At 64.0% G+C, this 227,731-nt stretch carries 192 protein-coding genes, 7 pseudogenes and 1 riboswitch (1 of these 200 cut by a window edge); of the genes and pseudogenes, 102 read left to right on the plus strand and 97 right to left on the minus strand.

Annotated elements, in window-relative coordinates:
* Nucleotides 1-1,074 (plus strand): RHS repeat-associated core domain-containing protein (locus tag M2375_RS11010; protein WP_259166106.1); only part of this gene is annotated, 1,074 nt, incomplete at its 5' end.
* A 530-nt stretch (nt 1,075-1,604) separates the two neighbouring features.
* Nucleotides 1,605-1,970 carry a DUF6258 family protein gene (locus M2375_RS11015; protein ID WP_259166108.1) on the plus strand — a complete coding sequence of 122 codons (366 nt, stop codon included), beginning with the start codon at nt 1,605-1,607 and terminating at the stop codon, nt 1,968-1,970.
* A gap of 81 nt (nt 1,971-2,051) precedes the next feature.
* On the opposite strand, the gene M2375_RS11020 is transcribed toward M2375_RS11015, so the two are convergent.
* Entirely contained in the window at nt 2,052-2,786 is a 735-nt protein-coding gene (locus tag M2375_RS11020; protein ID WP_259166111.1) for a 16S rRNA (uracil(1498)-N(3))-methyltransferase, read from the minus strand.
* 56 nt (nt 2,787-2,842) lie between these two features.
* Nucleotides 2,843-3,952: an aminoglycoside phosphotransferase family protein gene (locus tag M2375_RS11025; RefSeq protein WP_259166128.1), complete on the minus strand. Its 1,110-nt coding sequence runs from the start codon at nt 3,950-3,952 to the stop codon at nt 2,843-2,845.
* Between the two features lie 162 nt (nt 3,953-4,114).
* On the opposite strand from M2375_RS11025, the gene M2375_RS11030 reads away from it, so the two are divergent.
* The 3 genes from M2375_RS11030 to rsmA all read left to right on the plus strand — a co-directional run bounded on the left by M2375_RS11030 (nt 4,115) and on the right by rsmA (nt 8,873).
* Nucleotides 4,115-6,565: an LPS-assembly protein LptD gene (locus M2375_RS11030; protein ID WP_259166131.1), complete on the plus strand. Its 2,451-nt coding sequence runs from the start codon at nt 4,115-4,117 to the stop codon at nt 6,563-6,565.
* 14 nt (nt 6,566-6,579) lie between these two features.
* Entirely contained in the window at nt 6,580-7,965 is a 1,386-nt protein-coding gene (locus M2375_RS11035) for a peptidylprolyl isomerase (RefSeq protein ID WP_259166143.1), read from the plus strand.
* Between the two features lie 128 nt (nt 7,966-8,093).
* Nucleotides 8,094-8,873, plus strand: a complete 780-nt coding sequence (rsmA, locus tag M2375_RS11040) for a 16S rRNA (adenine(1518)-N(6)/adenine(1519)-N(6))-dimethyltransferase RsmA (RefSeq protein WP_259166145.1) — start codon at nt 8,094-8,096, stop codon at nt 8,871-8,873.
* An 81-nt stretch (nt 8,874-8,954) separates the two neighbouring features.
* Here the strand turns inward: rsmA and M2375_RS11045 are convergent, their stop codons facing one another.
* The 3 genes from M2375_RS11045 to M2375_RS11055 all read right to left on the minus strand — a co-directional run bounded on the left by M2375_RS11045 (nt 8,955) and on the right by M2375_RS11055 (nt 12,405).
* Nucleotides 8,955-9,380, minus strand: coding sequence for a barstar family protein (locus M2375_RS11045; protein WP_259166147.1), 426 nt, complete (start codon nt 9,378-9,380; stop codon nt 8,955-8,957).
* A gap of 135 nt (nt 9,381-9,515) precedes the next feature.
* The gene (locus M2375_RS11050; protein ID WP_259166148.1) at nt 9,516-9,926 is read right to left on the minus strand and encodes a ribonuclease domain-containing protein; all 411 of its coding nucleotides are present in this window, start codon (nt 9,924-9,926) and stop codon (nt 9,516-9,518) included.
* Nucleotides 9,927-10,092: 166 nt separating this feature from the next.
* The gene (locus M2375_RS11055; protein ID WP_259166153.1) at nt 10,093-12,405 is read right to left on the minus strand and encodes an NADP-dependent malic enzyme; all 2,313 of its coding nucleotides are present in this window, start codon (nt 12,403-12,405) and stop codon (nt 10,093-10,095) included.
* 341 nt (nt 12,406-12,746) lie between these two features.
* Here M2375_RS11055 and M2375_RS11060 point away from each other — a divergent pair, with 341 nt between their 5' ends.
* From M2375_RS11060 to M2375_RS11070, 3 genes are all read left to right on the plus strand, one after another.
* Nucleotides 12,747-13,379 carry a hypothetical protein gene (locus tag M2375_RS11060; protein WP_259166169.1) on the plus strand — a complete coding sequence of 211 codons (633 nt, stop codon included), beginning with the start codon at nt 12,747-12,749 and terminating at the stop codon, nt 13,377-13,379.
* A gap of 82 nt (nt 13,380-13,461) precedes the next feature.
* Entirely contained in the window at nt 13,462-13,833 is a 372-nt protein-coding gene (locus M2375_RS11065) for a hypothetical protein (RefSeq protein ID WP_259166172.1), read from the plus strand.
* Between the two features lie 73 nt (nt 13,834-13,906).
* A complete protein-coding gene (locus M2375_RS11070) occupies nt 13,907-14,443 on the plus strand; it encodes an ureidoglycolate lyase (protein ID WP_259166174.1) in 537 nt (178 codons plus the stop codon).
* 5 nt (nt 14,444-14,448) lie between these two features.
* On the opposite strand, the gene M2375_RS11075 is transcribed toward M2375_RS11070, so the two are convergent.
* The 6 genes from M2375_RS11075 to M2375_RS11100 form a co-directional block, all read right to left on the minus strand.
* The gene (locus M2375_RS11075; protein ID WP_259166175.1) at nt 14,449-15,633 is read right to left on the minus strand and encodes an amidase; all 1,185 of its coding nucleotides are present in this window, start codon (nt 15,631-15,633) and stop codon (nt 14,449-14,451) included.
* Between the two features lie 39 nt (nt 15,634-15,672).
* On the minus strand, nt 15,673-16,686 hold the full coding sequence (locus M2375_RS11080; protein ID WP_259166177.1) for an ABC transporter ATP-binding protein: 1,014 nt from the start codon (nt 16,684-16,686) through the stop codon (nt 15,673-15,675).
* A 15-nt stretch (nt 16,687-16,701) separates the two neighbouring features.
* Nucleotides 16,702-17,751, minus strand: a complete 1,050-nt coding sequence (locus tag M2375_RS11085; RefSeq protein ID WP_259166180.1) for an ABC transporter ATP-binding protein — start codon at nt 17,749-17,751, stop codon at nt 16,702-16,704.
* A 3-nt stretch (nt 17,752-17,754) separates the two neighbouring features.
* Nucleotides 17,755-18,657, minus strand: coding sequence for an ABC transporter permease (locus tag M2375_RS11090; RefSeq protein ID WP_259166196.1), 903 nt, complete (start codon nt 18,655-18,657; stop codon nt 17,755-17,757).
* 27 nt (nt 18,658-18,684) lie between these two features.
* A complete protein-coding gene (locus tag M2375_RS11095) occupies nt 18,685-19,635 on the minus strand; it encodes an ABC transporter permease (RefSeq protein ID WP_182326245.1) in 951 nt (316 codons plus the stop codon).
* 125 nt (nt 19,636-19,760) lie between these two features.
* On the minus strand, nt 19,761-21,431 hold the full coding sequence (locus M2375_RS11100) for an ABC transporter substrate-binding protein (RefSeq protein WP_259166198.1): 1,671 nt from the start codon (nt 21,429-21,431) through the stop codon (nt 19,761-19,763).
* 162 nt (nt 21,432-21,593) lie between these two features.
* Here M2375_RS11100 and M2375_RS11105 point away from each other — a divergent pair, with 162 nt between their 5' ends.
* Nucleotides 21,594-22,847 (plus strand): Zn-dependent hydrolase, encoded by a 1,254-nt coding sequence (locus M2375_RS11105; protein WP_259166201.1) that lies wholly within the window; start codon nt 21,594-21,596, stop codon nt 22,845-22,847.
* A gap of 61 nt (nt 22,848-22,908) precedes the next feature.
* On the opposite strand, the gene M2375_RS11110 is transcribed toward M2375_RS11105, so the two are convergent.
* The 3 genes from M2375_RS11110 to M2375_RS11120 form a co-directional block, all read right to left on the minus strand.
* Nucleotides 22,909-23,769 carry an IclR family transcriptional regulator gene (locus M2375_RS11110; protein ID WP_259166203.1) on the minus strand — a complete coding sequence of 287 codons (861 nt, stop codon included), beginning with the start codon at nt 23,767-23,769 and terminating at the stop codon, nt 22,909-22,911.
* A 110-nt stretch (nt 23,770-23,879) separates the two neighbouring features.
* The gene (locus M2375_RS11115; RefSeq protein WP_259166206.1) at nt 23,880-25,397 is read right to left on the minus strand and encodes a CoA-acylating methylmalonate-semialdehyde dehydrogenase; all 1,518 of its coding nucleotides are present in this window, start codon (nt 25,395-25,397) and stop codon (nt 23,880-23,882) included.
* 109 nt (nt 25,398-25,506) lie between these two features.
* Complete coding sequence (locus M2375_RS11120) at nt 25,507-26,868, minus strand: aspartate aminotransferase family protein (RefSeq protein WP_259166207.1); 1,362 nt, start codon at nt 26,866-26,868, stop codon at nt 25,507-25,509.
* Between the two features lie 203 nt (nt 26,869-27,071).
* Between M2375_RS11120 and M2375_RS11125 the strand changes: the two genes are divergently transcribed.
* Entirely contained in the window at nt 27,072-27,551 is a 480-nt protein-coding gene (locus M2375_RS11125; protein ID WP_259166208.1) for a hypothetical protein, read from the plus strand.
* A 62-nt stretch (nt 27,552-27,613) separates the two neighbouring features.
* Nucleotides 27,614-28,057, plus strand: coding sequence for a VOC family protein (locus tag M2375_RS11130; RefSeq protein WP_259166211.1), 444 nt, complete (start codon nt 27,614-27,616; stop codon nt 28,055-28,057).
* 18 nt (nt 28,058-28,075) lie between these two features.
* Here M2375_RS11130 and M2375_RS11135 read toward each other — a convergent pair whose 3' ends face one another.
* From M2375_RS11135 to M2375_RS22520, 9 genes and pseudogenes are all read right to left on the minus strand, one after another.
* Nucleotides 28,076-28,942 (minus strand): methylglyoxal synthase, encoded by an 867-nt coding sequence (locus M2375_RS11135; protein WP_259166213.1) that lies wholly within the window; start codon nt 28,940-28,942, stop codon nt 28,076-28,078.
* 168 nt (nt 28,943-29,110) lie between these two features.
* Nucleotides 29,111-30,391 carry a YeeE/YedE family protein gene (locus M2375_RS11140; RefSeq protein WP_259166228.1) on the minus strand — a complete coding sequence of 427 codons (1,281 nt, stop codon included), beginning with the start codon at nt 30,389-30,391 and terminating at the stop codon, nt 29,111-29,113.
* Between the two features lie 90 nt (nt 30,392-30,481).
* Nucleotides 30,482-31,438, minus strand: a complete 957-nt coding sequence (locus tag M2375_RS11145) for a sulfurtransferase (protein ID WP_259166230.1) — start codon at nt 31,436-31,438, stop codon at nt 30,482-30,484.
* A 250-nt stretch (nt 31,439-31,688) separates the two neighbouring features.
* Nucleotides 31,689-32,297, minus strand: a pseudogene (locus tag M2375_RS11150) (cysteine hydrolase family protein).
* Complete coding sequence (locus M2375_RS11155) at nt 32,261-34,321, minus strand: ATP-binding protein (RefSeq protein WP_259166231.1); 2,061 nt, start codon at nt 34,319-34,321, stop codon at nt 32,261-32,263. Before M2375_RS11155 ends, M2375_RS11150 begins: the two are co-directional and overlap by 37 nt.
* A complete protein-coding gene (locus M2375_RS11160) occupies nt 34,318-34,791 on the minus strand; it encodes a hypothetical protein (RefSeq protein ID WP_259166244.1) in 474 nt (157 codons plus the stop codon). The genes M2375_RS11155 and M2375_RS11160 overlap by 4 nt, the downstream gene beginning before the upstream one ends.
* Entirely contained in the window at nt 34,784-35,980 is a 1,197-nt protein-coding gene (locus M2375_RS11165) for a hypothetical protein (RefSeq protein WP_259166246.1), read from the minus strand. Before M2375_RS11165 ends, M2375_RS11160 begins: the two co-directional genes overlap by 8 nt.
* A gap of 319 nt (nt 35,981-36,299) precedes the next feature.
* A complete protein-coding gene (locus M2375_RS11170) occupies nt 36,300-36,491 on the minus strand; it encodes a LysR substrate-binding domain-containing protein (RefSeq protein ID WP_259166255.1) in 192 nt (63 codons plus the stop codon).
* 14 nt (nt 36,492-36,505) lie between these two features.
* Nucleotides 36,506-36,745 (minus strand): annotated as a pseudogene (locus M2375_RS22520) (LysR substrate-binding domain-containing protein); the annotation flags it as partial.
* 165 nt (nt 36,746-36,910) lie between these two features.
* On the opposite strand from M2375_RS22520, the gene M2375_RS11175 reads away from it, so the two are divergent.
* The 11 genes from M2375_RS11175 (at nt 36,911) to M2375_RS11225 (ending at nt 47,582) form a co-directional block, all read left to right on the plus strand.
* On the plus strand, nt 36,911-38,083 hold the full coding sequence (locus M2375_RS11175) for an NADH:flavin oxidoreductase/NADH oxidase (protein WP_259166265.1): 1,173 nt from the start codon (nt 36,911-36,913) through the stop codon (nt 38,081-38,083).
* A 54-nt stretch (nt 38,084-38,137) separates the two neighbouring features.
* Nucleotides 38,138-39,118, plus strand: a complete 981-nt coding sequence (locus M2375_RS11180; protein ID WP_404979313.1) for a LysR family transcriptional regulator — start codon at nt 38,138-38,140, stop codon at nt 39,116-39,118.
* A gap of 312 nt (nt 39,119-39,430) precedes the next feature.
* A complete protein-coding gene (locus tag M2375_RS11185; protein ID WP_259166270.1) occupies nt 39,431-40,552 on the plus strand; it encodes a LacI family DNA-binding transcriptional regulator in 1,122 nt (373 codons plus the stop codon).
* A gap of 118 nt (nt 40,553-40,670) precedes the next feature.
* Complete coding sequence (locus tag M2375_RS11190) at nt 40,671-41,342, plus strand: amino acid ABC transporter permease (RefSeq protein WP_259166278.1); 672 nt, start codon at nt 40,671-40,673, stop codon at nt 41,340-41,342.
* 16 nt (nt 41,343-41,358) lie between these two features.
* Entirely contained in the window at nt 41,359-42,012 is a 654-nt protein-coding gene (locus M2375_RS11195) for an amino acid ABC transporter permease (RefSeq protein WP_259166287.1), read from the plus strand.
* Between the two features lie 44 nt (nt 42,013-42,056).
* A complete protein-coding gene (locus M2375_RS11200; RefSeq protein WP_404979314.1) occupies nt 42,057-42,848 on the plus strand; it encodes a transporter substrate-binding domain-containing protein in 792 nt (263 codons plus the stop codon).
* A 147-nt stretch (nt 42,849-42,995) separates the two neighbouring features.
* A complete protein-coding gene (locus M2375_RS11205; RefSeq protein ID WP_310473173.1) occupies nt 42,996-43,751 on the plus strand; it encodes an amino acid ABC transporter ATP-binding protein in 756 nt (251 codons plus the stop codon).
* Nucleotides 43,752-43,884: 133 nt separating this feature from the next.
* Entirely contained in the window at nt 43,885-44,691 is an 807-nt protein-coding gene (locus M2375_RS11210) for a sugar phosphate isomerase/epimerase (RefSeq protein ID WP_259166291.1), read from the plus strand.
* Nucleotides 44,692-44,736: 45 nt separating this feature from the next.
* On the plus strand, nt 44,737-45,687 hold the full coding sequence (locus M2375_RS11215) for a sugar kinase (RefSeq protein ID WP_259166304.1): 951 nt from the start codon (nt 44,737-44,739) through the stop codon (nt 45,685-45,687).
* Between the two features lie 35 nt (nt 45,688-45,722).
* Entirely contained in the window at nt 45,723-46,712 is a 990-nt protein-coding gene (locus M2375_RS11220) for a D-glycerate dehydrogenase (protein ID WP_259166308.1), read from the plus strand.
* A 114-nt stretch (nt 46,713-46,826) separates the two neighbouring features.
* The gene (locus M2375_RS11225) at nt 46,827-47,582 is read left to right on the plus strand and encodes a siderophore-interacting protein (protein ID WP_259166311.1); all 756 of its coding nucleotides are present in this window, start codon (nt 46,827-46,829) and stop codon (nt 47,580-47,582) included.
* Nucleotides 47,583-47,591: 9 nt separating this feature from the next.
* Here the strand turns inward: M2375_RS11225 and M2375_RS11230 are convergent, their stop codons facing one another.
* On the minus strand, nt 47,592-48,467 hold the full coding sequence (locus tag M2375_RS11230; protein ID WP_259166318.1) for a GntR family transcriptional regulator: 876 nt from the start codon (nt 48,465-48,467) through the stop codon (nt 47,592-47,594).
* A 242-nt stretch (nt 48,468-48,709) separates the two neighbouring features.
* On the opposite strand from M2375_RS11230, the gene M2375_RS11235 reads away from it, so the two are divergent.
* From M2375_RS11235 to M2375_RS11275, 9 genes are all read left to right on the plus strand, one after another.
* Nucleotides 48,710-49,861 carry a C45 family peptidase gene (locus tag M2375_RS11235; RefSeq protein ID WP_259166324.1) on the plus strand — a complete coding sequence of 384 codons (1,152 nt, stop codon included), beginning with the start codon at nt 48,710-48,712 and terminating at the stop codon, nt 49,859-49,861.
* 5 nt (nt 49,862-49,866) lie between these two features.
* Entirely contained in the window at nt 49,867-50,811 is a 945-nt protein-coding gene (locus tag M2375_RS11240) for an ABC transporter permease (RefSeq protein ID WP_259166329.1), read from the plus strand.
* Nucleotides 50,808-51,626, plus strand: a complete 819-nt coding sequence (locus tag M2375_RS11245) for an ABC transporter permease (RefSeq protein ID WP_259166330.1) — start codon at nt 50,808-50,810, stop codon at nt 51,624-51,626. Before M2375_RS11240 ends, M2375_RS11245 begins: the two co-directional genes overlap by 4 nt.
* Nucleotides 51,623-53,299 (plus strand): ABC transporter ATP-binding protein, encoded by a 1,677-nt coding sequence (locus M2375_RS11250; protein WP_259166332.1) that lies wholly within the window; start codon nt 51,623-51,625, stop codon nt 53,297-53,299. The genes M2375_RS11245 and M2375_RS11250 overlap by 4 nt, the downstream gene beginning before the upstream one ends.
* Nucleotides 53,300-53,328: 29 nt before the next feature.
* Entirely contained in the window at nt 53,329-54,192 is an 864-nt protein-coding gene (locus M2375_RS11255; protein WP_259166335.1) for an alpha/beta hydrolase, read from the plus strand.
* Between the two features lie 39 nt (nt 54,193-54,231).
* A complete protein-coding gene (locus M2375_RS11260) occupies nt 54,232-55,794 on the plus strand; it encodes an ABC transporter substrate-binding protein (RefSeq protein ID WP_259166336.1) in 1,563 nt (520 codons plus the stop codon).
* A gap of 100 nt (nt 55,795-55,894) precedes the next feature.
* The gene (locus M2375_RS11265) at nt 55,895-57,331 is read left to right on the plus strand and encodes an amidase (protein ID WP_259166340.1); all 1,437 of its coding nucleotides are present in this window, start codon (nt 55,895-55,897) and stop codon (nt 57,329-57,331) included.
* Between the two features lie 12 nt (nt 57,332-57,343).
* Nucleotides 57,344-57,979 carry an FMN-binding negative transcriptional regulator gene (locus tag M2375_RS11270; protein WP_259166342.1) on the plus strand — a complete coding sequence of 212 codons (636 nt, stop codon included), beginning with the start codon at nt 57,344-57,346 and terminating at the stop codon, nt 57,977-57,979.
* Nucleotides 57,976-58,782, plus strand: a complete 807-nt coding sequence (locus tag M2375_RS11275) for a peptidoglycan DD-metalloendopeptidase family protein (protein ID WP_259166344.1) — start codon at nt 57,976-57,978, stop codon at nt 58,780-58,782. Before M2375_RS11270 ends, M2375_RS11275 begins: the two co-directional genes overlap by 4 nt.
* Here the strand turns inward: M2375_RS11275 and M2375_RS11280 are convergent, their stop codons facing one another.
* Nucleotides 58,783-59,082, minus strand: a complete 300-nt coding sequence (locus M2375_RS11280) for a hypothetical protein (RefSeq protein WP_259166348.1) — start codon at nt 59,080-59,082, stop codon at nt 58,783-58,785.
* Nucleotides 59,083-59,153: 71 nt separating this feature from the next.
* The gene (locus tag M2375_RS11285; RefSeq protein ID WP_259166350.1) at nt 59,154-59,402 is read right to left on the minus strand and encodes a DUF2061 domain-containing protein; all 249 of its coding nucleotides are present in this window, start codon (nt 59,400-59,402) and stop codon (nt 59,154-59,156) included.
* Between the two features lie 217 nt (nt 59,403-59,619).
* Between M2375_RS11285 and M2375_RS11290 the strand changes: the two genes are divergently transcribed.
* From M2375_RS11290 to M2375_RS11305, 4 genes are all read left to right on the plus strand, one after another.
* Complete coding sequence (locus tag M2375_RS11290; protein ID WP_259166352.1) at nt 59,620-61,173, plus strand: DUF4178 domain-containing protein; 1,554 nt, start codon at nt 59,620-59,622, stop codon at nt 61,171-61,173.
* A 65-nt stretch (nt 61,174-61,238) separates the two neighbouring features.
* Complete coding sequence (locus M2375_RS11295) at nt 61,239-61,457, plus strand: DUF350 domain-containing protein (RefSeq protein WP_259166353.1); 219 nt, start codon at nt 61,239-61,241, stop codon at nt 61,455-61,457.
* Nucleotides 61,458-61,820: 363 nt separating this feature from the next.
* Complete coding sequence (locus M2375_RS11300) at nt 61,821-63,308, plus strand: polyamine aminopropyltransferase (RefSeq protein WP_259167711.1); 1,488 nt, start codon at nt 61,821-61,823, stop codon at nt 63,306-63,308.
* A 42-nt stretch (nt 63,309-63,350) separates the two neighbouring features.
* Complete coding sequence (locus M2375_RS11305) at nt 63,351-65,066, plus strand: FAD-dependent oxidoreductase (RefSeq protein WP_259166354.1); 1,716 nt, start codon at nt 63,351-63,353, stop codon at nt 65,064-65,066.
* A gap of 201 nt (nt 65,067-65,267) precedes the next feature.
* On the opposite strand, the pseudogene M2375_RS11310 reads toward M2375_RS11305, so the two are convergent.
* From M2375_RS11310 to M2375_RS11320, 3 genes and pseudogenes are all read right to left on the minus strand, one after another.
* Nucleotides 65,268-65,554, minus strand: a pseudogene (locus M2375_RS11310) (TetR/AcrR family transcriptional regulator); the annotation flags it as partial.
* Between the two features lie 90 nt (nt 65,555-65,644).
* Nucleotides 65,645-66,757: a PHB depolymerase family esterase gene (locus tag M2375_RS11315; protein WP_259166357.1), complete on the minus strand. Its 1,113-nt coding sequence runs from the start codon at nt 66,755-66,757 to the stop codon at nt 65,645-65,647.
* Between the two features lie 10 nt (nt 66,758-66,767).
* Nucleotides 66,768-67,181 carry a CopG family transcriptional regulator gene (locus M2375_RS11320; RefSeq protein WP_013801892.1) on the minus strand — a complete coding sequence of 138 codons (414 nt, stop codon included), beginning with the start codon at nt 67,179-67,181 and terminating at the stop codon, nt 66,768-66,770.
* Between the two features lie 206 nt (nt 67,182-67,387).
* Here M2375_RS11320 and M2375_RS11325 point away from each other — a divergent pair, with 206 nt between their 5' ends.
* The gene (locus M2375_RS11325; RefSeq protein WP_259166379.1) at nt 67,388-68,041 is read left to right on the plus strand and encodes a hemolysin III family protein; all 654 of its coding nucleotides are present in this window, start codon (nt 67,388-67,390) and stop codon (nt 68,039-68,041) included.
* Nucleotides 68,042-68,752: 711 nt separating this feature from the next.
* Here the strand turns inward: M2375_RS11325 and M2375_RS11330 are convergent.
* Genes M2375_RS11330 through M2375_RS11340 form a run of 3 tightly spaced genes read right to left on the minus strand, consistent with a single transcriptional unit; the run spans nt 68,753 to nt 74,651 of the window.
* Nucleotides 68,753-70,216, minus strand: a complete 1,464-nt coding sequence (locus M2375_RS11330) for an efflux transporter outer membrane subunit (RefSeq protein ID WP_259166380.1) — start codon at nt 70,214-70,216, stop codon at nt 68,753-68,755.
* Nucleotides 70,209-73,394, minus strand: a complete 3,186-nt coding sequence (locus M2375_RS11335; RefSeq protein ID WP_259166383.1) for an efflux RND transporter permease subunit — start codon at nt 73,392-73,394, stop codon at nt 70,209-70,211. Before M2375_RS11335 ends, M2375_RS11330 begins: the two co-directional genes overlap by 8 nt.
* 12 nt (nt 73,395-73,406) lie before the next feature.
* Complete coding sequence (locus M2375_RS11340; RefSeq protein ID WP_259166387.1) at nt 73,407-74,651, minus strand: efflux RND transporter periplasmic adaptor subunit; 1,245 nt, start codon at nt 74,649-74,651, stop codon at nt 73,407-73,409.
* A gap of 218 nt (nt 74,652-74,869) precedes the next feature.
* Between M2375_RS11340 and soxR the strand changes: the two genes are divergently transcribed.
* On the plus strand, nt 74,870-75,418 hold the full coding sequence (soxR, locus tag M2375_RS11345; RefSeq protein ID WP_259166396.1) for a redox-sensitive transcriptional activator SoxR: 549 nt from the start codon (nt 74,870-74,872) through the stop codon (nt 75,416-75,418).
* Between the two features lie 130 nt (nt 75,419-75,548).
* Here the strand turns inward: soxR and M2375_RS11350 are convergent, their stop codons facing one another.
* Entirely contained in the window at nt 75,549-76,733 is a 1,185-nt protein-coding gene (locus M2375_RS11350; RefSeq protein WP_259166397.1) for a CynX/NimT family MFS transporter, read from the minus strand.
* 277 nt (nt 76,734-77,010) lie between these two features.
* Between M2375_RS11350 and M2375_RS11355 the strand changes: the two are divergent.
* Both M2375_RS11355 and M2375_RS11360 read left to right on the plus strand, forming a co-directional pair.
* Nucleotides 77,011-77,942 (plus strand): annotated as a pseudogene (locus M2375_RS11355) (IS5 family transposase).
* 391 nt (nt 77,943-78,333) lie between these two features.
* A complete protein-coding gene (locus M2375_RS11360; RefSeq protein WP_259166400.1) occupies nt 78,334-79,176 on the plus strand; it encodes a siderophore-interacting protein in 843 nt (280 codons plus the stop codon).
* Nucleotides 79,177-79,192: 16 nt separating this feature from the next.
* On the opposite strand, the gene M2375_RS11365 is transcribed toward M2375_RS11360, so the two are convergent.
* The 3 genes from M2375_RS11365 to M2375_RS11375 form a co-directional block, all read right to left on the minus strand.
* Complete coding sequence (locus M2375_RS11365; RefSeq protein WP_259166407.1) at nt 79,193-79,663, minus strand: lysozyme inhibitor LprI family protein; 471 nt, start codon at nt 79,661-79,663, stop codon at nt 79,193-79,195.
* 44 nt (nt 79,664-79,707) lie between these two features.
* On the minus strand, nt 79,708-82,398 hold the full coding sequence (locus M2375_RS11370) for a penicillin-binding protein 1A (protein ID WP_259166411.1): 2,691 nt from the start codon (nt 82,396-82,398) through the stop codon (nt 79,708-79,710).
* Between the two features lie 198 nt (nt 82,399-82,596).
* Nucleotides 82,597-83,385, minus strand: a complete 789-nt coding sequence (locus tag M2375_RS11375) for a 3-hydroxybutyrate dehydrogenase (RefSeq protein ID WP_259166413.1) — start codon at nt 83,383-83,385, stop codon at nt 82,597-82,599.
* Between the two features lie 200 nt (nt 83,386-83,585).
* Here M2375_RS11375 and M2375_RS11380 point away from each other — a divergent pair, with 200 nt between their 5' ends.
* The 3 genes from M2375_RS11380 to M2375_RS11390 all read left to right on the plus strand — a co-directional run bounded on the left by M2375_RS11380 (nt 83,586) and on the right by M2375_RS11390 (nt 85,378).
* Entirely contained in the window at nt 83,586-84,056 is a 471-nt protein-coding gene (locus M2375_RS11380) for a peptidylprolyl isomerase (protein ID WP_259166416.1), read from the plus strand.
* A 117-nt stretch (nt 84,057-84,173) separates the two neighbouring features.
* Complete coding sequence (locus M2375_RS11385; RefSeq protein WP_259166417.1) at nt 84,174-84,737, plus strand: GNAT family N-acetyltransferase; 564 nt, start codon at nt 84,174-84,176, stop codon at nt 84,735-84,737.
* Between the two features lie 278 nt (nt 84,738-85,015).
* A complete protein-coding gene (locus M2375_RS11390; RefSeq protein WP_182326195.1) occupies nt 85,016-85,378 on the plus strand; it encodes an HPF/RaiA family ribosome-associated protein in 363 nt (120 codons plus the stop codon).
* Nucleotides 85,379-89,377: 3,999 nt separating this feature from the next.
* Here M2375_RS11390 and M2375_RS11395 read toward each other — a convergent pair.
* Together M2375_RS11395 and M2375_RS11400 are read right to left on the minus strand one after the other, a co-directional pair.
* A complete protein-coding gene (locus M2375_RS11395; protein ID WP_259166429.1) occupies nt 89,378-89,941 on the minus strand; it encodes an acyloxyacyl hydrolase in 564 nt (187 codons plus the stop codon).
* A 165-nt stretch (nt 89,942-90,106) separates the two neighbouring features.
* Nucleotides 90,107-90,670, minus strand: a complete 564-nt coding sequence (locus M2375_RS11400) for a Spy/CpxP family protein refolding chaperone (protein ID WP_259166431.1) — start codon at nt 90,668-90,670, stop codon at nt 90,107-90,109.
* A gap of 311 nt (nt 90,671-90,981) precedes the next feature.
* Between M2375_RS11400 and M2375_RS11405 the strand changes: the two genes are divergently transcribed.
* Nucleotides 90,982-92,061 (plus strand): recombination-associated protein RdgC, encoded by a 1,080-nt coding sequence (locus M2375_RS11405; RefSeq protein WP_259166432.1) that lies wholly within the window; start codon nt 90,982-90,984, stop codon nt 92,059-92,061.
* 79 nt (nt 92,062-92,140) lie between these two features.
* Here the strand turns inward: M2375_RS11405 and cueR are convergent, their stop codons facing one another.
* The 3 genes from cueR to gstA all read right to left on the minus strand — a co-directional run bounded on the left by cueR (nt 92,141) and on the right by gstA (nt 93,573).
* Entirely contained in the window at nt 92,141-92,617 is a 477-nt protein-coding gene (gene cueR, locus M2375_RS11410; protein ID WP_259166443.1) for a Cu(I)-responsive transcriptional regulator, read from the minus strand.
* A gap of 2 nt (nt 92,618-92,619) precedes the next feature.
* Nucleotides 92,620-92,814 carry a heavy-metal-associated domain-containing protein gene (locus tag M2375_RS11415; RefSeq protein ID WP_259166456.1) on the minus strand — a complete coding sequence of 65 codons (195 nt, stop codon included), beginning with the start codon at nt 92,812-92,814 and terminating at the stop codon, nt 92,620-92,622.
* Nucleotides 92,815-92,970: 156 nt separating this feature from the next.
* Entirely contained in the window at nt 92,971-93,573 is a 603-nt protein-coding gene (gene gstA, locus M2375_RS11420; protein WP_259166458.1) for a glutathione transferase GstA, read from the minus strand.
* 221 nt (nt 93,574-93,794) lie between these two features.
* Here gstA and mnmG point away from each other — a divergent pair, with 221 nt between their 5' ends.
* From mnmG to M2375_RS11455, 7 genes are all read left to right on the plus strand, one after another.
* The gene (mnmG, locus tag M2375_RS11425; protein ID WP_259166476.1) at nt 93,795-95,774 is read left to right on the plus strand and encodes a tRNA uridine-5-carboxymethylaminomethyl(34) synthesis enzyme MnmG; all 1,980 of its coding nucleotides are present in this window, start codon (nt 93,795-93,797) and stop codon (nt 95,772-95,774) included.
* Nucleotides 95,771-96,427, plus strand: coding sequence for a 16S rRNA (guanine(527)-N(7))-methyltransferase RsmG (gene rsmG, locus M2375_RS11430; protein ID WP_259166491.1), 657 nt, complete (start codon nt 95,771-95,773; stop codon nt 96,425-96,427). Before mnmG ends, rsmG begins: the two co-directional genes overlap by 4 nt.
* Before the next feature lie 162 nt (nt 96,428-96,589).
* Nucleotides 96,590-97,204 (plus strand): LysE family translocator, encoded by a 615-nt coding sequence (locus tag M2375_RS11435; RefSeq protein WP_259166493.1) that lies wholly within the window; start codon nt 96,590-96,592, stop codon nt 97,202-97,204.
* Nucleotides 97,205-97,226: 22 nt separating this feature from the next.
* Nucleotides 97,227-98,000, plus strand: a complete 774-nt coding sequence (locus M2375_RS11440) for a ParA family protein (RefSeq protein ID WP_259166498.1) — start codon at nt 97,227-97,229, stop codon at nt 97,998-98,000.
* Nucleotides 98,001-98,177: 177 nt separating this feature from the next.
* On the plus strand, nt 98,178-98,741 hold the full coding sequence (locus M2375_RS11445; protein WP_404979315.1) for an RBBP9/YdeN family alpha/beta hydrolase: 564 nt from the start codon (nt 98,178-98,180) through the stop codon (nt 98,739-98,741).
* Between the two features lie 3 nt (nt 98,742-98,744).
* Entirely contained in the window at nt 98,745-99,662 is a 918-nt protein-coding gene (locus M2375_RS11450) for a ParB/RepB/Spo0J family partition protein (protein ID WP_259166505.1), read from the plus strand.
* 211 nt (nt 99,663-99,873) lie between these two features.
* Nucleotides 99,874-100,914 carry a peptidoglycan-binding protein gene (locus tag M2375_RS11455; RefSeq protein WP_259166506.1) on the plus strand — a complete coding sequence of 347 codons (1,041 nt, stop codon included), beginning with the start codon at nt 99,874-99,876 and terminating at the stop codon, nt 100,912-100,914.
* Nucleotides 100,915-100,987: 73 nt separating this feature from the next.
* On the opposite strand, the gene M2375_RS11460 is transcribed toward M2375_RS11455, so the two are convergent.
* The 3 genes from M2375_RS11460 to M2375_RS11470 all read right to left on the minus strand — a co-directional run bounded on the left by M2375_RS11460 (nt 100,988) and on the right by M2375_RS11470 (nt 105,313).
* Nucleotides 100,988-103,054 (minus strand): hybrid sensor histidine kinase/response regulator, encoded by a 2,067-nt coding sequence (locus tag M2375_RS11460; protein WP_259166509.1) that lies wholly within the window; start codon nt 103,052-103,054, stop codon nt 100,988-100,990.
* Between the two features lie 20 nt (nt 103,055-103,074).
* A complete protein-coding gene (locus tag M2375_RS11465) occupies nt 103,075-104,583 on the minus strand; it encodes an ABC transporter substrate-binding protein (protein WP_259166510.1) in 1,509 nt (502 codons plus the stop codon).
* A 73-nt stretch (nt 104,584-104,656) separates the two neighbouring features.
* Nucleotides 104,657-105,313: a response regulator transcription factor gene (locus tag M2375_RS11470; protein WP_259166512.1), complete on the minus strand. Its 657-nt coding sequence runs from the start codon at nt 105,311-105,313 to the stop codon at nt 104,657-104,659.
* A 370-nt stretch (nt 105,314-105,683) separates the two neighbouring features.
* On the opposite strand from M2375_RS11470, the gene M2375_RS11475 reads away from it, so the two are divergent.
* From M2375_RS11475 to M2375_RS11490, 4 genes are all read left to right on the plus strand, one after another.
* The gene (locus tag M2375_RS11475; protein ID WP_259166515.1) at nt 105,684-106,259 is read left to right on the plus strand and encodes a hypothetical protein; all 576 of its coding nucleotides are present in this window, start codon (nt 105,684-105,686) and stop codon (nt 106,257-106,259) included.
* A gap of 19 nt (nt 106,260-106,278) precedes the next feature.
* On the plus strand, nt 106,279-107,643 hold the full coding sequence (locus M2375_RS11480; RefSeq protein WP_259166517.1) for a CsgG/HfaB family protein: 1,365 nt from the start codon (nt 106,279-106,281) through the stop codon (nt 107,641-107,643).
* Between the two features lie 120 nt (nt 107,644-107,763).
* Entirely contained in the window at nt 107,764-110,763 is a 3,000-nt protein-coding gene (locus M2375_RS11485) for a hypothetical protein (protein ID WP_259166528.1), read from the plus strand.
* A gap of 130 nt (nt 110,764-110,893) precedes the next feature.
* A complete protein-coding gene (locus M2375_RS11490) occupies nt 110,894-111,523 on the plus strand; it encodes a GNAT family N-acetyltransferase (protein WP_259166530.1) in 630 nt (209 codons plus the stop codon).
* A 15-nt stretch (nt 111,524-111,538) separates the two neighbouring features.
* Here M2375_RS11490 and M2375_RS11495 read toward each other — a convergent pair whose 3' ends face one another.
* On the minus strand, nt 111,539-112,153 hold the full coding sequence (locus M2375_RS11495; protein ID WP_259166532.1) for a flavin reductase family protein: 615 nt from the start codon (nt 112,151-112,153) through the stop codon (nt 111,539-111,541).
* Nucleotides 112,154-112,198: 45 nt separating this feature from the next.
* Complete coding sequence (locus tag M2375_RS11500) at nt 112,199-113,104, minus strand: helix-turn-helix domain-containing protein (RefSeq protein WP_259166543.1); 906 nt, start codon at nt 113,102-113,104, stop codon at nt 112,199-112,201.
* Between the two features lie 151 nt (nt 113,105-113,255).
* Between M2375_RS11500 and M2375_RS11505 the strand changes: the two genes are divergently transcribed.
* Nucleotides 113,256-114,530 carry an MFS transporter gene (locus M2375_RS11505; protein ID WP_259166544.1) on the plus strand — a complete coding sequence of 425 codons (1,275 nt, stop codon included), beginning with the start codon at nt 113,256-113,258 and terminating at the stop codon, nt 114,528-114,530.
* Between the two features lie 74 nt (nt 114,531-114,604).
* Here the strand turns inward: M2375_RS11505 and M2375_RS11510 are convergent, their stop codons facing one another.
* Both M2375_RS11510 and M2375_RS11515 read right to left on the minus strand, forming a co-directional pair.
* Entirely contained in the window at nt 114,605-116,026 is a 1,422-nt protein-coding gene (locus tag M2375_RS11510) for an FAD-binding oxidoreductase (RefSeq protein WP_259166546.1), read from the minus strand.
* A 148-nt stretch (nt 116,027-116,174) separates the two neighbouring features.
* Nucleotides 116,175-116,399, minus strand: a complete 225-nt coding sequence (locus M2375_RS11515; protein ID WP_259166548.1) for a hypothetical protein — start codon at nt 116,397-116,399, stop codon at nt 116,175-116,177.
* Nucleotides 116,400-116,553: 154 nt separating this feature from the next.
* On the opposite strand from M2375_RS11515, the gene M2375_RS11520 reads away from it, so the two are divergent.
* Nucleotides 116,554-117,156, plus strand: coding sequence for a cob(I)yrinic acid a,c-diamide adenosyltransferase (locus M2375_RS11520; RefSeq protein WP_259166556.1), 603 nt, complete (start codon nt 116,554-116,556; stop codon nt 117,154-117,156).
* A gap of 17 nt (nt 117,157-117,173) precedes the next feature.
* Nucleotides 117,174-118,073 (plus strand): LysR substrate-binding domain-containing protein, encoded by a 900-nt coding sequence (locus M2375_RS11525; protein ID WP_259166558.1) that lies wholly within the window; start codon nt 117,174-117,176, stop codon nt 118,071-118,073.
* A gap of 23 nt (nt 118,074-118,096) precedes the next feature.
* Here the strand turns inward: M2375_RS11525 and M2375_RS11530 are convergent, their stop codons facing one another.
* Nucleotides 118,097-119,314: a D-amino acid dehydrogenase gene (locus M2375_RS11530; protein WP_259166569.1), complete on the minus strand. Its 1,218-nt coding sequence runs from the start codon at nt 119,312-119,314 to the stop codon at nt 118,097-118,099.
* Between the two features lie 225 nt (nt 119,315-119,539).
* Here M2375_RS11530 and M2375_RS11535 point away from each other — a divergent pair, with 225 nt between their 5' ends.
* Entirely contained in the window at nt 119,540-120,424 is an 885-nt protein-coding gene (locus M2375_RS11535; protein ID WP_259166571.1) for an amino acid ABC transporter substrate-binding protein, read from the plus strand.
* A gap of 79 nt (nt 120,425-120,503) precedes the next feature.
* Complete coding sequence (locus tag M2375_RS11540) at nt 120,504-121,235, plus strand: aspartate/glutamate racemase family protein (protein WP_259166575.1); 732 nt, start codon at nt 120,504-120,506, stop codon at nt 121,233-121,235.
* A 7-nt stretch (nt 121,236-121,242) separates the two neighbouring features.
* On the opposite strand, the gene M2375_RS11545 is transcribed toward M2375_RS11540, so the two are convergent.
* Entirely contained in the window at nt 121,243-121,671 is a 429-nt protein-coding gene (locus M2375_RS11545; protein ID WP_259166586.1) for a hotdog fold thioesterase, read from the minus strand.
* Between the two features lie 188 nt (nt 121,672-121,859).
* Here M2375_RS11545 and M2375_RS11550 point away from each other — a divergent pair.
* The 3 genes and pseudogenes from M2375_RS11550 to M2375_RS11560 form a co-directional block, all read left to right on the plus strand.
* Nucleotides 121,860-122,606: pseudogene (locus tag M2375_RS11550) on the plus strand (IS5 family transposase); the annotation flags it as partial.
* Between the two features lie 44 nt (nt 122,607-122,650).
* Nucleotides 122,651-123,721: an acyltransferase gene (locus tag M2375_RS11555; RefSeq protein WP_259166588.1), complete on the plus strand. Its 1,071-nt coding sequence runs from the start codon at nt 122,651-122,653 to the stop codon at nt 123,719-123,721.
* Between the two features lie 86 nt (nt 123,722-123,807).
* Nucleotides 123,808-124,126 (plus strand): annotated as a pseudogene (locus M2375_RS11560) (transposase); the annotation flags it as partial.
* A 1-nt stretch (nt 124,127) separates the two neighbouring features.
* Here M2375_RS11560 and M2375_RS11565 read toward each other — a convergent pair.
* The 9 genes and pseudogenes from M2375_RS11565 to M2375_RS11605 all read right to left on the minus strand — a co-directional run.
* Nucleotides 124,128-124,266 (minus strand): annotated as a pseudogene (locus tag M2375_RS11565) (transposase); the annotation flags it as partial.
* A gap of 276 nt (nt 124,267-124,542) precedes the next feature.
* Nucleotides 124,543-124,941 (minus strand): hypothetical protein, encoded by a 399-nt coding sequence (locus M2375_RS11570; protein WP_259166596.1) that lies wholly within the window; start codon nt 124,939-124,941, stop codon nt 124,543-124,545.
* Between the two features lie 88 nt (nt 124,942-125,029).
* Nucleotides 125,030-125,986 carry a LysR family transcriptional regulator gene (locus M2375_RS11575; protein ID WP_259166599.1) on the minus strand — a complete coding sequence of 319 codons (957 nt, stop codon included), beginning with the start codon at nt 125,984-125,986 and terminating at the stop codon, nt 125,030-125,032.
* Between the two features lie 85 nt (nt 125,987-126,071).
* A complete protein-coding gene (locus M2375_RS11580; RefSeq protein ID WP_259166615.1) occupies nt 126,072-127,463 on the minus strand; it encodes an L-serine ammonia-lyase in 1,392 nt (463 codons plus the stop codon).
* 13 nt (nt 127,464-127,476) lie between these two features.
* A complete protein-coding gene (locus M2375_RS11585) occupies nt 127,477-129,216 on the minus strand; it encodes an acyl-CoA dehydrogenase family protein (protein WP_259166620.1) in 1,740 nt (579 codons plus the stop codon).
* 61 nt (nt 129,217-129,277) lie between these two features.
* Nucleotides 129,278-130,081 (minus strand): ABC transporter permease, encoded by an 804-nt coding sequence (locus M2375_RS11590; RefSeq protein ID WP_259166621.1) that lies wholly within the window; start codon nt 130,079-130,081, stop codon nt 129,278-129,280.
* Complete coding sequence (locus M2375_RS11595; RefSeq protein WP_259166631.1) at nt 130,078-130,704, minus strand: ATP-binding cassette domain-containing protein; 627 nt, start codon at nt 130,702-130,704, stop codon at nt 130,078-130,080. The genes M2375_RS11590 and M2375_RS11595 overlap by 4 nt, the downstream gene beginning before the upstream one ends.
* Before the next feature lie 141 nt (nt 130,705-130,845).
* Nucleotides 130,846-131,694 (minus strand): hypothetical protein, encoded by an 849-nt coding sequence (locus M2375_RS11600; RefSeq protein WP_259166633.1) that lies wholly within the window; start codon nt 131,692-131,694, stop codon nt 130,846-130,848.
* 113 nt (nt 131,695-131,807) lie between these two features.
* Nucleotides 131,808-133,739 (minus strand): RecQ family ATP-dependent DNA helicase, encoded by a 1,932-nt coding sequence (locus M2375_RS11605; protein ID WP_259166635.1) that lies wholly within the window; start codon nt 133,737-133,739, stop codon nt 131,808-131,810.
* A 269-nt stretch (nt 133,740-134,008) separates the two neighbouring features.
* On the opposite strand from M2375_RS11605, the gene M2375_RS11610 reads away from it, so the two are divergent.
* Nucleotides 134,009-135,073 carry a homocysteine S-methyltransferase family protein gene (locus M2375_RS11610; RefSeq protein ID WP_259166637.1) on the plus strand — a complete coding sequence of 355 codons (1,065 nt, stop codon included), beginning with the start codon at nt 134,009-134,011 and terminating at the stop codon, nt 135,071-135,073.
* A gap of 12 nt (nt 135,074-135,085) precedes the next feature.
* Here M2375_RS11610 and M2375_RS11615 read toward each other — a convergent pair whose 3' ends face one another.
* Nucleotides 135,086-135,760: a GntR family transcriptional regulator gene (locus M2375_RS11615; RefSeq protein ID WP_259166639.1), complete on the minus strand. Its 675-nt coding sequence runs from the start codon at nt 135,758-135,760 to the stop codon at nt 135,086-135,088.
* A 321-nt stretch (nt 135,761-136,081) separates the two neighbouring features.
* On the opposite strand from M2375_RS11615, the gene M2375_RS11620 reads away from it, so the two are divergent.
* From M2375_RS11620 to M2375_RS11645, 6 genes are all read left to right on the plus strand, one after another.
* Nucleotides 136,082-136,816 (plus strand): DUF969 domain-containing protein, encoded by a 735-nt coding sequence (locus M2375_RS11620; RefSeq protein ID WP_259166651.1) that lies wholly within the window; start codon nt 136,082-136,084, stop codon nt 136,814-136,816.
* Nucleotides 136,813-137,769 (plus strand): DUF979 domain-containing protein, encoded by a 957-nt coding sequence (locus tag M2375_RS11625; protein WP_259166653.1) that lies wholly within the window; start codon nt 136,813-136,815, stop codon nt 137,767-137,769. Before M2375_RS11620 ends, M2375_RS11625 begins: the two co-directional genes overlap by 4 nt.
* Before the next feature lie 25 nt (nt 137,770-137,794).
* Entirely contained in the window at nt 137,795-138,463 is a 669-nt protein-coding gene (gene pcp / locus M2375_RS11630) for a pyroglutamyl-peptidase I (RefSeq protein WP_259166655.1), read from the plus strand.
* A 22-nt stretch (nt 138,464-138,485) separates the two neighbouring features.
* Nucleotides 138,486-139,262, plus strand: coding sequence for a LamB/YcsF family protein (locus tag M2375_RS11635; RefSeq protein ID WP_259166672.1), 777 nt, complete (start codon nt 138,486-138,488; stop codon nt 139,260-139,262).
* A gap of 14 nt (nt 139,263-139,276) precedes the next feature.
* The gene (locus tag M2375_RS11640) at nt 139,277-140,869 is read left to right on the plus strand and encodes a 5-oxoprolinase/urea amidolyase family protein (protein ID WP_259167716.1); all 1,593 of its coding nucleotides are present in this window, start codon (nt 139,277-139,279) and stop codon (nt 140,867-140,869) included.
* Nucleotides 140,870-141,047: 178 nt separating this feature from the next.
* Nucleotides 141,048-142,772 (plus strand): biotin carboxylase N-terminal domain-containing protein, encoded by a 1,725-nt coding sequence (locus tag M2375_RS11645; protein ID WP_259166683.1) that lies wholly within the window; start codon nt 141,048-141,050, stop codon nt 142,770-142,772.
* Nucleotides 142,773-143,099: 327 nt separating this feature from the next.
* Here the strand turns inward: M2375_RS11645 and M2375_RS11650 are convergent, their stop codons facing one another.
* A complete protein-coding gene (locus tag M2375_RS11650) occupies nt 143,100-143,369 on the minus strand; it encodes a hypothetical protein (RefSeq protein WP_259166685.1) in 270 nt (89 codons plus the stop codon).
* 113 nt (nt 143,370-143,482) lie between these two features.
* The gene (locus tag M2375_RS11655; protein WP_259166688.1) at nt 143,483-145,447 is read right to left on the minus strand and encodes a sigma-54-dependent Fis family transcriptional regulator; all 1,965 of its coding nucleotides are present in this window, start codon (nt 145,445-145,447) and stop codon (nt 143,483-143,485) included.
* A gap of 280 nt (nt 145,448-145,727) precedes the next feature.
* On the opposite strand from M2375_RS11655, the gene M2375_RS11660 reads away from it, so the two are divergent.
* Nucleotides 145,728-147,554: an NAD(P)/FAD-dependent oxidoreductase gene (locus M2375_RS11660; RefSeq protein ID WP_259166690.1), complete on the plus strand. Its 1,827-nt coding sequence runs from the start codon at nt 145,728-145,730 to the stop codon at nt 147,552-147,554.
* Between the two features lie 135 nt (nt 147,555-147,689).
* Nucleotides 147,690-148,667, plus strand: coding sequence for a YihY/virulence factor BrkB family protein (locus M2375_RS11665; RefSeq protein WP_404979316.1), 978 nt, complete (start codon nt 147,690-147,692; stop codon nt 148,665-148,667).
* A gap of 67 nt (nt 148,668-148,734) precedes the next feature.
* Here the strand turns inward: M2375_RS11665 and M2375_RS11670 are convergent, their stop codons facing one another.
* The 3 genes from M2375_RS11670 to M2375_RS11680 all read right to left on the minus strand — a co-directional run bounded on the left by M2375_RS11670 (nt 148,735) and on the right by M2375_RS11680 (nt 153,320).
* Nucleotides 148,735-150,036, minus strand: a complete 1,302-nt coding sequence (locus M2375_RS11670) for an MFS transporter (protein ID WP_259166692.1) — start codon at nt 150,034-150,036, stop codon at nt 148,735-148,737.
* Nucleotides 150,037-150,271: 235 nt separating this feature from the next.
* Nucleotides 150,272-151,792 (minus strand): acetyl-CoA hydrolase/transferase family protein, encoded by a 1,521-nt coding sequence (locus M2375_RS11675; protein WP_259166695.1) that lies wholly within the window; start codon nt 151,790-151,792, stop codon nt 150,272-150,274.
* A gap of 235 nt (nt 151,793-152,027) precedes the next feature.
* Nucleotides 152,028-153,320 carry a solute carrier family 23 protein gene (locus tag M2375_RS11680; protein ID WP_259166697.1) on the minus strand — a complete coding sequence of 431 codons (1,293 nt, stop codon included), beginning with the start codon at nt 153,318-153,320 and terminating at the stop codon, nt 152,028-152,030.
* 306 nt (nt 153,321-153,626) lie between these two features.
* Here M2375_RS11680 and M2375_RS11685 point away from each other — a divergent pair, with 306 nt between their 5' ends.
* The 6 genes from M2375_RS11685 (at nt 153,627) to minE (ending at nt 158,777) form a co-directional block, all read left to right on the plus strand.
* On the plus strand, nt 153,627-154,535 hold the full coding sequence (locus M2375_RS11685) for a double zinc ribbon domain-containing protein (RefSeq protein WP_259166710.1): 909 nt from the start codon (nt 153,627-153,629) through the stop codon (nt 154,533-154,535).
* Between the two features lie 11 nt (nt 154,536-154,546).
* The gene (locus M2375_RS11690; RefSeq protein WP_259166721.1) at nt 154,547-155,194 is read left to right on the plus strand and encodes a hypothetical protein; all 648 of its coding nucleotides are present in this window, start codon (nt 154,547-154,549) and stop codon (nt 155,192-155,194) included.
* Nucleotides 155,195-155,283: 89 nt separating this feature from the next.
* Nucleotides 155,284-156,711 carry a hypothetical protein gene (locus M2375_RS11695; protein WP_259166724.1) on the plus strand — a complete coding sequence of 476 codons (1,428 nt, stop codon included), beginning with the start codon at nt 155,284-155,286 and terminating at the stop codon, nt 156,709-156,711.
* Between the two features lie 191 nt (nt 156,712-156,902).
* Nucleotides 156,903-157,634, plus strand: coding sequence for a septum site-determining protein MinC (minC, locus tag M2375_RS11700; RefSeq protein WP_259166727.1), 732 nt, complete (start codon nt 156,903-156,905; stop codon nt 157,632-157,634).
* 67 nt (nt 157,635-157,701) lie between these two features.
* The gene (gene minD / locus M2375_RS11705; RefSeq protein ID WP_259166728.1) at nt 157,702-158,514 is read left to right on the plus strand and encodes a septum site-determining protein MinD; all 813 of its coding nucleotides are present in this window, start codon (nt 157,702-157,704) and stop codon (nt 158,512-158,514) included.
* Between the two features lie 5 nt (nt 158,515-158,519).
* Nucleotides 158,520-158,777 carry a cell division topological specificity factor MinE gene (gene minE / locus M2375_RS11710; RefSeq protein ID WP_021027472.1) on the plus strand — a complete coding sequence of 86 codons (258 nt, stop codon included), beginning with the start codon at nt 158,520-158,522 and terminating at the stop codon, nt 158,775-158,777.
* A gap of 397 nt (nt 158,778-159,174) precedes the next feature.
* Here minE and M2375_RS11715 read toward each other — a convergent pair whose 3' ends face one another.
* From M2375_RS11715 to M2375_RS11730, 4 genes are read right to left on the minus strand one after another with little or no spacing between them, the layout of a single operon-like run.
* Entirely contained in the window at nt 159,175-159,633 is a 459-nt protein-coding gene (locus tag M2375_RS11715) for a PaaI family thioesterase (protein WP_259166730.1), read from the minus strand.
* Nucleotides 159,630-160,790, minus strand: a complete 1,161-nt coding sequence (locus tag M2375_RS11720; protein ID WP_259166794.1) for an acyl-CoA dehydrogenase family protein — start codon at nt 160,788-160,790, stop codon at nt 159,630-159,632. Before M2375_RS11720 ends, M2375_RS11715 begins: the two co-directional genes overlap by 4 nt.
* A gap of 32 nt (nt 160,791-160,822) precedes the next feature.
* A complete protein-coding gene (locus M2375_RS11725; RefSeq protein ID WP_259166797.1) occupies nt 160,823-162,016 on the minus strand; it encodes a thiolase in 1,194 nt (397 codons plus the stop codon).
* Between the two features lie 13 nt (nt 162,017-162,029).
* Nucleotides 162,030-162,395, minus strand: coding sequence for a Zn-ribbon domain-containing OB-fold protein (locus M2375_RS11730; RefSeq protein WP_259166804.1), 366 nt, complete (start codon nt 162,393-162,395; stop codon nt 162,030-162,032).
* 274 nt (nt 162,396-162,669) lie between these two features.
* Between M2375_RS11730 and M2375_RS11735 the strand changes: the two genes are divergently transcribed.
* The 3 genes from M2375_RS11735 to M2375_RS11745 all read left to right on the plus strand — a co-directional run bounded on the left by M2375_RS11735 (nt 162,670) and on the right by M2375_RS11745 (nt 166,357).
* The gene (locus M2375_RS11735) at nt 162,670-163,878 is read left to right on the plus strand and encodes an ABC transporter substrate-binding protein (protein WP_259166812.1); all 1,209 of its coding nucleotides are present in this window, start codon (nt 162,670-162,672) and stop codon (nt 163,876-163,878) included.
* Between the two features lie 82 nt (nt 163,879-163,960).
* Nucleotides 163,961-165,400 carry an NAD-dependent succinate-semialdehyde dehydrogenase gene (locus tag M2375_RS11740; protein WP_259166815.1) on the plus strand — a complete coding sequence of 480 codons (1,440 nt, stop codon included), beginning with the start codon at nt 163,961-163,963 and terminating at the stop codon, nt 165,398-165,400.
* 135 nt (nt 165,401-165,535) lie between these two features.
* Nucleotides 165,536-166,357 (plus strand): TlpA disulfide reductase family protein, encoded by an 822-nt coding sequence (locus tag M2375_RS11745; protein WP_259166827.1) that lies wholly within the window; start codon nt 165,536-165,538, stop codon nt 166,355-166,357.
* On the opposite strand, the gene M2375_RS11750 is transcribed toward M2375_RS11745, so the two are convergent.
* The 6 genes from M2375_RS11750 to M2375_RS11775 form a co-directional block, all read right to left on the minus strand.
* Nucleotides 166,344-167,894, minus strand: coding sequence for a class I adenylate-forming enzyme family protein (locus tag M2375_RS11750; RefSeq protein WP_259166837.1), 1,551 nt, complete (start codon nt 167,892-167,894; stop codon nt 166,344-166,346). The two genes, M2375_RS11745 and M2375_RS11750, sit on opposite strands and share 14 nt — an antisense overlap.
* Nucleotides 167,895-167,896: 2 nt before the next feature.
* A complete protein-coding gene (locus M2375_RS11755) occupies nt 167,897-168,886 on the minus strand; it encodes a tripartite tricarboxylate transporter substrate binding protein (protein WP_259166839.1) in 990 nt (329 codons plus the stop codon).
* Nucleotides 168,887-168,927: 41 nt separating this feature from the next.
* Entirely contained in the window at nt 168,928-170,124 is a 1,197-nt protein-coding gene (locus M2375_RS11760; RefSeq protein ID WP_259166841.1) for an acetyl-CoA C-acetyltransferase, read from the minus strand.
* A gap of 22 nt (nt 170,125-170,146) precedes the next feature.
* Nucleotides 170,147-171,415 carry an acetyl-CoA hydrolase/transferase family protein gene (locus M2375_RS11765; protein WP_259166843.1) on the minus strand — a complete coding sequence of 423 codons (1,269 nt, stop codon included), beginning with the start codon at nt 171,413-171,415 and terminating at the stop codon, nt 170,147-170,149.
* Complete coding sequence (locus tag M2375_RS11770; RefSeq protein WP_259166851.1) at nt 171,412-172,305, minus strand: MaoC/PaaZ C-terminal domain-containing protein; 894 nt, start codon at nt 172,303-172,305, stop codon at nt 171,412-171,414. The genes M2375_RS11765 and M2375_RS11770 overlap by 4 nt, the downstream gene beginning before the upstream one ends.
* A 266-nt stretch (nt 172,306-172,571) precedes the next feature.
* Nucleotides 172,572-173,477 (minus strand): SDR family NAD(P)-dependent oxidoreductase, encoded by a 906-nt coding sequence (locus M2375_RS11775; protein WP_182328072.1) that lies wholly within the window; start codon nt 173,475-173,477, stop codon nt 172,572-172,574.
* A gap of 222 nt (nt 173,478-173,699) precedes the next feature.
* On the opposite strand from M2375_RS11775, the gene M2375_RS11780 reads away from it, so the two are divergent.
* The 7 genes from M2375_RS11780 to M2375_RS11810 all read left to right on the plus strand — a co-directional run bounded on the left by M2375_RS11780 (nt 173,700) and on the right by M2375_RS11810 (nt 181,528).
* Nucleotides 173,700-174,596 (plus strand): MaoC family dehydratase N-terminal domain-containing protein, encoded by an 897-nt coding sequence (locus M2375_RS11780; RefSeq protein WP_259166853.1) that lies wholly within the window; start codon nt 173,700-173,702, stop codon nt 174,594-174,596.
* A gap of 87 nt (nt 174,597-174,683) precedes the next feature.
* Nucleotides 174,684-175,850, plus strand: coding sequence for an acyl-CoA dehydrogenase family protein (locus M2375_RS11785; RefSeq protein ID WP_259166856.1), 1,167 nt, complete (start codon nt 174,684-174,686; stop codon nt 175,848-175,850).
* A 40-nt stretch (nt 175,851-175,890) separates the two neighbouring features.
* Entirely contained in the window at nt 175,891-177,072 is a 1,182-nt protein-coding gene (locus M2375_RS11790) for a CaiB/BaiF CoA-transferase family protein (RefSeq protein ID WP_259166857.1), read from the plus strand.
* Nucleotides 177,073-177,097: 25 nt separating this feature from the next.
* The gene (locus tag M2375_RS11795) at nt 177,098-178,477 is read left to right on the plus strand and encodes an MmgE/PrpD family protein (RefSeq protein ID WP_259166859.1); all 1,380 of its coding nucleotides are present in this window, start codon (nt 177,098-177,100) and stop codon (nt 178,475-178,477) included.
* Nucleotides 178,478-178,627: 150 nt separating this feature from the next.
* Complete coding sequence (locus M2375_RS11800) at nt 178,628-179,581, plus strand: tripartite tricarboxylate transporter substrate-binding protein (RefSeq protein WP_259167726.1); 954 nt, start codon at nt 178,628-178,630, stop codon at nt 179,579-179,581.
* Between the two features lie 69 nt (nt 179,582-179,650).
* Nucleotides 179,651-180,532 (plus strand): CoA ester lyase, encoded by an 882-nt coding sequence (locus tag M2375_RS11805; protein ID WP_259166862.1) that lies wholly within the window; start codon nt 179,651-179,653, stop codon nt 180,530-180,532.
* A gap of 120 nt (nt 180,533-180,652) precedes the next feature.
* The gene (locus M2375_RS11810; protein WP_259166863.1) at nt 180,653-181,528 is read left to right on the plus strand and encodes a hypothetical protein; all 876 of its coding nucleotides are present in this window, start codon (nt 180,653-180,655) and stop codon (nt 181,526-181,528) included.
* Between the two features lie 64 nt (nt 181,529-181,592).
* Here the strand turns inward: M2375_RS11810 and M2375_RS11815 are convergent, their stop codons facing one another.
* From M2375_RS11815 to M2375_RS11830, 4 genes are all read right to left on the minus strand, one after another.
* The gene (locus M2375_RS11815; RefSeq protein ID WP_259166870.1) at nt 181,593-182,531 is read right to left on the minus strand and encodes a tripartite tricarboxylate transporter substrate binding protein; all 939 of its coding nucleotides are present in this window, start codon (nt 182,529-182,531) and stop codon (nt 181,593-181,595) included.
* Nucleotides 182,532-182,641: 110 nt separating this feature from the next.
* The gene (locus tag M2375_RS11820) at nt 182,642-184,219 is read right to left on the minus strand and encodes a class I adenylate-forming enzyme family protein (RefSeq protein WP_259166873.1); all 1,578 of its coding nucleotides are present in this window, start codon (nt 184,217-184,219) and stop codon (nt 182,642-182,644) included.
* Between the two features lie 23 nt (nt 184,220-184,242).
* On the minus strand, nt 184,243-185,196 hold the full coding sequence (locus tag M2375_RS11825; protein ID WP_259166874.1) for a tripartite tricarboxylate transporter substrate binding protein: 954 nt from the start codon (nt 185,194-185,196) through the stop codon (nt 184,243-184,245).
* Nucleotides 185,197-185,385: 189 nt separating this feature from the next.
* On the minus strand, nt 185,386-186,690 hold the full coding sequence (locus M2375_RS11830; protein ID WP_259166875.1) for a Glu/Leu/Phe/Val dehydrogenase: 1,305 nt from the start codon (nt 186,688-186,690) through the stop codon (nt 185,386-185,388).
* A 210-nt stretch (nt 186,691-186,900) separates the two neighbouring features.
* On the opposite strand from M2375_RS11830, the gene M2375_RS11835 reads away from it, so the two are divergent.
* The gene (locus tag M2375_RS11835; protein WP_259166878.1) at nt 186,901-187,683 is read left to right on the plus strand and encodes a fumarylacetoacetate hydrolase family protein; all 783 of its coding nucleotides are present in this window, start codon (nt 186,901-186,903) and stop codon (nt 187,681-187,683) included.
* Nucleotides 187,684-187,759: 76 nt separating this feature from the next.
* On the opposite strand, the gene catC is transcribed toward M2375_RS11835, so the two are convergent.
* The 9 genes from catC to M2375_RS11880 form a co-directional block, all read right to left on the minus strand.
* Nucleotides 187,760-188,044: a muconolactone Delta-isomerase gene (gene catC / locus M2375_RS11840; protein WP_259166883.1), complete on the minus strand. Its 285-nt coding sequence runs from the start codon at nt 188,042-188,044 to the stop codon at nt 187,760-187,762.
* A 165-nt stretch (nt 188,045-188,209) separates the two neighbouring features.
* Nucleotides 188,210-188,977 (minus strand): hypothetical protein, encoded by a 768-nt coding sequence (locus tag M2375_RS11845; protein WP_259166884.1) that lies wholly within the window; start codon nt 188,975-188,977, stop codon nt 188,210-188,212.
* Between the two features lie 9 nt (nt 188,978-188,986).
* Nucleotides 188,987-189,877, minus strand: a complete 891-nt coding sequence (locus M2375_RS11850) for a YaiO family outer membrane beta-barrel protein (RefSeq protein WP_259166886.1) — start codon at nt 189,875-189,877, stop codon at nt 188,987-188,989.
* A gap of 18 nt (nt 189,878-189,895) precedes the next feature.
* The gene (gene wecB, locus M2375_RS11855; RefSeq protein WP_259166890.1) at nt 189,896-191,086 is read right to left on the minus strand and encodes a non-hydrolyzing UDP-N-acetylglucosamine 2-epimerase; all 1,191 of its coding nucleotides are present in this window, start codon (nt 191,084-191,086) and stop codon (nt 189,896-189,898) included.
* Complete coding sequence (locus M2375_RS11860) at nt 191,083-192,972, minus strand: hypothetical protein (protein ID WP_259166899.1); 1,890 nt, start codon at nt 192,970-192,972, stop codon at nt 191,083-191,085. Before M2375_RS11860 ends, wecB begins: the two co-directional genes overlap by 4 nt.
* 10 nt (nt 192,973-192,982) lie before the next feature.
* Nucleotides 192,983-193,972: a hypothetical protein gene (locus M2375_RS11865; protein WP_259166902.1), complete on the minus strand. Its 990-nt coding sequence runs from the start codon at nt 193,970-193,972 to the stop codon at nt 192,983-192,985.
* Nucleotides 193,969-194,922, minus strand: coding sequence for a hypothetical protein (locus M2375_RS11870; protein WP_259166904.1), 954 nt, complete (start codon nt 194,920-194,922; stop codon nt 193,969-193,971). Before M2375_RS11870 ends, M2375_RS11865 begins: the two co-directional genes overlap by 4 nt.
* Nucleotides 194,919-196,364: a glycosyltransferase family 2 protein gene (locus M2375_RS11875; protein ID WP_259166907.1), complete on the minus strand. Its 1,446-nt coding sequence runs from the start codon at nt 196,362-196,364 to the stop codon at nt 194,919-194,921. The genes M2375_RS11870 and M2375_RS11875 overlap by 4 nt, the downstream gene beginning before the upstream one ends.
* A 461-nt stretch (nt 196,365-196,825) precedes the next feature.
* Nucleotides 196,826-197,593 carry an enoyl-CoA hydratase gene (locus tag M2375_RS11880; RefSeq protein ID WP_259166909.1) on the minus strand — a complete coding sequence of 256 codons (768 nt, stop codon included), beginning with the start codon at nt 197,591-197,593 and terminating at the stop codon, nt 196,826-196,828.
* Between the two features lie 164 nt (nt 197,594-197,757).
* Here M2375_RS11880 and M2375_RS11885 point away from each other — a divergent pair, with 164 nt between their 5' ends.
* From M2375_RS11885 to M2375_RS11910, 6 genes are all read left to right on the plus strand, one after another.
* On the plus strand, nt 197,758-198,396 hold the full coding sequence (locus M2375_RS11885) for a YjfI family protein (RefSeq protein ID WP_259166919.1): 639 nt from the start codon (nt 197,758-197,760) through the stop codon (nt 198,394-198,396).
* A gap of 40 nt (nt 198,397-198,436) precedes the next feature.
* The gene (locus M2375_RS11890) at nt 198,437-199,141 is read left to right on the plus strand and encodes a PspA/IM30 family protein (protein ID WP_259166923.1); all 705 of its coding nucleotides are present in this window, start codon (nt 198,437-198,439) and stop codon (nt 199,139-199,141) included.
* A gap of 89 nt (nt 199,142-199,230) precedes the next feature.
* Nucleotides 199,231-199,914, plus strand: a complete 684-nt coding sequence (locus M2375_RS11895) for a ubiquinone biosynthesis protein UbiH (protein ID WP_259166929.1) — start codon at nt 199,231-199,233, stop codon at nt 199,912-199,914.
* A gap of 83 nt (nt 199,915-199,997) precedes the next feature.
* Nucleotides 199,998-202,088 (plus strand): flotillin family protein, encoded by a 2,091-nt coding sequence (locus M2375_RS11900; RefSeq protein WP_259166930.1) that lies wholly within the window; start codon nt 199,998-200,000, stop codon nt 202,086-202,088.
* A 143-nt stretch (nt 202,089-202,231) separates the two neighbouring features.
* Nucleotides 202,232-207,736: a DNA repair ATPase gene (locus tag M2375_RS11905; protein WP_259166931.1), complete on the plus strand. Its 5,505-nt coding sequence runs from the start codon at nt 202,232-202,234 to the stop codon at nt 207,734-207,736.
* A gap of 120 nt (nt 207,737-207,856) precedes the next feature.
* Nucleotides 207,857-211,240, plus strand: a complete 3,384-nt coding sequence (locus tag M2375_RS11910) for a mechanosensitive ion channel domain-containing protein (RefSeq protein WP_259166933.1) — start codon at nt 207,857-207,859, stop codon at nt 211,238-211,240.
* On the opposite strand, the gene M2375_RS11915 is transcribed toward M2375_RS11910, so the two are convergent.
* Complete coding sequence (locus M2375_RS11915) at nt 211,237-212,193, minus strand: LysR family transcriptional regulator (protein WP_259166934.1); 957 nt, start codon at nt 212,191-212,193, stop codon at nt 211,237-211,239. The two genes, M2375_RS11910 and M2375_RS11915, sit on opposite strands and share 4 nt — an antisense overlap.
* 69 nt (nt 212,194-212,262) lie before the next feature.
* Here M2375_RS11915 and M2375_RS11920 point away from each other — a divergent pair, with 69 nt between their 5' ends.
* A complete protein-coding gene (locus tag M2375_RS11920; RefSeq protein ID WP_259166936.1) occupies nt 212,263-212,718 on the plus strand; it encodes a PACE efflux transporter in 456 nt (151 codons plus the stop codon).
* A 65-nt stretch (nt 212,719-212,783) separates the two neighbouring features.
* Here the strand turns inward: M2375_RS11920 and gltS are convergent, their stop codons facing one another.
* A complete protein-coding gene (gene gltS, locus M2375_RS11925; RefSeq protein WP_259166940.1) occupies nt 212,784-214,022 on the minus strand; it encodes a sodium/glutamate symporter in 1,239 nt (412 codons plus the stop codon).
* Nucleotides 214,023-214,247: 225 nt separating this feature from the next.
* Nucleotides 214,248-214,360: riboswitch (S-adenosyl-L-homocysteine riboswitch) on the plus strand.
* A gap of 35 nt (nt 214,361-214,395) precedes the next feature.
* On the opposite strand from gltS, the gene metH reads away from it, so the two are divergent.
* The 3 genes from metH (at nt 214,396) to M2375_RS11940 (ending at nt 218,899) form a co-directional block, all read left to right on the plus strand.
* Nucleotides 214,396-217,149, plus strand: coding sequence for a methionine synthase (metH, locus tag M2375_RS11930; protein WP_259166951.1), 2,754 nt, complete (start codon nt 214,396-214,398; stop codon nt 217,147-217,149).
* A 127-nt stretch (nt 217,150-217,276) separates the two neighbouring features.
* A complete protein-coding gene (locus tag M2375_RS11935) occupies nt 217,277-217,546 on the plus strand; it encodes a helix-turn-helix domain-containing protein (RefSeq protein ID WP_259166953.1) in 270 nt (89 codons plus the stop codon).
* A 3-nt stretch (nt 217,547-217,549) separates the two neighbouring features.
* The gene (locus M2375_RS11940) at nt 217,550-218,899 is read left to right on the plus strand and encodes a type II toxin-antitoxin system HipA family toxin (protein ID WP_259166955.1); all 1,350 of its coding nucleotides are present in this window, start codon (nt 217,550-217,552) and stop codon (nt 218,897-218,899) included.
* Nucleotides 218,900-218,945: 46 nt separating this feature from the next.
* Here M2375_RS11940 and M2375_RS11945 read toward each other — a convergent pair whose 3' ends face one another.
* Entirely contained in the window at nt 218,946-219,551 is a 606-nt protein-coding gene (locus M2375_RS11945) for a DUF4304 domain-containing protein (protein WP_259166957.1), read from the minus strand.
* A 258-nt stretch (nt 219,552-219,809) separates the two neighbouring features.
* Here M2375_RS11945 and M2375_RS11950 point away from each other — a divergent pair, with 258 nt between their 5' ends.
* The 3 genes from M2375_RS11950 to M2375_RS11960 all read left to right on the plus strand — a co-directional run bounded on the left by M2375_RS11950 (nt 219,810) and on the right by M2375_RS11960 (nt 222,155).
* Nucleotides 219,810-220,634, plus strand: coding sequence for an ABC transporter substrate-binding protein (locus M2375_RS11950; RefSeq protein WP_404979317.1), 825 nt, complete (start codon nt 219,810-219,812; stop codon nt 220,632-220,634).
* Between the two features lie 67 nt (nt 220,635-220,701).
* On the plus strand, nt 220,702-221,469 hold the full coding sequence (locus M2375_RS11955; RefSeq protein ID WP_259166959.1) for an amino acid ABC transporter permease: 768 nt from the start codon (nt 220,702-220,704) through the stop codon (nt 221,467-221,469).
* Nucleotides 221,466-222,155 (plus strand): amino acid ABC transporter permease, encoded by a 690-nt coding sequence (locus M2375_RS11960; protein WP_259166961.1) that lies wholly within the window; start codon nt 221,466-221,468, stop codon nt 222,153-222,155. The genes M2375_RS11955 and M2375_RS11960 overlap by 4 nt, the downstream gene beginning before the upstream one ends.
* A gap of 57 nt (nt 222,156-222,212) precedes the next feature.
* Here M2375_RS11960 and M2375_RS11965 read toward each other — a convergent pair whose 3' ends face one another.
* From M2375_RS11965 to M2375_RS11975, 3 genes are all read right to left on the minus strand, one after another.
* The gene (locus M2375_RS11965) at nt 222,213-223,574 is read right to left on the minus strand and encodes a glycerophosphodiester phosphodiesterase family protein (protein WP_259166963.1); all 1,362 of its coding nucleotides are present in this window, start codon (nt 223,572-223,574) and stop codon (nt 222,213-222,215) included.
* Between the two features lie 273 nt (nt 223,575-223,847).
* Nucleotides 223,848-224,117, minus strand: coding sequence for a hypothetical protein (locus M2375_RS11970; RefSeq protein WP_259166966.1), 270 nt, complete (start codon nt 224,115-224,117; stop codon nt 223,848-223,850).
* 43 nt (nt 224,118-224,160) lie between these two features.
* Nucleotides 224,161-224,940 (minus strand): SDR family oxidoreductase, encoded by a 780-nt coding sequence (locus M2375_RS11975; RefSeq protein ID WP_259166968.1) that lies wholly within the window; start codon nt 224,938-224,940, stop codon nt 224,161-224,163.
* A 122-nt stretch (nt 224,941-225,062) separates the two neighbouring features.
* Here M2375_RS11975 and M2375_RS11980 point away from each other — a divergent pair, with 122 nt between their 5' ends.
* Nucleotides 225,063-225,986 (plus strand): LysR family transcriptional regulator, encoded by a 924-nt coding sequence (locus M2375_RS11980; RefSeq protein WP_259166970.1) that lies wholly within the window; start codon nt 225,063-225,065, stop codon nt 225,984-225,986.
* Here the strand turns inward: M2375_RS11980 and M2375_RS11985 are convergent, their stop codons facing one another.
* The 3 genes from M2375_RS11985 to M2375_RS11995 all read right to left on the minus strand — a co-directional run.
* Nucleotides 225,987-226,658, minus strand: a complete 672-nt coding sequence (locus M2375_RS11985; RefSeq protein ID WP_259166972.1) for an ankyrin repeat domain-containing protein — start codon at nt 226,656-226,658, stop codon at nt 225,987-225,989. It abuts the gene before it with no gap.
* 191 nt (nt 226,659-226,849) lie between these two features.
* Nucleotides 226,850-227,461: a pseudouridine synthase gene (locus M2375_RS11990; protein WP_404979320.1), complete on the minus strand. Its 612-nt coding sequence runs from the start codon at nt 227,459-227,461 to the stop codon at nt 226,850-226,852.
* A gap of 11 nt (nt 227,462-227,472) precedes the next feature.
* A protein-coding gene (locus M2375_RS11995; RefSeq protein ID WP_259166976.1) for a GntR family transcriptional regulator crosses the window boundary here: on the minus strand, nt 227,473-227,731 show its end. The gene runs 428 nt beyond the window's last position; 259 of the gene's 687 nt are visible here — the last part of the coding sequence; the start codon falls outside the window, past its right edge; the stop codon is at nt 227,473-227,475.

Below are 227,731 nucleotides of genomic sequence, written 5' to 3' on the forward strand. Positions count from 1 at the left end.
ACCCCACTCATCCAGCTGCGCAGAGCCACCAAAGCCGCGCCAGACCTGGGCGATGCACTGCTGGCCAACACCTCACCAGGCGTGGTGCAAGACGCCTTGCGCAGCGCCCTGGCAGATATCAAAGCACTCAGCACCACTCTGCCCCAGAACATCGCCTTTAAGTCCATGTCCAAGGATGTGCAGATCTTTATGCGCGAGCAGCTGCAGGAGTACGAGCAAACGTTGAGCGACCAACGCAAAGAAGCTGCACAAAAAGTCGAGATCCGCCACTACCTCTGCGACCACCTGGGAACGCCCAATGCTCTGATCCGGGAAGACAGCCGGCTGGACTGGGCAGTTCAGTTGGACGCTTGGGGCAATGTGCGGGCAGAGCATAACCCGGGAGACTTGTACCAGCCGATTCGGCTGCCGGGGCAGCATGCGGATGGGAAGACGGGGCTTTATTACAACCGGTATCGGTATTACGACTCGTGTATCAGCCAGTATGTCAATCAAGATCCGATTGGTTTTAGGGGCGGGGTGAATCTGACAAATTATCCCAAAAACCCTATAACGTCAGTCGATCCATTGGGCTTATGGGCCTCTCAATGGGGTGCTTATGTGCACCAAAGAGCAGGCTATTTAGTTTTTGGAAAAGAAATCACACAATCACAACTATCTGCAGTGGCTAGAGGACATGTTTGGGCTGACAGCGCACAACATCAAACGTTAGAATTTACGCATATGCATGCGATGAGAAGTCCTGGCCAATCAAAAGCGCAAGCATGCGAAGCAACCAACAAATATATAAAGGAACAAGCACAGAAAGCGCTAAATGCAAAATCAGCAGGAAACATGGATGCTGCATTTTTTCACTTCGGAGCCGCACTGCACGCAATTCAAGATGCAACGTCTCCTGCTCACTCAGGTTTTCAGGAGTGGAGAGGCGACGAAACAGAATCCGAGAAGATTGCTCATGTAGCTAAAGAAGTGACCTTACCCGATCAAAACAGCGCTTTATTTAGAGTTACCCAAAAAGCATGGGAAGCATTTCAAAAAGGAGACATAAATGGATTCTCATGCCCATGCGACTAAGAAAATAATCCGGAACAAATTAATTCTCGTTTTCGCAATATCCCCTGCTTACGCTTATGCCTCAGGTGACGTAACGATACTGTATTCCGCAACTCTTACATTAATGGCATTTCTCTGGGCTGCAATACTCATACTACTTAGATTAAAAGCAAAAGAACGGATTCAGTCACTATGCGTACTGATAATTTGCGTCTCTTTACGCAGTGTGATTTTCATGACAGCCCCATATTCAAAATACAAAATTTATATCGAAACATTTTCTTTTGTAAATATATTAATATTGTTCTTTTTTATTTTTAATAAAATTAAAATTACAAAGAAAAAATAATAAATTCCACACTGCACGAAATGAATAAAGACAATGACATAAAAAACAACATCTTTATTGATAAGATCTTCAAATCTGGGGTTCGATCAAACACATGATGCTTGCAATACCAAGGATCGTCAGATGAATCAATAAATTGAACTCATTTAAAATACTCATCACATCAAACAACCCTCGCCTGAGAAACAGAATAAATCTTAAAATGATACTCAATGACAAGCAAAAAATTTACTTAGGCGACCGAACTATAACCAAATTAATTTTTGAAACCCTAGTCAAAAAAATATCTATTGAATTTGACAGCATATCTATTTTTGAAACCAAGCATTGGATCACTGGTGAATCTATTGACATAGACAATTGCGTAATAGAATTTTTTGATGTGACAGACTACTCCATAAAACCTTTAGGATTTACCCCAAATGATTTTATAGTTGACATCGACATCTCAAACCACAAAATAAATATCAAAACCTTAGGTGAGTTATATAACTCACAAAGTCACCAGTCAGACATTGCAGAAGGTGATTTATATATTGAGTTCGGCACATATAACATCAACGACTGATGGCAAATTCTCATTAACAACAAGTCAACATTGACCTTTTAGTTAATTTACTGCAGAACATTGCAATTTCTGATCATTTACTCAAAGCGCCGCCAGGTAACCCAAAGCTGCCAGTGGCGCCGTCTCAGCCCGCAGCACGCGCGGGCCGAGGGTGACCGGCGCAAAGCCGTTGCCGCGTGCCAGCGCTTCTTCGGCGGGCGACAAGCCGCCTTCCGGGCCGGACAGAAAGACGAGTGGCTGGCTGGCTGCCTGCAGCACCGCCTGGGCCAATGGCTGCGTGCCTTCAGCCAAGGACAGCACCAGGCGCTGCGCATCGGCCAAGCCGCCAGCCTTGATCCATTGCGCCAGGTCCATGGGGGCATGGATGCGTGGCACCTGGTTGCGGCCGCATTGCTCGCAGGCGCTGGCGGCAATCGCTTGCCAGCGCTCCTGGCGCTTGGTGGCGCGGTCGCCTTTGAGGCGGGTGACCGAGCGCTCCGCCTCCAGCGGCGTGATGCTGGCCACGCCCAGCTCGGTCGCTTTTTCTACCAGCCATTCCATGCGATCACCGGCGGTAATGCCGGCCAGCAGGTGCACGGCGCGCGCGGCTTCGCGCTCGATGGCGGTGTGGCTCTCCACTTGCACGGTCACATGGCTGCGGCCCATTTGCACGATGGAGGCGTCATATTCACCGGCGGGCCTGCCGGCCTCGCCGTTGAACAGGGTGATGTGCTCGCCGGGCTGCATGCGAAACACCTGCACATGGCGCGCGGCCTCGGCAGGCAGATCCAGCGCAGCGCCTACGCGCAGCTCAACGGGGCAATAAAAACGGGGCATGGCGGTACGTAGAAGTTGACTGCTGGGAGTGGCTGGGTTTCAGGCGCATCAAAGCCTCAACCCCGGCCCATCATCCAGCCGCCTTGCTCCTCAATGCCTTCCACCTCGTGGATCAGGCGCATCAGCGGCACCAGCTCGCGGTAGCGCGATGCGGTGGAGCGGATGTAGTGCAAAAAGCGCGGCGCATCGGCCAGGTAGCGGGGCTTGCCGTCGCGCAGGGTCAGGCGGGCAAAGATGCCGGCCACCTTCAGGTGGCGCTGTATGCCCATCCATTCCACCGCGCGGTAGAAATCGCCAAAATCGGCGCCAAAGCCCGAGGGGCTGTCCGCACCCAGCAGGCCGGCCTTGCGCGCCTTGTCCCAGTAGCGGATGGTGATGTCGACGACAAAATCCTCTTCCCAGGTGATGAAGGCATCGCGCATCAGGCTGGCAATGTCATAGGTGATGGGGCCGTAGAGGGCGTCCTGGAAGTCGAGCACGCCCAGCGGCGCGCCTTCCGTGGTGGGCACCATCAGGTTGCGCATCATGAAGTCGCGGTGCACAAACACGCGCGGCACAGACAGGTTCTGCGCCACGATGGCATCAAACGCGGTCTTGAGCACCGCTTGCTGCTTGTCGTTCAGCTGCACCTGGCGGTGCTGGGCGATGTACCAGTCGGGGAAAAGCTGCAGCTCGCGGCGCAGGATGGCCTCGTCATACACGGGCAGCACGCCTTCGCGCGAGGCCTTTTGCCAGTCCACCAGAATATCCACCGCCTGCATGTACCACGCGTAAGCCGCCTGGGAATCGGGCGGCTGGAGCTTTTCAATCACCGTCTGCGTGCCCAGATCGGACAGCAGCATGAAGCCATGCGGGGCATCCCATGCCTGCACCTGCGGGGCATTCAGCCCGGCCTGCGCCAGCAGCGCCTGCACTTTGACAAAAGACTCGCTGTTTTCCTGGTCCGGCGGCGCATCCATGATGATGCGTGTGCCGCCCTGGCTGTCGTCAACGCGCAGGTAGCGGCGAAAGCTGGCATCGGCCGAGGCCAGGCGAACCGTCTCCGGCAGCAGCCCATGGCTGGCCGATGTGGCTGCCAACCAGGTGCCAAACTGGGCAGCGCGGGCCGCATCGGCCCAGACCACTGGGGTAACGGCCTGTAAAGATTGCGCGGTGTTTTCAGTCATGGCGGGCGCTACAGATGTTGCAGCAATAGGGTCAGGCATGGGGGAAATAGGATGGCTCATGGATAATGCAGATTCTACAAAGCCCTGCCGCCCGGCCGGGGCGCAGATCCAGATCCGTGTGCAGGTATGCACCGCAGATGCACAGGACAGTGGCTATTTTCCATGGATATTCACGCTTTAACCGATGTGGCGCCCGCTTCGCCCCGCCCTGCAGGCCTCGCCTGCGCCGGGCGTGCGCGCGCGACGAACACCTTGCCCCGCAGCCCCGCTCGCTTTTCTCCGACCACCATTGCCCGGCTTTGCATGGCCATGCTCTGGGCGTCGCCGGCGCTCGTGCTGGCCCAGACACCCGCTGACAGCGATGAAGCCGGTCTGGTCTTGCGCTCCAGCCCCCGCCTGCAGGAAAGCCTGAGTTCGGAGCAGCGCGGCAAGATGCCGGTGTTCCTTGAAGGCGATGAACTGACGGGCCAGACGGCGGACATGACCACGGTCACCGGCAATGCCAGCCTGCGCCGGGCCGACACCATGATCCGCGCCGACCGCCTGCGCTTTTACGAGCCCAGCAACACGGCCTATGCCGATGGCAATGTGCACATCAACCGCGCAGGCAGCGTGTTTGACGGCAGCGAGCTGCAGATGCAGCTGGACTCCAACGAAGGCTTTTTCAAGGACGCCAACTACCGCCTGCTGCCCAACAATGGCTATGGCGTGGCTTCCCGGGTGGATTTCATCGACCGTGAGCGCTCGGTGATCCACGAAGGCACCTACACCACCTGCCAGCGCAACGATGAGGCCAGCTGGCAGCCCGACTGGATCATCCGTGCTGAAAAAATCAGCATCGACAACCTCGAAGAAGTCGGCGTGGCCGAGAACGGCGTGCTCGAATTCAAGGGCGTGCCGATCATCCCCATCCCCAAGATGAGCTTTCCGCTGTCGGAAAAGCGCAAATCGGGCCTGCTGCCGCCCACCATGTCGCTCGACAGCGACAGCGGCTTTACCTACGCCCAGCCCTACTACTGGAACATTGCGCCCAACCGCGATGCCACCATCACGCCGACGGCCATGGTCAAGCGCGGCCTGGCGCTGGGTGGTGAGTTCCGCTACCTGGAGCCCACCTACAGCGGCACCCTGGCGGGCCTGTACATGCCGGGCGACCGCCTGCGCGACCGCGACCGCTGGTCCTGGCTGTGGCTGCACAACGGCAGCATCGACACGCCCATCGGCGGACTGGGGCTGAACATCAATGCCAAGCGGGTCAGCGACTCGGACTACTGGCGCGACTTCCAGGGCAACAGCTACAAGCTCAACGAGCGTTTGCTCAACAGCGAGGCATCGGCCAGCTGGTCGCGCGACGACCACAGCCTGCTGCTGCGCGCCCAGCAGTGGCAGACCCTGCAGGACCCGCTCTCGCCCATCGTGCCGCCGTACGACCGCATGCCCCAGCTGCAGTACCGCTACACGCCGCAAGACCTGCCCCTGGGGCTGGAGGCCTCGATCGAGGCCGATGCCACGCGCTTCCGCGCCGATTCCACCCTGCTCAACCAGCCCAATGCCGACCGTGGCTATATCCAGGCAGAGATCAGCCGGCCCTTTATTGCGCCGCAGGGCTACATCACGCCCAAGCTGATGCTCAACACGCGCCACTACAACTTTGACAACTCGCGCTTCGCGACCGTCAACAGCGCCAGCATCACCGTGCCCACCGTCAGCCTGGACAGCGGCCTGACCTTTGAGCGCAGCACGCGCCTGTTTGGCCGCAACCTGATCCAGACGCTGGAGCCGCGCGCCTTCTACACCTACACGCCCTACCGCGACCAGAGCATGGTGCCCGTCTACGACACGGCGCCCTATGATTTCAGCTTTGCGACCATCTTCAGCTCGAACTCGTTCAGCGGCTATGACCGCATCGCCGACAACAACATGCTGACCGTGGGCGCCACCACGCGCTTTCTCGATGCCGACACCGGCATGGAGGCCGCCCGCTTTGGCATCGCCCAGCGCCTGCGCTTTTCTGACCAGCAGGTGGTCATGCCCAATGCCAGCCCGGTCAACGAGCGCTGGTCAGACATCATGCTGGGCGCGGGGATCAACTGGACGCCCAAGTGGGGCTTTGACACCACGGTGCAGTTCAACCCGGACAGCGGCCGCTCGGTGCGCTCGACCATGCAGGCACGCTACAAACCCGGCGACTACAAAACCCTGGCGCTGGCCTACCGCTACCAGGCACAGAACAGCGAGCAGATGGACCTGGGCTGGCAGTGGCCCGTCGATGAAATCTTTGGCTCCGGCGGCAAAAAGGCCAAGGGCGAAGGCCGCTGGTACACTGTGGGCCGCCTGAACTACAGCATGCGCGACAAGAAACTGGTGGACTCTGTGGTCGGTGTGGAATACGCCGGATGCTGCTGGAGCAGCCGTATCGTGCTCCAGCGCTTGCAGAACTCGCTGGTGCAGTCCAACACCAAGCTGCTGTTCCAGATGGAATTTACCGGCCTGACCAAACTCACCCTGGGCGCGGACCCGCTGGCCAGCATGCGCGAAAACGTGCCCGGCTACCAGTCCCTGTCCAGCAGCAACGGCTCTGCGGTGCCCAGCCGTTTCAGCAATTACGATTGAAGCATTCCCTGACCATGAAACAACGCATCCTCTCTTTGAGCGTGGCCTGCGGCCTGGCTTTGCTGGCCGGCGCCAGCGCGGCGCAAGGCTTCAAGGCTAGCAACGACAAGGCCCGCGCTGGTATGCGAGTCCCTGCCGCCGCTGCTGCCACAGCCGCCGCCGCACCGGCAGCCCCGCGCTCCGCGGACTTCATTGTCGCGGTCGTCAATTCCGAGCCGGTCACCAATGTCGAGGTGCAGCAGCAGGTCGAACGCCTGCGCGCCCAGGCCGAAGCCAGCAACATGCCGGCCGACACCCTGCGCCGCCAGGCACTGGAGATGCTGATTGGGCAAAAGATCCAGCTGCAGATGGCCGCCGAGCGCAACCTCCAGGTCGACAGCTTTGCCGTGCAGCAGGCCGAAGAGTCCGTGGCCCGCCAAAACAGCATGACCATGACCGAGCTGCGCGCCCGCCTGGTGCGCGAAGGCATCAGCGAGACGCAGTTCCGCGCCGATCTGAAAAAGCAGCTGGTCATCCAAAAACTGCGCGAGGCGGAAGTCGACTCCAAGGTCCGCGTGAGCGACCTCGACATCGACCAGTACCTGCGCGAGCAAAAGGCCAAGGCCGGCATGGCCAATGCGGTCACCCAGCTCAACCTGGGCCACATCCTGGTCACCGTGCCGGAAAACGCCAGCGAAGCGCAGGTCAAGCAGCTGCAGGCCAAGGCCCAGCAGGCGGCCGACAAGATCCGCGCTGGCGAAGACTTCCAGGCCGCCGTGGCCGAGTTCTCCGACGTGCCCGACGGCAAGGGCGGTGGCCCCATGGGCCTGCGCCCGGCTGACCGCTACCCCGAGCTGTTCGTCAAGGCCACCCAGTCCACCGCCGTGGGCAGCATTGCCGGCCCGGTGCGCTCGCCCGCAGGCTTCCACATCCTCAAGGTGCTGGAAAAGAGCAGCGGCGAAGTGCCGGCCATCGTCACCCAAAGCCATGCACGCCACATTCTGCTGCGCCCCAGCGCCCAGCTGAGCGAGGCCCAGGCCGTCGAACGCCTCGAAGACTACCGCCGCCGCGTGCTGGCCCAGCAGGACACTTTTGATGACCTGGCACGCCGCTACTCGGAAGACGGCAGCGCCAAGGAAGGCGGCGACCTGGGCTGGGCCAGCCCGCGCAAGTTCGTGCCCGAATTCGAAGAAGCGCTCAACGCGCTGCAACCCGGCGAGATCAGCCCGCCAATCGCCAGCCGTTTCGGCATCCACCTGATCCAGCTGCTCGAGCGCCGCGAGGCCAAGCTCAACCAGCGTGAGCAGCGCGACATGGTGCGCTCCATCGTGCGCGAAAACAAGCTGGAGCAGGCATTCAGCACCTGGGCCCAAGAGGCCCGCGCACGTGCCTACGTGGAATACCGCGAACCTCCCCAGTAATCTCTCCCCGGCCATGGCCGCTGCGGTGCCGCATGACCCTGCCCAGCGCTGTGGCGCTGCGGCAGTGCCATCATCGGCCCAGGGACTCCAACTCTAAGAGCGGTGCTTTCGCACCGCTTTGTCATTGCATGAAACACATTCCCCGCAAACGCTTTGGCCAGAACTTTCTGACCGACCGCGCCGTCATCGACGCGATTGTTGACGCCATCAACCCCTTGCCTGGCCAAACGGTGGTGGAGATCGGACCCGGCCTGATGGCGCTGACCCAGCCCCTGGTCGAACGCCTGGGCAAGCTCAGCGTCATCGAGCTCGACCGCGACCTGGCCGTGCGCCTGCGCACGCACCCGCAGCTTGATGTGGTCGAGTCCGATGTGCTGAAAGTGGATTTCCGCGCGCTGGCCCAGCGCCTGGGCGTGGCCAAGCTGCGCGTGGCCGGCAACCTGCCCTACAACATCTCCAGCCCCATCCTGTTCCACCTGCTCGACCAGGTCGATGTGGTCGAAGACCAGCACTTCATGCTGCAAAAAGAGGTGATCGACCGCATGGTGGCCAAGCCGGCCACCTCAGACTACGGGCGCCTCACCGTCATGCTGCAGTGGCGCTATGCGATGGCCAACGTACTCTTTGTGCCGCCTGAGAGCTTTGACCCGCCGCCCAAGGTCGACAGCGCCGTGGTACGCATGGTCCCGCGCGAACAGCCCGCCCAGCTCGATGCCAAGCTGCTCGAAGAGCTGGTGCGCGTGGCCTTCAGCCAACGCCGCAAGATCTTGCGCAACACCCTGGGCAAGTGGCTCGATGAGAAAGGCTTTAATGGCGACTTTGATGCGCAGCGCCGCGCCGAAGAAGTGCCGGTGGCCGAGTACGAGCAGCTCGCCGCCAGCCTGTCGGCGAGGCCCAAGACAGCCTGAGCGCAAGCCTCCACAGCGCAGCATTCAGCCCACAAAGCAAAACGCCCGGTAAAAACCGGGCGTTTTTTCATGGAAAACCGATCAGAGGAAAGAGTAAAAGCAGCGAAACGGCACCTTGCGCTCGGCCCAGTACTCGGCCGCATCGCGGAACACATCCAGCAGCTGCTCGCGCGCTTCGCGGTCAAACTTCATCGCAGTGGGGATCTGGTCCAGCACCACCACAAAGCCAGGCTGGGGGCCGCTCTTGTGCAGGGGGTCGGTCAGGCAGTCAAACAGCGCATCAAAATTCTTGCCATAGTGCGATGGAAAGTAAAACTGCATGCCAATCAGCTCCAGCACATCGGCCTTGGACAAGGCATGGGCCAGATTGGCGTACAAAAAATGCTGTCCCAGGTTATGGGCTGCATCGCGCAGGTCTTCCAACCGGTAGGCGCGGATGGCCTGCACGATGTTGGGACGCACGAATCGCAGCGATGTATCTTGTACCTGACGAAGTGGAGTGTCCATCTCCGTTGCTCTTTCCATTAGCATTTTTTAAAAACCATGCCCCATCCCTGGGGCTCATTGGGCATTGTTGACTTGGCACATCACTCTGCGCAAGACATCTCTTGCGGAAAAGCGACATAGGAGGAATCTGACGGCCTAATTCACAATGCGTCGAAAGCTGCTGTAGTGATCTTGGGTGTAATAGCAAGTATCGGGCATTGTGACGACCTGGCCACCACAAATAATGCGGCGCGCCCCGCGATCGCGGGAACCCGGCGTCTTGACCGTGTATTCCCGGTAGTAGCCGCGCTGGTGCCTGGGCAGGTTGCGTTCGCGGTTGGCGAACACCGAGCCGTCTTTGTCATAGGGGAAAGGGCCACCGCTGTGTATCAGCGCATAGGTTTTGCGCCCCTGGGCGGGCAAATCTGCGAGGGCCACCTCCGGCCCGTCAAAAACGGCAGACCGGCTGTCACGCGCCTGCGCAACATGCGGCACCACGGCCATCACCGCAGCGGCCACACCAGCCTTCACAGACTGGCGGGCAAGAAAAGCCCATGCATTTAGCATCTACAAAACCTTTCAGAACGACGGACTGCTCCGAAAGTTCAGCGGGTGAGTGTGACGGATTGCCCCCCAAAATGCAAGAAGCCTGCCCAAAATTTGAGCAGGCTCCTTGGTATTTTAGGGCAGCAAGCGCAGCTGTTTTAAGCCAATTTGGCTACAAATGCCTTCATCATCGCGCAAAATTCGCATCAGCGACGGCAACCGCTGTCATATTGACAATGCGACGCACTGTGGCGCTAGGGGTCAAAATGTGCACCGGCTGGGCGGCACCCAGCAAGATAGGGCCAATGGCGATATTGCCGCCGGCTGCCGTCTTGAGCAGGTTGTAGCTGATATTGGCGGCATCGATATTGGGCAGCACCAGCAGGTTGGCGTTGCCCACCAGGGGGCTCTCGGGCATGATGCTGGCGCGCTGCTTCTGGTCCAGGGCCACATCGCCGTGCATCTCGCCGTCCACTTCCAGCCAAGGGGCCTGGATGCGCAGCAGCTCCAGGGTTTGGCGCATCTTGATAGCGCTAGGCTGGTTGCTGGAGCCAAAGTTCGAATGCGACAGCAGCGCGGCCTTGGGCTTGATACCAAAGCGCATCATCTCCTCGGCCGCCATGATGGTGATCTCGGCCAGTTGCTCGGCCGTCGGGTCGTAGTTCACATGGGTGTCGACCAGGAACACCTGGCGCTCGGGCAGCAGCAGGCCGTTCATGCAGGCATAGGTCGCCGTGCCGGCGCGCTTGCCAATCACCTGGTCGATGTAGTGCAGGTGGATGGCGGTGTTGTTCCAGGTGCCGCAGATCAGGCCATCGACCTCGCCCTTGTGCAGCAGCATGCAGCCAATCAGGGTCAGGCGGCGGCGCATCTCGATTTTGGCGATGGGCACGGTGATGCCCTTGCGCTCGGTCATGCGGTGGTAGGACTGCCAGAAATCGCGGTAGCGCTCGTCATGCTCGACGTTGACCACGTCGTAGTCCGTGCCTTCCTTCAGGCGCAGGCCAAACTTCTCGATGCGCTGGGCAATGATGGCCGGGCGGCCAATCAAGGTGGGGCGTGCCACGCGCTCATCCACCACAATCTGGGCCGCACGCAAGATGCGCTCTTCTTCGCCTTCGGCGTAGGCAATGCGCTTTTTGGCCGCACGCTTGGCCGCCATGAAGATCGGCTTCATCGCCGTACCGGAGGCGTAGACAAAGGTCTGCAAGTGCTCCCGGTAGGCATCCATGTCTTCGATAGGACGCTCAGCCACGCCGCAGTCCGCTGCGGCCTGCGCCACCGCCGGCGCAATCTTCATCATCAGACGCGGATCAAAAGGCTTGGGAATCAGGTACTCCGGGCCAAAAGACAGGTCCTGGCCCGCGTAGGCGTTGGCCACCTCTTCGGTCTGCTCGGCCTGGGCCAGGTCGGCAATCGCATGCACGGCGGCGATTTCCATCTCGGTGGTGATCGTCGTCGCACCACAATCGAGCGCGCCCCGGAAGATGTAGGGGAAGCACAGCACGTTGTTGACCTGGTTCGGGTAGTCCGAACGGCCGGTGGCCATGATGATGTCGTCGCGCACGGCCTTGGCATCCTCGGGCGAGATCTCAGGGTTGGGGTTGGCCAGCGCAAAGATGATGGGGCGCGCTGCCATGCGCTTGACCATATCCGGCTTGAGCACGCCGCCCGCCGACAGACCGAGGAACACATCCGCACCGTCAATCACCTGAGACAAGGTGCGCTTGTCGGTTTCTTGCGCGAAAAGTGCCTTATCTTCGTCCATCAACTCGGTACGGCCTTTGTAGACCACGCCCACGATGTCAGTCACGGTGACGTTCTCGCGCTTGAGGCCGATCTCCAGCAGCAAGTTCAGGCAGGCCAGCGCCGCTGCACCCGCACCCGATGCCACCAGCTTGACCTCGTCCAGGCGCTTGTTGGCCACCTTGAGCGCGTTCACCATGGCCGCTGCCACGGTGATGGCCGTGCCATGCTGGTCGTCGTGGAAGACCGGGATCTTCATGCGCTTGCGCAGCTCGCGTTCGACAAAGAAGCACTCCGGTGCCTTGATGTCTTCGAGGTTGATCGCGCCAAAGGTTGGCTCCAGCGCGGCGATCACATCTACCAGCTTCTGGGGGTCTTTTTCGTCGATCTCTATGTCAAATACATCGACGCCGGCAAACTTCTTGAACAGAACGCCCTTGCCTTCCATCACGGGCTTGGAGGCCAGCGCGCCGATATCGCCCAGACCCAAAACGGCCGTGCCGTTGGAGATCACCGCCACCAGATTGCCTCGGCTGGTGTACTTGAAGGCCGCAGCCGGGTCTTTGACGATCTCTTCGCAAGGTGCAGCCACGCCGGGCGAGTACGCCAGCGCCAGGTCATGCTGGTTGGCCATGGGCTTGGTCGCGGCAATCGCCACCTTGCCGGGGCGGGGAAACTGGTGGTACTCCAGTGCGGACTGGCGCAGCAGTGCGCGTTTGTCCAAGGCAGCGGGGGTTGAATTCTTCTCAGTCATGGCGGTCTCCGGCATCACGCAGCATTCGGTACGATAAATATCTGGAACATGCTGTCATCTGCATGCATGTTTCAACAGTGCATCTAGAAAGTCTCTGCATCTCTCCCTAGGAACCTGGGCGATCTCCGTGGCCGAAGTCGGGGGGATCGTGAACAGGCACTCACCATTCTAGGCGCAGGCTCAAAATCAAGTATTCCAGTAGCCGACTAGAACTATGAAAAAGATGTATAGCTATTTCCAGTTTGCGCATAGATGCAGGCAGGCGGCCGCACCGGGCCAAAAGCGAAGGTCTACAATGGCCAACGTTTGCGCTATATAGGCCCTGCAAGGCCTCATTTGTCATGGATTTAATGCTGCTGGTTGTTCTCATCTTGGGCGTGAGCTATGTGCTGCGCGCCAAGGCCCAAAAGCAGCGCATCGCCTTGTTGGCCCAATATTTGCGTAATTACGACATCGAAAAGCTGATGGAGCGCCTGGTCAGCAGCTATATGCGGGCACTGGACGAGAAGGACAGCAGCCGCCAGCAGCAAATCTGGGAGCTGCAGCAAACGGTAGAAAACAGCTTGGCCAGCCAGTTCAGCAGCTTTGCCGACACCTTGGCCAAGGCGCCCGAGCCGGCCAATGGCGCCACGTTCAAGATCAGCACCCAGAACTTTTACTTTCCCTTCTCGCAGCTGATCGAGAAGTTCCAGGGCGGCAGCAAATCCTTTGACCTGCGCACCGCCATCCGCCTGCATGCCGATGGCATTGCCCGCGTGGTGGCCAACACTGCGGGCCGCAGCCCCAAGGAACGCGCCTTCACCCTGCTGGCCGAGATGTATTTGATGCAGCACACCTGCCACTGGTACTGCAAATCCAAGGCCGTGGCCTCGGCGCGCATGCAGCTGCGCAACCAGACCACCTATGAGCAGGTCATCCAGAGCGTGTCGCCCGAGACGCGCAATGCCTACCTCGCGCTGCTGGGCGAACGCTGATTTCCGCCATTGGCTGACACCTGGGTGCCGCGACTGCGGCGACAATCGGCGGATTCATACCACCACACCCCAGGGGAAGCCCATGCCAGCCATTCCAACCCGTCTTGCCGCTCTGGCAGCCGTTGTTGCCACCGCCAGCCTGCTCAGCGCCTGTGACCAGCGCCCCGGGCCCATGCAGCCCATAGCAGGCACGGTGGCCGCATCGCGCCAGCCCATGCCCGATAAGCCGCTGTTCAACGCGCCCATCATCGACAGCCACGCCGTCCTGCCCCACGCCAAGGCCGACAAACACGATCCCTTGCCCCCCGCCGTGCCGCTGGCCTCGGCCGATGACCCCAAGGCATCCAACGGCGGCACGACAGCCGAAGGCGGCAGCGTGAACCCCTCGGCCGGCATGGGCGCCGTCATCACCGACAGCAAGGGTGCGCAGCACGAAGCGGACGGCAAGCCTTGAGCCTGAAGCCGCTGTTCAAAGGGGACGGTCGCCGCATCAGCGATCAGGCACCGTCCTTGCTAGCTAGCTGGCCATGACGACCCACAACGCCCACCCCTCTGCGCTGATCCTGGAGGCCCGGCCTCTGACCGCGCAGAACTTCTCGGCCTTTGGCACCGTGATCGGCCTGGCCGACCCCAGCTTGCCCAGCCAGTCCATCAACCAGGGCAATGCGCTGCGCTATGACCTGCTGCCTGATCTGCAGCTGACGGCCCAAGGCGGCTGGCCCATGCTGGCGCTGTTTCGTGCGCAGGCACGGCAGTTTCCGCTGGCGGTGACCGAGGTGGAATGCCATGCACTGGGCAGCCAGAGCTTTGTTCCGCTCGGCACCCAGCGCTTTGTCGTGGTGGTGGCCGCTGCCGGCCCGGCCCCAAAGGCTGAGGATCTGCAGGCCTTTGTCACCGACGGCCGCCAAGGGATTGTGCTGGCGCCCGGCACCTGGCACCATGCCTTGCTGGCAGTCGAGGGTGGCGATTTTGCCGTCATCGAGCGGCGCGCCGAAGCGCTGGATTGCCGTTGCGAAGCGATCAGCGCGCCCCTGCAGGTCCGCCTGCCTGCTGACCTAGCCTGACCCCACTAAGCAGCAGCGGCGAGCTGCTGCGCAATGGCGATCAAACTGCGGTCGCTGCCTGCCGGCCCCAGCAGCGATATACCCAGTGGCGCGCCAGCACGGCTGGCCAGCGGCAACGAGATCTGCGGAAAGCCCGCCAACCCGGCTAGGCACAGCATCTGCACTGCCTGGTTGCGGTAGACCTCCAGCGATGCCTCATCGGCAGTGCGGAGCGGCGCAATATCGGGCATGGTCGGCATCACCAGCACGCCATCACTGCCCAGCAGATCGGCAAGATGCTGGCGGAAGCGCGCGCGGAACTGCTCGGCCTTCTGCCCCTGGGCATCGGTCACCTGGCTCGACCAGTCAAAGCGCTCCTTCACGCCCGGGCCCAGCACCGGCGCATAGCGGCTGATAAACGCGCCATCGGTCATCCAGGCCTCGCGGCCCTGGATGTAGCGAAAGCTCCAGTACATCGCATCAAACGAATCGAGCACGGCCTCGCAATCCTGCGCGCTGCCCAGCAGCTGCGTGATCTGCTGCAGCGCGCCATCCCAGGCGGGGCGCACGGCGCTGTCCACCAGGGCCCAGACGTCGCTGGGCATCAGCAGGCGCGGGCGGGCGGGCAGGGGCGTGGCATCAGGCGCCAGCAGCACATCGGCCACGCGGGCAAAGCTATGCGCATCGCGGGCAAACCAGCCGCAGGTGTCCAAGCTGTGGCACAGCGCCAGGGCTGACTCCAGGCTCACCCGGCCATGCGTGGGCCGTATGCCATACAGGCCGCAGTGGCTGGCCGGCGCGCGCACCGAGCCGCCCGTGTCCGTGCCCAGCGCAAAATCGCACAGCCGGTTGGACACCGCCGATGCCGAGCCCGACGAGGAACCGCCAGTAATACGCGCGGGCGCACTGCCATTGATCGGCGCGCCAAAGTGGGCGTTGTTGCCATTCATCGAGAAGGCCAGCTCATCGGTCACCGTCTTGCCCGCCAGCGCCGCGCCCGCATCCAGCAGCTTTTGCACCGTGGGCGCCGTCTGCGTCTTGATGCCTGACAGGGCCAGCAGCAGCGGGTTGCCGCCGCCGGTGGGGTAGCCGGCGATGTCGAACAAATCCTTGACCCCAAAGTACAGGCCGCTGAGCGGGCCGGTGGCCGCGTGGCGCAGCGCTACATCGGGGTAAGGAACAAAGGCGTGGGCAGGGTCGTGCAAGGGCATGGTGGGGTCAGTGCAGAGCAAAAGAAGAACGATGGGCTGTTACGCAGCCAGAACGTTGGGGGCATACGCGGCCGATACCGCAGTGTGCACGCAGCGGGCCCGGTGGCCAGGCGCCAGCGTGACCGGTGCCGGCACCGCTTGCAGGCATGCGGCCGTCGCCAGTGGGCAGCGCGGCGCAAACGCGCAACCCGGCGGGATGGCGGTCAGATCCGGCGGCACGCCGGCAATGGTCTGCAGCGGCTGGCCGCGCTCCATTGCGCCATGCGAGCGGCTTTGCAGCAAGGCCATGGTGTAGGGGTGGCGCGGGCTGCGGATGAGCTGCTCGGCCGTGCCCTCTTCCACAATCCGGCCGGCATACATCACCGCAATGCGGTCGGCCACTTCCACCGCCGCGCCAATATCGTGGGTCACAAACACAATGCCCAGGCCCAGCTCACGCTGCAGCTCGCGCAGCAGCAGCAGGATCTGGATCTGCACGGTGGCATCCAGGGCCGTGGTGGGCTCGTCGGCCAGCAGCACCTGGGGGTTGCAGGCCAAGGCCAGCGCAATCATGGCCCGCTGGCGCATGCCGCCCGACATCTCATGCGGGTAGGCCTTGAGGCGCTGCTCAGGGCTGGGAATGCGCACCCGCTCAAACAGCGCCAGCGCGCGTTGCTGCGCCTGGCTCTGGCTCACGCGCTCGTGCCGGCGAATGGCTTCCACAATCTGCGCGCCTACCGGGTAGACCGGGTCCAGCGCCAGCAAGGGGTCCTGAAAAATCATCGCGCAGGTCTTGCCACGAAAGTCGTTCAGTGCCCGGCCCCGCAGCGCCAGCACATCCTGGCCCGCGACCTGCATCTGGCCCTGGATGGTGGTCTTGTGCTCGGGGTGCAGGCGCAGCAGGCTGCGCAGGGTCACGCTCTTGCCGGAGCCTGATTCGCCAATCAGCGCCACCGCTTCGCCCTTGGCGACCGACAGGCTCACGCCGCTGACGGCCTGGACCACTTTCTTGCCGCTGGCAAACTGCACATTCAGGTCCTGGATCTGGACCAGTGGGGGAGAGACTGTGTTCATCGGGGTGCTCCGGGTTCAGGCGGCCAGCGCCGCAGCGGCGGCCAGGGGGTGGCCACTGCCGGGCTCATGCACCAGGCAGCGCGCGGCATGGTGCAGCTGCACCGGGGTGACGGCCGGCATGGCCTGGGCGCAGACCGGCGCGGCCATGGGGCAGCGCGGGTGAAAACGGCAGCCCGTGGGCGGGTTGATGGGGTTGGGCGGGTCGCCCGCCAGCGGTGCCACCAGGGTGCGGTGGCTCGGGTCCATCGACGGCACCGACGACAGCAAGGCCTTGGTGTAGGGGTGGGCCGGCGCGGCAAACAGCGCATCCGACGGGCCAATCTCGGCCACCTGGCCCAGGTACATCACCATCACCCGGTCGCTGATGTAGTGCACCACGCCCAGGTCGTGGCTGATGAAGACATAGGTCAGGCCAAACTCGCGCTTCAAATCAGCCAGCAGGTTCAGCACCTGGGCTTCCACCGATTTGTCGAGCGCCGAGACCGCCTCGTCCAGGATCACCATGCGCGGTTGCAAGGCCAGCGCGCGGGCAATGTTGATGCGCTGGCGCTGGCCGCCCGACAGCTCATGCGGGTAGCGCTCGGCAAAGCGGGCCGGCGCCAGGCCCACCCGGTCCATCAAGTGGTGGGCGCGGGCCACCGATTCCTTGCGCGAGACGCCATGCACCTGCGGGCCAAAGGCGATCGAGTCCTCTATGGTCAGGCGCGGGTTGAGCGAGGCATAGCTGTCCTGGAACACCATCTGCACCTGGCGGCGGAATTCCTTGAGGCTCAGGTCGCGCGATCCCACCGTGCGGCCGTCGAACACCAGCTCGCCGGCGGTCGGGTCCATTAGGTGCATCAACAGGCGCGCCGTGGTCGACTTGCCGCAGCCGGACTCGCCCACCACGCCCAGGGTCTCGCCCTTGAGCACCTCAAAATCGACGCCATCGACCGCGCGTACCAGCTTGCCTTGCTTGAGCGGGAAATGCTTGGTCAAACCGCGCACCGTCAGCAGCGGCTGGGCCGGGCCGCCCACATCGGCGGCCAGGGTGGCAGCCGGGGCCAGAGAAGAAGACTGGAGCATCGCTTAACCCTTGTTGTCCATGGCCGTGCGCAGGCCATCGGAGAGCAGATTGAAGGAGATGGAGGTGATGAAAATCATCAGCCCCGGCAAGGCCGCCACCCAGGGCTGGGTGTAGATCGCCGTGCGCAAGGTGTTGAGCATCAGGCCCCACTCGGGCTCGGGCGGCTTCACGCCCAGGCCCAGAAACGACAGGCCCGAGGCCAGGATCATGGACACCGCAATCAGGCTGGTGGCGTAGACAAAGATGGGCCCCAGCACATTGCCCAGCACATGCACCCGCACGATGGTGAAGGCGTTGGCACCGGTGGCGCGCGCCGCCTCCACATAGTCGCGGTTGCGGGCCTGGGCCGTCACGCTCTCGGCCACGCGGGCAATCTGCGGGATAAAGACAATCGTCAGCGACACCAGCGAGTTGAAGACGCCCGCGCCCAACGCGCCCGACAGCGCAATGGCCAGCAGCACCGAGGGGAAGGCATAGAACACATCGATGGTGCGCATGATCACCGTGTTGGTGCGGCCACCGGCGTAGCCGGCCACAATGCCGATGCCCGTGCCGATCACAAAGGCCAGCAGCACCGGGGTGATGCCCATGAACAGCGACAGGCGCGCGCCCATCATCAGGCGCGAGAGCATGTCGCGCCCCAGCTCATCGCTGCCCAGCGGCAGGCCTGCCGTGCCAATCGGCTTGAGGCGTTTGAGGATCGAGGCCAGGTAGGGATCGGCTGGCGTGATCCAGGGCGCGAACACCGCCACCGCCACCAGCAGCACGATGACGGCGGCAGCGCCCATCGCCACCGGGTCATGCAGCAGGCGCTGCAGCACCGAGGACCAATAGCCGCGTGAGCGCTGGGCCGGCAGCGGCTGCACCTGGGCCGCTGCTGCATCGGGAAGGGAAAGACTGGTCATAGGGACGGAACCTCCAGAAATCTGCGCTCAGCGGGCGATGCGGGGATCAAGCAGGGTCTGCACCACATCGATGATGAGGTTGAGCAGCACAAAGAACACGGCCAGCACCAGGATGGAGCCCTGCAGCAGTGGCAGATCGCGCTGGAAGATGGCCTGGTTGAGCAAAAAGCCGGTGCCCGGCCAGGAGAACACGGTCTCGATCAGGATGGAGCCGCCCAGCAGGTAGCCCAGCTGCAGGCCCATCACCGCCAGCGCCGTAGGCGCCGCATTTTTGAGCACATGGCGGAAGATGCCCAGGTGGCCCAGGCCCTTGGCTTTGAGGCCCAGGATGAACTCCTGGTCCAGCAGTTCGGCCACCAGCGCGCGCACGGTGCGCGCGATGATGCCCATGGGGATCACCGACATGGTGATGGCCGGCAGGATCATGAACTGCACATGCGCCCAGTCCCAGGCCCAGTCGCCCGAGCCGCCCGGCCCCGCGCCGGTGGCAGGCAGCCACATCAGCTGCGACGAGAAGATGATGACCATCACCATGCCCAGCCAGTAGTGCGGCACGCTGACGCCCAGCATCGACAGCATGGAGCAGCTGCGGTCCACCCAGGAGTTGCGAAAGTAACCCGCCACAAAACCAAACAGGCTGCCCAGCACAAAGCCGATCAAGGTGGCCACCACCGCCAGGCGCAAGGTGTTGACCACCGCTGTCATCACCTCGGTCGTCACCGGCCGGCTGGTGGCAATCGACTGGCCCAGATCGCCTTGCAGCGCGCGCCAGACCCAGCGCAGAAACTGCTCGGGCAGCGGCCGGTTAAAGCCATACAGCTCGCGCATCTGGGCCTGCAGCTCGGCCGATGCATCGGCGGGCAAGACCGACACCAAGGGGTCGCCCGGGGCGATATGCACCAGGGCAAAGCACAGCAGGGCCACGCCCAGCATGATGGGCAGGGTGTAGACAATGCGTCTGAACAGGTAGGCAAGCATGGCGGATCAGAGGTTCGTGGGGAGAGAAGCGGACCATGCGGGGTCGCACTGACGAGGCATGCGCAGGGCATGCGGTGGGTGTGCAGCGGCGTCTTGGCGCCGTCTGCACACCTTGGGCAGCCGGCTTACTTCATCGTCATCGTTGCGATATCGATGAACCAGCTTTGGGGCTGCACCACGTTGCCGACCTTGGCCGACATGGCGCGCGGGCCCACATCGTGTGCCACAAACAGGAAGGGCGACTCATCGACCACGAGGGTGTGCAGCTCGGCCAGCGCCTTGTCGCGCTCCTTGGCATCAAAGGTGGTGCGGGCCTTGTCCACCACGGCATCCACCGCCTTGTTGCTGTAGAAGCCCCAGTTGTTGGACAGCGGCGGGAAGGACTTGGTGCTGACAAAGCGCACCATCGCAAAGAACGGGTCCATGGTGGCCGCCGTCACATTGGTGGCGCTGGCCTTGTTGGCACCCGGGTCCTTGGCGCCCAGGCGCCAGCCCGAGAACAGCGTGTTCCACTCCACCACATCAAACTCCACATCAAAGAAGCATTCCTTGAGGTTTTGCTGGATGAACTCGTTCATCGGCAAAGGCTGCATCTGGCCCGAGCCCGAGGCGGAGGTCTGGATCTTCACCTTGATCGGCTTGCTGGCGCTAAAACCCGCCTGCGTCATCAGCGCCTGCGCGGCCTTCACGTCGTACTTGATCTGAAAGCTGGGGCTGCCGCGCCAGGGGTGGCCGGGCTCAAAGATGCCGGTCGCCGGCTCCATCTGGCCGTTCAGCAACTGCTTCATGCTGGCGCGGTCCACACACAGGTTGGCAGCGTGGCGCACGCGCTTGTCCAGCCAGGGCGAACCTTCCACAAACGAAAACTGCCAAGGCCAGATGTGGGGTTGCAGGTTGGAATACACCTTGAAGCCCCGCGCCTTGATCGCATCCATTGCATCGGGTGCCGGCGCCTCGATCCAGTCCACCTGGCCGCTCATCAGCGCAGCGGTACGCGAGTTGGCCTCGGGCAGCGGCAGCAGCACCACCTTGTCGATGGTGGGCGTGCGCTTGGGGTCCCAGTAGCCGGTGTTCTTGACCATCTCAAAGCGCTCGCGCGGCACCAGGCGCGCGCCCTTGAAAGGGCCGGTGCCCGAAGGGTCGGCGGCAAACGCCGTCCAGGCCGCCTTGCTGCGCTCGGCCTTGCCGCTGACCGATGCCGGCACTGCGGCCAGCTTCTTGGCCCAGTGCGCGGGCGAGGCCATGAACAGATTGCTCAGGTTGATCGGCAAGAAGGAATCGGGCTCGCTGGTGGTCAGCTCCACCGTCAGGTCATCGATCTTCTTGGCGGACTTGAGCGTGGGCATGCGCGAGGCAGTCACCCCCACCTGGGCCGGGTCAAACTGCTCGGCCTCCTTGTCCAGCACCTTGTTCACGTTCCAGACCACGGCATCGGCCGTGAAGGCGCTGCCATCGTGGAACTTGACACCGGGGCGCAGCTTGAACAGCCACTTGGTCTTGTCCTTGGCATCCACCTCCCAGGACAGCGCCAGGCCCGGCACCAGCTCGCTGGGCTTGTCGGCCTTGCTCAGGTCCCACTGGGTCAGCGCGTCATACAGCGGAATGCCGGTGAAGCGGTTGCCCTCAAAACCCTGGTCCGGCTGGCCTGAAGTGCGCGGGATATCGCCCGCAGTCATTGCAATGCGCAGCACTTTTTCCTGGGCCATGGCGGCACCAGCGCCCAGCGCCAGGGTGACAGCCAGAGCCAGGCTTTTGAGCGCGGGGCGGGAGACGGAGAAACCGGAAGACGCTTGCATCACAGGACCTTTCCAAGGAGTGGGGGATGACAAGTCCAAAGCAAGCTGCGTGCCACATCACACATATCGATTAACGATACAAGTGATTGATTCATCGATATTTTTGGCATGCTTTATGCGAACGGTCTGCGCATTGATCGCCTCACTTTCAGGAGTACCCGCATGACCCCAATAGACAGCCTGCGCATTGATGAACACCGCCTCTGGCAATCGCTGATGGACCTCGCCCAGATTGGGGCCACGCCCAAAGGCGGTGTCTGCCGTATCGCCTTGACCGATGAAGACAAGGCCGGCCGCGACCAGGTCGTGCAATGGTTCCGCGACGCGGGCCTGCAGGTGCGCGTGGACGAAGTGGGCAATGTGTTTGGCCGCCGCCCCGGCACCGATGCGCAGGCGCGCGCCGTGGCCACCGGCAGCCATATCGACACCCAGCCCACGGGCGGCAAGTTCGACGGCAACTACGGCGTGCTGGCCGGGCTGGAGGTGGTACGCACGCTCAACAGCCACGGCATACAGACCGTCGCGCCGCTGGAAGTGGCCTTTTGGATGAACGAGGAAGGCACGCGCTTCACGCCGGTGATGATGGGCTCTGGTGCATTTGCGGGAATTTTTGGTGCAGACCACATCCGCTCGCAACAAGATGGTGCAGGCCTCACCGTCGGCGATGAGCTGGCCCGCATCGGCTACCTGGGCGATGTGGCCTGTGGCGATGTGCCCGGTGGGGCGTTTGCGGCTTACTTTGAAGCGCATATCGAGCAAGGCCCGGTGCTGGAAGCCTATGACAAACCGATTGGCATCGTCAGCGGCGCGCTGGGCCAGCAGTGGTATGACGTGAGCGTCACCGGCATGGACGCGCATGCCGGCCCCACGCCGATGGACCTGCGCCATGACGCGATGCTGGCCGCTGCCCGCATGGTCGATGCCGTCAACCGCATCGCGCTGGACCAGGCACCGCACGGGCGCGGCACCGTCGGCCATCTGCAGGTGCTGCCCAACTCCCGCAATGTGATCCCGGGCCAGGTCAAGTTCAGCGTGGATTTTCGCAACCTCTCGCAAGCGGGGCTGGATGCGATGGACGCGGCCATGCGCAGCACGTTTGCGCAGCTGGCCGCCCAGTGCCAGTGCGAGGTGGCTATCGACCAGGTGGTGCGCTTTGCGCCCTGCATCTTCCACCCCGACTGCGTGGCCAGCGTGCGCGGCGCGGCCGATACCTTGGGCTATGCGCATATGGATGTCGTCAGCGGCGCCGGGCATGACGCCGTCTATGTGCACAGCGTCGCGCCCACCGCGATGATCTTTGTGCCCTGCAAGGACGGCATCAGCCACAACGAGATCGAGGACGCCAAATCCGAGCACCTGGCCGCTGGCTGCAATGTGCTGCTGCATGCGATGCTGGCGCATGCCGGCGTGGCTTGATGCGGCGCTGAAAGCCATCAAAGCGGTAGAAGAACGTGGAGCGCTCGGGCTCCGCGTTTTTTTAGTCCGCAGGCAATAACTGCGACACCGCCCGCGCACATTCAATCACCAGCGGCGCCAGCGCCTGCTGGGCATCGGCCATGTTCCAGCGGCTGGTAGGAGGCGCCAGGTGGATGGCACCAACGACCACGCCACGTGCATTGAAGACCGGCGCGGCAATGCCCATGTCGCCCAGAAACAGCTCTTCGCAGTTGGTGGCATAGCCCGTTTGCTGGCACAGCGCCAGGCGCTCCATGACGGCATCCACCGTCGTCAAGGTGGCGCGGGTGCGGGCGGGCAGGGGCGCCTGCTGCAGCCGCTTGCGGGCCTCTTGCGCAGGCAGCTGGCTCAGGTAGGCGCGGCCACAGCTGCTGGCATACAGGGGCACCTGGGTGCCCACCGGTGTCAGCACGGGGATGTGCTGCGTCGTCAGCACCTGGGCCAGGTAGACCATGTGCGTGCCCGCTGGCTCGGACAAGGTCGCCGTCTCGCCGCTTTGCCGCGCCAGCTGTGCCAGGTAGGTGTGGGCGGCGCTGATCATCGGGTGGGCATCCAGGTAGTTAAAGCCCAGCTCCACCACACGCGGCAGCAGCACAAAGCGCCGTGTGCTCGGGTGCTTGCCGATGTAGCCCAGCGCCTGCAAGGTATGCACCGAGCGCTGGGCCGAGGCCTTGGTCATGCCGGTGGCCTGCGCAATCTCGGCCAGGGTCATGCTGCGGTGCGCGGCATTGAAGGCGCAGAGCACCTGCAGGCCCTTGGCCAGCGAGAGGTTGAAGAGGCTGTCGGAGGGGGGTGCCGATGCGGAAAGCGCTTCCGATGGCGCTGCGGCCGCAGGCAGGGCTGCGGGCTCAGAAAACAGGTGGGAGGCGGTGTTGGAGCGCATGGTGCGAAGGCTGGGGGCAATGCCCTGAGCTTCGCAAGAAACGCACCAACTTGCAGCAGATCCCATCGCGTTGGATGGGAGGCTGCTGCAGCGCCTTTTAAAGCCTTGGCTTAGCGGCTGCTGGGGAAGCTGAACACCGCGCCATCGCGCACGCCGGCGCTGGGCCAGCGCTGGGTGATGGTCTTGCGCTTGGTGTAAAAGCGCACGGCGTCAGGCCCATAGGCGTGCAGATCGCCAAACAGGCTGCGCTTCCAGCCACCAAACGAGTGGTAGGCGACAGGCACGGGCAGCGGCACATTGATGCCGACCATGCCGACCAGAATATGGTCGCTGAAGTAGCGGGCTGCTTCGCCATCGCGGGTGAAGATGCAGGTGCCGTTGCCGTACTCGTGCGCGTTGATCAGGTCCATCGCCTCCTGCAAGGTCTTGACCCGCACAATGCCCAGCACCGGGCCAAAGATCTCTTCCTGGTAGATCTTCATGCCGGGGCGCACGTTGTCAAAGAGGCACGGGCCCAGGAAGTAGCCGTCCTCGTGACCTGCCACCTGCAGGCTGCGGCCGTCGATCAGCAGCTTGGCGCCCTCTTGCACACCGCTGTCCACATAGGCCTTGACCTTCTCGAAATGCGGCTTGGTGATCAGCGGACCCATGTCGTTGCCGTTGTCGGTGCCCGGGCCCACCTTCATCTTGGCAATCTCGGCGCTCAGGCCGGCAATCATCTGGTCGGCCACCTCGTCACCCACAGCCACCACCAGCGGCACGGCCATGCAGCGCTCGCCGCAGCTGCCGTAGGCGGCGCCCATCATCGCAGTCACGGCGTTGCTGATGTCGGCATCAGGCATCACCACCGCATGGTTCTTGGCACCGCCCAGCGCTTGCACGCGCTTGCCGTTCTTGCAGCCTTCGCCGTAGATGTACTCGGCAATCGGCGTCGATCCGACAAAGCTCACGGCCTTGACGCGCGGGTCCTTCAGCAAGGTATCGACCGCTTCCTTGTCGCCATTGACGACGTTGAGCACGCCTGGTGGCAGGCCGGCTTCTTGCGCCAGCTGGGCAATGAACAGCGCGCTGGTCGGGTCGCGCTCGGAGGGCTTGAGCACAAAGGTGTTGCCGCAGGCCACGGCCATGGGCCACATCCACAGCGGCACCATGGCCGGAAAGTTGAACGGCGTGATGCCCGCCGTCACACCCAGCGCCTGGAACTCGCTCCAGCTGTCGATATTGGGGCCCACATTGCGGCTGTGCTCACCCTTGAGCAGCTCGGGCGCGTAGCTGGCGAACTCGACGTTCTCGATACCGCGTTGCAGCTCGCCATGCGCATCGGCCAGCACCTTGCCGTGCTCGGCGGTGATCATCGCGGCGATCTTGTCGGCGTTCTGCTCCAGCAGCAGCTTGATCTGGCCCATGATGCGCGCGCGCTTGAGCGGCGGCGTATTGCGCCAGGCGGGGAAGGCCTTTTCGCTCGAAGCAATCGCTGCCTCCACCGTGGCCTGGCTGGCCAGCTCCACGCTCACCGTCGACTGGCCCGTTGCCGGGTTGAACACCGGCTGCGTGCGGCCGCCATCGTGCACGATCTTGCCGTCGATCAAATGGCCAACCGTGGCCGTCACATTCTTGTCGTGGTTCATCAAAGTCTCTCTTGGAAATGTCTCGAAATGGGGGGCGAAATAGCGCGGGTCTGAACGCAAAATGCTGCTGGCCGGTGCGTCACCGTCGCCAGCAGCCAGGGGCGCACCGTCAGTTGGTTTCAGCCAGCGCGTCGCCCAGGGCGTTGATCAAGCGGTCGATCTCGGCCTTTTCGCTGATAAAGGGCGGCGCCAGCTGGATGGTGTCGCCACCGTAGCGCACGTAGAAGCCTTTTTCCCAGCACTTCATCGCGATCTCATAGGGGCGCTTGGCCGGCTCGCCCGGCAGCGCGGCAATGGTAAAGCCCGCCGCCAGGCCGTAGTTGCGGATGTCGGCGATGTGCTTGGCACCCTTCAGGCTGTGCACGGCGTTTTCAAAGTACGGCGCCAGCGCCTTGACGCGGCCGGGCATGTCTTCTTTTTCCAGAATGTCCATAACCGCCACGCCAGCCGCGCAGGCCACCGGGTGGGCCGAGTAGGTGTAGCCGTGGGCAAACTCCAGCATGTACTCGGGGCCGCCAGCGGCCATAAAGGTGTCGTAGATTTCTTTGGTGACCACGCAGCCGCCCAGTGGCTGGGCGCCATTGGTCACCTGCTTGGCAAAGTTCATGATGTCGGGCACCACGCCAAAGGCTTCGGCACCGGTCCAGGCACCGCAGCGGCCAAAGCCGGTGATGACTTCATCAAAAATCAGCAGAATGCCGTTTTGCGTGCAGATCTCGCGGATGCGTTCCAGGTAGCCCTTGGGCGGGATCACCACGCCAGCCGAGCCCGAGAACGGCTCGACGATCACCGCAGCGATATTGCTGGCGTCATGCAGCGCGATCACATCGAGCAGCTTGTCGGCCAGCGCGCGGCCGCCTTCATCGGACATGCCTTTTTGGAAGGTGCCGGCCGGTGGCTGGGTGTGGGGCAGGTGGTCGGCCACAATGCCCTGGCCAAACATCTTGCGGTTGCCGGCAATGCCGCCCACCGAGATGCCGCCGTAGTTCACGCCGTGGTAGCCCTTCTCGCGGCCCACCAGCACCGTCTTGCCGGCCTGGCCCTTCAGGCGCCAGTAAGCGCGCACCATCTTCAGCGAGGTGTCGGCCGCCTCCGAGCCCGAGCCGGTAAAGAACACATGGTCCAGTCCTGCTGGCGTGTGTTCCTTGATCTTGTTGGCCAGCGCAAACGAGGCCGGGTGGCCAAACTGGAAAGCCGGTGCGTAATCCAGCTGCAAGGCGGCCTTGCCAATCGCTTCGGCCACTTCCTTGCGGCCATGGCCAATGCCCGAGCACCACAGGCCCGAGAGGCCGTCAAAAATCTTGCGGCCATCGCCATCGGTGTAGTAGGCGCCCTGGCCGCTCACGATCATGCGCGGCTTGGCCTTGAAGTTGCGGTTGCCGGTAAAGGGCATCCAGTGCGCCTCCAGCCAGGCCGCATCGGTGCGCAGCTGCGTGCTGCCCGTCGTATCGTCAATCTGCACAAAGCTCATGTCTGCTCCTTGAATCCGCCTGGCGGCTACCGGTGTTGATACGCCATTGTGGGGCGGGTCAATGCTTATTCAAAGAATGAGATATCAAAGCTCACTTGCTATTTTGCGCAAGTAAAAAAATTAGACAGCGATATGTGTTTTGCATTAGCCTCTCGTTTTCAATAAACATAAGCAATCGAAAGCACGTGGCTGATTGACACAGTATGAAAACCTCCCTCCTCCCCCCCATCGCCGCCAGCGCCCTGCTCCTTTCCCTGGCTGGCTGCTCCTCCAAACTCAGCGAAGCAGATGTCTACCTGGCCATGGCCAAGGTCGAGCAAGCCGTGCAACAACAAGACTGCGCCGCCATTGCGCATTGGCTGGCCCCCCAGGCCGAGGTCGTGATCGACATGCGCCATGCCGATATGCCCGAGCCGCTGCGCCTGAACAAAAGTGAGTACCTACAACTGATGAGTGCCAGCTGGATCGCCGCTGGCAGCCGCTACTCCCACGAGCGCAGCAACACCCGGGTGGAGATGGCCCCGGGCGGCAAGACCGCCACCGCCTATGCCACCGTGCGCGAAAACGCCGCGCTGCAAGGCCAGCCCATCAGCTCGGTGAGCGACGAGGTCGCGACGTTTGCGATGCTCGATGGCCGGCTGCAAATCACCTATGTGCAGGCCACCATGCTGTCGATGCAATAAGGATGACAGGGCCCGGGCTGCGTCTGCACCGACAATGCGGCATTGCAGCTCCAGGCCACACCATGTCCATCGCCGATTCCATCCCTCCCACAGAAGCCACCCCCGCCCTGGTCGAAGGGCTCGACCACCTGGTGCTGACCGTTGCCAGCATTGCGCAGACCCTTGCCTTCTACCAGCGCGTGCTGGGCATGGAGGCGCGCGAGTTCAAGCCCGGGCGCTGGGCTTTGCACTTTGGCGGGCAGAAGATCAACCTGCATGAAGTGGGCACCGTGGTGGACCCGAATGTGCGGCATGCCACGCCCGGTTCGGCCGATCTGTGCTTTCGCACTGCCATGCCGCTGGCCGATGTGGCGGCCCATTTGCAGCGCCAGCAGGTCGCCATCGTGCAGGGGCCGGTGCGCGCCACGGGCGCAAGGGCGCCGCTGCAATCGCTGTATTTTTATGATCCCGATGAGAACCTGGTCGAGGTGGCCAACGAGGTCATGAACGAGGTGGGTAGGCGCTGACTGCCGAAACGGTACAGGCTAGGCCCGCAACGCAGCCGCATCACACCAGCGCTGGGCCACGGCGGGCGATGTCATGCACACCACCTCTTGCGTCACGGTCGTCACCGCCCGCTCCAGCAGCTGGATATCAGCCTCATGCTGGCGTGCCACATGCGGGTCTTCAAAGAAGATCGCGCGCTGGCAGCGGCGCTCCAGCACCAGGTCGGCGATTTGCGCATCGCCCCCCAGTGGGCCGCTGTTGTAGCGGTCCACCCAGGGCTTGTCAGCAGGCCAGCCCTTGCTCCAGGCCAGCTCGTTGAGCTTTTGGCCGGTGGTGCCCGTACCCACGCGGCGGCGGTAGCGCGAGAGCAGCGCAAAATTGCGCTCGCAAAACTCAAGCATCGCCGGCTTCATCGCATCATGGGCAATCAGCGCCAAGGTCTGGTTGCCATAGTCGTGCAGGCGGTCGGCTTGGCGGTCGGGCGCCAGCCCGGCATGGATGCGCTCCATCTCCACCCAGTCGCGTGCGCTGGCTGCGGTTGAGATAAAAGGTTTGCCGTGGATCACGCACTGGCGCTTCAAAGCCAGCGCCTCGGGGAAAATCGACGATGGGTCCACCGGGTCGATCAGGTAGATGGCGCCATCGAGCACCCGGTTGTCGCCCGGCATGCCCACCACCTCGGCCACCAGCTTCATCAAACCGCCTTCGCGCCCATAGGGGTAGCGCACCATGCCCTTGTGGCCTTTGAGCATTTCTGCCGCCGCAATCGCGTCATAGGTGCGGCCCACCGCATGAAAGCCGATGTTCAGCTCCCGAATCCCCTGCTCGCAGGCGCGCAAAAAACTGAACAGCGCAGCATCCTCGTTCTGGTGGTGCAAACGGTTGGCGGCAAGGCCTAAAAGCATGGTCGATCCCGTGGGTGTGGCAAGCGACTGGAAATATAGCGCCAAAACCACAGCTCGGGTATGACAGCCGACTGGCGCAGGGGCTCAATGCACTATCAAATCAATAGCATTAAACCACCACACCATAGAAAACCGGCTGCTTTTAGCGCGATATCACCGCTCTATCCATCAAGCCCGGCTCGTCCACCAGGTCTGCAGCCGAAACCCCAGCCACAGCATCAGCAGCATGGCCGCGCCAAACACCCAACCGCTGAGCGCCCCCGCCATGCCGCCGGACAGCAAAGTGCCCACGGTGCAACCAATGCCGGTCATGGCCCCCCAGCCCAACAGCACACCGCCCAGCAAACCCCGGCCGGCATCACGCCCAGTGGGCAGGCTCGGGCGGAACTGGCGGCTGGCAAACGCAGCGATAAACGCGCCGGCCAGCAAGCCCAGCAGCACCAGCGCATTGGGCGTGGCCCAGGTCGCAGCAGGCAAGGTGGCGCAGCCGGCAAAGCCATCCAGGCCATTGAGCCGATCAGGCACCCAGCCCTGCCCTTGCAGCGCGCCACGCACCTGGCTGCCCAGCAAGGCCGTCACGCCCAAGGGCCGCATGCGCACAATGGCGGCGGTGGCGATCAGGCCGACCAGCAGGCCGCCCAAGGCATAGTTCCAGCGCCCTTGCCACAGGCTGCGCCACAGCGCGGGCAGGCTGCGCGGGGCGGCCAATGTGGCGGCCATGGGCGCGGTCGCCAGCGGCAAGCTGCGCTGGCGCTGCTGCACATGGCGCTGCCACACCCAGGCAGCCCAGGCCGCCAGCACGCCCAGCTGCAGCAGCAGCGCGCCGCCATAGCCCAGGTGCTGCGGCAACCAGACGACAGGCGCATCGGCCACGGCCAGGCTGTACAGCGGGTTCCAGGTCTGAAAACCCAAGGCAAAGCCCAGCGCCGTGCCCAGCAGCGCAAACGGCGATGCCGCCGAGCCCTCTGCCAGCCGGTACCAATGCGCGCTGATGCAAGAGCCCGACACGAGCATGCCCGCCCCAAAGGCCAGGCCCGCCAGCACCAACACCCAGCTCACGGGCCCAATATGCATATCGGGCGGCAACTGCCCCGCCTGCGGATTGGGCACCCAGCTGCTTTGCACTACCGTCATACCCACCACGCCCACGGCCAGCGCCAAGATGATCGCCAAAATCCCGCGCGGGTCATCGCGCTGCAGCCAATCGCGCGCATGGCAGTAAAAGCAAAAGCGCGAGCGCTGCAACACCACACCCAGCGCCAGCCCAATGGCCAATGCAAACACGAGGGTGCGCCCGCCATCGCGCTGCAGCAAGGCCTGCTGCAATGGCCACAGCGCCAGCAGCAGGACAGCCGCTGCCACCGGCTGCCAATAGGCGCTCGCAGCCCCAGCTGCGTGCTGCCCGGCAGCGGTGCCTCCGGCCCCCAAACCCCAACTGGAATCAGTCATAGCATTCCATCAAAAAAATGCCCGCGCAAGGCGGGCAGTGAACACAGGACCGAGCCCATGCGGAGACATTCAATGCATTAAAAAGTGGGTCTATTTCGCTGCCCAGATGGTGCCGGCCGGGTTGTTGATCGGCACACCGACGCTGTTGCCGTATTCGGTCCAGGAGCCGTCATAGTTCTTCACCTGGTAGCCCAGGATCTTGCTGAGCGCAAACCAGGTGTGGCTGCTGCGCTCACCAATGCGGCAGTAGGTGATGATCGGCTTGCTGCCGTCGATACCGGCATCGGCATAGAGCTTTTGCAGATCGGCCCGCGATTTGAAGGTGCCATCCTCATTGACCGCCTTGCCCCAAGGCACATTCACCGCGCCGGGAATATGGCCCGCACGCACAGCCAGCTCGGGCACACCCGCAGGCGCAAACACCTTGCCCTGGTATTCATCGGCCGAGCGAATATCCACCAGCTGCGTGGCGCCCTTGCCCTCTACTGCCGCCAGCGCATCGCCCAGGCGGGCGCGCAAATCGGTGTTGACCTTCCCCACGCGGTAGGTGGTGGCGGCGTAGTCCGGCGCACGGTTGTTCAGCGTGCGGTTCTCGGCCTCCCACTTCTTGCGGCCTCCATCGAGCAGCTTGACGTTCTTGACCCCATAAACATCAAACACCCAGGCGCCCCAGGCCGCAAACCAGTTGTTGGTATCACCATAAAGCACGACGGTGGTGTTGTCGCCCACGCCGCCCTTGGAGAGCAGTTGCTCAAACGCCTCCTTGCTGACAATGTCGCGGCGCACCTTGTCATTCAGATCGTTGTGCCAGGAGAAATTGACCGCCCCCGGAATATGCGCCCGCTCATACAGCCCCGGGTTCACGCTCACCTCGATCACCCGCACATCGGGCCGCTGCAGGTTGGCAGCCAGCCATTCGGTGCTGACCAGCGCGCCCGCAGGCACCGCTTGCGGCGTGTTGGCAAAAGCAGGGCTAGCGCCCCAAACGGTTGCCGCGATGGTGCTGGCAATCAAAACGCGCCAAGGCGCTGCTGTGCGGATAGTCATGCTGTGTCAGTCCTTCAGTACATGGGAGAAACGGCTGCCATCACGGCAGGGCCTGCTTGCACTGTGCAGGTTGCAAGCTGCTACTCCAACTGAGGAATGCGCAGATCCATATGCGATCTGCGCGCTTGACAGTGGCCAAGCATGGACGACATCGGTGCAGCGCCAGCGTGCACTGGGCTGGGCTGCTCCCACTTTGGGAGCTAGAATTCCTCCCTAGCGCCTTGAGCTAACCCCACCCAAGCCCGGTTTCTCAAGTCTGGCTGACCGAATCCGCCCACTGCTGCGCCGTCTGCAGCCGCGCACGCGGGCCAAAGCTGCTGGTGCTGCTGAGGGTAATGTTGTGATGCGCAATCACCTGCTGGGGCGTGACGGCGGCATTGCCGCAGGTAGTGTGCGCATCCGCCAGCAGCACCACCGGGTAGCCATGGCGCAGCGCGGCGCGCGTGGTCACATCCACGCAGTACTCCGTGTGCATCCCACCAATCACCAGTTCCTGCACGCCCAGGTTTTGCAGCATGGGCAGCAGGTCGGTTTTCCAGAACGCATCCCCGGTGGTTTTGTCCAGGGTTAGGTCAGCGCTGTCCACCTGCAGACCCTCGGCCAGCTGCCATCCGGGCGTGCCCGCTTACAGGCCAGGCTCGGCGTGGCGCACCCAGATGATGGGGGTGTTGGCCTGGCGCGCGGCGGTGGTGACCTGGTTGATGCGGGCGATCAGGGTGGGGCAATCCCATGCGGCGTTGGGGCCGGTGCAGAGGGATTGTTGGATGTCTATTAGGAGGAGGGCGGGCATGGCGGATGTGGCTTGGGGTAGGCTGATTTTGCTCATGCGTTTAGAGGCTGTATAACCTTGCCTTCCCATTGGATCAACTGAAAATTAAGTCCAGCTGTTGCCGTCATAAAGACCGACTCGTCCTCATCAAACGACGCTGCAATAATGGCCTGCAGGCCGCGCTGACCGATTAGCTGCTGCAGTAGCGCGCGCTGACTGGCTGAGCGCATCGAATGCTGGCCAGGCTCATCCATCAGCAGGAATCCTGGATGCTGCCCTTCGAATCCCGCAGTCGCAGACGTTTGGTACAAGGCCAGCAAGTAACTCCAGATGAGGCGGACGAAATCGCTCGCGCTTGAGTCAGCAGTTAGGCTTGTCTCTTGCAACTTGGAACGAACAATTTCTCGAAGTTCTAGCTCAGAAAGGATGGGGGTCAAAGTGTCCAAACTGATCCGAATGTCGGCAATATCTGCGCTTTCATATCCGAACGAACTGGCATTGCTTCTGAAGTATTTCTCGAACAGCGAGATTCTTAACATATCAGCATCGCTGTAGGACTCTTTTGGAAGCGCTCGCCTGCCCGCTTGATTTGCGGCCAAACGTGCAGCAATCTCTCCAAAGGTAAGCATAAGAACCCCGGCCTGAGTGTTGAAGGCTTGCAAGTTCGATAGTTCCAGTTCAATCTGAATCTGTCGACGAACGATTGCGCGAGATTCCGCCACGCCGGTGCTCACATCGCCGCGCAGTGAATTGCGGTAGTCATGAGTGGCTGCTAGACGTGTAGCTACGTCAGATACGGTAATTTCAGACTGGCGAATTTCTTCTACTGCCCCGTTGATTTGGTTCTGTAGCATCCTCCGCTGACTGTCGAGATAGGCAATGTTAGTGTTGAGGTCCATCTGCGGACCTGTCACGATGCCGAGTAATAGCGTGTCGTGAACCGATTGATGGCAAGTTGGGCAATGATCTGTTGCGACCTCAACCTCCATTTGAGCGCCAAGATTACGGAGTTTCAAAGCAGTCTTGTTTCGCTCCAGGTCTTCACTGGCCTCTGCCAGAAGGAGGCGCAGCTCATCCAGCGCAGCTCTCTGTAGGGTCAGATTTGTGGTCGCTCGTTCATGTAGCACGCTGAGCCGTTGCAATTCATTGGAGGTAGCCTCGAGTTCTTGAAGAGCCTCTGCGCCAGAGGCCTTCCCATATGCATCCGCTTTCTCGCCCAGTGCATTGTGCTCAGCGCGGAGATTGCCGACCCGATCTAGCAGAGTGGTCTTGGTCTTACCATCGGACTTCACGAGCATCACAGTATTGGGGTCAAACCTAGAGACTGGGGTGGCGGATATGCCTTCAATGACGATGCCGTTTGTATTTGCTGCCTGCCGCAGAATGTCGTAGGCCTTACGCCAGTCAGAGTCAATCGACATAGAGTCAGCATCGAGTGCTGCTCTTTTAGCCTGCCGCTCAAATACTCCTAGTCCAAGCAGGAATTCGGTGACCCTAATTCGTGCGTCGCGAATACCGAAGAACGGGATATTGGCAATGTAGTCAGTCCACCCGCGCTTCTGTTCCACAGCCAGCGCGGCGAAGATCGTCTGCAGATACAACTTGACCAAGCTGCCATTCGTCGCCGGAACTTGTGGTAGTTGGAAGCCCATAAAGCCCTCTAGGAACTGGAAATATCCTTCCTGCTTCTGAGCGCTGCCAGGGTCAAAAAGGTACGTCGGCCGCGGTGTACCGAGTTCGGTGCACTCCGTGAGATGGGCTCCGTCAAAAATTTCCATCAGCTTGGACTGGCGCACCGAATCTCGAATTGCTCGCCGCAGCGTGACACTGCGCCCAGAAGTGTTCTCCAGTTCTACAAAGACCTCTGAGCTCTCCACATTGACGCGGCTATCGTCTTGAACGAAATACTCTTTGACTGCGTAATTCAACACCTTCTCACCCTTGCCGCCAATGAGCTCCTCCATCCCTAGCCCATAGATGAGAGTGTTGTACAGGGTACTCTTCCCGCTTGAATTACTACCCCGGATGACTGTTAGGCCGCGGCTGAATTCAAATTTGAATCCGAATTCGCCTTGGGCGGTAGTGATTCTTAGCTTTACGGCTCTGATCTTCATGCCGATTCCCATCCCTTCGCAACTTTGTCTACCATGCCTTCTGTTATGTCCTTACCTATTTGCGCCAAAAGCTTGCGCTCAGGCCCAAAGGCGTCGGAATCCTTGAGGACTTCGGCAATGAAGGCTCGGCCTTTTTCGGTCAATTGGTACCCGGTTGAAGTGGTCTCGACTAGGTCTTCTGCCACTGCAAATCTAATGGCAATAGCAAGAGCGGGATCGAAGCCCCACGCAGTCATATTTAATACGTTGGCCTTGGCAGCGTCGACTAGCTTCTGAATTCGGTCAGGACTCTTCAACGCCCAATTAAACAGATGCAAGCGCGGCAGCGTTGATTTACCTCCCCGAGATGACATTTGGAGAACCAAAAGTAGCTGCGTGATCTTGTATAGGGGCCTGTGCTCCACTAGCACTGGAGACGGCCGGCGGACGAAGCGCAAACGTCTAGGCTCGGCAGCGGCGACTTCAGTCATAGTCCACCTCGCAAACCGCAATCCACCTTGCCACGATCATGCGAGCGATATCTGCGGCATCAGTTTCGCCAATAGAGGGAGCTAGCTCCCTGACGATACGCGCGGTAAGTCCATCGCGAATCTTATCCGTCAGCTCTTGGGGGGTTCCTTCCCAAGTAAAGCACCGCTCATCGACTTCGGCCTCATATCCGTTGATGAGCCGGGCAAGCCTTGAATGAACGGTTGGTGCAGTGTCGTTCATCCGTTTAAGGTAGGGGCCATGATCAAGGAACTCTCGCAAGGTCTTTGCGTAAAGGCGAGCAACCCGACCTTCCAGTTTGCCAGCAGGAGTCTGCGCGAGTCGCGTTCGCGTCTTGCGCATGATGTTTTTCTCGTATGTCTCTGAATCGTCGCTCAGGTCGGGTAAGACCGCAGGCAGGCTGCCAAAATCCAAAGCCTGACCGACAGCAATCTTGATTTCCTGAATCTCAGTTGCGTAGTGATCTGCATCATGGACCAACACCTGGAAGTCGGGAGTCAGAATTGGCAGACCCCACCCACGAACCTCCGCTTCCTTCGCCTGTGCATGCTTGATAAGGTCGTTGTGGGCGATGATTGGTGTCACTAGATGCCAGCGCCGCAGCTTAGTCGTGCCCAACACCTTTGTCAGGTCAATCGCGTTAGTCTGAAGCTTCTTCAGATCTGTCGTTATTTTGTCCCTCTGCTTCTCATAGAGATCTTTTGACGGGTAGACCTTATCTGGGCAGTAGCATTGATACCCACAACCTGTGGTCTTAGTGAAACCCTCCAAGCCGTAGTCGCCGGGAGTAGCAGGAATGTGGGTATAGCCATCGTCAGTGAACTTGCGCTTGAAGACCAACTGACACAGCCGCTCCCAGCTGGTTCCATCGAATGCGCCGTAGGAAGTATGAAACACGCTTGAGTTACCGCTGGTGCTTAGCCGAGATTCGGAACGGAGATGCGGATGATCACTGCTTTCAAGACAAGCAGTGAGGATGTATTTTGGCGAATGCCGTCTAAAGTGATTGGCCTTGTGCGCAAACGATGCTCCCAGATTGCTACCGCTGTAGACGATAAATAAAGATGCCATGCGGTGTGTGATTTTCGCATTGTTAGATACAAATAGTTGCTTGTAAAGCAATCTGTCTGGGAGCCAATCAGTTAGATAGGGCAAAAGGGCGTATTTCACGATGAGATGACTCTCTCTTTGGGAGCGCATGAGGAGAAGGCTAGAATGACCATCAAGTACTGTACATAAATACAGTAATTGTTGCAATGAAATTTATTTTTGAGCCTAATTTGCATGCACCACAAATCGAAAAATCCCTTAGTGCGTCCTGAGATTAGAAGCCAACTAGCTTGTTATTAGCCACCCTGCCTGGGGCCGCATCATCGCCTCGTTTCAACGTCACAGACTCTCGGCGCGCAACGTGGAATGACGGAATCCACTAGAGGCCTATGTTCCACTCAAACCAAATACTCATCCGCAGCCAATTTTTCCATCGCACTCAACGCTCACCCCCCAGACCCTCCACAAACACCCTCACCTTAGACAGCACCTGCCGCCGCGCCGGGTACACCGCCCATACCGCCAGCTCCTTGGGCTGTGCATCCTCCAGCGCAATGGTGACCAGGCGGCCTGAATGCAGGTATTCCGCCGTGTACCAGCTCGACAGCAGCGCAATGCCGGCGCCGGCCATGCAGCGTCGTGGATGCCTTCGATGCAGTTGACGGTGAGGCGGCCAGCTACGCGCAGGGTGCGCTCCTGTTGGTCGGTTTGGAAGGTCCAGGGTTGCAGTTCGGTGGTGGTGACGCACTGGTGCTGGGCCAGGTCGCTCAGTACGCGGGGCTCGGGGTGTTGGGCCAAGTATCTGGGGGTGGCGCAGAGCATGCGGCGTTTGCTGCCCAGTGCGGTGGCGACTAGGCTTGAGTCGCGCAGCTCGTCGAAGCGCATGTCCCCAACAGGTCAACCCTTTCCTATCCCCCACAGTACCCAGATCCGAATATAGGACTACGCTGTACCCCGTTCCAGCAACCTGTCGATACATCCTCCCTGCGCAACCTTGGACGCACAGGATCATCCACATCCGCAGCGCATTGACCCAACAGACACCCACCCATGCAAAGAACCACCGACCCTTCGCTGGCCACGCCTGCCGCCGCCAGCAACGCAGCCCCATCTCAGCTCTTCCAGCCACTCACGCTATCTCAGCTCACCCTCCCCAACCGCATCGTCATCGCGCCGATGTGCCAGTACTCGGCGCAAGAGGGCAATGCCAATGACTGGCATTTGATGCACTACGGCAGCCTGGCCGTGTCGGGCGCGGGCATGCTGGTGCTGGAGGCCACGGCGGTGTCGGCGGTGGGGCGCATTACCGATGCGGATCTGGGCATTTATTCCGCTGACAACCAGCAGGCGCTGGGGCGGCTGATGGGGTCGCTGCGCAAGCTCTCGGACATTCCGGTCGCTATCCAGCTGGCCCATGCGGGCCGCAAGGCATCCAGCCATCTGCCTTGGGAAGGCGCTGCGCAGATTGCGCCTGATGCGCCCCGGGGCTGGGTGGCGCAGGCGCCTTCGGCCGTTGCCCATGCGGCGGGTGAGGTGCCTCCTGCCGAGATGACCCCTACCGAGCTCGCAGAGGTGAAGGACGCGTTTGTGGCCGCAGCCAAGGCGGCCGATGCGCTGGGCATTGATGGCATCGAGATCCACATGGCCCATGGGTATTTGATGCATGAGTTCCTCTCGCCCCTATCCAACACCCGTACCGATGCCTACGGCGGCAGCCGGGAAAACCGCCTGCGCTACCCGCTGGAGGTATTTGCCGCCGTGCGCGCAGCCCTGCCCGCCGCCAAGCCGGTGTGGGTGCGCATCTCGGCTTCGGATTGGGCGCCGGGCGGCTGGGATATCGATGGCTCGATCGCGCTGGCCCAGGGGCTGAAGGCGCTGGGTTGCAGCGCCATCCATGTGTCCTCGGGCGGGCTGTCGACCGCCCAGCAGATCCCCGTGCAGCCGGGCTACCAGGTGGGTTTTGCCGAGGCCATCAAACAGGCCACGGGCCTGACCACGATTGCCGTCGGTTTGGTGACCGAGCCTGCACAGGCCGAGCACATTGTGGCCTCGGGCCAGGCCGATGCCGTCGCCATTGGCCGCGCTGCCTTGTACGACCCGCGCTGGCCCTGGCATGCGGCCGCCAGCCTGGGCGCGCAGGTGGATGCGCCACGCCAGTACTGGCGCAGCCAGCCGCGTGAGTTCAGCAAACTCTTCCGTGGCGCAACGGTGGGTGTGCGTTAAACACGTTCTGTAAACACCAAGGGCGGCAGCACCCAAAGCCGCTAAGCTATGCGGATGCCTGCCCGCCCTCCCGTGTTTGCCTCCCCGCCCCACCCCCCAGCAGCGGCCCGCCGCGCCCGCGCGGTGCTGGGCCAGCTCAGCGATATGGATTTGCGGCTGCTGCAAGTCTTCAAGAGCGTGGTGGAGTGCGGGGGCATGTCGGCCGCTGAGCTGGAGCTCAATATCGGCACGTCCACCCTGAGCCGCCATATGAAGGACCTGGAGACTCGCCTGGGCATGGTACTGTGCCGGCGCGGGCGCGCGGGCTTTGCGCTGACGCCGGAGGGCCACCAGGTCTACGAGGCCACCTTGCAGCTGCTGGGCGGCGTGGATCTGTTCCGCAGCCGTATTGACGATATCCACGCCCGCATGGGCGGCAATCTGGAGATCGCCATTTTTGACAAAACGGTGAGCAACCCGCAGGCCCAGATCCACCGCGCGATTGCGCAGTTCCACGGGCAGGCGCCGGATGTGAACCTGCAGCTGCATGTCAGCTCGATCAACGCGATTGAGCGCGGCCTGATGGATGGGCGCTTTCATGTGGGCATCATCCCGGCGCACCGCAGCTCGGCCAGCCTGGTCTACCGCGATCTGTTTGCCGAGAACATGCAGCTGTACTGCGCCGCCGGCCATGGCCTGTGGGAGCAGGCGCATGAAGACCTGGACTGGGAGCAGCTGCGCAGCTACCCCTTTGCCGGCCTGGGCTACCACTCACCCAATATGGAGCTGAGCCACAGCGTGCGCCTGCCACGCACGGCCACAGGTTTTGACCAGGAATCGATTGCCACCTTGATTTTGTCCGGGTGTTTTTTGGGATTTCTGCCGGACCACTATGCGGCCAGTTTTGAAAACCAAGGTTTGATGCGGGCTGTGCGGCCAGAACGCTTCCATTACCGGTGCCAATTCGTGGCCATGTGGCGCTTATCGCCCGCGCCGAGCCGTGTGGCGCAGGCCTTCATCGACTGCCTCCTCAACGCCCACACAGCACTTGACTAAGTTGCTATGAAATTAACTTATCCACAGAAACCGGCTTCCCGGTGTGCATTTCTTCTCTAGAGGGAGATTGCAGGGAGTTTCTCGCGCAACGACGCCAACATTGCACAAAATTATCCACAGGGCAAAAGTCGGAGAAGGCCGACAACCGGGGGGTGCTGAGCCTGGTGAAAACCCTGTGCCCTCAGCATCGCGGCTGGTCACATCCGGCCCGCGCCTTTGAGACTGCGCCAGCCGCCATGCGGGCATGCCTGGGCAGCGCTGGGGCCGTTCGGCGCTACCATCGCTACCGTAACGACCACCCTGGACCGCCCCGTGCCCAAGCCTGTGCCCCCCGCCACTCCTTCGCGCCCCTGCCCGCCTGGCGCAGCCAAGCCTGCTGCGCCCGCCAAGGCCCGGGCCACGATTGCCGATGTGGCACTGGCCGCCCAGGTCTCCAAGGCCACGGTGTCGCGCTACCTCAATGGCCGCACCGACATCCTCACCCCCGACATGGCCAAGCGCGTGGAGCTGGCCATTGCCAGCCTGCAGTACCGGCCCAGCCCGATGGCCCAGGCGCTCAAGCATGGCCGCACCCGCCTCATCGGCCTGGCGGTGGCCGATGTGACCAACCCTTTCTCGGTCGCGGTGCTGCAGGGCGCAGAAAAAGCCTGCCAGGCCGCCGGCTACCTGCTGGTGCTGTTCAACCTGGGCAATGAGGCCGGGCGCGAGCGCGATGCCATGCATGCGCTGTCGGCCTACCAGCTCGACGGCATGATCCTGAACCGCGTGGACACCAGCGCCCAGCTCTGGCAGGACGCGCAGCTGCACGGCAAGCCCATCGTGCTGGTGGACCGCTTTCAGGAAGGGCTGGACGCCGATTTTGTGACCGTGGACAACCCCGGCGTGATCCAGATCGCGATGGACCACCTGCAGCAGCAAAGCTTTGACGAGGTGCTGCTGGTGACCGAGCCGATTGCCGATGTCAGCTCGCGCACCGCGCGCCAGCAGGCCTTTGCCCGCTACCTGCAAGGCCAAGGCAGCACCGGGCGCGGCCAGCCGGCGGCCATGCAGGGCAGTGTGTGGGAAAGCACCCCGCACAACACCATCGCCCTGCAGCAGCACCTGCAGCAATGGCGCGATCAGGCACAGCAAGCCGGCCGCCACCCGGCCGTGCTGGCCGGCAATGCGGTGGCCAGCCTGCGTGTGGCCACGGCCGTGCATGCGCTGGGCTGGGTGCCCGGGCGCGAGCTGGGCATCATAGGGGTGGACGAGACCGACTGGGCCGCCCTGGTGGGCCCGGGCCTGAGCACCGTGGCCCAGCCCACCGATGCGCTGGGCCAGGCGGCCGCCAGCTGCCTGATCGAGCGCATCCAGGGCCTGCAAAGCCCCGCGCGCACAGTCGAGTTACCAGGCACCATCATTGTGCGCGGCTCGACAAAATCGCCAAGCGTTTGATTTTTAACAAACAAAAAAGGGTATACGCACCAAACTAGGGCAAACCCTAGTAATCGATCCGTAACCTTGCGCTAAACTGCGGCGCTACTGAAACCGGTTTCAAACGCGCCGCATCGCCATGAACTACACGTTCCAATTCGACCAGGTCCTGGCAGCCTGGCCGCAGCTATTGCAGGGCACCTGGGTGACCATCCAGCTGTCTTTTCTCGCCATGATCATAGGCCTGGCCGTTGCCATCGTCTGCGCCTGGGGCAAGACCTCGGGCCCGGCGCCGCTGCGCTTTGTCATCAATGCCTATATCGAGCTGATCCGCAACACGCCCTTTTTGGTGCAGTTGTTTTTCTTCTTCTTTGCGCTGCCGGCCGTGGGCCTGCGCTGGTCGCCCCAAACCGCCGCGCTGGTGGCCATGGTGGTCAACCTGGGCGCCTATGCGACCGAGATCATCCGCGCCGGCATCGAATCCATCCCCAAGGGCCAGATCGAAGCCGGCCTGGCGCTGGATCTGAAACGCTGGGAAATCTTCCGCTTTGTGATCCTCAAGCCCGCGCTCAAGACCATCTACCCGGCGCTCACCAGCCAGTTCATCTTGCTGATGCTCAGCTCGGCCGTGGTGTCGGTGATCTCGGCCGACGACCTGACCTCGGTGGCCGCCAACATCCAGTCCGAGACCTTCCGCAGCTTTGAGGTCTACATCGTGGTGGCCGTCATCTACCTGCTGCTGTCGCTGGCCTTCAACCTGCTGTTCAAGCTCATCTACCAGATGGCGCTGAACTACCCAGACCGTCGCTGAACTCGGAGAACAAGAAATGCGTACTTTTGGTTGGCCCGAGTTGTGGTTCATCGTGGAAGCGGCCAAGTGGACCGTGGCCCTGTCCTTGATCGCCTTTATTGGCGGTGCCCTGGTGGGCCTGGTGATTGCGCTGTCGCGCACCTCCGAGAACGGCCTGGCACGCGGCATTGCCACGGCATTCACCCAGATTTTTCAGGGCACGCCGCTGCTGCTGCAGCTGTTCCTGGTGTTCTTTGGCGCGCCCATTCTGGGCTTTGAGATCAACCCCTGGGTGGCGGCGGCTGCTGCGCTGATTCTGAACAGCGGCGCCTTCCTGGGCGAGATCTGGAGGGGCTGCATCCAGGCGGTGCCACGCGGCCAGTGGGAAGCGGCCGAGGCGCTGTCGCTGTCTTACTTCTGGCGCATGCGCGCCGTCGTGCTGCCCCAGGCCATGAAGATTGCCGTGGCCCCCACCGTGGGCTACCTAGTGCAGATCATCAAGGGCACCTCGCTGGCGGCCATCATCGGCTTTACCGAGATCACGCGCGCCGGCCAGATCATCAACAACGCCACCTTCCAGCCCATGCTGGTGTTCGGTGTCGTCGGTGCCGTTTACTTCATCCTGTGCTGGCCGCTGTCCTTGTGGGCTGGCCGCCTTGAGAAGCGCCAGGCCAAGGCCCTGGCCCGTTGAACATTTTTGGTTGTCGGTTGATATTTCTACTAGGAGACATGAGCATGCAGATTTCCCGCCGCACTTTCACCTCCGCTGCTGCCGCCCTGGCTGCCAGCGCCCTGTTGCCCCTGACCGCATCGGCCCAGTCGCTGGCCGATCTGAAGAAAAAGGGCAAGATCAGCATCGGCATGCTGGTGGACTTCCCGCCCTACGGCATCCTGAACACCAGCAACCAGCCCGACGGCTACGACGCCGATGTGGCCAAGCTGCTGGCCAAGGAATGGGGCGTGACCGCCGAGATCGTGCCCGTGACCGGCCCCAACCGCATCCCCTTCCTGCTGACCAACAAGGTCGACATGCTGATCGCCTCGCTGGCCATCACGCCTGAGCGCGCCAAGCAGGTGCTGTTCTCCAAGCCTTACTCGGCCGCTTCGATCGTGCTGTACGGCGCGACCAAGACCGCCATCAAGGGCCCCGAGCAACTCAAGGGCCTGCGCGTGGGCGTGGCCCGTGCCTCCACCCAGGACGTGGCCGTCACCAAGGCTGCGCCGGAAGGCACGCAAATCCGCCGCTTTGACGACGACGCCTCCGCCATGCAAGCGCTGCTGTCGGGCCAGGTCGATGCCATCGGCTGCTCGGTGACCGTGGCTGCACAGATCGCCAAGCGCGCACCTGCTGGCCAGTTCGAGAACAAGTTCCAGCTGCTGCAGCAAAACATGGCGGTCGCCCTGCGCCCCGGCCAGGACGAAGTGGCAGAAGCCGTGAACGCCTTTATCGCCAAGAACACCGCCAATGGTGAGCTGAACAAGCTGTACCAAAAGTGGTTGGGCGCTGACCTGCCGAAATTGGACTAAACCCAGAACGGGCTACCCCCTGAGGCGCTGCGCGCCTTCCCCCTGGAAGGGGGACGACGGCCTTTGCGTCGGGGCGGCCCTAGCTGGCCGTCCCGCGCATCAAACCCGCCTCGTGCAAACGCTCATCACACACGACAAGACTGCTTTATGACGACCCCCTCGCAAGCACCCATCATTCGCCTCCAAGGCGTCGAGAAATGGTATGGCAACTTCCAGGTGCTGACCGATATCAACCTCGACGTGCGTGCCGGCGAGCGTATCGTCATCTGCGGCCCCTCGGGTTCGGGCAAGTCCACGATGATCCGCTGCATCAACCGGCTCGAAGCCATCCAAAAGGGCAAGATCACCGTGGACGGCACGGACCTGACGGGCGACAGCAAGGCGATCGACACCATCCGCAAGGAAGTGGGCATGGTGTTCCAGCAGTTCAACCTCTTCCCGCACCTGACGATTGTCGAGAACTGCATGCTGGCGCCGATGCGCTCGCGCGGCCTGAGCAAGGCCGAGGCGCAGGAGCGCGCCATGCACTACCTGACGCGGGTGCGCATTCCCGACCAGGCCCACAAGTACCCCAGCCAGCTGTCGGGCGGCCAGCAGCAGCGCGTGGCGATTGCCCGCGCGCTGTGCATGGCCCCCAAGATCATGCTGTTTGACGAGCCCACCTCGGCCCTCGACCCCGAGATGGTCAAGGAAGTGCTGGACACCATGATCGGCCTGGCCGAAGACGGCATGACAATGCTCTGCGTGACCCATGAAATGGGCTTTGCCCGCAGCGTGGCCGACCGGGTGATCTTTATGGCCGACGGCAAGATCATCGAGCAAGGCCCACCGGCCGCGTTCTTTGACAACCCCCAACACCCCAAGACCCAGCAGTTCCTGGGCCAGATCCTCAGCAACCATTGATGGTGCTGCGGCGCGGGACGTCCCAACGCGGGCGCCCAACGCCGCATCGCCTTGCGGTGCAAAACATCTTCATTGACCGCTGCTAGCGCCCCGCCCGGCCGGCGGGCGCCAACGGCCACTACACATAACAACCATGGCCTTGTCTTTGCAAAACGCCGGCTCGCCCGCGCTGATCTCCCTCACCTCTTTTGGCAATGCCGAAGTGCGCCGCCACGGCCAGCTCTACTTTGCCCAGCTCTCGCACCGCGCAGGTGCCAATGGCTATGAAGTGCGCGAAGAGCTGCTGCTGAATGCTGCCGAGGAACTGCCCGCGCTGGCCGCCTATGGCCGCGCGCACCAGCTGGACCTGGTCTACTCCTGCCCCCAGCCGCTGTTTGCGATGGACGGCAGCCTGAACACCGCCGCCGTGCAGCACGCGATTGCCGCCAGCCACACCCTGGGGGCACCCTGGCTCAAGATGTCGATCGGCGGCTTTGCCAGCCAATCGGTGGCGCATTCGGCCCAGGGCTTTGCAGCGCTGAAGAGCGCCATCGATGGCGCGGGCCTGACCTTGCTGATCGAAAACGACCAGACCACGGCCGCTGGCACCGTGCAAGCACTGCAGCGCTTTTTTGCCGCTGCGGATGCCGCTGGCCTGCCGCTGCCGATGACCTTTGACATGGGCAACTGGCACTACCTGGGCGAATGCGCGCTGCAAGCGGCGCAGCTGTTGGGCAGCCGCGTGGCCTATGTGCATGCCAAGGGCGTGCAGCGCCTGCCCGCTAAGTGGGTGGCAGTGCCGCTGGCCGAATCGGCAGCGGCCTGGCGCGCCATTCTGCGTGCGCTGCCCAGCGACGCGCCCCGCGCCATCGAGTACCCGCTGATCGGCGATGACCTGGTGGCAGTCACCCAGCAGGAGCTGGCCGTGCTGCGCGACGCCACCGCCTTGCAAGCCCGATAAGCCGCTGCTACCCATCCGCACCAAACACCCAAGAGAGACACGGCCATGACCACCAAGACCTTTGACATCGCCACCTTTGGCGAAGCGATGATGCTGCTGATTGCCGACCGCGCCGGCCCGCTGGAGAACGCCGAGTTCTTTACCAAGCGCATTGCGGGCGCGGAGATCAATGTGGCCACCGGCCTGGCGCGCCTGGGCTTTAACACCCACTGGGCCAGCCGCCTGGGCGCCGATTCGATGGCGCGCTACCTCATCAACCAGATGAAGAGCGAAGGCGTGCACTGCGAGCATGTGGTGCTGGACCCGGCGCAGAAAACCGGCTTCCAGATCAAAGGCCGCAGCGACGACGGCAGCGACCCGCAGGTGGAATACCACCGCAAGGGCTCGGCAGCCAGCCTGATGACCCCGGCCGACATCGACGAGCCCTGGCTGGCCGCTGCCCGCCACTTGCACGCCACCGGCGTGTTTGCCGCCATCTCGCAAACCAGCCTGGCCACCGCCCAGCGCAGCTTGCAAATCGCCCGTGCTGCCGGCAGCACCATCTCCTTCGATCCCAACCTGCGCCCCACCCTGTGGCAGGACGAGGCCACGATGCGCCGCGAGATCAATGCGCTGGCTGCCGGCGCGGACTGGGTCTTCCCCGGCCTGGCCGAGGGCACGCTGCTGACGGGCCACAAGACACCCGAAGCGGTGGCCCGGTTCTACCGCGACCAGGGCGCGAGCCTCGTCGTCGTCAAGCTCGGCGAAGAAGGTGCCTACTACGATGACGACCAGGCCGGCACCGGCTATGTGGCCGGCTACCCGGTCGAGAAGGTCGTGGACACCGTGGGCGCCGGCGATGCCTTTGCCGTGGGCGTCATCAGCGGCCTGCTCGATGGCCGCTCGGTGGCCGATGCGGTCAAGCGCGGCTGCTGGATTGGCGCGCTGCAGGTGCAGGTTCTGGGTGACTCGGAAGGCTTGCCGACCCGCGAAGCCCTGATCGCCGCCGGTTACTAAGCCCTCTAAAGATGTCAACGCACCCAGGAACGCCCATGACCAGCACCCGCCACAAGATTTTGGTTTTTCGTGAACTGCCCGAAGACCAACTGGCCCGCCTGCAAGCCGCGCACGATGTGACCGTGGCCAACCCGCGCGTTGCGGCGCAGCGCGATGCGTTTTTTGCGGCGCTGCCCCAGGCCCAGGCGCTGATCGGGTCGAGCTACCCCATCACCGATGCGCTGCTGGATGAGGCGCCGCAGCTGCAGGTGATCTCCAGCATCTCGGTGGGCGTGGACAACTACCCGCTGGCATCGCTGCGCGAGCGCGGCATTGCGCTGTGCCACACGCCGGGCGTGCTGACGGAAACGACAGCCGACACCATTTTTGCGCTGCTGATGGCCACCAGCCGCCGCATTCCGGAGCTGGCGATGTATGTGCGCTCAGGCCAGTGGCAGCGCAATATTGGCGAAGAGCTGTTTGGCTGGGATGTGCATGGCAAGACCCTGGGCATTCTGGGCATGGGCCGCATTGGCATGGCGCTGGCGCGGCGCGCAGCGCTGGGCTTTGGCATGCGCGTGCTCTACAACAACCGCAGCGTGGTGGCAGACGGCGAGCTGGGCGCGCTGGCCGGCCAGGTGCACTATGTGGCGCGCGATGCGCTGCTGCGCGAGGCGGACTTTGTCGTCTCCGTCGTGCCCTCCACCCCCGAGACCAAGCACCTGCTGGGCACCGAGGCCTTTGCGCTGATGAAGCCCAGCGCCATCGTCATCAATGGCTCACGCGGCGCGATTGTCGACGAGGCCGCGTTGCTGCATGCGCTCGACACCGACCAGATCCGCGCCGCCGGCCTGGATGTGTTTGCCACCGAGCCGCTGCCGGTCGAATCGCCCCTGCGCACCCATGCCAAGGTGGTGGCGCTGCCGCATATCGGCTCGGCCACGCACGAGACGCGCCATGCGATGGCCGAGATGGCGACCAGCAATCTGCTGCAGGTGCTGGCGGGTGAGCAGCCTGCAGGCGGGTTTGATCTGAGCCAGGCCTGAGCTGAGCGAGACGGGCCAAGCGCAGGAGCGCCCGCATAATGGCCGCTCGGCATTCTGGTGACCCGCACGGCGCCAGCGGCCACCACCCTTCTCGTCTTGTCTCCTGACTGCGGCATGCCTTCGACTCTCCAGGTTCTCTCTCTCTGCTCCCCCTCTGCAGGCTACCGCCGCATCCGCTTTGCCGGCCCGCAGCTGGCGCCCTTTTGCCAGCACGACAATATCCACTGCCGCCTGGTGTTTCCGTCGGCGCAGGATGCCGCAAGCAGCAGCGCCAGCAGCACGCGCGTCTACACCGTGCGCAGCTTCGATGCCGATGCGCAATGGCTGGAGATTGACTTTTTGCTGCATGCCGATGCCGGCCCGGGCGCGCACTGGGCCCAGCAGGCGCAGATCGGCGACCAGGTCGAGATTCTCAAACCCGGTGGCCGCACGGCCCGCATGGCCGACTGGATGGTGCTGGCCGGTGACGACAGCGCCCTGCCTGCGCTGGCCCGCATCGCAGCGCAGCTGCCGGCCAGCACACGCGGCCATGTGGTTTGCGAGATAGCGGACCCGCAAGATGCCATCGACATCCGCCTGCCGCCAGGCATGCAGTGGCACTGGCTGTACCGCGCAGGCCTTGCAGCCGGCACCGGCGATCAGCTGCAGCAGGCGGTGCAACAACTCGATTGGGCAGCGTCGCAAAGCGCCGAAGGCACAAGCCGCTTTTTATGGGTAGGTGCCGAATTTGCCACCGCGCAGGCGCTGCGCGCCTGGGCCGTAGACAGCCTGGGACTGGGTAAGCAGGAGCAGCTGATCGTCGCCTACTGGCGCCGGGGCATGAGCGAGAACGAGCTGCGCGCGCCCAAGCCTGAGCTGGAAAAAACCTAGACCCTGTTTTTAGATCTCCGCCGAGCGCGAGATATGCCGGCGCAGCAGTGCGGCGGCATAGTCGGCATCGCCTTCTTTGAGCGCCTTGAGAATGCCCAGGTGGTCGGTGCAGGCCTGGCGGATGTGCTGCTCGCTCAAGTGGCTGAAATGCGCAAACTCCGAGATCTTGCGCAGCGAGTTCTGGCGGCGCACCGACTCGATCAAAAAGCGGTTGCGCGACCAGGACACGAGGGTTTCGTGAAAATTGGCATTGGCCTTGAACCACACATCCTGGCGCAGCTGCTCGACGGGCATCTGCAAGATATCTGACTGCTCGCGGAACAGCTGCTGCAGCTGCTCGGGATCGGGCGCAAAGTCCGCCATCTTGAGTGCGCCGCATTCGACGATCAGCCGAAAATCATAGCTCTCATGCACGGCCTGGGGGTTGTCCAGGCTCTCGGTAAAGCGCCAGCCATGGCCGGGCAGGCGCTCGGTCAGGCCCTCTGCCGCAAAGCGCATCAGCACGCGGCGCACGGCGCCCCGGGTCACGCCAAACAGCTCCACCAGCTGCGCCTCGGAGACCTCACCGGCCAGCTGGCCACTGGCGCGGTGGTTCATGATCTGGCTGTACAGCGCCTCGGCCTCAGAAGGCGGCACCAGCTGCTCCAGCGCATCATCGCCATCGGGCACGCGCTCGACCCGAAACCCCCGGCCCGGGTGGTAGGCCACCAGGCCCTGGGCGGTCAGCAGCATCAGCGCCTGGCGCACGGGCGTGCGCGAGACCTTGAGCTCCTCGGCCAGGTGCAGGTCAGAGATACGGTCGCCCACGCGCCAGCGGCCTCCATGCATCAGCGCCGTCAGCTTGCGCGCGACGTCGATCTGCAAAGAACTCAGCGATTGCTTCAAACCGAATCTCCCCTTGGTTGTGCTGTTGCGGCCCTCGCCGGCCCATTGCGGTGGCGTTGGCGGCGGCGCGCAGCGTCTTGTTTTTGCCGGCCAGCCCCGAGCATACGCGCCAGGCTTCCCGTCTTGGCTGCATCCTTCATCGTAGTTTCCCTAAGTTTTGTTTGATTCTATAAAAAACAAATTGACAGCGATAGTCCTGGAAATTAATGTATTAAAAGTTCACAAAACACAAAAGGAAAAAGATGTCGCCGTTTCCACTCGTCACGCTGTCTGGCGCCCCCCAAGCCCGTGGGCGCCAGTATGGCGCGGCGCTCAAAGACCGCATTGCCCGCAGCGCAGCGCTCTACGGCGGCGCGCTGGAGAAGTACGGCATCAGCGCCGCACACAAGGCCGCGCTGATCGCCGAATACGCCCAGAAGATCGCCGCCTTTGACGAGAACTACCTCGAAGAGATGCGCGGCATTGCCGAGGGCTCGGGCGTCGCGCTGGACGACATCGTGATGATCAATGCCCGCACCGAAGTGGTGGCCCTGGCGCGCGCCCAGTCCACCCAACCCGTCGATGACGAGCTGGACGACGGCTGCACCGGCGCCATGCTGCTGCCCGAGCGCAGCGCCTCGGGCAACCTGATCCATGGCCAGAACTGGGACTGGCGCGCCGAATGCGCCGAGACCGGCGTGGTGCTGCGCGTGCGCCAGGACCATGGCCCCGACTACCTGACCTTTGTCGAAGCCGGCGGCCTGGCCCGCAGCGGCCTCAACGCCGCTGGCATCTCGATCACCGCCAACTACCTCGAATGCGAGCGCGACTACACAAAGCTGGGCATTCCGCTGGGCCTGATCCGCCGCAAGGTGCTGGAGCAAGAGCACTTTGCGCTGGCTGCCAAGGCCGTGGCCACCACGCCCAAGTCCTGCTCCAACAACATCATGGTCGCATCGGCCGCCGGCTTTGGCATTGACTTTGAATGTGCGCCGGACGAGGCCTTCCCGCTCTACCCCGAGGACGGCATGATCGTGCACGCCAACCACTGGGTCAGCCCCGTGGCGCTGGCCAAGCTGCGCGACACCGGCATTCCCCATGTGCCCGAGAGCTTTTACCGCGACTGGCGGGTGCGCAAGATCCTGCAGGAGCAAGGCCGTTTGCTGACGCGCGAATCGCTGAAGAAGGCGCTGTTTGATGACTTTCTCTCGCCCTACGCGGTATGCCGCCCACCGCGCCCCGCCGATGGTGGCAACCTGACGGCCACCGTCGCGATGATCGTGATGGAGCCGGCGCTGGGCATCATGGAGATTGCGCCGCTTCCCGCCATCAACCGCCAGTTCACCACCTACCGCCTGCAGGGCGATGGCGCGGCTGAACCGTCTGCAGCCGCCGCTGCGGCGCTGGAGCACTGAGCGCCATGTGGAAATTCGCTGCCACCCGCATCGGCATGGCGATTCCGACCTTGGTGATCGTGGCGCTGGCCGTCTTCATTCTGGTGCGCCTGATCCCCGGTGACCCGGCAGCGCTGATGCTGGGTGACTCGGCCGATGCCGCATCGCTGGCGGCCCTGCGCGAGCAGCTGGGCCTCAACGCCAGCCTGCCCACGCAGTTCCTGGTCTGGTCCGGCCATGTGCTGCAGGGCGACCTGGGCCAGTCGATTGCCAACCGCCAACCGGTTGCCGCGCTGATCTGGCAGCGCTTTGCCGTCAGCGCCCAGATCGTGCTGCCTGCCGTGCTGCTGGCCACCCTGGTGGCCGTGCCGCTGGGCATGCTGGCGGCCTGGCGCCAAGGCCGCATCACCGACCTGGCCCTGGTGGCCACCGCCACCTTGCTGCTGTCGCTGCCCGCGTTCTGGATGGGGCTGCTGCTCTTGATGTTCTTCGCGCTCAAGCTGGGCTGGTTTCCGGTGGTCGGCTTTGTCGCCTTTGGCGAGAACCCGCAGCAGGCGCTGCTCTACCTGGTGCTGCCGATCACCACCTTGCTGCTCCATGAGATCGGCGTGATCCTGCGCATGACCCGCGCCTCCACCTTGGAAGTGCTGCACCTGGACTACATCACCCATGCCCGCGCCAAGGGTCTGAGCGAGATGACGGTGATGCTGCGCCATGCCTTCAAAAGTTCCTTCGGCCCCACCTGGACCCTGCTGGGACTGATCCTGGGCAACCTGCTCGCCGGGGTGGCGGTGATCGAGACCGTGTTCACCATTCCGGGCCTGGGCCGGCTGCTGGTCGATGCGATCTTTGCCCGCGACTACCCGCTGATCCAGGGCTGCCTGCTCTTCATCGCCAGCATCTATGTCCTGGTGAACCTCTTTGTGGACCTGCTCTACCCCATCTTTGACCCCAGGGTGGCCGCATCATGAACCGCCGCTCCCTCTCCTTCTGGCTGGGCGCTGGCCTGGTCTCCGTGGTGGTCGTCGTGGCCTTGCTGGCCACGTTCTGGACGCCGTATGACCCGCTCAAGCTCGACTTCAAGACCCGCCTGGCAGCGCCCGGCTGGCAGCACTGGATGGGCACGGACGAGCTGGGCCGCGATGTGCTCAGCCGCCTGATGCGCGGCACCGCTACCAGCATCCGCATCAGCCTCAGCACCGTGTTTCTGGCCACCTTCTTTGGTGTGCTGATTGGCGCGCTCAGCGGCTACCTGCGCGGCTGGCCCGACCGCATCCTGATGGCCATCAACGATGCGCTGCTGGCCTTCCCGGGCCTGTTGATGGCGCTGGGCCTGCTGGCGGTGTTTGGCGCCAGCACCACCGGCATCATCATCGCGCTGGCACTGGCCTATGCGTCATCGGTGGTGCGCGTGGTGCGTGGCACCGTGCTGGGCCTGCGCGAGCGTGATTTTGTGCGCGCCTCGCGCGTCATGGGCAACGCCGAGACCTACACCTTGCTGCGCCATGTGCTGCCCAACTGCATCGCACCGGTGATCGTCATGGCCACCTCGATGTGCGGCTGGATCATCCTGGCCGAGAGCTCCTTGAGCTTTCTGGGCCTGGGCGTGTCGCCGCCAGCACCCACCTGGGGCAACATGCTGGCGGGCAGCCGCTCCTATGTCAGCCAGGCCGCCTGGCTGGCGATTTTCCCGGGGCTGGCGATATCGCTGGCATTGCTGGGCATCAACCTGCTCGGCGACGCCTTGCGCGACCGGCTCGACCCACGCATGCGGAGGCGCGTATGACCCCATCCCCTACCCTGCTGCAGATCCAGAACCTGAGCCTCTCGGCCGGCGCCGGCAAACTGGTGGTGCGCAATGCATCCTTGCAGCTGGCCGCGGGCGAGATTGTCGGCATCGTCGGCGAATCGGGCTCGGGCAAGACCATGCTCAGCCGCGCGGTGATGCGGCTCACGCCCCATGCCATCAGCCACAGCGGCGGCGACATCCTGCTTGACGGCCAGTCGCTGTATGCGATGAACGAGCGCCAGCTGCGCGCGCTGCGCGGCCCGCGTGTGGCCATGGTGTTCCAGGAGCCGATGACCTCGCTCACACCCACCCTGAGCATTGGCGAGCAGCTGCTCGAAGGCCTGCGCATGCACCTGCCCCAGGCGCGAGCCGAGCACATGCCGCGCATCCACGCGATGCTGGAGCGCGTGGGCCTGCGCGATACCCAGCGCATCCTGAGCGCGTTCCCGCATGAGTTCTCGGGCGGCATGCGCCAGCGCATCATGATCGCCTCGGCCATGCTGCTGCGCCCGGCCCTGCTGATTGCCGACGAGCCCACCACCGCGCTGGACGCGGTGGTGCAGCGCGAGGTGATGGAGATGATGCTGGAGCTGACGCGTGAGAACGGCACCGCCGTGCTGCTGATCAGCCATGACCTGCCGATGGTGGCCCGCTACGCGGACCGCATGGTGGTGATGAAGCAGGGCGACATTGTCGAGACCGGCCCCACCGCCCAGGTGCTGGCCGCGCCCGCCCATGACTACACGCGCCAGCTGCTGCGCACCCTGCCCCAGCGCCGCGCGCCGCGCCAGATCGACCGCACGGCACCGCTGATGTCGGCCCGCGATCTGGTGCTGGAGTTTGGCGGCCGCCAGCGCTGGTTTCGGCGCGGGCCACCGGCCCGTGTGCTCAAGGGCATCAGCCTGGATATCTTCCCCGGCGAAGTGGTGGCCGTGGTCGGCGAATCGGGCTCGGGCAAGACCACCTTGGGCATGATCCTGTCGGGCCTGTTGCAGCCCACCAGCGGCAGCCTGCTGTACAAGGGCCAGCCCTTGCTGCCGGGCAGCCCGGGTTTCAAGGACTACCGCTACAACTGCCAGATGGTCTTCCAGGACCCCTATTCATCACTGGACCCGCGCATGACGGTGCAGGCCCTGGTCGCAGAGGCGCTGCGTATGGCCGAAGGCCTGAGCGCCAGCGACAAGCGCGATCGCGTGAACCAGGCACTGGTCGATGTGGGGCTGGGCGGCGATTTTGCGGCGCGCTACCCGCATGAGCTATCGGGCGGGCAGCGCCAGCGCGTAGCCATTGCCCGGGTGCTGGTACGCCGCCCGGCGCTGATGATTGCCGACGAGGCCGTCTCTGCGCTCGATGTAACGGTGCGCGCCCAGGTGCTGGACCTGCTGGCCGAGCTGCAGCAGCGCTATGGCTTCTCTTGCCTGTTCATCAGCCACGACCTGGGCGTGGTCGAGCAGATTGCCGACCGGGTCATCGTCGTGCAGGGCGGCCTGATTGCCGAGCAGGGCACGCGCGATGCCGTGTTTGACCAGCCGCAGAACCCCTATACGCGCCAGCTGTTGGATGCGATCCCGATGCTGCAGGCGACGCCCGATGGCGGCGTGCACCTGCGCTGGCGCCATGCCGAGGGCCGGGCCAACGCCCCTGCAGACGGCACTGCCTGCCCTGCCTAAAAATTCAGCAACTTTTCAGGAGTCTTCTTATGTCATCCCCTCCCGCCCGCCAGGGCCACGGCATCCAGCTCAGCTATTACGACTTTGGCGCCACCACCTTTTTTGCCAGCCAGTTCGACCAGCGCTTCAGCTACTGCCTCTATGTGCCCAAGAACTACAGCGAGAGCGAGGACAAGCTCTATGACCTGGCGGTGATCGTGCACGGCACGGGCCGCACCGCCAGCCAGTACCGCGACCGCTTTGCCGACTTTGCTGACCGCAATGACTGCATCGTGCTGGCGCCGCTCTTTCCCGCCGGCATTGGCGTGGCGGGCGACCTGGCCAACTACAAGCGCATCCTTTTTCATGGCATCCGCTATGACCAGGTGCTGCTGTCCATGGTCGACGAAGTGGCGGCCAAGTACCGCGTGCGCAGCCAGCGCTTTCTGATGTACGGCTTCTCGGGCGGCGGGCAGTTCTGCCAGCGCTTTTTTCTGCTGCACCCCGAGCGCCTGCAGGCCGTATCGATTGGCGCGCCAGGCGTGGTCACCCTGCTCAACACCGACTACGACTGGTGGGTGGGGGTGCGCGATATCGAACAGCGCTTTGGCCGCAGCCTCAACCTGGCCGCGATGCGCAAGGTAGCCGTGCAAACCCTCATCGGCACGGCCGACACCGCCACCTGGGAGATCACCATTCCGCGCGACAGCGCGCTGTGGATGGAGGGCGCCCAGCTGCAGGGCGACAACCGCATCGAGCGCATCACCGCGCTGGCCGACAGCTTTGCCGCGCATGGCATCCGCGTGCAGCGCGACACCGTGCCCGGCATTGCGCACGAGCCCTTCAAGGTCATCGAGCCGGTCGAGGCCTTTTTGCAGCAGTGCCTGCGCGCGCCGCAAGCCGCCCCGGTTTAAGCCCCCCACGCCACCGTCCCCACCACCACAAGGAAGACCATGCCCACCAGCCGCTCTCTTTGGACGCCCGCGCTGCTAGCTGCAGCCTGCGCGCTCAGTGCCCCCAGCCAGGCCGCCGGCGCGCCCGATATGCTGCGCGTGGCGCTGCATGCCGATATCGCCAGCGTCAACCCCGGCGTCAACCGCGATGGCAACTCCGACATGGTGATGGCCCATGTGGTCGAGGGCCTGGTGGCCTACGGCGAGGACCTGACCATCAAGCCCATGCTGGCCAGCAGCTGGACGGCCAGTGAGGACAGCAGCAGCTACGAGTTCAAGCTGCGCCCCAATGTGCGCTTCCACAATGGCAAGACCTTGTCGGCCGCCGATGTGGTGTGGAACTTCAAGCGCTACCTCGATCCCAAGACCAACTTCCAGTGCATCAACCGCTACAACGGCAAGATCGGGCCCGCGCTGCAAGAGGTCAAGGCCGTCGATGCCCAGACGGTGCGTTTCAGCTTCTCGTCGCCCGCACCCAATTTTCTGATCACCTTGGCGACCATCCAGTGCACGCCCTGGATCATCCATGCCGACTCCTTGGCGGCCAATGGCAGCGTCAGCCAGGTGATTGGTACCGGCCCCTACCGCTTTGCTGAAAAGCAGGCCGGGCGCTACACCGAGCTCAAGCGCTTTGCCGACTACAGCGCCCTGCCTGGCGCGCGCGATGGCTATGCCGGCAACAAGCAGGCCAGCATTGCCACCCTGCGCTTTGTCACCGTGCCGGACGCCAGCACCCGCTCCAACGGCGTGCTCTCGCGCGATCTGGATGTCATTGATGATGTGGACCCCGACACCATCAAGGTGCTCAAGGACAAGGGCGTGCAGGTGGAGGTGCAGCCCACGCCCAGCTGGGTGGTGCTGCAGGTGCAGACGCAGGCCCCCGCGCTCAAGGATGTGCGCATGCGCCAGGCCATTGCCAAGGCGCTCAGCCTGCCCGATGTGGCAGATGCTGCGGGCAAGGGCCTGTTCACGGCCAACCCCTCGGTGCTATCGCCCCAAAGCCCCTACTACGACCAGCGCAGCAAGGCCTGGCCAGCCTATGACCCGGTGGGCGCCAGCGCGCTGGCCAAGCAAGCGGGCTACCAGAGCCAGCCCATCACGCTGCTGGTGGCCAACCGCCAGGAGCGCGTGCAGCTGGCCACCATCTTGCAGGCACTGCTGGGCGCTGCCGGCATCAATATCGACATCAAGGTGCGCGACTGGGCCTCGCAGCTGGATCTGTATGGCAAGGGCCAGTACGAGCTGGCCATCTTTGCCTACTCGGCCCGGCTCGATCCCTTGCTGATGTACGAGTCGCTGATTGGCGACAAAAAGGCCGAGCCGACCCGCCAGTGGGACGATGCGCAGGCCTCAGCCTTGCTCAAGCAGGTGGCGATGGAGCGCGACCCGGCCCGCCGCAAGGACCTGTTCAACCAGCTCCATGCGCTGATGGCCAAAGAGGTGCCCATCATCGGCCTGTACAACCTGCCCGTGGTCACCGCGATGGTGCCCGGCATCAAGGGCTACAAGGGCTGGCCCGCCGGCACCCACCGCTTCTGGGGCGTGACCCGCGCCGCGCCCTAAACAGTCCCAAACGCATCAAAGCGATACCACTGCGCGTGGCCAAAACTGCCTGGTTTTGCCACGCCCAGCCTCCCCCTCATCTCTGCGTTTCACACCCTGTATGTCTTTTTCTGCAACCGACTACCGCCACGCCGATGCCACGGCACTGGCGCAGGCCATCCGCGCTGGCGCGCTCACGCTCCAGGCAGCGGTGGACCATGCCTTTGCCGCCATTGAGCGCTGCAACCCCCAGCTCAATGCCGTGATCCTGACCATGCGCGAACAGGCCGAGGAACAGCTGCGCCAGCTGCCGGCCGACGCGCCGCTGCGCGGCGTGCCTGTGCTGCTCAAGGACGACTGCCCCAGCTATGCCGGCGCGGCCATGTCGTATGGCTCGCGCGCGGCGCTGGGCAACGTCTCAGCCACCGACCACACCTTGGTGCGCCGCTACCAGCAGGCGGGCATGGTCATCGTCGGCAAGACCAATCTGCCGGAGTTCTCGGCCAATGTGGCGACCGCGCCCAGCCTGCATGGCCGCACCTTGAACCCCTGGAGCGCTGCGCACAATGTGGGCGGCTCCTCGGGTGGCTCGGCCGCAGCGGTGGCAGCGCGCATGGTGCCGCTGGCCTATGGCAATGATGGCGCGGGCTCGATCCGCATTCCGGCGGCCTGCACGGGGCTGTTTGGCCTGCGCCCCTCGCGCGGCCGCGTGGCCTGCGGCCCTACCTCCAGCGAGAACTGGGGCGGGCTGGTAAGCCACCATGTGCTCACGCGCAGCGTGCGCGACTCGGCGCTGATGCTGGACCTGACTGATGCGCTGGAGCCCGGCTCGCTCTATGCCGCGCCCGCCAAGGCGGAAGACTTTAGCCAGGCACTGCTGCGCCCGCCCGGGCGGCTGCGCATTGGCGTGCTGCAGGAGGCGGGCCCGGCCCAGGCGCTGGATGGCGACATCCTGCAGCGCCTGCAGGACACGCGCCGCCTGCTGCAGGAGCTGGGCCACGAGACCGAAAACGCCAGCTGGAACTTCTCGCACAGCGATCTGGCCGCTGCCTTCAGCCGCATCATTGCCGCCTATACCGCCCTGGAGGTGGATGATTTGGTGCGCAGCACCGGCAAGCCCGCCACGGCGGAGTTTTTTGAACCGGTGAACCTGGGCCTGGCCGAGCAAGGGAGACGCCTGGGTGCTGTCGAGTTGTTGGCCGCGCGCAATAGCTGCAACAGCATCGCCAGGCGCCTGGGCGAGATGTTTGGCCGCTATGACCTGCTGCTCTGCCCGGTGATGCCCACCTTGCCCCAGGGCCTGCAGGCGCTGGATGTGCGCCAGCACGATGCGCAGCACTTTATGCAGGAGTTCATGGATGCGACCGTGTTCACCCGCCCGGCCAATGCCGCCGGCGTGCCCGCGATGAGCGTGCCGCTGTGGCAAAGCGCCAGCGGCCTGCCCATGGGCATGCAGTTCATCGCGCCCTATGGCGCAGAAAGCCGGCTGCTGCAGCTGGCCGCGCAGCTGGAGCAGGCTTTGCCCTGGGGCCAGCGCCTGCCCCCCGTCCACGCTTGATTCCAGACCCCGATGCTCTACACCAAACCCTATTACCAACCTCAGCAGCCCGCGCAGATCAAGGAGCTGGTCGACCGCGTGGTGCTGGGCACCTTGATTACGCCGCACAGCGAAGGCGTGGCGCTGTCCCACCCCGTTTTTAGGCTGGACACGACGCGTGGCGCGCTGGGCACCGTGGTGTCGCATGTGGCATCGGCCAGCGACCATGTGCGCTTTCTGCGCCAAGGCCTGCCCAGCATCGCCATCCTGATGGACCCGGGTGGCTATATCTCGCCATCCTGGTACCCCAACTACCCGCATCGCGACAGCGCGCCGACCTGGGGATTCCAGGTGGTGCACCTGCATGGCACGCCGCGCATGCTGGAAGAGGATGAACTCGTCGCGCACCTGCAGGACCTGGTGGGCCATATGGAGCGCGGCCGCCGCTGCCCCTGGGACAGCAGCGAGCTGGGCCCTGGCGGCATGGCGCGGCGCCTGCCCGGCATAGTGGGTTATGAGATGCCGGTGGCGCGCTCTGAAGCCAAGTTCAAGCTCGGCCAGGACGAGCGCCCGGCCGATATGCGCGGCGCGGTCGAGCACCTGCGCGAGCAAAACCAGCATGCGCTGGCCGATACGATAGTGCAGCACTGCCAACTCCAAAAGCCATGAGCACCAACACCATCCCCGCCAACGCCGCCCTGCAGACCGACCCCATCGCCGATGCCATTGCACGCCACCAAAGCGGCCTCAGCGCCGTGCCGGAGGCTGCCGCCTTCCATGCCTGGGTGGCACAGCAGCGCGGCAGCTGGGGCGATGTGATGCCCGGCCTGGCGCAGGCGCGCATGGGCCATATCGACTTTCGCAGCCCGGATATGCCCGTAGCCGCCGCCAGCGCCCGCATGGACCGCGAAGGCGCCACCCGCGCTTATGAGGCCCTGCAGCAGCGCCAGGGTTTTGAGATGGGGGTGGGCCACTGGATGGAGCAGCGCTGCGTGTACCAAAGCAGCAACTACGCATCCACCCGGCTGGAAGGCGCAATGCGCGACTGCCACCTGGGCCTTGACCTGTTTGCGCCCGCAGGCACCGCGCTGCGGCTGCCGCAGGCTGCGGAGGTGGTGGTGGCTGAAGTGCGTGATATTCGGCTGGACTATGGCGGCATGCTGGTGCTGCGCCACCAGGGGCCTGCGCATCCTCAGTTTTTCAGCATCTGGGGCCATCTCAGCCATGCATCGGCCCGGCGCTGGCAGCCGGGCGATCAGATTGCCGCAGGCAGCGAGTTTGCCCACCTGGGCGACTTTGCCGAAAACGGCTGGTGGCTGCCCCATCTGCATCTGCAGCTGTGCCTGCTGGCGTTGCCCGATTTCAGCGACGCACCCGGTGTGGGCGAGCAGGCCTTTGCGCCGGTCTGGCAGGACATCTTTCCCAACCCGGCGCCGCTGCTGCGCGCCGATGATAAGGCGCTGCGCAGCTGATTATTTTGCCGCCGGGTCGCAGCGCACCTGGTTCATATAGATCGAGCAGTTGTACTTGTTGCCCTGAAAACTCGCTTGGTAGCGCGTCGATTCGCGCTGCCGGTCAAAGCCAAAGACCTGGACATGGGCCTCGGTGCTGCTGAAATAGTTGGCGGTTTTCTCGGCGATGGCCTGGTCCGACAGCACCGCATTGCTGCCAATGGGCGCCACCACATCACAGCCCTGCAAGGCCAGCACGGCCACGCACAGGGCGGGCCAGGCGGCCAGGGGCAAAGGCTTGCGCAAGATGGAGGGGGTCATGGAGGCATCCTGTAGGTAGCGGCAATGCGCTACTGTCGCACATCCCGTCGGTCCTGTCAGGGGGTGGTGCGTCAGGCTGCTTGCGCTTCGGCAGGCACGGCTGCTGTGCGCGCATTCCAGCGCTGCCAGGCTTTTTCATGGAAGAAGAAGGCAAAGGCCTGCACCGTGGGTTCGAGCAAGCTGAGGGTCAGCGAGGCGATCAGGTTGCCGGTAACGGCATAGGCCACCAGCGCTGCAACCGTGATGTGGATCAGGTAGTAGCTGCCGGTCTTTTTGAGGGTCTGGCGGTTGTCGTGCAGGCTGCGGCGGAAGCGGGACATGGTGGGCTCTTTCTTGCTATACATCGATGGCGGTTCTGTAAATGGTATTTATTTGCAATGACAAAGGCCAATGAATCCTCGCTAAAAAAACCATAGGCTTGGCTAATACCGCCAGTCACAGGCTGGCGGCCCGCCCCCCCCAAGGCCTGCGCTATGATGCGGTGCGGTTGCCGACCGGGCACCGCCAAAAACACCTTCATAACAAGCCAGACGACCTATGACGACGGACCAGCAACGCAGCTATACGGCACCCTGCCCGGGTTGCGGTGCACCTGTTGAATTTGCCAGCGCCCAGTCTGTATTTGCCGTCTGCCCGTATTGCCACAGCTCCATCGTGCGTGAGGGCGATGCCTTGAAGCGCATTGGCAAGATGGCCGAGGTCTTCAGCGACTACAGCCCCTTGAAGCTGAACCAGACCGGCCAGTTTGCCAAGGGCAGCCAGGGCAAGCCGGAGGGCTTCCGCCTGGTGGGCCGGCTGCAGTACAAGGGCGAGACCGGCAGCTGGAATGAATGGCTGGCGCTGGGTGACAGCGGTGAGACCGCCGTTATCAGCGAAGACAACGGCCAGTTTGTTTTGAGCCGCGCGAGCCAGGCCCCCGCCAAGAACCTGCCGCCGGCCGACCGCTGGCAGCCGGGCCAGAGCATTGCGATCAGCGGCGTGCAGTACAGCGTGACCAGCGTGGTGCTGGCCCAGCTGATGGCCGCCGAGGGCGAGATGCCGCACCAGCCCGAGCTGGGCAAGCCCTTTACCGTGGTGGAGCTGCGCACCGACGATGACAAGGTGCTGTCCATCGACTACAGCGAGCAGCCCCCCGCCGTGTACCTGGGCGCGCCGGTGCTGCTGGGCGCACTCAAGATCGCCGGGCTGCGGCCCACCTCCGCCAAGAAGGACCAGGGCCGGCACTTCAACTGCCCGCGCTGCGCGGCACGCGTCGATATCAAGCTGGACACGACCCAGAGCCTGACCTGCCCGAGCTGCGGCTCCCTCATCGATGTCTCGCAAGGCATTGGCGGGGAACTGCGTGCGGCGCTGCAAGACGAGCCGGTCAAGCCCATCGTGCCGCTGGGCAAGATCGCCACCTTGGCCGGCAGCAAATGGCAGTTGGTGGGCTTCCAGCACCGCATGGGGATCGAGCCCGATGACGACGAATACTTTGGCTGGGACGAGTACCTGCTGTACCACAGCCAGCAGGGCTTCCAGTTCCTGGTCAACAGCAGCGAAGGCTGGAGCCTGGTCAAGACCTTGACCGGCGCGCCCGACTACCGCGCAGGCCGCAGCACCGCGACCTGGAAGAAGCAGACCTACCAGCTGCAATCGCGCTACCGCTCCGAGACCACCTATGTGCTGGGCGAGTTTTACTGGCCGGTGGCCCGGGGCGACAAGACCGACAATGTGGACTTTGCCCGGGGCCAGGATGGCGCGCAGCTGCTGAACCTGGAGCAGAGCGCGCGTGAGCTGAGCTGGTCGCTGGGCCGCAAGATGACGCCCGAGTCGGTCGCAGCCGCCTTTGGCATGAGCGACCAGCTGGCCCTGTTCAAACCCGAGACCAGCAGCTTTACGCTGCCCAAGCTGGGCTGCATGCCCATCATCATCGGGCTGGTGCTGCTGGTCTTTCTGCTCAGCTGGTTGTGGCCCAAGGGCTGCGATACTGCGCAGGAGCGGCGCAAACTGGCTGCCGACCCGACCTATGTGAGCAAGTGCAGCACCAGCACCGGGCGGACATCCAGCGGTGCATGGGGTGGCTACAGCTCTGGCGGCAGCCACAAATAAACAATTGCTGGCAACAGCGCTGCGCATAGCCTGAAAAGGCGCGCTTTTGACGAAGGAGAGTTGTGATGGATTTGGAATGGTTCCGCCCTGCGGCGTTTTTTGGCTCCATCCTGTTTGCCATGGTGGGCGTGGTGGTGTTCTGGCTGTGCTTTTTGATCATCGACAAGATCACGCCCGTGGACATGTGGTCCGAGATTGTGGAAAAGCAGAACCTCGCGCTGGGCGTGGTGGTGGCCGCAATGAGCCTGGGCATCAGCATCATCGTGGCAGCCGCCATCGGCTAGCACCTGTGCGTGCCGCGCCAGCCGCTGCGGCTGGTATGGCCGCCACCGCTGTCGCCCGTTGATGACCGCTGATGGCCACGGATGGCCACGGATGGCCGCTACCGCAGCGCCTGGCATCTGCGCGGGCGACCTGCCCTTTTCCCCTGTTAGCCAACGCTGCTGGTGCCCGCGCGCCTGGCACCGTCCCTGCACTGTTCGCCCGTGTCGACCTCCAGCCCTGACAACCCCTCTGCCAACGCCTCCCCCCATGCATCGCCCAGCCCGCGCCCCCAAGGCGCTTTAGGCACGGACGACGCGCTGGAGTTTGGCCACGCCGCCCAGCCTGGGGGCGCCGCGCGGCGCGCCAGCCCGCTGGAAGTAGCGATGCTGTTCAGCGTCTTTGTCGTGGCAGCCTGTGGCCTCTTGTACGAGCTGGCCGCAGCGGCTCTCGCGTCCTACCTGCTGGGCGACTCGGTGCTGCAGTTCAGCACCATCATCGGCACCTATTTGTTTGCGATGGGCATCGGCTCCTGGCTGTCGCGCTACCTGGTGCGCGAGCTACCAGGGCATTTTTTGCGCATCGAGCTGATGGTGGCGCTGGTGGGCGGCGCCTTGCCGGCCGTGCTGTCCATCGTCAACGCCTATGTGCCCAGCGCTTTTCACTGGATGCTGTATGGCACGGTGATGGTGGTGGGCACCCTGGTGGGGCTGGAGATACCGCTAGTGATGCGCATCCTCAAGCGCAATGTGGTGCTGCGCGATCTGGTCTCCAAGGTGCTGACCTTTGACTACCTGGGCGCGCTGGCGGTGTCGCTGGCCTTCCCGCTGCTGCTGGTGCCGCACCTGGGCTTGATCCGCACGGGGCTGGTGTTTGGCCTGCTCAATGCGCTGGTGGCGGTGTGGGCGCTGTTTCTCTTCAAGGACGAGCTGCGCCGCTTTGGCAGCCACGTGCTGGCCTGCGGCCTGGTGATTGCCGCCTTGCTGGGCGGGCTGGTGGGCGCAGAGCGGCTGACGTCGCTGACCGAAGACCACTTCTACCAAGAACCGATTGTGCTGACCCGTACCACGCCCTACCAGCGCATTGTGGTGACCCAGGGCAAGCGCGGCGCACGCCTGTACCTGAACGGCAACCTGCAGTTTGCCCAGAGCGATGAGTACCGCTACCACGAGGCCCTGGTACACCCGGTGATGAGCCGCTATGGCGCGCCGCGCAAGGTGGCGGTGTTTGGCGGCGGCGACGGCATGGCCGTGCGCGAGGTGCTGAAGTACCCCTCGGTCGAATCGGTGACCCTGGTGGAGCTGGACCCGCAGATGACCGACCTGTTCAAGAACGTGCCGAGCATGCAGGCGCTGAACAGCAATGCCTTGAACGACCCCAAGGTGCACATCGTCAATGCCGACGCCTTCCAGTGGCTGCAAAAGGCCGACGAGGTGTTCGATGTAATCATCGTGGACTTCCCCGATCCGACCAACTTTGCCGTCGGCAAGCTGTTTACCAACAGCTTTTACGCCATGCTCAGCCAGCACCTGGCGGCCAGCGGTTTTGCGGTGATCCAGACCACCTCGCCGCTGATTGCACGCGAGAGTTTCTGGACCGTGGTGACCACCGTTGAATCGGTGGGCATGCAGGCCACGCCCTACCACGCCCATGTGCCCAGCTTTGGCGAATGGGGCTTTGTGATTGCCAGCCGCCGGCCCTGGAGCCTGCCGACGACCTTGCCGGACGGCATGCGCTTTTTGAGCCTGCCCAGCCTGCCGCTGCTGTTTGATTTTCCGCCCGACATGGCGCGGGTACCGACCGAGGTAAACCGCCTGTCCAACCAGGTGCTGGTACACACCTATGAGCGCGAATGGGGCAAGGTGGCGCACTGATATGACGGCCCAGCACCCCTCCACAACGCGCACAGCACAGCCATGCAACGCCGCTCCGTCCTGAAAGGCGCCGCCGCGCTGGCCGGCAGCAGCGCCTTGGCCGGCTGCAAGCCCGCGCCGCCGAGCACCAGCAGCGCCCATATCCAAGGCGGCTTTGTGGGCCAGGCCTGGGAGCGTGGTCATGCGATGCGCGACCGCCTGGCGCAAGGCCTGCCCTTGCCCGCGCCCAGCCGCACGCACCGCGTGCAGGTGCTGATTGCCGGTGGCGGCATTGCCGCGCTATCGGCTGCCCGCGCCTTGCGCCTGGCAGGCATCAGCGATGTAGCGCTGCTGGAGCTGGAAGACCAGGCCGGCGGCAACAGCCGTGGCGGCACCGTCCAGGGCCTGCGCTGCCCCCTGGGCGCCCACTACCTGCCGGTACCTGGCGACAGCGCGCCCGAGGTGCAGGATCTGCTTGAAGAGCTGGGCGTGCGCCAGCGCGTGGCGGGCCGCTGGCAGTACAAGGACGAGTACCTGTGCTTTAGCCCGCAGGAGCGCCTTTTTATCCATGGCGGATGGCAGGAAGGCCTGCTGCCCACGCAGGACGTGGCCGCCAGCACCACCGCCCAGTACCAGCGCTTTGCCCAGCTGGTGGACAGCGCCATGCGCGCCCAGCCCTTCAGCATGCCGGTGATGCGCAGCTGGCAGGCCCAGGGTGGCCTGGCCCCCGCCCACCAGGCGCTGGATGCCATCCGCTTTGACACCTGGCTGGCCCAGCACCAGCTGGACGACCCGCACCTGCGCTGGTACCTGGACTACGCCTGCCAGGACGACTTTGGCGCTGGCTGCGCCCAGGTATCGGCCTGGGCCGGCCTGCACTACTTTGCCAGCCGCCACGGCTTTCAGGCCCCGGGCACGCAAGACGACGCGCATGACAGCGTGCTCACCTGGCCGCAAGGCAATGGCTGGCTCAGCGAGCAGCTCGCTGCCCCGGTGCAGGCCGCCGGCTGGCTGCACAGCGGCCACACGGTGATGCGCATCGCCGAGACGCGCCAAGGCGTGGAGATCGACAGCTTTAACCACGCCAGCCAGAGCATGGAGCGCTGGCAGGCCGCGCACTGCATCGTGGCGCTGCCGACCTTTATCGCGGCCCATGTGGTGCAGGACCCGCCCGACTTTCTGCGCGCCGCCGTAGAGGCGCTGGACTGGGCCCCCTGGCAGGTGACCAATGTGTACATCCGCGCCCCGCTGCGCGACCGCCCCGGCGCCGAACTGGCCTGGGACAATGTGCTGTATGACGATGTGGCCCACGGCGGCCTGGGCTACGTCAACGCCGGCCACCAGCGCCTGAATGCCATGCAGCAATTGCCCACCATCCTCACCTGCTACCGCGCGCTAGGCGGCAACCAACCCGGCGCCAGCCCACGCGCCGCGCGCCAGCAGCTGCTGGCCCAAAGCTGGGAGGCCGCACGCGACCAAACCCTGACCACCCTCGCCCGCGCACACGCCGACATCTACGAAAAAACCACCCATGTCGAGGTCATGCGCTACGGCCACGCGATGGCCATCCCCCGCCCCGGCACACAGACGGTGCTGAGCCATATCGGCCAGCCCATTACGGGCGGCAAGCGCCCAGCGCTGATCAACGGCGAACGCCTCCAAGCCCTGCCCACCCCGAGCACCGGCCGCCTGCATTTTGCGCACAGCGACTGGTCGGGGTATTCGGTGTTTGAGGAGGCGTTTACGCGGGGGTTGTATGCGGGGGTGGGGGCGGGGTGATGGGTGCTGCGCGGCACTGACGATGGGGAGCAATTCCTGAAGGCTGTGAGTGAAGCGGGTGGTTGAGATGTTGTAGTCTCTTGCTGGCGCATATCGGCCAGAAGCGGTCAGCGGCTTGGTTCACTTCAACGGCTGGTGTAGGCTGGTAGCCGTCATTCACACGCCCTCCATAAACGACCGCTTCACTCCACAGCGGACGCGGAGTGCCTGCAACGCCTGTTCGAGCGCGGCCGCTGCAATGACACGGGCCGCGAAGGCATTGGAATCGGCTCCCGCACGATCCGCAGCCTCGGCCAGCAGGGCTTCACGGGACTCGAAGTGGGCATAGAACGCGCCGTGCGTCAGACCCGCCTCTTTCATGATGTCGGCGACTCCCGTTCCGTCGCGTCGTAGCCGCTATGCCGGATGGCGCGGGCTGCTGCCTGCACGATGCGCTCGCGCTCAGCCTCTTTGGCGGCTGCTCTGATGTTGGGTTGCGCATTTTGCATGACAGCCATCTTGCAAAATACAGAACAACCGTGCAACGGACGCGTAGATGCGGAGGGGAAAAAGCGGCTCGCTGCCGGTGCCGCGCGTTATCAGCCGTGAGCACGCTTGTGCGAAAGGAAGAAGCGCAGCATCTCGGCGCTGGCGTCGATTCCTCCTGGCGTGGTGTAGCTGCCCTCTGAGCTGCCGCCGGACCATGCGTGGCCTGCGCCATGCAGTTGCCAGTGTTCAATGGCGGTATTTCCGTCGGCCGCGACATAGGCAGAGCGGGTGAATCGCTGGCGGTTCGGCGCATGGCCCTGGATGACGCGAGGTGCGCCTTGGGGACTTTGCGCGCTGCGTGCAGCATTCACTACTGCCGCGCCGTTGTCGTGGTGCACCGTCTTGTCGGCATCGCCGTGAAACACGATCACTGGACACACGCTGGGACCGCTGGCCGAGCCTGATGCTGCGCCTCTTCGCATCGCCTCGAGGGCTGATGGCAGATTGGACGCAGCACCGGCGGGCAAGCCCGAATGCACACCCACGGCGGCGAACAGCTCAGGATAGGTGCGTCCCAATATGTCCGCCATTGCACCTCCAGCCGATAGTCCGGCGACATAGACACGCGATGCGTCCGCGCCATGGTCAGTCACCATCTGGCGTGTGAGGCCTGCCAGCAGTGCTGGCTCGCCCCGGCCTCGCTGCTGATGCTGGGCCTTGAACCAGTTCCAGCATTTTTGCGAGTTCGCATGCTGTGTTTGTTCAGGATAGAGCACCAATACACCAGCTCTGCGTGCCTGGTCGTTCATGCGCGTGCCGGCGGCGAAGTCTTCCGGCCCTTGGGTGCAACCGTGCAGCATGAGGACGAGCGGCCGAGGCCCCGCTTCCAGTGCACTGCCTGGCGGCACATACAGCCGATAGGCCAGCTGCCGGCCTCCGTGCGAGTAGCTGCCGCGCAGCCATTGTTCGTCGCCGGAGATGTCTGCCTGCGATGAGCCCGCAGGCACGGCGAGTTCGGGAGCATCGTCGATGAAACGGGCTTCGGCATCGATGATCCAGCCTTCTTCCCTAGGACTGGTTGCGGCTGTCTTGCCGTGGGGCGCGGGCGCGGGCGCGCTTTCGCCTCGCAACGTGCGCTGAATCAGCTCGGTTGCTTCCAGCAAATTGCCAGTGCGCGTCAGGCGTGTAGCCTCGCCCAGCATGTCGTGAAAAAGCTGTTTCATGGAATGGTTCTCAGGTAATGCGGCCGGCCAGAGCGGCACGAACGGCGGGGCTGGCCTGGAGCGCTCCCAGCACCGTGATGGATTCGATGGTTTCTGCGGCCAGCTGCGCAGGCACGTCCTGCGCGATGCTGGCCAAGCCCAGCACCCGGATCTGCAGCTTTTCCCCGGCAGCCTGCACTCGCATGAGATCGGCCTGGGAGAAATGCTGCATACCCAGGACCAGCATCTTGCGGGCGACAACCTGTTGCAACGCGTCCGCGTGGCTGCGCAGGTGATTGCGTATCGCTGTACGGATGAAATCACTGCGGTTTGCGTAGAAGCCCTCGGCGACCAGCAGGTCGATTTGGCCCAGGTCGACATAGCCCAGATTGATGGTGAGCTTCTCGGATTCGCTCACGCGAGGGGTGGAGGTGGTTGTGGCCATGAAACATCCTTATGCCATCTATATGGATGGTATGAGGATGGTTTCAAGGCCTGATGTTTCAATTTAGCGCTGCGCGTCGTGTGGTGTCCGGTGGACGGGCTCTCCGGCGTGTCCGTTGCCATCATTGCCCTGTCACGTCTGGGCCGTAAGGTGGCCGAGTCGGGCCACCGCGCCCGGCGTTGCTCAGCCATGCGCCAGGAGGCTCCATGCAAGATTTGCAGGCAGGCTCGCCGCACGGCCCTTCCGTTTGGGGCCAGCCCGGCGAACGGTTCAATACCTGGAGTCATCTGGCAGCCCTGCCCGTGGGCCTGGCGGCCAGTGTGGTTCTCATCTGCGAAACGGTGGCCGGCGGCGATGCGCGCAAGATTGTGGGCGCTGTGGTGTTTGGCCTGTCTCTGGCGGCGCTGTTTGGCGCATCGGCCCTCTTTCATGGCTGTACCGGGGTGCGCAAGCGTTTCTGGCAGCGCATCGACCACGCCTGCATTTACCTGCTGATTGCCGGCAGCCACACGCCCTTTGCGTTGATGGCGCCCCCGAGCTTGTGGGCTTGGCTGCTGCTTGGCGGCGTATGGGGGCTCGCATTTCAGGGTGCGATACGTGCACTGGGTTTCGATTCGCCGCCGCGCCTGTCCCTGTACATCAGCCTTGGCTGGCTCAGCTTGGGGGGCGCGGTGCCGGTGGCCTTTCGCCATGGTGCGCAGACCCTGGCCTGGCTGCTCGTCGGCGGACTGCTCTATTCGGCAGGAACAGTGTTCTACCGTCGTCTGGCGAGCATGCGCCACGCGCACGGCATCTGGCATCTGTTCGTGGTTGCCGGCAGCGCCTGCCATACCGTCGCGGTAGCTGGTTTGCTCGTCTGACCTCCTGCCATTCATGGCTTCGACACTCCGCTGGCCGTTTTCTTGCACATTCAATAGCTGAATGATCAAGGGGCGGACGGTGAAGGCGCGATTGCTCAAGGATTGAGGGATTCCAGGCGCATCAGTCGGTGTTCGAGCGCGTGATGCCTTCATCGTGGCGCCCCGAAGGGGGCGGCCCGCCTCGGTGCAATGCCGGGTGCTGGATGCCAGCAACAGCGGGTTTACAAGCACTTGGTGTGAGCAGCCATCCTCGATCCGCTTTGGCCGCAATGCCCCCTGCTCAAGGGGCACAAGCTCTAAGGAAAACTCCTCGTCAGTCGGACTGGCGCGTGGCGATATGACGTAGGACGATTGGCGACGGAGTTTTGCACGAAGACCAAGGTCATTCCCTCTTGAGTCGACCGGGCTGGCTACAGATACCGGCTGAGAGTTGTCGGCGGCGAGGGGAATCGCTTCGCACGAGGAAGGTCAATGACCGGTTCCGGCAGCCGCTGACATTCGCTTTGGAACGGCGAACGACCGTACCCAGCCTGGAGAGGCCGATCAAACGGGCGCGACGATCAGCAATCTCTGACTCATTACGCCCCTCACACAAGACGTTGAGCAGAAGATTTCAACAAGCAACCACCGTCCCAGCGAAACCCAATCCATTCAAAAAGCCGCCTAGAGTCATTCACTCAGGCGGCTTTTGGTTTCATGCACAAGGGCCTTTTAGCCTTCGCTATACCCTAACCCGCGCATCTCGCCCCCAGCCAGCCACCCTCCCGCCAGCGCCTTGTAGACCGCAATGCTGTTGCGCAGAGCTTCTACCTGGCTTTGTGAGCTGGCGTCCTGGGCGGCGAGTTGCTCGCGTTGGGCGTCGAGCACTTCGTACAGGCCGATGGTGCCGCCCTGGTACATGCGCTGTGCGAGTTTGGATGCCTTGTCGCGCTGCTGCGTGGCGGAGGTCAATACCTGCAGCTCTTCGCGGCTGCGGTTGGCGCGTACCAGGGCGTTTTCGGTTTCCTCCAGGGCTTGCAGCACGCTCTGTTGGTATTGCGCCAGGGATTCGGCGGCGCCCGCTTCGCTGGCCGCGATGCGGGCGCGCACGCGGCCCACATCCAGAAACGACCAGTCCACGCCCAGAAAGACGCTGCTGGTGGCGGTGCTGCCCTTGAAGAGGTCGTTGCCGCCGAGCGCAAAGCTGCCCAGGAGCCCGCCGATGGACAGGCGTGGAAACAGGTCTGCCGTGGCCACGCCCACGCGCGCGGTGGCGGCGTGCAGGCGTGCCTCGGCAGCCGCAATGTCGGGGCGGCGGCGCAGTAGCTCGCCGGGCGTGTCTGCCCGGGGCACTGCGGGTAGGCGGGGCAGCGCCTGGGCGCTACCCAGCATGTCGATCAAATCACCCGGCGGCAGGCCCGCCAGCACGGCCAGGCGGTGCTGCAGCACGGCAGCCTGCGCCTGCAGGTTGGGAATGCGCGCCTCGGTGCCCAGCAGCAAGGCGCGGGCGCGGCTGGCGTCCAGGTCTGTCGCCATGCCTGCCTGTAGGCGCCGCTCTACCAGTTGCAGGCTGTCGCGCTGGTTGCGGGCGTTGGCCTGGGCAATCTGCAGCCGCAACTGGGTTCCGCGCAACTGCGCGTAGCTGTCGGCCACCTGCGCGGCAATCACTACCTGCAGCGCAGCCAGGTCGGCGTGCGTGGCCAGCCTCTGCGCCTGCTGCGCTTCCACGGCGCGGCGCACGCGGCCAAACAGGTCTACCTCCCACTGCGCGGCAATGCCTGCGTTGTAGCTGCGGGTGGAGCGCGGCTGGCCGGGGCTGAGTTGATCCTGGCTTTGCTTTTGCTGGGTGGCGCCCGCATTCATGGTGACGGTGGGGTAGCGATCCATCTGCGCCTCGTTCAGCACCGCATCGGCGGCCTGCAGGCGCGCCAGGGCTGCGCCCAGATCGTGGTTGCCGCCCAGTGCTTGGCGCACCAGAGTTGTGAGGGTGTCGTCGCCAAATTCGCGCCAGAAGGCGGCATCGCGCACGTCAACAGAAGGCAGTGGCGGTGCATCCGCCCTCGCCTCCTGCCGGGCAAACTGCGCGGGGGTCTGCACGGCGGGTACTGCGCTTTTGAAATCTGGCCCCACGGCGCAGCCGGACAGCGCCATGCTGCATGCCAGGGTCATGCTGCTCAACAGAAGGGGTTTAGCCATGGACATGCTCCGAGGGAGGAATAGCGGAAGAAGGGGTTTGCGGGTGGGGCCGCAGTTGCGTGCCGCTGAGCTTGCGCAGCGTGACGTAGAACACGGGCGTGAGGAACAGGCCGAAGATGGTGACGCCTAACATGCCCGAGAACACGGTGATGCCGGTGGCGGCACGCACCTCGGCGCCTGCGCCGTGGCCAACAAGCAGCGGCACGGCCCCGGCGATGAAGGCAATCGAGGTCATCACGATGGGGCGCAGGCGCAGGCGGCAGGCCTCGCGCGCGGCGTCCCAGATGCTGGCGCCCTGCATTTCCAGCTCGCGGGCAAATTCGACGATCAGGATCGCGTTTTTGCAGGCCAGCCCCATCAGCACCACCAGCCCCACCTGCACGAAGACGTTGTTGTCTCCGCCCGAGAGCCACACGCCAAAGAGCGCCGCGCAGATACACACGGGCACGATCAGGATGACGGCGAGCGGCATCGTCCAGCTCTCGTACAGCGCCGCCAGCACCAGAAACACGAGCATGACGGCCAGCGCAAAGACGATCGCCGCCGCATGGCTTTGCTCGACCTGCTGGTAGCTCATTTCCGTCCAGGCCAGTTCGATGCCCGGGGGCAGCACCCGGTCGGCAATCTCGCGCAGCTTGACCAGCGTTTCGGCGGACGAGAACACATGCGGGTCGGCGTCGCCAATCAGGTCGGCAGCCGGAAAGCCGTTGTAGCGCAGCACCGGGTCAGGCCCATAGCTGGGCTCCACGCTCACCAGGGATGCGAGCGGCACCATGTCGCCGCGGCTGTTGCGGGTCTGCAGCCTGCCAATGTCTTCTGCAGTCTGGCGGTAATCAGCATCGGCCTGCAGCATGACGCGGTACACGCGGCCAAAGGCGTTGAAGTCATTGACATACACCGAGCCCAGGTAGGCCTGCAGCGTCTGGAACAGGTCGTTCAGCGCCACACCTTGTGCCTTGGCCTTGGTGCGGTCCACCTTCACCTCCAGCTGCGGAATGTTCGACTGGTAGGCGCTCACCGGGTAATGCATGCCCGGCGTCTTGGCGATTTCGGCCTGGAAGGCACCCAGTGCCTGCTGCAGTGCAGCATAGCCCAGGCCCGCCCGGTCTTCCAGGAACAGCGAGTAGCCCGAGCCATTGCCCAACCCTTGGATGGGCGGGGGCATGAGCGCGTAGCCAAAGCCGCCATCCATGCCCGAGAGCTTGCCGTTCAGCTCTGCGCTGATGTCGGCGGCGCTGCGCTGGCGCTCGCCAAAGGGTTTGAGGATGACGTAAGCGCTCGTCAGGTTGGGCGTGTTGGTGCCCTGCAAGGCGTTAAGGCCAGCGAATGCGGGCACGGAATGCACGCCTTCCACCGAGAGCGCATGTTTGGTCAGCTCCCGCGTCACCTCATCGGTGCGGCTGAGCGATGCGCCTTCGGGCAGCTTGGCGCCAGCAAAGAGGTAGAGCTTGTCTTGCATGGGTATGAAGCCGCCGGGCACGGTGTTGAACAGCCAGGCCGTGCCGCCCAATAGCGCCACGTACACCACAAATACCACCCCGCGCATCTTGAACGAGCGCCCCACAACGTTTTCATAACCGTTTGCGCTGCGATTGAACATGCGGTTGAACCGCTGAAAGAACCAGCCCAGGCCCGCATCCATCCCGCGTGCCAACCAATCCTTGCGCGCGCCGTGGCCTTGCAGCAGCTTGGCAGCCAGCGCTGGCGAGAGCGTGAGGGAGTTGATCGCCGAGATAACGGTGGAGATCGCAATCGTTACCGCAAACTGCTTGTAGAACTGGCCGGTGATGCCGTCGAGAAACGCCATAGGCACGAACACTGCGCATAGCACCAGTGCAATGGCGATGATGGGGCCGGACACTTCCTTCATCGCCAGGTGCGCAGCCTCACGCGGGCTGTGGCCTTTTTCAATGAAGCGCTCCACGTTCTCCACCACCACGATGGCGTCGTCCACCACAATGCCGATGGCCAGTACCAGCCCGAAGAGGGTCAGGGTGTTGATCGAGTAACCCAGCAGGTAGAGCCAGGCGAAGGTGCCGACGATGGACACGGGCACGGCCAGCAGCGGGATGATGGAGGCGCGCCAGGTCTGCAAAAAGACGATGACGACCAGCACCACCAGAATCACCGCCTCGATCAGGGTGCGCTGCACCGCCTGGATGGAGTCGCGCACGAACACCGTCGGGTCCCACAGGTACTCGAACGATGCGCCCTGCGGCAGGGTGGCCGAGAGGCGGTCGAGCGTCTTGTACACCTCGTCGGCCACGCCCAGCGCATTGGCGCCTGGCGTCAGAAAGATGCCGATGGCTGCCATGTTCTGGTTGTCCAGCGCGGCGCGCAGGGTGTAGTCGCTGGCGCCCAGCTCGATGCGGGCCACATCGGCAAGGCGCACGATCTGGCCGTCGGCGCCGGTTTTCAGAACAATGTCGCCAAACTCCTGCTCGGTCTTGAGGCGGCCTTGCACATTGATCGACAGCAATTTCTCCGTGCCCTTGGTGCTGGGCTCGGCGCCCAACTGGCCCGCGGAGACCTGCACGTTCTGCTCGCGGATGGCGGCAATCACCTGGTTGGCCGTCAGTTGACGGGCCGCCACCTTGTCCGGGTCAAGCCAGATGCGCATGGCGTAGTCACCCGAGCCGTACACGCCCACATCGCCAATGCCGGGCAGGCGCGCAAGCTCGTCCTTGACCTTCAAGGTGACGTAGTTGCGCAGGTAGAGCGTGTCGAGCTTGCCGTCGTTCGATGCAAGGCCCACGTACATCAGCGGCGTCGCCGATTGCTTTTGCGTGGTAATGCCGTATTGCCGCACTTCCTCGGGCAGGCGGCTTTGCGCCTGGCTCACGCGGTTTTGCACGCGCACGGCGGCTGCATCGGGGTCGGTGCCGGGGCGGAAGGTGGAGACGACCTGCAGGCTGCCATCCGACGCGGCGACCGATTTCATGTACATCAGCCCTTCAACGCCATTGATGGCCTCTTCCAGCGGCACAGCCACCGATTCGGCAATCTCCTTGGGGTTGGCACCCGGGTAGGTGGCGCGCACCACCACGCTCGGGGGCACCACTTCGGGGTATTCGCCCGATGGCAGTTGCGGAATGGCGATCAGACCGACGGCGAACATGATCACCGACAGCACGATGGCAAAGATCGGCCTGTTAATAAAGAATTTTGAAAAATCCATAGCAGCCTCCGCTTATTGGCCGGGCGCTGCGGCCGGTTCTTCTTCTGAAAGAGCCGCTACGGGCTGGCCCGCCTCGGCCTGTGGCTTGGGGGCCAGCGGCATGCCTGGGTAGTAGATGCGCTGCATGCCCGCCACCACCAACTGGTCGCCCGCCTGCAGGCCCGCCTCCACAATCCGCCGGCCCTCGAACACGCGGCCGAGCTTCAGCTCGCGCCGCTCTGCGCGGCCGCCCTCGCCCACCACGTAGGCGTATTTGCGGTCTTGGTCGGTCAGCACCGCCTTGTCGTCGATCAATACGGCCTGAAAATCGTTGCGCCCCTGCATCTGCACGCGAGCAAACATGCCGGGGGTGAACAGGCCACGGTCGTTGGCGAGCGTGGCGCGCACGGTGAGCGTGCCCGTCTGCGGATCGAGCCGGTTGTCGGTGAAACCCACCTGCCCGGTGTGCGGAAAGCCTTCTTCGTTGGCTAGGCCAATGCGCACCTGCGCGGCTCCCGCACCCCTGCTCCCGCCCGCACTCTTGGCCTCATTCTTGCCCGTTACCGCCTGCTGCCTGCTGCGCAGCAGGCTTTGCTCGTCGGCATCAAAGTACACATACACGGGGTTTTGCGACACCACGGTGGACAGCACGCTCTGGTTGGCTTGGGCCAGGTTGCCCGCCGTCAACACGGCCCGGCCCGCTACGCCGGTGATAGGCGAGCGCACCTCGGTAAAGCCCAGATCTAGCTGGGCGGCGGCCACGGCGGCCTCGGCAGCCATCACTTCTGCCGAGGTCTGTGCCAGGGTGCCTGCACGGTTGTCGGCCTCTTCGGCGGAGATGGCGCGGTCTACCAGCAGGTCGCGGGCCCGCCGATCTTGCGTTTTGGCCAGGGCCTGCGCCGCCTTGGCGCGCTGCAACTGGGCCTGGGCGCTCGCCAGCGTTGCCTTGTAGGGCCTTGCATCAATGGTGAACAGCACCTGCCCCTTGCGCACGGCCTGCCCTTCGCTGAAGCTCACGCTGTCGATATAGCCGCCCACGCGCGGGCGGATGTCCACACTCTCCTTGGCGGCAATGCGGCCATTGAAGCTGTCCCACTGCTGCACCGGGTGCAATTGCACCTGCGCCGTGCTGACCTGCGCTGGCGGCGGCTCGCCTGCGGCGGCGGATTCACTCCCCCCGCTGGCTTGCTTGCAGGCGGTCAAACCAACTAGCGCCATGCTGGCCGCAGTTGCCAGACCGGTACGCACAACCCAGTGCGCGCTGATTGCTGATGTCATTGTTCAATTCCATGAATGGACGGCAGGCTCCTGAACGCATATGCGATTCAGGAGCCCTATCCGTGGGCCCGCCAGACCAGAGCCTTGGCAGGCATGAAGGCAAAGCACGAGCGTGGCCGCAATGACCACACAGAGACAAACCCTGCTTTTGCCCGTTGCTGAATCGCATTTTTCAAGTTAAAGTAAGCTTTAAGTCAATTGAAAAATGGATTACCACCATGAATCCTGGGGATGATGAACTGCTGCCCATCGGCATGATTGCGCAGCGCAGCGGGGTTAACGCCTCCGCACTGCGGTACTACGAATCACTGGGCCTGATCGAATCCGTGCGCAGCGGCGCGGGCCACCGCCGCTACCGGCGCTCCAGCCTGCGGCGGGTGGCCTACATCGTGTTTGCCCAGCGCCTGGGCTTTCAGCTTGAAGAAATTGCTGCGCAGCTTGACGGACTGCCCAAGCACCATGCGCCTACGGGCGATGAGTGGAGCAGCATCTCGAAAACCTGGGTCAACCGCGTCGATGAACGCATTCAGGAGTTGATGCACCTGCGCAGAAGCCTGGATAACTGCATTGGCTGCGGCTGCCTGTCGATGAAGGTGTGCAATGTCTTCAACCACGCCGACTGCATTGCGGAAAAAGGCGCCGGCCCCCGGGTCTGGCTGGGCGACCGGTTGGTGCCAGCGCAGGACGAAAGCTGCCAGGGATGCGCTGCAGAGCACTCACCGCATGGGCTGGACGTGGATCGGGATGCACCGCAAGGCACCTGTTGAAGGCAATCGCTGTAATCGCTGTCGCCATTGACGAAGAAGACAACGCAGCAGCTCGCGCCAAACGGTGTTCAGACTGCGCTCAGATCGTGGCCCCGGGCGTGCTGCTCGCGCCCGCAGCGCGCAGCCCTCCTCACAGTTTGCGGGCCAGCCACACGCCGCAGGCGGCCAGAGCCAGCAGCATCCAGGCCACCGTCGTCCACCCTCCTGCCTGGGCCAGCACGCCGGCCGCCAGCGGCCCGAGCAACTGCCCCACATAGCTACCCTGCAGCATGAAGCCGATGGTGGGCGGCACCAGCGCCGCGCTGGGCGCGGCCTTGGGCGCGCCTGCTGTCAGGGCTCCGGGGATGGCGCCCATGCACCCGGTCATCAGCATGGCAACGGCCACGGACGCCTGCATGGGCAGTGGCACCCAGAACAGCAGCGAAATGCACACCGCACCGATGGTGAAGCCCGCCCCCACCAACCAGCGCGGCGCCACGCCACGCCGCATCAGCGCACCGGCACTGATATTGCCCAGCACATTGACCGCCACGATGGCCGCGCTCACATAACCCGCCTGCCGTGCCGACAGGCCCAGCAGATCGCGCAGCAGCAGGGGCAGAAAGCCCGAGAACGCGAAATAGATCATCGCGTACGTTGCAAAACAGAGGGCGATGAGCTGCGCCCCCTGCGCCTGGGCCACACGGCGGATAGCGTTCCATGCGCCGCTGCCTGGAGCCGTTGACGCCAGCGCCGGCATGGCAGGCAGGCACAGCCACAGCACCACGCCACTGGTCACGGCCAGCCAGCCATTGAGCTGCCACAGCAGCTGCCAGGACACGGGGTAACCCAGCGACGCCGCCACGGTGGCACCCAGCATCATGAGGGCAATACCGCTGGGCACTGCCGTGCTCGATAGCGCCATGGCCAGATCCCGCTCCCGTGGCGCAGCCTGGCGCCCCACCATGCTCGATGCGCAGATCAGCAGCACCACGACTGCAATGCCTTCTACGACGCGCGAGGCGATCAACAGCCCAAGCCCCGTGGTAAAGCCCCCGGCAAAGTTGGTCAATGCCAGCACCGCCACACCGGCGCATAGCACCTTGCGCGCGTCGAAGCGCGAAACCAGCAAGCCCAGCGGCATGGCCAGCAAGGCGCCCACAATGGCCAGGGAGGAGATGACGAGCCCGGTCTCCCGCAGGCTCAGATACAACGGCGCGCCCTGCAGGAGCGGCAGCGCGATGATGGCCTTGCCAATCTGAAAAGCGGCGTTCAGCGCGGCAAAGATGGCCAGTGCGATGTTGCGCCAGGAGGTGTGATGGGGTTGTGCTTGCATATCCGCCAGATCAAGAAGAACAGGAAATGGCCTGCAGTCTAGAAATTGAAGCGCACTTGAAGTCAATGCCAATTCTGGCTATGACGCCAAAAGCCTTCAGCTATGCACAACCACACAGACACAGACACAGACAGGGTGGCGACTGACCTAGTGCTTGCGGCCTTGTATCCGCCCTTGCCCCTTGTATCTGCTCCTGCCCTTGCGGGCAATGCAGGCGTTGTTGCATAACTCCCTCGCTGGGCCGAGTTCGAGGCGTGAACTTGGGTAGGCTCGGGGGATGAGCAAGCCACCGCAGGCAAAGTACCGCACGACGAATTGGAGTGAGTACAACGAGGCGCTCAAGCGCAGAGGATCGTTGATGGTCTGGCTCGATGCCGACCTCCAATGGCAAGCTCCTGCCAGTGGTCGGCCAGGTCGCCCTGCTGTGTTCAGCGACGCTGCGGTCCAGTTCTGCCTGACATTGAAGTGCATGTTTGGGCTGGGCCTTCGTCAAGCAACGGCCTGGCCGAGGGCCTGATCAAGCTGGCCCGGCTGGACTGGGGCGTGCCCGACTACAGCACCCTGTCGCGGCGCCAGAAGGCGCTGAGTGTGGCCATCGCAGCGCGCCGCAGCAGCGCGAGGCTGCACCTGCTGATCGACTGCACCGGCGTGAAAATGCTGGGCGAAGGCGAGGGGAACACGAAGAAGCACGGGGCCGACTATCGCCGGCAGTGGCGCAAGGTGCACCTAGGCATCGATGCTAAGACCTTGGAGATCCGTGCCATCGAGATCACCGACAACGCCATTGGCGATGCACCGATGCTGCTGGAGTTGCTGGCGCAGCTTCCTGAGGAAGAGCCGCTGCATTCGGTGAGCGCCGATGGTGCCTATGACACCAAGGCTTGCCACGAGGCCATCGCCAGTCGTCAGGCCGCGGCGATCATCCCCACACGCAAGAATGCCAAGCCCTGGGCAGATGACAAGGCAGTGGCGCGGGCGAGAAACGAAATCTTGAGGGCGACGCGCAGGCTAGGCCGCTCCATCTGGATGAAATGGAGCGGCTATCACCGCCGCTGCCTTGTAGAGACCAAGATGGGATGCTTCAAGAGATTGGGCGAACACGTGATGGCTCGGGACTTTGAGCGGCAGGTGACTGAGCTGCACATACGAGCATCGATCCTCAACAGGTTCACCAGCCTGGGTACGCCCCAGACTGTGCGCGTGGCATAACTCCGTCTGGGGTGGGGGAGACTCGGCCTCAATTCGAGTTATGCAACAGCGCCGGAAATATGGAGCAAACGAAGCAATTTCGGCGATAAAGAGTTCTCCATGGTCGGAACTGCTGAAGACTTGACCAACAGCTTCCGAGGACGGTGAACTTCCGCAAAGGGTCGTTTGCAGTCCTACCTTTTTCAAAAGCAAGCCATTGAAGCCCTGCACGCCATCTACAAACCGCCGCATCACTGCAGGACTACTCCAGCTTGCGCACACCGCCCACCCTTTGACAACCCCACCCCCGCCAAAGCCACACCCCAACCAGGGATTGCCACCAGGCTGCTAGCCGCAGGAATGGTTCTCATTTAAGATAAAAGATATATCTTAGACACGGATTGAACACACCATGCCCTTGCAACTGAGCCTTCCCACTCCCCCCTCTGCTGAACTGCTGGCCGCACGTGCGCCTGAGCGGGCGCGCCATGAGATCAAGCTGCGCCGCACCACCGTCGAATCGGTGGAGCAGCTGACACCGCATATGCTGCGCATCCGTTTGCAGGGTGCGGACCTGGCGGGCTTTAGCAGCCTGGGCTTTGATGACCATGTGAAGCTGCTGTTTCCGGATGCCAATGGCGAGCTGCAACTGCCGCCACCCGGTACCGAAGGCTTGCCGCCGGCGATGCGCGAGGCCATGCGGGACTACACGCCCCACTCTTACGATGCGCAGGCGCAGACTTTGTCGATTGACTTTGCGGTGCATGAGGCCGGGCCGGCTACGGCCTGGGCGCTGCAGGCGGCCCCTGGGCATGCGCTAGGCATTGCGGGGCCGCGTGGCTCCTTTATCGTGCCCACGGCGTTTGATGGCCACTTGCTGATTGGCGACGATGCGGCGCTGCCAGCGATTGCGCGCCGCCTGCGCGAGCTGCCAGCGGGCACCCGCGCCGTGGTGGTGGTGGAAGTGAATGACGCGGCCGATGAGCAAGCGCTGGACAGCGCTGCCGATCTGCAGGTGCATTGGGTGCACCGCAAGGGCCAGCCCGCCGGCGATGTGCAGGGGCTGCTAGCGGCTTTGCGCCAGATCGATGCGCCTGCTGGCGATTATTACAACTGGGTGGCGCTGGAATCGACGGCCGCCAAGGCGCTGCGCGCTGCCCTGATTGCCGAACATGGCGCCCACCCGAAATGGACCAAGGCAGCGGCCTACTGGAAGCGCGGAAGCACTGGTGTGCATGAAGTCATTGAAGAGTGACCGCACACATCCTTCGTCAAGGATAGGACCGCAGGTAGCCCAGCAGCTGGACGATGCGCGCCTTGGTCAAGCTGTTGCGGTACTCGCTGCGCGAGAGCGCTGAGGCGCTGCCAAAATCCTGGGCGTTCCAGGTGCCGTCGATAAAGGCGGCCTCCGTCGTCATAAAACTCAGCCAACCGCGCTGGGCAACCCGCAGCTTTTGGGCGGCGGGGGCGCCCAGCTTGGCCATCAGTTCGCGGTAGGTCTGGTTCAGCTCTACATCGAGCTGTTTGGCATAGGCGTTGCTGGCGCGCAGCATGTCTGCCGTCGTGTTCTGGTTGCTGATGGCGGCCTCCAGCGGCTGGATGCGCTGCTCAAACGCGGCCAAGCGGTCGGGGGCATCGGGGTTGTCTACGGCCATGGCCGCAGTAGATGCAAATACCGCGATGCCTAGGCATGCGGCGCGCATCCATGGCCAGCGGGGCTGGCGGCTGTTGTTGAAGACCATGGACATCCTCCTAGTGACTGGGGGTTTAGCGCCTGCTCAGGCGCTCAGTTAATCTCGCCCGCCGCAATGCCTGCATTGCCCGACTGCGGGGCCGCTGCACCAGACGGCGTGGCCCGGCGCCAAACCATGCCGCCATCGGCCGTGGGCACCGGTTGGCCGGCAGCGCCCGATGACACGGGCGAGACGACCACGCCGCGCTCGATAGGCGGCGGGTTGCCCGATGGCTGGCCCTGGGGCGCGGTGGCGCTGCCCGGGAAAGCGGGGGCCGCCGGTGCCTGGTTGGACGGCAGGGGGTTGGCAGAACTTCCAGGCACCACGACACCCGGTTGCGGCTGGCTCGGATCGGCCGGGCGCTGCGTGGGCATCTGCGGCTGCTGTGTGGCAGGCGGGTTGTTCTGGAAGACGGGGTAATCGCCTTCGCCGCTGGGTCCGCGCGGGCCGGCGCCGCCCTGGCCTATCGGCCTGGCCTCGGGGTCGTCAATAACAGGGGCATCGCCGGGGTTGCCGCGATCGGGCAGCGGCTGCATCGCAGGCGGTTGCTCAAACGGATCGACCGGCTCTTTGCTGCCGCCAAAGCCCAGCATCCAGCTGCGCAGGCGCTGCACAAAGGTGTTGTTCTCGGCCGGCATCTCGAAGCGGGCCTGCGCCTGCACCAGCTTGGCGCGCTGCGATGCGGCGGCCACTTCGGCAACAACCGGCAGCGCACTGTGGGCGCCCTGGCCCCAGTAGTCGTTGAGCTGCACGCGGCTGTCGTTAAAGCCCACCCAGGCGCCGCCCACCCAATCGGGGTGCGCCAGCATGAACCAGCCGTCGGCATTGTCCTGGGTGGTGCCCGTTTTGCCCACCCAGTCGCCGCTGACGCCATAGCGCGCCACACCCCGGCCGGTGCCCTTGGTGATGACGCCGCGCATCATGTCGAGCAAGGCATAAGCCACGCCGCTGTCCAGCGCCACCTCTGGCGCGGGCGGCTCAAACTCGGCCAGCACCTTGCCTTCGCGGTCGCTGATGCGGGTGACCATGACCGGCGCGCGGTAGCCGCCGCCGTTGGCCAAGGTGGAATAGGCGCTGACCATCTCTTGCAGGGTGACCGGGCTGGTGCCCAGCGCCAGCGACATCACTTCTTCGAGCTTGCTGTCCCGGATGCCCAGGGCGCGCGCCAGCTTGGCCACCTTGGCGGGGCCTACCTTGGCCATGACCTGGGCGGTGATGGTGTTCTTGGAGTAGGCCAGGCCATCGGCCAGGGTCATCGGTTGGTCAGACGGCGGGCCGCCATCGGTCGGCCGCCAGAACTGCCCGCCGCCCAGCGGAATGCGCACGGCTTCGTCCATCAGCTGGTCCGTGGGCAAGGCGCCATTGAGCAGCGCCGCACCGTACACAAAGGGCTTGAAGGTGGAGCCGGGCTGGCGGCGGGCTTGCGAGACATGGTCAAACGGGTCGATGGCAAAGTCGCGGCTGCCGACCCAGGCCAGCACATGGGCGTTGCGCGGGTCCATGGCCATAAAGCCCACTTGCACGCGCACCTTGTCTTGGCGCAGGTTGGCCATAAAGTCGGCATCGGCCAGCAGGCGCTGCAGCGCTTCGTCCTTGTCCTGGCCATCGGCCACGGCCTGGCGGTAGACGGCGCTTTCGCGCACAAAGCTTTGCACCAGCGGGTTCTTCGCCGTCCACTGGTTGCGGTTGCTCCACAGGCCATTGGCGGTCACCTGCAGCTGCCGCCCCTGGCGCACCACGGCCTGGTTGGCCCATTGCTGCGCGCGCGAATCGATGGTGGTCTGCACCACCAGGCCATCGGCATAGATGTTGTAGTCGTTGGCGTCGGCCCATTCGATCAGCCATTTGCGCAGCGCCTGCGCAAAATGCGGCGCCATGCCCACGGCCTCATCCTGGCGCTCAAAATCGAGCTTGATGCCGCGCTTTTTGAAGGCTTCAAAATCTGGGTCGCTGAGCTTGCCGTGCTTGTTCATCTGCGCCAGCACGGTGTTGCGGCGCTGCTGGGCCCGCTCGGGGTTTTGCACGGGGTTGTAGTAGCTGGTGCCCTTGAGCATGCCGACGAGGGTGGCGGCTTCGAGCACGCTCAGCTTCTGGGCGGGCTTGTCAAAATAGGTGCGCGCGGCCATCTCGATGCCAAAGGCGTTGTAGAGAAAGGGCACGGTATTGAGGTAGGTCTCCAGAATCTCGTCCTTGGTGTAGGCGGATTCGATCTTGTAGGCGGTCACGGCCTCCTTGAGCTTGCGGTTGAGCGAGCGGGCGCGGCCGATTTCCTCGGGGAACATATTGCGCGCCAATTGCTGGGTCAGGGTCGATCCGCCCTGGGGCCGGCCCATCGCCGTGTGCAGCACCGAGCCAAAGGTGCGGCGCCAATCGAGCGCGCCATGCTCATAAAAGCGGTGGTCTTCGGTCGCAATCAGCGCGTTGATGACGTTGGGGGAGATGTCCTTGAGGGCCACCCATTCGCGGTTGGCGCGCTTGTACTGCGCCAGCACCTTGCCATCGGCCGACAGCAGCTGGGTGGGCGCCTCGACCTTGTTTTTCTGGATATCGCCGATCGAGGGGGTGAGCGGAATCAGCAGCAGCACATAAAGCAGCAGCAAGACCGGCAAGGCCGCGACTGCCAGCAGCCATTGCTTTTTGCTGCGCGCTGCCAGCCACTGGCGCAAGCGCCGCGCCTGTACGGCAGACGCGCCCGCTGCGCGGCACAAGGTGTTTTTTAAAGCGGAAAAGTGGGGGGTCGCCATGGATGGGGTCTGCAAAGCCTGGGCCGGCATCGCGCTGCCCGCGCAGCTGCCTTGGCCAAGGCGCCATTGTCGGGCAGAGGCGGTTTCCCCGTGGGGCCGGTGTGCAAAGCAGACTGCAAACCATGTAACAAATCGCTGATCAGCGGCGGGCGGAGTGGCGCGCTGGCATGCCTTGGTCCCCCGATCAGCGGGCCGGCATCACTCCATGAACCAGCCGTGGCTGACGATCATGGACTGCCCCGTCAACGCATTGGTGGGGAAAGCGGCAAAGAACAAGGCCACGCGCGCCACGTCATCCACGGTGGTGAACTCGCCATCGACGGTGTCTTTGAGCATCACGTTCTTGATCACATCGGCTTCGCTGATGCCCAGCTCCTTGGCCTGCTCGGGGATCTGCTTGTCCACCAGCGGGGTACGCACATAGCCGGGGCAGATCACATTGGCGCGCACGCCCTGCGGGCCGCCCTCTTTGGCCACCACCTTGGCGAGGCCTTCCAGGCCATGCTTGGCCGTCACATAGGGCGCCTTGAGTTTGGAGGCCTCTTTGGAATGCACCGAGCCGGTGTAGATGATGCTGCCGCCCCGCCCCTGCGCATACATGTGCTTGATGCAGGCGCGGGTGGTGAGGAAGGCGCCATCGAGCTGGATGGCCAGCATTTTCTGCCACTCCTGCAACGTAAATTCCTGCACTGGCTTGACGATCTGAATGCCGGCATTGCTCACCAAGATGTCGATGCCGCCATAGGCCTTGACAGCGGCTTCGACGGAGGCATCCACCTGGTCTTCCTGGGTGACATCCACCGCCAGGCCCATGGCGGTGCCGCCCTTGCTCTCGATATCCTTGGCCGCCGCCTCGGCCGCTTCCTGCTTCAGGTCGGCGATCACCACCTTGGCGCCTTGCTGCGCATACAGATCGGCGATGGCCTTGCCAATGCCGCTGGCGGCGCCCGTTACATAGGCCACCTTGCCTGCGAGTTGCTGAACCATGTTCTTCATCCTTTCGACCGAAAAAGCGGTCACAAAGAGCCAGTCTCGCGCTGCGCTGCAGCATGTATCCGTAGGAGAGCAAGCCGTTTGCATGACAATCACCAAACCCTTGGCCCCGCCCCTGCCATCCGGGTGCGCCAGGCGGCCACCCAGTGCGAACCTCTACACTTGCGGTTTCGCCAGACTCTTCGAACAAGACCATGAACATCAGCAAAGACTGCGCCGTCACCATCCAATACAAGGTGACCGATTCACAAGGCAAACCGCTGGACAGCGGCAACCTCGCCTACCTGCATGGCGGCTATGAAAACATCTTCCCCAAGGTGGAAGCGGCGTTTGAAGGCCAGGCTGCGGGCTTCAGCACCAGCGTGGATCTGGCCGTGGAAGACGCCTTTGGCGCGCGTGACGAGAGCCTGGTGCGCGTGATCCCCAAGAGCGAGTTCCCGGCAGGCGTAAAGGTGGGCGGCCAGCTGCGCGGCGCCAATGAACGCGGCGAGCCGCAGGCCTTCTACGTCAAGAAGATCAAGGGCCCCGAAGTGCACCTGGATGGCAACCACCCCCTGGCGGGCCTGGCGCTGCGCTTTAGCGGCAAGGTCGTCGACGTGCGCGCTGCCAGCGAGGAAGAAATTGCCCACCGCCATGTGCATGGCGCGCACGGCCACCACCACTGATGGCGCAGCGCAGTGGGCTGGTGCAGCGCACGGCCCTCTGCGGTTGGCATTTTTGATCCCCAAGCGGCTCACGCAGATACTTTGTGTGCGAGCCGCTTTTTTATTGGAGCAGCAACCATGAACCACCCGCTGATCGAGCCCCGCACCGACCGCCTGCAGCTGCGCCAATGGCAGCCGCAAGACCGGGAGGCCTTTGCGGCAATGACGGCAGACCCCGAGGTCATGCGCTACTTTCCCGCGCCGCTGACGCGGGCGCAAAGCGATGCGATGGCCGACCGCTGCGAGGCGCTGATGGCAGAGCGCGGCTGGGGCGTCTGGGCCGTGGAGCGGCTGGATAACCAGCAATTTATCGGCATCGTCGGCCTGCATGTGCCCCAGGCCGATCTGCCTTTTTCTCCCTGTGTGGAAATCATGTGGCGCCTTGCACGGGATGCCTGGCACCAGGGCTTTGCCACCGAGGCAGCGGAGGCCGCACTGGCGGTCGGTTTTGAGGCCCTGCAGCTGGCCGAAATCGTTGCCTTCACCACCACCAGCAACCGGCCATCGCAGGCGCTGATGCAGCGGCTGCGGATGACGCGAGACAGCGCTGGCGATTTTGACCACCCTGCCCTGGCTGCCGATCACCCACTGCGCGCCCACGTGCTGTATCGCTTGTCTGCTGCGAAATTCAGAGCACGCTGAGGGCATCAGCCCTCTTTAATCGCAAGCCCTGCCTGGGGTCAGATTGCACCCCTTCAAGCCAATCAGCGCCCTGCTGCTGCGTCCGACACCCCGCCCCGCAGGCTGTAGGACGCTTGATCTTTCTCAGGGCTTTTACGCATATTGACCATGTCGCGGTCTTTGTTGCAGTTTTGCGAGTTAGGATGTGTCTAACAACATGCCGCAGGCCTATGGCTTTTGCTGCATCCGGTTGTCAAAGCTGGGCGGCAGCCCAGCATGTTCGAGAAAGGAGCACATCCATGCAAGTTCAAGTGCACGCTGGCGACAATGTCCAAGGTGGAGATTCCCTCTCCCAATGGGCACAAACCGAGGTACAAAACAAGCTTTCGCGCTTTCGTGAATATGTCACCCGGGTGGAGGTCTACCTCACCGATGTGGACGCCCTGAAAAACGGCGGCAAAGGCAAGCGCTGTGTGATGGAGACCCGGGCTACCGGCCGCCAGCCCCTGGCAGTCAACGCCGAGGCCGAAAAGGTCGCGGAAGCCTTCAACGCCGCACTGGAAAAACTGCACCGCGCTTTGGACACCGACGTTGCCAAGATGCGCGACAAGAGCAACCGCGAAACCATTCGCACGGCTACGGATGAGGACGCCGAAGCCTGAGCGCTGAACGGGCCCCCGCCCAGCCTCCTGCATAAAGCACCGCCTGGCGGTGCTTTTTTACGCCTGCCCATTGCGCTAACTGCGCTATCTGCGCCACCGTCCCCCGGCCTTCTCTCGCCATTCCCTTCACCCTCATCTTCCCTCATCCCTCTTCCCCCTTATCGGCACCCGCTGCCTCTTGCCGCGCACTTTCAGGCGTCAGGGCTGCAGACCCGGGCTTAGAGCCTCTCCACACAGGCCTTGGTAGGGTGTTGCCTCGCCGGCCCGCCAAGCCTTGTCGTACGCTTGAACTGCCTACGGCTTGACACCTAGTTGGGGACGCCTAGTTGGGGGTGCCTAGTTGGGGACGCCTAGTCGGGAACGCCAAGGCTCAACCGCAAGCCTGCAGTTTGCTAGGTCGTGTGAGCGGCGCTTAGCGCCCCCACACACAGGCCCTGGTCCGTCGTTATCTGGCCGGCCGCAGCAAGCCTTGTCGTCGGTCTGTATTGCCTGTGGCTTGCTGCGTGGTCGGGGGCACCTAGTCGGGAACGCCCAGTCGGGGGGTGCCTAGTCGGAGACGCCCGGACGGTGACACCCATCCCCATCGTCAACCTTCGGCCTGCTGGGCCGTGTAAGCGCCTCTTGCCAGCCTGGCTCGGCTCCCCACAGCGTGGCCCCCGATGGCTCAGCACGGCACAACGCGCTATGTAAGCGAACCCCGCTCGCTGCCCAGGTGACACCACCGCTTCTCGGCACTCTGGCAACCCAGCACTAACGCCGGAGCCGGAGCCAAAACCAGGACCAGTGCGCAGCGCAGCGACATACAAGTTGGCCAGACCGCACCTGACCCGGGCTGCATCCCCAAGCTTGCGTCGTTCAAATGGGCTGAATGGGCTTGCCAGACCATGCATCCTCGCGCTGCAAAAGCCCAGCATGCTTTTATGTGAACAACCCATAAATATATACACATCTTATACACAATCCTGACTTTGCAACCTGTCTCAGCATGAGAAAAAAGATATCCACAACACCCTACCTCATTGAGGGCGCTCGGAATTTTGGCACATCCAACCGCATACGACGCTTTATATAGCTATTTGTAGGCAAAAACACAGTAAAGTGTTCCATATCTCATAGAGTGCCCTGGCATAGTGCATTTGCTAGTCAAGCTACCTGTACACAAATTTATCCACAGAATAAGAGGTTTATCTGCCGATTTCAGCCATTTATTCGCAGGGAAGTTATTCTCAGATATCTGTTGATAACAATGTAGATATCTATTTTTAAATAGAAATTCTTCCTGCCTCTGTGCATATCTCCAAATTTTCCAAGCCAAGTTATGCACAGCTTACGCCTCGGAGGCCTTTTCAGCGCACGATGTGGATAACCACGCCATCAAAAGCTGGCTGTCGTTTTATGGCATAAGTCCTTTACTTGTCCACAAATGTAGGCCATCGTAGAGGAAGCTTCTCCAGGTAGCCATGTGTATAACTATCTGCAGCTGCAATTTCACATTGCGGCATTTCTCACGATATGAAAATTTATGCACAGGCTTACCAGGGATAAGTTGTTGACAACATCGCCCACCTCTTTGGATTATTTGCATAAAAAATAAGCATTTATGCATTCAGATCCGGGTAAATATTTCGTGGCAAATCTGAAGTAAATGCTCTTTTAATTCAATTTATTTGAATTATTCAAATTCAAAATTCATCCGCATCGCTGGCTCCCCCAGGCCAGGCCCCTGACGGCCCGAAAGCCGGCAGCCCCGCTGATCAAAACCAGGCCTTGGCAGGGGCAGCACAGCCTGCATTCAGGCAAGCGCATCAGCCCACCGGCCTTTTTTGGTCTCTTAGGAATCAAAAATGCGGCATTGACCAGGCACAGGCATTGCCAACGGCCAGCCATGTCGGCTTGCGCGCCGTCTCGGGGCGCGGGATGGCTGCAAGGGCTATGCGCGCATGCCGCACCGCCAGGCGCGCAGATGGCAATCCAATCTCCCCCCGCGCTCTCCATCTGCAGCGCAGGGGATCTTCGGCAAAACTCCCTGCCTTGGTCTGAACGCGGGCTCGGCCGATCCGCAGCGTTGTCTTCCTCGGCAATAGCTAGCGCTTGCCTTTAAAAGACGCCTTGCGGTGCATCCGCATCCATCCCATTGGGCGAGGGTTGTGAGCGCCCGCCTAGCGCATTGCGGCAATCACCAGCTGGCCCTAAAGCAAAGCGTTTGCCGCAGCAGGTGCGGGCTTGGCCAGCCCTGCTTCGGTGGGGCCCAGCCATCTCCAGCCACAGCCTCAACCCGCCGTGGGCCGGCGGGGTACCCCAAAGGCTTGGCCACCCCCGCCGCACGAGGGCACTTGGCAAAGCGCTTTCGGCAGCGCCAAACGGCCACCAGCGGTCGCTGTTTGCCCCAGTTCTTCACATGCGCCTTTGCTACCGGCAGGCGCAGCTTCTTGCACACCAAGAACGAGAAAATGCGGGCGTAGCCGTACACCCTCTGCGGCCATCGCATTTAGGCAGTCCATTGATTTGACTCGGTATTGCCAGCGCCAAACCCCAAGCCCACCAGGCATGCGCGATCGTCGGCCACGCGAAGGGCTGCAGAAGATCTGTGGATAACCATGGGTGTAATTCCACAACAACCCCAATGTTATCCACAGAGCATCTGCGTAGCGCAGATTTGCGCCACGACCATGCACCGGAAAAGCCCCCTTGGCCCACAGCCCCAAGCCGCCATAAGCCCTTGTTTCATAGACACTAAAAACTTATCCACAGATTGTATTGACCAAATCGGAACCTGCGCTTTGGCCCAAAAGCTCCCTAAGGGCTGTGGATAAAAGTGCAGGGCCTCTGGCAAAGGGACCCAAGCCGTGCTGAATCCCCTCCTCTGGGTGTCAGTCACCTCTGGTTAGCGCACAAACCAATATTTATCAATAGCTTGCCTGAATTTCCACCGCCTTGAATGTCTGTGCATAACATCTACAACCAAATCATGTTATCCACAGAAATACCCCAAGACCTTTACTTATCCACTTTACAGTGACAGGGATGCACGGGTATGCTCAACATGGTTGGATAAATTGCAAGCTTCTGAAAGTTATCTTTCTTTCCTACTTATCCACAGAAAGTGGCGCCCTTCTACTACTACCTACTATTCTTTTAAAGAAAATAAAAGAAAAACCAAAGCCCAGCTTGGCAGGATTTCATATCTCGAAATTTCCCACACTGTGAAAAGTGCCCCCTCCTTTTGGCGAGAGCGCCATCCAGCCTTTCAGGCTCGGCAAGCGCGCTCGCGTTATGAAGTCGGAAAGGTTCGGAGAAGACGCAGTGACCAGATGGGTGATCGAGGCAGCTGTTTGCCACTGCGCTTTAGGCCGACGCCCATGCTGGTTCATACCCCACCTGACTGTGCGCAAACGCACAGTACAGAATAGGTGCTAGCTATACTTTTAGATGTTGATTTGTCACAGCGACATGGCTTGCCACGCTTTTGGGGCTAGGCATTGGCCAAGTACTGTTGTGCGGCAGGAGCTGCCGGGCTGTCTTTCTGGCTGGGCCTAGGGACCCTCTGCAAAACTCCCTGCCGTGGTCTGAACGCGGTCTCGGGCGATCCGCTACGTTGTCTTTCTTGTCAATAGCCTGCTATTGACTGCAAAAGACGCCTTGCGGCTCATCCCGATCCGCGTCCATCCCTTTGGGCGAGGGTTTTGCAGAGGATCCCTAGCTACGTGGTGGCGGCCTTGGGAATGGCACCCAGAGGCGACAGGAAGGCCTGTGGCGCTTTGACGAGGGGCGGGCAGGGTGTGGACAGCGGTGGGGCTTGCATCGCAGCCTGGTGGCATTGGCGAGGAGATGGGCAGATTCCCTGGCGGGGTACGGGGGTGGCGGCCAAATCCCGATGCTGGAGTCCGCTGGCGCTGGTGATACCAGGCCTGCGCCGTGCTGCCCGGCAGACTGGCGGGGCATGGGCAAAAAAATACCGCCAAGCAGGCGGTATGAAGGGGAAAAGAGGGGCAGGAAAGATCAGAAGTGCCGTGCGTAGCGCAGCTGCACAAAGTTCTCACCTGGGTTGGGCCGTTTGATCGAGGCATTGGAGAGATGCTCCAGCCGTACCGACCATTCGTTCTCGCGGCGCATGCCGGTGAAGTAACCCACGCCGATATGGGTGCCAAAGTTAAAGGCAGTCGAGAAGCGCTTGTCGCGGCTTTCGTAGAGCTTGCTGGAGACATAGCCGCCCAGACCGGCTTCGACAAACCAGGGGTACTGGCTCTTGCTGTGAAAACGCATGGTGGGCACCAGACCGACAACGGCAATGGTGCGGCTGCCTTCTTGCTCCATGCGGTCCGATCTCCAGGCGGACAGGCTCATGTCCCAGTGGGCGGTGACGGGATGGCCCCACCAGAAGGTCTTCCAGTCCATCGGGATGGTGGAGCCAACGGAGAGCGTTCGCGCATCACGCTCGGCAACGCCTGCTTGCAGGTACAAGGTAGGGGTGTTGCGCTTGTCGGCGAATTGCGCATGGGCAGAAGCACTCCAGACCGTCAGCGCGCACAAGCCAAGGGCGGAGAGAAGAGGGCGGTATTGCATTAAATAATGTTACACCTGGACTACAGGCGCTTTTGTCAGCAAAAGCTGGATGTTGCCTGTATGCAACCGCTGACGCTATCACGGGCAAAAAAATGCGCAGCGTGTCAGGCGCTGCGCATGGGGGCTGGTCAGAAGGCCGGCAAGCCCTGAAGAGGGCACTGGGCCTTATTTGCTGTCCAGCGGCGGAACAGACTGTTTCGGATTTGGGGCTTGATGTTTGTGACCATGTGGGCCCTTGCCATCCGGGCCGCGTCCACGGCGCTCATGCATTTTGAGGGTTTCGCTGTCAAAGGTCTTTTGCTGCTCGGGTGTCAGGCTCGCATAGAAGGCCTTGGTGGCCTGGTTGCGCTGGTCCATCGCCGCCTGGTGCTTGGTGTGCATGGCTTGCATGGCGTCAATGCGCTCAGGCGTGGTCAGCTTGGCAAAATCCGGGCGTTCGGGGCGCTCGCCAGGGGCAGGGCGCTGGGGTTTGACTGCGGCGATATAGCTGTTCCAGGCGGTTTCCTGGTTGGCATTGAGCTTGAGCGAGGCCTTGAGCGCCTGCATGCGCTTGGCCATATGCGCCTCACGTGCTTCCCGTGCCTCTGGGCCGTGGGCCTTCTTGGCCGGGGCTGGCGCGCTTTGCGCGGTAGGCGCCGCTGCCGGAGCGCTGGTGGTTTGGGCGAAGCTGGAGACCGTCAGGCTGGCCAGCATGGCGGTAACGATGGCACTGCGTTGCAGGAGAGACATGGTGTTTCCTTTCCGGGTGGTGATGTCTTATGCGATGACTGCAGTGTCCGCCTGCCATGTAATAGCGCCGTCGCTGGATGGTATGGCTGTGTAAAGATTTACCAATTTTGGTTGTGGTGGCACCAGGCGGCGTGCCGGTTTTGTGCCTGTCAACCCATCCAAAGCCCGGCTTTTTTGCGCGGTTCATCGGCCAGAATCGGCTCGGATTCGCGGCACAATGGACGGCAGATCATTGCGGCAAACCATGGCCGCTTTGTGTTTTTTTAAAGCTTGCTCGCCCTGGGCAGCAGCGCCCAGAACAAAGGAATGGCATGTTCAAGAACATGATTTTTTACCGTATCTCCGAAGCCTGGCAGCCCGACCTGGTCGCGCTGGACACGGCCTTGGCCAAGCAGCAGTTTGAGCAGTGCGGTGCCACCCAGGAAAAGTCCACCGGTTGGGTGCCGCCCCGGGGCGAAGAGCACGGTGCCATGGTCGAATCGGTGGGTGGCCAATGGATCTTGCGGCTGATGAGCGAGAGCAAGATGCTGCCCGCCAGCGTGCTCAACCGCAAGGTCGATGAGAAGCTCGCCCAGATCGAAGCCCAGGAAGGCCGCAAGCCCGGCAAGAAGGAAAAGCAGGAGCTCAAGGACGAGTGCAAGCTCGATCTGCTGCCCATGGCCTTCACCAAGCAGGGCGGCCTGTGGATCTGGATGGACCCGCAGGCGCGCCTGCTGGTGCTGGACACCAGCAGCCAGGGCCGTGCCGACGAGGTGATCACGATGCTGGTGGAAGCCTCGCCAGGCTTTGCGGTGGCGCTGATCGACACCCAAAGCAGCCCCCAGGGCGCGATGTCCGCCTGGCTGCACAGCTATGACGCGCCGGCGGGCTTTAGCATCGACCAGGAGTGCGAGCTCAAAAGTGCCGATGAATCCAAGGCCGTGGTGCGCTATGCCCGCCACCCGCTGGGTATCGACGAGATCCGCGAGCATATCGACCAGGGCAAGCTACCCACCAAGCTGGCCATGACCTGGGACGACCGGGTGAGCTTTGTGCTGACCGAAGGCCTGCAGCTCAAAAAGGTGGCCTTGCTCGATGTGGTGATGGAAGGGGCCAGCGAAGATGGCGGCTTTGACGCCGATGTGGCCATTGCCACCGGAGAGTTCAGCCAGATGATCCCCGACCTGATCCAGGCCCTCGGCGGCGAAGGCCGCACTGAGCTGGGCCAACTGCCGGACCGAGGCGATAAACCTGCAGCAGTGCGCTTGGAAGGGGCTGCAGCGCCCGTCAAGCCCATCAGCCAGGGGGTAGGGGCGGCTCAGCCTTTCCATGCGTCTGGCAAGGCCGGAGGCACGCAGACGGGTCCCAAATCCGCACCGGTGGACGAGGATCCCGATTCCAGTCCGTTCTGATCTTCAGGACCCCAGAAACGACAACGCGCTCCCAGGAGCGCGTTTTTTATGCCGGAGGCGGTTTTGTCTGTCCAGCCCCTCAATGCTTGCAGCAGCTGGCAGCGTCCGGGTCTGCACTGGGGTCCGACAGCCTGTCGAGAATAGGGCAGTCCGCGCGCTGGTCGCCGTGGCAGCTGTGCACCAGCGTTTGCAGCGATCGCTCCATGGCTTTCATCGCGGCAATGCGCTCGCGCAAGGCCTCGATATGCTTTTGCGCAATCTCCTTGACCGAGCTGCTGGCCCGCTGCTTGTCGTGCCAGAGGTTGAGCAGGTTTTCTATCTCTTCCATCGAGAAGCCCAGGTCCCGGCTGCGGCGGATGAAGGACAGGGTGTGCACATCCGACTGCGTGTAGAGCCGGTAGCCGCTGTCGCTGCGGTGCACCTGGGGCAGCAGGTTCAGCGACTCATAGTGGCGCGCCATGCGCGACGAAATACCCGCCAGCTGGGCCGCTTTGCTGATGGACACCGGCCAGGCAATGGCGCGCTCCGCTGCAGGTTTGCGTGACGGGCTGGCCATGCTTACTGGACCTGGTAGCCTTCGGCCGCAATCGCCGCGGCAATCTTGTCGGCCGGCTGGCTGGACTCGACCACCACCTTGCCTTGGGCGCGGTCAATCTGCACGGTGGCCTGGGCATCGAGTTGCTGAACGGCCTGGGTGACGGAGCGCTCGCAGTGGCCGCAGGTCATGCCTTGGACTTGGAAGGTGTTTTGCATCTGGTTTTCCTTTTCAGTGGTTGATGGCCTGATCTTGAAAGCTGACACGGTGTGAAGGTCAAGACCAGGGTCTTTATCCCAAAACAGACCATCGAACGCTGGGCCCGCCGAGTTGTGTTTCACGTGAAACACAACCCGGAATGGCAAGCTTGGCGCTTACTGCTTTTCGTCTGCGATGGCCTTTTGCACCGAAGGGCGTGCACCCACGCGCTGCAGGAAGTTGGCCAGGTTGGGCAGGCCGCTGATGTCTACGCCCACAAATTTGCTCCAGCCGCAGACGGTGAACAGGTAGCCATCGGCCACGGTGAAGTTCGCGCCCATCAGGAAATCCTTGCCCGCCAGTTGCGAATCCACCCAGGTCAGGCGCTTGAGCACCTGCACGCGTGCCATGTCTTTGACGGTGTCGGGCATATTGGGGTTGAACAGCGGGGAGAAGCCCTTGTGCACCTCGGTGCCGATAAAGCCCAGCCACTCTTGCAGCTGGTAGCGCTCAAAGCTGCCGTTGGCGGGGGCCAGCTTGGATGCAGGGGCCTGGTCAGCGATGTACTGCACGATGGCTGGGCCTTCGCGTAGGCGCTGGCCGTTGTCCAGCTCCAGCACCGGCACATAGCCCAGCGGGTTGATGGTGTAGAAATCGGTGCCGTCCTTGAGTTGGTGGGTCTTGGTGCTGGCCATCTCCAGGGTGAAGGGCAGACCGGCTTCCAGCAAGGCGATGTGGGGCGACAGCGAACAGGCGCCGGGAGAGAAATACAGCTTCATCGACAAATCTCCAGTGAAGGTTTAAGGCGAACCATGCTATCCCTTTTGACAAGGCTTTGCAGCAGGGGTGGATGCGGCGCAATAACACGGCTGCCCGCGTGTAAACCCCCAAGTCATTAAAATAGCGGGCAAAACCGACTATTCGCCATTCTGTCAAAGGGCTGCAGAAGGGCATGACTGCATGCAAGGCAGCTGCCTTGCGAGCCCTGGAACGAGGCCCTATGAGCCAAACCCCCTATACCTATCCGCAAGAATTTGACGTCATCGTTGTCGGTGGCGGCCATGCCGGCACCGAAGCAGCGCTGGCCGCTGCCCGCATGGGCAGCAAAACGCTGCTGCTGACCCACAACATCGAAACCCTGGGCCAGATGAGCTGCAACCCCAGCATCGGCGGCATTGGCAAAGGCCACCTCGTCAAGGAAGTGGATGCACTGGGCGGCGCCATGGCGCTGGCCACTGACAAGGGTGGTATCCAGTTCCGCATTCTCAACAGCTCCAAGGGGCCTGCCGTGCGCGCCACCCGTGCCCAGGCGGATCGCATTCTGTACAAGGCGGCGATCCGCGAGACCTTGGAGAACCAGCCCAACCTCTGGCTGTTCCAGCAAGCGGTCGATGACCTGATGGTCGAGGGCGACCGGGTGGTTGGCGCCGTTACCCAGGTGGGTATCCGTTTTCGCAGCCGCACCGTGGTGCTGACGGCGGGCACCTTTTTGGACGGCAAGATCCATGTGGGCCTGAACCACTATGCCGCCGGCCGCGCCGGTGATCCGCCCGCTGTCAGCCTGTCGGCACGTCTGAAAGAGCTGAAGCTGCCCCAAGGGCGCTTGAAGACCGGCACGCCACCGCGCATCGATGGGCGCTCGATCGACTTCAGCCAGTGCGAGACCCAGCCCGGTGACGGCATGCCCGGCGGGGTGAACGAAGGGCAACTGCCAGTGTTCAGCTTTATGGGCAAGGCATCCATGCACCCGGCGCAAATGCCGTGCTACATCACCCATACCAATGCCCGCACGCATGAGATCATCCGCAGCGGCTTTGACCGCAGCCCCATGTTCACCGGCAAGATCGAAGGGGTAGGGCCGCGCTACTGCCCCAGCGTGGAAGACAAGATCAACCGCTTTGCCGACAAGGAAAGCCACCAGATCTTTTTGGAGCCCGAGGGCCTGACCACCCACGAGTACTACCCCAACGGCATCTCCACCAGCCTGCCCTTCGACATCCAGTACGAACTGGTGCGCAGCATGAAGGGCCTGGAGAACGCCCATATCCTGCGGCCTGGCTATGCGATCGAGTACGACTACTTCGATCCGCGCTCGCTGAAGAACAGTTTTGAGACCAAGCAGATCCAGGGCCTGTTCTTTGCCGGCCAGATCAATGGCACGACTGGCTACGAAGAGGCCGCTGCCCAAGGCTTGTTTGCCGGCATGAACGCGGCACTGCAGTGCCGGGGCGAAGGCCCCTGGACGCCGCGCCGCGACGAAGCCTACCTGGGCGTGCTGGTCGATGACCTGATCACCAAGGGCGTGACCGAGCCCTACCGCATGTTCACCAGCCGGGCAGAGTTCCGCCTGCAGCTGCGCGAAGACAATGCCGACATGCGCCTGACTGAAGAGGGGCGCAAGTTTGGTTTGGTCGATGATGCACGCTGGGAGTCTTTCAGCCGCAAGCGGGATGCTGTTTCACGTGAAACAGAACGCCTCAAAGCCACCTGGGTGAACCCACGGATCGTATCTGCGCAAGAAGCTGAACGCGTTCTGGGCAAGGCCATGGAGCGCGAATACAACCTGTTCGATCTGCTGCGCCGCCCAGGGGTGGATTACGCCACCTTGATGAGCATGAATGAAGGCGCCTACCAATCCAGCGATGTTTCACGTGAAACACTGGGTGGTCTGACCGAATCGGTCTTGGAGCAGGTTGAGGTGGGTGCCAAGTACTCGGGCTATATCGATCGCCAGAAAGACGAGGTGGAGCGCGCAGCGCATTACGAGAAACTGCGCCTGCCCGCCGAGCTGGACTATATGCAGGTCATCGCCTTGTCGTTTGAAGTGCGCCAGAAGCTGCAAACCCACCGCCCTGAGACCCTGGGCCAGGCCTCTCGTATTTCTGGCGTCACGCCAGCTGCCATTTCCCTTTTGATGGTGCATTTGAAAAAGGGTGGCTTTAAAGGCTTCAACACCGCACAAGAGGTAACCACTGCATGAGCGCACTATTGGAAGCACCGTTGCGCGACGGGGTAGAGCAGCTGGGCCTGTCCCTGAACGATGGACAGATTGAGCAGCTGATGGCCTTTTTGGATCTGCTGCAAAAGTGGAACAAGGTCTACAACCTGACATCGCTGCGCGACCCGCAAGAGATGCTGACCCTCCATATGCTCGACAGCCTGGCTGCCGTGCCGCCGTTGGCACGCCACCTGGCAGCCAAGGGTTTGCCGGCTCCCAAGCTGCTTGATGTGGGTTCGGGCGGCGGACTGCCGGCCGTCGTGTTTGCGATCTGCCTGCCCCAGTTGGATGTGAGCTGTGTGGATACCGTGGGCAAGAAGGTGGCCTTTATCCAGCAAGTGGCTGCTGCGCTGCGGCTGCGCAATCTGCATGGCATCCAGTCGCGGGTGGAGCAGTTGAGCCAGCAGTACGACGTGGTCAGCTGCCGTGCCTTTGCCGCCTTGCAGGACTTCACCGCCTGGTCGGCCCAGACCTTGCGTGCCGATGGCATTTGGTTGGCGATGAAGGCCAAGCGCCCGGACGATGAGCTGGCCCTGCTACCAGCCACGGTGCAGGTGCTGGGCATCGAGCCTTTGAAGGTGCCCGGGCTCGATGCCGAGCGCTGCATTGTCTGGATGCAGCAGCAGGCGGCATAGCCCCGTCTTGCGGATCGCAGCCGCACCACTGGAATGCTCGTCTATCAGCCCCGATTTTTCGGGGCTGTTTGTTGACGCTTGAGCCGGTAACAACGCACTTTTTGCTGGCTGGCAAGCAGGGCCGTCGTTTACACTCAAAGTTTCCATCGCAGAGGACGGCACATGTTTGGCATTTCTGACTATGGTGCATTTGTCTTCGCCGTGCTCCTGTTCTTGATGATTCCAGGGCCCGGCAACCTGGCGCTGATCACCTCCACGGGCAAAGGCGGTATCAAGGCCGGTCTGGCCGTATGCGCGGGCTGCATGGCCGCAGACCAGGTGCTGATGTGGCTGGCGGTCGCTGGCGTGGCGGCGGTAATGACCGCGTACCCAGCTGCCTTTCACGCCGTGCAATGGCTGGGCGCGGCCTACCTGGCCTGGATTGGCTACAAGCTGATAACGGCCAAACCTGGCGACCAGCCTGTGATCAAAATTGCGCCCCGGCATTATTTCAAGCAAGGCTTTCTCATCACCATGATGAATCCCAAGGCCATTGTGTTCTACATGGCGTTTTTCCCGCTGTTTGTGGATCCGGCCACCCACCGAGGCTTGCCCACATTTGCGGTGATGGCAGCGACCGTGGCGGTGATCAGCCTGGCCTACTGCTCGGTGGTGGTGCTGATCACCAAGATGCTGGCCGAGCGCCTGCGCGCCAATCCGGCCTTGGTCAAATGGCTGGAGAAAACAGCGGGTGTGTTTTTGATTGGTTTTGGCCTCAAGCTGGCCCTGACCAAATAAGTTAGTGGACAAGCGAGTTCTCATGGCAAAAATTTTCTGTATCGCCAACCAAAAGGGCGGCGTTGGCAAGACCACCACCGCCGTCAACCTGGCGGCCGGCCTGGCCAAGATCAAGCAGCGCGTGCTCTTGGTCGACCTGGACCCCCAAGGCAATGCCACCATGGGCTCGGGCATCGACAAGCGGGCGCTGGAGACCTCCGTCTACGACGTGCTGCTCGAATCCAGCACCATCCAGGAGGCGGCCGTCAAATCCGAGCGCTGCGGCTACTGGGTGCTGGGTGCCAACCGCGAGCTGTCCGGTGCCGAGGTCGAGCTGGTCGAGCTGGAGCGCCGTGAAAAGCGCCTCAAGGCCGCGCTGGAAGCCTGCGACGCCGACTTCGACTTTGTGCTGATTGACTGCCCGCCCAGCCTGTCCATGCTTACCTTGAACGGCCTGTGCTCGGCCCACGGCGTGATCGTGCCCATGCAGTGCGAGTACTTTGCGCTCGAAGGCCTGACCGACCTGGTCAACACCATCAAGCAGGTGCATGCCAACCTCAACCGCGATCTGGAGATCATCGGTCTGCTGCGCGTCATGTTCGATCCGCGCATCACCTTGCAGCAGCAGGTCAGCGACCAGCTGCGCGAGCATTTTGGCGACAAGGTGTTCGACACCGTCATCCCCCGCAATGTGCGCCTGGCCGAAGCGCCCAGCTATGGCCTGCCAGGCGTCGTGTTCGACCCCTCGGCCAAGGGCAGCAAGGCCTTTTTGGAGTTCTCCAAGGAAATGGTCAAGCGCATCAAGCGCATGAAGTGACGGCCGGCCTTGGCCGCTGCCGATCCAAGACCTCCCATGCCCCGCATGCGGAGGTCTTTTTCATAGCCGCCTGCAGGGCGATGGGGCGCGCATTGCACGCCATGGACATTCGGGCACAATAAGGGTTTGATTTTTTTGAAACGGCGCAGTACGGTGGCGCTTTTTTGCTATTAAAAAATGAGCATTGAAACCTCGTCCATCAAACTGCTGCCGGGATGGCAAAACAGCGGGCCGGGCCATTGGCAAACGGTGTGGGAGCAAGACTTGGGTTATGAGCGCGTGCAGCAGCACGACTGGCTGCACCCCAAGCGCGGCGACTGGACCGCACGCCTGCAAGATGTAGTGCTGGATGCGCCCGAACCGGTGGTGCTGGTGGCCCACAGCCTGGGCTGCATCCTGACGGCCTGGTGGGCCGCGCATTCGCCGTTAGCGGCCCGCAAGGTGCGCGGCGCGCTGCTGGTGGCCCCGGGCGATGTGGAGCGGCCCGATCTGGCCGAGCAGATCCCTGGCTGGTCGCCGATTGCGCTGCAGAAACTGCCGTTTCCCGCCATCCTGGTGGGCAGCCAAAACGACCCCTATTGCAGCGCCGAGCGCGCGCAGTGGCTGGCGGGCCACTGGGGCGCACGCTGGGTGGACCAGGGCGCATGCGGCCATATCAATGCCGAATCCGGCCTGGGGGACTGGCCGCTGGGCCAGGCGCTGCTGGCCGAGTTGATGGCCGAACCAACAAAGGTAAATTAAGACATGGTTACCAAGAAACCCAAGGGGCTGGGACGCGGCCTCGAAGCATTGCTGGGCCCCAAGGTCGAAGATGCGGTGCCTGCCGCTGACGACCGAGCCCTGGTGCCGCACCAGCTGCTGCTCGACCAGATGGTGCCCGGCGTCTACCAGCCGCGCACGCGCATGGACGAAGGCGCCCTCTACGAGCTGGCCGAAAGCATCAAGGCCCAGGGCATCATGCAGCCCATCCTGGTGCGCAAGCTGGCATCGGGCGACAACGCGGGCAAGTACGAAATCATTGCTGGTGAACGGCGCTTTCGCGCAGCCCGCATTGCCGGCCTGGCCGAGGTGCCGGTGCTGGTGCGTGAGGTGCCGGACGAGGCCGCCGCCGCGATGGCGCTGATCGAGAACATCCAGCGCGAAGACCTCAACCCGCTGGAAGAGGCCCAAGGCCTGTCCCGCCTGGTGGGCGAGTTCCAGATGACGCATGAGCAGGCAGCGCAGGCGGTGGGCCGCTCGCGCTCGGCCGCCTCCAATCTCTTGCGCCTGTTGAACCTGGCTGAGCCGGTGCAGACCATGCTGATGGCCGGGGACCTGGACATGGGCCACGCCCGTGCCCTGCTGGTGCTGGACCGTGCCGCGCAGATCACCGCTGCCAACCAGATCAATGCCCGCAAACTCAGCGTGCGCGAGGCCGAAAGCCTGGTCAAAAAGGTCAGCGCCGAGTTCTCGGGAGAAACCCCGGTCAGGGCCAAGGCGGCGAAATCACGCGATCTCAAGCGGGTGGAAGAAGAGCTGTCGGACCTGCTGATGGCCGAGGTGGAAGTGCGGGTGAAAAAGCGGGTCAAACGCGCGGGCAAGCTCGAAGAGATGGGGGAATTGGTCATCCAGTTCGGATCACTGGATGCACTGAATGGATTGATTGATAAATTACGAGGATAATGCAGCGGCCATGTGCTGCACGTCGTGATTTTGGTGACATTTTCTAACAACCTCGCTTAAGAGTGGATATCACTCTTCAAGCCGAAGTTTCTGGAGCAAGGTGTCCCTTGTCGGCAGCGCAAAGCAAAGATATGCCATCGAAGTCATCGAGCCTGGAAGTAATTTCAGGCTCTCTTTGAATACACAACTGATTTATTTGCGGGAGAGCGACATGAAAAAGGCAGCACTGGCGGCATTGGCCGTTTTGGCATTGGCAGGTTGCGAGAGCACCGGTATGAAGCTGGGTGGCGGCACCAACAACATGGTGACCGGCGGCGCCGCTGGCGGCAGCAGCCAGGGCGAGAACAGCCAACTGGAGAAATGCGATTCTCCCGTGGGCACCGTGTCCCTGGTCGAGAACCAGCAAGCCGGTTGGTACACCATTTTGCGCAATGAATACCGCCTGCCGCCCACGGCCAATCTGCTGCGTGTGCTGATCCAGCAATCGAACTGCTTTGTGGTGGTTGAGCGCAGTGCAGCCGGCATGAACGCCATGACCCGCGAGCGCGCCATGATGGACAACGGCGAAATGCGCAAGGGCAGCAATTTCGGCAAGGGCCAGGTGGTCGCATCGGATTATGGTCTGACGCCTGAGGTGACCTTCAGCGAAGACAATGCCGGCGGCTTTGGCGCAGCGCTGGGTGGCATTTTGGGTGGCCGTGGCGGCAGCGCAGTGGCCGGTGTGGCAGCCAGCAGCAAGACGCGTGAAGCCTCGGCCATGCTGACCCTGGTGGACAACCGCTCGGGCGTGCAGGTGTCCTCATCCACCGGCAATGCCAGCAAGACCGACTGGGGCGGCTTTGGCACCCTGTTCGGCGGCGCGGCTGGTGCCGGCATGGGCGGTTACTCCAACACCTCGCAAGGCAAGGTCGTGTCCGCTGCCTTCGTCGATGCCTACAACCAAATGGTGCAGGCGCTGCGCAACTACAGCGCCCAGTCCGTCAAGGGCCAGGGCCTGGGCGGCGGCGGTCGTCTGGGTGTGGATGGCGCAGCAGCGCCCAGCCAGACCTCGGCACCCGGCGCCAAGACCAATGTGCGCATGGGCATGAAGCAGGCGCAGCAGCGCCTCAACGAACTGGGCTACGACGTAGGCACGCCTGATGGTGCCGCAGGCCCGCGCACCCAGAACGCGCTGCGCGCCTTCCAGCAAGACCAAGGCTTGTCGGTAAGCGGCCGCCTGGACCAGGCAACCATGCGCCAGCTGTCCGAATAAAGCTCGCTGCGTTTTCGAACGCGACTGCAAGCGCAAAGCCCGCCGGTCTAATCAACAGACCCGGCGGGTTTTTTCATGCCCGGTCGGTGGGCAAGTCGATATCTGCAGGTGGCTGGGTTTCCATGAACTCCTCGATATCGCAGCGCAGCTGCAGCTCGCGCGACAGCAAGCTGTGCAGCATGCGCGGGTCGATGGGTTTGTGCATCAAGGTGGCCCCCAGGCTGTTGGCCATCTGCAGCCGTTTGGGGGCGGTGTCGCCGGTCAGGATCACGTAATGGGGCAGCATCTGCTGCCAAGGCGGGTGCTCCGCCGTGGCATCGCGCAGGGCCATGACGACCATGCTGCCGTCCTCGGTGGCCGACAGGCGCAGGTCGGTCAGCACCACATCAAAGGGCTTGCTGTTGCTCTCCTGCATATGGCCGATGAGGCGCTGCACCTGGTCCACATTGGCCGCGCTCATCACCTGGCAGTGCCATTGCTCCAGCATGCTGGTCAGGCCCACGCGCACCAGGGGCTCGTCATCGACCACCAGCACCTTGAGGCCATGCAGCGACGAGTAGTCGCCATCATCGGGCTGCTCCCACAGCCCCGCCACCAGCCCATAGCCGCCCGCGGGCACGGCCTCGGCCATCAGGCTGACCCGAAACACGCTGCCGCGCCCCGGTATCGATGAGAGCGCGACCTGCACGTTCAGGATATCGGCCAGCTCGCGCACGATGGCCAGTCCCAGGCCCAGGCCCTTGGTGCCCATGTGCTGGTCCTCGCCCACCTGGCGGAATTTCTGAAAGATCAGGTCGTGGTTTTCGGCTTCGATGCCCAGGCCGGTATCCCAGACCTCGATGACGCGCTGCAGGCCGCGCTTGCGCACCCCCAGCAGCACGCCGCCCTGGTCGGTGTAGCGCAGCGCGTTGGAGACCAGGTTGCGCAGCAGCATGAACAGCAGCGACTGGTCGGTGTAGATCCAGTCCTCGCTATCCCGCACCCGAAAGACCAGGTTCTTGGCATCGGCCTGGGGGCCGAACTCCTTTTCCAGCCGGCGCAGAAAGCCGGCAATGGCCACCGGTTGCAACTTGGGGTCCAGCACGCCGGCTTCGATGCGCGAATAGTCCATCAAGGTGTCGAGCATCTCGCGGCTGGCCGCCAGCGCTGCGCGCGCATGCTCCAGCACAACCGCTTGCTGGGTATTGAGGCCCGAGCCGCGCAGGGTTTCGAGAAACAGATTGAGCGCCTGCACCGGCTGGCGCAAGTCGTGGCTGGCACCGGCCAGAAAGCGGTTTTTAGCGCGCACCGCATTCTGGGCCGAGCGGGCGTGGTCGCTGAGGTGCTTTTTGTAGGAGGCAATGGCCCGGCCCAGCTGGTCGATCTCATCGCCCCATTGCTGCGGCACGGCGTAGATGCCGCCAAACTCGTCATTGCTCACCTCGCGGCGCAGCGCCACCAGGCGCCGTGATACCGAGGCATGCATGTAGATGCCCGCCATGGCCACGCACAAGATCAGCACGGCCACCAGCCAGTTGAGGTTGCTCTGCTGGGCTGCCACGTCCCGGGACAGCTGCACGCTGCGCTCATTGAGCTGGCGGCGCAAGTCGGCCGCCGCGCGGCTGGCCAGCAAGGACATATCGGTGGCCAGCATCTGGTTCTCGGCCACCAGCTGGAAGACGGCGCGGTCATCCAGGCCATGCTGCGCCGGCTGAAAGATCGCCTGGCTCAGCTTCTGCACATTGGCATTGAGCGCATTGCGCTTGGACTGCATCAGCGGGTCGATGGCGCCCTCCTGCCGGCTTTGCGTCATCTCGCCGAGCAGCTTGTCGAGCCAGCCCATGCGGTCGGTCAGCTCCACCATGTTCAGCCGCCGCTCGCCGATGTCATTGGTGATGGCCACCAGGCGGGCGTAGCTGCCGATCATCTCGCTTTGCTGCATTACCCGTGTGCTGGCAATGAGCTGTTCCATCTCCACACTCGACAGCTGCTGCAAGGCTTGGTTGGTGCGGCGCAGGCCCTGCAAGGTCAGGGCAAACACCACGGCAATACCCACGGCCAGAATCACCAGCATCAGCAGGATGCGCGAGGTTACCGACATCGGAAAACTGCGTTTTTCCGGCGGCGTGGGTATCGCTGCGGGAGGCGGGTTGTCTGCCATGGTCGCGTCTGCCATCGGTCTCAGTTCTGCCAGCGCAGGTCTTCCAGGGCAAAGGTCGGGATCGGGCACTTGGACCACATCCCCACCAGGCCCTTGCGCATGAAGTTGCGCTCCGGGCGCACCACGATAAAGGCGTTGACCGCATCTTCTGCCAACTGCTTTTGCGCCTGGCCCAGCCATTGGTCTAGCTCTTGCGACGAGGAGGAGGCGCGCAGCTTTTCCCAGATCTTCTTGAACACCCGGTTGTTGTAGTTGAAGTAGTAGTCATCGCGCGCGTAGATGCCGATATCCATGGGCTCCACATGCATGATCAGGCTCAGGTCGTAGTCTTTTTTCTTGAGCACCTGGTCCAGCCAGGTGGGCCAGTCCATGCGAATGATCTCGACCTGCAGGCCAATCGCTTCGAGCTGCGCAGCAACGATCAGGCTGCCATAGCGCCCGTAATCGGTGGGGGGCACCGCCAACCGCAGGCTGGTGCCGGGCGCCACCTGGGCTTGCGCTAGCAAGGCCTTGGCCTGGGCCGTGTCGTAGGGGTAGCGTTGCACCAGATCGACATAGGCCGGGTGGTGGGGGGAGAAGTGGCTGCCAATCGGCAGCACCTCGATCGAGCCGCCATAAATATCCAGGTAGCGGCTGCGGTCGATGGCATGGTTGATGGCACGCCGCACCCGGATATCGCTGAGCGGCGCGCGGGCATTGTTCATCGCGATCAGCAGCTTGCCCTCCACGCCGCGCTGGCCCATCACATAGTCGGTGCGTGCCATGAACGAGGCCGTCAGCCGTGTGACCGAGCTGAGCGCATCGATGCGGCCCTCGGCCAGCATGTTCTCGGTCTCGGCTGCGCTGGACATGAACAGGAAATCGGCTATGCGGATGGCAGGTCTGCGGCTGTCCCACCACTGCTCGTTGCGCAGCAGCACGATGGACTTGCCCTTGGTCCACTTCTCGACCTGGTAGGGTCCGGTGCCCACCGGCGTGCTGGCATTGGTGGCGGCGCTGTCGGGATGCACCATCACCGCGCCGGGCATGGCCAGCGCATAGCTGAGCAGGGCGTCGGGCTCGCTCAGGTGGATGCGCAGCAAAAACTCCTCGCGTGCCTCGACCGAGGCCAGCTTGTCGAACCATTCCAGGTAGGCATTGGTGTTCTTCATCTGCAGCAGGCGCTGCAGGCTGAAGGCGGCGGTGCTGGCATTGAAAGGCTTGCCATCGTGGTAACGCACATTGCGGCGCAGCACCACATCGACCTGTTTGCCATCCTTGCTCACCGTCCAGCTTTGCGCCAGGCGCGGCTTGATCTGGCCTTGGCCATCGATGATGGTCAGGCCCTCAAACACATTGGCGTAGCTGATCTCGCTGGCGGTGGCTGCTGCCGTGCTGGTGATGTCAAAAGACGCGGGCTCCAGCGGTATGCCGATGCGCAGGCGCTCGGAGGCCGCCTTGGCGGGCGCAAGCCCCACCAGACAACACAGCATGAGGATGGCCAACCCCCAGCGCAGCAGGCTCGGTGTGTCTCGTTGGGCTTTGTCCATCATCGCTTCCTGGTTGTGCAGCCTGCCGGGCGGGCTGCGTCGCGCTGGCGCATGGGCGGCGCCGGCTGCTGTTTTATTTGATGGCCGTGGCCGGCAGGATACCGTTGCGCTGTGCCACCAGCACGGCCTGGGTACGGGTATCGGCCCCCAGGTGCTTGAGGATGGAGGCCACCTGGTTGCGGATGGTGTGCTCGCTCAGCCCAAAGTGCTTGGCAATCGCCTTGTTGCTAAAGCCCTTGGCCAGCATCTTGAGCACCTCGTACTGGCGCAGCGGCAGTACCTCGGCATTGGGCGACTGGGCGGGCGCCAGGCAGGCGCTGCCGGCCTTGCCCGCCACGGTCTGGGCAAGGCCCTGGCTGCGCAGCAGCCAGTGCTGCACCTGCGCGCAGATGGCCTCGGGCTCCAGCGCCTTGGAGATAAAGCCCGAGGCGCCTTGGCGCACGGCGTCGCGCATCAGCTCGGGGTGGTCATGGCCTGAGAGCATCACCACATAGGCGCCCGGCCAGCGTTTGCGTATCTGTTCAATGCCTTCGAGCCCATCGCAGCCGGGCATGCTGATATCGAGCATCACCAGGTTCACCCAGTGCTCCTGCGCCACCGCATCCGTGACCGAGCCGGCCTCGTGGATATCGGCCTGCAGCATGTTGCTGCTCGACAGCATCATGCGCAGGCCTTGGCGGAACAGGGGGTGGTCATCCACCAGCATCACCGATGGAAGGGGGAGAGTCATATCCGCAAGCTCCTTCGTGCGGCGTGTTGGGTGCAGGTCTTCATAGGAGAGTACCTTACATCTATTTACGGAAGCAACCAATAGTCCATATGAACTAGTGCGCGTTCCAGCGCGGTTGGTAGGCCCTGGCCCTGCGCTAAAAATGAATAGAGCATGATGATTTTTAAGGTTTTAGTCAAAATAAAGAGTTGCTTTTTCAGAAGATTTTTGGCTGTTTCTAGGCTTCTAAGCTAGTACATCTGGTCTATTTACAATTACTTACCACCGGCTGACTATAGACCCCATGCGATGGCATGGCAGCCATGGGATTCCTGTCGTCGCTCCATCTGTTTTGCCCATGAACAGCACAAACACAAACTGTGAGGACGACATGAAACACAGCTCCATCTATCTGGCCGCAGCCCTGCTGTCGGCAGCCGCATCCAGCCACGCACAAGGCTGGCTTGGCGAATCGGTGCCCTGGCAGTTCCAGACCAGTGCCGACCGGGCTAACCGGGCCCTCGTCAATGACCTGGTCGAGAAGAAAAAAGGCGGCTACTACGACGCCTTCCGAAGCACCTACATCACCAATATCGAGCGCCAGGTGAACTGCAACTTCCAGCCCACTGCGGCCGGTAACAGCAGCTCGGCCGACCAGGCCAACCAGGTCGCTTCGCCGCAGACCAATGCCTCGGCCGGCAACAGCGCATCGAGCACCGGCAGCGCCAGCGACAGCAACGACAACCTGGGCCGGGGCGGCGTGGCCAACAACAACCAGAGCAACAGCGGCGCCATCAGCAGCGGCGTGCAGGGCAGCCCATCGAGCACCACGATGGCGCCGATCAACAGCGAAAACGCCCACGGCCAGCAGGACATGCAGGTGGCGCAGAACAACAGCGGCAACCAGAGCACCAGCGTGAGCGGCAGCTCGGCCTGCCAGTTCGGTGCCAGCGGTGCCATCAACTAAAGCACGGACGGAGGACCCCATGCACACCCTGAACCTCTCATTCCCGTCGGCGCGCTTTGTGATGCCCCGTCGCACGATGACCGTGTCGGCCCTGGCTGCCACCCTGCTGCTGAGCGGCTGCGCGCTGCCCACCTACCAACAAGTCCGCATGGCCGACGACGAAGCGCCGGTGATGCAAGGCCCGGGCCCGCGCCACAATGGCACGCCGCTGGACAGCAGCTTTGCCTGCCTGTCGCACCGCATCGTCGAGCAAGGCAAGGGCCGCGCGCCGCTGTCGATTGCCGTCGGCGATATCAAGGACTACACCGGCAAGTACTCGCAAGGCGACGGCAACGTCGTCACCCAGGGCGGATCGCTGATGGTGTATTCGGCGCTGGGCAAGCTGGGCGGTGCCATTGATGTGCGCGAGCGCTTTGACACCCGCGTGGCCGAGCTGGAGCTGGCCTACACCGACCGGCGCCAGCTGGGCGATGGCAACCAGCATGCGCTGGCCGATGAAAAAGGCCAGCGGGCGGTGCCCTGGCTGCCGTACTACGGCGGCTCCATCCTGCGCTCCGATTACTACATCATCGGCGGCCTGACCGAGGTGAACTACAACATCCAGTCCGGCGGCATCGAAGCCCAGGTCAACCAGATCGGCCCGCGCTACCGCGTCTTCACGATGAATGTGGGCGCCGACCTGCGCATCGTCGAGACCAAGACCCTGCGCGTGGTGCGTGCCGTCAGCCTGCAAAAGCAGATCGTGGGCCGCGAGATCGGTGTGGGCATCTTCCGCTTCTTTGGCAGCAACCTGTTTGACATCAATGCCGGCAGCAAGGACCTGGAGCCCGTGCAACTGGGCGTGCGCACCACCTTGGAGCAGGGCGTGCTGGAGCTGATCAGCACCGTGACGCAAACCCCGGCAGGCCCTTGCATGGAAGGCGCCAAGATGGCGGCCGCCGAGCCCGCTGCTTCGGCGCCAGCACCGATGCCCGCCGAGCCTGCAGCGCCAGCACCGGCCGCCGCGCCAGCCGCTGCAGCCACCCCGGCCATGCCGGAGAAGACGGCCGCTGCCATGACCTCGCTGGATGTGGTCTTTGAAGAGAACAACACCCGCATCGCCCAGCAATCGGCCACCGCCGCAGAGACCGTGGCGACCCGGCTGCGCGCCGGCCAGGGCGTGCGCATGGCGCTGCTGGCCCGCGAGAACGAGAACGACCAGAACCCCGCCCGGCGCGATGCGCTGACCGAGGAACGCCTGCAAGCGCTGCGTACGGAGTTGGCCCAGCACGGCATTCCTCCGAGCCAGGTGCAGGTGCAGTGGCGGCCCACGCCGGGTGACACCACCGTGCACCGCTACGGCGCGGGCTACCGCCTGCTGGCCCGGCTGCACATCAAGCCCTGATTGCGACGGCTCTCTGTAGCTACCAATTTCATAGCTTATAGCGCTTTATAGACGGGCACTAAGAGCATAAAACACCCAATTCACGTCTAGTTTTCCTCCCTGTACCACTAGGAGACAGTCATGTCCCACAAGCACCCAACCTTTCTTCGCCGGGCACGCCTGGCTCCGCTGGCCGCTGCAGCTGCGCTGATTGCTGCCACCTCCGGCATGGCCCTGGCGCAAAGCAACGGAACCCTTCCAGTGAGCGGCCCCACGGCCAACCAAACCAGCAGTGGCCCGGTGAGCGCGCAGAACAACAGCACGGCGCAGTACACCAGTTTCCCCAGCAATGGCGTGGTGAACGCCAATGGCGTCGATGCGCAGGCCATCGGCAACCAGCACCGGCTTGACACCGGGGCGGCTGCGGCCTTGACCATCAACAACCAGCCGCTGGTGCAGCCCACGGTGAGCGTGCTCCAGCAGGTCAATGGCGGGGTCAGCAGTGGCACGACCGGGAGCATCGGCGTCAATGCCAACAACGTCACGGGCAACCATGACAACAGCACCGCCAGCGTGAGCAACAACGAGGCCAGTGCGGCCTCTACTGGCAACACCTCCGTGGGCACCATGCTGGTCACCGGCGGAGCCGTGGACATGGGCACCGCCGCCACCACCGAAGTGACGCAGGGTGTGGCTGCCAATGCACCGGTCTCGGCCTCCACGGACCTGACCCGGGTCGGCATCCGTCTGAACCAGACCGCTGCCAATGCGAACAACGCCATGGACAACCTGACCCTGGGCGTCTCGGGCAACCAGGTTGACAGTGCCGCACAAGCCAATACCACCCAGGCCGGAATCCAGGTGCAGGCCAGCAGTGTCAACCTCGGCGCTGCTGCCACGAGCACTGTCGACCAGCAAGCCGCTGGTGAGGTCACCGGCGAGAGCCGGGTGAACCTGGTGGGTATCCGTGTGCTGGGCACCACCAACCGGGCGCTGACCGACAGCCAATTGGGCGTCAGCAGCAACAGCGTGCAGGCATCGGCAGGTGGTAACCAGCAGACCAGCGTGCTGCAGATCACTGCGGCGGGCGACGTGGTGCAGACCGGCGGTGCAGGTCTGGTCAACACCGCTACCCAGGCCACCAGCGGCGCCATCAACGCCAGCAGCAACGTGGCCACCTTGGGCATCGACAACCAAAAGACAGGCTCCGAGGACAACCGCTACAGCGTCAGCGGCAACAGCGTAGGCGCCCAGGCCGATGGCAACAGCGGCAGCAACCGCAGCGCCGTGGCCGCGGCAGGCGCCATCACCGATGTGCTCTTGCAGACCAGCAACAGCCAGACCGTCAGCGGCAGCGGCGTCTCGGCCAGCGCCCAGGTGGGCGCGTTGGGTGTGCAGACCCTGGACAGCACCAACGACGCGCAGACCGTCAGCGCCAACCGGGTGCAAGCCGAGGCCAATGGCTCCAGCGCCAGCAACCAGACCCGCGCAGGTGCTAGTGATATCCGCAGCACCCTGGCCGGTACCAGCAATGCCCAGACCCACAGCAGTGGCAGCGTCTCGGCCAGCGCGGGCGCAACGCGCATTGGCAGCGAATCGACCAGCCTGTCGGGCACCAGCCTGACGGTGAGCGGCAACCAGATCAGCGCCGAAGCCAATGGTGCATCCGCCACCAACGACGCCCTGCTGGGTGCCGACAATGCGGTGACCCAATCGGCTGCGCTGGTGGGCAATACGCAGACCCATACGGCGGGTGCCGTGCAGGCCAGCGCCGGCTCCAACTTGGTGGGCGCAGGCACCGGCAGCGCCTCCAATGCGAGCCTGGTGGTCAGCGGCAACCAGTTCAGTGCCACCGCTGCCAGCCAGAAGGCGGACAACCTGGCCCGCATCAATGCCACCAACGGCGTGTCCGATTCCGCTGCAGCCGTGGTCAACCTGCAAGACCATGTCGCGGGCAATGTCAGCGCCACCGTGGCCGGTCTCACCACGCTGAGCCCGTCTCCCAATCCGGTACCGATGCTGATCGGTCTGCGTGCGGACACGGCCTCGGGCTCCAGCCTGACCGTCACGGGCAACCAGGGCGCATCGGATGCAATCGTGAACCAGGCGGACAACCAGGTAGCGCTGTCCGGCAGCCGCATCGATGGCAGCTCTGCTGCCTACCTGTTCAATGTGCAGGCGGTGCAATCGGGCAATGCGCAGGCGCTGACCCGCGTCAACCTGGGTGTCGACGGCAATGCCGCCGTGGACACCACGCGTGCGGGCGGCCATGAATTGGTGGTGAGCGGCAACCAGTTCAGTGCCAATGCCAGCCAGAACCAGGCCACCAACGCCCTGGATATCAGTGCGACGAGCACCCTGAGTGCGGACACCGCCCAACCCAACTTGTTGGGCAACCTGCAGCTGTCGGCGGGCAACACCACGGCCACCACCGAGATGCAGATTCTCAGCGGCCGCAGCGTGGTCAGCGACGCCAGTGGCAACACCACCATCACCGGCAACCAGGCCAGCAGCCTGGCCCGTGCCAACGTGGCCAACAACCAGCTGACGGTGGCTGCAGGCACGCAGGCCAGCGACCAGTTTGCGTTGCTGGGCAATGTGCAGGACAACAGCGGTGCCGTGACCTCGACCGCCAGCTTGCAGATGCAGGGCAGTGCCGCCAACCGCCTCGATGGCAACCTCACCAGCTCGTCCAACCAGGCGCTGGCCGTGGCTGCGGGCAATACCTCGCTCAACAGCGTGACGGTGGCGGCGGGTACGGCGCTCAACAGCGGCTCGGGTGTGGGCTTGCTCAATGCGCAAAACAACAGCGGTGCGGTGGTGGCCTCGGCGACGCTGAACGCCAATGCCTTCTCACGCGGCAACACGCTCAACCTGAGCGGCAATACCGCCAGCGCGACGGCCGTGGGCAACAACGCCGAAAACCTGGTGAACGTCTCGTCCCTGCCCGGCCAGCAAATGGCCAGTGCGGTGCTGACCTCCAACCAGGTCAACAGCGGCAATGTGAGCGCCGTGGTGAGCGGCAGCTACAGTGCATCCGGTGTGGCGAGCACCAGTGGCATCAATGTGTCGGGTAACCGCTCGTCGGCGGTGGCCATTGGTAACCGTGCCACCTCGTCCATGACATTGGGTGTGCAATAAGCCGCAAGGCCTTGCACTTTGACAGCCCGCCTGGTCTCCAGGCGGGCTTTTTTGGGTATATCGCACCCTTTGCGTGCGATACCGTGCACGGGCTAACCTGCCGGGTTTTTAACCCTCCAAGGAGCTTGTCATGAACGTCGCCATACCGCCATTTTGGGCATCGTGGCTGTACCGACCGGTGGAGTTGCGCATCGATGTGAGCCCGATTCCACCCCAGCAACTGGAAGGCGAATGCGCCTCCCTCCACGATCGCATCCACACCCCCGGCGACAGGCTCTACGGCCTGCCCGAGATTCCTTTGTCCGACCCCCGTTTTGCCATCCGCTACCGCAGCGCTGATGGCGAGTTCTATGTCTATGTCGAAGACCAGCTGGAGCACCGCATTGCGGGCTTTACCGTCTTCAACCGCCTGATCGAGCTGGACAAGCGGGCCGACCGCTACCTGCGCGGCCCCCACAGCCGCTTTGACCCGGCCTACCAGCGCCAGGGCCTGGCCACCTGCCTTTACCGCTGGGCGCTCGATGCGGGCCTGTGCCTGGTCACCGGGGCGCGCCAGTCGCCCGGCGCGCATGCGCTGTGGCACAAGCTGGCCGCCAGCCACCGGCTGGGCTATGTCGATATCACCGACAAGAAAATGCACTACCTCGGCGACCGCATCGCGCCCGAGCAGCTGGACCGGCTCAGCACCCGCATGTTTTTGCTGGGCCGGGGCTGGTCACTGGGCAGCTTTGCCGCCGCCACCGGCATGCGCTGCGACTGACCGCTCAGCGCCGCCTCAAGCTGGCCGCCGCATCACGAACTTGCCCGCTTCACTGATCGTGAAATAGTCGCCCGGCCCGCCGCCGCGCAAGAGCGGCTTGCCCGCTGCCGTCTGGTACACGCCGTCTTGCAGCAGTTGCTCGTCGATATGTACCTTCAGCACCTCGCCCAGCACCAGCCAGGTAGGCACCTGCGCGCCTTGGGCGGTTTGCAGCTGGATGATCTGGGTGCAGCGGCATTCCATGGTCACCAGGCTGGCTTGCACGCGCGGCGGGCGCACCAGGTGCGAGGGCTCGGTGGCCAGGCCTGCCAGCGCAAACTCATTGACCTCGGGGCCCACGGCCGCGCAGCTCTGGTTCATGGCCTCGGCCAGCGATTCGCTCGCCAGGTTCCAGACAAACTCGCCCGTGGCCTCGATGTTGTTCAGGCTGTCTTTGCGGCCCACGCTGGCAAAGCCGACGATGGGCGGCACATAGTTGAAGGCGTTGAAAAAGCTGTAAGGCGCCAGGTTCAGCACGCCCGCGCTGCTGATGCTGGAGATCCAGCCAATCGGGCGGGGGCCGACGATGGCGTTGAAGGGGTCATGGGGCAGGCGGTGGCCGTGGCGGGGTTCGTAGCTGTGCAGCGGCATGGTGGAGGAGAAAGGGTGTGGTGAAAGAAGGCGAAAAAACTGGGGCTAGCGGGTCTGCATGCCCAAAAAGCGCACCGGTGAGAGGCCACAGGCGCGCTGCACCATGGCACTGAAGGCGCTGGGCGTGTAGCCCAGCTCGGCGGCAATCTGGCCAATGGCCAGGCCGCTGGCACCCAGCTGCACGGCCTTGGCCAGGATGACCTGCTGGCGCCATTGCAGATAGGTGCAGCCCAGCTCCTGGCGGAACAGGCGCGCAATGGTGCGCGGGCTGGCGCCGCTGTTGTGGGCAAAGGCCTGCAGACTGTCATGGGCCAGCGGGTCGTCCAGCACCGCCTGGCATAGGCTGTGCAAGCGCTTGTCGCGCGGCATGTCCACGCGCAGATCGAGCTGGGTGGCCTGGCGCAACTCATCGAGCAGCAGCGCGCTGACATGGCGCTCGCGCGCCAACTGCAGCGCAGTCGGTGGGGGCGCATCATCGGGCAGGGTCGGCAGGTCGCAGACCAGGGCACGCATCAGCTCGGACACCTCCAGCACGCGGCAGCGTCGCCATAGGTTGCTGGTGCTGTCCTCCAGGCTGGGGCCGCACTGGCCCTCGGCCTGGTAGATGTAGAGGGTGCGCAGCTCGGCCGTCTCCACCAGGGTCACCGCATGCTCCACGCCGGGCGGAATCCACAGCGCCCGGCGGGGCGGCACCACAAAGGTGGCCGAGGGCACCCGCAGGTGCACGGTGCCGGTGATGGACAGGGCCAGCTGCGCCCAGGCATGCTGGTGCGGCAGCACCTGGGTATCGCCACCCAATTCGCGCAGCTTGGCGCGCACCGGCCGCTCGGCGGTGGGTACAAACAGATGGGGGGTGAGCGAATCCACATACTGCCAGGCACGGCTGGCCAGGGCGGCACCGGCAGCAGGGCGCGCCGGGCGGGTGCGGGGCTTGGACACGGCAGAGGTCATGGCAGCGGGGAGCGCAAAGCGGGTCGCGGGGTGGCAACAAGGCCAGGCCCTGCAGCCTGCAAGGGGCAGGCGCAGCGGCTTGGCACCTTGGCGATAGTAATCGTCCTTCTGTCGCATACATGCCGGCAGGGCTTTGGCTACCATCGGTGCCATGACAAGCACCACAACAACAACGCCGGGCCCCAGCGCGCTGGGCAGCCTGCGCCAGGATTCCCGCACCATCGGCCTGGTGGGCCTGGCCCATGGCTCTTCGCACTTCTTCCACCTGCTGCTGCCGCCGCTGTTTCCCTGGCTGATCGCCGACTTCGGCTTCAGCTACTCCGAGCTGAGCGTGCTGGTCTCCGCCTTCTTCATCGTCTCGGGCGTGGGCCAGGCGCTGGCCGGCTTTGTGGTCGACCGCTTTGGCGCCCGGCCCATCATGTTTGCCGCGCTCAGCAGCTTTGCGGTGGCCGGGGTCATCGCGGGTACCGCCAACAGCTATGCCGGGCTGATGCTGGCCGCCATTTTTGCCGGCCTGGGCAATGCGCCTTTCCACCCGGTGGACTTCACCATCCTCAACAAGCGCCTCTCGCCCCAGCGCCTGGGCCATGGTTTTTCGGTGCATGGGCTGTCGGGCAACCTGGGCTGGGCGGCCGCGCCGGTGTTCATGGCGGGCATCACCTCGGCCACCGGCTCCTGGCGCATCGCCTGCCTGTGTGGCGCGGCGCTGGCGGCCATCATCCTGGTCATCATGGTCATCAACCGCGATGCGCTCGATGACCGGGTCAGCTTGCCGGGCGCAGCCCCTGCCAAGTCGGCGGTTGCTGGCAAGCAGGAGCACCCGATGGCCTTTCTCAAGCTGCCGTCGGTCTGGCTCTGCTTCTCCTTCTTTTTCTGGACCACCTGCGCGATGAGCGCCATCCAGTCCTTCTCCAGCCCCGCGCTGCAGCAGCTCTATGGGCTGCCGGCCAGCATCACCGCCTATGTGGTGACCGGCTATATGCTGTTTGGCGCAGCGGGCATGGTGCTGGGTGGCTTTTTGGTGGGCCGGGTGGAGCGGCTGGAGAAGGTGATCTCCGCCTGCCTGCTGTTCTCGGGCGTCTTGCTGGCGCTGGTGGGCACGGGCTGGCTGCCCGGCTATGCAGCGCTGGGCGTGGCGGCGTTGGCCGGTATCGGCACCGGCTTGGCCGGCCCATCGCGCGACATGCTGGTCAAGCGCGCTGCGCCCCCCGGCGCCACGGGCCGGGTCTATGGCATGGTGTACTCCGGCCTGGATCTGGGCTTTTGCCTGGCGGCCCCGGTGTTTGGCTACATGCTGGACCACCATATGAACGCCGGCGTGTTCTTTGGCGCGGCGGTGGGCATGGTGCTCAGCGTCGTATCGGCCGGCTTTGTGGGTGCCGGTGTGGCGGCGCGCAAGCAGAAGGCGGCAGCGGTGCCTGCCTGATCTGGGTTTCCACATGACAAAGGCCCACGCAACAGCTTGGTTGAGCGGGCCTTTGCTTTTGTGGAGCGTTTGAATCAGCCCAGCTGAAAGATCTTGCCCGGGTTGAGGATGTTCTTGGGATCTAGCGCCTGCTTGATGGCGCGCATCATCGCCACCGCGCCGTCGCCGGCCTCTTCCAGCAAAAAGCCCTGCTTGTGCACGCCAATGCCGTGCTCGCCGGTGCAGGTGCCGCCCAGCGCAATGGCGCGCTGCACCAGCTGGTGGTTAAGCTGCTCGGCCTGCTGGCGCTGGCCATCGTTGTCCGGATCGATCAGGTAGCCAAAGTGGAAGTTGCCGTCCCCCACGTGGCCGACCAGAAAGTAGGGGATGCCGCTGGCATCGGCCTCGGTCACGCATTGCAGCAAGGCATCGGCCAGGCGGCTGATGGGCACGCAGGTATCGGTGGTGATGCAGCGGCAGCCGGGCACGCTGGAGACGGCGGCAAAGTAGGCATTGTGGCGGGCGGTAAAGAGGCGCGTGCGGTCTTCGGGGCGCTCGGCCCATTCAAAGGCATTGCCGCCATGCTCGCTGGCCAGGTCCTGCACCATCTCGGCCTGCTCCTTGACGCCGGTCGGCGAGCCATGGAACTCCATCAGCAGCATGGGCTCTTCGCGCAGATCGAGCTTGCTGTAGGCATTGACCATGCGCACCGCGTTCACATCGATCAGCTCCACCCGGGCAATCGGAATGCCCAGCTGGATGGTCTCGATCACGGTGCGCACCGCCGCCTCGATCGTGGGGAAGGAGCAGATGGCCGCGCTCACCGCCTCGGGCAGCGGGTAGATGCGCAGGCTGATCTCGGTAAAGATGCCCAGGGTGCCTTCGCTGCCCACCATCAGCCGCGTCAGGTCGTAGCCGGCGGCGCTTTTCTTGGCGCGGTTGCCGGTGCGGATCACCTGGCCGTTGGCCGTCACCACCTCCAGCGCCAGCACGTTCTCACGCATGGTGCCGTAGCGCACGGCATTGGTGCCGCTGGCGCGGGTCGATGCCATGCCGCCGATGGAGGCATCAGCCCCCGGGTCGATGGGGAAGAAAAAGCCCGTATCCTTGATCGCTTCGTTGAGCTGCTTGCGGGTGATGCCCGGCTGCACGGTGATGGTCAGGTCCTCGGTGTCGATGGACAACACCTGGTTCATGCGACTCACATCGATGCTGATGCCGCCTTGCACGGCCAGCAGATGGCCCTCCAGCGAGGAGCCGGCGCCGTAGGCAATGACGGGCACCTCATACTGGTGGCACAGCGCCACGGCATCTTGCACATCCTGGCTGGACTGGGCGTAGACCACGGCAGCCGGTGGCGGTGCGGTGAGGGAGCCCTCGTCGCGGCCATGCTGCTCGCGCACAGCCAGCGAGGTGACGCACTGGCTGCCAAAACGCGCGCTCAGCGCCGCCATGAAGGCATCGGGGATGGGGCGCTGCGCAGCAGCCAGAATGTGGGGGGATGTGGGCGCGTTCATGGGCTTCTCCAGGGCGGGAGCCAAGAATAGCACTGCCCGCTTTTCAGCGCTGTCCGCTGCGCTGCAGCCGAGAACGAAAAAACCCCGCCGTAGCGGGGAGGGGGAGAGATCGGGGAGCCGGTAGTTTGGGCCGGCGATCAGGGCCAGATCAGAGCGATTTTTTGACCGGCTGGCGCACCTGGTGGCGGCGCGGGTCGTGGGTGCCCAGTTGGCGCTCCACCTGGATGATGCGGCTGCCGCTGGCGGCCGGGCCCAGGCGTTGCTGGCTGCTGTTGAGCGGCTGGGCATGTGCCATCGCCGATGTGACCGCAATCGATGCAAACAGCATCACACTGCGGGTGTCAAAGGGATGGGAGAAAAACTTGCCGGACATCTGCAGATCCTTTCGTCATTCAGACATGGCTCTATTGAACCCGGAATGAGCCGGGTTTGCTATCATTTTTGCTTAGTGTTGCCTGGGCTACATATTTACGGCGCCGGTAACAGAAAATAGGCGGAGATTAACCGCCGCTTTACAAGGATTACCCATGGGCAACCGTCTCTCCCAAATTGCGACCAGAACCGGTGACGATGGCAGCACCGGCCTGGGAGACAACAGCCGCGTCTCCAAGGCCAGCGGCCGGCCCCAGGCGATGGGGGATGTGGACGAGCTCAACTCCCACATCGGCCTGCTGCTGTGCGAGCCCCTGCCCGCCGATGTGCGCGAGCTGCTGGTCGACATCCAGCACCAGCTGTTCAACCTGGGCGGCGAGCTGTCCATGCCCGGCTATGAGCTGCTCAAGGACGAGGCACTGCAGCAGCTCGATGCGGCGCTGGCGCACTACAACGCCCAGCTGCCGCGCCTGGCCGAATTCATCCTGCCCGCAGGCACGCGCGCTGCCGCGCAGGCCCATGTCTGCCGCACGGTGGCGCGCCGCGCCGAGCGCATGGTGGTGGCGCTGGAGCAGGGCGAGGCCATGCGCGCTGCGCCGCGCCAGTACCTCAACCGCCTGTCCGACCTGCTGTTTGTGCTCGCCCGGGTGCTCAACCGGGTGGATGGCGGTGATGACGTGTACTGGAAAAGCGCCCGCCTGGCGCGCATGCAGGCCGATGACAGCAACGGGGGCGGCAACCTCGGCGCTGGCCGCTGAGCGCCGAGGCCCCGCCCATGCGCCTGCGCCATATCGAAGTCTTCAATGCGGTGATGCACACCGGCAGCGTCAGCGCTGCGGCGCGTCTCATCAATATCTCGCAGCCCGCCGTCAGCCGCACCTTGCAGCATGCCGAGCTGCAGCTGGGCTTTGCGCTGTTCCAGCGCAGCAAGGGGCGGCTGACGCCAACCAGTGAGGCACTGGCCTTGCTGCCGCATATGGAAAAGCTGTTTGCCCAGCTCGAAGAGGTGCAGCGCCTGGCCGACAGCCTGCGCAAGGGCCGCGTCAGCGACGAGCTGCGCATTGCCAGCGTGCTGGCGCTGAGCCATGAGGTGCTGCCCCGGGCACTGGCGCAGTTCAAGCAAAAGCACCCCCATGTCAGCGTCAGCCTGCAGTCGCTGCATTCGCCGCAGATCGTCTCGGCCCTGGTGATGCAGGAGGCCGATGTCGGCTTTGTGCTGAGCAATGTGCAGCAGGCCAGCCTGCAGCAAGAAAGCCTGGCCCGCGTGCCCATGGTCTGCGTGGTGCCCAAGGGCATGCTGCCGCCCTTCAAGCTGCGGGCGGGCAGCCTCTCACTCGATGACCTGACGGGCGTGCCCACCATCAGCCTGGATGCGCAAGACCCAGTGGGCATGCTGCTGAGCCAGCTGGCGCGTGAATCCAGCGCCGGTTTGGACCACTATGTGACGGTGCAGACCTACCACACGGCCTTGGCCATGGCCCACCATGGTTTGGGGGTGGCGATGGTCGATGGCTGCACGGCTTTGTCTGCCGACCGCAGCAAGGTCGATGTGCTGCCTTTGGCGCCCGGCGTGCAGGTGCCGGTCAACGCGATCCGCGCGGTCTCGCAGCCCCAGTCCCTGCTGGTCAAGGCGATCACGCGCGAGATGCAAAAGGTGCTGGCGGCGCAGCTGTAGCGCCACGCGCTAGCACCGGCTGCTCAGGCGGACTGGCCGATCTCGTAGGCCAGCTGTGCAGCCGTGCCAAACGCCAAGGTAAAGCCCAGCGCACCGTGGCCGGTGTTGATCCACAGGTTGCGGGCGCCTGCGGACTTGGCAATCGGCACGGCAGTCGGCGTGGCAGGGCGCAGACCGGCCCAGGGCTGAACTTCGGCGTAGTCGCTGCAGCCAGGAAACACCGCCTCGGTGGAGGCGCACAGGCTCTTGATCTTGTCCTGCGGAATGCGCAGGTCGTGGCCCACCAGCTCCACCATGCCGGCCACGCGCAGCCGCTGCCCAATGCGCGCAAACACCACCTTGCGGGCGCTGTCGGTGATGCTCACCGTGGGCGCCTTGTGGCCTGCCGCTGCCACATCCACGGTGATGCTGTAGCCCTTGAGCGGGTAGATCGGCAGATCGACGCCCAGGGGCTTGCACAGCGCCACGCTGTCCACCCCCAGCGCCACCATGAAATGGTCGGCCACGATGTCGCCCTGAGAGGTCTGCAGCGCGACGATGCGGTCGCCCTCGCGGCGCAGGCTGTGGATCTGGGTGTCCATAGCGAATTTCACCCCCTTGTGGCGCAGCCAGTCTTCCAGCTGGCGGCTGACCTGGTAGCAGTCAGCGGCGCATTCGCTGGGCGTGTGGACGGCGCCGGCAAACTGGCTGCGGTAGGCCGCCAGCGCGGGCTCCAGCGCCACGGCTTCGTCGGGGCTGACGATGCGCTGCGGCGCGCTGCCCAGCCTGCCTTGCACCTCGACTTGCTGGCGCGCAGACTGCAGGGCCGCATCGCTGGGGTAGAGCACCAGCTTGCCGGTGCTGCTGTAGTCCCAATCACCGCCCACCTGGGTTTGCATGGCCTCAAAACGCTGGCGGCTGACGGCGGCCAGTTGCAGCAGGGTGCGGGTGCTGGCGGCCGAGCGGTCGGCATTGCAGGCGGCCAAAAAAGCCAGTCCCCATTTCCACTGCTGCGGGTCGGCCTGCAGGCGGAACTTGAGCGGTGAATCGCTGCTGAACAGCAGCTTGGGCAGCTGCTGCCAGATGGCAGGGTCGGCCAGGGGCTGCACATAGCTGTAACTCAGCTGCGCGCCATTGCCCATGCTGGTGCCGCTGCCCGCGTGGGAGGCCTTGTCCACCACGGTGACCTGGTGGCCCGCCTGGTACAGCTCATAGGCGGCAGCCAAACCCACAATTCCCGCACCCAGAATGCATACCTGCATGGAACACCCCCTGAAAACCCTTAAATATAGGCGCTCGAAAACCGCCTGTCGCATAGCAAAATGGGCAACAGGCATGCCATTTGCTTATAGGTACAGCGGTTCCGCCTCTGTGCGGTATGCCATGCACCATAACCAAGCGTTATGGGCTAGTCCTAAAAAGGCATTGTTGAAACAAAGTGCTGGTTTCTACACTGTTCCTATTGTTTGATTCAAGGAGGTCTCACCATGAAGTTTGTTAAGTCGCTGGTCTGTGCTGCTGCTGCCATCGCCTGCCTGCCCTCGGCCTTTGCCGATGTGCTGGCCAAGGCCAAGGATTCGGGCGAAATCACCTTCGCCTACCGCGAATCTTCGGTGCCGTTCAGCTACCTCTCCGGTGGCCAGAACGCCATCGGCTTCTCGGTGGACATCTCCAACGCCGTGGCCGATGCCGTACGCAAGGAAATCGGCAAGCCCGACCTGAAGGTCCGGTGGCAGCCGGTCACCTCGGCCAACCGCATCCCGCTGATCCAGAACGGCACCATCGTGCTCGAATGCGGCTCCACCACCAACAACAGCGCCCGCAACAAGGACGTGGATTTCGCGATCAACTACTTCTACACCGGCACCCGTGTGGCCGTGAAGAAGAGCGCTGGCATCAACAACTGGGCCGATCTGAAGGGCAAGACCCTGGCGATTACCACCGGCACCACCAACCTGCCTGTGGTGCGCAAGTACAGCGCCGACCAGAAGCTGGACATCAACATCACCTTGGCCAAGGACCACGTCGATGGCTTCTTGCTGATGGAGAACGACCGCGCTGCCGGCTTTGCGATGGATGACATCCTGCTGTTCGGCCTGAAGGCCAACTCCAAGGACCCCGCAGCCTACGAAGTGGTGGCCGATGCCCTGCAAGTCGAGCCCTATGCCTGCATGCTGCCCAAGGGCGATGCCGCCTTCAAGAAGATTGTTGACGGCGTGATCGGCGGCATGATGAAGTCCGGCGATTTCACCAAGCTATACGACAAGTGGTTCATGCAACCCATCCCGCCCAAGAACCAGGCGCTGGGTCTGCCGATGAACAAGGAACTCAAGGACAATCTGACGGCGCAAAGCGACAAGCCTGCGACCTGATGGACAATCCCGTGTCGTGCACGGCACGCACTGCAATGGCCCGGCAACGGGCCATTTTTCATTTTCTCTGGAGTTTGGTATGACGCTTCGCACCGTAGGCATTCTGGGCGGCATGGGCCCAGCGGCAGGCGCTGATTTTGTACGCCTGTTTGTCCAGGCCTGCGCAGACCATTTGCGCGCCAGCGGCGCCCCGGTGACCGACCAAGGCTACCCCGAGCACTGGCTTGCCCAGCTGCCGATACCGGACCGCAGCGCAGCGCTGTTGGCACCAGACAGCGCGCAAGACCCGTTCGCGATGATGTGCCAGGGGCTGGACAAGCTCCAGGCTGCCGGCGCTGTGGCCGTGGCCGTGGCCTGCAATACCGCCCATGCCTGGCATGAACGCCTGCAGCAGGCCTACCCGCAGCTGCAGCTGCAGCATATCGCCCGCGTGGTGGCCGAGGGCCTGCAGCAGCAAGGCCAGCAGGCTTGCATGTTGCTGGCCACCCAGGGCACTTACCGCATCGGCCTGTATGACCAGGCGCTGGCGGCCTGCGGTATCACCGTGTACCTGCCCGAAGAGGATGAGCGTGAGCTGCTGATGCGCGGCATCTACCAGGGCGTGAAGGCCGACCGCATGGACCAGGCACGTGACGATTTTGCCGCCGTGGCACAGGCCATGCGTGCCCGCCATGGGGATGTGCCCTTGATCATGGGCTGTACCGAAATACCACTGGCCTTGCCAGGCGCGGCCAGCGTGCAGGGCCTGCCGCTGATCGACCCGTCCTGGGAGCTGGCGCGGGCGCTGGCGCGTGTCGCCTACGGCAACTGATAAGGCCTTAAGCGGCGTCTTCCAGCATCGCCATGGTGATGCGCGAGACGCAAGTCAGCTTGCCCTCGTCATTGACCATATCGATCTGCCAGACCTGGGTCATGCGGCCGATATGCACCGGCTTTGCGGTGCCGGTGACCCAGCCGCTGCGCACGCCCCGGATATGGTTGGCATTGATATCCAGGCCCACACAGCGCCAGCCCTCGGGCGACGAGAACAGCGCGCCGACAGAGCCCAGTGTCTCCGCCAGCACCACGCTGACGCCGCCATGCAGCAGGCCAAAGGGCTGGTGCGTGCGGTGGTCCACGGGCACACGGCCCACCAGGTAGTCGTCGCCGATCTCTACGTATTCGATACCCAGATGTTCAATCGCCGTGTTGCGTGCTTTGTCGCGCAGCACGTCCAGCGAGATGGGTTTTTTCCAGATAACAGTCATGGGTGTTTGGGCTCAACAAGGGGATGCCACAGCATAGCGCTGCGCAGGCCGGCTGCCTACCGCCTGCATGACTGGCCCGGGTTGCCAGGGTGTTGGCGTGAGCTTTGTGGCAGCTTTGGTGGGGAGCGTGGCCTGACGAACAGCCGTTGTTGCACAAATCCGCGACGCAACTACGGTAGGCTCACAAGATGAGTGAAACGAGCTGGGATCGGGGCAAGTACCGAATGAAGAACTGGAAGGCGTACAACGCAGCATTGAAGGCGCGAGGGAGACTGACCGTCTGGCAGGACAAGGACATGCAGTGGTTGGCCCCGCCCACGGGCAAGCGTGGGCGGGGCCACACCTTCTCAGATGCGTCCATCCAGTTGTGTCTGACCATCAAGTGCTTGTTTGGTCAAACTTCGCTTCAAACGCTGGGCCTAGTTCAGTCGCTGCTCAAAATGGCTGGACTGCCTTGGACAGCGCCCGACTACATCACATTGTGCCGCAGGCAAAAGATCTTGGGCGTGCAGGTGCACTATCGGGAAAGCACCGCGGGCTTACACGTAATTGCAGACTCCACATGGATCAAGTTCTTGGGCGAAAGTGAATGGAAAACCAAGAAGCACGGCGCAGAATGCCGTCGCGAGTGGGGCAAGGTAGACCTGGGAATTGACGCCCAGCCATTACAGATTCGACCCATCGCTGTCACAACCAGTGAAGTGGGAGACACGCCCATGGCCGCTGAGCTGCATGGTCAAATCCCAAGCCATGAAGAGGTAGCCAGCGTCACGGGCGATGTTGCCTATGACACGCAAGACGTGCATGAGGCGTGCTATTGGGGAGGGGCCATTTCAATCTTCACGCCACACAAGGGCAAGGAGCTATGTAGAGGGGTGGTCTTCGCTCATCGCAATGAAGCAGTCAAGGCGTGCAGGCATTTGGGCCGGGCTATTTGCTGTGGAACTAGATTGAAGCGCCTGAAGCGCTTGCTGGCCAAATGAACGCTCCTCCTCAGCCATCTGCGCCTTCTCCCATGCGTCCAGAGCATCGCAACCACTTCAACACTATCCGGTTGCTCACGGCCTGGGCAGTCATCGTTGCGCACCACTATTCGATCACCGGCGTCACAGCACCAGCCTGGATCAGCAACCAGTGGCTGAACTGGGCCTGGCTTGGCGGCGTGGCGGTGATGACGTTCTTTGTCATCAGCGGCTATCTGGTTACACTCAGCTGGATGCGGGAGCCACGTCTCCTGCCCTTCCTGTGGAAACGGGTGCTGCGGCTCTGGCCTGGACTATGCGGTACGGTGCTGATTTGCATCTTCGTCTTTGGCCTTGCCTTCACAGCACTACCGGCACCAGCATATCTGACTTCTGCCAGTGTGCTGGAGTTTGTAGGCAACCTGACTCTGGTGCGAGCAGCCACCGGCTTGCCGGGCGTATTCACGGGCCAGCCCGTGGCAGGCACAATGAACGGACCGTTGTGGACCATTCCTCTGGAGTTCTTCAGCTATTGTGCGCTTGCGGTGGCAGGCCTTTTGGGGATCCTGCATCATCGCTGGGTAGGATCACTGCTGTGCGCGGCCTATATGCTGTGGTACCTGCTGTGCAAAAACGATGATGTGACAGGCGAGTTGGTGCTGTGGCCAATGTATACCGCCTATTTTGCAGCAGGCTGCCTCATCGGCTTGCATTCACAGTGGTTCCGACAGCATGCCTCCCGATTGCTGATGCTGCTGCTGCCGCTATGCCTGCTGGCTTATTTTCTAACGCCCTACCAATCCACTGCCCGTTTCCTGCTTTGGCCGATACTCATCATTGCCATCGGCAGCCGCAGCGCTCAGCGAAACTGGCTTCACAGAATTGGCGACCCCTCCTATGGCATCTATCTCTACGGATTCCCCGTCGCGCAAGCGGTCACAGCGCTGTGGCCGCAGCTACCTTTTGGCATCAATCTGGCCGTCACCATAGCCACAGCCACTGCGCTGGGGTGTGCGTCATGGCGGTACATCGAATCGCGTGCGCTTCGCTACAAGAGTCCTAGTTTCCTGCGTAAAGCAGCCTCTTGAGGTATACCTAAATGAACCTTTCTTAGGTTTCCATTTCACTGGCTTTGCTGCACAAATCCGGGCCGCAGCGGTAGTAGGCTCGGATGATGAGTGAGACGAGCTGGAGACGGCGCAAGTACCGCACCACAAACTGGAAGGCGTACAAGGCGTACAAGGCGTACAAGGCGTACAAGGCGTACAAGGCGTACAAGGCGTACAAGGCGTACAAGGCGTACAAGGCGGCACTGAAGGCCAGAGGCGAGTTGAGCATCTGGCTGGGTAAAGACATGCAGTGACTGGCTCCTGCGAGCGGCAAGCGTGGGCGCAGCCAAACTTCTCTCATATGCGGCCATCCAGTTTTGCCTGACCATCAAATGCTTGTTTGGCTTGCCTCTGCGCCAGACATTGGGCCTGGTGCAGTCGCTACATAAAGCTTGATCCACTTGTACGGCTGTGCTGGCTCACGCCAATCCGTGCGGATAGTCGGCCACGCGGTGGCCGCGCTCCGTGATCTGCTTGACTGCTTCAATCTTGAATTCTTCGGAGTATGGCTGCTTGTTCGTCATGGCACCTCCTATTGGTTCTTCAGATTTGAGGCTCGAAGGTGTCTAGTACAGCCGGGGCAATTCAAACACCGAAGTGGTGGGCGGTTCAAGCTATTGTCGATCGCCGATAAAACATGTTCAAGCCACTGTCAAACCAGGTGCTTATCTGTGGCGGCAGTTGTTAGTCACGCGCGTTCCATTCACTGTCGGATGGGGGTGACGAATCCGCTGCAGAGGCAGCCTGTGGCGCATAGCGCTTGAGCGCCCTCTGGCACGCGAGTACCAAAAAGGTGCATATTACTGACAGAGAAAAAGCGATGACTGCGGCTGCTTTGTTGGCGTCCCAACCAGAAAAAATATAGCTGTTCCTAGGAGACTAATAGCGAGGCAGAGAACTGAAAGACTGGTATTTTTCCATCGAGGGGTTGCAGCGAGCTGACGGCCTTTATTAGCTGCGGAGTGGCTGGTGAAATTAATGCAAAAAGAGCAAAGCCAAAGTACGAATGCTGACGAAGCCAATCCTATGGAGAAAATCAGATCATCATTTGAAATGCCAGCGTTTATTTGGAGAGCGACCAGCAGTACCGCAACTGCTGCACCTGCACCCCCGAGGCTGAATGCTGGACTGTTGTGCCAGTCGTGGGAATCATTTGAACTAGCAGCTGCGGCCGGATTGTCTTCAGGTAGATTTTTCATCTCCCCAATGTAGCAAGCCAGCTCTTGAATTCATCGGTGCGCCGTTGCGTACCAGGAACAAGCGACCCGGGATTTTGTAAGCACCCGCTCAGTTGCTGGTCGGCACCGGCTCGGCGTCGCCGTCTGCTTCGTTGAAACCTTCGTTGCTGCAGGCACCGTCTTCCACCAGCAGCTCCACCAGCTCGCGGGCAAAGGAGGGGAGCGATTCGAGGTTGCGCACCACGATCTGCATCTCGCGGTTGGACCATTCGTCCGAGATGCTGATGATGCGGATGTCCATGCTGCGCGCGTGGCGGCGGGCGGCGGATTCGGGCAGGATGCCGATGCCCACGCCGGCCTCGATCATGCGGCAGGCGGCTTCGAAATTGCCCACCTGGATGCGCTGCTTGATCGGGCGGTGCAGCAGGTCGCTGTGCTGGCGCAAGAACGCATGGATGGCGCTCGATTCATGCAGGCCGATGTAGTCGTATTCCAAGGTGTCGCCAAAGGCCACGGCCTTGCGCCGGGCCAGCGCATGGTCGGCATAGACGACGAGCACCAGGCGGTCGCGCCGGTAAGGCATCGCCACCAGGCTTTCGGTACGCACCTGGCCGGCGACGATGCCGATATCGGTCTGGCCTTCGCCCACGGCGCGGATGATGTCGTTGGACAGGCGCTCGCGCAGGTCGATATCCACATCCGGGTGCTTGCGCAGGTAGGCGCGCAGCACCGGGGGCAAAAACTCGCCCAGCGCGGTGGTGTTGGCAAACACCCGCACATGGCCCTTGATGCCGCGTGCGTACTCCTGCATGTCGCCGCGCAGGTGCTCGATCTGGCCCAGCACGGTGCGGGCATGCTGCACAAAGGCCTGGCCGGGCAAGGTCAGGGTGACGCCTTGGCTGGTGCGGTAGAGCAGCTTGACGCCCATGCTCTCTTCCAGGTTCTTGATGCGGGTGCTGGCCGCCGGCAGCGAGATGAACGACAGCTCGGCCCCCCGCGTCATGCTGTTCGCGTCTGCCACATGCACCATGAGGCGCAGATCTACCAAGTCAAAATGCATAGCCATGGCGCGATTGTAGGCGGTGACAGCAACCACACCCGGGGCGGGCGACCCTGGCTGTCGCCGAGGTTGGGGGGTAGTCAACAGCTGTTTAGCACTCGACGATGTGCACAGCCAGGCCGCCCAGCGAGGTCTCCTTGTATTTGCTCATCATGTCGGCACCGGTGGCGCGCATGGTGGCAATCACCTTGTCCAGGCTCACGATGTGCGAGCCATCGCCGCGCAGCGCCATGCGCGCGGCATTGATGGCCTTGACGGCGGCCAGCGCATTGCGCTCGATGCAGGGGACCTGCACCAGGCCGGCCACCGGGTCGCAGGTGAGGCCCAGGTGGTGTTCCATGCCGATCTCGGCGGCGTTCTCCACCTGCGCTGGGGTGCCACCCATCACCGCGCACAGGCCCGCTGCCGCCATGGAGCAGGCCACGCCCACTTCCCCTTGGCAGCCCACTTCCGCGCCGGATATCGAGGCGTTCTCCTTGTACAGCATGCCGATGGCGCCTGCGGTCAGCAGAAAATCCACCACCCCGGCTTCGGTGGCGCAGGGCACAAAGCGCCAGTAGTAGTGCAGCACGGCCGGCACAATGCCGGCAGCGCCATTGGTGGGGGCGGTCACCACCCGGCCGCCAGCGGCGTTTTCCTCGTTCACGGCCAGTGCAAACAGGTTCACCCAGTCGATCACCTGCAGCGGGTCCTGGTTCAGCGGCTCGGCATGGGCGGTCAGGCCTTGGTAAAAGCCGGCTGCACGGCGTTTGACGTTGAGCCCCCCGGGCAGGTGACCCGGTGTGCTGCAGCCGCGCTGCACGCAGTCCTGCATCGCTTGCCAGATCTTGAGCAGGCCGCTGTCGATGTCGGCATCGCTGCGCCAGTGGCGTTCGTTGGTGCGCATGATCTGCGCAATGGGCTGCTGGTGGTCCTGCGCCAGTTGCAGCAGCTGCGCGGCGCTGTGAAAGGGCAGGGGCAGCACCTCGGTGTCGGGCGCAATGGCGTGCTGGCGCTCGGCATCGTAGGCGGCCTCTTCGCTGACGATAAAACCGCCGCCCACCGAGTAATAGGCCTGCGCATCGACCAGTGCATGCTGCGCGTCCCAGGCCTCAAAGCGCATGCCGTTGGGGTGGAAGGGCAGGCTCACTGCGCCAATCAGCAGCAGATCGGTAGCAGGGTCAAACACGATGCGCTGCTCGCCATTCAACAGCAGCTGCTGCGTGCGGTGGACCTCGGCGATGAGGGCATCGACGGCATTCACATCCACCGTGTCGGGCGCATGGCCGGCCAGGCCCAGGATCACCGCACGGTCGCTGGCATGGCCAATGCCGGTAGCGCCCAGCGAGCCGAACAGCTGGCAGCGCAGGCGGGCCACCTGGGCCAGCACCCCTTGGCGCTGCAAGCGCTGCACAAAGGCATGCGCCGCGCGCATCGGGCCTACCGTGTGCGAGCTGCTAGGCCCGATACCGATCTTGAACAAATCAAACACGCTGACGGCCATGGCTACTTTCCGTTCATTTTTGCAACTGCAGACTGGCGCTGAGGATAGCGCTGATCTGCGCCTTGGCAAGGGGAGAAGCACCCATCACGCCCAAACTGGCACCGGGCCCCAAGCGGCTGGCGACAAAGGCATCGGCATGCGCCGGGGCCGCATGCTGGCGCATCAGGCCGGCCTGCGCCACCAGCACCAGCTGCTGCACCCATTGGCGCGCCTGCGCCTGCTGCGCCCAGGCATCTTGCGCCATGGCCTGCCACTGGTCTTGCAGGCGCTGCAGCGCTTGTTGAATGGGGGCGTCATCGGCTGCCATGCGCTGCAAGTCCAGCCACAGCGCATCACGCAGGTCGGGCTCGCGCTGCAGGGCCTTGAGCACATCCAGGCACATCACATTGCCCGAGCCCTCCCAGATCGAGTTGACCGGCGCTTCGCGGTAGATGCGCGCCAGCGCCGAGCTGTCGATATAGCCATTGCCACCCAGCACCTCCATGGCCTCGGCGCTGCAGGCAATGGCGCGTTTGCAGACCCAGAATTTGGCCGCTGGCGTCATGGCGCGCTGCCAGGCCTGTGCGCTGGTCTGGCCGGGGGCACTGCTGTCTTCAAAGGCCTGCGCCAGGTGCATGGCCAGCAGCAAGGCCGCTTCGCTCTCCAACGCCAGGTCGGCCAGCACCGATTGCATCAGCGGTTGCTCTACCAAAGCCGCACCAAAGGCCTGGCGGTGCCGGGCTGACCACAGTGCCTGCACGGTGGCCTGGCGCAGCAAGGCGCTGCTGCCCAGCACGCAGCACAGCCGCGTGATCGTGGCCATCTCCATGATGGTGGCAATGCCCCGGCCTTCCTCACCCACCAGCACGCCATGGGCATCGTCAAACAGCACCTCGCTGCTGGCATTGCTGCGGTTGCCGACCTTGTCTTTGAGGCGTTGCACCAGCACGCTATTGCGTGTGCCATCGGGCCGCCAGCGCGGCACCCAAAAGCAGGCCAGCGGTGCCTGCAGCGCGTTGGCATCGCCCGCACTGCTGGCCATGCGCGCCACCACCAGGTGGGCATCGGCCATCGGTACCGAATAAAACCATTTATGGCCTTGCAGGCGGTAGGCTGCGCCGCGCCCGTCGCCGGCATCGACCGGATAGGCCACCGTGGTGTTGCTGCGCACGTCCGAGCCGCCTTGCTTTTCGGTCATGCCCATGCCCACCCATAAGGCCGTCTTGTCCGCCAGCGGCGCATCGCGCGCGTCATGGCTGGCGCTGGTGATGCCGCGCGCGATCTGTGCCCACAGCGCCGGTTCCTTGCGCAAAACCGGGATGGCCGCCGTCGTCATCGTCGCGGGGCAGAGGCTGCCGGCTTCTGCCTGGCCATGGAGGTAAAAACCGGCGGCCCAGGCGCTCCAGCGGCCGCGTGGTGGATCCACAAGTGCGTCTGGTGGCGCATCTGCGGGCGATGTGCCGGCAAACGGCATGTTGATCAGGTGCTGCGCGCGGTAGTGGGCCAGAACCTGGTGCCATGCGGGGTGAAACGCCACCTGGTCGATGCGCCGGCCCCGCGCATCCCAGGGCTGCAACTGCGGTGGGTGGCGGTTGGCCTGGTCGGCCCACTGCGCAAAGGCGGCGCTGCCCACCGTGCGCGCATGCTGCTCCAAACCTGGCAGCCAGGCTTGCGCCTGCGCGCGCGCCAGGGCCGCCTGCAAGGCGGGGTCACTGCCCAGCGGGTCGTAGTCGACCAGCTCATCCACAAGGTTGTCCTTGTCGCGCTGTGCCATGGCTGCTCTCCCAGATGTGCTTGCCCATTCTATGAAGGGCGTGGGCCCATGGCAAAGGCGATCAGCTGGTGGTGTTCAGCCGGTCCAGCCGCAGGCGCTGGCGTTCATCGCCCAGCGCCCGGGCGGCCAGCAGCACGCTGCCGGCTGCGGCCAGCGCGCCGGCAAAGGTCAGCAGCAGCAATAACAATATCTGGTACTTGGCGGCTTCCAGCGGGTCCATGCCGCCCAGGATCTGGCCGGTCATGATGCCCGGCAGGGTGATCAGGCCGGCAGCCGACATCTGGTTGATGATGGGGATCAGCCCCCGGCGGATGGCGGCGCGGGTGTGCGGCGCCATGGCCCGGCGGAAGGAAACACCCAGTGCCAGCTGGGCCTCGATGGCGGCACGGCTTTGGCGCACCCCCTCAAAAAAACTGTCTAGCCCCAGGCTGGCGGCATTGAGCACGCTGCCCAGCACAATGCCCATCAGCGGTATCGCATAGCGCGCATCAAACCAGGGATCGGGCCGCACGGCGGTCATCAGCGCCAGCACCACGGTCGACAAACTCGACAGCGCCACCACCAGGCCGGCAATGCGGTAATTGCCCCCGCCGGATAGCCGCTGGTGCGGCCGCACCGCCACTTCGCGCGCGGCAGCGGCAACCATCACCAGCACCACGACCAAGGTGGTGCCCGGGTGCGCCTGCTGAAACACCAGCCGCAGCACATAACCCACCAGCAAAAGCTGCACCACCATGCGCAGCGATGCCCACAGCACCTGGCGCTGCAATTGCAGCCGCATGGCCCAGGAGGCGGCAGCGGCGGCCAGCACCAGGGCGGCGCCCACCAGCAAATCGCTGGGTTGCAGATGGATGGCCGGGTTCATTGCGCAGCCTCCATCGGCCGCAGCTGGTGATCTACCAGTTGCATGCAGCGCTGGCCCACGCGGGCGGCCTGGGCATGGGAATGGGTGACCCACAGCAGGCTTAAGCCTTGCTGCTGGCAGCGCTGTAGCAATTGCTCCACCGCTGCCACCGATGCCTCGTCGAGCGCGGCCGTGGGCTCATCGAGCAGCAGCACCTGCGGCCTGCGCAGCAGCCCGCGCAGCAAGGCCAGGCGCTGGCGCTCGCCGGTCGAGAGCTGGGCCAGCGGAATGTCGATGAAGCCCTGGCGCAGCCCCAGCGCGCTGGCCATCTCCAGCAGCGCCGTCTGCGAGCCCGGCGGGAAATGCTCCAGCACCGTCTGCCCCCACCAGGCCGGCTCTGCTGCCAGGTACATCACCTGCTGGCGCCAGGCTGGGCCGCTGAAGGCACTGCGCGGCTGGCCGTTAAGCAGCAGCTCGCCACTGCCCGGGTCCAGGTCGGCGATCAAGCGCAACAGCACCGATTTGCCCGCCCCCGATGCGCCCATGACCGCTACGCATTCGCCTGCGCCCAGCTCCAGCGAGCAAGGCCCGCTGATGGGGCTTTGGAGGGCGCGGATGGAGAGGCGGGGAGGGGTGGCGGGCATGGAGGCTGAGTGTAGCGCTGGGGCTGGGCCGGCGATTCTCAAGTATGCGATGGAAGTGCGTTTTGCGTGCCCTCAAAAAAGCCAGCAGCACCCAAGCGTGGGTGGCTGCTGGCTTCTATGGGGGAGAAGTGCCGTTAGGGCTTATTGTTCGATAGGCTCTGCAACGACAGCTTCGAAAGCTTGGCGTAGCGCATCGAGATCTGCGGGAGCTGTGCTTTCTTCACTCTTGAACGTGATCCCGGTACCGTCATCATTGCTGGTGGTCAGGCGGCGCACAATCAGGAGGTTGGTAGCGGTTGCTGCCGAAGTTCCTGCATAGCCCTCACCATCATTGACCTTGTAGTCAAAATAGTAGACCTGCTCGACGCGGCTGGCCACACTGAACTTAATACAAACCACCAAGCCTGCGTTAGGGCCGCTCGTTACATTTTCGCAAGCGAAACGATTGTCTGCGGTTGTGACAAAGCCGGTGCCGTACCCGCTTCCCTGGGCCAGCTTTTCCAGCTTGACAACATCGGAGCGGGGAGTGCTGGTCCCCAAAGGCGTGAACAGCCATATACCAAACAGGCTTTGCGGGCTCTTGTCATAGCCGAAGTTGAAGCGCGAAATTTCCTTTTCGGCTTCGCCCGGGAATTTGATGTAGCCCTTGGTACCCGAGTCAAAGCGCATCGACACGACGCCGTCGTTGCCGTTGTCCTGACCACTGCGTTCGCTGCTGCCCAGGTAGCGGCCGCCCCGGTACTTGTTCAAGGTGCCGGAATACTGGTTGTTCTTGTAGGCGCCGGAGGTCAGGTAGAACGTGGCATTGCCGGAGGCGTCATAGGCATACATCTGCATGACCAGGGTCTGGCCCTGCACATCGATGGCCAGGCCGCGGCCTGGCTTGCCATTGAGTTCGCTGGTAACCACCCAGGTGCCAGATTGGGGCATGTAGGCCTGGGCCATGCTGGTGCCCAGCAGGGCGCCGATTGCAATCCATTTTTTCAGCATATGTTCGTCCGTTTGTTAATAGTTTTCAACAATCAAAACGGCATTAGAGCACAGCTTTACAAAGTAGACGCATGGGTTCTCCTTTGTTTGCATTGCAACAACAATTTTGGAGATTAAGGGGTACTGCACACCCGCAACACCGCCTCCCCATAAGCCTCCAGCTTTTTCACCCCAATCCCACTCACCCCCTGCAGCTCATCCAGGCTCTGCGGGTTGCGCTGGGCGATGGCCGCCAGGGTGGCATCGGCGAAGACCACATAGGCGGGCACGTTGTGTTCCTTGGCCACTTCGGTGCGCCAGGCCTTGAGGTTGATGAAGCGGACCTGCTCGTCGGGGCCCAGGTTTTGCGCGGCGACGGCGGGTTTGGCGCTGCGCTGGCGTTTGCTGGGGCTGCGCTCGGCGGTGCTCTCGCGCAGCTCCACGGTTTGCTCGCCGCGCAGCACGGCGCGTGAGCCGTCGCACAGGACCAGGGTTTCAAAGCTGTAGCCGGCCTCGGTCTGCACCTTGTGCGTGCCCAGCGCCCCGATGGCCAGCAACTGCCGCAGCACGCCCCGCAGTTGGGGTTCGGTGTAGGTTTGGCACAGGCCGAAGGTGCTCAGCTGCTGGTGGCTGAACTGGCGCACCTTGTCGGTTTCCTTGCCGCGCACGATGTCGAGGATATGGCTGGCCCCAAAGGTGATCTGGCTGGCTTCGTGGGCGCGGTAGATGGTGGACAGCAGCTTGCGCGCGGCGTCGGTGCCGTCCCAGGTTTTGGGCGGGTTCAGGCAGTTGTCGCAGTTGCCGCATTGGTAGCGCGGGGGCTTGTCGGCGGATGTGGCAGAGGCCTCGGGGTGGGCCGAGTCGTAGTCGCCGCCCTGGCCATAGACCTCGTCAAAATAGGCCAGCAGCCGCACGCGCCGGCAGTCGGTGCCCTCGGCCAGGCCGAGCAGCGCATCGAGCTTGCCGCGCATCACCTGCTTGAAGGCGTCGCCCGCCGGGCTCTCGTCGATCATGCTGCGCTGGCTGACCACGTCGCGGTAGCCATAGGCCATCCAGGCGTCGGCGGGCAGGCCGTCGCGCCCGCCCCGGCCGGTTTCCTGGTAGTAGCTCTCGATGTTCTTGGGCATGTCCACATGGGCGACAAAGCGCACATCGGGCTTGTTGATGCCCATGCCGAAGGCGATGGTGGCGACCATCACGATGCCTTCTTCGCGCAGAAAGCGGCTTTGGTTTTTTTGGCGCAGCTCGGCGCCCAGGCCGGCGTGGTAGGGCAGGGCGTTGATGCCGGCATCGCACAGTGACTGCGCGACTTCTTCCACCTTTTTGCGCGATAGGCAATACACCACGCCGGCATCGCCATCGTGCTCGCGCTCGATAAAGCGCAGCAGCTGGGCGGTGGCGTCTTTTTTCTCGACGATGGTGTAGCGGATGTTGGCGCGGTCAAAGCTGCTGATGAAGACGCGCGCCGATTCGAGCTGCATGCGCTCGACGATGTCGGCGCGGGTCAGCGCATCGGCCGTGGCGGTGAGCGCAATGCGCGGCACACCGGCATAGCGCTGGTGCAGCACGGTCAGCTCGCGGTATTCGGGCCGAAAGTCGTGCCCCCACTGGCTGACGCAATGGGCCTCGTCGATGGCGAACAAGGCCAGCTTGCCCATGGCATGCAGCTCATCGAGCAGACCCAGAAAGCGCGGGGTGTTGAGCCGCTCGGGCGCCACATACAGCAAGGTGATGCCGCCCGACAGCAGCTGCAGCTCCACATCGCGGGTCTGGTCGTAGTCGAGGGTGGAGTTGAGGAAGGCGGCGTCCACACCGATCTCATGCATGGCGCTGACCTGGTCGTGCATCAGCGCAATCAGCGGCGAGATGACGATGGTGGTGCCATGGCCCTGCTGCTGGCGCACGATGGCCGGGATCTGGTAGCACAGGCTTTTGCCGCCGCCGGTGGGCATCAGCACCAGGGCATCGTCGCCGCCGATCACATGGTCAACAATGGCTTGCTGCGAGCCGCGAAAATGCGCATAGCCAAAGGCGTCCTGCAATACGGTGTGGGCGAGGGAAGTCACAAATTGCTAGAGAAGGCAGCTTGGCCGGTCCCCGGGTGGGGGCCGTGCAAGCGGGGTGTCGTCAACAGACCAAGCCTGGGGAGGCGGGGGCGCGAAGCGCTATTGTGCGCGTTTTGGGGCGTTGCAACGGCTGGGCGGGGTTTGCTGGGCGTAACGGCCTGTGTTGCCAGGTGGGTTGCCTGCAGCCACGCGGCACGATAAAACCAGTGCCTGTATGGCAAATAACGCCATGCCGCCATGGCTGGGGCCGCCGCCCTACAATGGCCGCCATGTCACTGCCCCGCTACACCCGAGCCCAAGAACTGCCCGCCACCCTGGCCAAGCGCCTCGTCATTCTCGATGGCGCCATGGGCACCATGATCCAACGCTTCAAGCTGGGCGAGGCCCAGTACCGGGGTGAAGGCTACACCGGCCCGGGCAGCGTGGGCGAGCGCTTCAAGGACTTTGCCTACGACGTCAAGGGCAACAACGAGCTGCTATCGCTGACCCGCCCCGATGTGATTGGCGACATCCACGAGAAATACCTGGCCGCTGGCGCCGATCTGATCGAGACCAATACCTTTGGTGCGACCACGATTGCCCAGGAGGATTACCACATGGCCGATCTGGCCTATGAGATGAACCTCAAGAGCGCCCAACTGGCGCGTGCTGCCTGCGACAAGTACAGCACCCCGGACCACAAGCGCTATGTGGCCGGCGCGCTGGGCCCCACGCCCAAGACGGCCTCCATCAGCCCCGATGTGAACGACCCGGGCGCGCGCAATGTGAGCTTTGAATCGCTGCGCCAGGCCTACCTGGCGCAGACCCTGGCGCTGATCGAAGGCGGCGCGGATGTGATTCTGGTCGAGACGATTTTTGACACGCTGAACGCCAAGGCCGCGCTGTTTGCGGTGGATGAGGCGTTTGAGCAATCAGGCCAGGTGCTGCCGATCATGATCAGCGGCACCGTTACTGATGCCTCGGGCCGCATTCTGTCGGGCCAGACGGTGACGGCTTTCTGGCACAGCGTGCGCCATGCCAACCCGCTGTCGATCGGGCTGAACTGCGCGCTGGGCGCCACCTTGATGCGCCCCTATGTGCAAGAGCTGGCCAAGGCCGCGCCCGATACCTTTATCAGCTGCTACCCCAATGCCGGCCTGCCCAACCCGATGAGCGATACCGGCTTTGACGAGACGCCCGAGATCACCAGCCGCCTGGTGCACGAGTTTGCCGCCGAAGGCTTGGTCAACATTGTGGGCGGCTGCTGCGGCACCACGCCGGACCACATTGGCGCGATTGCCCAGGCCGTGCAAAGCGCCACGGCGCGCAAGCTGTTTTACCCCGCAGCTGCTTAAGACCAAGCGCCTTTACAGCACCATGCCCGCATCGCTCATGCGGCGGGCATACACGCTGAGCAGCACGCGCTCGGAATGGGTCAGGTAGTCATGCATCAGCTTGGCCGCCTGCTCCATGTCCCCGGCCTCAAAGCGTTCCAAGATTTGGGCATTCAGGTCGATGTAGGGCGCATGCATGAACTCGGCATCACCCAGCATGCCAAACGCCAGGCGCAGCTCCACCAGCAGGTGTGAGAACAGGGTGTTGAGCCGCTCGCTGTCGGCCAGCGCCACCACCCCTTTGTGAAAACGCATATTGCCGGTGCCCACCTCCACCCAGCGGCCGGCCTCGCGCAGCTGCTTTTGGGCGGCGACGGCTTCGCGCATTTCTTTGCGCGCCGGGTGCTGCGGAATGGCCTGCTGCAGCGCCTGGCACTCGATCATGCGGCGCACGCGGTAGATATCCATGATGGAGGCCATCGAGGGGATGGCGACAAACACGCCCCGGTTGGGCAAGTGGCGCAACAGGCCTTCCTTGGTCAGCAGGCGGAACACCTCGCGCAAGGTGTTGCGCGAGATCTCCAGGCTTTCGCTCAGCGCCACTTCGGACAGGCGCGATCCGGGCTGGAATTCGCCGCGCACGATGCGATCACGGATCTGCTCGGCCACGCGATCATTGAGCGAGAGAGTAGGCAGTGCAACATTCATGGCGATCGCAGGTAGTCAGAGATTGACACACATGATAGCGGTGGCCTGTAGCCCAGCCCAGCGGATGGCCCCCAAGCTCGGGTTTGGTCACTATGGCGTATTTGGTTGTCATAAAGACGAGAACTTCGCCTACATCGCTATTTGAAAGCGGATGTATACGGGTTTTCCCCGTAATCGAGCTTGTTTTGTTTGGCTAAACTTTTGTATTGTTCAACAAACTTAGATTCAGAATCATCGAGATTTATAGGTTGTTGAACAAAAACTATGCGGTGACCCACTCCTTGGGACGGGCACCGTGCCTATAACAAACCTTGTATTGTCATGGACAGCTCAATCATCAACCTCTGGCCCCTCCTTGGGGTGGCCGTCATCGTCGTGGGATTCATCCTGCGCTTCAATCCCTTTGTGGTGGTGGTGGTGACGGCGCTCGTCACCGCTGCGCTCGCGGGCTTTCCGGTCCAGAAAGTGCTGGCGGAACTGGGCACGGGTTTTGTCAAAACCCGCAACCTGCCGCTCATCCTGGTGCTGCCGCTGGCCGTGATTGGCTTGCTCGAGCGCCATGGCCTGCGCCAACATGCGCAAAACTGGATCGGCCATATCAAGTCGGCCACCACGGGCCGTCTGCTGATCGTCTACCTGGGCGCGCGCCAACTGACCGCCGCCATCGGCCTGACCAGCCTGGGTGGCCACCCGCAAATGGTGCGTCCGCTGCTGGCCCCTATGGCTGAAGGCGCGACCGAGACCCGCTACGGCAAGCTGCCCGAAGCGCTGCGCTACCGCCTGCGCGCTTTCAGCGCCGCGACCGACAACGTCGGTCTGTTCTTCGGCGAAGATATTTTTGTGGCCTTCGGCGCGATCGTGCTGATGACCACCTTCCTGCATGAAGCCGGTGTCGATGTGGAGCCGATCCATGTTGCCGTATGGGGCATCCCGACCGCCATCTGCGCGTTCCTGATCCATTCCTACCGCCTGCATCGCCTGGACCAGTACATCGCCAAGGAAATGGCTAACGCGCCATCTGCCGCTTCTACCACCCGCGAAGGAGGTGCAGCATGATTTTCAGCATCACCCAAGTCTATTGGCTGGCTGGCCTGGTCATGGCGGCCGTGGCCGTCTTCAATCTGCTCGATGCCAGCAACCCCAAGCGCTGGACCACCGGCCTGTTCTGGGGCCTGTATGCGGTCATGTTCCTGCTGGGCGACAAGATGCCGCCTGAAGTGGTGGGTGCTGGCGTGATCGTGCTGGCGCTGATCGTGCTGGTCAAGGGCGTAGGCGGCGGAAAACCGCAAGTGCGCAGCGATGCCGAAAACAAGGAAAGCGCTTTGCGCCTGAAGAACAAGCTGTTTGTGCCGGCACTGGCGATCCCCGTGGTCACCGTGATCGGCAGCGTGCTGCTCAAGGACTTCAAGATTGGCGGCAACTTCCTGATCGACCCGAAGAACGCCACCTTGGTGAGCCTGGCACTGGGCTGCATCATCGGTGCGGCCATGGCCTGCAAGATGACCCGCGAATCGCCGGTGCAATCGCTGCGCGAATCGCGCCGCCTGGTCGATGCCATGGGCTGGGCCATGGTGCTGCCGCAGATGCTGGGCATGTTGGGTCTGGTGTTCTCTGATGCTGGCGTTGGCAAGGCGGTGGCCCATGTGACCACCACCTACATCAACATGGACCTGCGCTTTGTCGCGGTGCTGGTGTACGTGGTCGGCATGGCGCTGTTCACCGTCATCATGGGCAATGGCTTTGCGGCCTTCCCGGTGATGACCGGCGGCGTGGGCGTGCCCGTGCTGATCAACATCTACCACGCTGACCCGGCCATCATGGCTGCAATTGGCATGCTCTCTGGCTACTGCGGCACCTTGCTGACACCAATGGCAGCCAACTTCAACATCGTGCCGGCGGCACTGCTGGAGCTACCAGACCGCAATGCCGTTATCAAGGCGCAGGTGCCTACGGCGCTGGGCATCCTGGTCTGCAATGTGTTTTTGCTGTACTTTTTGATGAACCACTGACCCCCGGTCAGAACAGGACTTCTGCATGACTGACGCAACCGTACTGGTGCTGGGCTTTGAGCCCTTTGACAAAGCCCCCCTCAACCCCGCGTGGGAAGTAGCCCGCAGGTTGGACGGCAAGACGCTGGACGGCGCGCGCATCGTCGGTGTGCAGTTGCCCTGTGTGTTTGGCAAAGCGCTGGAGGCGCTGGACGCCGCCCTGCAGCAGCACCAGCCCAGCCTGGTGATTGCGCTGGGCCTGGCCGGCGGCCGCACGGCCTTGTCGATCGAGCGCGTGGCCATCAATGTCGATGATGCCCGCATCGCCGACAACGCCGGCCAGCAACCCATTGATGTGGCGGTGGCCGCCGATGGCCCTGTGGCCTACTTTGCGCGCCTGCCCATCAAGCAGGCCGTGGCGGCCATGCGCGCAGCCGGCGTGCCCGCCGAGGTAAGCAACACCGCCGGCACCTTTGTCTGCAACCATGTCTTCTACGGCCTGATGCACCGCCTGAACACCGTGCCCGCCTGGGCGCAAACGCGCGGCGGCTTTGTGCATGTGCCTTATCTGCCAGAAATGGCAGCGGCGCTGCCTGGCGCCCCCAGCATGGCCGTGGAGACGCAGTGCAAGGGTATTGAGGCACTGATTGCTGCCGTGCTGCGGCATGATCCCGAGCACCAGGATCTGCAGCTGAGCGCAGGCCAACTCCACTGAAATTCATAAGAAAGGTAGCACCATGTCCCTCACCATGGATTTGAACAGCGACCTGGGCGAGAGCCTGGGCGCATGGAGCATGGGCGACGATGCCGCCATGCTGTCGATCGTCAGCAGCGCCAACGTGGCCTGCGGTTTTCATGCAGGCGATCCGGCTGGCATCCTCGATACCTTGAAAAAAGCCAAGGCCAACAACGTCGTGGTCGGCGCCCATGTGGCCTACCGCGACCTGGTCGGTTTTGGCCGCCGCAACATGGATGTGGCGCATGCCGACCTGGTGAGCGATGTGATCTACCAAATTGGCGCGCTGCAAGGCCTGGCCGCTGCGGCAGGCACCACGGTGCGCTACGTCAAGCCCCATGGCGCGCTGTACAACACCATCGCGCAGGACCGCCGCCAGGCCACCTCCGTGATCGAAGCCATGCAGGCCGTGGGCGGCCAGCTGGCGCTGGTGGTGCTGGCCGGTTCGCCCTTGATGCAATGGGCACGCGACGCGGGCCTGACGGTGATTGCCGAGGCCTTTGCCGACCGTGGCTACACGCCGCAAGGCACCCTGGTATCGCGCCGCGAGCCGGGCGCTGTGCTGCACGATCCAGAGATGGTTGCCCAGCGCATGCTGCAGCTGGTGCAGCAAGGCACCGTACAGGCCAACGATGGCTCGGTGGTTGAGGTGCAGGCCGACTCCATCTGCGTGCACGGCGACAGCCCCGGCGCGGTGGCCATGGCCCAGGCGGTGCGTGAGCACCTGCATGCGGCCGGCGTGCAGATCCGCTCCTTCATGGACAAGGCGGGCGCATGAGCGACGAACGCACGATGCGCTTTTTGCCGGTGAGCGACCAAAGCATGCTGGTGGAGCTGCAGGACCTGGAGCACACCCTGGACCTGCTCGCAGCCTTGCAGGCCGAGCTGCCCGCTGGCGTGCAGGAGCTGGTGCCCGCTGCGCGCACCATCCTGATCGCCTTTGACCGCTGGCAGACCAGCGCTGCCGACCTGCAGCGCCATATGGCGGCACTGCGCCTGGGCCGCCAAGCCCGCAGCGCCGGCCAGCGGGTCGAGATTGCCGTGCACTACGACGGCGAGGACCTGGCCGATGTGGCGCAGATCCTGGGTATGGATGTGCCCGAGCTGATTCGCCGCCACAGCGGCAGCGATTACAGCGTGGCCTTTTGCGGCTTTGCGCCCGGCTTTGCCTACCTGACGGGAGGCGACCCGAGCCTGAATGTGCCGCGCCGCAGCACGCCACGCACCAAGGTGCCTGCGGGCTCGGTGGCCATTGCCGGCACTTTCAGCGCCGTCTACCCCAATGACACCCCCGGCGGCTGGCAGCTGCTGGGCCGCACCGAGGTGCCCATGTGGGACCTCCTGCGCAACCCGCCTGCTTTGCTGCAGCCAGGCATGCTGGTGCGTTTTGTCGACGCCAGCACCGCCGCTGGCCAGGCGCTGCTGAAGCAGCAATCTGCCGTGCAGGCCCCCGCCCCGGTGGCTGCGGAGCACACCGGCGCAGGCATGCGTGTGCGTGCCACCGGCTTGCAAACCCTGGTGCAGGATGCTGGCCGTGCCGGCCAGGCTGGGCAGGGCGTATCGGCTGCCGGTGCGCTGGACCAGGGCGCCATGCGCCGTGCCAACCGCCTGGTGGGCAACGATGCACGCGTGTCGGTGCTTGAATCGGTCGCCGCAGGCCTGCAACTGCAAAGCCTGGGTGCCACCGTGCTGGCCGTCACCGGCGCCACCGGCCCCCTGACCGTGCGCAGCGCCAGCGGCGCTGCCTGGCAGGCCGCACGCAATGCAGCCATTGCCTTGAACGATGGCGATGTGATCCAGCTTGGCGAGCCCGACAGCGGCGTGCGCAGCTATGTGGCCGTGCGCGGCGGCTGGCTGGTCGAACCGGTGCTGGGCAGCACCAGCACCGATACCTTGGCCCGCATTGGCCCCGCAGCGCTCACCACCGGCCAGACCCTGGCCGTGGGCGACGCGCGCGATGCCGCTGCCGTGGAAGCCGCTGATGAGAACCCGCCTGCGCTGCCCAAGGCGGGTGAGACGGTTGTGCTCGATGTCGTCATGGGCCCGCGCACCGACTGGTTCACCCCCGAGGCCGTCGCCCTGTTTGCCGCCCAGCGCTGGCAGGTAACGCCCCAGTCCAACCGCGTGGGCTTGCGCCTGGCCGGGGAAGAGGCACTGGTGCGCTGCCAAACGCAGGAGCTGCCCAGCGAAGGCACGGCCCTGGGCGCCATCCAGGTGCCCGCCAGTGGCCAGCCGGTGCTGTTTTTGGCCGACCACCCGCTGACTGGCGGTTACCCGGTGATTGCCTGCATTGCCTCCTACCACCTGGACCTGGCCGCGCAAGTGCCCGTCGGCGGCTGGTTGCAATTCCGCCCCCTGGCGCCCTTTGCGGACCTGGTGGGCTGAGTGTTGAACAGGGCCTGCGCGCCCGTTCTTGAATGGATATAGCTATGAATCAAGTGTTGATTGCAAACCGTGGCGAAAACCGACGCGCAGCGGCGGTTTCTCTACATTGCAGTGCCTGCGCAGCAGGCTTCGGCGATCTCGCTTCCCTGTCGTTGTTTGGTTGCTCGGAGTCTCAGCCATGAAAAAAGTATTGATTGCAAACCGTGGCGAGATCGCCGTCCGAATCATCCGTGCCTGCACGGACCACGGCCTCAAGAGCGTGGCGGTGTATGCCGATGCCGATATCGACGCCCTGCATGTGCGCATGGCCGATGAGGCCTATGCGCTCGACGGCCAACGCCCGGCAGAGACCTATCTGGACATCGCCAAGCTGATTGCAGTGGCGCAAAAGAGCGGGGCAGATGCCGTGCACCCGGGCTATGGTTTTCTGTCCGAAAACGCCGCCTTTGCCCGCGCCGTGATCGGTGCAGGTCTCACCTGGGTGGGCCCGCCCCCTTCGGCCATCGAGCAGCTGGGCGACAAGGTGCAGGCGCGCAAGCTGGCGCTGAGCGTGGGGGCACCACTGGTGGCAGGCACGCCCGAGCCGGTCAAGGACGTGTCTGAGGTGCATGCCTTTGCGCGTGAGCATGGTCTGCCGATTGCGGTCAAGGCCGCGTTCGGTGGTGGTGGCCGTGGCATCAAGGTGATCTGGAAGGCCGAGGACATCGACGAGCTGTATGCCGCTGCAGTGCGCGAGGCGGTGACCGCCTTTGGCCGTGGTGAATGCTTTGTCGAGCAGTTCCTGGACAAGCCCCGCCACATCGAAGCCCAGGTGATGGCCGACCAGCACGGCAATGTGCGGGTGCTGGGCACGCGTGACTGCTCCTTGCAGCGCCGCAACCAAAAGCTGGTGGAAGAAGCACCAGCGCCGTTCCTGAGCACCGAGCAGCGCGAGCGCATCCACCAATCGGCGCGCGAGATTTGCCAGGCCGCTGGCTATGTGGGCGCCGGCACGGTGGAATACCTGCTGAGCCAAAGCGGCGCGATCTCGTTCCTAGAAGTGAACACCCGTTTGCAGGTGGAGCACCCCGTGACCGAAGAGACCACCGGTACCGACCTGGTGCGCCTGCAGTTCCGCGTGGCCGAAGGCGAAGTGCTGGCCGACACGACCGTGCCCGCACCCCACGGCCATGCCTTTGAGTTCCGCATCAATGCCGAAGACGTGGGCCGTGGCTTCCTGCCCGCCCCCGGCCTGGTGACCCGCTTTGAGGCTCCATCGGGCCCCGGCGTGCGCGTCGACAGCGGTGTGGAATCCGGCTCGCAAGTGGCAGGCCAGTTCGATTCGATGCTGGCCAAGCTCATCGTCTGGGGCCCCAGCCGCGAAGTGGCCGTGCAGCGCGCACGCCGCGCGCTCAAGGAGTTCAAGATCGAGGGCGTGCCCACCGTGCTGCCTTTCCACGAAGCGGTGATGGCACATGCCGACTTCATCAACGGCGAGCACTTTGGCGTGCACACCCGCTGGATCGAAACCCAGCTGATGCCCCAGTGGGATGCCCAGCCCGAAACCCGTCCCCAGCCTGCCGCCACCGCTGGCCTGCAGCGCGTCGCCATCGAGCTCGACGGCCGCCGCGTGATGCTGGGTCTGCCTGCCTCCTTACTGTCCGGCCTGTCGGCCCCTGGCGCTGCCCCAGCGCCCCTGGAAGAGGCCGTGGACGAGAAGGCCGTGACCGCCGCCTCCGCTGGCACCCTCACGACCTGGAAGGTTGCCGACGGCGCCACCGTGCAAGAGGGCGAACTGATCGCCGTGATGGAAGCCATGAAGATGGAAATGCAGATCAACGCCCCCCGCGCGGGCCGCATCAGCCTGAAGGTGGAAGCGGGCAGCTACCAGGCTGCGGGTGCAGTGATTGCACGCATCGACTAAGCCGTCTTTTTGACGGTGGCCGAGAGCCGCACAGCCTTTGGGTTGTGCGGCTTTTTTGTTGCAGCTCAGTCAGCGCGTCGGCACTGGTGCGGCACAACGTCGAGATAGGTCGTCGCTCAGCTACCGAGGAATCCTCGGTAGCTCAAACTGAAGGAGCGCGCCTTGACGTTAGCTACCGCGTAGGACCTGCAATTTCATCGCTGAGTCACCATCATTCTGAAAGATTGCCGGGCTGCTGGTGCGCTAATTGCAGATATCGGCTAAGCCGTCTTTTTGACGATGGCCAAGAGCCGCACAGCCTTTGGGTTGTGCGGCTTTTTTGTTGGGCTAGGGGTTCCGGGATGGGCTGTCCGCATCACCCGCATCACGCATCCCCGGAGCAGAAATCTCCGTCACATCCCCCTGGCTACCCGTTGCCAGCTCATGGTAGATGTCGTAAAGGTACTGGGCCAGATCGCTGGCGGGCAGATCAGCAGGGACCGCCAGTTGCACAGGAGCGCGTTTGCCGTCCTGCCCTACGGCATAGCAGCGCCAGCCGGTGCTAACGGGCTCCAGATCGAGAATGCGGCCAAAGACGTTAAAGCGGTATCGGGGCATGGGACAAACAGCGCTGCAGGGTTGAAGGTGGGTTTAGCCTAACCGACGCCGTGCTGGTGGGCGACATCAAGGGGGCTCTTCTGCCTGCGTGCCCTAGACTGCCAGGAGCGCAGCTAAGGCCGCTCACCATCTTGCCTGGCAAACACCCGGCTGAGCTGCTGGCGCTGAATGCGGCGGTGGATGGTGGAGCGGTTGACGCCTAGCAGGCGGGCGGCTTCGGAGACATTGCCCTGGCACTGGGCGAGTACCTGCTCCAGCGTGGCGGTGTTCAAGGGCATGTCGGCCGGTGTGCTGCTGTCCAACGGGGTGCCGCTGGCGGCGTCTTGCTGTTGAACAAAGGCAGGGTTGTGCTGCAGCGCATCGGGCAGGTGCTCCAGCGCGATCTGCTGCTCAGCCAGCGCGGCGGCATAGCGCAGGGCGTTGTGCAGCTCGCGCAGATTGCCGGGCCAGCGGTGGGCGCGCAGGGCGGCCTGTGCGGGCTCGCTCAGGCGCAGGCTGCAGCCTAGGGCGGCGAGCATGTGTTCGGCCAGGGCCAGCAGGTCGCTGCGCTCGCGCAAGGCGGGCAGTTGCAACTCGGCGGCGTTCAAGCGGTAGAGCAGGTCGGCGCGGAATTGGCCGCTGTGGGCCAGCTCGGCCAGTGGCCGGTGCGATGCGGAGATGACGCGGATATCGACCTTGCGCGGCGCACGCGCGCCCAAGGGTGTGATCTCCGACTCGGACAGCACGCGCAGCAGCTTGGCCTGCAGGGCCAGGGGCATATCGCCGATTTCATCGAGGAAGAGGCTGCCCTGGTGTGCGGCCTCGATCAGCCCCGCACGGCCTTTGTGTGCGCCGCCCGTCCAGGTGCCGGGCAGGTAGCCAAACAGCTCGCTCTCCAGCAGGGCTTCGGGGATGGCGGCGCAGTTGATGGCCACAAAGGCACCGCTGCGGCCACTGGCCGCATGCAGTGCGCGGGCCAGAAACTCCTTGCCGCTGCCGGTCTCGCCTTGCAGCAGCACGGGCAGTTCTTGCGGCGCCAGTCGGGCGGCCTTGTGCAGCACCCGGCCCATGGTGGCATCGCCGGTGTTCAGCGCCTGCAGCGGCGCTGGCAATGTGGGGCGCGGGATGGCTGGCGCGCTGCTGCGTGGCTGGGGCGGCAGCGCATGGGCAAACCAGATGCTGCCGTCGCGGGCGCGCAGGATGCGCTCTTGTGCGGGGCGGTTGCGCATCAGCTGCGGCAGCGCCTGCAGATCGGTGTCAAAAAAGCGGCCCAGGGGCTGGCCGGTCAGCAGCGGGTGCTGGCGCCAGTTGAGCCCGGCAATAGCGGCCAGCATGCGGGTGGCGGCATGGGTCATCGCGCGGATGCGGCCGCGCGCATCGATGCTGAGGGCGGCGTCGGCATCGACATCCAGAAAATCAGGTGACTGCGCCAGCCGCAGCACCCAGTCGCTGCCCGATTGGGCCATCAGGTTGGCCAGCTCCACCCGGCGCACGGCAGCCGTGACCAGGTGCAGGGCCATCTGCTGGCTGGCGCGGGCGGCGGGGGAGCGCAGCAAGGACAGATCCAGCACCGCCGCCAGCTGGCCCTGCAGATCGTAGATGGGCGCGGCGGTACACGACAGCGTCGTGTGGGTGAAGTCGAAATGGTCGCTCTGGTGCACCGTCAGCGCCTCGCCGGTGGCCAGGCAGGTGCCTACCGCCGAGGTGCCTGCGACATCCTCGCGCCACTGCGCACCCAGGTAGAGGCCCGCGCTGCGCAGGTCGCTGGCGTGGCTGTCATGGCCCAAAAAGTCGACGGCGATGCCGTGGCGGTCGGCCAGCAGCAATACATAGTCCAGCCCCTTGAGCTGTTGGTACAGGCGCTCCAGCCCGCTGCGGGCAATGCGGATCAGCGGCTCGGCATCTTCGCGGTGCGCGCGCAGCTGGCCTGCCGGCACGATATGGGCTTCGCTGGTGCGGCTGGGGTCCAGCCGGTGCTGGTCGATGCAGCGGCGCCAGCTGCCCAGCACGGCCCGGTCGCGTGTCTCACCTTGCAGCGGGTAGCCCATGCCAAAGGCTTCGAGCTCCTGAACATGGGCGGTATAGCTGTGGATGGGCATGGCGGGTCTCCTGCGATCACCGCGCTGATTCTGTGCCAGCCCCCCAGCGCTGCCAATCAGGCTTACCCGCAACAGATGCTGCACTGCAAAAGCGCGCATGCAACAGGTGTTGCATCGGCTGCGGCAGTGGGCGCAGCGGCCTGCTGCAGGCAAACCCGCAAGGCGCAGCCGGCCTGTGAGGAGGTTGCAGTGCAGCATGGCGCTTTGGCATGGGGCTTGCAAAACAGCACTGCCACGGCCGTAGAGCCGCTGCGATATCGCCATAAAAAGGAGACATGCCATGACAACCGCTACCCCTGCCGCTACCAGTACACCTGCCGCCCGCGCCCAAACCGTGCTGGACCAGCTCAACCAGGCCTTGGCCGCCCGCGATTTTCAAGCGGCCAGCCAGTTGTTTGCCGAGGACAGCTACTGGCGCGACCTGGTGCTGCTGACCTGGAACCTCAAGACCTGCGAAGGCCCGGCGCAGATTGCCGACATGCTGGCCACGCAGCTGGATGCCGCCGCGCCGCTGGTGTTGCAGCTCGATGCTAAAGAGGAAGTGAGCGAGGCCGATGGCGTGCTGAGCGCCTGGCTGGTGGTCGATGCCCGCCATGCGCGGGGGCTGGGCCATCTGCGCATCCGCGATGGGCGGATCTGGACCTTGCTGACGACCATCCAGGAGCTGAAAGGCTTTGAAGAGGCGCAAGGGGTGCGCCGCCCGATGGGGGCCGAGCACGGCATACGCCGGGGCCGCAAGACCTGGCTGGACCGCCAGCAGGAAGAGGCCGAGACCCTGGGCGAAAGCCGACAGCCCTATGTGCTGGTGATTGGCGGCGGCCAGGGCGGTATTGCGCTGGGCGCACGGCTGCGCCAGCTGGGCGTCTCGCACATCGTTATCGACCGCCAACCGCGCCCGGGCGACCAATGGCGCAAGCGCTACAAATCGCTGTGCCTGCACGACCCGGTCTGGTACGACCACCTGCCCTATATCCCCTTCCCCGAGCACTGGCCGGTGTTCGCCCCCAAGGACAAGATTGGCGACTGGCTGGAGATGTACACCCGCGTGATGGAGGTGAACTACTGGGCATCGACCCAGTGCCTGGGCGCCCGCTACGACGAGGCTGCCCAGGAGTGGGAGGTGACGGTGGAGCGCGAAGGCCGCCAGATGGTGCTGCGCCCCCAGCAGCTGGTGTTTGCGACCGGCATGTCGGGCAAGGCCAACATCCCGACGATTGCGGGCCAGGACCTGTTCCAGGGCCAGCAGCAGCACTCGTCGCAGCACTCCGGGCCCGAGGCCTATGCCGGCAAAAAGGTGGTGGTGATTGGCGCCAACAACTCGGCCCACGACATCTGTGCGGCGCTCTGGGAGCATGGTGCCGAGGTGACCATGGTGCAGCGCTCGTCGACGCATATCGTGCGCTCAGATTCGCTGATGGACATTGGCCTGGGCGATCTGTACTCGGAGCGCGCCGTGGCCAGTGGCATGAGCACCAAAAAGGCAGACCTGGTGTTTGCCTCGCTGCCCTACCGCATCATGGCCGACTTCCAGGTCCCCCTGTATGACCGCATCCGCGAGCGCGATGCGGAGTTCTACCGCCAGCTCGAAGCGGCGGGCTTTATGCTGGACTTTGGCGACGACGATTCGGGCCTGTTCATGAAGTACCTGCGCCGTGCCTCGGGCTACTACATCGATGTGGGCGCCTGCGACCTGGTGATCGACGGCAGCATCCAGCTGCAGGCGGGCGAGAACAAGGGCATCAGCCACCTGACCGAGAACGCCGTGGTGCTGAGCGACGGCACCGTGCTGCCTGCCGACCTGGTGGTCTATGCCACGGGCTATGGCTCGATGAATGGCTGGGTGGCCGAGCTCATCAGCCAGGAGGTGGCCGACAAGGTGGGCAAGGTCTGGGGCCTGGGATCAGACACCACCAAGGACCCCGGCCCCTGGGAGGGCGAGCAGCGCAATATGTGGAAGCCCACCCAGCAGCCGCAGCTGTGGTTCCACGGCGGCAACCTGCACCAGTCGCGCCACTATTCGCTGTACCTGGCACTGCAGCTCAAGGCGCGGCAAGAGGGGCTGGCGACGCCGGTCTATGGCCTGCAGCCGGTACACCATCTGCGCTGATGCGGGCGATGGCGGGGCTGCGCTCCTGTTGGCGCAGGCGCGGCAGCGCACATTGTCAGGAATTGGCAGCTGGTGCCAGCTATGGCCGATGGCTGACACCGGCGGGCCGCCCATCAATGCCAGAATCGGGCGATGGTGACCCAAGATTCCACGCTCGCCCAGCGCGTGCAGCACAAGCTCAATCCTTTCCGCCCCTTTTACGACGCCGCCCAGCAATGGCTGGCGGCCGATGGCTTGCGCATGAGCGCGGCCATGTCCTTCTACGGCATGCTGAGCCTGGCGCCGCTGCTGTTGCTCTTGGTCGGCATTTTGGGCTGGTGGCTGGACCGCTCCTATATCGAGAGCAACCTGATCCACCAGGTCGAAGACATCATGGGCACGCAGGTGGCCGATGTGGTGCGGGGGGCGCTGTCGAGTGCGCAGGCCAAATCCCAGGGGCTGATTGCCTCGGCGATTGGCTTTGTGATGCTGCTGTCGGGCGCCACGGGGGTGTTTGTGGAGCTGCAGACCTCGCTGGAGCGCCTGTGGAACCATGGCGAAAAGGTGGACAAGAGCGATACGCCCTGGTGGTACTCGCTGGTGCAGCGGGTGCGCGGCCTGGGCTACATCCTGGTGCTGGGCTTTTTGATGCTGATATCGCTGGTCATCACCACCATGCTGAGCGTGACCACGCGCTGGGCTGGCGCCGTGCTGCATATCGAGGCGCCCGGCATGCTGCTGGGCGTCATCAACGAGAGCGTGTCCTTTCTGATCACCGTGACCTTGTTTGTCGGCATGATGCGCATTGGCACCGGCACCAAGCCCCGGCTGCGTTTCTTGATTGCAGGTGCTGCCATTGGCGCTTTTCTGTTCACCATCGGCAAGCAGGTGCTGGCCTGGTACTTGTCCACCGCAGCGGTCGTGTCGGCCTACGGCGCGGCCGGCTCCCTGGTGGTGCTGCTGATGTGGATCTACTTCTCATCGGCCATCTTGCTGTTTGCCGCCAGCTGCGCCCGCGCGCTGAACAGTGCCGATGTAGCGCTACACGGCAGAGGCGGCAATGCACAGGCGCAAGACAGCCCGCAGCAACGCCCAACGGCCGAGCAGGCCGCCACCGTGGATTTCCAGATTTAAGAATCCTACGCACCAACAACCATGCGCCCTCGGGCGCATGGTTGTTTAGGGGGTGAGAGGCCGTTCTTTAGTGGGCCTGGGCTTTCACACCAAAACCTTCGGCGCGGGTGTCATGCCGCATGAAGAAGACCAGCGCAAAGGCGACGACCGCCAGCGATGCCAGGAACATGACGGCGTAGACATCGTTGCCCATCTTGTCCTTCAAGGTGCCGAAGATCGTGGGGCCGATATAGCCGCCCAGGTTGCCGATGGAGTTGATCCAGGCGATGCCGGCTGCGGCGGCGGTGCCGCTCAGAAAGGCGGTGGGCAACGTCCAGAACGTGGGCAGCGCGCTGAAGATGCCAAAGGCGGCCAAGGTGACTGCCGCCATCTTGGGTACGGGCGCGGCGGTATTGGCGGCGATCAGCAGTCCGGCGACGATGCAGGCCAGTGGAATCAGCACAAACCATTTGCGCTCCTTCATGCGGTCGGAGCCGCGCGTCCAGAAGATCATCGCAATCGCGCCGACCAGGTAGGGGAAGGCATTGATAAAGCCCACCTGCACATTGGACAGACCACCAAAGCCCTTGATGATCTGCGGCAGGAAAAAGCCCAGGCCGTAGAGCGGCACGGTGATGCCCATGTAGACAAAGCCCAGCGCGATCACCTTGGGGTTGAGCAGGGTCTGCTTCCAGGAGATTTTGTGGATGGATTCGCGGTTCTGGCGCTCGGCGCTCAGGGTCTGGTCCAGCCAGGCGCGCTCTTCGGCCGTCAGCCACTTCGCATCCTGCGGGCCGTCTGGCAGGTAGAACAGCACGACAAAGGTCAGCAAGATCGCTGGCAATGCCTCCAGGATGAACAGCCACTGCCAGCCGTGCATGCCGCCCATGCCATCCATGTCGAGGATGAGGCCGGAAATAGGCGCGCCGATCACCGTGGAGATGGGAATGGCAAACATGAACCAGCCGACGATGCGCGCGCGGTAGGCCGCTGGGAACCACAAGGTGATGTAGAAGATCACCCCTGGGAAGAAGCCGGCCTCGGCAATACCCAGCAAAAAGCGCACCACGTTAAAGCTGGTGGCGCCTCCCACCCAGGCCTGCGCGGCTGACAGAAGGCCCCAGCTGAACATGATGCGGGCGATCCATTTGCGGGCGCCAAACTTCTCCAGCGCCAGATTGCTGGGCACCTCGCACAGAAAGTACGAGAGAAAGAAAATGCCGGCTGCGCTGCCAAAGACCGCCGCGCTGAACCCCAGGTCCTTGGACATGCTGGCCCCGGCAAAGCCGATGTTGACCCGGTCCAGGTAGGCGATGAAGTAGCAGACCATCAGCAGCGGCAAAAGCCGCCAACTGATCTTGGAAATAGTGCGCTGTTCCAGGCTGTCCATGTGTGTCTCCGATGCTGTTATGGGTTGGGATGTCGGATGGATTGCTGCGCTTTTGATAGCTATGTATACATATGTATATTTAGCCAGCGCGCTTTTGACTCCCGGGCATGGCCTGGGGTCGCCGCTATTGTGCGCTTCGTGCGCAGGCGCCGCAATGGCCTCGGAGACAGATGCAAAACGCCCCGCGCAGCGGGGGCTGGCGGGGCGGTATGGGGCAGGGCAGGCTGGCTGCGGATCAGCCGATCTTCATCGATCCGGTATCCAGGTAGCGCTGGTGCCAGGACAGCGCCTCGGTCAGGATGTGGGGCGTGTGCAGGCCCGCCGACTGGTGCATGGCGCGGTCTACATAGTCCTGCAGCATGGGGCGGAAGTCGGGGTGCGCGCAGCGCTCAATGATCAGCTTGGCGCGCTGCTTGGGCGAGAGGCCGCGCAGATCTGCCAGGCCTTGCTCGGTAACGATGATCTGCGTGTCGTGCTCGGTATGGTCCACATGCGAGCACATGGGCACGATGCAGGAGATATGGCCGTTCTTGGCCACCGAGGGGGTGACGAAGAAGGACAGGTAGCCATTGCGCGCAAAGTCGCCACTGCCGCCAATGCCGTTCATCATGCTCGAACCCATCACATGGGTGGAATTGATGTTGCCGTAGATATCGGCCTCGATCATCGAGTTCATCGCGATCACGCCCAGGCGGCGCACCAGCTCGGGGTGGTTGGAGATCTCCTGCGGGCGCAGGATGATGCGGTCGCGGTAGAAGTCGATGTTGTCCTCGAAATCCTGGAAGGCCGCAGCCGACAGCGAGATGGCGGTGGCCGAGGCGCGCGCCATCTTGCCGCTGCGCAGCAGGTCCAGCATGCCGTCCTGCAGCACCTCGGTAAAGCCCAGCAGATTGTCGAAAGGGCCGGTGAGCAGGCCGGCCAGCACGGCATTGGCCACATTGCCCACGCCCGACTGGATGGGCAGCATCTCTTTGGGCAGGCGGCCCATCTTCATCTCGTGCGAGAGAAAGTCGATGATGGATGCGGCAATGGTGTTGGAGTTGGCATCCGGCGCGGCAAACACATTGTCGCGGTCGCCCTTGTGGGTCTCGACCACGGCGACGACCTTGTCCAGGTCCACTTTCAGGTAGCCCTCGCCAATGCGGTCATCGGCATGGGTCATGCGGATGGGCACGCGCCGGGGCGGGATGGCCGTGCCGTAGTAGATGTCGTGCATGCCCTCCATCTTGGCCGGCGGCTTGGTGTTGACCTCCAGGATCACCTTGTCGGCAATCTCCAGCCAGGTCTTGTTGTTGCCCACGGCCGTCGACGGGATCAGCAGCCCATCGGCAGTGATGCCCAGCACTTCGACCACCGCCACATGCATGTGGCCCAGAAAGCCGAACCAGGCATGCTGGGCGACGTGGGACAGGTGCATGTCGATGAAGTTGATGTCACCGGCATTGATGGCCTTGCGCGCGATCGGGTCGGTGTTGAAAGGCAGGCGCTGGTCGATGGCACCGGCCTCGGCCATGACGCCATCGCATTCGGCGGCGGTGGACGCGCCCGTCCAGACATTGATCTTGTAGGGCCGGCCGGCGGCATGCTCGGCCTTGGCATGGGCTGCGATGGCCTGGGGCAGGGCCTTGGGGTAGCCTGCGCCGGTGAAACCGCTCATGCCCACATTGGCACCAGCGGGGATCAGCGCGGCCGCGTCAGCAGCGGACATGATGCGGGCGTGCAGCGCGCTGCAGCGCACATGGTCATTCAAGGGCATGGGGAGACTCCAGAACAGTGTTTTCGTTATTGTCTACAGATGCGCCCCAGCGGCAAAGGCCGGGGGGCGAGGCGGGCAAATCTTAGCAGTCGTTGCCCACGAAACCATTTGCATTCCGGGAATACCCGAGTTGTGGATAAGTGCTACTGCAAGCCAAAATTATTGTTGCACTGCAACAATTTAGCGCACAAAAAAAGCCCGGGACAACCGGGCTTGGTGAGGGTTGGTTTGGGGGTCAGCGCTTGTCGCCCCGGTTGAGCAATTGGTAGAGGATGATGGCGCCAAAGGTCGCGGTCCCGATGCCGCCCAGCGCAAAGCTGCCGAACTTCAACGTGAAGTCGCCGGTGCCGATGATCAGGGTGATCGCGGCAACGATCAGGTTCTTGTTCTGCGAGAAATCCACCTTGTTCTCGACCCAGATCTTGGCGCCGGCCACGGCGATCAGGCCGAACACCACGATGGACACGCCGCCCATGACCGGCAGCGGAATCGCTTGGATCAGCGCGCCGAACTTGGGCGAAAAGCCCAGCACCAGCGCAATCAAACCCGCCACCATGAACACGGCGGTGGAGTAGATGCGGGTCGCGGCCATCACGCCGATGTTTTCTGCATAGGTGGTCACACCCGTGCCGCCCACGCCGCCGCTGACCATGGTGGCCACGCCGTCGCCAATAAAGGCCCGGCCCATGTACTGGTCCAGGTTGCGGCCGGTCATCGCCGTCACGGCCTTGATGTGGCCCAGGTTCTCGGCCACCAGGATGATCACGATCGGGGCGATCAGCACCATCGCTTGAGGGCTGAACTGTGGAGCCGAGAAATTGGGCCAGCCGAGCCAGGCGGCCGAGGCCAGGCCCGACAGATCCACCGGCTTGCCCAGGCCCAGGCCATTGGTCAGGATGGCGTAGAGGATGGAGGCGGCGATCAGGCCCACCAGGATCAGCAGGCGCTGCACCATGCCCCGCGCCAGCACGGCCACCAGGCCCACGCTGACAAAGGTCATCGCCTGCATCCAGCTCTCGAAGTTGTTGCTGGCCATGTTCTTGATAGGAACCGTGGCCAGGTTCAGGCCGATGACGGCGACGATGGCGCCGGTCACCACGGGCGGCATGAAGCGCTCAATCCAGCCGGTGCCCACCACCTGCACGACAAAGCCGATCAAGGTGTAGAGCAGGCCGCAGGCAATGATGCCGCCTAGCGCCATGCCGATATTGGCATTGGGCCCCGAGCCCGCGTAGCCGGTGGCGGCAATCACCACGCCGATGAAGGCAAAGCTGGAGCCCAGATAGCTGGGCACACGCCCGCCGGTGAGCAAAAAGAAGATCAAAGTGCCCACGCCGCTCATCAAAATGGCGACATTGGGATCAAAACCCATCAGAATGGGCGCCAGGATGGTGGAGCCAAACATGGCGATGACATGCTGCACCCCCATGATCGAGGTTTGTGGCCAGGGCAGGCGCTCGTCGGGCGCGACAACATCATCAGCGCCCGGGCGCACTTCGCGCCAGCGGGGAAGGAAGGAATCAGACATGGTTGGGCAGGCCACCTGCAGGGACCGCGCCAAGGGGCGGTGTGGCAGGTGTGCAAGAGAAAAGGTGCTGCATCATAGTGAATTTGGCAACACTTGTAGAGAGAGGGAAACTCTCTAACCAGTGTTGCGTGGCTGCGCTGCCCCGGCTTGGGGGGCGCAGCAAGGCCTGGGTGGCGGCAGCGCGCAGATCGGCGTGGCGCATTAGCACTGGTCGAATTGGCCGATGCAATAGATAATGACAATGATATTGAGAACGAATACGGCAAGCGGCAAGCAACAGCTTGCCGGTTTTGGGAGAGGGTTTCCATGAACTGTGTGCAATGTGGCGAGGGTTTGGCGGCGAACGCGAAATTCTGTAGAAAATGCGGCTGCAAGGTGCAGGCCCTTGGCCTGGCGCAGGCTGCGCCGCTGCCCGCTGCGGCGGCCGGCCCCCGCGGTTTGCTGGCCACGCCGGTGGCCGCCTACGCCACTTGCCCGGATTGCGGCGCGCTGTGCAGCGGCCAGGCCGTGTTTTGCAAGCAATGCGGATGCCGCTTTGAAGAAAACCCGGGCTTCCAGGACACGGCACCCGATTGGGATGCACCGCTGAGCCTGGCCGACGAAAAGGCCATCCTGGTCTTTGGCAATGTGCAAGATAGCTCCGAGCCCGCATCTGCCCAGCCTGGCGAGCGCATACAGACCAGTGCAGCCATGGTGATCGGCGGGGCGGCAGCCTTGTCGGCCGCCGCCGTCCCCGCCCCAGCGCTGCGTGAACCCGATACCCCCTTGTGGCAGCCCGAGCCACCCCGTGTACCCCCCGCCCCCGCAGAACAGGCGCGCAGCGCTGCGCGCAACCCCATGCCCGAGGCGCCCGCGCCCCAAAGCAGCCAGGGCATGCGCATTGCCGTGGTGCTGCTGGGGCTGGCGGTGCTGGCAGCCGGCGGCGCCTGGTGGTGGAAAAACCAGCAGTCGCGCGCCGCACTGGCTGCGGATGTGGTGACGGACACCGCGACACCGGCGGTGTCGGCCCCGGTGGCGTCCCCAGCCATGGTGGAATCCGATGCCGCGCTGGCACCCAATGAAACGCTTGTGGCCCCGGCGCAGGCCCCGGAAACGCTGCCAGCGACCGGGGTGGCGCCGGTAGAGGCCGAGGCGGCTGCCCCGGCCCCCGCGCCGGCCCGCCCACCCGCGCGCAAGCCGGTGCGCCAGCAGACCTTGGATGATTTGTTGAATTGAAGGAGAGCCCTGTGAAGCTGTTGATGAAAATATCCGCCCTGGTATCGGTGCTGGCACTGGCCGGTTGCGCTGCCCCGCCCCCGGAGCCCGCGCCCGTGGCGGCGCCCGCAGTGCCGGTGCAGGTGGAGTGCGGTGTCGCATCGCCCCCCGGCTGCCGTGAGCCTGCCATCCCCGCCGCCTTGGTGGCCTGGGAGCAGAAGATGCAGGCGGAGATCGCCGAAGCCGAGGCTTTGCGCACACGTGCCGTCGAGGCCATGGCGGCCTTGCCCGTCAAGCAGCGCATTGCCGGCAGCCAGGCCCACACCACCGAGCAGGTCTTCAGCACCAGCCAGTCGCCCGCCACGCGCAAGCTGCCGGTGCTCGACTCGGTCTCGCTCGACCTGCCCTGGGCGGCCAAGGCACGCAAGGAGCACAAGGATGCGATGGTCGCGGTGAAGGACATCGCCACCATGATGGCCGACAACCGAGGTGGTGCCACCATCTATGTGACCGTCTCGCCCCGTGATCTGCGCGCCAAAAAGGTCAACACCAATTCGGGCACCGCGCCCACGGAGGCGGGCAACCCGGTAGAGGTCAAGAAATCGGCCGACAAGAATGTGCCCCCCGGTATCGAGCATTTCGTGATCCAGGCCAAGCCCTGGCCCGGCCGCATCGACTGAGCACGCGGCCAGCCCCCCATACCCGCCATGCGCTCTCTCAGGGGCCTTGGCGGGGCAGCTATACGGTAACCACGACGAAGGAATCGCAGATGTCTTCTCCCCAATCGATGCTGAAGTCCATTGACTTTGGCCAACTGATGCGAGCGGCCGAGGGGCTGACCCAGTGGCGTGTGCTCGGCCTGTCCTTTCTGACCTGGCTGGCCGGTGGCCTGGTGATGGTGGGCGGGCAGATGCTGGCCACCCGCGCGGGCAGCATGCTCCTGGCCCTGCTGTTCCTGGTCATTGCCTCGGTGGTGTTCTCGGCGGGCATGTCGGCCGTCGGCATCCTGCTGCAAGACAAGGCCAGGGATGTGGAGCAGCGCAGCGTGGCGGCTGCCATCCGCGCCGGCCTGCTGTGTGTGCCCCGCTTCATCCTGTTTGGCCTGCTGGTGCTGGCCGTGGTGCTGGGCCTGTGCCTGGTGGCGGCCATTGTGTATTTCGTCTGCAAGATCCCGTTCATCGGCCCGATCCTGCTGTTCTTCGCCCACCCGGTGATGGTCATCTCCGCCTCGGTGTTCTTCATCGCGCTGTACTGGGTGGCTGCGCCTTTGCTGGCGCCCGCCATCTGGGATGGCCGCTCGCTGCGCCGCGCCGTATCGCTGGTGCTGGCCGTGGTGCGCACGCGCCTGGTGCCGCTGGTGCTGATGCTGCTGGCGCTGTACATCGTCATCACGGTGATCACCCTGGTGGTGTTCACCGGCTTCATCCCCGGCTTTGCCTACATGACGGCGATTGCCAGCGCCGTGATTGGCCCGAGCATGATGGCGTCGATGGGCGGCATGGGCAACTCCGCCGCCTTTGGCGCGATGGCCAGCAGCGGCCATATGCTGGCCGGCACCTTGTCGACCGTGATCCTGTTTGCCGTGCTGATGGCGCTGACCATGCAGGTGATGATCATGGGCGTGAACATCATCTACCTGATGGTGACCGATGGCCTGGACGAGCAAGGCACCGAAGACAGCCTGCAGGCCGGCATTGACCTGGCGCGCGAAAAGGCCCGCCAGGCCCAGGGCATGGCCCGCGAGGCGGCAGACAAGGTGCGCCACGCCACCCATCTGGATGGCCATGGCCACCAGGGCGCTGCGACGCGCGCACCGTCCGCGCCGGTGCCACCGGCAGCGCCACAGAACGATATCTTTGCGCCGGTGGCCGCGCCTGTCGCGCCTGCCCCAGCGCCGCATAGCCCAGCCGCCCCTGTGCACAGCCCTGCACCTGCGCCGGTGGCGCCTGTGACGCCCGCTCCCGTACAGCCTCCGGTCGCCGCCGCACCGCTTGTTGGCGCAGCGGCTGCCGCCAGTGGCGCAGCGATGGTGCCCCCCGCAGGGGCAGCCGTGGCCCCGCCTGTTGCAACCCCCGCTGCTGGCCCGGTTGCGGATAGCCCCGCAGCTGCCCCGCTGCTGCTGCGTTGCCGCAGCTGCTTTGAGGCCGTGGCGGCCGACGATGTATTCTGCGGGCACTGCGGCTTTCAGCTGAAATAATGGCTGGCAGCATTCACCGAGGGCGCGAAAGCGCCCTTTTTCTTGACACGCTGTATCCCGCCTGCGCGCGCAGGCTGATTGGTAAAAGAGTGTTGTCAATCCGGGCAAAACGGCGGAGCGGCTGCGGTGATTCACGTCAGGCAGGTTACACTTTGCCGATTCATGTCCAGTAACTAGATCGGCTTATAACCATGTCAGGTGAAACGACCCAGCGCAGCGGTTTCGATATGAAAAGCGCCCAGTTGCCGGTGGTTGCGTTCGCTTTGCGCTCCGCCGACCTGGAGCAGCTGGCGCAGGAGTTTGCCGAGCGGTTTGGCAGCGACTCCACGTTTTTTGACCATGACCCGGTGCTGATCGATCTGGCGCATTTGCGTGAGGCCGATGAGGACATCGACTTTGTGGCCCTGGTGGCTTTGCTGCGCCAGTACCGCACCACGCCTGTGGCCGTGCGCGGTGGCAGCGAGGCGCAGATGGCCAGCGCCTATGCAGCCGGCCTGATGGCCGCGCCCGAGGCGCCACCGGCGCGCAAGGCGGCCGAGCCCGAGGTGCGCGAGGTCAAAGTCGAGGTGATCAAGGAAGTGCAGTTGCCGGCCAAGGCCAGCTTGCGGGTTGACAAGCCCATGCGCTCGGGCCAGCAGGTCTATGCGGCGGGCAGCGATGTGATCGTCAACGCCATCGTCAGCTACGGCGCCGAGGTGATTGCCGATGGCAACGTCCATGTCTATGGGCCCTTGCGTGGCCGGGCCGTGGCAGGGGCACGGGGTGACAAGACTGCGCGCATTTATTGCACCTGTTTTGAGCCGCAGCTGGTGTCCATCGCGGGCATCTACCGCACGGTTGAGTCGGATTGGCCGGCCGAGCTGGCAGGCAAGGCGGCGGTGGTGCGGCTCGAAGGTGAGAAACTGCTGATCGAGCCGCTGTGACAGGCACAAGGGCACAGCCCCGGCTGGGCTTTGGACAATTGAGGACGTAAAGGGAACGGATCGAAAGATGGCAAAAATCGTCGTTATAACTTCCGGCAAGGGCGGAGTTGGAAAAACTACCACCAGTGCAAGCTTTGCGGCCGGGCTGGCGCTGAGTGGCCACAAAACTGCGGTGATCGACTTCGATGTCGGCCTGCGCAATTTGGACCTGATCATGGGCTGCGAGCGCCGCGTGGTTTATGACCTGATCAATGTGATCCAGGGAGAGGCTAACCTCAACCAGGCCCTGATCAAGGACAAGCAGCTTGAGAACCTGTTCATCCTGGCCGCGTCGCAGACGCGCGACAAGGATGCGCTGACGCAAGAAGGCGTTGAGAAGATTCTCAAGGACCTGGGCGACATGGGTTTTGACTACATCGTTTGCGACTCGCCCGCCGGCATCGAGAGCGGTGCCTTGATGGCCATGCACTTTGCCGATGAGGCGCTGGTGGTCACCAACCCCGAGGTCTCGTCCGTGCGTGACTCGGACCGCATCCTGGGCATGCTCAGCTCCAAAACCAAGCGTGCCATCGATGGGTCAGACCCCATCAAGGAGCATTTGCTGATCACCCGCTACAACCCCAACCGGGTGCAGGACGGCCAGATGCTGTCGCTGGAAGATATCCAGGACATTCTGCGCATTCCGCTGATTGGTGTGATTCCCGAGTCGGAATCGGTGCTGCAGGCCTCCAACCAGGGCACGCCTGCGATCAACCTGAGCCAGACCGATGTGTCGGAAGCCTACAAAGATGTGGTGTCGCGCTTTTTGGGCGAAGACAAGCCGATGCGCTTTATCGATGCGCAAAAGCCGGGTTTCTTCAAACGTATTTTCGGGAGGTAAGTCTGATGTCCTTGCTGTCCCTGTTCTTGGGTGAAAAGAAGAAGACGGCCTCGGTGGCCAAGGAGCGGCTGCAGATTATTTTGGCGCGTGAGCGCACGGGCCGCAGCAATAACCAGCCCGACTATCTGCCGGCCTTGCAAAAGGAGCTGATGGCCGTGATTGCCAAGTACGTCTCCATCAACCCCGACGATGTCCGCGTCAACTTGGAACGACAAGACAATCTTGAAGTCTTGGAAGTGAAGATCGAGCTGCCGGACAAGTAAGGTTTCTAGGTCTGAAGTATTTGTTCGTAGTGCATGTGTGCTGCGGCGAATGCTTAGTCTGGCTGGGGCTTGGGTGGTTTTGGTTTTGGGGTGGCGATATGGGCCCGCATGCGTTGTTGTGGCGCCTTGCCATACCAAAGTATTGTCTGCGGCGCCACGCCTAGCCTGCGGGCCCATCTCGCCATTGGGGTGGGTGGTTCGGGGCGCTGTGCGCGCTGCTGGCTTCGCTGTTGAAAACCGAATTCCACTGTTGGGTTCCCTATTCTTTCCTCCAAAAACAAACGCGACCTTCGGGTCGCGTTGTCGTTGGGGGTAAGTTTGTGGATTTCTGGCTTCGCTGGGATAAGTCGCTGGCTTATCCACATTTCTATGCACATGCGGGCGTTTATCCCCTCAGTTATGCACTGGGCTCGGCGGCGTTGTCGTAGGCGTGGGCTTTCCAGTACTTGAAGGTGCCCTGGGCGGTGGCCAGGATGCGGCGGTCCGCGTCATAGATGTTGGCCTGGCAGGTGCACAGCGAGCGGCCCTGGTTGATGACCCAGCCTTCGGCGACGAGGGGGCCGCGCCCAGGGTAGATGAAGCGCGAGGACATCTCTACCGTGACGGCGGTGCTGGACGGCGCGCCGGGGGCCAGCACGGCGGCGCGCGACATGGCCACGTCGAGCAGGGTCATGAGGATGCCGCCATGTGCGGCGGGCAGCTGGTTGCACAGCTCTTCGCGCAGATCGGGCAGGTGTACGCGCACGATACCGTCTTCAAAGTTCGGATCCTGGCGCGCGCCGATGAGGCGCAGAAAGGGCACGCGGCTGTTGAGGTCCTCGATGCTCAGCTGGGGGCGAGGGGGCGTGGTGCTCATGCGGCGGCCTTGGCCTCGCGCACCATGTTGCGCGCAATGATGATCTGCTGGATCTGGGTGGTGCCCTCGTAGAGGCGGAACAGGCGCACATCGCGGTAGAAGCGCTCGATGCCGTACTCGGCCATATAGCCCGAGCCGCCCAGGATCTGCACCGCGCGGTCGGCCACGCGGCCGCACATCTCGGTGGCAAACATCTTGGCGCTCGATGCCTCGGTGGAGACGTTCTGGCCCGCGTCGCGGCGGCGGGCCGCGTCGATGGTCATGCACTCGGCGGCATACAGCTCGGCCTGGCTGTCGGCCAGCATGGCTTGCACCAGCTGAAAATCGCAAATCGCCTGGCCAAACTGCTTGCGCTCCAGCGCATAGTGCAGCGCGTCGCGCAAGATGCGCTTGGCGCAGCCCACCGCCACGGCGGCGATGTGGATGCGGCCTTTTTCCAGCACCTTCATTGCGGTCTTGAAGCCCCGGCCCTCTTGCAGGCCGATCAGGTTGGCGGCGGGTACCTGGACGTTGTCAAAGATCACATCGCAGGTGTGGGCGCCGCGCTGGCCCATCTTCTTGTCGTACTTGCCAAAGCTGATGCCCGGGCTCTTGGCATCAACGATGAAGGACGAGACACCGCCCGCGCCCTTGTCGGCCGGGTTGGTACGCGCCATCAGGGTGAACATGCCGGCATGGGGTGCATTGGTGATGAAGCGCTTGGTGCCGTTGACCAGGTAGTGGTCGCCTTGCTTGATGGCCGTGGTGCGCAGGGAGGCCGCATCCGATCCGGCTTCGGGCTCGGTCAGCGCAAACGAGGCGATCACCTCGCCCGTTGCCATCTTGGGCAGCCATTGGGCCTTCTGGGCCTCGGTGCCATCCATCAGAATGCCTTGCGAGCCGATGCCCACCGTCGTGCCGATCACCGAGCGGAAGGCCGGCGAGGTCTGGCACAGCTCCAGCAGCACATGCACTTCCTCTTCCATCGTCAGCTCCAGGCCGCCGAACTCTTCGGGGATGGTCAGACCAAACAGGCCCAGGTCGCGCATCTCCTGCACGATGGCTTCGGGGATCTCGTCGGTCTCGGCGACTTCGTTCTCGGCGGGCACCAGGCGCTCGCGTACAAAGCGGCGCACGCTGTCGAGCAGCGCCTCCAGGGTTTCTGGGTCTCGAATCATGGAATGTTCTCTGTTGTGTTCTGTGCCGCAGGTCAGAGCGTTGCCGCCGTGCCCAAAATCGCGGTCGCCTGGCTGGACAAGGTGCCGCCATTGCCGTGGGCCAGCGCCAGCTGGGCGCCCGCCACCTGGCGTTCGCCGCAGTTGCCACGCAGCTGGCGCACCGCCTCGATCAGCGCAAAGATGCCATACATGCCCGGGTGCACGCAGGACAGGCCACCGCCATTGGTGTTGACTGGCAGGCTGCCGCCCGGCGCAATCGCGCCGCTGGCGACAAAGGCACCGGCCTCGCCCTTTTTGACAAAGCCCAGGTCTTCCAAAAAGAGCAGGGTGTTGATGGTGAAGGCGTCGTAGAGCTCGACCACATCCATGTCCTGCGCTGTCAGGCCGGCCATCGCAAAGGCCTGCGCGCCCGACTGGCTGGCGGCCGTGACGGTGAGGTCGGGCATCGAGGAAATCTGGCGGTTCCAGCAGGCCGTGGCATTGCCCAGCACATAGATGGGCGCGTTCGGTCCGCGCTGGGCATCTGCTGCGCGGCTGAGCACAAAGGCGCCGCCGCCATCGGTCACCAGGCAGCAATCGCGCACGGTAAAGGGGTCGGCCACCATGCGGGCGCCCAGTACCTGCTCGATGGAGAGCGGATCGCGCACGAAGGCCTCGGGGTTCTTCTGCGCCCACTGGCGGGCCGAGACGGCCACGGCCGCGAGCTGTTCGCGCGTGGTGCCGTACTGGTGCATGTGGCGGGCGGCGGCCATCGCATAGGCAGCCACCGGCATCGTCGGATCAAAGGGGTGCTCAAAGGGCTGCGGGTCCATGAACTTGCGCGCAGCGGTCGATTCCTTGCGGCCAAAGGCGGCCGAGCGCTGGGCGCTGCCGTAGCAGACCAGCACATGCTGGCACTGGCCGGCTTCCAAAGCCATGATCGAGGGCAGCAGGTGGGCGATAAAGCTGGAGCCGCCCAGCATGGTGCCGTTGACGTAGTTCGGGTTGATGCCCAGGTGCTCGATCACCGGCATGGGCCACATGGTGGCGTTGACGCTGCAGGTGGCCAGGCCATCGATGTCCTGCATGCTCAGGCCCGCATCGGCCACGGCCGCATGGGCGGCGCGGGCGAGCAGCAGCATGTCGTCCGAGCCCGGCGCTTCGCCGCAGCCATAGGTGGCCACGCCGGTGATGGCGGCCTTGCCGCGCAGCGCGCGCAGGCCGCTGCTGGTATGTACTTGTGCCATGTTTTATCCCTCGTTATGCGGCTTTGAACACCACCAGGCCCTTGCCGTTGTGCGTGATCACCTCGGCCTGCACGGCCATGCCAATCTTCACCTCGGCGGGCGCCATGCCTTCGACGCGGCTCATCATGCGTGGGCCTTCGGCCAGGTCCACCAGCGCGACGTTGTAGTCACCGCCGGCCTCGGCCTTGCGGCGGATCACCGTCGTGGAGTAGACCGTGCCCTGGCCGCTGGCTTGTTCCCAGGCCAGCGCATCGCTGCCGCAATGCGGGCACAGCTCACGGGGGTAGAAGATGGCTTGGGAGCAAGCCTTGCAGCGCTGAAGCTGGAAGCTGCCCGTATCCAATGCAGCCTGGTACTGGCTTGACATCGAGGGTGTCATTGCGGAATCTTTCTGAGGAGATAGCGGATGGTTGGAGCATGGGCCCAATGCCTGCTGCACGCAATTATTGGTTGCCGAAGAGGGGGTTTGGCCGCGCTTGACGAACCTGGGTGACAGCGCTGGGGTGCGGGGCGGCATCAGAACTTAGGAAGGCTCTCAGGGTTTTCTAGGCTTTGGCGCAGCCTAAGGCGCTGCTTCGCAAATGCATAAACCGGAGGGCGATAAATCTCTAGCATCTTGCTAACAAAAGTTCTAAATCACCGGAGACAAGACCATGAAAATGACCGCGCTGGCTTTGGCCATGGCCGCATGCTGCACAACGGGCGCACAAGCGCAGGGCATCTCTGACAATGTCGTCAAGATTGCCGTACTCAGTGACATGTCCGGCCCCTATGCCGATACGGCAGGGCGCGGCTCGCTGGAGGCCACGCGCATGGCGGTGGAGGACTTTGGCGGTACGGTCGGGGGCAAGAAGATCGAGGTGGTGTTTGCCGACCACCAGGGCAAGGCCGATGTCGGCGCCAGCCGCGCACGCACCTGGTTCGACACCGATGGCGTGGACGTGGTGGTGGACCTGAACAACTCGGCCGTCGCGATGGCGGTCTACAACCTGGCCAAGGAACGCAACAAGCTGGTGCTGACCTCGGGCGGCGCATCGGATGCGCTGACCAGCGAGGCCTGCATGCCGACGGCCATCCACTACACCTATGACACCTATGCGATGGCCAGCGGCGTGGCCCATGCGATGCTGGAAAAAGGCAAGAACGACTGGTACATCATGGCCGTGGACTATGCCTTCGGCAAGGCCGGCGCCGAGACGGTGACCAATATCGTCACCAAGGGTGGCGGCAAGATTGTGGGCCGCACCAACTTCCCGCTCAACGCCAGCGATTTCTCGTCTTTTGTGCTGCAGGCGCAAGAGTCCAAGGCCTCGGTGGTCACCTTGGTGAGCGCCGGCAATGACACCATCAACGCCATCAAGTCGGCCAAGCAGTTTGGCCTGATGCAAAAGCAGACCGTGGCGCCGCAGTTCATGTTCATCCAGGATGTGCATTCGCTGGGCCTGCGCACTGCCCAGGGCCTGACCTTTGCCACCGCTTTTTACTGGGACCGCACGCCCGAGACGCGTGCCTTCTCGCAGCGCTTTTTTGAGCGCATGGGCAAAAAGAGCATGCCCTCGATGGTGCATGCCGGCACCTACTCGGCCGTTACCCAGTACCTCAAGGCCGTGGCCGCCATCAACTCGGACGATGGCCCAGCGGTGACCAAGTACCTCAAGTCCAACAAGATTGAGGACTTCTTCAGCCAAAACGGCCATGTGCGCGAAGACGGGCGCATGGTGCACGACCTCTACCTGGCCCAGGTCAAGTCGCCCGAAGAATCCAAGGGCCCTTGGGACTACTACAAGATCCTCGCCACCATTCCGGGTGACAAGGCCTTCCGGCCGATGGCCGATGGCAAATGTGCTTTTGTGAAGAAGTAAACACAGCCTTATCCACAAGCCACGCGGTCTTCTTTTCAGAAAGACCGCGTTGTGCCTTCCAAACCCCTGGCAGGAGCCACCCATGTCCCAAACTTATCCACAGTTGCAACTGTTTATCAACGGCCAATGGCTGTCCGCCGACGGCCGCAAGAGCGAGCCGGTCATCAACCCGCTCGACGAATCCACACTGGGCCAGCTGCCCCACGCCAGCGCCACAGATCTGCAGGCGGCCTTGCAGGCCGCCAACGCGGCCTTTGAAGGCTGGAAACGCACATCGCCGCTGGCCCGCTCGGACATCTTGCGCAAGGCTGCCGGCCTGATCCGCGAGCGGGCGGACCACATTGCCCGCTGCATGACCCTGGAGCAAGGCAAGCCGGTGCGCGAAGCCAAGCTCGAAGTGCTGGCCGCCGCCGACACCTATGACTGGTATGCCGAAGAAGGCCGCCGCAACTACGGCCGCCTGGTGCCAGGCAAGACGCCCACGCAGCGCATTGCAGTGCACCATGAGCCCGTGGGCGTCTGCGCTGCCTTTGCGCCCTGGAACTTTCCGGCCATCACCCCCGCGCGCAAGATTGCCGGCGCCCTGGCTGCTGGCTGCACACTGATCCTGAAACCGGCCGAGGAAACCCCCGCCACCGCGCAAGAGCTGGTGCGCGTACTGCATGATGCCGGCTTGCCCGCCGGCGTGCTGAACATGGTGTTTGGCGTGCCCGCCGAGGTCTCGGGCTACCTGCTCGACCAGCCCGAGGTGGCCAAGTTCTCGTTCACCGGCTCCACCGCCGTGGGCAAGATGCTGGCCTCGCATGCCGCCAAGAGCATGAAACGCGCCACCCTGGAGCTGGGCGGCCATGCGCCGGTCATCGTCTGGAAGGATGCCGATATCGAGAAGGCGGCTGATGCGCTGGTGGTCGGCAAGTTCCGCAACGCTGGCCAGGTCTGCATCTCGCCCACGCGCTTTTATGTGCACCGCGAGGTGTTCGACCGCTTTGTCAGCGCCTTTGTCGAGCGCACCAAAACGCTCAAGGTCGGCAACGGCCTGGACGAAACCAGCCAGATGGGTCCGCTGGCCAACCCACGCCGCATCGAGGCCCTGACCCGTTTGATCGCCGATGCCCAAGAGAAGGGCGCTACCCTGCACACTGGCGGCAAGCGCATGCCCGGCAAGGGCTTCTTCTGGGAGCCCACGGTCATCAGCAACCTGCCCGAAGACGCCGGCCTGATGAACGAGGAGCCCTTTGGCCCCGTCGCGCTGATCAATCCCATCGACAACCTGGACGAAGCCCTGCAGCGCGCCAACCGCCTGCAGTACGGCCTGGCCGCCTATGCCTTCACGCAGGACAGCGGCGTGCGCCAGCAGCTCTCCAACGGCGTGCAGACCGGCATGCTGGGCATCAACACCTTGAACATCTCCATGGCCGAGGCACCGTTTGGCGGTGTCAAGGAAAGCGGCTGGGGCTCGGAATGCGGCATTGAAGGGCTGCAGGCTTACTGCAACATCAAGCTGGTCAGCGAAGACCAGTAAAACCTGCTGTTCCATTCTTGGGCCCCTGCTGCAAAGCCTCGGAATGGAACCAAAAGGCGCGCTGGGTATTCAGACTGCACAATCGCCGCTGGTGTGTACCCACTCCAGCGTTTTTTGTCTTTCAAAAATACAACTATGAGCGCTAGTTTGCAGATCGGGCCGTTTTCGCTGCCCTGGGGTTTGGTGATTTTGATGCTGGCCTGGCTGGTGGCCGATATGCTGCTGGCGCGCTGGGCGCGCAAGCGCGGCCTGTCGACCACGCCGCATGCCTGGCTGCTGCCGCTGCTGGCCCTGGTCGCCGCGCGCCTGGGCTTTGTGGCTCGCTATGCCGATGAGTACCTGGCGCAGCCGCTGTCGATGCTGAATGTGCGCGATGGGGGATGGGAGCCCTGGGCGGCGCTGGCGGTGGCCGTTATCTATGTGTGGTGGCTGTGGCTGCGCAAAAAGGCCGTGTTCCAGCCTCTGGCGGGGGCGGCGGCGCTGTTTGGGATGCTGTGGCTGGGCGGCCATGCCTTGGTGTACCAGTTCTCGCCCAGCGCCAAGGCCCTGCCATCGCTGTCGCTGGTGGCGCTGGATGCCCAAACCCATGTGCTCGACCAGTTCAAGGGCAAGCCCGTGGTCATCAACCTCTGGGCCAGCTGGTGCACCCCTTGCGTGCGTGAGATGCCGGCCTTGCTGGAGGCGCAAAAGCGCTACCCGCAGGCCCAGTTTCTGTGGGTGAACCAGCAGGAGGCGCCCGAGGTGGTGCTCAAGGCCGCACGCGGCTTTGGCCTGCCCGATGGCCAGGTGCTGCTGGACCCGCGCAACAGCATGGGCGAGGTGGCCGGCAGCCGCGCGCTGCCCACCACCTTGTTCTATGACGCGAGCGGCCAGCTGCAAGGCCAGCGGGTGGGTGAGCTGTCGGGGGCGAGCCTGAACGACTTCATGCAGCAGATCGTGCCGGCTACGACGCCGTAGCGCTTGCGGGCGCTGCAGCCGCCTGCTCGACCTCCAGCCGCGCCTGCAGCTCGCGCTTCATCACCTTGCCATTGGCATTCACCGGCAGCTCATCAATGGCGATGATGCGTGCCGGCCGCTTGTAGGGTGCCAGGTGCTCGCGCAGATGCGCTTGCAGCGCCTGCAGGTCGGGCGGGTTGCGGGCATCCTGCACGACAAAGGCGATGATGGCCTCGTTGCCATCGGCCTCCTTCTGGCCCACCACCGCTGCGCGTTGGATGCCGGGGAAGCTGCCCAGCGCATGCTCCACCTCGCTGGGGTAGACGTTGAAGCCCGAGCGGATGATCATCTCCTTGAGGCGGCCGACGACAAACAGCGCGCCATCGGCATGCAGCTCGCCCAGGTCGCCAGTGGCATACCAGCCGCCTTCGCGCAGCGCCGCTGCCGTGGCCTCGGGATCGCGGAAGTAGCCGGGCATCAGGCCGGTGCCACGCACCCAGATCTCACCCCGCTCGCCGGTCAGCAGCGGCCGACCGCTGTGCGGATCGACAATCTGCAATTCCGCGCCATCAATGCAGTAACCAGCGCTGGTGTCGCTGCGCGCTTCGTCGATGCGCGTCAGGTGCAGCGAGCCGGCGTATTCGCTCATGGCATAGCCGTGGTGCAAGGTCTGGCCCAACAGCGCCTCGACCTTGGTTTTCAGCGCCAGATCGAGTGGGCCGGCCCCCGTGTAGAGGTAGCGCAGATGCGGCGCGGCGGGCTGGCTGATGCCATGCTGCTCGCAGTGCTGCAAGAGGCGCGCAAACAGGGTGGGCGGGCCTTGCAGCTGGGTAATGCCATGGTGGGCCAGCGCATCGAGCAGGTCGGCGGGCTCGAACTGGCTGCGCATCTCCAGCGCGGCACCGGCCGACAGCGACGCGAGCAGCACGGTGCCCAGGCCAAAGATATGGGTCATCGGCACAAAGGCGTAGACCTTGTCATCGGGCCCCAGCCGGCGCGACTGGGCCGAGACGCGGGCAAAGTGCGCCACACCGCGCTGGCTCATCAGCACACCCTTGGGGGTGCCGGTGGTGCCAGAGGTGAAGATGATGGCCGCGACCGGGTTGCCGTCCGGCTCAGGCTCGGCCCGCGCATCGGCACGCACCGCCGTATGGGCCAGGCCGGGCACGCAAGAGGGGCTGACGCCATAGCGCTCGGCATGAGCCGCCGCCGCCTTGGAGACGCGGTCGGTGAAGTAGACCACCCGTGCATCGGCCTTGTCGGCAAAGCCGCGCACCTCGCCGGGCGCCATGCGGGCGTTCACGCCACAGGCCCAGGCGCCGACGCGGCTGCAGGCCAGCAGCAAGGCCGCGTGCTCGGGGCAGTTCTCGGCGACCACCAGCACACGGTCGCCGCTGCGCACCTGCAGTGCGCGCAGCTCCGCTTCCAGCGCATCGACCAGCCGGCCCAGGTCGGCATAGCTCAGCGTGCGGTCCGGCAGGTAGATGAAAGGCCGGTCGGGGGCCTCTTGCAGCCAGCGGTCCAGAAACTGGTGAATGCGAAATTCCGTGTTGCTCATCGTCAGTCCACCACAATGCCCTGGGTCACCGTGGACCACATCTGGCGCTCCTTGGCGGCGCGCTCGCTCAGGGTCTGGGGGCTGCCGGTCCATTCGTCGTAGCCCAGCTCCTTGTACTTGGCCTTCAGCTCAGGCTGGGCCAGCGCCGCATTGATGGCCTTGTTCAGCCGGGTCTGCAGCTCGGGCGACATGCCCTTGGGGCCGTAGACGGCATACCAGCCGCCGACATCAAAGCCCTTGAGGCCTTCGATGCCACTCTCGGCCAGGGTCGGCACATCGGGAAGCGCGGGGTTGCGCTGTGGCGAGGTGACGGCGATGGGGGTGACCTTCTTGCCATGGATGTAGGTGCCGGCGGTGCTGATGATGTCCATCATCATGTTGATCTGGCCGCCCATCACATCGGTCATCGCCGGCGCGTTGCCACGGTAGGGCACATGGTTCAAATCGATGCCGCTGCGCTTGGAAAACAGCAGCACGCCCAGGTGGTTGGAGCCCCCCACGCCCGCCGATGCATAGCTGAGCTTGCCGGGGTGGGCCTTGGCATAGTCCACCAGCGCCTGCGTGGTCTTGAAAGGCTCGTTGTTGTTGGCCACCAGCACGTTGTAGTAACTCAGCACCGGCGCGATGGGGGTCAGGTCCTTGACCGGGTCGAACTGCATCTTGCGCATCACATTGGGGCTGATGGTGATGGTGGGGCTGGCGGCAAACCACAGGGTCAGGCCATCGGGGTTGGCGCGCGAGGTCTCGTTGCCCGCCAGGGTGGCATTGGCGCCGGTCTTGTTGTCGACCATGACCGTCGTGCCCAGCTCTTTGGACAGCGCAATCGAGAACAGGCGTGCGCCCTGGTCCACCGGCCCGCCGGCCGAGTAGCCGACGATCAGGCGCACCGGAGCGCCTGAACCCAGGCCCCCCTGGGCATGGGCAGCCGAGCAAAGGCTGAGGGCGGCAGCGGCCGTGGCGGCCAGCAGCTGGCGGCGGTGGATGAAAGTCATGTCTTGTCTCCTGGTTTTTTGTAAAGGGTGGCGATGGCTGATCAGTAGCGTTCGAATACAGCAGCAATGCCCTGGCCACCGCCGATGCACATGGTCTCCAGGCCATAGCGGCCTTTGCGGCGTTCCAGCTCGTGCAGCAAGGTGGCCAAAATCCGCACGCCGGTCGCACCAATCGGGTGGCCCAGCGAGATGCCCGAGCCGTTCACGTTCAGGCGCTCTGCATCGTTCCACTCCAGGCCCTGCAGCACAGCCAGCACCTGGCAGGCAAAGGCCTCGTTGATTTCGACCAGGTCCATGTCGTTCATCGACAGTCCCAGCTTGCCCAGCAGCTTTTTGACGGCGGGCACCGGGCCAATGCCCATGCGTGAGGGCTCGCAGCCCGCAGCGGCCCAGCCGACCAGGCTGGCCATCGGCGTCAAGCCCAGCTCCTGCAGCTTGTCTTCGGCGACGATGAGGCAGGCGGCCGAGGCATCGTTTTGCTGGCTGGCATTGCCGGCGCTGACGGTGCCGCCCTTCATCAGCGCACGCAGCTTGCCCAGCGAATCCATCGTGGCATCGGCGCGAAAGCCCTCGTCACGGCTGAACAAGGTCGGTTCGCCCTTGCGCTGCGGCACGCTGACGGGCACCACCTCGGCATCAAAGCGGCCAGCCTGCCAGGCGGCGGCTGCGCGCTGGTGGCTGCGCAGCGCAAAGGCATCGGCCTCTTCGCGGCTGATGCCGTAGTCGCGCGCCAGGTTCTCGGCGGTCTCGATCATGCCGGAGATGGCACCAAAGCGCTCCACCGGTTGCGAGCGTTCGCGGCCCCGGTCCAGGCGGTCGAACATGGTGACGTTGCCGGCGCGCTTGCCCCAGCGCAGGTCGGTGGTGTAGTACTCGATGTTGCTCATGCTCTCGACGCCGCCAGCAATCACCACATCGGCGGCGCCGCTTTGCACCATCATGCAGGCGGTCACCACCGCTTGCAGGCCGCCGCCGCAGCGGCGGTCCAGCTGCATGCCGGGCACTTCCACCGGCAGGCCCGCCTGCAGCGCCGCCCAGCGGCCCACGCAAGGGGTCTCGCTGCTGGCGTAGGACTGGGCAAACACCACATCGTCGATGCGGCTGGGGTCGATGCCACTGCGCTCGACCACGGCACGCACGGTGGTCGCTGCCAGGTCCTCGACCGAGACGGGGCGCAGGCTACCCCCGTAGGTGCCCACCGGGGTTCGCAAAGGGGTGACGATGGCGGCTTTACGCATGTTTGTTTCTCCAAAGATTCGGTCAATTCAGCTGCTGGCGCGCTTGGGCCGCCAGCAGGTCTCGGTGTTCAGGTGCGGCAATGGCCAGCATGGCCCGCAGGCGCTGGGCCAGGCTCAGCCCGCGCAGGTCGGCCACGCCATGCTCGGTGACGATCAGGCCGGCATCGGCACGCGGCGTGGAGACCGGGCCGGACAGTTGCGCCACGATGCGCGACTGGCCGCGCGCGGTAGAGGGCAGCGCGACGATCGGCAGGCCGCCATCGCAGGCGGCAGCGGCACGCAAAAAGTCCATCGCACCGCCGACCGCGCCCAGGTACTTGCCGGCCACCACCTCGGCATTGATCTGGCCGCTCAGGTCGACCTCGATCGCCGAGTTGATGGCGGTGAGCTTCTGGGTCTGGCCCAACACCCGGGCGTTGTGGGTGTAGTCGGTGCCGGCAATGCGCAGCGCGCCGTTGTTATGCGCCCAGCGGCGGGTGCGGGCACTGCCCATCAATAGGCCCGTGACGCTGATGCCCGCATCGATGCCCTTGCGCGCATTGGTGATCACGCCGGCCTCGACCAGGTCGGCCACGCGGTCGCCGATGGTGCCGCTGTGCACCCCCAGATCACGGTGGCCTTGCAGCGCCTGCAGCACGGCATCGGGCAGGTTGCCAATGCCCAGCTGCAAGGTGGCGCCGTCTTCGACGCGGCTGGCGATCAGCTGCGCTATCGCCTCTTCAGCGGGGCCAATTTTTCCGGCGGGCACATCGACGACAGGTTGGTCGCTCTGCACCCAGGCATCGACATCGGCCAGGCGCAGGCTGGCGCCTGTGACCCAGGGCACATCGGCATTCACTTCGGCGATCACGCAGCGCGCATGGCGCATCGCGGTCACCAGGTAGTCATGCGCCAGGCCCAGGCTGCATTCGCCATCCGCATTGGGGGGCGAGACCTGGACAAACACCACATCAATGGCGATGCGGCGGCTGGCGATCAGCTGCGGTATTTGTGAGTAATGGCAAGGAATCGGATCGAGCACGCCGGCCATGCCGAGCGCGCGGTGCGAGCCGCCAGCGGCATAGCCGCGCATGTCGATGGCATCGGCATGCGCGGGCTGCAAGGTGGTTGCGCCGCCAATGCCCAGAAAGACGCGGGTACGGGCAAAGCGCTGGCGCTGGGCCACATAGGCCTGGATCAGCGACAGCGGCTCGGCGGCCGACTGGCCCCAGACGACGGTATCGCCGGCGCGGATGAGCTGCGCCAGGTCCAGATCGGCCAGCGCGATGGGCCGGCCTTGGGCCGCGCTCATGGCTGTGCGGCGGCCACGCTGGCGTTGCCATGGCTGAGCACGACAATGCCGCGCTCAACCACCAGTGCGCGGAACTGCAGCGCATCACCCGCTTGCCAGACCTCGGTGCGCAGGGTCTCGCCGGGGAACACCGGCGAAGAAAAGCGCGCATGCATGCTGCGCAGCAGGCTGGCATCGCCGTTGCAGGCCGTCATCACCAACGCATGGCAGACCATGCCGTAGGTGGCCAGGCCGTGCAGGATGGGCTTGTCAAAGCCAGCGGCCTGGGCCACTTTCGGGTCGGCATGCAAGGGGTTGTAGTCGCCCATCAGGCGGTAGAGCAGGGCCGCCTCAGGCCGGATGGTGTGGCTGTAGGTCCAGCGCGGGGCAGTGTCAGGCGTGGGGGTCAGCGCCGGCAGCGAGGCATCGCTGGGCTGGCCGCCCAGCGCCTCGCTGTAGCCGCCGTCGCCCCGGCAGAACGTGACCTGCTCCAGGGTGGCGTACAGCGTGCCATCTTCGCCTTCCAGGCTGCGCTCGCTCACCACAATCGCGCCCTTGCCGGCCCCCTTGTCGATCACGCGCGTGACCTTGGTCTTGCCCACCACCTTGCCATCGGCTGGCAGCGGCTGGTGGATGGTGGTGCGCTGCTCGCCATGCACCAGCTTGACCCAGTCGATACCGGTGTCCGCCTCCTTGGCCCAAAAGCCCGGATAGCCCAGCACCGAGCTCATCGTGGGCAGCGCCTGCAGCGCTTGGTCCATGCCCTCGTAGACCAGCGGCAGATTGCGGGTATCGAGCGGGTCATTGCCCACGCCCAGGCTCAGCGCATACAGCATGGTGTCGCGCTGCGAAAAATCCTGGTGCACCGGCGCAAACGGCCGGGCCTTGAGTTGCTGGTAGTTGATGGTCATGGTCGTTGTATCTGGGGTTGTTGTCGTGCGACGGCAGGGTGAGCGTTATGGATGGGTGTTTTGGTGTTCTTGCAAGGCCACCAGGGGGCATCTATGAAACTGGCAGAGCACACCTACTGGGCTACGTTGTTCGATACCGCTCGACCTACCGTACGCCATGCTCAAAACTGGCGCACACGTACAAACTGGCACCGACGAAGGGCCGCCCCGCCCGGAGGGTGCCGTCCCCCTTTAGGGGGAAGCGGCAACGCCGCACAGGGGGTAGCTTAGATAGGATCCCAGCTGAACACCTCGCCCGAGCGCTCCATCGGAACAAACGACGATTTGAGCGCCGGCATCGCATGCGAGGCGATGTCCTCCGGGGTCCAGCCTTCGCCCTGGTGCACCGAGCGCAGCGGGCGCGGTTGGCTCATCAGGAAGATCTCGTTATTGCGCACGGCAAACACCTGGGCGTTCACGTCCTGGGCCTGCTCGCTCAGCAGGTAGACGGCCAGCGGCGCAATCTTGTTGGGGGTCATCTGCTTGAGCTTGTCCACGCGCGCCTGCTGCTCGGGCGTGTCGGTGGGGATGGAGCCGATCATGCGGCTCCAGGCAAAGGGCGAGATGCAGTTGCTGCGCACATTGAACTTGGCCATGTCCAAGGCAATGCTCTTGGACAGCGCGACGATGCCCAGCTTGGCGGCCGAGTAGTTGGCCTGGCCCAGGTTGCCGATCAGGCCGGAGGTGCTGGTCATATGCACCATGGCACCGCTCTCCTGCTCCTTGAAATGGTTGGCAGCGGCGCGCGCCACATAGAAGCTGCCGTAGAGGTGGACCTTGATGACGGCGTCCCACTCGTCCACGCTCATCTTGTGAAAGAAGCGGTCACGCAGGATGCCGGCGTTGTTGACGATGCCGTCGAGCTTGCCAAAGCTGTCGAGCGCGCACTGCACGATCTTGGCGGCAGCATTGGCGTCCGAGACCGTGTCGGTATTGGCCACGGCGTCGCCACCGGCGGCCTTGATCTCGTTGACGACCTTTTGCGCGGGGCCGTCGTCATGGCCTTCGCCGGTGGTGGAGGTGCCGATGTCGTTGACCACCACCTTGGCGCCTTGCTGGGCCATGGCCAGCGCCATATCACGGCCTATGCCACCCCCAGAACCGGTGACGATAACGACTTTGCCTTCGAGCATGGTGGACATGTCTGCTTTCCTTGGATCTGTGTGTGTAGATGAATGCCACCAGCATGCCGTCCATTAAGCGCATTGCCAATTCGCAAATGCGTAGGCAGGGCTTTGGCAAACTGAAACCGCAGGTTCATTTATCAGCGTTAACCCGCTGTCTTCACCGCTGTAAAAGGAGAGGTTCCAATCTCTGCGATTGCGCTGGGTGGCCGAGCCTGCGACAGTGCCACCATGTCGCAAACCCCTGAACCTTCTGCCGCCTCGCTCAACACCGAGCAGGTTGCCCATTTGCAAAGCTGGATCGACCAATCCGAGACCCTGCAGGACCTGGTGGCCCGCACGGCCGTGACCGGCCTGTCCGCTACCCTGGACCGTGATGACGCCCCGGCCCAGGACGGCGACAGCCTGCCGCCGCTGTGGCACTGGATGAACTTTTTGCCGATGGCGCGGCAAAGCCTGCTGGGGCTGGACGGCCACCCGGCGCGTGGTGGCTTTTTGCCCCCGGTGCCACTGCCCCGGCGCATGTGGGCGGGCGGCCGCCTGCAGTGGCAGGCGGACAACCCGCTGCGCATTGGCGAGCGCGTCGAGCGCGTCTCGCGCATCGCCTCGGTGGACCACAAGGTGGGCCGCTCGGGTGAGCTGCTGTTTGTGCTGGTGCAGCACAGCTATAGCAATGCAAGCGGCCTGGCGCTGACCGAAGAGCACGATATCGTCTACCGCGCCGCTGCCCAGCCCAGCGACCCGGTCCCCCAGCCCACCGCAGCCGACACCCAGGCCGCCTGGAAGCGCGAGATCAACGCCGATCCGGTGATGCTGTTCCGCTACTCGGCGCTCACCTTCAACGGCCACCGCATCCACTACGACCGCAGCTATGTCACGCAGGAAGAGGGCTACCCCGGCCTCATCGTGCATGGCCCGCTGATAGCGACCTTGCTGGTCGATCTGCTGCGCCGCAATGCGCCCGGTGCCGTGCTGACCGACTTCTCGTTCAAGGCCATTCGCCCGACCTTTGATCTGCACCCTTTTACGGTGCTGGGCCAGCCCCAGGAGGATGGCAAGACCATCAAGCTCTGGGCGCATGACCACGAAGGCTGGCTGACGATGCAGGCCACCGCCACGATCCGCTGAAAACGCGCTCTCAACCCCGCTAACTCCGGCGGGTGGTGCAGGCGCTCAACAGCGCGCAGCCACCCCCACCGTCCCAAGTAGAACCACATGATCGAACATACCGGCTCCAACAACTTCCCCGAAATCCGCGATGCCATCCGCGCGCTCTGCGCCGAGTTCCCCGATGAGTATTTCCGCAAGGTCGATGAGGCGCGTGCCTACCCCGAAACCTTTGTCGAAGCGCTCACCAAAGCCGGCTGGCTGGCGGCGCTGATTCCGCAGGAATACGGCGGCTCGGGCCTGGGCCTGACGGAAGCCTCGGTGATCATGGAGGAGATCAACCGCTGCGGCGGCAATTCTGGTGCCTGCCACGGCCAGATGTACAACATGGGCACCTTGCTGCGCCATGGCTCGACCGCGCAGAAGGAAAAGTACCTGCCCAAGATCGCCAGCGGCGAATGGCGCCTGCAATCCATGGGCGTGACCGAGCCCACCACCGGCACCGACACCACCAAGATCAAGACCACGGCGGTAAAGAAGGGCGACAAGTACGTCATCAACGGCCAGAAGGTGTGGATCAGCCGCATCCAGCACAGCGATTTCATGATCCTGCTGGCGCGCACGACGCCGCTGGCCGATGTGAAGAAAAAGAGCGAAGGCATGTCGATCTTCATGGTCGACCTGCGCGAGGCCGAGAAAAAGGGCATGGCCGTGCGCCCCATCCTGAACATGGTCAACCACGAGACCAATGAGCTGTTCTTCGAGAACCTGGAGATCCCCGAGGAGAACCTGATCGGCGAAGAAGGCAAGGGCTTCAAGTACATCCTGGACGGCCTCAACGCCGAGCGCACCTTGATCGCGGCCGAGTGCATTGGCGACGGCTACTGGTTTCTTGACCGGGTGACCAACTATGTGCGCGACCGTGAGGTGTTTGGCCGCCCGATTGGCCAGAACCAGGGCGTGCAGTTCCCGATTGCTGACGCCTTCATCGAGGTGGAAGCGGCCAACCTGATGCGCTGGAAAGCCTGCGAGCTGTACGACAAACACGAGCCGATGGGCGCCCAGGCGAATATGGCCAAGTACCTGGCTGCCAAGGCGAGCTGGGAGGCGGCCAATGCCTGCCTGCAGTTCCACGGCGGCTTTGGCTTTGCCTGCGAATACGACATCGAGCGCAAGTTCCGCGAGACGCGCCTGTACCAGGTGGCGCCCATCTCCACCAACCTGATTTACTCCTACGTGGCCGAGCACATTCTGGGCCTGCCGCGCTCCTTCTGATGGCGCAGCGCAGCGAGAAAAACAGACAACCGGAGTCTTCATGACCAGACCATTGGACGGGATCACCGTCGTATCGCTGGAGCACGCGGTGGCTGCGCCTTTTTGCGCGCGGCAGCTGGCCGATCTGGGCGCGCGCGTCATCAAGGTGGAGCGGCCGGGCAGCGGCGATTTTGCGCGTGGCTATGACAGCCGGGTGCGCGGCCAGTCCTCGCATTTCACCTGGCTCAACCGCAACAAGGAAAGCCTGGCGCTGGACCTGAAGGATGCGGCATCCTTGGAGGCGCTCAAGCAGCTGCTGGGCTCGGCCGATGTGCTGCTGCAGAACCTGGCGCCGGGCGCTGCGGCGCGCATGGGCTTGTCGTACGAGGCCCTGCATGCAGAATTTCCGCGCCTGATCGTCTGCGACATCAGCGGCTATGGCGACAACGGCCCTTACCGCGACAAGAAGGCCTATGACCTGCTGATCCAGAGCGAGGCGGGCTTTCTGTCGGTGACCGGCACGCCCGAGACGCCAAGCAAATCGGGCATCTCGGTGGCCGACATTGCGGCGGGCATGTATGCCTATACCAATATCCTCTCGGCCCTGCTGCTGCGCGGCAAAACGGGCGAGGGCAGCCATATCGATGTGTCCATGCTCGAAGCACTGGGCGAGTGGATGGGCTACCCGCTGTACTACGCGTTCGAAGGCGCAGCGCCCCCGCCGCGCACCGGCGCATCGCACGCCAGCATCTACCCCTATGGCCCCTTTGTGGCTGGCGATGGCGGCACGGTGATGCTGGGCCTGCAAAACGAGCGCGAGTGGAAGATCTTCTGCGACCAGGTGCTGCTGGCACCCGCACTGGCGACCGATAAGCGCTTTGACAGCAATGCCCAGCGCAATGCCAACCGCGCCGAGCTGCAGGCCGAGATTGTGCGCATCTTTGGCGCGCTCAAGGCCAGCGATGTGGTGCAGCGCCTGGACGATGCCGGCATTGCCAACGCCCATGTGAATGACATGGCAGGCCTGTGGGCGCACCCGCAGCTGCTGGCACGCCAGCGCTTTGCGCAGGTGGACACGCCCGTGGGCGCCGTGCCGGCCTTGCTGCCGCCCGGGCGCAACAACCAGTACGACTACCGCATGGACGCGGTGCCGGCGGTGGGCGAGCACACGGCTGCCATCCTCGATGCGCTGCAGCTGCCGGCCGATGCGCTGGCAGCAGTGCGCAAGGCCTCCGGCCTTTGATGCTTTCTGTTGGAGAAAAAAGAACATGACGACACCAACCACACAACCCACGCCCGCCGCCCAACTGGCCCGCTTTGCGGCCGAGCTGCAATACAGCGACATCCCCGAATCCGTGCTGCAGAAAACCGAAGACCTCTGGGTCGACTGGTTTGGCTCGGTGGTGGCCGGCCACAACGCCCGCCCCGTGGCCAGCATTACCCGCTTTGCGCTGGGCCAAGGCCCCGCGCAAGGCCCGGCCGAGGTGATTGGCCCCGAGGGCCGCAGCAGCAGCCCTTATCTGGCTGCGATGGCCAATGCCGCTGCCTCGCATGTGGCCGAGCAGGACGATGTGCACAACGGCTCGGTGTTCCACCCGGCAGCCGTCGTCTTCCCCCCGGCCGTGGCCGTGGCGCAGGCGCTGGGCAAGTCCGGCAAGGAGCTGCTGACCGCCTGTATCGCCGGCTATGAAGTGGGCATCCGCGTGGGCGAGTTTCTGGGCCGCTCGCACTACAAGATCTTCCACACCACCGGCACGGCCGGCACCTTGGCCGCAGCGGCCGCCGTGGGACATCTGCTGGGTCTCAATGCGCAGCAAATGCTGCATGCCTTTGGCTCGGCCGGCACCCAATCGGCCGGCCTGTGGGAGTTTTTGCGCACCGCTGCCGACAGCAAGCAGTTGCACACGGCGCATGCCGCCGGTGCCGGCCTGATGGCCGCCTACCTGGCCAAGGATGGTTTCACCGGCGCAGCCGACATTTTCTGCGGCCCGCAGGGCATGGCGGCGGGAATGTCCAGCGACAGCGACCCGGCCCGCCTCATCGATGGCCTGGGCACACGCTGGGCGACGCCCGAGACCTCGTTCAAATGGCATGCCTCCTGCCGCCACACCCACCCGGCCGCCGATGCGCTGCTGCAGGTGGTGCGCGCCCACCAGCTCAAGGTGTCGGACATTGCCGAGGTGGTGACCCATGTACACCAGGCCGCGATCGATGTGCTGGGCCCCGTGGTGGACCCGACCACGGTGCACCAGAGCAAGTTCTCCATGGGCACGGTGCTGGCGCTGGCTGCGCGCTTTGGCTTTGCCGGCCTTAACGAGTTTGACGATGAATTCCGCGCCGAAGACACCATGCTGCTGCGCGACAAGGTGCGCATGGTGCTGGACCCCGAGGTGGACGGCGCCTACCCCCAGCGCTGGATTGGCAAGGTCACCGTGACCACCACCGATGGCCGCGTGCTGGAAGGCCGGGTGGACGAGCCCAAGGGCGACCCGGGCAACACCCTCAGCCGCGAAGAGCTGACCGACAAGGCCCTGCGCCTGGGCGCTTTCAGCCGCGCCGTGCCCGCTGCGCAGATGCAGCAATCGGTGCAAAAACTCTGGCAAGTACGGGAATGGACCAGGGTCGAAAAGCTGTTGGTGGCCGTATAAAGAAAGCAGCAGCGCCGCCAGTCGGCGCTTGTGATGCAGGGGGCTGGACAAGCCCCCTTTCCCCTACCGGGAAGGGCCATGTACCCCTCCCACGACAAGGAGACAAGAATGCGCTTTCGCTTGCTCAATTCGACGGCCGTCGCCGCCCTGATGGCCTGTGCCGGCCTGGGCCTGCACCTCAACGCCCAGGCGGAGGACTGGCCGACCAAACCGGTGGTGATGGTGGTGCCCTACTCGGCCGGTGGCCCCACCGATGTGGTGGCCCGCATGCTGGCCATTCCGATGGGCAAATCGCTGGGCCAGACGGTGGTGGTGGAAAACACCGTGGGCGCGGGCGGCACCATTGCTCCGGCCCGCGTGGCCCGGGCCAAGAACGATGGCTACACCATCCTGATCCACCACATGGGCATGGCCACCGCGCCATCCTTGTACAAAAAGCTGCCCTACGACCCGCTGAAGGATTTTGAGTACATCGGCCAGGTGCTGGATGTGCCGATGACCCTGCTGTCGCGCAAGGACTTTCCGGCCAACAACTTCCAAGAGCTGCTGGCCTATGTGAAGGCCAACCAGGACAAGGTCTCGCTGGCCAATGCCGGCATTGGTGCGGTCTCGCAGCTCTGCGGCATGCTGTTTGCGTACCAGGCCGGCGTCAAGCTCACCACCGTGCCCTACAAGGGTGCGGGCCCGGCCATGAATGACTTGATGGGCGGCCAGGTCGATCTGCTCTGCGACCAGACCACGCAGACCGCACCGGTCATCAAGGACGGCAACCGAGTCAAGGTGTTTGGCGTGACCACGCCCCAGCGCCTGACTGCCATGCCGCAGATCCCCACGCTCGACGAGCAGGGCTTGAAGGGCTTTGACGTCAAGGTCTGGCACGGCATGTATGCCCCCAAGGGCACGCCGGCCGAGGTGGTTGCCAAGATCAACACCGCCCTGAATGTGGCCTTGAAGGACCCCGTGGTGGTGCAGCGCATTGCCGATTTGAGCAGCGAGCTGGTCACGCCGGACCGCGCCACGCCGCAAAGCCTCAAGACCCTGCTGGAATCTGAAGTCAAGCGCTGGAACACAGTGATCAAGGCGGCGGGTGTGACGGCTGAATAAGGCCGATAGCGAAGAAGCAGACAGGGGCCTTTGGGCCCCTGCGTTTTGACAAACGGAAGATCGATGGACATGACTCTCAACACGCACCCGCTGGCCAGCGCCACCTCCTGGCTGTTTGTACCGGCCAGCCGCCCCGAGCGCATTGCCAAGGCCTTGGCCAGTGGGGCAGATGCGGTGATCGTGGACCTGGAAGATGCGGTGGCACCGCAGGACAAGGAGGGTGCACGCAGCGCCCTGCTGGCCGCCTTTGGCCAGCTGCAGGCGGCAGAGCGCAGCCGGGTGCTGGTGCGCATCAATGCCCATGGCACGCCCTGGTTTGATGGCGATGTGCTGGCACTGGCGCAGCTGGTGGCGCAGGGCGCTGCTGGCGTGGTGCTGCCCAAGGCCGAGGCGGCCGAAGCGATGGCGCTGCTGCTGCCCGCGCTGGGCACGCAAGGGGTGCTGGTGCCCATCATCGAATCGGTGGCCGGCCTGCATGCCATCGATGCCATTGCCGGCGCACCGCGTGTGCTGCGTCTGGCTTTTGGCCACCTGGATTTTCAGGTGGATGCCGGCATGGCCTGCGCCGAAGACGAGAGCGAGTTGGTGCCCGTGCGCCTGGCGGTGGTGCTGGCCGCGCGCCGTGCCCAGCTGCCCGCGCCCATCGACGGGGTGACGGTCAATACCCAGGAGGCAGCCGTGGTGCAGGCCGATGCGGCGCGTGCGTTGCGCGGTGGCTTTGGCGGCAAGCTCAGCATCCACCCGATGCAGGTGGCGCCCATCAATGCGGCCTTTGCGCCGACGGATGCGCAGCTGCAGCGTGCCCAGCAGGTGCTGGCGGCCGCCGAGGCCGCGCAAGGCGGGGTTTGCGTGGTGGAGGGCCGCATGGTTGATGCGCCGGTGATTGCACTGGCCCACAAGACCTTGCAGCGCCACCAGCAGGCCCAGCAGCGCCTGCAAAGCGTTTCCTGAAAAGCGCTCTGCGCGGGGTGCCGGGCAGGACACTTTCTGACACAGACCTCCGCAATCTCGTCGATATACTCCCTGCACTACCGCGCCGCAGTGGCGGCGCAACGACCACAGGAGTCCGACATGTTCAAATTCAAGCACACGATTGCCTGGGCCGCCTTGGCCCTGACCGGCATGGCCCAGGCCTATGTGCCGCAAGGCGGCACCTGGATCATCTCTGATGAAGTCAACGGTCGGCCCGGCCGGGGTTTTGCCGTTGATGTGCAAAACGACGTGCTGGTGATGCAGGTTTATGCCTATGAAAGCAGCGGCCAGCCCACCTTCTACATGGCCACCGGGCGCCTGAATGACAACAGCGAGCTGACGACCACCTTAGGCCGTTTCGAAGGCGGCCGTTTCCTGGGCAGTGGCGATCGCAGCGGTGTGGAGCGCGGCAGCCCCGGCAATGTGCGCATCCGCTTTGTCAGCGGCACCCTCGGCTACATCACCCTGCCGGGTGAGGGCGAGAAGGAAATCAAGCGTTACCAGTTTGGCTATGACAACTCGCCCGCCTCCCTGCTGGGCCTGTGGAGCCTGGTCTATGGCGACAGCAACGGCAATATCGAGACCGAGACCATGCAGCTGACCCGCATCACCGGCGGCTCGTCGTTCGGCAGCGGCATGACCGTGTCCTACGATGGTCTGTTCGCCTGTGAGCAGATCATCCGCGGCGCGGACACCGGCAAGACCCAGTGCGTGAAAATGCGCAGTGGCACATCGAGCGAATCGGTGCGTGCCTTCTGGATGAACTTCAGCGTCAACCAGGGCGAAGGGGATTGGAACAACACCCGCAACTCCGGTGCTGGCGCGCTGTATGCCAATCGCCTGATGCAGAACTCGGGCCGCATCACCGGCCTGCTGCGCAAGGTGACTCCGGACGCTGGCAGCGAGCAGGGCAACAACGACGAGGCGCTGCGCGCTGCGCTGGAAGCCCAGGCCACCGCGCGCCAAAGCCGCTGATAGCGTTTGCTACCCCCACAAAAATGCCTTGGCTTGCCAGGGCATTTTTTATGCGTCCGCGCTCTTACTCGATGCGTGCGCCAGTGGCTTTGACCACTGCGGCCCAGCGCGTCATCTCGCGCTCAATATGGGCGCCCAGCGCCTCCGGCGTGGAGCCCACCGGCTCATAGCCGCTGGCCGCCAGCTGCGATTGCAGCGCCGGGTTTTGCAGCGCGGTCGCAATCTCGCGGCTGAGCTTGCCAGTGACCTCGGCCGGGGTGCCTGCCGGGGCGATCACCGCATACCAGCCGTTGATGTCAAAGTCCTTGATGCCCTGCTCTTGCACCGTGGGGATTTCTGGCGCCAGCGCCGAGCGTTTGGCGCTGGTGACGGCCAGCGCATGGAGCTTGCCGCTGCGCACATGTGGGATCGAGGTGGAGATGCTGTCAAAGGTCAGGTCGATATCGCTGGCCAGCATGGCATTGACCACGCCAGCGCTGCCCTTGTAGGGCACATGGGTCATCTTGACGCCGGCCGTGCTGGCAAACAGCGCGCCGGCCAGGTGGCCGGTATTGCCATTGCCGGCTGAGCCATAGGTGAGACGCTCCGGCGCTGCCTGGGCGGCCTTGACCAGCTCGCCAATGTTCTTGGCCTGCAGCTTGCTGCTGCCCACCACAATCATCGGCAGATTGGCCACCAAGGAGACAGGCGCAAAGTCCTTGCGGGTGTCATAGGGCAGCTTGGGGTAGAGGCTGTCATTGATGGCGTGCGCGGCCAGCACCATCAGCACCGTGTAGCCATCGGGCTTGGCGCGCGCCACATACTGCGAGGCCAGGGTGCCGCCCGCGCCGGGCTTGTACTCCAGCACCACCGGCTGGCCCAGCTGCTGCTGCAGTTGCATGGCCAGCGGCCGGCCCAGCAGATCGGCGCTGCCGCCCGGCGGGTAGGGGATGACCAGCTGGATCGGCTTGGTCGGCCAGGATGCTGCATGGGCCGTGCCCGCCAGCAGCGTGCTGCTGGCCACAACCCAACAGGAGAGCAGACCAGCCAGCTGTCTGCGCCGGGTGGAAGTAGGGTGGCGATGGTTCAAGTTGTGTCTCCTGGTCTTGTTGTGGGTCGGGCGTTGGCTGGCGGTCAGGCTACGGGCTGGCTGGTCTGGCTCGCATACAGCGTGCGCAGCTCGCGCTTGAGCACCTTGCCGATCTCGCTGCGCGGAAGCTGGGTGTGGATGACCAGGTCGGCCACGCGCTGGGTCTTGCCCACGCGGCTGTTGAGCCACTGCTGCAGCTCGGCCGGCTGGGGGCTGCTGCCGGGCTGGGGCACCACATAGGCGACGGGGCTCTCGCCCCAGGCCTCAGACGGCACACCGATCACCGCGCACTCACGCACCTCGGGGTGCTGCAGCATCACGGCCTCGATATCGCTGGGGTAGACGTTGAAGCCGCCGGTGATGATCATGTCCTTCTTGCGGTCGCCCAGCACGATGAAGCCATCGGCATCCATCTGGCCCACATCGCCGCTGCGGATAAAGCGCTCGCCGCTGGGGCTGATCCACTCGGCCTCGCGGGTCTTGTCGGGCTGGCGGTGGTAGCCGGTCATCATGCCGGCCGAGCGGCCGACGATCTCGCCCTGCGCGCCTTGGGGCAGCTCCTGGCCGTCCTCGTCGATAAAGCGCAGATCGGCGTCAGGACCGGCGCGGCCGACGGTGTGCAGCTTGTCGGGGAACTGGTGGCAGTGCAGCTCGCAGCGCACGCCCCCTTCGGTCATGCCGTAGTACTCGATCAGGCGGCCAGGCCAGCGGCGCAGCACCTCGGCCTTGAGCGTGGTCTTGAAGGGCGCGCTGGTGCAGAACTTGTGCTGCAGCAAGTGCAGATCGGTCTGGTCAAACGCCGGGCAGTCGAGCAGGCGCTGGTACTGCACGGGCACCAGCATGGTGTGGGTGGCGCGCTCCTGCTGGGCCAGCTGCAGGTACTGGGCCGCGTCGAACTTGCGCATCAGCACCAAGGTGCCGCCCAGCGCCAAGGTGGGCAAGGCTGCCACCAAGGTGGTGTTGGAGTACAGCGGCGTCGCGCACAGCGATACCGCATCAGGCCCATAGCCGTTGGTGACCGCGCGGTTCACATGCGACCAGCGCATGCCCCAGCTTTGCACAATGCCCTTGGGCACGCCGGTGGTGCCCGAGGAGTAGATCAGGTTGAACGGCCACTGCGGCGTGGGCTGCACGGGTTGGGGCTCCTGGCCGGCGGGCACCTGGGCCAGCCAGTCGCTCCAGGGCGTGCCTGCCTGCGTGGCATCGTCCAGCGCGATGCAGGGGCGCTCCGCCGTGCTGGCCAGGGGCCATTGGGCGGCGACCTCGGCATCGCGCAGCAGCAGCTTGGCCTCGGCGTTGTCCAGCATGGCGCTCAGGTGCTCAGCCGTAGCAGAAGGGGCCAGCGGTGCCACCACCACACCGGCCTGCAGGGCGCCCAAATAGGCCAGCACATAGGGCACCGAGCTGCTGGCGCAGATGGCGACCACATCGCCGGCTTGCAGGCCTTGCTGCTGCAGCGCGCACGCGGCCTGGCGCATGCCTTGGGCCAGCTGGTCGTAGTTCAGGCGCGTGGCGCCCAGCACCAGGGCGGTGTGCTCGGGGCGCTCCTGGGCCTGGGCCAGAACCATGGCGGGGATGGAGCCAAAGGGCTGGGCGAGTTGGAAAGAAGAGGTGTCAGACATACCAAAAAAACGAGCGAAAAAAATCAGTCCAGGGACAGGTTGGCGGCGCGGACAATCTCGGCCCAGCGCTTGCGCTCCTGCGCGATAAAGGCATCGTGCTCGGCCGCCGTCTCGCCGCCGGGCACACCGCCTAGCTCGGCAAAGGTGCGGCGGATGTCGGCGCTTTGCAGTGCCTCATGGGCTGCCTGCTGCAGGCGGTTGACGATGGCGTCAGGCGTGCCAGCGGGGGCCAGCAGGTCAAACCAGGCGGTCACATCCATGGCCACACCGGCCTCGCGCATCGTGGGCACATCGGTCAGCTGGGCCGAGCGCTCGCGGCTGGTAATGGCCAGGGCCCGGAACTTGCCCGACTGGATGTGCGGCATCGAACTGGGCAGGTTGTCGATCATGAAATCGGTCTGCTGGCCCAGCAGCGCGGTGACGGCCGGTGCCGCGCCGCTGTGGGGCACCAGGGTCACATCCAGCCCGGTCTGCTGGCGGAACAGCTCGGTGGACATATGCGGCGACTGGCCCACGCCCGAGGTGGCAGCGGTCAGCGGCTTTTGCTTGCCCAGGGCCACGAGCTGCTGCACGTTCTGGATGGGGGAGTTGGCATGCACCACCAGGATGTTGGGCACCGAGATCACATTGGTGATGCCGCGCAGGTCGTTGGGGCCGTAGGCCAGCTTTTTGTACAGGCTGAAGTTGATCGCGACCGGGCCGATATTGCCCATCAGCAGGGTGTAGCCGTCGGGCTTGGCCCGCGCCACATAGCCGGTGCCGATGCTGCCGCCGCCACCGGCCTTGTTCTCGACGATAACGCTGGTCTTGAGGGATGGGCCCATTTTCTGGGCCAGCAGGCGCGCGGCGATATCGGTGGTGCCACCCGCAGCGGCGGGCACGACGATGGTGATGGGGCGGGACGGCCAGTCAGCCGCCAGCGCTAGCAGCGGTGAAAGCAGCAAAGCCGCAAGGGTGCGGCGGCGTGCAATGCGCATGGCGATGTCTCCGTATTTATGCTTAGGCGTTCACCATAGGCAGTCGCGCTGGCGGGCGTGATGGGGTTTGCCTGCACAAGGGCGGATTGGGCCTTCGCACTTGCGAAAGCCATGCTTTGCGGGTGTGAAAGCAGGGCGCAAAAAAAAGCGGCCCGAAGGCCGCTTGCAATACGTGGAATAGCGCTGACTTTATGGGTACAGACCGCGTGCTTCGCGCGCATGCAGAATGCGGCGGCAGGCGATGATGAAGGTGGCGGTACGCAGGGAGACCTTGTTCTCTTGCGCGACTTGCCACACAGCGGCAAAGGCTTCTTGCATGATGCGCACCAGGCGGGCGTTGATCTCGTCCTCGCTCCAGAAGAAGCTGGAGAAATCCTGCACCCATTCGAAGTAGCTCACCGTCACGCCGCCGGCGTTGGCAATCACATCGGGCAGTATCAGCACGCCCTTGTCGTTCAGGATGTCGTCAGCTTCGGTGGTGGTCGGGCCATTGGCGCCCTCGATCACCATCTTGGCCTTGATCTTGCCGGCGTTCTTGGCATTGATCTGGCCTTCCAGGGCTGCAGGGATCAGGATGTCGCAGTCCACGGCCCAGAAGTCGTCGGTGGCCATCTTGTCGGCGCCCTTGAAGCCGCCCACGCCGCCGGTGTTGGCCACATGCTCCAGCAAGGCGGTGACATCCAGGCCCTTGGCGTTGAAGATGGTGCCGGTGTGGTCTTGCACGGCCACGACGATGGCGCCGGCATCAGCAAACAGCTTGCCTGCCGTGCCGCCCACGTTACCAAAGCCTTGCACGGCGACCTTGGCGCCTTGCAGTGCCAGGCCGGAGAGCTTGGCGGCCTCGACGCCCACGGTGAACACGCCGCGGCCGGTGGCCTCGACACGGCCCAGCGAGCCGCCCAGATCGATGGGCTTGCCGGTGACCACGCCCGTAGCGGTGGCGCCGGTGTTCATCGAGTAGGTGTCCATCATCCAGGCCATGATCTGGCCGTTGGTGTTCACGTCGGGTGCCGGGATGTCCTTGGACGGGCCGATGAACAGGCCGATTTCGCTGGTGTAGCGGCGGGTCAGGCGTTCGAGCTCACCCCTGGACAGGGTCTTGGGATCGACGCGGACACCGCCCTTGGCGCCGCCGTAGGGCACGTTCACAGCGGCATTCTTGATTGACATCCAGGCCGACAGGGCCATGACTTCGGACAGGGTCACATCCTGGTGGAAGCGCACACCGCCTTTGCCCGGGCCTCGGCTCAGGTTGTGCTGCACGCGGTAGCCTTCAAAGTGGGCGATCGTGCCGTTGTCCATCTCGATGGGCACATCCACAATCAGCGCACGCTTGGGGCGCTTGAGCGTCTCGACCCAGCGGGCCAGCGAGCCCAGGTAAGGCGTGACGCGGTCGACCTGCTGCAAGTAGTTGCCCCAGGGGCCCAGGTGCTTGGGGTCGAGGTACGAAGGCAGCGCGTGTTGCGCTACGGCGGGAGTGCTGTTGGACGGCATACGATCCATGCGGTTGAAAAGGTCTGCACAGCTTAAATCCGCTCTATAGCCCTTGTCCAAGGCCAGATGATTCAAATCTAATGCATTTTTTGCATAACCATGCTTGGACGCTGCTTACATCTAGCGTCTTTGCTGCCGTGACAGGGGCGGGCGCCCCTGTCCGTTACGCTATGCAGAATTTGCGTACTTACACTTTCGGAAACGATCGCCATGCACCCCGCTGATACCGCTTCGACCTTCCAACCCGCCGCACTGGCCCAGGCGCTGCAGACCGCCACCTCGGCCGGCACTGCTATCGATGCAGGCGGCTGGCCCGCCAGCCTGACGCCCGCTGACATCACAGCCGTACACCGCGAGCGCGCCCTGCGCTGGGGCGATGCCGACCAGGCGCCGCTGTACTGGAAATCCGGCGGCCCCAGCCGCAGCCAGCCTTTGGGCCATGCGCCCTTGCCGCCCCAGGGGGTGCATGGCGGCGGCGCCGATTTGCGCGCCACGCCCTTCTTTTTGCGCGGCATTGAGGCGGAGATTGCGCTGCGCCTGGGCGAGCCGGTGGATGCCGCCACAGCCGCCGCACTGGATGGCGCGAGCGCCGCCCGGCTGGTCGAGGCCATGGCCGTGAGCATCGAGATTGTGGATTCGCGCTGGCAGCAGCAACTGCAGGCGCCCGCTGCCTTGAAGGCTGCGGACCTGCTTTGCCATGGCGCGCTGGTGCTGGGCGCGTGGCAGCCTTACCGCGTGGTGGAGGGTGCCGCGCAGCGCTGCACGGTGCAGATCGGTGCGCAGCCTGCCCAGCATTTTGCAAACAGCTACGGCTTGCAGGACCCGGCCTGGCTGTTGCCGCAGTGGCTGCGCTACGCCACCGCACACTTTGGCAGCCTGCGCGCCGGCACCGTGGTGACCACGGGCAGCTGGTGCGGCCTGTTGCAGGCCGCGCCTGGCGATGCGGTGCTGGTGCAGTTTGACGGTATGGGCGAGCTGCGCGTGCAGCTGTGAGCCTGGGAACGCAAAACGCACACCGTTTTGGGTGTGCGTTTTGCAGCAGCGGGCCGGCCAGTGCTGGCCGTGGCGCTCAGTTCTGGGCGATGGCCGAAGGGTGCTGGGCCAGCGGCGTCACCGCGATCTTCATGTAGGGGAACAGCGGCAGGCCCTGCAGCAGGCTGTGGAGCTCATCGTTCGATGCCACGTCGAACACGCTGTAGTTCGCATACTCGCCCGCCACGCGCCAGATGTGTTGCCAGCGGCCATCACGCTGCAGATCTTGCGAATAGGCCTTCTCGCGGGCCTTGATTTCTTGGGCCTGCTCTGCGGGCAGGTCATGGGGAATGTTCACATCCATGCGAACCAGGTACAGCATTGTTTTCTCCTTGGAAGCGCCGCCATGCCGCCCGTGCCGGTCATGCAACGCCAATGGTCGATAGGTGGGTGTTGGCCATGCGGGCATGGCAACAGCGCATTGTCCGCCCAGGTGGAAGCCAACAGGGTCTCGTCGGCTAATTGTTGCCCTGGAAACCAGTTGCCCTCATGCGCCGCCATGCTCCGGCGCCGGTGCAAAGCTCATGAACAGGCCGTAGATGCCCAGCTGGGCCGCAATCTGCGGCAAAAAGCTGAACAGCATGTAGAGCGGAACGGCAACCAGCAGGCTGCATTGCTGGGCCAGCCAGGCAAGGGACGCGGCCTGCAGCGGAATGCTGACCACCAGCATCAGCAAGCCGGTGAGGGTGGCAGCCACCTTGTGCAGCACGGGGATCGGGAAGATATAGAGCACCAGCGCATGCACAGCGGGCAGCAGCCAGAGCATGGCCAGCCCCATGTCCAGGATGTTATCGGCCAGCAGGCGGTTGACGTCGCTCACGGCCAGTGCTGGCAGAAATTCATAGGACAGCAAACCGACCATGCCCAGCAAAGCGACGATGCGCAAGCCGTAAATCAAGGGAAGGCGCTCGCGAGAGAGCACAAAGGACAGCACCATGAGGCCGATGCACATGAGGGCCCCGCCCCACCATTGCCACAGATTGGGCGGCGGCACATAGAACTGGGTGCGCACCACCTCGATCGGCACCCCGAGCAGTGAGGTGGTCTTGACCTGCACCCCGTCGCTGCTGCCCAGGCCCAGGTGCGGCCAGGCCCAGGCCAGCGCATCGGCCCACTGGTGCATCAGCAGCGGCGCTGCATGCCACAGCACCAGCCAGAAGGCCAGCAGCAGCACCAGCAGCTGGGCGCTGTGCTGCCAGGTCCAGATATAGCTTCTGAGCCCGCGGTGCTGGCGGGTCATGCGCAAAGGGGCCATGGCCTTGCCTTAGAAGTCGAAGAACACCGCAGCGCTGACGCCCTTGCGGTTGTAGTAGGGGTTGCGGTAGAACTGGCCGCCCACCAGGTAGCCCCAGTCCTTGCCCAGCCACTGGCGCCACTGCAGGCTCAGCTCGGTCGATTGGAAGCCGACCTGGTCGCCCGCGCCATTGGCGATGGCGCCGGTGGGCAGGTAGCCTTCCTTGCCGTGGTCGATGCGGGCGGTGAAGTAGTGCTGCTTTTCGCGGCCCATGGTCAGCGCGGCAAAGCCCCGGTAGCCCTCGACCGAGCCGGGGTTGGATTTGTTGTAGACCAGGCCGCCTTCGCCCACCCAGTCCTTGGTCGAGTAGTAGGCGACCGAGGCGGTGATGCCGGTGTCGCGGTGGATGCCATCGCGGCTGGCCGATTTCATCAGCGCCAGGCCGGTCACCCATTGCTGGCTCTCGGTCCACTTGCGGTAAATGGCGATGTCACCCCGGTACTTGTTCTGGAAGTCGGCCGAGCCGGAGCTGGCACCCACCGACACATACCACCAGGGCGAGAGCGTGTGGGTGAGTGACAGCGCGCCCACCGTGCCGCGCTCGTCGAAATGGCGCTGGCTGGACAGGTCCCAGTTCAAGGTGGTGCCGGGCTTGAGGCCGACATTGCCGCGCACGAACTGCTCGTTCCAGTTGCTGTTGCCGCCGGTCAGGCTGGAAAAACCCATGCCCACGTCGACACGGCCCCGGCGGCCGGGTTCGAAGTCTGCGGCTGGCGCATCGGTGGCAGTGGGCGGCGCGGCAGGTGGGGTGGCGACCGTGGTGCTGGGCGTGGCATCAGCGGCCTGGGCCAAGGCCAGGACGGGTGCCAACAAGGCAGCGGCGCTCAAGGCCAGGGTGGTGGGGATGGTGCGTGTTTTCATGGTCTTCTTCTGGAGGTGTCAGGCGGAGGTTGGTTGCAGATAGCGGGCAATGGCGGCGGCAATCTGCAGGCCACTGCTGCCATCTCCAAACGGGTTGTCGGGGGTGCTGGGGGGCAGGCCAGGCAACTGGCCCGTGGCCAGCACATGGCTGGCCGCCGAGAGAATGCGCTCGGCCCCGGTGCCCACCAGCAGGCCGGCGCCGCAGGTGATGACTTCGGGGCGTTCGGTCACATCGCGCATCACCAGCAGGGGCTTGTGCAGGGACAGGCCTTCTTCCTGGATGCCGCCGGAGTCGGTCAGCAGCAGCTGGGCGGCGTCCATGATCTCGACCATGGGCGCGTAGTCCAACGGGGCCGTCAGGCGCCAGCGGCGCTGCACATCGGCGGGGCTGGCGGCATGCACGCCGCGCACCACCTGCTGCACCAACGGGTTCAGGTGCAGCGGCCAGATCACAGCGGCATCGGGGTGCTGCGCCAGCAGGCGGGCCACCGATTGGGCAATCTCCGCCATGGGTTCGCCCCAGTTCTCGCGCCGGTGGGCCGTCACCAGCACCAGCTGGCGCAGACCGCTGTCGATGAACCACTGGTAGTCCGGGTTGGCCACCGGCTGGCCGGCAGCGCGCTGGGTGCGCACATGGTGGGCGGCCAGCAGCACGGCATCCACCACGGTGTTGCCCACCACCGAGATCTCGCCGGGCACGTTTTCCTTCTCCAGGTTGTCGCGGGCCTGGCCGGTGGGCGCAAAGTGCCATTGGCTCACGCGGCCGATCAGGCTGCGGTTGATCTCTTCGGGGAAGGGCTCGGCAATGCGGCCCGAGCGCAGGCCCGCCTCGACATGGCCGACGGGAATCTGCAGGTAGGCGGCGGCCATGGCGCCCATTGCGGCGCTGCTGGTGTCGCCATGCACCAGCGCTACGGCCGGCTTGAGGCTGGCCAGGGTGCTGCCGATGGCGGCCATCAGCTCGCTGGACAGCGCGGGCAGGGTCGCGACTTCGCGCTTGAGGCGGATCACCTCTTGGGGCGCGATGCCGAAAAACGCATACAGCGGCCAGGCCATTTCTTCATGCTGGCCGGTGTGCAGCACATGGGTGGTGATGCCGCGCTGGCGCAGGGCCAGCACCACGGGCGCCATCTTGATGATTTCTGGGCGGGTGCCCATGATGGCGACCACGGAGGACGGGGAGGGAGGGGAGGGAGGGGAGGAGGTCATGGTTGGCGACGCAGTTCTAGGCGCAGTTGTGTACCGCCTTGCGCCCGCACCAGCCAGGCATCCTCGGTGCTTTGCACCTGGGCCTGGCCATCGCGCACGCGCACGGCTGCATATTTTTTCTTGGGCAGGGTCCAGGCCATTGATGCCAGGGACTGGGGATGGCTGGCGCTCAGCAGCTCCTCGCCGCCCTGGGCCTGCACAGACCATTGCACCTGGGCACGGCGGCTTAGAAAGTCGGCCGCCTCGCCCATCGAGATGAACTGGCACTGCCTGCGATCGACGCAGGCCTGCACGCTGTCGATATAGGCCTTGACGGCTGGCAGGTAGCCGACGGCGCCAATGGGGTGGAAGTAGCTCAGGCGAATGCTGCGGGTCTGCTCGATAAAGCGCGCCAGCTGCTGCAGCCACTGGCCGAATTCCTCGGTGGGCATGTTCTGGAACGAGGCTTCCTCGGCCGAGGCCACCTGGCCATAGGTCAGCACCGGAAAGGCCCAGGCCTTGTCGATGTGGCGCGTGCCCAGCCACAGCCGCGTGGGCGGCATGCCCACGTTGGCCACCGTGTAATAGGCTTGCACGCCGTGCTCGGCCATCCAGTCATAGGTCCACAGCGGCTGGTTGCCATTGGGGGCCGAGTATTCCCTGGGCACCTGGCCCTGGTTGGCCTGGGTGACGGAGGCATTGTTCAGATCGAGAAACGGCATGAACTCGTCGCCATTGCTGTCGCTCGCCAGCTGGCCGAAATAGTTGTGGATCCAGCCGCCGTGGTTGCCGATGCTGTGGCCCTGGCTGCGCAGTTTCAGGATCATCTGCTGGGCCTCGTTGTTGTAGTCCAGGTCCATGCCCAGGCCATCGCCTTGCACATTCACATCCGGGCCAGCGGTGAAGTGCATGGACTGGTGGCCGTGGTCAAAAATACCGGCCTGCTGCAGCTCGCGCAGAAAGCCGATGGCCTTGCCGTCGTCGTTGTGCCAGTTCAGCACCAAGGCGCCAATGCCATTGGGCGAGGCGAGCAGCGCCGGCTGCACTACCACCTGCTGGGCAAAGTAGGCTAAAAAGCCATGCAGAAAAATGCCGTCGGTGCGCTGCAGCAAATAGGTCAGCGGCAGGTTGACGAACATGGCCTGGCCCTGGCCCCAGCGGTGGACGCTGGCCACCACATCGCCATTGCTCGACTGCAGCAGCACTTGCAGGCCGTTGGGCCGGTCGGTTTTCAGCACCGTAAAGCGCTGTGAATCCTTGGTGTAGCCGGCAATGAAGCTGGGGAACGCGGGCTCTTGCACTGCCAGGTCGGCGGCATCGATGGCGGTGAGCTTGGCCGCGGCCTTGGCGTCCAGGTAGCGCCCGGGGGGTATGCCCAGCAGCTCCATGGTGGCCGGTGCGCCCCGGATTTCCTCGTAGTCGGACAGTTGGTCCTGGTAGGTGTCGTAGTCGCCATAGCGCACGCCGAGCATGGCCGACAGGCGCGAGCTGCCCCGGTTGTAATAGCCGCGCTCATCGAGCAGGCCGCCGTCTTGCACCACCATGGCCTGGCCACCGGCATGCACCACATCGATCAAGGTCTGCAGCGCGGCGTCCGAGATATTGCGGTGGAAGGTGTCGGGCACGATCACCGCCTGCTGCGCCGCAGGAGCGCCGTAGTGGATGCCACGCATCCACTCGCTGATGGGCAGCGGGCTGAGCAGTACCCCACGTTCGCGGGCGGCCTCACGCCAGATCTGCACCTGGGGCGCATTGGCGGGCATGGCGTCGGGAATCAGCAAGCTGAGGGTGGCGTAGTGCTGGCTGGCCTGGAGGCTGCGCGACTGGTGCCAGGCCATGGCGGCCAGCACGCACAGCACGGCCGCTGCGCCGACCAGCCACTTTTTCCAGCGAAGTTGCATGTTCATGGTGTCACCCTCAGGGGTTGGCAACAGGTCCGGCAGCTGGCGCAAACGGGCACTGCGCGGCAATGCCCGTGTGTGCCAGCGACTGGTCGATCATCGCATCCAGCACCGTCCAGCCCACGCTGGGCTGGAAGGGCCGCAGCGATGCGCGCCAGCAGGCGGCCTGGATCGGTGCGGTCTGGCGCATTTTCCATGCAACCAGGCCCCATGCATAGTGGTCTTCGCTGCGCGACAGCCAGGCGCTGCCATGCTGGGCCAGCCATTGGGCGGTGGCGCGGTCGGATTCGGCTGCGGAGATCACCCCGGTTTGCCACAGGTAGGCGCTGGCCAGGGTGTGGGGGTAAAAGCGCGGGCGGTCGTACTCGGGCAGCGCAGGCTTCCAGGCGCTGCCATCGCGGAACTGGCGGCGCATGGCCGCTGCCAGCTGCTTGGAGCGGGGGCCGGCCTGCGCGCCTTCGGTGGCGCGCAAGGCTTCGTAGACCTCGATGTTGTCCATCAGGTAGTACAGCTCGGTATCCAGCAAGGCTTTGTAGAGCTGGTTCTTGGGGTTGCGCAGGCGCGCAAGCAGTTGCTCGCTGCGTGCCATTGCCTGCTGGGCTGCCGCCTGCTGCCCGCTGGCCAGCCATTGTTTTTGCGTGGCGTAGTGCAGCATCTCGATGGTGGTAGCCGCCATCGAGTCATCGGCATCGGCGCCCATGCAGTTGCGCCAGGCCTTGTCGGCCGTGGGGCAAAAGCGGTCAAAGCCGCCATCCTTGCGCTGGCGAGGCAGCAACCAGGCCAGCCACTGCTGCAGCTCGGTCTGCAGTGGCGCATCGGCCTGCAGCGCAATGATGAAGCCCTTGTTGATGAAATACGGATCCACCACCTGGCCGCCCAGGGTGCTGTAGTAGGCGCCGTCACCCGTGGCAAAGGCGGCCAGTGCTGGTGGCTCGGCTGTTTGCGCCGCGCCCAGCGCCTGCCAGGCCATGGCCGCCGAGGCGATCCAGAGATTGCGTTTTTTCATAGCACCACCTGTCCGGAACGTACGGCCGCAATACTGCCATAAACCCGCACACTGGCCTGCAGCGCAATCGACCAGGCCGAGACGCTGCTGGGGCACTGCTTGCTGCCCACCTGGCTCTCGGGGCCCAGTTGCAGGCGCTTGCCGGCACACAGCGGGCCTTCGACATAGTTGTTGCCCTTGGTCTGCAGGTCGCCCAGCACAAACAGGGCGCCTTGCACACAGGCACCCTTGGCCAGGCTGGCATTGCCATGCACCTTGATATGGCCGACGACCACGGTCATCTCCTCCATCCAGAGGTTGCCCGTGACCACCAGGCCGCCTTGCACCACGCTGCCCGCAGCAATGCGCAGATCGCCTTCGTGGCGCTTTTGCAGCTCCGTCAACGGCATGCCGTTGCCCAGTTCGGGCAGCGGAAAGTGGAGCGAGCGCTTGAGTGGCCAGGTGAAGACGCAGTTGGCTGCCAGGCGAAAAAAGCGGGTGCCCGGTGCCAGCACGATATGGCGCTCGGCGCTGGTCAGGCGCGCCAGCTGCACGGGACCCAGGCAGTGGATGCTTTTGGCATGCAGCACGCGCTGCACGCTGCTGTTGGCCTGCAGCTCGACCATATCGCTGGAGACCAGCGCGCGCAGCTGGGAGCGAAAGCCGATCACCAGCGGCTGCCCGGTCTTGGCCATCAAACGGCCCTGGCCGCGCGGCACCATCAGGCGCCCCTGGTCATCGAGGCGCCATTGCGCGACACGGGGCATGGCTTCCAGCAGGCCCAGCTGCTCGGCCATGCGCTGCGCCGCATAGTCAGTGCGGCCGTTGTCCAGCGGGTCGATGGCCAGGGCATCGGCATCGCTGCGCGAGTACAGCTCGCGCAAGGCGGGCAGCAGCGGCAGCAAAAAAACCAGAGCGGTCACCACCAGCCACATGCTGCCAAACAGCAGCGGAGAGGAGGGGGCGTTCATACGCGGGCTTCAGGCAGGGCAGGCGAGACGGGCACAGCGGGCGCCTGGCGGTAGCGCACGGTCTTGTCCCATTTGAATTGGCGCTTGAACAGCTTGTCGAGCAGCAGGCCGTCGATTGTGGCCTTGGAGACGGCAATCATGCTGACGACAAAACCAGTTAACAGCAGTGGCAAGAGGCGCAGGCGGCGCTGGTGGCCGTCAAGGTGCACGGCAGCGGCCACTTCAAAGAAGGCGGCAAAGTTGCCCACGCAGGCAAAGCCCGTGGCAATCAGCAGCATCAGCAGCGCAATGTTCACGTTGGCGCCGATGCCGTAGCCGGTGACCGTCAACACCAGCGCCAGCAACCAGCCCAGCAGCAGGATGGGCGACATCAGGAACACACCCAGCAGCGCAATACCGTCGACCCGCTCCATCCAGCGCAGGCCCTTGCGGGTCAGCATCTCGGTGCCCAGCTTGGTCATCACCTGGTTGTGGCCCTTGGCCCAGCGGCTGATCTGGCGAAAACGCACGGCCCAGCTCTCAGGCACTTCCTCATAGCATTCGGCGTAGCCCAGGTAGGCGGTTTGCCAGCCTTTGAGCAGCAGGCGGTAGGTCAGGTCGGTGTCCTCGGCCAGCACTTCGGGCGTCCAGCCGCCCACATCCTGCAGTGCGCTCAGGCGGATACCGCCCACTGTGCCGCCATATTGCGCCACAGCGCCCAGGTTGTAGCGGGCCTGCTGGTCCACCTGGTAGCCGCCAGAGCGCTCCAGATCCAGCAGCCGGGTGAGCAGGTTCACGCCCGCATTCTGCGGCACCACACGCCCCATAACGGCGCCCACCTCGGGATCAAGAAAGGGAGCCACCAGCTGCTTGATGATTTTCTTGCCCGGCAGGTAGTCGGCGTCGAACACCACGATCAGCTCGGACTGGCCCCGGGCCTGGACGATGGCCGTGGCATCGGCCAAGGCGGCAGCTTTGCCTGGGGGCCCTTCCTGGCGGTGAAACAGCTGCAGCCGGCCGGGGTGGCGGTCGGCATAGCCGTCGATGATCTGGCGTGTGCCGTCGGTCGAGCGGTCATTGACCGGCATGATCGTCAGGCGCTCGCGTGGGTAGTCCACATCCAGCAGGGCCTCGATGCAGCCGGAGATCACGGCCTCTTCGTTGTGCGCTGCAATAAAAACGGTGATGTGCGGCCAATGCGCCTGCTCAATACCGGCATACAGCGGGCGCTGGCGGGCAAACAGGCGGTTGAGGGTGAAGGCGTAGTGGCGAAAGGTGTAGAGCGCTTCCAGCGCAACAATCAGCAGCAGGGCAGCCAGGCACAGGCCCAGACCCCAGGTGGCCCAGCTGATGCTGGCCAGGCCCGAATGGAGAGGCTGGGCATCAGCCAGCAGCGGCATCAAACCCAGCACGGCTGCGCTGAGGATGGGGGCCTGAAGACGGGGTGCTGGATGCGATGGCATGGTGATTGATAGAAAAAAGTTCTTACAACTTGAGATTCGATTATATCAATCGACATTAATGCCTGAATAGTGTTTCAATAGGTATCCGAGTAAAAAGTAAGTGTTTATTAACGTCTAAGGTAATGGCTATCAAGCCTCACAGAAAAATCTATCCAGTCCAAGTTACAAATTGATGCTTGATCTGTCAGTGATTTTTCTGGTTGTGCCCGCATCCAGGTGGTGGCCGGCGCTGTTTTTAGCCCCTTTGGGCAGGTTTTGGCCTGTGGCCATGGCGCCAAAAAATGGCAAAAAAAATACGTTGCCCCCGTTGCCACGGTGGGCATGTCGGCCAGACCAGCGCGGGCATGCGGCAGCGGGGTCGGCACCCAAGGGTGCGGCCGTGCAGTGCCAGAAAGCCAGCGCCGTGTGGCTAGGCGGGGTGGCGTGTATGCGCTGGGCGCTGGTGCAGCGCTAGCGGGGGCTCAGCGATGGCCAAACCGGGCCATATAGGCCTGGGGCTCGCCGGTTTTGAAGGCGTTGGCAAATTCCTGCACGCTGTCGTCGATGGCCTGGTCCAGCGACTGGCGCTCCCAGGCACGCAGCATGCGCTTTTGCTGGCGCAGCGCCTGCGGTCCATAGCCGGCCATCTGGCGGGCCAGGCGGTCGACTTCGTCGTCCAGCCGCTGCGGGGCGACCACCTGGTCCAGCAGGCCCCACTGCAGTGCCTGTGCGGCATCGATGTTGTCGCCGGTCAGCAGCAGCCACTGCGTGCGCGCGGCGCCAATCAGCCGGGGCAGCATGGCGGCATGGATCACCGAGGGGATGCCTACCTGCACCTCGGGCATGCCGCATTGCACGCGGTTGCTGGCAATGCGGATATCGCAGGCGCAGGCCAGCTCCAGGCCGCCACCCAAGGTCCAGCCCGGCAGGCGCGCAATCACCGGTGTGGGGAACTGGCGCGCCCCTTCGCAGACGCGGCGCAGCCGGGTGATGAAGGCGGCCGCATTGTCGGGGGTGAGTGCGCGCATCTCCTTGATATCGGCACCGGCAACAAAGGCCTTGTCGCCACTGCCGCGCAACACCAGCACGCGGATGCGCGCATCCTGCGCCAGGGTATCCAGCGCCTGGGCAAGCTCCTCCAAGACCGGCGACGACAGGATGTTGAGGCTGCCAGCGTTGCGGAAAGTCAAGGTGGCAACGCCGTTGTCTTGCAAGCTGGCGTGGGCGTGGTGCAGGTCGATCAGGTCCATGCGGCCATTGTGTGGATAGGCAGCGGTCAGGACGGTCTCAAGGGGGACAAACCGCCTGTACATGGCCTGAATGGGTCATGTAGCGCTATGATTTCAAAAGAAAATTTACATATTGAAACTATTACATGTACACATCACATGTGATGACTGCTATGGTGTCTCCCATGGAACAAAAAACATCAGCCCACTACCAGCGCCTGCACCGCCAACGGCTGCGGGAGCAGGGCCTGGTGAAAAAAGAAGTCTGGGTACTCCCGGAGTACAGCGCAGTCTTGCATCTGCTGGAGCGACAGATGCGCCAGCCGCATGCACAACCGGGTTCAATCGCCATCAACCACCAGGAGGGCAGCATGGAAAACAGCAAGCACCACTACCGCACGATTCACGCGCTGGCCGATGAGCTGCGCGCATCGGCGCTGGCCCGCGAGGGCAAGTTGCACATTGAGGTGTTCGACGGGGCCGAGGCCAGCGTCTTGGTTACCTTGACCGATTTTGGCGACCTGCCTGTGCATGTGGCCCTGTCGGGCGAGCAGCTGGTGGTCGAGGCCTTCTTGTGGCCCGCCAACCAGGTGCGCGATGGCGCCGGGCTCAATGCGCAGATCTTGCGCCTGCAAAAGCTGTTCCCGTTCACGACGATGGCGCTGGAGCCGCAGGCCCATGGTGGCGAAGGCTATGTGATGTTTGCCGCGATGCGGGGCAACAGCAGCACGGACGACATCCTGGCCGAGATCCTGATCCTGGCCGACAGCGTGATCCAGGCCACCGAAGCCCTGGCACCCTATCTGACGTTGGCGCAGGTCTGACGGACTGCAGGCCCACGACCCACAGTACAAGGAGAACATGATGACCGTATGGAACAAGCTGGTGACCGCCCTGCGGGGTGCCGCGCATGAAGCGGGCGAGACCGTGACCGACAGCCAGGCGCTGCGCATTCTGGACCAGGAGATCCGCGATGCCGACAACGACCTGAACCGCTCCAAGGAAGCGCTGGCCGAGATCATGGCCAAGCAAAAGCTGGCCGCGGGCAAGCTGCAGACCACGCAGGCCAAGATTACCGAGTACGAAGGCTATGCGCTCAAGGCGCTGGAAACCCAGGACGAGTCCCTGGCCTTGGAAGTGGCCGGCAAGGTGGCCTTGCTCGAAGCCCAGCGCGACGAAGAAGAGGCGCAGCTGAGCGCCTTCAGCCACAGCGTGGAGCAGCTGCGCGGCGCCATCCAGACGGCGCAGTCCCACATCAAGCGGCTCAAGCAGCAGACCGACACCGTCAAGGCCACCGAGAGCGTGCAGCGCGCCCAGGCCACCGTGGCGGGCCGCTATTCCGGATCGCAGTCGCGCGTGCAGACGGCGCTCGATTCGCTCGAACGCATCAAGCAAAAGCAGGCCGAGCGCGGCGCCCGCATGGAGAGCGCCGCCGAGCTGGCGCAAAGCAGCAGCGAAGACGCGCTCGACGCCAAGCTGCGCGCTGCCGGTATCACCGCCTCTGCGGGCAATGCGCAGTCCGTGCTGGAGCGCCTCAAGGCCCAGCGCAGCGGCGCCAAAGAGGGCTGATGGCGCAGGGCCCGGGCTGGCCCAATAACGTACAACAAGTGCGGCGCAGGCCTTAGCCAGCCGCTGCACACCAACAAGAGGGGTCTGCCATGTCGGCTTTTTTGCACTACGCACTGGGCTTTCCAACCTTCATCTTCGGTGCACTGCTGCTGTGCATGCTGCTGTACTGGCTGATCGCGCTGCTGGGCCTGGTAGAGACAGATTCGCTGGACCAGTGGCTGCTGTTTGATGGCAGCGACCATGCCCATGGCGTGGAGCATTCGGTCAGCGCGCTGGCCGGCCTGCTGCTCAAGGTGGGGCTGGGCGGCATTCCGGCCACCGTCATCCTGACGGTGTTGTTGCTGCTGTCCTGGCTGGCCTCCTATGTGCTCTGCCACCTGGTGCCCATGCCCGAGGGCTGGACCCTGATCAACCTGGTCAGCGGCAGCGTGCTGGCCGTGGCCGCGCTGGTGCTGGGCTTTGCCGCCACCGTCGTGCTGCTGCGGCCGCTGCGTGGCCTGGTGGCCCGCATTGCACCGCCTGAGACGCCCAAGGTGCTGCTGGGCCGCACGGGCCTGGTGCGCAGCGGGGTGGTCAATGCCAGCCAAGGCTATGGCAGCGTCGATGACGGCGGCGGCGGGCTCAATGTGCAAATGCGCTCGCCCGAGCGCGAGCTGCCGCGCGGCACCGAGATCGTACTGATCGAGCACCTGCCGCAGCACAACGCCTGGCGCGTGGTCAGCAAGGCCGAGTTTGACGGCAGCGAGATTCCGGGGTTGCACCCACCTGTTTGAGCCAAGGGAGCCGCTAGCGCGCAGGCGTGGCGGGCCCGCATTCGCCAAGTTTTTTTAAGACCGATATTGATAGGGAGATACGCATGAATATGGGAAATCTGGAGTGGTACATCGTCGCCGGGGTGGTGATCGGATCGATCTTCATCGTCATCCTGGGCCTGTTTGCCTTGGTCAAGGCCTTCTACATCAAGGTGCCCCAGGGCACGGCCTTGATCATCAACGACACCACTTCGCAGCCCAAGGTGAAGTTCACCGGCGGCATGGTACTGCCGGTGATCCACAAGAAGGAGTTCATGCGCATCTCGCTGATCACCTTGGAGATCGACCGCCGGGGCAAGGAAGGCCTGATCTGCCGCGACAACATGCGGGCCGACATCACCGTGGCCTTCTACCTGCGTGTCAACGAGACCCCGGAAGACGTGCTCAAGGTCGCCAAGGCCATTGGTGTGGACCGTGCCTCGGAAAAGGGCGCTGTCAACGAGCTGTTCAATGCCAAGTTCTCCGAGGCTTTGAAGACCGTGGGCAAGCAGATCGATTTTGTGAAGCTGTTCGAAAACCGCCAGGACTTTCGCGACCAGATCATCCATGTGATCGGCAACGACTTGAACGGCTATGTGCTCGAAGACGTGGCCATTGATTACCTGGAGCAGACCTCCAAGTCCTCGCTGGACCCGAACAACATTCTGGACTCCGAAGGTATTCGCAAGATCACCGAGCTGACGGCCAACCAGAACATCGTCACCAACGAGCTCGAACGCAATGCCGAGTTGGCCGTGACCAAGAAGAACGTCGAGACCAAGGAAGCCATGCTGGCGCTGGAGCGCCAGCAGGCCGATGCCGAAGCCCGCCAAAAGCGCGAGATCGCCACCATCCAGGCGCGTGAGCAGGCCGAGACCCAGAAGGTGCAGGAGGAAGAGCGCCTCAAGGCCGAGCAGGCCCGCATCCAGACGCAGGAGCAACTCGATATCCGCGAAGAAAACCGCCAGCGCGAGGTGGCGGTAGCGCAGCAGAACCGCGAGCGCGCGGTGGTGATCGAGATCGAGAAGGTCACCCGGGCCAAGGACCTGGAGGTGGTCTCGCGCCAGCGCGAAGTGGAGCTGCAGCGCATCGAGAAGGAAAAGGCCATCGAAATTGAGAAGGCCAGCATTGCCAACGTCATCCGCGAGCGCGTGGTGGTGGAGAAGGGCGTGGCCCAGGAAGAGGAACGCATCAAGGAAGTGCGCGTGGTGTCCGAGGCCGAGCGCATGAAGCAGGTGACCGTGCTGACCGCCCAGGCCCAGGCCGAAGAAGACATGGTGCGCCAGGTCAAGAAGGCCGAAGCTGATGAAACGGCATCGCGCCACAAGGCCATCGAGGTGACCACCTTGGCCCAGGCCGAGCTGGAGGCCGCCGGCAAGACCGCCGAGGCCAAGAAGAAGATGGCCGAGGCCATCGAGGTCGAGCGCGCAGCGCCCGGCCTGGCGGACGCCAAGGTGCGCGAAGTGACGGCTGCGGCCATCGAGCGCGAAGGCATGGTGCAGGCCAAGATCATTGCGGAAAAGCTCATCGCCCAGGCCAAGGGCGAAGAAGAAAAGGGCCTGGCCGAAGTGCGCGTGATCGAGGCCCAGGCCGATGCCAACGAGAAGCTGGGCCTGGCGGACGCCAAGGTGCTGGAAGAGCGCTTGATGGCGCAGGCCCGTGGTGAAGCCCAGGTGGGCAACACCAAGGCCGTGGTGACCCGCGATGTGGGCCAGTCCGAAGCCGATGTGCTGCGCGACAAGCTGTTCGCCGAGGCCAAGGGCCTGACCGAGAAATTTGCGGCGCTCGCCTCGCTGTCCGACCAGGCCCGTTCGCACGAAGAGTTCCGCATGCAGCTGGAGAAGAACTTCGAGCAGGCGCTGGCCGCCATCGATGCCAACAAGACCGTGGCGCAAGAGCAGGCCGAGGTGCTGTCGGCCGCGCTGTCCAAGGCCAATATCGACATCGTTGGCGGCGGTGGCGATTTCTTCAACAACTTTGCCAAGGCCTTGTCGGTGGGCAAGGCGGTCGAGGGCGTGTCTGCCAAAAGCCCCATCGTGCAGGAGCTGCTGCAGAAGTTCATCGGCGGCAAGGGCCTGCCCACGGATGCGCTGAGCAACCTGCTGGGCGGCGGCCAGGACAAGAAGAGCCTGCCGCCCTCGGCCACCGAGTCCTGATCCCAGGCCTGCGCCCCGCTGGGCTGCGCCCCGCGCGCCGCTGGCCGGTTCGGACTTTCTGGGCGCCTTCGCCCCCTTTCTTGGCAGGCCGCAGCCCCTGTGCTGGCCTGCCATGCCCCACCGCATTCACTGCCGCTCTAGCCATGTCCACTACCTCATCCAACGACCAACCGGACCGCTCTGCCGTTGACGACGCCGTCGCCAGCGGCGGCTCCTATGAAGTGCTGGCCAAGCGGCTCGATGCCCAGGGCCAGGCGCTGGAGACCTTGGCGCGCGCGCTGAACGAAGCGCGGCTGGAAGAGTTTGGCCGCAGCCAGATGGAGGTCATCGCCCGCATGCGGGTGCGCACCGAAAACAACTGCCTGGGCCGCGATATCGCCCAGGTCGGCGGCTTTTTGCTGTTTGGCTACAACGTGTTCATGGGCCTCAAGCAAGAGACGCGCATCGACGATGTGTTCGCGCTCTACCGCCTGCACGAGGGCGAGCAGGGCTATGAGGTCATGCCGGTGGAGCTCAAGGACAGCTTCTTGGGCATCCAGAGCTTTGTGCAGGATTTCCACGAGCTGTACGCCTACTACAAGCACACCAAGCTGATGCAGCTGGCGGTGCGCGATGGCAAGCTGCTGGCCAGTTTCCAGATCGGCGAGCGCCTGGGCGATGTGCGGGTGTTCCGCTGGTCGGTCTCGCCCGACGGCCAGCAGATCCGCTACATCGACAACCGGGGCGAGCGCGACATCGAGCTGCCTGCGCCCCATGATTTTGAATGGCAGCGCGCCGGCCGAGAGCAGCTGGTGCAAGGCCGCCATCCGCACCTCAATATCCTCGACAAGGTGTTTGTCGAGACGCTCGATGGTGACCTGACCATCAAGGTCGAGAACAACACCAACGACGGCCTGGGCATCTACCGCGAGCCGGTGCAGGAGAAGAACCAGTCGCTCGACGATGCGGTGTTCGAGTACGCGGCCGTGGGCAGCCTGATCCTGCTCAAGATCCTGCCCTACCGCGAGGACCAGTGGCGCTACCTGGTCTACAACACCTTGTCGCGCCAGGTGCTGCGCATGGATGCGATTGGCGCGGCCTGCATCCAGCTGCCGCAGGACCACGGCATTATCTTCCCCGGCGGCTACTACCTGCAAAACGGCGAGCACCGCGCGTTTGAGCAGAACATGCAGGGCATGCGCTACCGCCGCAGCATCCGCTCGCCCAATGGCGAGGATGTGCTCTATGTGTTCTATGAGCCCGAGAGCGGGCGCATGGCGCTGTTCAAGTACAACCTGATCGAGCGGGCGCTGCAGCCGCCCCTCATCGGCCACGGCTATGCGCGCATGGACGATGGCCGCATCGTCATCTTTGCCGCCGAGAGCAACGAGGCCGCGCGCGTACACCCGATGCAGCTGTGGCGCACGCCGTTCGCATCAGACGACTATGCCGCGCGCCAGCCGCAAAAGGACAGCGCGCTGGGCCGCATCGGCAATGCCGAGCTGGTCAGCGGCATCTCCGACCTGTACAGCGTGCGCAAGGAGATTGCCGCGCCCGAGGTATCTTTGCCGCGCTATGAGCGGCTGATCGACACCGCGCGGCGCCTGTTTGAGCGCTACCACTGGCTCAGCAGCCCGGCCATGCAGGCCCTGCACGAGAACCTGCTGGGCATCGTCGCCACCGGCGACGCGGTGCTCGATGAATACGAAAAAGTCGAGAGCATCCGCCAGGCCTCGGCCAAGGCCATGGGCGAGGTCAGCAGCCGCCATGCGCAGCTGCTCAAGCAAATACGCCTGTCCGATGGCGACAGCATCGATGACTATGTAGGCGCGCTGACCGAGCTGGCCGCACTGCGCGGCCAGCTGATGGCCACGCGCGAGCTGCGCTATGTCGATGCCACTGCGATCGAGGCCATGGTGCAGACGGCCGAGCAGGCCCAGGCCGAGGTATCGCAGCGCACGGCCAGTTTTATTGCCACCGACGCCGCCATGCAGCCCTATGTGGAGCAGTTGCAGGCGCTGGACCAGCAGGCCCAGGCCGCTACCACGGTGGTGCAGCTGGCCGAGCCGCTGGCGCAGATGGCCCAGATGTCGGCGGCGCTAGACCTGCTGTCCGAGCTGATGGGCAGCCTCAAGATCGACGATGCCACGCAGCGCACCGCCGTGGTGGACCGCATCTCGGCCATTTATGCCCGCCTCAACCAGGTGCGGGCCCGGGCCGAGCAGCGCAAATCGGGCTTAGGCAGCGCCGAGAACCTGGCCCAGTTTGCCGCGCAGCTGGCGCTGTTCTCGCAAAGCATCGTGAGCGGGCTGAATCTGGCCCAGACGCCGGAGAAATGCGATGAGCAGCTGTCGCGTTTGCTGGTGCAGCTCGAAGACATCGAGGGCCAGTTTGGCGAGCATGCGCAGTTTCTCTCCGACATCATCGCCAAGCGCGAAGAGGTGCTGGAGACCTTTGAGGCGCGCAAGCAGTCCTTGCAGGACGAGCGCCAGCGCCGGGCCCAGGGCGTGTTGGATGCTGCGCTGCGCATTGTGCAAGGCCTGCCCAAACGCGCCGAGAAAATCGCCAGCGCCGAGGCGCTGCACGCGTTCTTTGCCGGCGACCCGCTCATTGCCAAGCTCAAGGAGCTGGCCGGGCGCCTGCGTGGTGAGCTGCAAGACCCCGTCAAGGCCGACGACATCGATGGCCGCATCAAGTCGCTGCGCGACCAGGCCTTCCGCGCGCTGCAGGACCGCACTGATCTGTACGAGGGCGATGGCAAGCTGATCCGCCTGGGCCGCCACCGCTTCTCGGTGGGCAACCAGGACCTGGATATGACCTTGCTGCCCCGCGATGGCCAGCTCTACCTGCACCTGGTGGGCACCGAGTACTTCGAGGCGGTGGACAACGCCGAGCTGGCCGGCCTGCAGGCCTACTGGGATGCCTCGTCGCCCGCCGAATCGGCCGAAATGTACCGGGGCGAGTACCTGGCGCTGGAGGTGGTGCAAGCGGTGCGTTCCGGCCGCGAGGGCTGGAGCCAGGACCGCCTGCGCCAGCTGCTGCCCGATACCGAGGCGCTGACCCAGGCGATCCGCACGTTCTCCGCACCGCGCTACCGCGATGGCTATGAGCGCGGCATCCACGACCATGACGCCGCCGTGATCCTGCAGGCCTTGGTGCCGCTGGCCGATGGTGCCGGCGTGCTGCGCCATGCGCCGCAGGCGCGCAGCCTGGCGCTGTTGTTTTGGAGCCAGCAGGCCCATATCCAGCAGCCACAGCTGGCCAGCAGCATTGCGCGCTGGCCCGAGCGCGCGCAGCAGGCCCAGGCCATGCAGCAGCTGCTGGGCAGCGAGGCCGAGCGCCTGGCGCTGCAGACCGACATCATGGCGCAGCTGCGCAGCTTTGCGCAGGAGCAGGGCCTGCTCGATGCGCTGCTGCGTGCCGACCCGGCCAGCCCCTTGCTGGCCGCCGCCGCGCCCGATGCGGGCGAATGGGACAGCGAGGCCGACAACCTGCTGCGCGCCGCTGCCGACTACCTGCAGGCCGAGCTGGCGCACAAGGCGCTGCGCTTCCATTTCTCGGGCGCCAGCCAGGCGGTGGTGGCGGCGCTGCAGCAGGCGCTCAAGGCCGGTCCCAAGGAAGGCCTGCACTGGGCTGATCTGCAACGCTACTGGGCCGGGGGCGAGGCTGGCCAGGCCAGCCGCGAGCGCAGCGCCGCCCCGCTGGCCCAGCGCTGGCGCAGTGCGCTGCACTGGCTGCAGACGGTGGCGCAAGCCGCGCCGGAGGCCGAGCGCGCCGCTTGGTTGCCTTACTGCAGCGAAGCCGCGGCCTGGCTGGTCTGCCAAGCGGAGTTGACCCACCAGCTGAGCAATGTCGACCTGCGCTGCGATGTGGTGGGCCTGCTGGGCCAGCATGGCCGGGTGCAGGGCGGGCGCATGCACATCCAGCTCGACGAGCTGACCACGCGCGCTGCGCGCCACTACCGCCGCTACCTGCCGCAGTGGGAGCGCTACCAGGCGCTGCGCCAGCAGCTGCTGGCCGATTACCGTGCGCGCTTCAGGCTTGAAGAGTTCAAGGCCCGGCCGCTGTCGTCCTTTGTGCGCAACCGGCTGATCAACGAGATCTACCTGCCGGTGATTGGCGACAACCTGGCCAAGCAGATTGGCGCGGTGGGCGAGAACAAGCGCACGGACCAGATGGGCCTGCTGATGATGATCTCGCCGCCCGGCTACGGCAAGACCACCTTGATGGAGTACGTGGCCAACCGCTTAGGGCTGATCTTCATGAAGATCAACGGCCCGGCGCTGGGCCATTCGGTGCGCTCGCTCGATCCGGCCCAGGCGCCCGATGCGACGGCGGCCAAGGAGCTGGAAAAGCTCAACCTGGCGCTGGAGATGGCCAACAACGTGATGCTGTACATCGACGATATCCAGCACACGCACCCCGAGTTTCTGCAGAAGTTCATCTCGCTGTCCGATGGCACGCGCCGCATCGAAGGCGTATGGCGCGGCCAGACCAAGACGCATGACATGCGCGGCAAGCGCTTTTGCGTGGTCATGTCCGGCAACCCGTATACCGAGTCGGGCGAGGTGTTCAAGATTCCGGACATGCTGGCCAACCGCGCCGATATCTACAACCTGGGCGATGTGCTGGGCGGCATGGACGAGGTCTTCAAGCTCAGCTATATCGAAAACAGCATGACCTCCAACGCCGTGCTCGCGCCCATGGCCACGCGCAGCCTGCAGGACCTGTACCTGCTGCTCGACCGGGTGCAGGGCAAGGAGGTGTCGGCCAATGCGCTGTCGCACGACTACGCCGCCGCCGAGCTGCGCGAGATGGAGGCCGTGCTCCAGCGCATGCTGCAGGTGCGCGAGCTGGTGTTCAAGGTGAACCAGCAGTACATCCACAGCGCCGCGCAGGACGACAGCTACCGCAGCGAGCCGCCGTTCAAGCTGCAGGGCAGCTACCGCAACATGAACAAGCTCGCCGAGAAGATCACCCCGGTGATGAACGATGCCGAGATGGCGCAGATGCTGAGCGACCATTACCAGGGCGAGGCGCAGATGCTGACCGGCGGGGCCGAGGAAAACCTGCTCAAGCTCGCCGAGCTGCGCGGCAACGCCGATGCACAGGCGCAGGCGCGCTGGGCAGAGATCAAGGCCCAGTTCCAGCGCCAGCAGGCCGCCGGGGGCGCAAATGCCGATGCCGCCACGCGGGTGACCACGCAGCTGGTCGACCTGGTGGCCGCCACCCGCGCCATGGCCCAGGCCCAGCAGGCAAAGCACCTGGGCGATGCGGCCGCGCAAGAGGGCTGGCAGCGCATGCTGGCGCAGTGGGGCCGGGCGCAAACGGCGGTGGGGCAGTCGCTGGACGGCATCCGCCAGGCGGTGCTGGACAGCGCGCCTGCGGAGCAGCCGCCCGCCCGCCACGCGGAGGCACAGCCGCTGGACCTGGCCGTGCAGCAGCTCGGCCAGCTGGTGCTGCAGTCCTTGCACCCCGTTGTCGAGCACCTGGACCAGAGCCGGCGCCAGCAGCTGGGCCTGCACCGCGTGCTGATGCAGGTTGCCACCCGCATGCAAGAGCAGATCGACCAGCAGCGCGCGGGCCGCCAGCCGACCCAGGCTACGTTGCAGGCAGAGGATATCGACAAGGCTTTTGACCGCATGCAGGACGGCCGCCCGCCACGTTAAACGCCCGTTCCCTGGTTGCTGGCTTGCTGGCAGCCAGGGCGACTGAAAGCATTGTTATCAGGTGCAAGCAGCGCCCTTGTCCTAGCCATGGGGCATGGCGCATACCGATACACTGTGCCGATGCGAGCCTTCCCCCTCTCTTTTTCTGCCCGCCAGGGCCTGCCACGCTGGTGGCTGCCGGCCCTGTGGCTGCTGCTGTGCACCTGCCTGCTGTCCCTGGCATCGGGGGCGGCCGCACAGTCACTGACGTCGCTGGCGGGCTTGGGCGGCAGCACGTCCAGCAGCAGTGGCACCGATGAGGAGCGCGCCATCCAGGCGCAGCGCGAGGCGGCCAGCACGGCCGAGCAAGAGGCCGATGCGCTGGCGCAGTCGCTCGAACGCCTGCGCAGCCGCGTGCAGGCGCCGGCGGTGGCGCCGCCCGCGCCGCTGAGCGACAGGGAGCTGGGCCAGATCCAGGCGCGCTGGGAAGAGCGGGTGCCCGCCAATGCCAGCCAGGAAGTGCTGGAGCGCCTGCTGAGCGATGAGCGTGAGGCGATTGCCGCGCTCAAGTCCGGTATCGAGAAATCCGCAGCCGAACAGGCCAACCTGGTGGCCCAACCGGGCGGCGGGCGCAGCGATCTGGCCACCTTGCAGCAGCGGGTGCAGGACAGCGCCCTGCCGGTGACGGCAGAGCCCGGTGAATCAGCGGCGCTGACCCAGGCCCGCCAGCTGCGGCGCAACGCCGAAAACCGCCGTGCCAGGCAAGAGCTGGCCCTGCGCCAGGAAGAGCAATCCACCATCGAAACCCGCCAGCGCCTGTTGGATGTGCAGCTGCAAACCCAGCGCCGCGAGCTGCTGGAACGCACGCCACGGGTGGCTTGGCTGAACCAGCGCATTGCCGACCGCGCGCGCCAGCAGCTGGAGCAGCAGGTGCAGCAGACCCAGGCGGCCGAAAGCGAGGTGGCCGAAGCGGCACCGGCCCTGCGCGAGCTGGCGCAGCAAAACACCAGCCTGGCGGACCAGATCCTGATGCACAACAACCGCCTGGTGCAAGAGCGCCAGGCACTGGCGAGCGACGAGTACCGCCAAAGCCAGCTGTCTGCCGCACTGCGCGACACGCAGGCGCGCCTGCGCCTGGGCGGTAGCGCATCGGTGGGCCAGTGGCTGTGGAAGCAGCGGGTGGCCCTGCCGACGGCCAACACCATCCAGGCGCGGCGCAAGGCGACCTTGCGACAGCTGGCCGAGCTGCGCTTGGCGCTGTTCAATGCCAGTGAGCGGCGCTTTGACCTCAATGGCTCGGCAGCCGTTGTCAGTGGGCGCGACGGGGCGGGTATGACCACGCGTGGCAGCGCCCAAAGCACGGCCTTGTGGACCAAGCAGGCCGCGCTGATCGACCAGCTGCAGCCCTTGCTGCTGCGGCGCATTGCTGTGCTGGAGCAGACCGATGCCGCGCTGCAGTCCACCTTGAAGAATGGCAGTGCTTTGCGCCAGGTGATGGACAAGGAACTGCTGTGGTTCCCCAGCCACCTGGCCATGGGCGGTGCCTGGCTGGACGAATGGCGCACGGTGCTGCGCAGCTCGGACGGCCTGGAGCAGGGCGCCAGCGCCTCGCCCTGGAACACCGCGCGCGTGCTGGGCGCCAGCGTGCTGCGCAACCTCTGGATCTATGCCGGCATCTTTGCCGGTGTTTTGCTGCTGCTGGGCCTGCGCCGCTATGCCTTGCAAAAGCTGCAGGCCATTGCCGAGCAGGTGGACAATTTCTCGCGCGACCACTTTGGCCTGACCTTGATGGCGCTGGGCTGGAGCCTGCTGTATGCGCTGCCCTGGAGTTTTGCCACCGCAGCGCTGGGGGTGCTGCTGCAGTCGACGGCAGCGCCCGTGGCGCTGGAGCCGCTGGGCCAGGCGCTGGAGCAGCTGAGCGCCTTTGTGTTTGTGGTGACCTTGCTCAATGTGCTGTTCCGCCCCTGCGGGCTGGCGGTGGCGCACTTTGGCTGGCCGCGCGAGCGGGTGCAGGTGCTGCGCCAGATGGTGCTGCGCGCGACCTGGCTGATCGTGCCCATCGATCTGCTGGGCGGGCTGGCGTTTTTCAGCCACGATGACTCGGCCATCAGCACCTGGGGCCGCATGTGCCTGCTGGTGCTGACCTTGGGCCTGGCCTGGATGGCTTTCCGCTACCTGCGGCAAAGCATCCTCAAGCAGCGCCCGGGTCTGCGCTGGAGCCAGGTGGTGAGCGTGGCGGCGCTGCTGGTGCTGGCCGTCACCTTGGTGGGCATTGCGCTGGGCTATGTCTACACCGCTACCGAGGTGATCCAGGCGCTGCTCAGCAGCTTTGTGTTCCTGGCGGCGGCGGAGGTGCTGGTCAGTCTGCTGCGGCGCTGGCTGCTGCTGGGCGAGCGCCGGCTGGCGCTCAACCGGCTGCGCGCAGCGGCGCTGCAGCGCCAGGCGGCCAATGCAGCGGCCGCCACCGATGCCGGCACGGGCACGGCGCCCTTGGCCAACAGCAATACGAACGACGAGCAAAGCCAGATGGCCTTGGTGACGGTGAGCACGCAGGCGCACCGCCTGCTGGGCCTGCTGCAGCGCGTGCTGGTGGCCCTGAGCCTGGTCTACGCCTGGTCGCCGGTGCTGCCGGCGCTGCTGCGTTTTGAAGGCGTGGTGCTCTGGTACACCACCAATACGGAGGCCGGCGGCATTGCCCGCCCCGCGCCGGTGAGCCTGATGGACCTGCTGATCAGCGCGCTGATCTTGCTGATGACCTTCAGCCTGACGCGCAACCTGCCGGGCCTGGTCGAGGTGGTGTTCTCGGGCACGCGGCGCATCAGCAGCTCGGACCGCTACACCATGGCCACCTTGGCGCGCTACACCATCACCATCGCCGGCACGGTGAGCGCGCTGTCCCTGCTGGGCCTGCGCTGGAGCCAGCTGCAGTGGATGGCCGCCGCGCTGACCGTGGGTCTGGGTTTTGGTCTGCAGGAGATTTTTGCGAACTTTGTCTCAGGACTGATTCTGTTGGTGGAGCGGCCTTTCCGGGTCGGCGATGTGATCACCATCAACCAGCACACGGGCACCGTCACCCGCATCCGCACCCGCGCCACCACGGTGCTGGATTTCGACAACCAGGAAATCGTCATCCCGAACAAGACCTTCATCACCGGCCAGGTGACGAACTGGACCTTGAGCGACGATGTGACGCGCCTGGTCATCGATGTATCGGTGGCCCACGGCAGCGACCCGGCCGAAGTGCAGCGCATGCTGCTGGCCATTGCGGCCGAGCACCCCAAGGTGCTGCGCGAGCCCGAGGCAAACTGCTGGTTCATGGCGCTCGAAGGCCAGGGGCAGAAGTTTGAGCTGCGCGTTTATGTGGGCGCGGTGGACGACCGCCTGCCGGTGCGCAACGACCTGAACCGCAGCATCAATGCGCGCCTGAAGGCGGCCGGCATTGCGGTGGCCTTCCCGCAGATGGACATCCATGTGCGCGATCTGCCGCCCGCCCCCGCCGCGCCGCAGCAGGCGCAGGGCGCTTAAGCGCTCGCTGGCAACGGTGGCGTCTGAGACGCCGCCTGCACCAGCGCCACAAAGCGCTTGGCGGCCAGGCCCATCGGGTGCTCTTTGGACCAGACCACATCCACATACAGCTGGGCGCCGTTGCTGAGGTTGGCAAACTCCATCGCCACCAGCGCACCCGATTGCAGCAGCGGCGCCACCAGCGGCTGGGGCAGCCAGCCCCAGCCAATGCCGGCGCTGACCATCTGCAAGGCGGCCAGGTGGTTGTCGGTGCGCCAGACATCGCGGGCATACACCAGGCGTTCGTGGCGCAGCGACCAGTCGCGGCTGGCGACGATGATCTGCCGGGTGTTGGTCAGGTGGTGCTCGCGCAGCTGGGGCCGGGCCGGGTCGCCCGGCTGGGGTGCATGGCCCAGCGTCTGCATCAGCGGGTGGCTGGGGGCGATGACGGCCAGCAAGGTCTCGGTCGCCACCTCCTGAAAACCTTCGCGCCCGTCGAGGCTGGGCCGCTCAAACACCAGCGCCAGTTGGGCGCGGCCGCTGTGCAGCATGGTCAAGGCATCGGCCTGGGGGGCGGTCAGCACCTCGACGGCTAACTGCGGGTACTCCTGCGCCAAGGCCGCCAACGGCGCCGCCCAGGGCGCAGAGACCAGCTCGGGCGCAATGGCCACCGTCAGCCGCGATTCCAGCCCTTGCTCCAAGGCCAGCGCATGGGCATTGAGCTGCTGCAGCTGCGCGGCCAACAGGCGTGCCTGCGGCTCCAGCGCCAATGCGGCAGGCAGCGGCTTGGGCTCCCGGCCCTCGCGCGCGAACAGCGGCATCTGCAGTTCTGCTTCGAGCTGGGCGATCTGCATGCTGACGGCCGAGGGCACCTTGCCCAGCGCCCTTGCAGCGGCAGAGAAGCTGCCATGGTCGAGCACCGCCAGCAAGGTCTGGATGGTGTCGGAGTCGAAGGGGGCAAAGGCGCTGCGCATTGATGTATCAATTTTTCTGAAAGATTCTGACTTATGTTATCAGTTGATGACACATAAGATAGCGCCCCTATGTCCGTTCAAAAAATTCAAAACAGCCCCTTGTCTCTGCAAGGGCCCATGCGCCGGGTCGTCTATGTCGCCTTGTACGAGGCCATTGCCATCATCGCGGCCACCGCTGGCCTGTCGGCCTTGTCAGGCCAGGGCGCGGCGCATTCAGGCGTGGTGGCTGCCGTCTCTTCCGTGATCGCCATTGTGTGGAATGTGGTCTGGAACCATTTGTTTGAGCGCTGGGAAGCGCGCCAGCCCACCCGCGGGCGCAGCGTGGGCCGCCGCATTGCGCATGCGCTGGGCATGGAAGGTGGCCTCGTCTTTATGCTCGTCCCCCTGTTTGCCTGGTGGTTCAAGGTCAGCCTCTGGGAGGCGCTGGTGATGGACATCGGCCTGCTGCTGTTCTTCCTGGTCTACACCTTTGTCTTCAACTGGTCGTTTGACCGCCTCTTTGGCCTGCCGCAATCGGCGCAGTAATCCGGGCCTGAAACGCAACGGGGCGTCGTGTTAGCACGACGCCCCGTTTCTACATGGCCACTGCCTTAGCGCAGCCAGGCAATCATCAGCTGCAGCACAAAGGCATTGATGATGTCGATAAAGAAGGCGCCCACCAGCGGCACGATCAAAAAGGCCTTGTGCGAGGGCCCGTATTGGCTGGTGATGGCCTGCATATTGGCGACAGCCGTGGGGGTGGCACCCATGCCAAAGCCGCAGTGGCCGGCGGCCAGCACGGCTGCATCGTAGTTGCGGCCCATGATGCGGAAGGTCACAAAGGCGGCGAACAAGGCCAAGGTCAAGGTCTGGACCGCCAGGATGATCATCAGGGGACCGGCCAGGTCAGCCAGCTCCCAGAGCTTGAGCGACAGCAGCGCAATGGCCAGGTAGATGGACAGGCCGGCATTGCCAAACACGTCGATGGCGCGGTCAAACACCTTAAAGCCAAAGCCGTAATCGAGCACATTGCGGATCACCACACCGCCGCCCAGTGCCCAGACAAAGGTGGGCAGCTGCAGCTTGGTGCCTTGGGTGGCGCTGGTCATGAACTCGGCAAAGGCCAGGCAGCCGGCAAACAGCGCCAGGGTTTCGATGGCGGCCTCGGCGGTGATCAGGCGGGGGGCCGTGTTGGGCGTTTCAAAGTTGGCCGGTTCCTGGCCGTCGCTGGCGGCGCCAGCGTTGCTCGCTGGTGCATTGGCCAGGCTGCGCGGCTGGGCCAGCTGGTGGCGGGTAATCAGGCGCTTGGCCAGCGGGCCGCCCAAGAGGCCGCCAATCACCAAACCAAAGGTGGCGCAGGCAATACCCAGCGCTGTGGCGCCGCTCAGCCCGTATTGGTTCTCCAGCACCGAGCCCCAGGCGCCAGCGGTACCGTGGCCGCCCAGCAAGGTGATGGAGCCTGCGACCAGGCCAATCAGCGGATCCAACCCCAGCAAGGTCGCCAGGCCCACGCCCACACCGTTTTGCACAAAGATAAAGGCGGCGATCACACCCAGGAACAGCACCAGGCCCATGCCGCCTTCGCGCAGCTTGGCAAAGTTGGCGCTCAAGCCGATCGATGAAAAGAACACCAGCATGAAGCTGGTCTGCATCGCGGTGGCAAAGGCCAGGGTCAGGCCCGTGAGCTGGTGCAGTGCAAAGATGGCGGCGGCCACGACCAAGCCGCCCGATACCGGTTCGGGGATGTTGAAATCGCGCAGAAAGCGGATGTGCCGGGTCAGTAGCTTGCCGAGCAAGAGCACGAGAACGGCAAAGATCAGGGTGTAGTAAGCACTGAAACTCAGATGCAAGGGAATTCTCCTCAAATAGCAGGCCTTGACCTGGTTGAATACAGAAGGCTGGTGTTACCTATAGATTGGTGGTTTTTGCCAGCAAAGTGCTGCAATATGGATGAAAGTCAAATCATCCTAAAATTGAATAAGGCTATAACCAACGAAAGAACTTGGTGTTTATGGCTATCGATAAGTTCCCCCTCCCGTGCTATAGCACCTGGCCTGGCTTAAAATGCGGGGCCTTGTCCCAAGGAGCGCTGCAGCAGGCCGGTGGTACCCCCATCGCAGGCCTGTCAGGCTTGGGGCAGGCCGACGGGCATGCCGCGCATGGCCCGCATCAACGGCGCTCACCTGTTCTGTCTCTGTTTTCTGGTTTTCACAGGTGAGCCCCATGTCCGCGTCTGCTGCCCCCGTTTCCGTCCCCCCCATGCGCCTGTCGGGCCTGGAGCCCGTGTTCATCGGTGAGGACAGCCTGTTTGTCAACGTTGGTGAACGCACCAACGTCACCGGCTCCAAGGCCTTTGCGCGCCTGATCCTGAACGAGCAGTACGAAGAGGCACTGGCCGTTGCGCGCCAGCAGGTGGAAAACGGCGCCCAGGTGATTGATGTGAACATGGATGAAGCCATGCTCGACAGCAAGGCCGCCATGGTGCGTTTTCTGAACCTCATCGCGTCCGAGCCGGATATCGCCCGTGTGCCCATCATGGTCGACAGCTCCAAATGGGAGGTGATCGAGGCCGGTCTGCGCTGCATCCAGGGCAAGGGCATCGTCAACTCCATCTCGATGAAAGAGGGCGTGGACGAGTTCAAGAAGCATGCGCGCCTGGTTAAGCGCTATGGCGCGGCTGCCGTGGTGATGGCTTTCGATGAAAAAGGCCAGGCCGATACCTACGAGCGCAAGATCGAGATCTGCGAGCGCGCCTACCGCATCCTGGTCGACGAGGTGGGTTTTGCGCCCGAGGACATCATCTTTGACCCCAACATCTTTGCCGTGGCCACCGGTATCGAAGAGCACAACAACTACGGCGTGGACTTTATCGAAGCCACGCGCTGGATCAAGCAAAATCTGCCTGGCGCCAAGGTGAGCGGCGGCGTGTCCAACGTGTCGTTCTCCTTCCGGGGCAACGACCCGGTGCGCGAGGCGATCCACACCGTGTTCCTGTACCACGCGATCCAGGCGGGCATGGACATGGGCATTGTCAACGCCGGCATGGTGGGCGTGTATGACGACCTGGAGCCGGTGCTGCGCGAGCGCGTGGAAGACGTGGTGCTCAACCGCCGCCCTGACGCCGGCGAGCGCCTGGTCGAAGTGGCCGACAGCGCCAAGAGCGGTGCCAAGGACGACAGCAAGAAGCTGGAATGGCGTGGCACGCCGGACCACCCGCGCAGCGTGGGCGAGCGCCTGTCGCATGCGCTGGTACACGGCATCACCGATTTCATCACCGAAGACACCGAAGAGGCCTACCAGGCCATCGTGGTGCAAGGCGGCGGGCGCCCCTTGCATGTGATCGAGGGTCCGTTGATGGATGGCATGAACGTGGTCGGCGACCTGTTTGGTGCTGGCAAGATGTTTTTGCCCCAGGTGGTTAAATCGGCCCGCGTGATGAAGCAGGCCGTGGCCCATCTGGTGCCCTATATCGAAGAAGAAAAGCGCCAGCAAGAGGCGGCAGGTCTTGATGTGTCGAGCAAGGGCAAGATCGTCATCGCCACCGTCAAGGGCGATGTGCACGACATCGGCAAGAACATCGTCACCGTGGTCTTGCAGTGCAACAACTTCGAGGTCATCAACATGGGTGTGATGGTGCCCTGCCACGAGATCCTGGCCCGTGCCAAGGCCGAAGGCGCGGACATCATCGGCCTGTCGGGCCTGATCACCCCCAGCCTGGAAGAGATGCAGTATGTGGCCGGCGAGATGCACAAGGACGACTATTTCCGCATCAAGAAGATTCCGCTGCTGATTGGCGGCGCCACCTGCTCGCGCGTGCACACGGCCGTGAAGATCGCTCCCAAGTACGAAGGCCCCGTGCTTTACGTGCCCGATGCCTCGCGCAGCGTGAGCGTGGCCCAAAGTCTGCTGGGCGAGAACAAGGACCGCTACCTGCAGGAGGTGGAGGCCGACTACGACAAGGTGCGCACCCAGCACGCCAACAAGAAAAAGACGCCGCTGTGGACCCTGGCCCAGGCCCGCGCCAATGCCACCCCGGTGGATTTTGCTGCGCACCCGCCGGTGACGCCCCGCGTGCTGGGCCGCCGCGTGTTCAAGAACTTTGACCTGGCCGAGATCGCCCAGTACATCGACTGGGGCCCGTTCTTCCAGACCTGGGACCTGGCCGGCCCGTATCCGGCGATCCTCGACGACGAGGTGGTGGGTGTAGAGGCGCGCAAGGTGCTGGCCGATGCCCAGGCCATGCTCAAGAAGATCATCGAAGGCCGCTGGCTGCAGGCCAATGGTGTGATGGGCCTGTTCCCCGCCAACCGGGTGGGCGACGACATCGTTTTCTACACCGACGAGTCGCGCAGCACCGAGCTGCTGACCTGGTATGGCATGCGCCAGCAAACCGAGAAGCAGGCGGTGGACAACGTGATGCGCCCCAGCCGTTGCCTGTCCGATTTTGTCGCCAGCAAGGAATCGGGCATTGGCGACTACGCCGGCCTGTTTGCCGTGACCGCTGGCATCGGTGCCGAGAAGAAGGACAAGGAATTTGAAGCTGCGCTGGACGACTACAGCGGCATCATGTTCAAGGCCCTGGCCGACCGCCTGGCCGAAGCCTTTGCCGAATGCCTGCACCTGCGGGTGCGCCAAGACCTGTGGGGCTATGCCGCCGATGAGGCGCTGAGCAACGCAGAGCTGATCAAGGAAAAATACCAGGGCGTGCGCCCCGCCCCTGGCTACCCCGCCTGCCCCGACCACACCGCCAAGATCGACCTGTTCAAGGCACTGGACGCCGCCGACGTCGGCATGGTGCTGACCGAGAGCCTGGCCATGTTCCCGGCCTCCAGCGTCAGCGGCTTCTACCTGGGCTACCCGGAGGCCGTCTACTTCAACGTCGGCGAGATTGGTGAAGACCAGTTGGCGGATATGGCGGAACGCCGGGGCATGGACATCGAGGTGCTGCGCCGGGCGCTGGCGCCGAATTTGGCGTAAATACAGGGTATAGGCTGTAAATAAGAAATACAAACTAAGTCTTGTATTTGTGGAATACAGCCTATATTTTGTAAATCAAGAATACAGCGTATAGTGTGTTTTTCTGCTGTTTGCAGAGGAGCGCGCAATGGAAGAATTCACAGTCCGCACGACGGCGCAGCTGCCAACGTTGCTCAAGGCCTTTCGCAAGACCGCCAAGCTGACTCAGGCGGATGTGGCCATGCGTCTGGGGGTCACCCAGCAGACGGTCTCAGCCATGGAGCGCAATGCCGAATCGGTCAGTGCTGAACGCTTGATGAAGCTGATGAGCATTTTGGGCGTGGATCTGGTACTGCGCGCCCGCCCGGCCACGTCTATAGACGCAGGCCGTGAACTGCAGACGCTGGATAGCTGGTAAGCCATGCGCAGCGTTGCTCATAACAAAGCCCTGGGCCTGTGGATGAACGGCCACTGTGTCGGGACATGGCGTATAGAGGCGGGCAGCGATGTTCTGCAGTACGACGACGCCTGGGTTCGCAATGTGTCTCTGCGCCGGCCCCTGTCCTTGTCACTGCCCTTCACACCGGGAAATGGTCCGCACAAAGGCGAGGCCGTGCGCTTTTATTTCCAGAATCTGCTGCCAGACAACGAGCAGATTTTGGAGCGCATCGCGCGCCGCTACAAAGTAGGCGCTACAGACCCCAATGCGCTGTTACGGGAAATTGGCAGAGACTGCGTTGGCGCATTGCAGATCCTGCCCGCTGGTGAGGCGCCCCCCGAAGAACCAGATATGCAGTACGAGGTGCTGAGCGAGGCGGACGTTGCACGCCTTGTTCGCGCGGTCGTGAGCCCGACGCAGTCCGGGGATGGGGGTCTGGATGACGAAGATTTCCGGATCTCGATTGCCGGGGCGCAGGAGAAAACCGCGCTGCTTTACTGGGCTGGCCAATGGTGCAGGCCCCTGGGTGCAACACCGACTTCACACATCTTGAAATTGCCGCTAGGTCTGATTGGCAATATGCAGATCGACATGCGCCATTCGGTGGAGAACGAATGGCTGTGTTCGAAGCTGGTGGCCGGCTTTGGGATTCCGATTGCGCACTGCGACATGCTGCGCTTTGAAGACCAGAAGGTGTTGGCCGTTGAGCGCTTTGACCGGAGCGTTTGGAAGGAGAAAGTCCTAGTACGGATCCCGCAGGAGGATATGTGCCAGGCCAGCGGTGTCTCTCCCATTCTCAAATACGAGAGTGATGGCGGGCCCAGCATCGAAACCATCATGGACTTGCTAGCGAGCTCCAAGAAGGCAAGGACAGACCGATTCCAGTTCTTTATGGCACAGCTGTTGTTTTGGATGCTGTGCGCGACTGACGGCCATGCCAAGAACTTCAGCATCTTTTTGCGCCCCCAGGGAGTGTTCGAGATGACGCCGCTGTATGACGTGCTCTCGGCCTACCCCATTTTGGGAGCCGGCCCGGGCAAGTTGTCGCCCCACAAGGCACGCATGGCCATGGCCGTGCGCTCCAAAAATGCGCACTGGCACATGAACAAGATCCTGCGCCGCCACTGGGAGGCCGTGGGCGAGCGCCATGGCATCCGCTCGCCCCAAGGCTTGGATGTGCGAGCGCTCATCGACCAGGTGGTGGAGATGACGCCAGATGTGATTGCCCGCGTTAAAACCCAGCTGCCGCCGGACTTTCCAGAGGCGGTGTCAACGGCCATATTCCAAGGCATGCAAGACGCCGCGAACCGCCTGGGCAGGGTGCATGACTGAGGTGCGGTGTTGATCCACGACAGCGCTCGCCCCAACGCTTCACAGCTCAACCCGTCAAGATCCCCTCCAGATTCGCGCGCAGCGACGTAGCGCGCTCCGGCACCCGGGGCAGCGCGGCTTGCGCAATCGACTTTGCCAGCGGCGCCTCCTGCAACACAAGCGCCACCCGGGCCCAGTTGAGCAGGTGGGCAGGGTGCCGCTCAGCGTCCTGCGCCGCCAGCCGGGCGGCGGCCAGGAACGAGCCCGGATAGGCGCTGAACGGGGCAAAAAAGGCCTGGGATTGCCGCTCCCATTCCGCCACCAGAAAGGCCACCGATTCGGCCGCATCCTGTGCGCTGGTGCCGTAGGCAAACTCGGCGTCTGTGGCGTTGCGAAAGCCGGCGATGACCGAGCCGCGCCAGGCGCAGTCGTGGTCGCGCATGGCTTGTGGCGCGGGCATGGCGCCGCCGGCCACATCGCCCAAGGCCAACAGATGGGCACCCAAGTTGACCTGGAACACGGCACTGCGCGGGCGGTGCTGGACCTCGACGACATGCACCCCCCCGCCGTCCAGCACACGCCGGGCGATATCGCCTTGGCGGACAAAACCCGCGGCCACAAGCCGTGGGAAGAACTGCGCGCGCAGTTCGCTGGTGGTGGTTTTGCGCTCCATGGCGGGGGGCTCTTGGGGGATCGGACGGAAGTTGCAGACATCGGGTGTGCTGCGCTCCCCAGCTTATAAAGCCTTTTGGGCGTTTTGGGCGATCTGCTTTGTCGTTCGACCCAACATGCGAAATCTACATATCGATTGAACGAAAACGTCGTTGTCGAATGACGGTATGCGTTTCTACACTGGGCCCTCGGTCTTCGTTTTGCCTGCCGGCGCATGGTGCTCCGGCATGGCATGGGAGGGACCTCAGAAAGCATAGCTATGAAAAACAAAGTATGGGCCATGGTGGCGACCGCTGCTGCGGCAGCACTGGCATCGGGGGCCGTGTGGGCCGATCGCCTGCAGGACATCAAGCAGGCAGGGGTGCTGCGCGTGGCGGCCTTTGATGCCAATCCACCGTTTGGTTTTGTCGATCCCAAGACGCGCAAGATCGTGGGCCTGGATGTGGACTATGCGCAGGCCTTTGCGCAGCGCCTGGGCGTGAAGCTGCAGCTGGTGCCGACCAACCCGGCCAACCGGGTGCCGCTGCTGCTGGCAGGCAAGGTGGATCTGGTGCTGGCCAATTTCACCATCACCGACGAGCGCGCTAAGCAGGTGGGCTTTAGCACGCCCTACTTTGCCTCGGGCACGCAGTTCATCGCGGCCAAGGGCACGCTGACCTCGCCCCAGCAGCTCGACAAGCTGCGCATCGGTGTGGACAAGGGAACGACCAACGAGATCGTGCTGCGCGAGAAGCACCCGCAGGCCACCCTGGTGGCCTATGACGACACGCCTTTTGCGTTTACCGCCCTGCGCAATGGCAATGTGCAGGCCATCTCGCAAGACGGCCCCAAGCTGGTGGGGCTGCTGGCCACCATCAAGGACAAGAAAGAGCGCGACAGGTGGGAGGTGCCGGCCTTCACCATCTCCAGTGACTACATTGGCGTAGGCATTCCCCGGGGGGAGACCGCGTTGACCGATTTCGTCAACACCGCGCTGCGTGAGCTGGAGTCCACGGGCCAGGCCGGCAAGATCTACGACACCTGGTTCGGGCCGCAAAGCGCCACGCCGCTGGTGCGCAATTTCAAGATTGGCGACAAGCCATAAAGGGACTCGGCACTGCAGGGCCCCGCAGCTGTGAAGCTGCGGGTACAGGCATTGCTCTTTGGCGCTTATGCAACTCTTGATGTCGGGGCTGGAGCCCCTGTGGCCGCATCTGCTGGCGGGCAAGTACTGGCGTTGGCTGCTGGAAGGCTGGTGCACGACGGTGCTGGCCTCGCTGCTGGTCATTGTGGCGTCCACCGTGCTGGGCATTGGCTTTGCGGTGGCGCGCAGTGCCGCGCTCGCGCCGCTGCGCTGGCTGGCGCTGGGCTATCTATCGGTGTTTCGCAATACGCCGCTTTTGGTGCAGCTGTTCTTTTGGTACTTTGGCGTGCCCAGCCTGCTGCCGCCCGCGTGGATGGCCTGGCTCAACCAGGCGCACAGCCTGGCACTGGGCCCGTTCAGCCTGGGCTGGCCTTCGCTGGAGTTTGTCTCGGCCTGCATCGGCATGGTGTTCTATGCCACCGCTTATGTGGGCGAAGAGGTGCGCGCCGGCATCAATAGCGTGCCCGCCAGCCAGAGCCAGGCAGCACGGTCCTTGGGGATGACCGGCTGGCAGCTGCTGCGCCATATCGTGCTGCCCCAGGCGCTGGCGCGGGTCGTCTCGCCGCTGCTGGGCCAGTACATGAACATCGTCAAGAACACCTCGCTGGGCATGGCGATTGGCCTGGCCGAGCTGTCTTACCGGGCGCGCCAGGTGGAGGCCGAGACCTTCCAGTCCTTCCAGGTCTATGGCCTGACGACCCTGCTCTACATCGTGCTGATCATCGGGCTGGAGCTGCTCAGCCAGCACCTGGGCCAGCGCCGCCGTTGGGGCCAGACCGTGCTGAGGCGCGCATGAACTTTTCGGCGTTGAGCGATGACTGGCTCTACCTGCTGGTGGGCACTTTTCCCGAAGGGCCGCCGGGCGGTGCCTTGCTGAGCCTGATCCTGAGCGCTATCTCGGGCCTGCTATCTGCCGTGCTGGGGCTGGCGTTGGGCATTGCGTTGGTGATGGGCAGCGGCAGGGCCTTGCAGTGCCTGCGCGTGGTGCTGGGCTTTTTGCGCGCCATTCCGGTGCTGCTGCTGATTTTCTGGATCTACTTTCTGCTGCCGGTGCTGTTCAAGCTCGATGTGCCGGGTAGTTTTTCGGTGGTTTGCGCGCTGTCGCTGGTCAGTGGTGCCTACCTGGCCCATGGCGTGGCAGCGGGCCTGCAGGCCATTGCGCCCGGCCAGTGGGATGCGGGCGCAGCGCTGGGCCTGACGCGCTGGCAGGTGCTGCGCAGCCTCATCCTGCCCCAGGCGCTGGCGGTGATGCTGCCCTCGTTTGTGAACCAGTGGGTGACCCTGATCAAGGACAGCTCGCTGGCCTATATCGTCGGGGTGGGCGAGCTGTCGTTTCTGTCCACCCAGGTCAATGCACGGCTGATGGTGCACCCGGCCGAGGTGTTCTTGCTGGTGGGTGCCATCTACTGGCTGATGTGCTCGGCGCTCAACTTGCTGGCCTGGGCGCTGGCGCGGCGCAGCCAGCCGCGTTTTGCCCGATGACGCAGGCATGAAAAAAGGACGCCAGGCGTCCTTGGGGGTAGGTGCTGCTGCCCGTGCTTACTGGTTCTTCAGCTCGGCGATGTAGGCATCGCGTGCCTTCACGCCGGTGGGGGTGAAGTCGGTGAACACGCCGTCAATGCCCAGGCGGTAGTAGGCCAGGAACTCTTGCACCGGATCACCCTTGTAGATGCCGGCCAGGCGGCGCGCTTCGTTGCGGAAGGTGAAGCTGTGCACGATCAGGCCGGCCTTGTGGGCGTTGGCGATCAGGCCGGTGTCCTTGAGGGTGTTGACATCCTTCAAACCAGCGCCTTCCTTGAACGGCACCACGGAGTGGGCCAGGATCTGTGGCTTCCAGGGGCCGATGCCATCGGCATAGGTCTTGATCTCGGCCAGGCCGGCAGGGGTCTGCATCACGGCAAAGGTGCGGGCATCGCCGGCCAGGGTCCAGCTGTAGGGGCGGCCGCTGATAAAGGTCCATTCATCGGTGGTGATGTAGACCATCGAGCCATCTTTGAGGTCGAAGTCATTGCCATCGATCAGCTGCACGCCCTTGGCCTTCATGCCGGCCTTGCGCAGGTACTTGAGGCTGTCGGGGTCAAAGCTCTGGATGTAGATGGCCGAGTCCTTGCTGTTGAGCTTGTTCTTCTCCAGCAGGGCCATCACGGCATCTTCAAAGGGGTGGCTGCCGCTGCCGCAACCATTGGCAATCGCCTGCTGGTTGTTCCAGTAGGGGTTCTTGGTTTCGGCGTATACGGGGATGCTGCGGCCCAGCGACTTGCCCTTGGCCGCAGCGATGTCGATCACATCCTGGGCGCTGATCAGGGGCAGCTTGCCATTCCACTCGGTAGGGCGGTCGGCGCGGTTGTCCAAGGTGGTGCCGGCAATCCAGTCGCGCAGCTCTTGCATCGTGAAGTCGCTGATCGACCAGTCATTGCTGTGGTCTTCGCCATCGACGATCAGCGCCTTGAGCACCGACTTCTGGTTGCCCGGCTCGACCAGGTCGCTCAGGTACTGGCTGGGGCCGTTGGCGGGGATGGCGGGGTATTTCACATTCACCAGCACGCCCTTGGTGGTGCGCTTGCGGGCCGCCACGGTGGCATTGGTCTTGGCCACGTCGGCGATGTTGGTGCTGTCGCTCAGCCAGGCGTTGTGGCGCGCCACCAGCTGGCAGTCACGCGTCATGTGCATGTCCAGCTCCAGCATGTCGGCGCCGGCGTCTGCGGCCTTTTCGTAGGCCATGCGGGTCTGCTCGGGGTACATGCCGGAGTAGCCACGGTGGGCGATCACCTGGGGCTGCTTGCCGTCCAGCGTCTTGAAGCTCGGGTCGTCATCGCCGCCGCCGCAAGCGGTCATCAGCAGGGCCGCACACATGGCTGCGCCCAGCGTGGCCAGGCGAAATGTGGGTTGGTGTGTTGTCATAGTCCGTTGTCCCCAGGGTTGGTAAATCAGCAAATGGATGGATGCTGCGGGGGCGGTATGACGGCACTGTGACAGTGCGCAAAGCGCGTCAACGGCTCACAACAGGCGGCGTGTGCAGGCCCTTGTCGGCCGTTGAAACCGCCTGTAAAGAACAGCCAAACCAACCGCTGCAGACATCCGATTCCAACGCACCAGCGTAGTGCAAGCCAGGCAGCGGGCCCAGTGTTTTCGATGCTGCAGCGCGGCAACTGTGGTGTTCTATCCAATCGCCGATCAGGCGCGGCCCAGCCACCAGATCAGGCCCAGGGCCAGCGCGGCGGGCACGGCAAAGTTGAGCAGCAAGATGGGCAGCTCCTGCGCGACGGTGTAGCCGGCCTTGTTCACCCCCACCCACAGGTTGACCAGAGCCACCCCCAGCCAGGCGGGGATGAAGTACTTGGCCGCCAGCATGATGCTGGCCGCATCGGCCCCCCAGAGCTTGCCCAAGAGGGCAAAAACGGCCAGCAGCAGCAGGCCGGTGAGCATGACCAAGAGCATATGCATTTGCAACTCCTTGTGGTGGTTGGAGGGCGGTGCCCTCCGCCCCTTATTTTGTCGTATAGCCGCCGTTGATCAGAATGGTCTGCCCGGTGATCCACCAGCCATCGCTCACCAGGTGGCGCACAAAGGGCACCACGTCTTCGATGTCGGTCAGGCCGGTCTGGCTGAACGGGGACAGTGCCGCCGCGCTCTTGTGGTAGGCCTGCGCGTCGGCGCTTTCCTGGCCGTAGAAGAAGGGCGTGTCCATGGGTCCGGGGCCCACGGCGGTGACGGAGATGCCGCGCGCGCCCAGCTCCTTGGCTGCTGCGCGGGTGTAGTGCTCAACGGGGGCCTTGGTGCCGGCATAGACCGAATAGAAGGGCGTGAACGCGCCCAGCAGCGACGTGACCAGGGTGCAGATCTTGCCGCCGTCGTTCACCTGTTTGCCCGCTTCTTTCAGAAAGAAGAAAGCGGCCTTGTTGTTGACCGCATCCATCTCGTCAAACTCGGCTTCGCTGATGTCTGCCATCGGCTTTTTCAGCACCTTGCCGACGGTGTTGATGGCGATGTCGGGGCGGCCCACGGCGGCCACGGCATCGCTGAACAGCTTTTTCACGGAGGTGGCGGTGCTCAAGTCGCCCTGCAGGGCCACGGCGGTGGCGCCCAGTTTTTCCAGCGCTGCCACGGTCTTGAGCGCATCGGCCTTGCTGGCCGCGCTGTGGTAGTGGATGGCGACGGCCTTGGCACCATGCTGGACGAAATCGGTGGCCAGCAGGCCGCCCAGGTTCTTGGCGCCGCCGGCGATCAAGACGGTCTTGCCCTGCAGGCTGTGTTGGGGGTTGGACATGAAAAGCTCCTGTGGATAGGTCAGAGCTGTTCAGCGTAATTGGTCGCAAAACAAAGATAAATATAGAATTTATTCCATGTTTATCCAGAAATTACTAACAATGACTGCGCCGCAGGCCTGCCATGGACCGTATTGACCTGTTGCGCATCTTTTTGCGCGTGGCCGCCACCGGCAGCTTTTCCCAGGCGGCCGACCAGCTGGCGCTGCCCCGGCCCACGGTGTCGCTGGCGGTGCAGCAATTGGAGGCCCGCCTGGGCACGCGCCTGCTCCACCGCACCACGCGCAAGGTGGCCCTGACCTTGGACGGCCAGGCGCTGGTCGACGGTGCCAGCAGCCTGGTCGATGAGATGCAGGAGCTGGAGCAGCGCTTTCGCCCGCAGGCGCATGCGCTGGCCGGGCGCTTGCGCATCGATGTGCCCAGCCGTGTGGCGCGGCTGATCGTGGCGCCCGCCTTGCCGGCCTTGCTGGCGCAGCACCCGGGGCTGGAGGTGGATTTGGGCTCCAGCGACCGGGCGGTGGACCTGGTGCAGGAGCATATCGACTGCGCCTTGCGCGTGGGCCCGCTGGCCGACAGCTCCCTGGTGGCCAAGTCGCTGGGCAGCATGCAGCTCATCAACTGCGCCAGCCCCGCCTACCTGGCCCGGCATGGCACACCGCGCAGCCCGGCCGACCTGGCGGGCCACCAAAGCGTGCACTACAACTCCCCCACCAGCGGCCGCCCCGCGCCCTGGGAATGGGTGGAGGGCGGCACCGAACACAGCATGGTGCTGCCCGGTGCCGTGGGTGCCAACCATGTGGAGAGCTATATCGCCTGCGCGCTGGCCGGCCTGGGGCTGATCCAGATACCGCGCTACGACGTGCAGGTGCATCTGCAATCGGCTGAGCTGGTGGAAGTGTTGCAGGCCTACCCGCCGCCCGCGCTGCCCGTGCATGTGCTCTATCTGCACCGGGCGCATGTATCGCGCCGGGTGCGGGTGTTCATCGATTGGATCGCGCAGCTTTTGGTGCAGGCCGGTGCCATTGCGCCCGGCCCAGCGGGGACTTGATCAGCGCGCGCCGGCCGCCGTCAGCATGCGCACCATGGCGCTGTAGCCGCGCTGCCGGGCGTGGGCCAGGGGCGTGACACCGTCCTTGTCGGCCAGGTTCACATCGGCCTTGGCATCGATGAGCAGCTGCAGAATCTGCTGGTGGCGCGGGCCGCCGTCGCTCAGGATGATGGCCTCCATCAGCGCCGTCCAGCCCAGGCGGTTGACATGGTTCACCTCCACGCCGGCGTTGATGAGGGTGCGTACGGTCTCGACATGGCCGCGCTCAGCCGCCGGAATCAGCGCCGTGCCGCCATAGCGGTTGGTGCTGCGCAGATCGGCGCCATGGGCCAGGGTCATCTGCAAAATCTCCTGGTGGCCGCGTGCGCCGGCGTACAGGTAGGGGCTGTCTTCGATGTGGTCCTTGGCGTTGACATCGGCGCCTGCATCGATCAAGGCCTTGGCGGCGGCGACCTGGTTGCTCTGGGTTGCCACCAGCAGCGGCGTGCGGCCCTGGGCATCGCGTGCATCGATGGCGCTGGCGCCCGCGTTTTGCAGCAGTTGCTGGATGCGGCTGCTGTTATTGGCGGCAGCGGCCTGGTGCAGGGCGAGAGGGGTCATGTTTTGAGCGTGGGCAGCGGGCTGCGTCAGTTGAAAGGCCAGGCCAAGGCAGAGGCTGAGCAAGGGGCGCATGCGGGTCTCCTTTGAACGGTTGTATTCAGATCGGGATACCACGGCAGCGCGTACCCCTGGGATTCAGCACTCCAAAAATCATAGCTGGCTGTGCATGCTTGGTGGGCGCGATTTGCCATTCTTGCATATGGCCTACAAGACGCCCAGTGGGCTGACAACTGCTACCGCGAACCGGCCAGATGCAGCGGTTTTTACAGCGCCAGATCGGTCCACTCGCCAGGCTGCAGGCCAGCGAGCGAGTAGGGGCCGATGGCCATGCGCACCAGGCGCAAGGTGGGGTGGCCGACGGCAGCCGTCATGCGCCGCACCTGGCGGTTGCGGCCTTCGCGGATGATGAGCTCGATCCAGCAATCGGGCACGCTCTGGCGCACGCGGATGGGCGGGTGGCGCGGCCACATCGCAGGCTGGGGATCGAGCATGCGTACCTGGGCGGGCAGGGTCTTGCCGTCTTTCAGTGCCACGCCGTCGCGAAGCTGCTGCAGGGCCGCTGCATCGGGAATGCCTTCGACCTGCACCCAGTAGGTCTTGGCCATCTTGTGGCGCGGGTCGGCAATGCGGGCCTGCAACTGGCCATCATTGGTCAGCAGCAGCAGGCCTTCGCTGTCGCCATCGAGCCGGCCAGCCACATAGACGCCGGGCACGGCAATGTAATCCTTGAGGCCTTGCCAGCGCCCCTCGGGCGTGAACTGGCTGACAACGCCATAGGGCTTGTGAAAGCCCAACAACCTGGGCGGACCTGCGGGGCTTGCGGGTTGGGATGGCTTGAGGAATTTGACCGGGCCGCCGCTCTTGCGCGGCCGCATACGCTCGGGCTTCACCGCTGCACGGGGCTCAGGGTGGCACGCAGGCGCTCGCCGGGCGCGGCTTCGGGCGGCGGCGGCGTGGTCTCCAGCGCCTCTTCCACATTGCCGATATGGGCCAGCATCAATGCGCGGGCCTGTGCGGTATCACCGCGCTCCAGCGCTGCAACGATGCTGGCATGGTCGGCGCAGGACTGCTCGGCGCTGTGGTCGGACTGGTAGAGCGTGGCCGCCAAGGTGGTGCGGGCGGTCAGATCGCGCAAGGTGTCGGCC

Origin of the sequence: Comamonas sp. BIGb0152, assembly GCF_024809975.1 — a bacterium.
GTDB lineage: Bacteria > Pseudomonadota > Gammaproteobacteria > Burkholderiales > Burkholderiaceae_C > Comamonas.

Bases quoted from the DNA above. Each gene is read 5' to 3' on its own strand.
- M2375_RS11475 (WP_259166515.1), top strand. From the start codon at position 105,684: ATGAAACACAGCTCCATCTATCTGGCCGCAGCCCTGCTGTCGGCAGCC.
- M2375_RS11680 (WP_259166697.1), bottom strand. From the start codon at position 153,320: ATGTCTGATTCCTTCCTTCCCCGCTGGCGCGAAGTGCGCCCGGGCGCT.
- M2375_RS11965 (WP_259166963.1), bottom strand. From the start codon at position 223,574: ATGACAACACACCAACCCACATTTCGCCTGGCCACGCTGGGCGCAGCC.
- M2375_RS11525 (WP_259166558.1), top strand. From the start codon at position 117,174: ATGCGCCTGCGCCATATCGAAGTCTTCAATGCGGTGATGCACACCGGC.
- M2375_RS11160 (WP_259166244.1), bottom strand. From the start codon at position 34,791: ATGACTGAAGTCGCCGCTGCCGAGCCTAGACGTTTGCGCTTCGTCCGC.
- M2375_RS11870 (WP_259166904.1), bottom strand. From the start codon at position 194,922: ATGAACGCCCCCTCCTCTCCGCTGCTGTTTGGCAGCATGTGGCTGGTG.
- M2375_RS11215 (WP_259166304.1), top strand. From the start codon at position 44,737: ATGACCACCAAGACCTTTGACATCGCCACCTTTGGCGAAGCGATGATG.
- M2375_RS11720 (WP_259166794.1), bottom strand. From the start codon at position 160,790: ATGATTCGAGACCCAGAAACCCTGGAGGCGCTGCTCGACAGCGTGCGC.
- M2375_RS11950 (WP_404979317.1), top strand. From the start codon at position 219,810: ATGAAAAACAAAGTATGGGCCATGGTGGCGACCGCTGCTGCGGCAGCA.
- M2375_RS11955 (WP_259166959.1), top strand. From the start codon at position 220,702: ATGCAACTCTTGATGTCGGGGCTGGAGCCCCTGTGGCCGCATCTGCTG.
- M2375_RS11240 (WP_259166329.1), top strand. From the start codon at position 49,867: ATGTGGAAATTCGCTGCCACCCGCATCGGCATGGCGATTCCGACCTTG.
- M2375_RS11945 (WP_259166957.1), bottom strand. From the start codon at position 219,551: ATGGAGCGCAAAACCACCACCAGCGAACTGCGCGCGCAGTTCTTCCCA.
- M2375_RS11015 (WP_259166108.1), top strand. From the start codon at position 1,605: ATGATACTCAATGACAAGCAAAAAATTTACTTAGGCGACCGAACTATA.
- mnmG (WP_259166476.1), top strand. From the start codon at position 93,795: ATGAGCCAAACCCCCTATACCTATCCGCAAGAATTTGACGTCATCGTT.
- M2375_RS11090 (WP_259166196.1), bottom strand. From the start codon at position 18,657: ATGACCAGTCTTTCCCTTCCCGATGCAGCAGCGGCCCAGGTGCAGCCG.
- M2375_RS11145 (WP_259166230.1), bottom strand. From the start codon at position 31,438: ATGACTATCCGCACAGCAGCGCCTTGGCGCGTTTTGATTGCCAGCACC.
- M2375_RS11755 (WP_259166839.1), bottom strand. From the start codon at position 168,886: ATGACTTTCATCCACCGCCGCCAGCTGCTGGCCGCCACGGCCGCTGCC.
- M2375_RS11440 (WP_259166498.1), top strand. From the start codon at position 97,227: ATGGCAAAAATTTTCTGTATCGCCAACCAAAAGGGCGGCGTTGGCAAG.
- M2375_RS11365 (WP_259166407.1), bottom strand. From the start codon at position 79,663: ATGGTCTTCAACAACAGCCGCCAGCCCCGCTGGCCATGGATGCGCGCC.
- M2375_RS11060 (WP_259166169.1), top strand. From the start codon at position 12,747: ATGGATTTAATGCTGCTGGTTGTTCTCATCTTGGGCGTGAGCTATGTG.
- cueR (WP_259166443.1), bottom strand. From the start codon at position 92,617: ATGGCCAGCCCGTCACGCAAACCTGCAGCGGAGCGCGCCATTGCCTGG.
- M2375_RS11785 (WP_259166856.1), top strand. From the start codon at position 174,684: ATGATCGAACATACCGGCTCCAACAACTTCCCCGAAATCCGCGATGCC.
- M2375_RS11695 (WP_259166724.1), top strand. From the start codon at position 155,284: ATGTCTTCTCCCCAATCGATGCTGAAGTCCATTGACTTTGGCCAACTG.
- M2375_RS11485 (WP_259166528.1), top strand. From the start codon at position 107,764: ATGTCCCACAAGCACCCAACCTTTCTTCGCCGGGCACGCCTGGCTCCG.
- soxR (WP_259166396.1), top strand. From the start codon at position 74,870: ATGAATCCTGGGGATGATGAACTGCTGCCCATCGGCATGATTGCGCAG.
- minD (WP_259166728.1), top strand. From the start codon at position 157,702: ATGGCAAAAATCGTCGTTATAACTTCCGGCAAGGGCGGAGTTGGAAAA.
- M2375_RS11580 (WP_259166615.1), bottom strand. From the start codon at position 127,463: ATGGCCGTCAGCGTGTTTGATTTGTTCAAGATCGGTATCGGGCCTAGC.
- M2375_RS11350 (WP_259166397.1), bottom strand. From the start codon at position 76,733: ATGCAAGCACAACCCCATCACACCTCCTGGCGCAACATCGCACTGGCC.
- M2375_RS11500 (WP_259166543.1), bottom strand. From the start codon at position 113,104: ATGACCTCTGCCGTGTCCAAGCCCCGCACCCGCCCGGCGCGCCCTGCT.
- M2375_RS11740 (WP_259166815.1), top strand. From the start codon at position 163,961: ATGTCCCAAACTTATCCACAGTTGCAACTGTTTATCAACGGCCAATGG.
- M2375_RS11065 (WP_259166172.1), top strand. From the start codon at position 13,462: ATGCCAGCCATTCCAACCCGTCTTGCCGCTCTGGCAGCCGTTGTTGCC.
- M2375_RS11300 (WP_259167711.1), top strand. From the start codon at position 61,821: ATGCTGTTCAGCGTCTTTGTCGTGGCAGCCTGTGGCCTCTTGTACGAG.
- M2375_RS11535 (WP_259166571.1), top strand. From the start codon at position 119,540: ATGAAGTTTGTTAAGTCGCTGGTCTGTGCTGCTGCTGCCATCGCCTGC.
- M2375_RS11845 (WP_259166884.1), bottom strand. From the start codon at position 188,977: ATGGCCCCTTTGCGCATGACCCGCCAGCACCGCGGGCTCAGAAGCTAT.
- M2375_RS11820 (WP_259166873.1), bottom strand. From the start codon at position 184,219: ATGTCTGACACCTCTTCTTTCCAACTCGCCCAGCCCTTTGGCTCCATC.
- gstA (WP_259166458.1), bottom strand. From the start codon at position 93,573: ATGAAGCTGTATTTCTCTCCCGGCGCCTGTTCGCTGTCGCCCCACATC.
- M2375_RS11910 (WP_259166933.1), top strand. From the start codon at position 207,857: ATGCGAGCCTTCCCCCTCTCTTTTTCTGCCCGCCAGGGCCTGCCACGC.
- M2375_RS11985 (WP_259166972.1), bottom strand. From the start codon at position 226,658: ATGCGCCCCTTGCTCAGCCTCTGCCTTGGCCTGGCCTTTCAACTGACG.
- M2375_RS11020 (WP_259166111.1), bottom strand. From the start codon at position 2,786: ATGCCCCGTTTTTATTGCCCCGTTGAGCTGCGCGTAGGCGCTGCGCTG.
- M2375_RS11135 (WP_259166213.1), bottom strand. From the start codon at position 28,942: ATGCTTTTAGGCCTTGCCGCCAACCGTTTGCACCACCAGAACGAGGAT.
- M2375_RS11265 (WP_259166340.1), top strand. From the start codon at position 55,895: ATGTCTTTTTCTGCAACCGACTACCGCCACGCCGATGCCACGGCACTG.
- M2375_RS11330 (WP_259166380.1), bottom strand. From the start codon at position 70,216: ATGGCTAAACCCCTTCTGTTGAGCAGCATGACCCTGGCATGCAGCATG.
- M2375_RS11920 (WP_259166936.1), top strand. From the start codon at position 212,263: ATGTCCGTTCAAAAAATTCAAAACAGCCCCTTGTCTCTGCAAGGGCCC.
- M2375_RS11400 (WP_259166431.1), bottom strand. From the start codon at position 90,670: ATGTCTCTCCTGCAACGCAGTGCCATCGTTACCGCCATGCTGGCCAGC.
- M2375_RS11625 (WP_259166653.1), top strand. From the start codon at position 136,813: ATGATTTTCAGCATCACCCAAGTCTATTGGCTGGCTGGCCTGGTCATG.
- M2375_RS11370 (WP_259166411.1), bottom strand. From the start codon at position 82,398: ATGGCGACCCCCCACTTTTCCGCTTTAAAAAACACCTTGTGCCGCGCA.
- M2375_RS11980 (WP_259166970.1), top strand. From the start codon at position 225,063: ATGGACCGTATTGACCTGTTGCGCATCTTTTTGCGCGTGGCCGCCACC.
- M2375_RS11685 (WP_259166710.1), top strand. From the start codon at position 153,627: ATGAACTGTGTGCAATGTGGCGAGGGTTTGGCGGCGAACGCGAAATTC.
- M2375_RS11445 (WP_404979315.1), top strand. From the start codon at position 98,178: ATGAGCATTGAAACCTCGTCCATCAAACTGCTGCCGGGATGGCAAAAC.
- wecB (WP_259166890.1), bottom strand. From the start codon at position 191,086: ATGACCTCCTCCCCTCCCTCCCCTCCCTCCCCGTCCTCCGTGGTCGCC.
- M2375_RS11570 (WP_259166596.1), bottom strand. From the start codon at position 124,941: ATGAAAAATCTACCTGAAGACAATCCGGCCGCAGCTGCTAGTTCAAAT.
- M2375_RS11620 (WP_259166651.1), top strand. From the start codon at position 136,082: ATGGACAGCTCAATCATCAACCTCTGGCCCCTCCTTGGGGTGGCCGTC.
- M2375_RS11460 (WP_259166509.1), bottom strand. From the start codon at position 103,054: ATGGCAGACAACCCGCCTCCCGCAGCGATACCCACGCCGCCGGAAAAA.
- M2375_RS11080 (WP_259166177.1), bottom strand. From the start codon at position 16,686: ATGAACACAGTCTCTCCCCCACTGGTCCAGATCCAGGACCTGAATGTG.
- minC (WP_259166727.1), top strand. From the start codon at position 156,903: ATGTCAGGTGAAACGACCCAGCGCAGCGGTTTCGATATGAAAAGCGCC.
- M2375_RS11435 (WP_259166493.1), top strand. From the start codon at position 96,590: ATGTTTGGCATTTCTGACTATGGTGCATTTGTCTTCGCCGTGCTCCTG.
- M2375_RS11190 (WP_259166278.1), top strand. From the start codon at position 40,671: ATGAACTACACGTTCCAATTCGACCAGGTCCTGGCAGCCTGGCCGCAG.
- M2375_RS11555 (WP_259166588.1), top strand. From the start codon at position 122,651: ATGAACGCTCCTCCTCAGCCATCTGCGCCTTCTCCCATGCGTCCAGAG.
- M2375_RS11245 (WP_259166330.1), top strand. From the start codon at position 50,808: ATGAACCGCCGCTCCCTCTCCTTCTGGCTGGGCGCTGGCCTGGTCTCC.
- M2375_RS11610 (WP_259166637.1), top strand. From the start codon at position 134,009: ATGTCACTGCCCCGCTACACCCGAGCCCAAGAACTGCCCGCCACCCTG.
- M2375_RS11600 (WP_259166633.1), bottom strand. From the start codon at position 131,694: ATGCTGAAAAAATGGATTGCAATCGGCGCCCTGCTGGGCACCAGCATG.
- M2375_RS11465 (WP_259166510.1), bottom strand. From the start codon at position 104,583: ATGGACAAAGCCCAACGAGACACACCGAGCCTGCTGCGCTGGGGGTTG.
- pcp (WP_259166655.1), top strand. From the start codon at position 137,795: ATGACTGACGCAACCGTACTGGTGCTGGGCTTTGAGCCCTTTGACAAA.
- M2375_RS11835 (WP_259166878.1), top strand. From the start codon at position 186,901: ATGCACCCCGCTGATACCGCTTCGACCTTCCAACCCGCCGCACTGGCC.
- M2375_RS11495 (WP_259166532.1), bottom strand. From the start codon at position 112,153: ATGCCGCTGCACAGCTACGAACCCCGCCACGGCCACCGCCTGCCCCAT.
- M2375_RS11290 (WP_259166352.1), top strand. From the start codon at position 59,620: ATGACGACGGACCAGCAACGCAGCTATACGGCACCCTGCCCGGGTTGC.
- M2375_RS11790 (WP_259166857.1), top strand. From the start codon at position 175,891: ATGACCAGACCATTGGACGGGATCACCGTCGTATCGCTGGAGCACGCG.
- M2375_RS11795 (WP_259166859.1), top strand. From the start codon at position 177,098: ATGACGACACCAACCACACAACCCACGCCCGCCGCCCAACTGGCCCGC.
- M2375_RS11035 (WP_259166143.1), top strand. From the start codon at position 6,580: ATGAAACAACGCATCCTCTCTTTGAGCGTGGCCTGCGGCCTGGCTTTG.
- M2375_RS11200 (WP_404979314.1), top strand. From the start codon at position 42,057: ATGCAGATTTCCCGCCGCACTTTCACCTCCGCTGCTGCCGCCCTGGCT.
- M2375_RS11280 (WP_259166348.1), bottom strand. From the start codon at position 59,082: ATGACCCCCTCCATCTTGCGCAAGCCTTTGCCCCTGGCCGCCTGGCCC.
- M2375_RS11250 (WP_259166332.1), top strand. From the start codon at position 51,623: ATGACCCCATCCCCTACCCTGCTGCAGATCCAGAACCTGAGCCTCTCG.
- M2375_RS11650 (WP_259166685.1), bottom strand. From the start codon at position 143,369: ATGCCCCGATACCGCTTTAACGTCTTTGGCCGCATTCTCGATCTGGAG.
- M2375_RS11850 (WP_259166886.1), bottom strand. From the start codon at position 189,877: ATGAAAACACGCACCATCCCCACCACCCTGGCCTTGAGCGCCGCTGCC.
- M2375_RS11075 (WP_259166175.1), bottom strand. From the start codon at position 15,633: ATGCCCTTGCACGACCCTGCCCACGCCTTTGTTCCTTACCCCGATGTA.
- M2375_RS11545 (WP_259166586.1), bottom strand. From the start codon at position 121,671: ATGACTGTTATCTGGAAAAAACCCATCTCGCTGGACGTGCTGCGCGAC.
- M2375_RS11055 (WP_259166153.1), bottom strand. From the start codon at position 12,405: ATGACTGAGAAGAATTCAACCCCCGCTGCCTTGGACAAACGCGCACTG.
- M2375_RS11520 (WP_259166556.1), top strand. From the start codon at position 116,554: ATGGGCAACCGTCTCTCCCAAATTGCGACCAGAACCGGTGACGATGGC.
- M2375_RS11205 (WP_310473173.1), top strand. From the start codon at position 42,996: ATGACGACCCCCTCGCAAGCACCCATCATTCGCCTCCAAGGCGTCGAG.
- M2375_RS11775 (WP_182328072.1), bottom strand. From the start codon at position 173,477: ATGCTCGAAGGCAAAGTCGTTATCGTCACCGGTTCTGGGGGTGGCATA.
- M2375_RS11335 (WP_259166383.1), bottom strand. From the start codon at position 73,394: ATGGATTTTTCAAAATTCTTTATTAACAGGCCGATCTTTGCCATCGTG.
- M2375_RS11375 (WP_259166413.1), bottom strand. From the start codon at position 83,385: ATGGTTCAGCAACTCGCAGGCAAGGTGGCCTATGTAACGGGCGCCGCC.
- M2375_RS11170 (WP_259166255.1), bottom strand. From the start codon at position 36,491: ATGGCCGGCGCCGGCATTGCGCTGCTGTCGAGCTGGTACACGGCGGAA.
- M2375_RS11505 (WP_259166544.1), top strand. From the start codon at position 113,256: ATGACAAGCACCACAACAACAACGCCGGGCCCCAGCGCGCTGGGCAGC.
- M2375_RS11865 (WP_259166902.1), bottom strand. From the start codon at position 193,972: ATGAAAAAACGCAATCTCTGGATCGCCTCGGCGGCCATGGCCTGGCAG.
- M2375_RS11885 (WP_259166919.1), top strand. From the start codon at position 197,758: ATGGAACAAAAAACATCAGCCCACTACCAGCGCCTGCACCGCCAACGG.
- M2375_RS11655 (WP_259166688.1), bottom strand. From the start codon at position 145,447: ATGCCCATCCACAGCTATACCGCCCATGTTCAGGAGCTCGAAGCCTTT.
- M2375_RS11530 (WP_259166569.1), bottom strand. From the start codon at position 119,314: ATGCAGGTATGCATTCTGGGTGCGGGAATTGTGGGTTTGGCTGCCGCC.
- M2375_RS11220 (WP_259166308.1), top strand. From the start codon at position 45,723: ATGACCAGCACCCGCCACAAGATTTTGGTTTTTCGTGAACTGCCCGAA.
- M2375_RS11640 (WP_259167716.1), top strand. From the start codon at position 139,277: ATGCGCTTTTTGCCGGTGAGCGACCAAAGCATGCTGGTGGAGCTGCAG.
- M2375_RS11395 (WP_259166429.1), bottom strand. From the start codon at position 89,941: ATGCAATACCGCCCTCTTCTCTCCGCCCTTGGCTTGTGCGCGCTGACG.
- M2375_RS11470 (WP_259166512.1), bottom strand. From the start codon at position 105,313: ATGACTCTCCCCCTTCCATCGGTGATGCTGGTGGATGACCACCCCCTG.
- M2375_RS11270 (WP_259166342.1), top strand. From the start codon at position 57,344: ATGCTCTACACCAAACCCTATTACCAACCTCAGCAGCCCGCGCAGATC.
- M2375_RS11970 (WP_259166966.1), bottom strand. From the start codon at position 224,117: ATGCATATGCTCTTGGTCATGCTCACCGGCCTGCTGCTGCTGGCCGTT.
- M2375_RS11670 (WP_259166692.1), bottom strand. From the start codon at position 150,036: ATGGACAGCCTGGAACAGCGCACTATTTCCAAGATCAGTTGGCGGCTT.
- M2375_RS11725 (WP_259166797.1), bottom strand. From the start codon at position 162,016: ATGGCACAAGTACATACCAGCAGCGGCCTGCGCGCGCTGCGCGGCAAG.
- rsmG (WP_259166491.1), top strand. From the start codon at position 95,771: ATGAGCGCACTATTGGAAGCACCGTTGCGCGACGGGGTAGAGCAGCTG.
- M2375_RS11105 (WP_259166201.1), top strand. From the start codon at position 21,594: ATGACCCCAATAGACAGCCTGCGCATTGATGAACACCGCCTCTGGCAA.
- M2375_RS11045 (WP_259166147.1), bottom strand. From the start codon at position 9,380: ATGGACACTCCACTTCGTCAGGTACAAGATACATCGCTGCGATTCGTG.
- M2375_RS11715 (WP_259166730.1), bottom strand. From the start codon at position 159,633: ATGAGCACCACGCCCCCTCGCCCCCAGCTGAGCATCGAGGACCTCAAC.
- M2375_RS11095 (WP_182326245.1), bottom strand. From the start codon at position 19,635: ATGCTTGCCTACCTGTTCAGACGCATTGTCTACACCCTGCCCATCATG.
- M2375_RS11210 (WP_259166291.1), top strand. From the start codon at position 43,885: ATGGCCTTGTCTTTGCAAAACGCCGGCTCGCCCGCGCTGATCTCCCTC.
- M2375_RS11175 (WP_259166265.1), top strand. From the start codon at position 36,911: ATGCAAAGAACCACCGACCCTTCGCTGGCCACGCCTGCCGCCGCCAGC.
- M2375_RS11490 (WP_259166530.1), top strand. From the start codon at position 110,894: ATGAACGTCGCCATACCGCCATTTTGGGCATCGTGGCTGTACCGACCG.
- metH (WP_259166951.1), top strand. From the start codon at position 214,396: ATGTCCGCGTCTGCTGCCCCCGTTTCCGTCCCCCCCATGCGCCTGTCG.
- M2375_RS11140 (WP_259166228.1), bottom strand. From the start codon at position 30,391: ATGACTGATTCCAGTTGGGGTTTGGGGGCCGGAGGCACCGCTGCCGGG.
- M2375_RS11890 (WP_259166923.1), top strand. From the start codon at position 198,437: ATGACCGTATGGAACAAGCTGGTGACCGCCCTGCGGGGTGCCGCGCAT.
- M2375_RS11025 (WP_259166128.1), bottom strand. From the start codon at position 3,952: ATGACTGAAAACACCGCGCAATCTTTACAGGCCGTTACCCCAGTGGTC.
- M2375_RS11195 (WP_259166287.1), top strand. From the start codon at position 41,359: ATGCGTACTTTTGGTTGGCCCGAGTTGTGGTTCATCGTGGAAGCGGCC.
- M2375_RS11275 (WP_259166344.1), top strand. From the start codon at position 57,976: ATGAGCACCAACACCATCCCCGCCAACGCCGCCCTGCAGACCGACCCC.
- M2375_RS11130 (WP_259166211.1), top strand. From the start codon at position 27,614: ATGTCCATCGCCGATTCCATCCCTCCCACAGAAGCCACCCCCGCCCTG.
- M2375_RS11050 (WP_259166148.1), bottom strand. From the start codon at position 9,926: ATGCTAAATGCATGGGCTTTTCTTGCCCGCCAGTCTGTGAAGGCTGGT.
- M2375_RS11255 (WP_259166335.1), top strand. From the start codon at position 53,329: ATGTCATCCCCTCCCGCCCGCCAGGGCCACGGCATCCAGCTCAGCTAT.
- M2375_RS11905 (WP_259166931.1), top strand. From the start codon at position 202,232: ATGTCCACTACCTCATCCAACGACCAACCGGACCGCTCTGCCGTTGAC.
- M2375_RS11110 (WP_259166203.1), bottom strand. From the start codon at position 23,769: ATGCGCTCCAACACCGCCTCCCACCTGTTTTCTGAGCCCGCAGCCCTG.
- M2375_RS11575 (WP_259166599.1), bottom strand. From the start codon at position 125,986: ATGGCTATGCATTTTGACTTGGTAGATCTGCGCCTCATGGTGCATGTG.
- M2375_RS11660 (WP_259166690.1), top strand. From the start codon at position 145,728: ATGACAACCGCTACCCCTGCCGCTACCAGTACACCTGCCGCCCGCGCC.
- M2375_RS11635 (WP_259166672.1), top strand. From the start codon at position 138,486: ATGTCCCTCACCATGGATTTGAACAGCGACCTGGGCGAGAGCCTGGGC.
- M2375_RS11750 (WP_259166837.1), bottom strand. From the start codon at position 167,894: ATGAGCAACACGGAATTTCGCATTCACCAGTTTCTGGACCGCTGGCTG.
- M2375_RS11645 (WP_259166683.1), top strand. From the start codon at position 141,048: ATGAAAAAAGTATTGATTGCAAACCGTGGCGAGATCGCCGTCCGAATC.
- rsmA (WP_259166145.1), top strand. From the start codon at position 8,094: ATGAAACACATTCCCCGCAAACGCTTTGGCCAGAACTTTCTGACCGAC.
- M2375_RS11390 (WP_182326195.1), top strand. From the start codon at position 85,016: ATGCAAGTTCAAGTGCACGCTGGCGACAATGTCCAAGGTGGAGATTCC.
- M2375_RS11780 (WP_259166853.1), top strand. From the start codon at position 173,700: ATGTCGCAAACCCCTGAACCTTCTGCCGCCTCGCTCAACACCGAGCAG.
- M2375_RS11295 (WP_259166353.1), top strand. From the start codon at position 61,239: ATGGATTTGGAATGGTTCCGCCCTGCGGCGTTTTTTGGCTCCATCCTG.
- M2375_RS11590 (WP_259166621.1), bottom strand. From the start codon at position 130,081: ATGAACCCGGCCATCCATCTGCAACCCAGCGATTTGCTGGTGGGCGCC.
- M2375_RS11915 (WP_259166934.1), bottom strand. From the start codon at position 212,193: ATGCGCAGCGCCTTTGCCCCCTTCGACTCCGACACCATCCAGACCTTG.
- M2375_RS11155 (WP_259166231.1), bottom strand. From the start codon at position 34,321: ATGAAGATCAGAGCCGTAAAGCTAAGAATCACTACCGCCCAAGGCGAA.
- M2375_RS11340 (WP_259166387.1), bottom strand. From the start codon at position 74,651: ATGACATCAGCAATCAGCGCGCACTGGGTTGTGCGTACCGGTCTGGCA.
- M2375_RS11415 (WP_259166456.1), bottom strand. From the start codon at position 92,814: ATGCAAAACACCTTCCAAGTCCAAGGCATGACCTGCGGCCACTGCGAG.
- M2375_RS11615 (WP_259166639.1), bottom strand. From the start codon at position 135,760: ATGAATGTTGCACTGCCTACTCTCTCGCTCAATGATCGCGTGGCCGAG.
- M2375_RS11880 (WP_259166909.1), bottom strand. From the start codon at position 197,593: ATGGACCTGATCGACCTGCACCACGCCCACGCCAGCTTGCAAGACAAC.
- M2375_RS11405 (WP_259166432.1), top strand. From the start codon at position 90,982: ATGTTCAAGAACATGATTTTTTACCGTATCTCCGAAGCCTGGCAGCCC.
- M2375_RS11770 (WP_259166851.1), bottom strand. From the start codon at position 172,305: ATGACCATCAACTACCAGCAACTCAAGGCCCGGCCGTTTGCGCCGGTG.
- M2375_RS11895 (WP_259166929.1), top strand. From the start codon at position 199,231: ATGTCGGCTTTTTTGCACTACGCACTGGGCTTTCCAACCTTCATCTTC.
- M2375_RS11960 (WP_259166961.1), top strand. From the start codon at position 221,466: ATGAACTTTTCGGCGTTGAGCGATGACTGGCTCTACCTGCTGGTGGGC.
- M2375_RS11315 (WP_259166357.1), bottom strand. From the start codon at position 66,757: ATGAAACAGCTTTTTCACGACATGCTGGGCGAGGCTACACGCCTGACG.
- M2375_RS11115 (WP_259166206.1), bottom strand. From the start codon at position 25,397: ATGAACCACGACAAGAATGTGACGGCCACGGTTGGCCATTTGATCGAC.
- M2375_RS11180 (WP_404979313.1), top strand. From the start codon at position 38,138: ATGCCTGCCCGCCCTCCCGTGTTTGCCTCCCCGCCCCACCCCCCAGCA.
- M2375_RS11830 (WP_259166875.1), bottom strand. From the start codon at position 186,690: ATGCCGTCCAACAGCACTCCCGCCGTAGCGCAACACGCGCTGCCTTCG.
- M2375_RS11510 (WP_259166546.1), bottom strand. From the start codon at position 116,026: ATGAACGCGCCCACATCCCCCCACATTCTGGCTGCTGCGCAGCGCCCC.
- minE (WP_021027472.1), top strand. From the start codon at position 158,520: ATGTCCTTGCTGTCCCTGTTCTTGGGTGAAAAGAAGAAGACGGCCTCG.
- M2375_RS11385 (WP_259166417.1), top strand. From the start codon at position 84,174: ATGAACCACCCGCTGATCGAGCCCCGCACCGACCGCCTGCAGCTGCGC.
- M2375_RS11285 (WP_259166350.1), bottom strand. From the start codon at position 59,402: ATGTCCCGCTTCCGCCGCAGCCTGCACGACAACCGCCAGACCCTCAAA.
- M2375_RS11225 (WP_259166311.1), top strand. From the start codon at position 46,827: ATGCCTTCGACTCTCCAGGTTCTCTCTCTCTGCTCCCCCTCTGCAGGC.
- M2375_RS11360 (WP_259166400.1), top strand. From the start codon at position 78,334: ATGCCCTTGCAACTGAGCCTTCCCACTCCCCCCTCTGCTGAACTGCTG.
- M2375_RS11745 (WP_259166827.1), top strand. From the start codon at position 165,536: ATGAGCGCTAGTTTGCAGATCGGGCCGTTTTCGCTGCCCTGGGGTTTG.
- M2375_RS11805 (WP_259166862.1), top strand. From the start codon at position 179,651: ATGACTCTCAACACGCACCCGCTGGCCAGCGCCACCTCCTGGCTGTTT.
- M2375_RS11675 (WP_259166695.1), bottom strand. From the start codon at position 151,792: ATGCCCTTGAATGACCATGTGCGCTGCAGCGCGCTGCACGCCCGCATC.
- M2375_RS11800 (WP_259167726.1), top strand. From the start codon at position 178,628: ATGGCCTGTGCCGGCCTGGGCCTGCACCTCAACGCCCAGGCGGAGGAC.
- M2375_RS11125 (WP_259166208.1), top strand. From the start codon at position 27,072: ATGAAAACCTCCCTCCTCCCCCCCATCGCCGCCAGCGCCCTGCTCCTT.
- catC (WP_259166883.1), bottom strand. From the start codon at position 188,044: ATGCTGTACCTGGTTCGCATGGATGTGAACATTCCCCATGACCTGCCC.
- M2375_RS11030 (WP_259166131.1), top strand. From the start codon at position 4,115: ATGGATATTCACGCTTTAACCGATGTGGCGCCCGCTTCGCCCCGCCCT.
- M2375_RS11260 (WP_259166336.1), top strand. From the start codon at position 54,232: ATGCCCACCAGCCGCTCTCTTTGGACGCCCGCGCTGCTAGCTGCAGCC.
- M2375_RS11515 (WP_259166548.1), bottom strand. From the start codon at position 116,399: ATGTCCGGCAAGTTTTTCTCCCATCCCTTTGACACCCGCAGTGTGATG.
- M2375_RS11450 (WP_259166505.1), top strand. From the start codon at position 98,745: ATGGTTACCAAGAAACCCAAGGGGCTGGGACGCGGCCTCGAAGCATTG.
- M2375_RS11825 (WP_259166874.1), bottom strand. From the start codon at position 185,196: ATGCGCATTGCACGCCGCCGCACCCTTGCGGCTTTGCTGCTTTCACCG.
- M2375_RS11305 (WP_259166354.1), top strand. From the start codon at position 63,351: ATGCAACGCCGCTCCGTCCTGAAAGGCGCCGCCGCGCTGGCCGGCAGC.
- M2375_RS11935 (WP_259166953.1), top strand. From the start codon at position 217,277: ATGGAAGAATTCACAGTCCGCACGACGGCGCAGCTGCCAACGTTGCTC.
- M2375_RS11320 (WP_013801892.1), bottom strand. From the start codon at position 67,181: ATGGCCACAACCACCTCCACCCCTCGCGTGAGCGAATCCGAGAAGCTC.
- M2375_RS11455 (WP_259166506.1), top strand. From the start codon at position 99,874: ATGAAAAAGGCAGCACTGGCGGCATTGGCCGTTTTGGCATTGGCAGGT.
- M2375_RS11480 (WP_259166517.1), top strand. From the start codon at position 106,279: ATGCACACCCTGAACCTCTCATTCCCGTCGGCGCGCTTTGTGATGCCC.
- M2375_RS11875 (WP_259166907.1), bottom strand. From the start codon at position 196,364: ATGCCATCGCATCCAGCACCCCGTCTTCAGGCCCCCATCCTCAGCGCA.
- M2375_RS11120 (WP_259166207.1), bottom strand. From the start codon at position 26,868: ATGAGCTTTGTGCAGATTGACGATACGACGGGCAGCACGCAGCTGCGC.
- M2375_RS11100 (WP_259166198.1), bottom strand. From the start codon at position 21,431: ATGCAAGCGTCTTCCGGTTTCTCCGTCTCCCGCCCCGCGCTCAAAAGC.
- M2375_RS11810 (WP_259166863.1), top strand. From the start codon at position 180,653: ATGTTCAAATTCAAGCACACGATTGCCTGGGCCGCCTTGGCCCTGACC.
- M2375_RS11085 (WP_259166180.1), bottom strand. From the start codon at position 17,751: ATGCTCCAGTCTTCTTCTCTGGCCCCGGCTGCCACCCTGGCCGCCGAT.
- M2375_RS11540 (WP_259166575.1), top strand. From the start codon at position 120,504: ATGACGCTTCGCACCGTAGGCATTCTGGGCGGCATGGGCCCAGCGGCA.
- M2375_RS11760 (WP_259166841.1), bottom strand. From the start codon at position 170,124: ATGCGTAAAGCCGCCATCGTCACCCCTTTGCGAACCCCGGTGGGCACC.
- M2375_RS11990 (WP_404979320.1), bottom strand. From the start codon at position 227,461: ATGCGGCCGCGCAAGAGCGGCGGCCCGGTCAAATTCCTCAAGCCATCC.
- M2375_RS11730 (WP_259166804.1), bottom strand. From the start codon at position 162,395: ATGACACCCTCGATGTCAAGCCAGTACCAGGCTGCATTGGATACGGGC.
- M2375_RS11860 (WP_259166899.1), bottom strand. From the start codon at position 192,972: ATGAACATGCAACTTCGCTGGAAAAAGTGGCTGGTCGGCGCAGCGGCC.
- M2375_RS11735 (WP_259166812.1), top strand. From the start codon at position 162,670: ATGAAAATGACCGCGCTGGCTTTGGCCATGGCCGCATGCTGCACAACG.
- M2375_RS11235 (WP_259166324.1), top strand. From the start codon at position 48,710: ATGTCGCCGTTTCCACTCGTCACGCTGTCTGGCGCCCCCCAAGCCCGT.
- M2375_RS11940 (WP_259166955.1), top strand. From the start codon at position 217,550: ATGCGCAGCGTTGCTCATAACAAAGCCCTGGGCCTGTGGATGAACGGC.
- M2375_RS11325 (WP_259166379.1), top strand. From the start codon at position 67,388: ATGCAAGATTTGCAGGCAGGCTCGCCGCACGGCCCTTCCGTTTGGGGC.
- M2375_RS11765 (WP_259166843.1), bottom strand. From the start codon at position 171,415: ATGAGCGCGGCCCAAGGCCGGCCCATCGCGCTGGCCGATCTGGACCTG.
- M2375_RS11380 (WP_259166416.1), top strand. From the start codon at position 83,586: ATGAACATCAGCAAAGACTGCGCCGTCACCATCCAATACAAGGTGACC.
- M2375_RS11070 (WP_259166174.1), top strand. From the start codon at position 13,907: ATGACGACCCACAACGCCCACCCCTCTGCGCTGATCCTGGAGGCCCGG.
- M2375_RS11595 (WP_259166631.1), bottom strand. From the start codon at position 130,704: ATGCCCGCCACCCCTCCCCGCCTCTCCATCCGCGCCCTCCAAAGCCCC.
- M2375_RS11975 (WP_259166968.1), bottom strand. From the start codon at position 224,940: ATGTCCAACCCCCAACACAGCCTGCAGGGCAAGACCGTCTTGATCGCC.
- M2375_RS11585 (WP_259166620.1), bottom strand. From the start codon at position 129,216: ATGGCACAGCGCGACAAGGACAACCTTGTGGATGAGCTGGTCGACTAC.
- M2375_RS11900 (WP_259166930.1), top strand. From the start codon at position 199,998: ATGAATATGGGAAATCTGGAGTGGTACATCGTCGCCGGGGTGGTGATC.